The sequence below is a fragment of the Microbacterium sp. LWH11-1.2 genome (genome assembly GCF_038397745.1).
Classification (GTDB): domain Bacteria; phylum Actinomycetota; class Actinomycetes; order Actinomycetales; family Microbacteriaceae; genus Microbacterium.
The window spans coordinates 2068489-2290213 of the sequence record NZ_CP151636.1; the positions used below are offsets into that span (position 1 = coordinate 2068489).

The following is a 221725-nucleotide window of genomic DNA, read 5'->3' on the forward strand; positions in this document are numbered from 1 at the left end:
CTCGAAGGGTGTCGAAGAGGCCAAGCGCAACTTCTTCCGCGTTCCGCGCGTCGGCAGCACGATCCCGCACCCGGTGCAGGGTGAGGCGGCCGCCGGTGTGGTCCTGCTTCGTCCGGCCGCTGCCGGTACCGGTGTCATCGCCGGTGGTCCGGTCCGCGCCGTGCTCGAGTGCGCCGGTATCCACGACGTGCTGTCGAAGTCGCTCGGCTCGTCGAACACGATCAACATCGTGCACGCGACCGTCGCTGCCCTGAAGCAGCTCGAGGAGCCTCGTGCGGTCGCCGCACGCCGTGGCCTCGAGTTCGACCAGGTTGCTCCGGCGCGTCTCGTCCGTGCGGAGGCTGACGCCATCGCCGCACAGAAGGTAGGTGCCTGATGGCTTCGCGCCTCAAGGTCACGCAGGTCAAGTCCAAGGTGAGCGAGAAGCAGAACCAGCGTGACACGCTGCGCAGCCTCGGTCTGAAGCGCATCGGTGACAGCACCGTGCGCCCCGACGACGCGCAGACGCGCGGCTACGTCAAGACCGTCGCCCACCTCGTCAAGGTTGAGGAGATCGACTAATGGCTGAGAAGAACGACGCCGTCGAGGCCGAGAAGGCCCCGAAGAAGGCTGCCGCTCCCAAGGCTGCCGCCGAGAAGAAGCCGGCTGCGAAGACGGCAGAGAAGAAGCCCGCTGCGAAGAAGGCGCCGGCCACGTCCGCCGCCGCCGACGCCAAGGCCGACGCTCCCGCCAAGAAGCCCGCCGCCAAGAAGGCTGCGCCCAAGAAGGATGCTCCGGCATCCCGCCCGGGCGTGCTGAAGGTGCACCACCTGCGTCCGGTCCCCGGATCCAACACCGCGAAGACCCGTGTGGGTCGCGGTGAGGGCTCCAAGGGCAAGACCGCCGGTCGCGGCACCAAGGGCACCAAGGCTCGCAACACCGTTCGCGTCGGCTTCGAGGGTGGGCAGATGCCTCTGCACATGCGCACCCCGAAGCTGCGCGGGTTCAAGAACCCGTTCCGCGTCGAGTACCAGGTCGTGAACCTGGAGAAGCTCGCGGAGCTGTACCCGAAGGGCGGCGACGTCACCGTCACCGACCTGGTCGCCAAGGGCGCCGTTCGCAAGAACGAGAAGGTCAAGGTTCTCGGAAACGGCGACATCGCCGTGAAGCTCACCGTCGCGGTCGACAAGGTCTCGGGTTCCGCCGAGCAGAAGATCGTGGCTGCGGGCGGTTCCGTCAAGTAACCACCGCACAAGAGGGGCCGGAGATTCTCCGGCCCCTCTTGTGGTTACACCACGCGGGTCAGGTTCGGCCCACGCAGTCCGGGGTTCCCGGATGGGTTACCCTGGTCTTTCAGCCGTCCTTCGGGAATCGGCAACTTTTCAGGAGGAACGTTCTTGTTCAGCGCCATCGCGCGGATCTTCCGCACGCCCGACCTGCGTCGGAAGATCGGTTTCACTCTCGCCATCGTCGCGATCTACCGACTCGGCTCCAACGTCCCCGCACCGTTCGTGAACTTCCCGAACGTGGAGGAGTGTCTCGCGGCCAACTCCGGCACCGACGGACTGCTCGGACTCGTCAACCTCTTCTCGGGCGGCGCGCTCCTCCAGCTGTCGATCTTCGCGCTGGGCGTGATGCCGTACATCACCGCGACGATCATCACGCAGCTCCTCCGCGTGGTCATCCCGCACTTCGAGGCGCTGCACAAGGAGGGTCAGGCCGGCCAGGCCAAGCTGACCCAGTACACGCGCTACCTCACCATTGCGCTCGCGCTGCTCCAGTCGACCACGCTCGTCACCGTCGCCCGCAGCGGCCAGCTCTTCGGCACGACCGACCTCGCCGCCTGCCAGCAGCTCCTGACCAACGACGTGTGGTGGGCGCAGCTGCTCATCATCATGGCGATGACCGCCGGCACCGGACTCATCATGTGGTTCGCCGAGCTCGTCACCGAGCGCGGCATCGGCAACGGCATGTCCCTGCTGATCTTCACCTCGATCGCCGCGACGTTCCCCGGCGCCATGGGCCTCATCTGGCAGACCAAGGGCTTCGAGGTGTTCCTGCTCGTGCTCCTGGTCGGAATCGTCGTGATGGGTCTCGTCGTCTTCGTCGAGCAGTCGCAGCGACGGATCCCCGTGCAGTACGCCAAGCGCATGGTGGGCCGCCGCACCTACGGCGGCACGAACACCTACATCCCGATCAAGGTGAACATGGCGGGTGTGATCCCCGTGATCTTCGCCTCGTCGCTGCTGTACATCCCGGCGCTCATCGCGCAGTTCAACACCCCGCAGGACGGCTCCGTGCCGGCGGCCTGGGTCACCTGGATCAGCGCGAACTTCACCACGGGCAACCACCCGGTCTACATGGCGGCGTACTTCCTGCTGATCATCGGGTTCACCTACTTCTACGTCGCGATCACGTTCAACCCTGTCGAGGTCGCCGACAACATGAAGAAGTACGGCGGGTTCATCCCCGGCATCCGTGCCGGTCGTCCGACGGCCGAGTACCTCGACTACGTCCTCACCCGCATCACGCTCCCCGGCTCGCTGTACCTCGGCCTGATCGCGCTCATCCCGCTGATCGCCCTGGCCACTGTCGGCGCCAACCAGAACTTCCCGTTCGGTGGCGCCTCGATCCTCATCATCGTCGGCGTCGGCCTCGAGACGGTGAAGCAGATCGATGCACAGCTGCAGCAGCGTCACTACGAAGGGCTTCTCCGATGACAGCATCCGCACGTCTTCTCATCGTCGGCCCGCAGGGCTCCGGAAAGGGCACGCAGGGCGTGCGCATCGCCGAGTCCTACGGCATCCCGGTCGTGTCGACCGGTGACATCTTCCGGGCGAACATCAAGGAGGGGACGCCCCTCGGCCAGCAGGTCACGGCGATCCTCGACAAGGGCGACCTCGTTCCGGACGAGCTGACGAGCGAGATCGTGCGCGACCGTCTGTCGCAGGAGGATGCCGCGAACGGCTTCCTCCTCGACGGATACCCCCGCAACGTGGCCCAGGTCGCGCACCTCGAGGAGTTCCTCGCAGGACGCGGCGAAGCGCTCGATGCCGTCATCCTGCTCCAGGTGCCGCGCGAGGAGAGCATCGCTCGCCTGGGTCTGCGCGCCGCCGAGCAGGGGCGTTCGGACGACACGGACGCGGCCATCGCGCACCGTCTGGACATCTACGAGCACGAGACGGCTCCGATCATCGAGGTCTACGGTGCCAAGGGCATCGTCGACCGGATCGACGGGGTCGGGTCGCTCGACGAGATCACCGAGCGCATCTCCGCCGCATTGGCCGCTCGCGGCCTGCGCCTCGCGGCCTGAGGCCTCGCGATGTTCCGCCGGTCGATCTACAAGACCCCGGCTCAGCTTCGAGCCATGGTCGAGCCTGGACTCATCACGGCGGCGGCTCTCGATGCCGTGCGTCCGCTGATCAGGGCCGGTGTCACCACCCTGGAGCTGGATGCCGCGGCGAACCGCACGATCCTCGATCGTGGAGCCGAGTCGAACTTCCAGCTCGTGCGCGGGTACCACCACACCGTGTGCGTGTCCGTGAACGAGCAGGTCGTGCACGGCATCCCTGGCGACCGCGTGCTGCGCCCCGGAGACATCGTCTCGGTGGACTGCGGCGCACAGTTCCACGGCTGGAACGGCGACAGCGCGATCACGGTCGTCGTCCCGGATCCCGAGCGCCCGGAGCTGGTGGCGCAGCGCGAGGAGCTCTCGCGCGTCACGGAGGGCTCGATGTGGGCGGGGATCGCCGCGATGGCAGCGGTGGACTCGATCGACGAGATCGGTGCGGCCATCCAGGAGTACATCGAGGCCCAGGGGCCGTCGGCGGTGTCGGGGGAGCCCTACGGCATCCTCCGCGAGTACGTCGGCCATGGCATCGGGCGCAAGATGCACGAGGCGCCGAGCGTCTTCAACTACCGCACGCCCGAGCGCGGCGCGGACGTCAGGCCGGGACTCGTCCTCGCGATCGAGCCGATGGTGACCGCAGGAGGTGAGGCGACCTACATCGAAGACGATGACTGGACCGTCACGACCGTTGACGGCACAGACGGCTCACATTGGGAACATAGCGTGGCCCTGCATGATGGGGGTATCTGGGTGCTGACCGCGCCCGATGGCGGAAAGGCCGGACTCGCCCCGTTCGGGGTCGAGCCTCGAGAGATCGGAAAGTAATGGCAGCGGCGAAGAGCAACACGAACTGGTTCGCGATCGGCGTCTCCATCGCCGTGGTCGTGGTGCTGGTCGTGCTCGGTGGTCTCGTGGTGTTCCTCAACAACCAGGCCACGGCTCCCGGCGTCGCTCCGAAGAGCGACATCATCAACGAGGAGACCGGTGCCATCTCGTTCGGCGACGGCGAGGACGAGGTCGACACATTCGTCGACTTCATGTGCCCGATCTGCGGCACCTTCGAGGACCAGTACGGCGAGAAGCTGCAGGCCGCCGCGGCCGACGGCAAGATCACGCTGAACATCCACCCGGTCTCGATCCTCGACCGCTTCTCGCAGAACACGCAGTTCTCCACCCGGGCCGCCGGCGCGATGTACTGCGTCGCCGAGAAGGCCCCGGAGGCCGCGCTCGACTACTTCAACCTCCTCTTCGCCAACCAGCCGGAGGAGAACACGGCCGGCCTCAGCGATGAGGAGCTCGCCGCCTTCGCCGAGCAGGCGGGCGCCGGCGCGGCGGCGGACTGCATCGCCGACGGCACCTACATGGACTTCGTCCTGGACCAGACCAAGGCTCAGGAGATCGCGGGCACGCCGACCATCGAGGTCAACGGCAAGCGTCTCGACCTTCAGGCCGGCGAGATCACCGAGATGGAGAAGCTCCTCGGTTGATCCTCCACCCGCGCATCCGGTCGAGTTGCCGGATGCTCCGGGGTCGGATAACATAGATCTTTGGTGCCTTGTGCCTTGATTCGGCGTGTCCGATCGGTGCGGCACCGCACACCACCCACCCACCGCAGATCGACCGGTCTGCAGAAGCGTCAGCGAGGCTATGGCTAAGAAAGACGGTGTCATCGAGATCGAGGGCGTGATCTCCGAGGCTCTGCCCAACGCGATGTTCCGCGTTGAGCTCAGCAACGGACACAAGGTCCTGGCAACGATCTCCGGAAAGATGCGGCAGAACTACATCCGCATCATCCCCGAGGACCGCGTGGTCGTGGAGCTCAGCCCCTACGACCTGACCCGCGGACGTATCGTCTACCGCTACCGCTGATCGGTCGAGAAGTAACGGCCTGCCTCGGTCACGGGGCGGTACGAAGACAGCGATAAGGAAACATCATGAAGGTCAACCCCAGCGTCAAGCCGATCTGCGATCACTGCAAGGTGATCCGTCGTCACGGCCGCGTCATGGTGATCTGCAAGAGCAACCCGCGTCACAAGCAGCGCCAGGGCTGACCTGCGCTGCGCGGCTCGCTCGCGCACATCTCACAACTCAATACGAAACGGCAGGATCAGACGCTTCGACAGGCTCAGCGACCGGGTGACCGGCGGAACTGTCGAGGCTGACACCTCGGGGCGGAGGCCCGGGCACCGATCCTGTTCCATACCTCCACTACATCCAGGAGAACCGCATGGCACGTCTTGCCGGCGTTGACATCCCGCGCGACAAGCGCGTGGTGATCGCCCTTACCTACATCTACGGCGTCGGCCGTACCCGCTCGGTCGAGATCCTCAAGGCGACGGACATCGATGAGAGCATCCGCGTGAAGGACCTCAGCGACGACCAGCTGATCGCCCTCCGCGACCACATCGAAGGCAACTACAAGGTGGAGGGTGACCTGCGCCGCGAGGTCGCCGCAGACATCCGCCGCAAGGTCGAGATCGGCTCCTACGAGGGCATCCGCCACCGTCGTGGTCTCCCGGTCCGTGGTCAGCGCACCAAGACCAACGCCCGTACCCGCAAGGGCCCGAAGCGCACCGTCGCAGGCAAGAAGAAGGCCCGCTAAGCGGGGCCCCAGGGACTAGGAGAACACTTTCATGGCTGCACCCAAGGCCGCCGCGCGCAAGCCGCGCCGCAAGGAAAAGAAGAACATCGCGCTGGGCCAGGCCCACATCAAGTCGACGTTCAACAACACGATCGTCTCGATCACCGACCCGTCCGGCGCTGTCATCAGCTGGGCTTCGTCGGGTGGCGTGGGCTTCAAGGGCTCCCGCAAGTCGACCCCGTACGCGGCAGGTCTCGCCGCCGAGTCCGCTGCGCGTCAGGCGCAGGAGCACGGCGTCAAGAAGGTCGACGTCTTCGTGAAGGGTCCGGGCTCCGGCCGCGAGACCGCGATCCGCTCGCTCCAGGCCGCCGGCCTCGAGGTCGGCTCGATCTCGGACGTCACCCCGCAGGCGCACAACGGTTGCCGCCCGCCGAAGCGTCGCCGCGTCTGACAACGCTTGTCGAGTCGCCCGCCCTGCGACAGGCTCACGGAGCCATGTCGGGTCGGGCGACTCGACGCCCGCGTGCGGGCATCGACTTCCACAATTGAAGACCTCACCACACCACATGTCATATAGCGGGCATGTGATCGAAAGGAACACAGAGTGCTCATTGCACAGCGTCCCACACTGACCGAGGAAAAGATCGTCGAGAACCGTAGCCGGTTCATCATCGAGCCTCTGGAGCCCGGCTTCGGATACACGATCGGCAACGCGCTGCGTCGCAGCCTGCTGTCGTCGATCCCCGGCGCCGCTGTCACCAGCGTTCGTCTCGACGGCGTGCTGCACGAGTTCAGCACCATCCCCGGCGTGAAGGAGGATGTCACCGAGATCATCCTCAACATCAAGCAGCTCGTCGTCTCCTCGGAGCGCGACGAGCCCATCACCGCCTACCTGCGCAAGACCGGTGCGGGCGAAGTGACCGCCGCTGACATCTCGGCTCCGGCCGGTGTCGAGGTCCAGAACCCCGAGCTCGTCATCGCGACTCTCAACGAGACCGCGAAGTTCGAGCTCGAGCTCACGATCGAGCGCGGCCGCGGCTACGTCTCGGCGACGCAGAACCGCAACGAGTACGCCGAGGCCGGTCAGATCCCGATCGACTCGATCTACTCGCCGGTCCTCAAGGTCAGCTACCGCGTCGAGGCGACTCGTGCCGGTGAGCGCACCGACTTCGACAAGCTCGTCCTGGACGTCGAGACCAAGTCGTCGATCAGCCCCCGCGACGCCGTCGCTTCGGCTGCGAAGACGCTCACCGAGCTGTTCGGTCTCGCTCGCGAGCTGAACGTCGAGGCCGAGGGCATCGAGATCGGCCCGGCGCCGGTGGAGGCTGTGAACTCCAGCGAGCTGTCGATGCCGATCGAGGACCTCGACCTGTCGGTCCGCTCGTACAACTGCCTGAAGCGTGAGGGCATCAACACTGTTTCGGAGCTCGTCGCCCTCTCGGAGACGCAGCTCATGAACATCCGCAATTTCGGCCAGAAGTCGGTCGACGAGGTGCGCGACAAGCTCATCTCGCTCGGTCTGTCGCTCAAGGATTCGGTGCCCGGTTTCGACGGTGCCCACTTCTACGGCGGCAGCGAAGACGAGTCCTTCTGATACCCGACCTTTCTGACCAGGAGTTAGACGATTATGCCCAAGCCCACTAAGGGTCCCCGCCTCGGAGGCGGCCCCGCACACGAGCGCCTGCTGCTTGCCAACCTCGCGGCGGCTCTGTTCACCCACAAGTCGATCAAGACGACCGAGACCAAGGCCAAGCGCCTTCGTCCGCTCGCCGAGCGTCTGATCACGTTCGCGAAGCGCGGCGACCTGCACGCGCGTCGTCGCGTGCTGTCGGTCATCGGCGACAAGAGCGTCGTGCACACGCTCTTCGCCGAGATCGCGCCGCTGGTCGCCGACCGTGAGGGTGGCTACACCCGCATCACGAAGGTCGGCAACCGCAAGGGCGACAACGCTCCGATGGCTGTGATCGAGCTCGTCCTCGAGCCCGTCAACCCGAAGCCGAAGTCGGCCAAGAAGACGGCCGCTGCCGCTCCGAAGGCGGAGAAGCCCGCCGAGGTCGCCGAGGAGGCTCCCGCCGAGGAGACCCCCGCCGAGGAGACGCCGGCCGCTGACGCCGGTGCCGAGTCGCAGGCCGAGGGCGAAGCAGCCGAGGCTGCCGCCGAGGACGCTGTCGAGAAGTAAGCACCTCTCACGACGAAGCCCGCCGCCCCTTCCGGGGTGGCGGGCTTCGTCGTTGCTGCGGGCGGGGGTGGAGCGTCAGCGCGCGCGCAGATCCTTGCGGAGGATCTTGCCGGATGCGGACTTCGGGATGGCGTCGATGAACTCCACCTGACGCACCTTCTCGTGCGGGGCGACGTGCGCGGCGACATGCGCCATGACGGCATCCGCGTCGAGGTCGGCATCCGCCTGCCGCACGACGAAAGCCTTCGGCACCTCCTGGCCGTCATCGTCCTGGGCGCCGATGACGGCGGCGTCCGCGATCGCCGGATGCTCGAGCAGCACGGCCTCCAGCACAGCGGGGGCGACCTGATAGCCCTTGTATTTGATCAGCTCCTTGAGGCGGTCAACGATCCGGAAGATGCCGTCGTGGGTGACTGTCGCGACGTCTCCCGTGTGCAGCCAGCCGTCGGCGTCGAGCATCTCCGCCGTGGCATCCGGCCGGTTGAGATAGCCCTTCATCACCTGCGGACCGCGGATCAGCAGTTCGCCGGGTTCGCTCACGCCGTCCGAGGGCACGGCGACATCGGCTCCCGATTCGGGATCGAGCAGCCGGGCCTCGGTGCCGCTGAGCAGCAGCCCGACCGAGGAGCGGTCGATGTCGTGGCTCCCGGCGGGGATCGCGTGGGTCACGGGGCTGGTCTCCGTCATGCCGTACCCCTGGCACACCGTGCACCCGAGCCGCGTCGCCACCGCCGAGGCGAGCGCCCCGTCGAGGGGAGCGGCGCCGGAGAAGATCACCTTGATGGACGACAGGTCGTACTCGTCGACCAGCGGATGCTTGGCCAGTGCCACCGCGATCGGCGGGGCGATGAACACCCAGCTGGTGCGGTGCTCGGCGACCACGCGCAGGAAGTCGGTGAGGTCGAAACGCGGCATCGTCACGAGGGCGGCTCTCTGGCGCAGCGCGAAGTTGAGCAGCACCGTCATGCCGTAGATGTGAAAAAAGGGGAGGACCGCGAGGACGCGGTCGTCGTCGGCCAGCGAGATCGTCGAGCGGCATTGGCTGACGTTCGCGACGAGGTTCCGGTGCGTGAGCATGACGCCTTTGGGACGACCCGTCGTCCCTGATGAGTAGGGGAGCACGGCGAGGTGCTCCGCCGGGTCGAAGGCGACGTCCGGTGCCGTGTGCCCCTCACCCAGGAGGGCTGCGAGGGACGGATGCCCGTCGGCGCCGTCGAGCACGATGAGGTGGTCGGCGTCGATGCCGACCTTCGCGGCCGCGGCTTCCGCGCCGGCGAGCAGCGGCGACACGGTGATGAGCCACTCCGCCTCGGCGTCGGTGAGCTGGTTCGCGATCTCGTCCGGGGTGTACAGCGAGTTGATCGTCGTCGCGGTCGCCCCCGCGCGGAGGATGCCGTGGAAGACGGTCGCGAATGCGGGCACGTTCGGGCAGAGCATACCGACGCGGGTGCCGACGCCGACGTTCCGTGCCGCGAGGGCGCCGGCGAAGAGATCGATCTGGGTGATCAGCTGCCGATAGGTGGTCTCGGCGCCGCTCGTCCCGTCGATCAGCGCGGTCGCGTCGAGCCGGCTCTCGTCGAGATCGCCGAACAGATAGTCGTACACGGAGACCGCCGGGATCTCCACATCGGGGTAGGTGCTGCGAACCATGAGATCTCCTTCGATCCGGGCGGGGCGGCGGCGGCGCGCGCTGAGAGTCAGTGTCGCATACCACGGCACTGCGTACCAGCGTGCGGCGCTGCGAAGGCGGAAACTCAGACGGTGTCGTTGGCCCGGTAGCGCGTGCTCGGGCGGCCCTTCGTCGAATAGTCGAGGGTACGGATCGCCCGGCCCGAACTCGCCAGGTGCTCGAGGTATCGCCGGGCGCTCACCCGCGAGATCTGCACGTCGGCGCCGATCTCGGTCGCCGACGCGTCGGGGCGGGTGACGAGCGCGGTGGCGACGCGATCGAGGGTCTCCGCACTGAGCCCCTTCGGCAGCCCGAACCGCTGGCGGAACGCGATGATGGCATCCGCGGCCTCCACCCGCCGGACCACGTCATGCAGCTCGGTGTGATCGCGCAGCAGGAGAGTGGCCTCGACGTCGACGCCGTCGTGCCTGCTCCCTGTGCTGCGAGCGACGAGCACGTGCGGTCCGACGATCACCGGCCGCCCGGCGTCCTCACCTTCGCGGAGGGCCGTGTGGAGGTCTTCACCGAGCACGGATGCGGCATCCGCGCCGTCGAGTTCCGCGGCATCCTTGTCGAGGAAGCGGGCGGCGGCATCGTTCACGAGCGTGATCCGACCGGCTGCGTTCACCGTGATCACACCCTCGCTCAGACCGTGCAGCGTGGTCTCCTGATTCTTCACGAGGGCCGCGATCTGATCCGGTTCGAGCAGGTAGATGCGACGACGGATCACCGAGGTCACCCACGCCGAGCCGAACACACCGAGGACGGCGGCGGCGAGCATCGCCGAGATCAGCCAGGCGAGGTTCCGCATGAACTCGTCGTTCAGCTCCGACTCGAGAATCCCGACCGATGCCGTGCCGATGACCGCCCCGTCATCCGCGAAGACCGGCACCTTCACGCGCCAGGACGTTCCGAGCGTGCCGGTCTGGGTGCCGACGTAGATCTCCCCCGCGAGCGGGATGGACGGATCCGTCGAGACCTTCTCGCCGATCCGATAGGGATTCGGGTGGGAATAGCGGATGCCGTCGGCGTTCGCCACCACCACGTATGCGAGGTCCGACGCCTCACGGATCACCTCGGCGATCGGCTGGATGGTCGACGACGGGTCTGCATCGTCGAAGGCCTCGCGGACGGTGGGGAGCGACGCGATCGACTGGGCGACGGCCTGCATGCGGTCCTTGTACGACTCGCGCAGTGCCTGCTCCTGCAGAGCGCCGGCGACGATGCCGGTCGCAAGCGTCACGAGGAACACGATCAGCGCCTGCAGGACGAGGAGCTGCACTCGGAGCGTCATCTTCGAGGCCACCCGATCATTCTCGTCGCTCGCGTGACGGACGGCGAGGGGTCTCCAACAGCGTTCGCGAACAATAGTTTCAGAACTCCGACCAATGGTTTCCGAAGCTTGAACACCCGCACCCGTCCCTCCAGAGTGAACCGACAGCAACACCGACGCTCAAGGAGGAGCGCACATGAAGCACACACGTCTGGTGGCGGCCACAGCCGCCTTCGCGGCCGCCGCATTGGCATTGACGGCATGCGCCGGGGGAAGCACGGGGTCGGGCAGCGGAGGCGGGGGAGGCGACGACGCCGCGGCCATCGAGGATGTCAAGATCATCGTCCCGGCCGACCCCGGTGGCGGCTGGGATCAGACCGGCCGCGCGATGTCGCAGGTTCTGGCCGCCGACGAGATCGTCGGATCCGCCCCTGTCTCGAACGTCGGAGGGGCGGGCGGTACCGTCGGGCTCGCCCAGCTCGCGAACGAGAAGGACCCCGCGACCCTCATGGTCATGGGCCTCGTGATGGTCGGCGCGATCGAGACGAACGCCTCGACGGTGCGACTCGAGGACACCACCCCGATCGCCCGGCTCACCGATGAGTCGCTCGTCATCGTGGTGCCGGAGAGCTCGAAATACGACACCCTCGAGGATCTCGTCGACGACATCGTCGAGAACGGCCAGGAGGTGACGGTGACCGGCGGTTCAGCGGGTGGTGCCGATCACATCCTCGCCGGCCTCCTCCTCGAAGCCGCCGGACTCGACGCGGACGAGATCCCCGAGAAGCTCAACTACACACCGAACTCCGGGGGTGGCGAGGCCGTCTCGCTCCTCGTGGGCGACAAGGTCGCCGCAGGCATCTCCGGTGTCGGTGAGTTCCTCCAGTACATCGAGGACGGCTCGATGCGGGCGCTGGCGGTCTCGGGCGCCGAGCCGGTCGCGTCTCTTCCGGACGTGCCGACCATCACCGACGAGGGGTTCGACGTCGAGCTCACCAACTGGCGCGGTGTGATCGCTCCCGGAGGCATCTCCGACGCGGAGCGCGCCGAGCTGGAGCGGATCGTCACCGAGATGCACGACTCCGGCGCCTGGAAGGACGAGCTCGAGACCAAGGGCTGGGCGGATGCCTTCCTGACCGGCGACGAGTTCGACAGCTTCCTCAAGAAGAACATCACCGATGTGACCGGCACGCTCGAGAACATCGGATTGATCTGACATGGAGACCCCGATCCTCGGGGTGAGCGGGCGGGCCGAGGCGACTCGGCCCGCCCCGCGGGTTCCCCTCGGAGAACTCGTCTTCGCTCTCCTCATGCTGGCCCTCGGCGTCTTCGCGCTGGTGGGTGTCTTCACGATCCACGTCCCGGTCGGGGTGGAAGCCGGGCCGACGATCTTCCCGATCTTCGTCTCGATCATCCTGCTGGGCTCGGCCGTGGCCGTCCTCGTCACCGTGCTGCGCGGAAAGCGCGCGGAGGTCGAGGAGGGCGAGGACATCGACCCCGACGCCAAGACCGATTGGCTCACGATCGCGAAGATCGTCGGAGCCGTGGTCGCCCATCTGCTGCTGATCGACGTCATCGGCTGGGCGCCGGCGGCCACCGTGCTCTTCGGCGTGGTCGCGTGGTCGCTCGGTGCCACGCGCTGGTGGGCGGCCTTCGTCATCGGGCTCGGCGTCAGTCTGGTGATCCAGGTCGTCTTCGGGGGCCTGATGGGGCTGTCGCTGCCCTGGGGACCGGCTCTCGGATGGCTCGGGGAGGTGTTCTGATGGACAGCTGGGCCCTGCTTCTCGACGGCTTCGCGACGGCGCTGCAGCCGCAGTACCTCGTGTTCGCCTTCTTCGGAGTGCTGGTGGGAACGGCGGTCGGCGTGCTCCCCGGCATCGGGCCGGCGATGACCGTCGCGCTCCTGCTGCCGCTCACCTACACGCTCGACCCCACCGCGGCACTGATCACCTTCGCCGGCATCTACTACGGCGGCATGTACGGCGGCTCCACCACCAGCATCCTGCTGAACACGCCGGGTGAATCGGCATCGATAGTCACGGCCATCGAAGGCAACAGGATGGCGAAGCTGGGGCGCGGGGCCGCCGCCCTCGCCACCGCCGCGATCGGCTCGTTCGTCGCCGGCACCATCGCCACCGTCGGTCTCACTCTGCTCGCACCCGTGCTGGCGCAGTTCGCCGTCAACCTCGGCCCGGCCGACTACGTCGCGCTCATCGTGATCGCGTTCATCACGGTCGGGGCCCTGATCGGCAGCTCCGTCCCGCGCGGGATGATGTCGCTCGGGGTGGGCCTGTTCCTCGGCCTGGTCGGCACCGACACCCTCACGGCCCAGCAGCGCTACACACTGGGACTGCTGCCGCTGTCGGACGGGATCGACATCGTGCTCGTCGCGGTCGGGCTCTTCGCCGTGGGCGAGACGCTGTACATCGCCGCTCGCCTGCGCCACGGCGGCATCGATGTGATCCCGGTCACCCGCGGGTGGCGCAACTGGATGACCAAGAGCGACTGGAAGCGTTCGTGGAAGCCCTGGCTGCGCGGCACGGCCATCGGCTTCCCGATCGGCACGATCCCCGCGGGCGGGGCGGACGTCGCGACGTTCCTGTCGTACGCCACCGAGCGCAAGCTCTCGCGGCACAAGAGCGAGTTCGGTCGCGGAGCCATCGAGGGGGTCGCCGGACCCGAGTCCGCGAACAACGCGGCGGCGGCCGGGGTGCTCGTCCCCCTGCTCACGCTGGGGCTGCCCACGACCGCGACCGCGGCGATCATCCTCGTCGCCTTCCAGGCGTACGGACTGCAGCCGGGGCCGCAGCTGTTCCAGAACCAGCCGGCACTCGTCTGGGCGCTGGTGGCGAGCCTGTACGTCGGCAACGTCATCCTCATCATCCTCAACCTGCCGCTCGTCGGCATGTGGGTGAAGCTTCTGCAGATCCCCAGGCCGTATCTGTATGCGGGCATCCTGCTGTTCGCCGCCTTCGGCGCGTACGCGCTGAACTTCGCGGTCGTCGACATCCTGATCCTGGCGATCATCGGAGTCCTCGGCTACTTCATGCGACGGTACGGCTATCCGGTGGCTCCGCTCGTGGTCGGCATGATCCTGGGGCCGATGGGGGAGGAGTATCTCCGCAAGGCGCTGCAGTTGAGCCAGGGCGACCTGTCCACGCTCTTCGTTCAGCCGTTCGCCGCGACGGCCTACATCGTGCTGGCGCTCCTCGTCGCCGGCGGGCTGTGGCTGCGGCGGCGCCAGCGCCGGTACGAGCAGGCGCTGACCGAGTCGATCTCGGTGCCGATCAAGGCCGATGCGGAGGTGTGACGGCAGGAGCAGGGCGACGGCGCGAGTAGGCTGATCCGGTGAGCGATGCAGAGACCCGGAACCGAGGGCCTCGCGCCTACGCCGCGTTCATCGGCATCGGCCTGCTCGCCGGGCTCCTCTCCGGACTCTTCGGCGTCGGCGGCGGCACCGTCATCGTCCCGCTGCTCGTCCTGTTCCTGCACTTCAACCAGCGGCTCGGGGCCGGCACATCGCTCGCGGCGATCGTGCCGACCGCCGCCGTCGGAGTGGTGTCGTACGCGATCCACGGCTCGGTCGCCTGGATACCGGCCCTCATCCTCGCGGCAGGCTCAGTCGTGGGTGCACAGATCGGCACCCGCCTGCTGCCGAAGATCTCGCAGACGACGCTGCGATGGTTCTTCGTCGGCTTCCTCGTGGTCGTGATCGTGAGCCTGTTCCTGGTGATCCCGTCCCGCGAGGCCACGTTCGATCTGCAACTGCTCAACGGTCTCGCACTCGTCGCCGTCGGAGTCGTCACCGGCATCCTGGCGGGTCTGATCGGCGTCGGTGGCGGCGTGATCGTCGTTCCGGTCCTGATGCTCGCCTTCGGCACGAGCGATCTCGTGGCCAAGGGCACCTCGCTGCTCATGATGATCCCGACCGCCATCTCCGGCACGATCGGCAACATCCGCAATCGCAACGTCGATCTCGTGGCGGCTGCCGTCGTCGGATTCTCGGCCTGCACGACGACGGCGCTGGGCGCCTGGCTCGCGACGCTGATCGATCCGTTCGCCGGCAACATCCTGTTCGCGGCATACCTCGTCGTGATCGCGGTGCAGATGGCGATGAAGGCGATCCGCGGGCGCAAGAAGGACTGACTGCCGCGGCTCGGTAGGATCGAGGGGTGGCAGTGAACCAAGATCTTGTCGGCCGGGAGTTCCCGCCGACCGCCCCGTACCTCGTCGGACGCGAGAAGGTGCGCGAGTTCGCCCGCGCGGTCTTCGCCGACGCCCCGCAGCACACCGACGTCGAGGCCGCTCGTGCGCTGGGCTTCGCCGACGTCGTGGCACCGCCCACCTTCGCGATGGTGATCCAGGACCACACGCTCCAGCAGCTCCTCGCCCTGGAGGACTCCGGGATCGTCCTCGCCCGCACGATCCATGCGGAGCAGCGGTTCGGCTACACCCGTCCGATCGTGGCGGGCGACGAGCTCACCGGACAGCTCCGTGTCACGGGCATCCGCATGATGGGCGGCAACGCGATGATCACCAGCGAGGCGGAGATCACGGATGCGACGGGCGCACATGTCGTGACCGCCACCAGCGTGCTGCTGGTCGGCGCGGATGAAGACGGTGCAGACGAGGGAGAGGTCGCCTGATGGGCTACACCGTCGGAGACGTGATCGCCGAGCGCACCGTGCACCTGACCCGCGAGTCGCTCGTGCGCTACGCCGGAGCATCCGGAGACTTCAACCCCATCCACTACCGCGATGACGTCGCGGCAGCCGTCGGCCTCCCCGGAGTGCTCGCGCACGGCATGCTCACGATGGGCATCGCCTCGTCGGTGGTGGTCGCCGCGCTCGAGCCCGGGGCGAAGGTCCTCGACTACGGCGTGCGCTTCACCAAGCCCGTCGTGGTCGACCCGCAGACCGGTGCCGACCTGCACGTCGTCGCGACCGTCGGCGCCGTCGACGAGACCTCCGCGCGCATCGACCTGAAGGTCACCTTCGACGAGGTCACCGTGCTGGTCAAAGCGCAGCTGCGCGTCGCCGTCTGATGGGGGCGCCCGAGGTGCACGACATCGAGTCGATCCCGCTCGCGCAGCTGACGACGCTGCGCACCGGCGCTGCCCCCGAGCGGATGCGCGAGGCCTCGACGACCGCCGAGCTGGTCGACGTGCTGCGCGACACCTGGTCAGGCCGCGATCCGTGGTTCGTGCTCGGCGGCGGCTCCAACCTCTTCGTCGGAGACGAGCCCTTCGAGGGCACCGTGATCCGGGTGCGCACCGAGGGCATCGAGGAACTGCCCTCCCCGCACGCCGGTCGCATCCGCCTTCGGGCGCAGGCCGGCCACGGGTGGGACGCCTTCGTCGCCTACGCGGTCGAGCGCGGCTACGCGGGGCTCGAGGCCATGAGCGGCATCCCCGGAACAGTCGGAGCCGCGCCGGTGCAGAACATCGGCGCCTACGGTCAGGAGATCCAGGAGACGCTCGTCGAGGTCGAACTCATCGACGAGGCCACCGGCGAGATCTCGACCGTACCGGCATCCGAGCTCGGTCTCGGGTTCCGCACCTCTGTCCTGAAGCACCACTACGGCGGTGAGCCCCTGCGCCGCGCCGTCATCCTCTCGGTGACCGTCGACCTTCTCGTCGCCGGAGAGCGCATCGTGCGCGGCGAGCAGCTGCGCCGCGCGCTCGCACTCCAGGACGACGCCCCCGTGCCGCTGGGCTGGGTGCGCGAGCGCATCCTCGCCACGCGCGCGTCCAAGGGGATGCTGCTCGACGACGCGGACCCCGACACCCATGGCGTCGGCTCGTTCTTCCAGAACGCCATCGTGCCGGAGTCCGTGGCGCGGGGCCTTCCGCCCGAGTGCCCGCGCTGGCCCGTGGCCCCCGACCTCGACACGGTGACCGTGATCCCGCTCGCCTCGTACGACGGCCTCGTGCCGCAGGCGAAGACCGAGGCGCCCGACGTCAAGGTCAGCGCCGCCTGGCTCATCGAGCAGGCCGGCATCCGCAAGGGCTTCAAGCTGCCCCGTTCGCGGGCGTCTGTCTCCACCAAGCACGCGCTGGCTCTGACGAATCGCGGTGGCGCGACGGCGGGCGAAGTCGCGGAGCTGGCGCGGTTCATCCAGAGCAGGGTGCACGCCGAGTTCGGACTCGTGCTGCAGCCGGAGCCGGTGCTCGTCGGCGTCGAGCTGTAGCCCGCGCGCTACACTCGGCCGCATGAGCGGACTGACCCCGTACCTGTTGTTCCCCGGCAACGCCGCGGAGGCGATGCGGTTCTACCAGTCGGTGTTCGGCGGCGAGCTGCGGTTGTTCGACTACGCGCAGTTCGATCGGCACGACGGCCCGTCGGACGCGATCGCGCACGCGATGCTCGAGGGCGTCGTGGATCTCTCGGGCGCGGATGCCGGCATCGATGCCGACGCCGTGCAGATGGGAGGGATGTTCTTCTCCCTGCTCGGCACCGCGGACGCATCGACGCTGACCGGCTGGTTCGCCGACCTCTCGGTGGGCGGCAGGGTCATCGACCCGCTCCAGCGTCGCCCGTGGGGCGACTGGGACGGCACGCTGGTCGACCGCTACGGCATCCGCTGGCTCATCGGGTACCAGCCCGAATCCTGACCGGCGGTCGGCAGGCCGGGCCGGTCAGGAGAACAGAGGCCGGTCAGGCGAACAGGCGCTGCAGGCGCTGTACACCCGCGAGCAGCTGGTCGTCGCCGAGGGCGTACGAAAGGCGCAGGTATCCGCTCGGGCCGAAGGCCTCACCCGGGACCACGGCGACCTCGGCCTGTTCGAGGATCAGGTCGGCCAGCTCCAGCGAGGTGGTCGGCGTGACCCCGCCCCAGGTGCGGCCGAGCAGGCCCTGCACGTCGGGGTAGACGTAGAACGCGCCGAGCGGGTTCGGCACCACGAGCCCCTCGATCTTGGAGAGCTCGGAGACGATGAGCTTCCGACGCCGGTCGAACGCCTCGCGCATCTGCTCTGCCTCGGTCTGCGGGCCGTTGAGTGCGGCGATCGCGGCCTTCTGGGCCACGTTGTTCACGTTGCTCGAGAGGTGCGACTGCAGGTTGCCGGCGATCTTGATGGCGTCGGCGGGGCCCACCATCCAGCCGACGCGCCAGCCGGTCATGGCGTACGTCTTCGCGACGCCGTTCACGAGGATGGTCTGGCCCGCGACCTCGGGCACGGCCGCGACGATCGACGTCGCCGTCACGCCCTCGTAGGTGAGGTTCTGGTAGATCTCGTCGGTGATGACCCAGATGCCGTGCTCGAGAGCCCACTCGCCGATGGCGCGGGTCTCCTCGGCGGTGTACACCGAGCCCGTCGGGTTCGACGGCGAGACGAACACGAGCACCGTGGTGCGCTCGGTGCGGGCGGCCTCGAGCTGCTCGACGGTGACCTTGTAGTCCTGGTCGGCTCCGGCGAAGACCTCGACGGGGGTGCCGTCGGCGAGACGGATCGCCTCGGGGTACGTGGTCCAGTACGGCGCGGGGAGCAGCACCTCGTCGCCGGGGTTCACGACGGTCTGGAACGCCTGGTAGACCGACTGCTTGCCGCCGTTGGTCACGATGACCTGGCTGGGGGAGACCTCGAGACCGGAGTCGCGGAGGGTCTTCGCGGCGATCGCCTCACGCAGCGCGGGAAGTCCGGCCGCCGGGGTGTACCGGTAGTTCGCCGGGTCGGCCAGGGCTTCGGCTGCGGCATCCACGATGAACTGCGGCGTCGCGAAATCGGGCTCGCCGGCGGCGTAGGAGATGACGTCCTTGCCTTCGGCCTTGAGGGCCTTCGCCTTCGCGTCGACCTTCAGGGTCGCCGACTCGGCGATGGCGGACAGCTTGCGGGAGAGAGGAGCGCGTTCGGTCACGTTAAGAGCGTACTCGGGTGGGCACGCCGGATGCCGGGCGCGTCGTCATCAAGAACCGGGGTTCTTTCCGCGTCAGGCGGTCGCGACGCCGTGCGCCCGGGCGACGGCGTCGAGGGTGATGCGCCCGCCCTGGACGTTCAAGCCCTTGGCGAGGGAGGGATCGTCGGATGCCGCGCGCTCCCAGCCCTTGCCGGCGATCGCCGAGACGTAGGGGAGCGTCGCGTTGGTGAGGGCACGCGTGGCCGTCTCGGGGACGGCGCCCGGCATGTTCGCGACGCAGTAGTAGATGGCGTCGTGGACCGCGAACGTCGGGTCGTCGTGCGTGGTCGGGCGTGACCCCTCGAAGCACCCGCCCTGGTCGATGGCGATGTCGACGAGCACGGCGCCCGGCTTCATGCCCGCGACCATGTCGTCGGTGACGAGCTTCGGGGCCGCCGCGCCGGGGATCAGCACCGAGCCGATCACGAGATCGGCGGTGGCCAGCTCCTCGGCGATGTCGTAGCGGCTCGAGGCGCGGGTCTGGAGTGCGCCGCCGTAGCGGTGCTCGAGGTCGCGGAGGCGGGGCAGGGAGATGTCGATCACGGTCACCTGGGAGCCGAGGCCGAGCGCGTTCGCCGCCGCGTGCTCGCCGGCGACACCACCGCCGATGACGACGGTCTTCGCGCGCGGGGTGCCGGCGATGCCGCCGAGCAGCATGCCGCGGCCGCCGTTCGAGCGCAGCAGCGAGTAGGAGCCCATCGTGACCGAGAGCCGTCCGGCGATCTCGCTCATCGGTACGAGCAGAGGAAGGCTGCGGTCGGGCAGCTGCACCGTCTCGTAGGCGACGGCGGTGGTGCCCGCGTCGACGAGCGCGGTCGTGAGCGCGCGGTCCGCGGCCAGGTGCAGGTAGGTGAAGAGCGTGAGGTCGGGACGGAGGAATCCGTACTCCTGCGCGATCGGCTCCTTGACCTTGATCAGCAGGTCGGCGTCGCCCCACACGTCGGCGGCGGTCGCGACGATCTCGGCGCCGACGGCCCGGTAGGCGTCGTCGTCGATGCGCGAGCCCACGCCCGCACCGGACTGCACCAGCACGCGGTGGCCCTCGTGGACGAGGCGGTCGGCGCCCGCGGGGGTGAGCGCGACACGGTTCTCATTGTTCTTGACCTCGGTGGGCACGCCGATCTTCATCGATCCTCCAGGGCTCGGTTTCGTGGATACAGATTCGCAGAAACTTCGGTCCAGCAACAGATTCTGTGAAGATCATTCGCCAGAGCGGACGATCCTGAATAATGGTTCGCATGGAGACGACATCGAAGGGCCCCCAGCCGAATACTCTTCGGGCGCCCGCGCTGGATGCCACCGACGCGCGCATCGTCCAGCTGCTCGCAGCCGACGGGCGGATGACGAACGCCGAGCTCGCAGGGCACCTCGGGGTCGCCCCCTCGACGGCCCACGCGCGGCTGCGCGCCCTCGTCGAGCGCGGGGTCATCACGGGGTTCCACGCGAGTGTGGACGAGCGGATGCTGGGCGCCGGACTCCAGGCGATCATCGGGGTGACGCTGCGTCCGAGCGGACGTCGCGAGAGCATCGTCGAGTTCGCCGAACGCGTGCGCGTGCTGCCCCAGGTGATCCAGGTGTTCTTCCTCGGCGGCGACGACGACTTCCTGCTGCACATCGCGGTCGCCGATTCGTCGGAGATGCGCGAGTTCGTGCTGGAGCACCTCTCCGCGCAGAGCAGCGTCGCGTCGACGCGGACGAGCATCGTGTTCGACTATCACCGCAACTCGGTGGCCGCGTCGTTCGCGTGAGGGGATCAGCGATGCGTGACGGCGACGAGGTCGGTGAGACCGAAGAAGGCGTCCTTGTCCCGTGAGACGAGGGTCATATCGTGGGCCAACGCTGTCGCGGCGAGCATGCGGTCGAAGACATGCGCGCGCGGCGAGATCCCCTGCGTGCTCAGGTGGCTCAGCACTCGGTCGTAGGCCGCCGCGCAACGATCGTCGAACGGGAGGCCTTCGCCGAACGTATCGCGGAGCGCTGCCAGCCGTGCGCTTCGGTGCTTGAACACGGCGAGATCGGTGGTGGTGTGCAATCCCTTGGCCAGTTCGGCCCAACTGAGAGAACTCACTCGCAGATCCGAGAAATCCGACAGGGAGGCCGGCGTCTCGGCGTCAGCATCCGCGGCGATCAGGATGTTGGTGTCGAGCAGTGCGATCATCTGTCCCACGCGTCACGATCGTCGTCGAAGTCGGACCGCTCGACGACGATGTCCTCAGCCCAGGCTGCATCGATGGGCGTTCGGCGGATCGCGTCGAGGAAGTCGGACGCGCGAGTGGGTGTGCGTCGGACGGGGGGGATCAGACGCGCGATCTCCCGACGATGCCGGGTCACGGAATAGGTCTCGCCGTGCTCGACGTCATCGAGGGCTGCGGTCGGATTCTGACGAAGGTCGCCGACGGAGATCGTCTTCATCGGTCCAGTGTAGCGAATATAGATATCTGTCTAGATTCGAACAGCGAAGCATCCTGACACCCCGCGGTGCCTCTGGGTGCAGGAGGGTTCAGCGTCCGCTCACGCGCCGAAGGATGCCGGAAGAGCGCAGTAGTCCGCGAAGCGACGCTTCGCGTTCGCGGGGTCGGTGACGTCGACGATCGCGGCGGCGATCGTGTGCGGTGCCTCATCGTCGGCCAGCTGCCAGACGACGTGGTGCCACATCCCACGGGCCGTCTCGCTCAGCAGCGCGGAGGGGCCGGAGACGACGAGCACGCTCTCGCTCTCGGCGGTGGCGCGGAACGGGGCGATCACCTCGGTGCGAAGAGCCTGCTCGTCGCCGTCGGCGGTATGCACCCGCTCGACCTGCAGTCCTGTCGCGCTGAGCGCTGCGGACAGTTCGTCGGCGCTGCGGCGCGAACGCTCGGCATCCGCTCCCGCCACGGCGAGCAGCCGTCGCCCTCGGGGGTAGAGATGCAGGAACTCGGAGGAGATGTCGGTCCACACGTCGGCCATGAATCCAGGCTACGCCGGGTGATCGGGCCACGGGCCGACAGGGGGTGGAGGGAGTCGACCGTGCGCGCGGAGAGGCCCCCGGATGCCGAACCGCGCACCCGGGGGCCTCATCCCTCGACTCAGTCCTCGTCGACGAGGAAGCGGCTGTAGGCGCCGAGCGTGAGGAACGTGGGGAACTCCTCCTGCAGAGCCACCTCGCGGAAGATCTCCGCGGCATCGTCGAATCGGTCGCCGGCGCTGCGGGTGGCCGAGGCGATGACCTGGGTGATCAGCCCCTCCACGTACTCCGCCGTGATCGGCGTCCCTTCCTGCGTGACGCGGTCCTGGTGGATCCACTGCCACACCTGCGACCGGCTGATCTCGGCCGTCGCGGCATCCTCCATGAGGTTGTCGATCGCGACGGCGCCGAGGCCGCGCAGCCACGCCTCGAGGTAGCGGATGGCCACCGACACGTTGTCGCGCACGCCCCGGTCGGTGACCGCGCTCCCGATGCGGAGGTCGAGCAGGTCTCGCGCTTCGACATGCACGTCGTCGCGCGGACGGTCGACCTGGTTCGGGCGATCGCCGAGCACGGCGTCGAACTCCGCCTGGGCCGTCGGGATCAGGTCGGGGTGGGCGACCCAGGTGCCGTCGAAGCCGTCGCCGGCCTCGCGCTTCTTGTCGGCCGAGACCTTCTCGACCGCGCGCGCGGTCACCTCCGGGTCGCGACGGTTCGGGATGAACGCGCTCATGCCGCCGATCGCGAAGGCGCCCCGCTTGTGGCAGGTCTGCACGAGCAGCTCGGTGTACGCCCGCATGAACGGCACCGTCATCGTGACCTCGCTGCGGTCGGGGAGCACGAAGCGCGCACCGCGGCCGCGGTAGTTCTTGATGATCGAGAAGATGTAGTCCCAGCGTCCGGCGTTGAGGCCCGCGCAGTGGTCGCGCAGTTCGTAGAGGATCTCGTCCATCTCGAACGCGGCGGGCAGCGTCTCGATCAGCACGGTCGCGCGGATGGTCCCGTGCGGGATGCCGATGTACTCCTCGCTGAACGAGAAGACGTCGTCCCACAGCTTCGCCTCTTCGCTGGACTCGAGCTTGGCGATGTAGAAGTACGGTCCGCGGCCACCGTCGATCAGCGCCTGCGCGTTGTGCAGGAAGTAGAGACCGAAATCGACGAGCGAACCGGATGCCGCGGTGCGGCGCCCCGCCCGATCGGTGAACTGCACGTGCTTCTCCGGCAGGTGCCAGCCCCGCGGTCGCATCACGATCGTCGGCGTGTGCTCGGCGGTGACCTGGTACTCCCTGCCGTCCGGGGAGGTGAAGGACAGCTCGCCCCGGATCGCGTCCCGCAGGGAGAGCTGACCCTCGATGACGTTCTTCCAGGTGGGGCTCGTGGCATCCTCCTGGTCGGCGAGCCAGACCCGCGCACCGGAGTTCAGCGCGTTGATCGTCATCTTCGGATCGGTCGGTCCGGTGATCTCGACTCGGCGGTCCTCGAGGCCGGGTCCGGCTCCGGCGACGCGCCACTCGGCATCCTCGCGGATGTGGGCGGTGTCGTCGCGGAAGCGGGGATCGTGCCCGTTGCCGATCTCGAAGCGGCGGCGCATGCGGTCGGCGAGCCGATCGTGGCGACGCGAGGCGAACCGGTGGTGCAGCTCGGTGAGGAAGGCGATGGCCTCGGGGGTGAGGATCTCGTCGTATCGGTCGCGCAGCGGGCCGGTGACCGCGATCGTCGGACCCTGCTGGGTCGTCTGGATCGGAGCCGTGGTCGGGGGAGCGGTGGGAGTGGTCATGATGAAGTCCTTCGCGTGAGGTGGGTGCTTCGACAGGCTCAGCAACCCAGGACGGGGATCAGTGGAACTGCGCGGCTTCGGTCGAGCCGGCGAGGGCGAGGGTCGCGCTGTCGGGGTTGAGCGCGGTGGAGATGACGTCGAAGTATCCGGTGCCCGCCTCGCGCTGGTGCTTGGTGGCGGTGTAGCCGTCTGCCTCGGCGGCGAACTCGGCTTCCTGCAGCTCGACGTACGCGCTCATGGCGCGTTCTGCGTAGCCGCGGGCGAGGTCGAACATCGAGTGGTTCAGGGCATGGAACCCGGCGAGGGTGATGAACTGGAACTTGTAGCCCAGGTCTGCCAGATCCTGCTGGAAGGTCGCGATGTCGGCGTCGGAGAGGTGGCGCTTCCAGTTGAAGCTCGGTGAGCAGTTGTAGGCCAGGAGCTTACCGGGGAATTCCGCGTGGATCGCGGCGGCGAACTCACGAGCGAGCTCGATGTCGGGCTCGCCCGTCTCGACCCACAGCAGGTCGGCGTAGGGCGCGAAGGCGAGGCCGCGGCTGATCACCGACTCGATGCCGGGGCGGATCCGGTAGAACCCCTCGGTGGTGCGCTCGCCGGTGGTGAACTGCTGGTCGCGCTCGTCGACGTCGCTCGTGAGGAGGTCCGCGGCGAGAGCGTCGGTGCGGGCGATGATCACGGTCGGCACGCCGGCGACGTCCGCCGCGAGACGCGCGGCGTTGAGCGTGCGGATGTGCTGCTGCGTGGGCACCAGCACCTTGCCGCCGAGGTGACCGCACTTCTTCTCGCTGGCCAGCTGGTCCTCCCAGTGGATGCCGGCGGCACCCGACTGGATCAGCGACTGCGCGAGCTCGTAGGCGTTCAGCGGGCCGCCGAAGCCGGCCTCGGCATCCGCGACGATCGGGGCGAGCCAGTCCTGCGTGATCTCGCCCTCTCCCGCCAGGGCCTCGGCGTGCTCGAGCTGGTCCTGGCGGATCAGCGCGTTGTTGATGCGGCGGACGACGGCGGGGACCGAGTTCGCCGGGTACAGCGACTGGTCGGGGTAGGTCTGGCCGGCGAGGTTGCCGTCGGCGGCGACCTGCCACCCGGAGAGGTAGATCGCCTTGAGGCCGGCGCGCACCTGCTGCACGGCCTGACCGCCGGTGTAGGCGCCGAGCGCCCGGACGTAGTCCTCGGTGTGCAGGAGGTTCCAGAGGTTCTCGGCGCCGCGATGGGCGAGCGTCGACTCCTCGCGGACGGACCCGCGGATGCGGATGACGTCCTCCGCGGTGTAGGTGCGCTCGACGCCGTCCCACCGCGGGTCGGTCTCCCAGATCTCCCGGAGCTCCGCGGCCGTCTGTACCTGGTCGCCGGCGCGCAGTCCGGCGGGGCGAGGTGCGGGGGTCGCTGCGGTGTTCGTCATGGTGTCTCCTCGGTGAGAGTGGGTGGCTTGGCATCCACTCTGGGTGAAGTTCTCATCCTCCGACGACCGATCAGGGGGTGAAGAATGCCCGAAATTCTGTTTCTGTGACAGAATCGCGGCCATGACCCCTTCGACAGGCACAGGGACCCCGGTCCCCGACGCGGAAGACACCGACGCCCTCACGATCGGGCGTCGCATCCGTCAGCTCCGCACGGCGCGGGGGATGACCCTCGACGATCTCGCCGCCGCGGTCGAGCGCGCCCCCAGCCAGATGTCGATGATCGAGACCGGCAAACGCGAGCCGAAGCTCACCCAGCTGCAGGCCATCGCGCGTGCCCTCGGCGTCACGCTCGACGCGCTGCTGGAGGGCGAGCCCCTCGACGAACGCAGCGCGATCGAGATCGCACTGGAGCGGGCGATGAAGGGACAGACGTTCCGGGCGCTCGGGATCGATCCGTTCCGCATCGCGAAGTCGGTGCCGACCGACGCCCTCAAGGCGCTCCTCGCTCTGCACGGGGAGATCGACCGCCTGCGCGACGAGCGCGCCGCGACTCCCGAGGAGGCGCGGCGGGCGAACGTCGAGCTGCGGCACCTCATGCGACGGCAGGACAACCACTTCGCCGACCTCGAGGCGAAGGCGTCGGAGATCCTGGCGGCGGTCGGCCATCCCGGCGGTCCGCTGACCCAGCGCACGGCATCCGAGATCGCCGCCTACCTGGGATTCACGCTGCACTACGCGCCCGATCTGCCGCAGACGACGCGCAGCGTCGCCGACCTCGCGCACGGGCGCCTGTACCTGTCGAGCAGCGTGCCGGCCAAGGGGGATGCCCGCACGGCCGTGCTGCAGGCGCTGTCGAGCCGGATCCTCGGGCACTCCGAACCGCACAGCTATGCCGAGTTCCTGCGTCAGCGCGTGGAGACGAACTACCTGACCGGCGCACTCCTCATCCCCGAGGCGCATGTCGTGCCCTCGCTGAAGGACGCCAAGGCGCGGCGATCCATCTCGATCGAGGATCTGCGCGACGCGTACTCCGTCTCGTACGAGACCGCGGCGCATCGCTTCACGAACCTCGCGACGCGTCACCTCGACATCCCCGTGCACTTCCTCAAGGTGCACGAGTCGGGCACGATCACGAAGGCCTACGAGAACGACGACGTCAACTTCCCGACCGACCGCCTCGGTGCGATCGAGGGCCAGATGTGCTGCCGGCGGTGGACGAGCCGGGTCGTCTTCGACGAGGACGACCGCTTCAATCCCTACTACCAGTACACCGACACCGGCAACGGCACCTACTGGTGCACGGCCCGCGTCGAGGCGTCGAGCGAAGGGCTGCACTCGGTGAGCGTGGGCGTGCGCTTCGACGACACGAAGTGGTTCGTCGGACGAGACACCGCGCATCGCGGGGTATCGAAGCACTCGGTCGAGGTGTGCTGCCGGCAGGCGCCCGCAGACCTCGAGGAGCGCTGGCGCGAGAACTCCTGGCCGAATGTGAAGACGCCCCGCACGCTGCTCGCGACACTGCCGACCGGGTCGTTCCCCGGCGTCGACACGACGGATGTGTACGAGTTCCTCGAGGCGCACGCACCGCGCTGAGCGGGATCCCGTCGCCATCGTCGATCGGCAGAGGGGGTTGAGCCAACATTGAACACATGTTAGCTTTTCGCGTGTCAGTCGCGCTGCGATCCGCAGCGCCGTTCTCGATGAGGAGACGCGATGAAGCGATGGATGAGTGCAGTGGCGACGATCGGAGTGGTCGTCGCCGGCCTGGCCCTCGCCGGCCCCGCCGCGGCGGGTGGCGGACGACCAGGCACCCAGGACCTGAATCGATGGGCGGAGGACACCTGGCAGTCCCTCGTGGCGATGACCGACGAGGAGACCGGGCTTCCTGCCGACAACGTCACCGGCGATCTCGAGACCTCGAGTGCCTACACCTCGCCGACGAACATCGGCGGGTACCTCTGGTCGACCGTCACCGCGCGCGACCTCGGCATCATCACCGCCGACGAGGCGCGCTCGCGCATGTCCGCGACCCTCGAGACGCTGGCCGGACTCGAGCGCAACGACGCGAGCGGCATGTTCTACAACTGGTACTCGCCCGCGACCGGGGAGAAGCTGACGACCTGGCCCGACTCCGGCGATGCCGTGCATCCGTTCCTCAGCACGGTCGACAACGGCTGGCTGGCCGCCGCGCTGCGCATCGTGCGCGAGGCGGAGCCCGCGCTCGCGGCGCAGGCCGACGCGCTCTACGACTCCATGGACTTCGCCGCGTTCTTCGATCCCGCCGGCGCCGCAGGGCTCCCGGCCGGAACGAATCGAGGAGGATTCTGGGATGCCGCACCGCCGGACTGCAGCGTCGCGGCGCCGATGTACAACGGGTCGGGAGCGACGGCCTACTACACGTGCCATCACTACGACACGACGGTGAGCGAGAGCCGCATCGCGACCTACCTGGGCATCGCCAACGGGCAGATCCCGGCGACGGGGCTGTACGGCACGCACCGCACCATGCCCCCGGGCTGCGATTGGGCCTGGCAGGAGCAGCTCCCGCAAGGCGAGTACCGCACCTACGACGGCGTCGAGGTCTGGGAGGGCGCGTACACGTACGAGGGGATGTCGTTCGTCCCGAGCTGGGGCGGCAGCATGTTCGAGTCGCTCATGCCGGACCTGCTCGTCCCCGAGACGAAGTGGGGCCCGAAGTCCTGGAAGCTCAACCACCCGATCACGGTCGCCGTGCAGAAGCAGCACGGGCTCGACGAGGCCGGCTACGGATACTGGGGCTTCTCGCCCGCGAGCAATCCCTTCGGCGGATATGCGGAGTACGGGGTCGACATCGCCGGCATGCGATCCGACGGCTACACGTCCGACGCCGAGAAGACCGACGTCGACGTCGACCGGCCCGGCTGCACGGTCGGTACGAATCCCGCCCCCGCTTTCGGCGACGGCGTCGTGACGCCGCACGCCGCTTTCCTCGCGCTGCCCTACGACCGGGAGGGTGCGCTGAGCAATCTCCACGGCATCGAGCAGGATCTCGGCGCCTACGGCCCCGGCGGGTTCTACGATGCCGTCGCCGTGCGCAGCGGCACCGTCGCCGAACGCTACCTGTCGCTCGATCAGTCGATGATCATGGCGGCGATCGGCAACGAGCTCACGGGGGATAAGCTCAAGGACTACTTCGTGGATCGCGAGATGGAGCAGCGCCTGCGGCCGGCGATGAAGCAGCAGGTGTTCGGCTCGTCGTGGGGAGCGGGCGGCCACCACGGCTGAGACCCCGCCGCCGCGGACCGTGGGAAGAGGGCTGGCTGTGGATGCGGATGAACGACCGGTGACCCCCCGCGGAACCCGCGGCCCTTATGCGACGGGGCAGGCGCGGCGTCAGGCCATCGTCGACGAGGCGCTCGGGGTGTTCTCCCGCACGGGCTTCCATGGAGGCTCGTTGCGGGAGATCGCCAAGCGCGTCGGGGTGACGCCCGCCGGGCTCCTTCATCACTTCGCCGGAAAGGACGAGCTCTTCGCCGAGGTCATCCACCAGCGCGACGAGAAGGTGCGCGCCGCGGCGGGCGACCCTGCCGAGCACACGCTGCTCGAGCAGGCGAGGCGCGTCGTCGCGCACAACCAGACCTCTCGCGGGCTCACCTCGCTGTACGCGATCGTCTCGGCGGAGGCGACCGACCCCGAGCATCCCTCGCATGACGACTTCTCCGAGCGCTACCGGACGCGCGCCGTCGAGGCCGAGGAGATCCTCCGCCGAGGTCAGGAAGCCGGTGAGGTGCGCGACGACATCGACCCTGCGCTGGCCGCGCGTCTGATCAGCGCCGTCATGGACGGGATCCAGCTCCAGTGGCTGCTCGACGAGTCGGTCGACATGGTCGTGCTCTTCGACGAGTTCGTGGGCCGCTACCTGCACCCCGCTGACCCGGCCGCCCCTCCGGTCGCGAGAACGCAGGGGTGATCGACCCCGATCGGTGAGACGGTGCGACCGGAGCGATGTGCGCTCAGTCCCTCGCGGTCTGCAGCAGCGTCCAGAGTTCGGCTCGAGCCGGGAACGACGACAGGTCGATCCCGAGCATCCCTCCCGCCTGGGCGATACGGGAGCGGAGCGTGTGCCGATGCACACCGAGCGCGGCGGCGGCGGACTCGGCGCGCGCGTCGTGCTCCAGCCAGGTGCGCAGCGAGCGCTCGAGATCGGCGCCCGTCCGCGCGTCGTGCTCGCGCAGCGGTGCGAGGCGGGACTCCGCCACGAGTCGCGCCTCATCGGTCGCGAGAGCGGTGAGGATGCTCGAGCCGACGGTGTCGGCGTACCTCACCGCACCGCGCTCGCCCTGCTGGCGGAGTGCCGTCAGGGCCTGCGCGTGCGCGCGCGAGAACGCGTCGTAGCCCTCCGGGTCGGAGACGCCGATGCGGATGCCGAAGCGCACGGCGACCTCGTCGAGGAGGTTCTCGTCGGCCTCGGACAGGCAGAGCGTCACGCCCTCCTCGGACTCGGCCAGGAAGAACGGCGTGCCGTGCTCGGAGCGGTGCCGCTCCCACCAGTCGGTGAGCGTCCCCGCCGGAGCATCGGCCGCGACGGCGACGAGCATGGGGGCGGGCGGGAGGCCGCCGAGGACGCGCCGGGCCAGTCCCGGGTCATCGGTCAGCAGCGAGCCGAGGAGCTGGGCGTGCAGCCGCCGTCGGCTCCGGGCCAGCTGCTCGCTCTGCTCCATGGCCAGCCCCGCCATCGCGATGACCGAGGTCACGACCGAACGCGCCTCCGCATCGAGCACGTCGATCGCGAGCGCGATGACGCCGCGCAGGTGCCCGCCCCGGCCGACGGTGAAGAGAGTGAAGGTGCGGTCGTCGAGCGTGAGCGACTGGCCGGCCTCGAGTCCGCGGGCCAGGATCTCGATCACGCGCTCGCCGAGGTCGTCGAGCACGCCGGTCTCGACCGCATCGCGCGGATGCGAGCTCAGCAGCGCTCCGGCCGCGTCGAACATCCCGGCCCAGACGTCGAGGCGCCGGCCCAGCTCGGCGATCGTCGCGTCGAGGCCATGCGGACGGAGGGCGGCGAGGGCGAGAGCGCGCTGCGTGTCGAGCGCCCACGACCGGCGGGCGTAGGCCTGCGCGGCGATGGCCTCGGAGTGCGCGCGGGCGACGGCGATGAACGGCGTGCGGTAGGGGACCTCGAACAGCGGCATCCCCTTCGCGGCACAGGCGTGGACGAGTTCCTCCGGGATGCCGGAGCGGTGCACCTCGGTGCCGAAGCCGAGCCCGAGCACCCCGCGGTCGGCGAGACGCGCGACGTAGGCGCCGATGTCGCCCGGCTCGTCGAACTGCCGGCCGGTGGTCAGCAGCGCCAGGTCTTCGGAGAGGAACGGCGTGGGGTCCTCGAGATCGGAGCTGTGCACCCACCGCAGCGACCGGTCGAGCGCACCCTCGGGGAGATCATCCTCGTGCGAGACGAGGGTCAGGCCGAGGTCGCGACGGTGCAGCAGTGCCCGCAGCGTGGGCTCTTCCGCAGCGGCCATGGGGGACTCCCGTTGTACAGGTCGGCGATCCGACTCTCCAGATTGTACAGTCGGGCGAGTGCGGCGGTGTCCGATGCCGCCGTACGCTCGCGAGCATGGCACTCCTCGACACCGCAGCTGTTGCAGTTCCCCTCGGCGGACCCGAGCTCCCCCAGGAGCGACGCCTCGTCACCGCGCTTCCCGGGCCCCGCTCGGCCGAGATCCTCGCGCGCAAGGCGGATGCCGTCGCCGCCGGTGTCGGCCACACCGTCCCCGTCGCGACCGTCGCCGCCGGCGGAGGCGTCGTGGTGGACGCCGACGGCAACTCGCTCATCGACCTCGGCTCCGGCATCGCCGTGACGACGGTCGGCAACGCTCACCCGAAGGTCGCCGCCGCCGTCGCCGCCCAGGCCGCGCAGTTCACCCACACCTGCTTCATGATCTCGCCCTACGAGTCGTACATCGAGGTGGCCGAGGCGCTGAACCGGGTCACGCCCGGTGACTTCGCCAAGAAGAGCGCCCTGTTCAACTCCGGCGCCGAGGCTGTCGAGAACGCGATCAAGATCGCCCGCAAGCACACCGGTCGCCAGGCCGTCGTCGCCTTCGACCACGGCTACCACGGCCGCACGAACCTGACCATGGCCCTCACCGCCAAGTCGATGCCGTACAAGAGCGGCTTCGGCCCGTTCGCGCCCGAGGTCTACCGTGCGCCCATGTCGTACCCGTTCCGCGACGGCCTCGCCGGCCCCGAGGCCGCGGCCCGCGTCATCCTCCAGCTCGAGAAGCAGATCGGCGCCGACAACCTCGCCGCGGTCATCATCGAGCCGATCCAGGGCGAGGGCGGCTTCATCGTTCCCGCCGAGGGCTTCCTGCCGGCCATCGTCGACTGGTGCCGTGCCAACGGCGTCGTCTTCATCGCCGACGAGGTGCAGACCGGCTTCGCCCGCACCGGCCACATGTTCGCGAGCGAGATCTTCGGCATCGAGCCCGACCTGATCACCACGGCCAAGGGCATCGCCGGCGGCCTCCCGCTCGCCGCCGTCACCGGCCGCGCCGAGATCATGGACGCCTCGCACTCCGGCGGCCTCGGCGGCACCTACGGCGGCAACCCGATCGCCTGCGCCGCGGCGCTCGCCGCGATCGACGTGTTCGAGAACGACGGCGTGATCGAGCGCGCGCGTGAGATCGGCACGATCCTCACCGACCGCCTCACCGCCATCCAGCAGGGCGACGCCCGCGTGGGCGATGTCCGCGGCCACGGCGCGATGATCGCCGCCGAGTTCGTGGACCCCGAGACCAACGCCCCGGATGCCGCGCTCACGGCCGCCGTCGCGAAGGCCTGCATCGCCCAGGGCGTGATCGTGCTCACCTGCGGCACGTACGGCAACGTCATCCGGTTCCTCCCTCCGCTCGCGATCGGCGACGATCTGCTGAACGAAGGACTCGACATCGTCGCCGCGGCTCTCGCCGCCGCCTGACACCACACGTCCGGTCGCGACCCTGATCGGGGGATTGCGGGTCGCGACCGGCACTTCATCCCCCCGACGAAGGAGTTGCACATGGCTGAGATCACACGCGACGTACTGATCATCGGCGCCGGAGCTGCAGGGCTCACGGCGGCGAACGACCTGCGCAAGGCCGGCCTCTCGGTCGCCGTGCTCGAGGCGCGCGACCGTGTCGGCGGACGACTGTGGACCGACGTGATCGAGGGCGCGATGCTCGAGATCGGCGGGCAGTGGGTCTCTCCGGATCAGGACGCGCTGAAGGACGCCATCGAGGAGCTGGGGCTCGAGACGTACAGCCGCTACCGCGAGGGCGACAGCGTGTACGTCGGCCCGGACGGCACGTCGCACCGCTTCACGGGTGAGATGTTCCCGGTGTCGCCTGCGACCGAGGCCGTGATCGCCGAGATCACCGAGCGTCTCGATGCGATGGTCGCGGAGATCGACCCGGATCGCCCCTGGGCGCACCCTCAGGCCGAGGAATGGGACACCGTCACCTGGGACGCCTGGCTGCGCGCCCAGACCGACGACGACGAGGCCGTGCGCAACCTGGCCTTCGCCACCGGCACCGCGATGCTCACCAAGCCCACGCACTCCTTCTCTCTGCTGCAGTCGCTGCTCATGGCGGCATCCGCCGGCTCGTACTCGAACCTCGTCGACGCCGACTTCATCCTGGACAAGCGCGTGGTCGGCGGTCTGCAGCAGGTGCCGCTCCGCCTCGCCGAGCGTCTGGGCGACGACGTGCTGCTGAACCAGCCCGTGCGGAGCCTGGAGTGGGGGCCGTCGACCGGCTCGGGGACCCCGTTCGTCCGCGCGACGACCGACGATCTCACGGTCACCGCCCGCTACGCGATCCTCGCCCACGCGCCGGTGCTGTACCACCGCATCTCGTTCGTCCCGCCCCTGCCGCGCCGCCAGCACCAGATGCACCAGCACCTGTCGATGGGGTTCGTGATCAAGGTGCACGCGGTCTACGAGACGCCCTTCTGGCGGAACGACGGCTTGAGCGCCACGGCGTTCAGCCCGTACGAGCTCGTGCACGAGGCGTATGACAACACCAATCACGGCGACGAGCGCGGGACGCTGGTCGGCTTCGTGTCCGACGCGAACGCCGACGGCGTCTTCGAGCTGTCGGCGGAGGAGCGCAAGGAGCGCATCCTCGAGTCGCTCTCGCACTACTACGGCGCCGAGGCCAAGAACCCCGTCGTCTACTACGAGAGCGACTGGGGCAGCGAGGAGTGGACCCGCGGTGCCTACGCCGCGAGCTTCGACATGGGAGGCCTGCACCGCTACGGCGCCGACCTGCGCACCCCCGTCGGACCGATCCACTTCGCGTGCAGCGACCTGGCCGGCGCCGGCTACCAGCACGTCGACGGGGCGATCCGCATGGGGCAGCTCGCCGCCGCGAACATCGTCGACGCGATCCGCGACGCCGGCTCGGCCGAGGGCGGCGTCTGATGACCGGCTCGGTCGTCGTCGGCTACACCGCGACGGACACCGGAGCGGATGCCGCAGCACTCGGTGCCCGCCTCGCCCGCAGCCTCGGGGCGACGCTGCACCTCGTCATCGTGCTCCCGAACGAGGGCACGCGCAGCGCGGCGGTCCCTCCGGAGCGCGCCTACGAGGAGCACATCCGCGGCCAGGCGAAGAAGTGGCTCGCCGACGCGATCGTCCGGCTGCCGCAGGAGCTGACCCGCAGCGGGCACGTGCGCTTCGCGGAGTCCTTCGCCGAGGGGCTCATCGCCGCCGGTGAGGAGTTCGGCGCACGCGTCATCGTGGTCGGTGCCGCCGGAGGCGGCATCCTCGGTCGGCATCGTCTCGGCAGCGTCGCCTCGGAGCTGCTGCACTCGTCGACGATCCCGGTCGCGCTCGCGCCGGTGGGTTCGGCGCAGCAGGACGATCACGTCATCCCGCGCGTCACGGTCGCCGTCGGCACCCGCCCGGGCGCCGACGCGCTGCTCGACGAGGCGGTGGCCCTCGCGGGCGACGCCGACGTCGATCTCCGGCTCGTGTCGCTCGTGCCCTTCGACGTCCCGCCGGGACTCGACACCGGAGCGATCCGCGTGGTCGGCGACGAGCACTCGCAGGAGGTTCTCGCGGTCGCTTCGGAGCTGCTGCCCGACGGTCGGACCGCCGCCGTCGAGCGGGCGCCCGGCGACACCGTGGAGGACGCGGTCGCGCATCTCTCCTGGCTCCCCGGCGAGGTCGTCCTCGTCGGCTCCAGCCGGCTGGCTCAGCCCCGCCGACTGTTCCTGGGCTCCACGGCGGCGAAGATGCTGCACGAGCTGCCCGTCCCGATGATCGTCGTCCCGCGCACCCGCGCCGAAGCAGGAGTCCGCTGATGAGCAGCACGAATCGGGCGACGGAGCCCGAATCCGGTGTCACGACCGGCATCTCCACGAAGGGCCTGAGCGCCGGGACGATCGGCCTCATCGGCGCGGTCGTGATCGGCATCTCCTGCATCGCGCCCGCCTACACGTTCACGGCGGCGGTCGGGCCCACGGCATCCGTCGTCGGCGCGCAGATCCCCGCCATCATCCTCGTCGGCTTCATCCCGATGCTCCTCGTCGCCTTCGGGTATCGCGAGCTCAACAACCGGATGCCGGACTCGGGAACCTCCTTCACCTGGGCGACCAGGGCGTTCGGCCCGTGGATCGGCTGGATGGCCGGCTGGGGCCTCATCGTCGCGACGATCCTGGTGCTGTCGAATCTCGCCGGCGTCGCGGTCGACTTCCTGTTCCTGCTGCTCTCGCAGATCACGAACAACCCCGACATCGCCGCCCTCGCGAGCAACACCTGGATCAACATCGGCGTGTGTCTGCTGTTCATGCTCGGCGCGACGTGGGTCTCCTACCGCGACATGCAGACCACGCAGAAGCTGCAGTACTGGCTCGTGAGCTTCCAGATCCTGGTGCTCGTGTTCTTCGCGGGCGCCGCGATCGTGCAGGCCGTCAACGGCAACGGGTTCGACTATCAGCCGTTCGACCTCAACTGGTTCAACCCGTTCGCGATCTCGTCGTTCAGCGCCGTCGCGGCCGGGCTCTCGCTCTCGATCTTCATCTTCTGGGGCTGGGACGTCACCCTCACCATGAACGAGGAGACCAAGGACCCGGAGAAGACCCCGGGACGCGCCGCCACACTGACCGTGCTCACGATCGTGTCGCTGTACCTGCTCCTCGCGGTCGCGATGATCATGTTCGCGGGCGTCGGCACGGGAGACCTCGGGCTCGGCAACGAGGACATCCAGGAGAACGTGTTCTTCCACCTCTCCGGTCCGATCCTCGGCCCGCTCGCCTTCCTCGTGTCGCTCGCGGTCCTGACCAGCTCGGCGTCGTCGCTGCAGTCGACCTTCGTCGGCCCGGCGCGCACCCTCCTGGCGATGGGCCACTACGGCGCGCTGCCGAAGTCGTTCGCCAAGGTCAGCCCGCGCTTCTTCACCCCGGGATACGCGACCATCGTCTCGGCCATCGTCGCCTCCGCGTTCTACGCGGTCATGCGCGTGGTCAGCGAGGACACGCTGTGGGACACCATCCTGACGCTCGGCATGATGATCTGCTTCTACTACGGCATCACCGCCTTCGCCTGCGTCTGGTACTTCCGCAAGCAGTGGTTCGACTCGACGAGGAACTTCTTCTTCACGTTCCTGTTCCCCCTCGTCGGCGGCATCATCCTCGCGGTGCTGTTCTTCACGACCCTCATCGACTCCATGGATCCGGCATACGGATCCGGATCGCAGATCGGCGGCGTCGGCATCGTCTTCATCCTCGGGATGCTCATCATCGTGGTGGGCATCGCGGTGATGATCTGGCAGCGGGTCAAGCGGCCCGCGTTCTTCCGCGGCGAGACCCTCGGCATCGACGCTCCGCCGAGCCTCCGCCGTCGCTGACCCCGCACTCCTCCCCACAGAAAGAGAATCCATGAGCATTCAGACCGAGCAGGCGCTGCTCGACAGCATCCCCACCGGCCTCTTCATCGGCGGCGAGTGGACGGATGCCGAGACCGGCGGCACCTTCGACGTGCAGGACCCCGCGACGGGAGCCGTCATCCGGACGATCGCCGACGCGACGCCCGCCGACGGCAAGCGCGCGCTCGACGCCGCGGTCGCCGCTCAGGACTCGTGGGCGGCCACCGCTCCGCGCGTTCGCAGCGAGATCCTCCGCCGGGCGTTCGACCTGGTGCAGGTGCACAAGGAGGACCTCGCGCTGCTGATGACGCTCGAGATGGGCAAGCCGCTCGCGGAGGCGCGCGGCGAGGTCGGCTACGGCGGCGAGTTCCTGCGCTGGTTCAGCGAGGAGGCCGTGCGCATCAGCGGCCGCTACGGCATCAACCCCGAGGGGACCGGCCACATGGTCGTGTCGCAGCGGCCGGTCGGACCGTCGTTCTTCGTGACGCCGTGGAACTTCCCGTTCGCGATGGCGACCCGCAAGATCGCGCCCGCGCTTGCCGCCGGCTGCACCGTCGTGATCAAGCCCCCGGCCCTCACGCCGCTCACGACGATGTTCTTCACGAAGCTGCTGGAGGAGGCGGGTCTCCCCGCCGGTGTCGTCAACGTCGTGCAGACGTCGAAGTCCAGCGCGCTGTCGGCCCCCATCATCGCCGACCCGCGTCTGCGCAAGCTGTCCTTCACCGGCTCGACCGAGGTCGGCCGCAAGCTCATCGCCCAGGCGGCCGAGGGCGTGCTGCGCGTGTCGATGGAGCTCGGCGGCAACGCGCCGTTCGTGGTCTTCGACGACGCCGACCTCGACAAGGCCGTGGAGGGGGCGCTCGCCGCGAAGTTCCGCAACATCGGGCAGGCGTGCACGGCGGCGAACCGCTTCATCGTGCACAAGGACGTCGCGGGCGAGTTCGCCGCACGCGTCACGGAGCGCGTCAAGGCGATGAAGATCGGCCGCGGCACCGAAGAGGGCGTCGCGATCGGACCGCTCATCGACGAGGATGCCGTCGCCAAGGCGGGCGAGCTCGTCGACGAGGCCGTCGGCCGCGGCGCCACCCTGCTCGCGGGCGGCAAGGCCGTCGAGGGCACCGGCACGTTCTACGAGCCGACCGTCCTCACCGACGTCGTGGCGGGATCGGCGATCCTCCGTGAGGAGATCTTCGGACCGGTGCTCGCGATCGCGACCTTCGACTCCGAGGACGAGGCCGTGCGCCTCGCGAACGACACCGAGTACGGACTCGTCTCGTACGTCTTCACCGAGAACCTGCAGCGCGGCCAGCGCATGATCGACAAGCTCGAGACCGGCATGATGGGTCTCAACGTCGGCGTGGTGTCGAACGCGGCAGCACCCTTCGGCGGCGTCAAGCAGTCCGGCGTCGGACGCGAGGGCGGCTTCGAGGGCATCCACGAGTACCTGTCCACGAAGTACACGCTGATCCCCGTCTCCTGACCGGCATCCGAACGAGAGGACGAATCATGACCGACTACGCCGTCATCAACCCCGCCACCGGAGAGACGCTGGCGTCCTTCGACACCTTCACGGACGCGCAGATCGACGAGGCCGTCGCGGCCGCCGACCAGGCACACCGTGACTGGTCGCGTTCGTCAACCGTCGCGGAGCGTGCGGCGCTTCTGCGTCGCGCGGCCGAACTGCACCGGGAGCGCCGCGAGGCGCTCGCCGACGTGTTCGTGCGCGAGATGGGGAAGCCCCGTGAGGCGGCCCTCGGCGAGGTGGACTTCGCCGCCGACATCGCGGAGTACTACGCTGACCAGGCCGAGGCGATCATGGCCGACCAGCCGATCGCGATCCTCGGCGAGGGCTCGGCGATCATCCGCCGTTCGTCGCTGGGCCCGCTCATCGGGATCATGCCGTGGAACTTCCCGGCCTACCAGATCGTGCGCTTCGCGGCCCCGAACCTCATCGTGGGCAACACGATCCTGCTGAAGCCCGCGCCGCAGTGCCCGGAGTCGTCGACCGCTCTCGAGGCGATCTACCACGACGCCGGGTTCCCGAAGGGCGCGTACCAGAGCGTGCTCGCCACGAACGAGCAGATCGCGACGATGATCGCCGACGCCCGCGTGCAGGGAGTGTCGCTCACCGGCTCCGAGCGTGCGGGAGCCGCCGTCGCCGAGGTCGCCGGACGCAACCTCAAGAAGGTCGCGCTGGAGCTCGGCGGGTCCGACCCGTTCATCGTGCTCTCGACCGACGACCTGGATGCGACGGTCCAGGCGGGTGTCGACGCGCGCCTCGACAACAACGGCCAGGCCTGCAACGGCGCCAAGCGGTTCATCATCGTCGACGGTCTCTACGACGCCTTCGTCGAGAAGTTCACGGCAGCGATGGGCGCCGTGAAGGCGACCGATCCGATGCTCGACGACACGGTCCTCGGGCCGGTGTCGTCGGAGACGGCGGCGGAGAACCTGCAGAAGCAGGTCGACCAGGCCGTCGAGCAGGGAGCCACGCTGCTCACCGGCGGCACCCGCGATGGCGCGTTCTTCGCACCGACCGTGCTCGCCGACGTGACGCCCGACATGAACGTCTACCGCGAGGAGCTGTTCGGACCGGCAGCGGTCGTCTACCGCGTCGCGGACGAGGATGCGGCCGTCGCCCTGGCGAACGACACCACCTTCGGTCTCGGCTCGTACATCTTCACCACGGATGCCGACCAGGCCGAGCGCGTGGCCGACAGGATCGAGGCCGGCATGGTCTACGTGAACCTGGTGCTCGCCGACAGCCCCGAGCTGCCCTTCGGCGGCATCAAGCGCAGCGGCACGGCCCGCGAGCTGGGACACTTGGCGGCCGACGAGTTCGTCAACAAGAAGCTCATCCGCATCGGCTGAGCGTAGGGCGTGCGCCCTTCGTCTCGCTGCGCTCGCTCAGGAACCGGCAGCCTCGGTTCCTGAGCGAGGAGCGCAGCGACGAGACGAAGGGCGCTCCCGATCCGGGGCCGCACCACGGGCGTAGGGTCGAAGCATGGCCAACGTCGCTGAGAACATCGTCAAGACTCTGCACGCCAACGGGATCGAGCGGGTGTACGGCATCCCGGGAGACTCGCTCAACGGCTTCACGGATGCGCTCCGCAAGGACGGCACGATCCGCTGGGTGCACGTGCGCCACGAGGAGGCCGCGGCCTTCGCGGCCGCCGCGGATGCCGCCACCACGGGCGAGCTCGCCGTCGTCGCGGGATCGTGCGGCCCGGGCAACCTGCACCTCATCAACGGGCTGTACGACGCGAACCGCTCGCGTGTGCCGGTGCTCGCGATCGCGGCGCAGATCCCCACGACCGAGATCGGCACCGGCTACTTCCAGGAGACGCATCCGCAGGAGCTGTTCCGGGAGTGCAGCGTCTATGTCGAGTACGTCGCGGATCCCGCGCAGATGCCGCGGCTGCTCGAGATCGCCATGCGCGCCGCCATCGAGCAGCGCGGCGTCGCGGTGCTCGTCATCCCCGGCGACGTCGCCCTCGCCGAGATCGCCGACAACCGCGCCGTCGTGATCGAGCGCGCCCGCCCGGTGATCGTCCCCAGCGGGCCCGAGCTCGAGAAGGCCGCCACGCTGCTGAACGCCGCCAAGAAGGTCACGATCCTCGCCGGTGCGGGTGTCGAGGGCGCGCACGACGAGGTCATCGCGCTCGCCGACCGACTGGGCGCGCCGATCGTGCACGCGCTCCGCGGCAAGGAGTTCATCGAGTACGACAATCCGTTCGACGTGGGGATGACCGGGCTGCTCGGCTTCGCCTCGGGCTATCGCGCGATGGAGGCCGCAGACGCCCTCCTGGTGCTGGGGAGCGACTTCCCCTACGAGCAGTTCTATCCGGAGCATGCCACCACCATCCAGGTGGACATCCGCGGTGCGCAGCTCGGCAGGCGGCATCCGCTCGATCTCGGTCTCGTCGGCGACGTGCGCGCCACGGCCGAGGCGCTGCTGCCTCGGCTGGCGACGCGCGACGACCGCAGCCACCTCGACGACGCCACCGCCCACTACCGCAAGACGCGGAAGAAGCTCGACGAACTGGCGGTTCCGGCGAAGGGTAAGCGCCCCATCCACCCGCAGTACCTCGCCAGACTCGTGAACGAGTACGCGGCCGACGACGCGATCTTCACGGCCGACGTCGGGTCGCCGACCGTGTGGGCCGCCCGCTACCTCTCGATGACCGAGGGCCGCCGCCTCATCGGCTCGTTCACCCACGGCTCCATGGCGAACGCTCTGCTGCACGGCATCGGGGCGCAGGTCGCGCATCCGGAGCGACAGGTCGTCGCGCTCGCCGGAGACGGCGGCCTCTCGATGATGCTCGGCGAGCTCCTCACGCTCACGCAGAACAAGCTTCCCGTGAAGACGATCGTCGTGAACAACTCCTCGCTGAACTTCGTCGAGCTGGAGATGAAGGCGGCCGGCTTCGTCACCTACGGGACGGGGCTGGAGAACCCGAGCTTCGCCGCGATCGCCGAGGCGATGGGGATCTTCGCGCGCCGTGTCGAGCGCAGCGAGGATCTGCCGGATGCCGTGCGCGAAGTGCTCGACCATGACGGGCCCGCCCTGCTCGACGTCGTCACCGAGCGGCAGGAGCTGTCCATGCCGCCGGCGATCGAGGCCGCGCAGGTCAAGGGCTTCGCGCTCTACGCGATCCGCACGGTCATGTCCGGCCGCGGCGACGAGCTCCTCGATCTCGCGAAGGCCAACTGGCGCCAGCTCTTCTGAGTCGCGGTGGTCGCTCAGCTCTCGACGAGCGCGCGGACCTCGGCGGCCTCGCCGTGCCGTCCGAGCGCCTCGAGGACATCGCCGAGCTCGAGCGCGGCCACCTGACGGAGCGGAGGGATCTCGGCGCCGTGCTCGAGGGCACTGCGGTAGACCGGCACCGCGTCGGCGGGTCGCTCGTTCCCGGCGAGAACGCGGGCCGCGAACAGCTCAGAGCCGCTGGCCGCCCCGCTGTCGCCGAGCCCTGCGAAGCCGTCGGCCGCCGTGAGTGCCGCCGCGACGGCCTCGTCGACCCTGCCGAGCTCGGCGAGAGCCCGTCCGCGGGAGTCGGTGACATCGGCCAGCAGCCAGCCCGCGTCGTGCTCCTCTGCCAGGGCCGCGACCTCGTCGAAGAGCCCGAAGGCGCGCTGGTCGCCGCGCCCGCCGTAGGCCTGGCCGAGGCTGTGCAGCACCTCGGCGCGGGCCCCGGCGGCATCCTCCGCCTGCCGCACGATCTCGGCCGCCGACTCGAGGAGGGCGATCGCGTCGTCGTTCTCGTCGAAGCGGGCGAGGATCTTGGCCTGCTCCGTCATCGCCATGGCCTGGTCGGCGTGCTCCTCGGCCTCGGCGAACAGCTCGGACGCGTAGCCGTGCGCGCCCACCGCCTGGCCGAACTCGCCTGCCGCGCTCAGCGAACGCGCCAGCATCGACGCGGTCATGGCGCGCGAACCCGGGGGCACCTCGGCCTGCTCCTCCTGCTGGAGCACCTCGCCGAACAGCTCGGCGGCCTCCACGGCGTCGCCGGCGCGCAGCATGGCGCGCGCCATCCGGAAGTTCACGCCGGTCGAATCCCCTCCCGATTCCCCGCCCATGCGCGCCGCGAGCCGATAGCGCGACACGGCCTTCTCCGGCTCGTCGGCGTCTTCCCAGAGCGCGCCGGCGAGCAGGTGCGCCTCGGCCAGCGCGCGGGTCGCGCCGAGCTCGGCGAGCAGCCGGCAGGATTCATCCGCGTCGGTGGCGCCATCGACATAGGCGCTGCTGCCCCCGCGCACGCGCGCCCTGGTCTGGTGTGCCTGCGCCCGATGGCCGACGCTCACGTCGTCCTGCGCCAGGAAGCGATCGAGCAGCGCGGATGCCGCTTCGAGGTCGCCCTTGCTGAGCAGGGCCGAGATCGCCACCAGGGTGGTCGTGTTGGACAGGCGCGTGTCCTCCGCCTCGGCGAACGCCCGCGCCGCCACCTCGGCGTGGTCGAGCGCGGCATCCGCTTCATCGGCCTGCAGATGCAGGGACGCGCGGCTGATCGCGAGATCGCCTCGCGACCATGCGGGGAGCGCGGCGGACGCGGCGATCTCCTCTTCGAGTCCGGCGGCCGCCTCGGGGGTGTTCAGCCCGAAGGTGGCGAGGCCCAGGCGCTCCTCCAGGTCGGCCTGCTCGTCCCGGCCGGCGGCGCGCAGGGCCGCGATCCGCTGCGGCAGCAGCTCGGCGGCCTCATCGGCGCGGTCGAGCGCGATCAGGATGCCGAGCCGCATGGACTGGAGCTGCGCGAGCTTCGCGGGGTCGTCGACCTCCAGTGCGCGGGGCAGGGCTTCGAGCATCTCGTGCTCCGCGCCGAACTGCGCGAGCTGCATCGCGCGCTCGTACCAGCCGTCCGCGTCGACCGGCGTGACCGACGGCGCAGGAGCAGTGAACGCGTCCGAGCGGATCGGCACGTCGTGCTTCTCGGTCTCGAGCGCGCGCATCCGCGCCAGGGCGCGCGCATGACCGTCGGTCCCGTCGCGGTGGTCGAACTCGGCGCCGATCCGCTCGGCGGCGGCCCAGGCGGCAGCGGCGAGCTCCGCGGCGGTCCACGCCCCGTCGTGCGCACCGAAGAACGGGACGAGCCCGGCGGAGTCGGCGCCGCGGACGGGAGTCTCGCCGTGCCCGACGGCGGTCACCCGGTCCAGCGCGACCGCGAAGGCGGCGAGGGCGGCGAAGTGCGCGTCGACGTTCAGTCCGTCGTGCGCCAGCCACCCGATGTGCCGCTCGACCATCGCCAGAGCCCTTGCCTCGTTGCCGGTGACCGCGGCGAAGACGATGTTGCCTGCGACGATGCGCAGATTGTCGGGGTTGTCCTTCGCCAGCCGGTAGCTGCGCAGGTGCGCCGTCTTCGCGTCGTCGGGGCGTCCCGCGCGCAGATAGGGCAGCAGCACACGCGACAGGGCGTGCTCCGGCTCCTCTCCGCAGGAGAAGCCGCCCTCGATCATCTCCTCGACGAGGCGGATGGCATCGGCATCGCGGTCGGTCTCGGCGAAGAATCCGGCGAACTGGCTGCGCCCGCACGCGTCGCAGTGGCTGTGCTCGTCGCGAGGGGTCGCCTCGAGCTGCACCCGCAGCGCCTCCGCATCGTCGAAGCGTCCGGCATCCCAGGCGTCCTCGAAGCGCGCCGTGAGCACACCGCTCAGCCCGAGGCCCGCGGTGCGGTAGTGCGACTCCATGTCGTCGAGGACGGCGGCGATCTGCTCCTGCGAGAAGGCCGGAGAGGAGCGCAGGGCCGAGGCCATCCACTTGAACTGCCACATCAGGTCGGCGCCGCCGTTGTCGATGTCGGAGGGGAAGCGCTGCGGGTCGGCGTCGTGGTGCGCCAGGCACCACGCGAACGAGTTCAGCATGACGTCGGTGGCGCCGCCCATGTTGGCAGATGCCGTCTGCCGCATCCGTGCGTCGTACTCGAGCCGCTCGTCGCCGAGCTCGACGGCCAGGGCGACGGCTTCGGCGACGAGCGCCTGCTCCGCCGGACCCCACGGGGTGCGGTCGATCTCCTCGATGAGCTGCTGGAAGCGCTTCTTCGGACGTGCCATGGACGTGCCCTTTCGGTGGAGATGTCAGTGGGCGTCGCCGAAGGGGATCGAGTCCCCTTCCAGACCGGCCGAGAGCGAGACGAGGTCGGAGAGCGCGCTGGTCATCAACGCGCGGTCGGCGTCGCCGAGCGGATGATGACCCGCCAGCAGCGCCTGGATGTAGAGGAGCTGGACGGTCCGGCCGAACACCGCCTCGTCCTGCACGCGGACGAGGGCGCGGACGACGCGGTTCGACCAGTTCAGGCAGAGCCGCGCACGGAGGTCGTCCTCGCGCGCCGTCGAGAGCGTCCGGTCGATGCGGTCGAGCACGCCGCCCCAGAGCGCCCCGGTCACGCCCTTGGTGCGTCCGCGGTCGATCGCCCTCAGCACCTCGGGGTCGGCGACGTAGAGCGCCGCGAGCTCGGGTCGGTCGATCGAGCGGACGACGACCGAGCAGTCGGATGCCGCGAGCACGGCGCCCGCTCGGGCTTCGAGGGCTACGGCGGCATCGCGGTCGTCGAGAGGCGGGGGGTCCAATCGGTCGAGCTCGCCCGTGACGTCGACCTGCTCGACCGAGACGTGCGGGTGCAGCTCGGGCAGCATCCGGATCAGGTCGGCGTCGTACAGGTAGCCGCCGTTGACGAGCACCTCGTCGGCGGGGGAGATCCCGGCCACCTGGCGGAACTCGTCGACGCTCTGCGCATAGCGGATGTGCGGGTACCGCTCGACGAGATCGCCGATGCGCATCGTGCCGTGCGTGGTCTCCACCGTCAGCCAGCGCGTGATGAAACGCGCGAGCTCCTCGTCGTGGCGGACGAGCGATTTGAGGCCGACCTCGTGCACGGCGACGAACTGCGCGAGACGGTGCGGCTCGCGCAGGCCGAGCTCCAGCACCCAGCGGCGGATGCCGGCGCCGAGCTGCTCGCGGACCCGCTCCAGTGCCGCATCCTCGACCAGCGACTCCCGGCTCGCGGTGGGGGCGAGCCCGGTGGAGTCGACGACCGCGCGTACGAAGAACGCCCAGTCCGGGAGCACGTCGTCCACGCGCTCGGAGAGCAGCATCCGGCCGAGATACATCCGGGTCGCCTGGCGCGCGCCGGGCGGGGGAGCGTAGGGGAGCACGTAGGCGAGGCCGCGGGTTCCGGTCGCGGGCTCGGCGAGCTCGATCACGTCCAGCGGGGCGGCGCCGAGGAGGTCGCGCCCGTAGACGGCGGCGGCCTCGAGGTCGTCCGCCGGGTCGAGGAACGGCGCATCCCGGGTGATGTCGACGTCCCCGCCGGCCGCGTCGACGGTCACCCGCACAGGGAGGAACTCGCCGAAGGTCGTGGCCAGCTCGTGCACGGCCGCGGGGCGCAGAAGCTCGTCGGCGTCGAAGCGCGGCACGAGATGCACGCTGGTGCCGATGGGGAGCTCCTCGTCGATCTCGGCGACCTGGAAGGTGCCGTCGGCGCTGCCGGTCCACTCGACCGAGGCGCCGCCTCTGGCGCTCCGGGAGCGGATCACGATCGTGTCGGCGACCATGAAGCAGCTGAGCAGTCCGATCCCGAACTGGCCGAGGTAGTCGCTGCGGGGCAGGTCGAAGATGTCGCGCTTGGAGCTCCGACCGACGGTGGCGAGGAGATCGGCGACCTCGGACGCCGTCAGCCCGACGCCGTCGTCGCGCAGGACGAACTCGCCGGTCTCGGCTGTGAGGGGCGTGATCCGGATACGGCCGCCCCCGCCGTCCACCTCGCGACGCGCCGTGATGGCGTCGCGGGCGTTCTGCAGGAGTTCGCGCAGATACACGCGAGGACTGGAGTAGATGTGCCTGCTGAGCAGGTCGACGACTCCGCGCAGGTCCACCTGGAACTGCTGCACATCAGCGCTCACCGGCGCTCCCTCCCACTGCATCCGCTCGCCGAGCCTAACAACAACACCGGGCTCTCCTCGGTTCGGCTTCCCTCGGAGGATGCCGTATGCTGGGTGAGCAGTTGTTGTCTGCATTCTTTCGCCGTGCCTGGGATCTCCCGATCACAGTTCGGTGGCAGAGTGGGGAGAACACCCCGAGGCCTCCAGGCCTCTAGGGCGGTAGCTCAATTGGCAGAGCAGCGGTCTCCAAAACCGCAGGTTGCAGGTTCGATTCCTGTCCGCCCTGCGCGTCAGCGCAACGCTGACACACGAAAGGTACATTCAGGATGGATCAGGACGAACCGCGCGGCGAGCTGGTCGCGGCCGGCGCCACCCGTGAGAAGAAGGGCAACCCCTTCTCCCGGTTCTTCGGGGGAATCGCCCTGTTCATCCGTCAGGTCATCTCCGAACTGCGCAAGGTCGTCACACCGACTCGCAAGGAGCTGTTCAAGTTCACCGGTGTGGTGCTCGTCTTCGTTCTGATCGTCATGGGCATCGTCTACGGCTTGGACACTCTGTTCGCGTACGTGACGCACTGGGTTTTCGGAATCCCCGACTGATGACGCCCGCGGCTCGCGCCGCAGCTATGGAGAAGAAGCAACGTGTCTGAACGATATTCCGACGACGCCGACTGGGCGACCGCCGCAGAGCAGTCCAGCGAGGAGGACGAGGCCCAGGAGGGCAACGTCCTCGCCGCGGAGGAGCTCTCGGTCACCTCGGCCGAGCACGTCGCCGTCCACGTCGAGGACGAAGACGAGGACAGCACGGAAGACATCGACATCGACATCGACGACCCGGAGGCGGACGCGATCGTGAACGACGCTCTGAACTTGGACGAGACGGCGGAGACCGAGGCTGCTGCCGAGGTGCTCAACGATTCCGTCGCAGAGGAGACCGCAGAGCAGGAAGCGGCGGCGGCCGACGAGGTCACCCCCTACGACGGCCCCGACGTGAACGGCGAAGACGACCGTCCGTCCGAGGACGACGAGGACGACGACGCCGAGGAGGACCCCTACGAGGCCTTCCGTCTGGACCTGCGCATGCTCCCCGGCAAGTGGTACGTCATCCACTCCTACGCCGGCTTCGAGCGCAAGGTGAAGGCGAACATCGAGCAGCGCAAGTCGACGCTCGAGGTCGAGGACGAGATCTACCAGATCGAGGTCCCGATGGAGGACGTCGTCGAGATCAAGAACGGCCAGCGCAAGATGGTCACCCGCGTGCGCATCCCCGGCTACGTGCTGGTGCGCATGGAGCTCACCGAAGACACCTGGTCGGTCGTCCGTCACACGCCGGGCGTCACCGGCTTCGTGGGCAACGCCCACAACCCGACGCCGCTGCGCTTCGAAGAGGCCTTCAACATGCTGAAGTCCCTCGTCGAGGTCAAGGACGTCCCCACGGCCAAGAACATCGCGTCGAAGGGCGGCGTCGCCGTCGCTCGTCCGCTGCCGGCCGAGGTCGACTTCGAGGTCGGCGAGACCATCACGATCAAGGAGGGCTCGTTCGCGGGTCTTCCCGGTTCGATCAGCGAGATCAAGCCCGAGAGCGGCAAGCTCACGGTCCTCGTCTCGCTCTTCGAGCGCGAGACCCCGGTCGAGCTGTCGTTCGACCAGGTCACCAAGATGGTCTGACCCTCTGGGTCGCTGAACCAGTCGAAGCGTACGAGAACGGCCGTCCCCTGTCGGGGGCGGCCGTTCTCGCGTCTGCCGGCGGTCAGGCGTGCTGGGCCGCCCAGTGCGGGCTCTGGATCAGGCCGAGCAGGTTGCCGAAGGGATCGCTGACGGATGCCGACCACCAGCCCTCTCCGCGCTGGGTCACCGGATCGAAGACCGTCGCGCCGAGCTCGATGAGCCGGTCGACGCTCGACCGGACGTCGTCGACGTGGATGCTCATCAGCGCGCCGCCCGGCTGTGCGAGCGCCGGACGGAATCGCGCGTCCATGAGAGCGAATTCGTCTTCGTCGTCGCCGAAGCGCCACTCCGCGTACTGCACGGGGCCCTGCTCGGGGCGGACGAAGTACGGGGGAGTGCCGAAGACCTCGGCGTACCAGGCGACGGCTGCCGTCATGTCCTCGGCGACGAGGTTGAGATTGGCGAGTCCACGGAACATGTTGTCCTCCTTCATCGGTGGGGCTGTTTCTTCTATGCTTCCGGGTGAAGTGATCACCGAATGATCACTTCAGAAAAGAGTTCGGAGATGCGCGCCGACCGTCTCATCCAGGCCCTCCTGTTCCTCCAGGGGCGGCCGCAGGTGACGGCATCCGAGCTCGCCGCCGAACTCGAGGTGTCGGTGCCGACAGCGCGGCGGGACCTGGAGGCGCTCGCGATGTCGGGCGTCCCGATCTACCCGACGCGGGGGAGAGGCGGAGGCTGGCGACTGATCGGGGGCGCACGCACCGACCTCACCGGGCTCACTCAGGGCGAGGTGAACTCGCTGCTGGTGGCGCTCACGCAGAGCGGCGCGGCGACGCCGGAGCGGATCGCGGCGATGCGGAAGCTCGTCCGCGCGGTTCCCGAGCCGTTCCGGGAGGGCGCGCAGCGCGTCGCGGTCTCGACGGTGCGCGATGCACCCTGGGGCGTCACCGAAGACGACTCGCCTCCCCCGGTCGTGGCGGAGCTGCAGCGGGCGATCGCCGGCTCCGTGCAGGTCGCGCTGCAGTACGACGGCTCGTCCGGTCCGAGCGAGGCGGAGGTCGTGCCGCTGATGGTCGGCAGCAGGGGCCCGCGCTGGTACCTCATCGCCGCGCCGGTCGTCGAGGGGACGGATGCCGCGGACGCCGGGCGGCTGCGGACGTATCGGGCGGATCGGATCCTCGGGCTGCGCCTGCTGGGGGTGCGCGGGACTGCCCCTGTCGAGTTCGACGGGGCGCTCGCCTGGGCCGAGATGGTCGAGCGGGTCGAAACGTTCCGCGGGGCTGTCCGCGCGGTCGTGCATGTCGCGCCGTGGGCGGTGAAGGCTCTCAGCGACCGGTTCGGGGTGCAGGCGCGGATGCTCGACGAACCGGTCGACGACGCAGGTCGCGTGCGGATGGAGGTCAGCGCCCACCGTGTCGACGCGCTGGCCGAGCAGCTCGCGGGCTGGACCGGGGTCGCCGAGGTGGTGGAGCCGCAGTCCGTGCGCAGCGCCCTCCGTGACCTCGGCGAGCGGATGGCGGCCCTCTACGGAGCCCCATCGGCGCAGGATGGATCAGAAACGACTCTCTAGCCGCTCGCTCCGATGCGTTTCTGATCCGGCATCCGCGGCCGCCGGATGCCGAACACGGCGGCTCCGCTGATCGGGTAGACTTGTGTGGTTTGTGCGATACCCGGTTGGGTCCCTGAGCTTGTCGAAGGGCGTGCAGACGACCACGACCCGGAGATGCCGGGTCCGTGGGAGAAACGGATGCCGATGGCATCCGGTTCGATGAAAGGAAAGAGAATGGCACCGAAGAAGAAGGTGACCGGCCTGATCAAGCTTCAGATCAACGCCGGTGCAGCCAACCCGGCGCCGCCGATCGGCCCCGCGCTCGGTCAGCATGGCGTCAACATCATGGAGTTCTGCAAGGCGTACAACGCCGCGACCGAGTCGCAGCGCGGCAACGTCATCCCCGTCGAGATCACCGTCTACGAGGACCGCAGCTTCACGTTCATCCTGAAGACCCCGCCGGCTGCGGAGCTCATCAAGAAGGCCGCCGGCGTGCAGAAGGGGTCGTCGACCCCGCACACGGTCAAGGTCGCGAAGATCACCAAGGACCAGGTCCGTCAGATCGCAGAGACCAAGCAGGCCGACCTGAACGCCAACGACATCGAGGCCGCCGCCAAGATCATCGCCGGCACCGCCCGTTCCATGGGCATCACGGTCGAGGGCTGAGGAGAATAATCATGGCTAAGTCCAAGGCTTACAACGCTGCTGCCGAGAAGATCGAGGCAGACCGCTTCTACACCCCCTCCGAGGCAGTCGCCCTCGCGAAGGAGACCGGCTCCGCGAAGTTCGACTCGACCGTCGAGGTCGCGCTGAAGCTCGCCGTCGACCCCCGCAAGGCCGACCAGATGGTGCGCGGCACCGTCATCCTGCCCCACGGCACCGGCAAGACCGCCCGCGTCATCGTGTTCGCGACGGGTCCGGCCGCTGAGGCCGCGATCGCCGCAGGCGCCGACGAGGTCGGTGGCGCCGAGCTCATCCAGAAGGTCGCCGACGGCTGGACCAACTTCGACGCCGCGGTCTCGACCCCGGAGCTCATGGGTCAGGTCGGTCGTCTCGGTAAGGTCCTGGGTCCGCGTGGCCTGATGCCGAACCCGAAGACCGGCACCGTCACCCCGAACACGGCCAAGGCCGTCGAGGAGATCAAGGGCGGAAAGATCGAGTTCCGCGTCGACAAGCACGCCAACGTGCACTTCGTCGTCGGCAAGGCCTCCTTCACCGCCGAGCAGCTGAACGAGAACATCGACGCAGCGCTCGAGGAGATCGTGCGCCTCAAGCCGTCGAGCTCGAAGGGCCGCTACATCCAGAAGGGTGCGGTGTCGACCACGTTCGGCCCCGGCATCCCGCTGGACGTCAACGCCATCTGACGCTTCGACCCGTCACAGAGGAATGCCCCCGCCTTCGGCGGGGGCATTCCTGCGTTCGCCGACCGAAACCCGACGTCATCGGATGCGGCACCGGCTCGCACGGGCGCGTACTGTGGATGGGTTCCGTCCCCGCGCCACAGCACGCGCGCACACCGCACCCCAGGAGGGTCCCATGTCTCGTCGCCTCATCGCCGTCACGGCACTCGTTCTCACCGCCGCCGCGCTCACCGCGTGCAGCGGCTCGAGCGCACCGGAGGAGTCGAGCGCGAGCGGTGACAGCGGCTCGGCATCCGACTTCGGTCTCGTGAAGGACGGCACACTGACCGTCGCGACCGAGGGCACGTACCGCCCGTTCAGCTTCCACGACGACAACGGCGCCGGTGCGCTGACCGGATACGACGTCGAGATCATCCAGGCCGTGGCCGACAAGCTCGACCTCGAGGTCGCGTTCGAGGAGACGCAGTGGGACGCGATCTTCGCGGGCCTCGACGCCGGTCGCTTCGACGTCATCGCGAACCAGGTCACGAACAACGACGAGCGCACCGCGAAGTACCTCTTCAGCGAGGCGTACACCGTCTCGCCCGGCGTGATCGTCGTGAACGAGGATGACGACTCGATCTCGTCGTTCGCCGACCTCGACGGGAAGACCACCGCGCAGTCGCTCACCAGCAACTGGAACGACCTCGCCACCGAGTCCGGCGCGAAGGTCGAGGGCGTCGAGGGCTGGGCCCAGGCCGTCGAGCTGCTGCGTCAGGGACGCGTGGATGCGACGATCAACGACAAGCTCACCTTCCTCGACTACGAGACGACCAACAGCCCCTCGGGTCTGAAGATCGCCGCCGAGACCGACGAGGCCGGCGAGCAGGCCTTCGTCTTCACGAAGGACAAGAAGAGCCTGGTCGAGGCCGTGGACGCCGCGCTCGACGAGCTGCGCGCCGACGGCACGCTCGCGGAGATCAGCGAGAAGTACTTCGGCGAAGACGTCACGCAGTAACCCATGGAACCGACCTCGCCCTGGCAGCTGTTCCTCGACTCGCTCGGCCCCATCGCTCTGGCGGGGCTGACGGCGACGGTCCCGCTCGCCCTGGCGTCGTTCGCCCTGGGCCTCGTGATCGCGGTCGGCATCGCGCTGATGCGCATCTCGGTCAACCCGGTCCTGTCGGGGATCGCCCGGTTCTACATCTCGGTCATCCGCGGAACGCCGCTGCTCGTGCAGCTGTTCGTGATCTTCTACGGCATGCCCTCGATCGGCATCACGATCGACCCGTGGCCGAGCGCGATCATCGCGCTCTCGCTCAACGTGGGCGGCTACGGGGCGGAGGTGGTGCGCGCGGCCATCCTCTCGGTGCCCCAGGGGCAGTGGGAGGCGGCGTACACCGTCGGCATGAACCGCACCCGCACGCTCACGCGCGTCATCCTGCCGCAGGCGGCACGGGTGTCGGTTCCGCCGCTGTCCAACACGTTCATCTCACTCGTGAAGGACACGTCGCTGACGTCGCTGATCCTGGTGACGGAGCTGTTCAAGGTGGCGCAGCAGATCGCGTCCACCACCTACGAGTTCATGATCCTGTATCTGACGGCGGCACTGGTCTACTGGGTGTTCTGCCTGGTGCTCTCCGCCGGCCAGAGCGCACTGGAGAGGAGGCTCGACAGCCGTGTCGCTCACTGACCCCGCTCTCCCGCCCGCGGCAGCGCCGCTGCTCACCGCCCGAGGCCTCCGCAAGAGCTTCGGCGACAACGAGGTGCTCCGCGGCATCGACCTGACGCTGCACCGCGGTGAGGTGCTGGTGCTGATCGGGCCGAGCGGCTCCGGCAAGACCACCGTGCTGCGGGCGCTGAACGGCCTCGAGACGCCGGATGCCGGCACCATCGAGGTCGACGGAGGGCCGGACATCGACTTCGCGGCGTCGGGAGTACCCGCGCGCATCGCGAAGCAGCAGCGCCTCGCTCTGCGCGACCGCTCGGCGATGGTGTTCCAGCACCACAACCTGTTCCCGCACTTCACCGTGCTGCAGAACGTCATCGAAGGACCCTGGCGTGTGCAGGGCCGGCCGAAGGACGAGGTGGTCGCCGAAGCGCGGGTGCTGCTCGACCGGGTCGGTCTGAGCGACAAGGCGGACGCGCGACCGCATCAGCTCTCCGGCGGGCAGCAGCAGCGGGTCGGCATCGTCCGCGCGCTCGCGCTGAAGCCGGATCTGCTGCTGTTCGACGAGCCGACCAGTGCTCTCGACCCCGAGCTCGTCGGCGACGTGCTCGTCGTGATCAAGGAGCTCGCCGACGAGGGCTGGACCATGGCCGTGGTCACCCACGAGCTGAGCTTCGCCCGTGAGGCGGCGGACCACGTGCTGTTCATGGACGGCGGGGTCGTCGTCGAGCAGGGGGCGCCGGATCGGTTGTTCAGCGCTCCGCAGCACGAGCGCACGCAGAGGTTCCTGACGCGCATCATGCGCCCGCTCGACGGCGCCTGAGAGCGAAGTCTCAGCCCCCGAGGACCGGCAGCACGAGGCTGACGGCGATGACGATCATCACCACGGCGATCGCCGCGTCGAGGATGCGCCACGAGAGCGGCGTGCGCAGCCAGCGGCCGACGTAGCGGGCGCCGAATCCCAGCGCGGTGAACCACAGGATGCTGGCCGCGACGGCACCCGCGGCGAACAGCCATCGGTCCTCGCCGTGCGTGGCGGCGATCGAGCCGAGCATGAGGACGGTGTCGAGATACACGTGCGGATTGAGCCACGTCAGAGCGAGCACGGTGAGGATCACGGGCGCGAGACGGGTGCGCGTGAGCGTCGCGGTCGCGCCACCGCCCGCAGCGGATGCCGTGGGCGGCGCGGCATCCGTCCCGCCCGACTCGAGGCCCGCCTCGCCGCCCTTCCACGCGCGCCGGGCGGCCAGCACGCCGTACGTGAGCAGGAAGAGCGCACCGGCCCACCGTGCGACCACCACGAGCCACGGGGCCGCCGAGACGACGAAGCCGAGGCCCGCGACGCCGGCGATGATGAGCACGGCATCGGACACCGCGCAGATCACGACCACGGCCAGCACGTGCTCGCGGCGGATGCCCTGCCGCAGGACGAAGACGTTCTGCGCGCCGATGGCGACGATGAGGGAGAGGCCGAGACCGAGGCCGGCGAGCACGGGGAGCATGTGTCTCAGACTAGGTTTCGTCACTCAACAGCACCAGCGATGATTCCTTCCGAACCATTAGCCTGGCTAATGTGAAGATCGATCCCGAACTCGCCGCCACCGTCGCCGCCGTGGCCGACGAGGGCACGCTCGACGCGGCCTCGCGGCGCCTGCGCATCACCCCGTCGGCTGTCAGTCAGCGCCTGAAGGCTCTGGAACAGCAGCTCGGCCGCATCCTCGTCGTCCGGACGAAGCCCGCGACGCTGACCGAGGCGGGGGAGGCGGTCGTGCGGCTGGCGAGACAGGTCGCCCTGCTCGAGCACGATGCGCTCGCCGGCGTGGGCATCGACGACGGAGCCGGTGCCCGGCGCACCAGCATCCCGCTCGCGGTGAACGCCGACTCGATGGCGACCTGGTTCCTGGCTCCGCTCGCCCGGCTGTCCGCACGACACGACATCGACTTCGACCTGCACCGGGACGATCAGAACTTCACGGCGCGGCTGCTCGAGTCCGGCACCGTCATGGCGGCGGTCACGAGCGAGGAGAACCCCGTCGCGGGATGCTCGGTCGCACCGCTGGGCATGATCGAGTACCGAGCCGTGGCCGCGCCCGCATTCGCGGAGCGCTGGTTCGCCGACGGCGTTGACCGCGCAGCCCTGGCGGACGCCCCGTTCGTCGACTTCGACCGGCGCGACACGCTGCAGCACGAGTGGCTGCGCGCACAGGGCGTGTCGCATCAGGGGGTGCCCCGGCAGTACGTCCCGGCGTCGCACGACTACGCGCTGGCCGTGCGGCTCGGCCTGGGGTGGGGCATGCTCCCTCGGCTGCAGGAGGCGCCGGGGCTGGTGAGCCTCGGCGGCCCGTCGCTGCGGGTGAAGCTCTACTGGCAGCAGTGGAACCTGCGCTCCGACCTCCTCGACACCATCGCGGCCGAGGTCGCCGATGAGGCGAGACGCGTGCTGCAGGCGTGATCCGATCGGCGCTCGGCGCCGAGAGCGGTGAGCCGCGGAAGACCCTTCTGCGCGCGATGTGCGTTCTTCCTGCACGGAAACGGCTTGTCACCTGGGATTTGGCTGAAAGACTGAAACCGGCGGAACCGTAGGTCTCGGAGGAGGGGCCGGTGGTTCACGCCATCGACCGAATCCTGAGGGGGACGAACATGGTCAAGAAGCAGAATCAGCGGAAAGTGCTCGCGGTGCTCGCGGGCGGACTCGTGCTCGGTGTCGGCGTCGCGGTGACGCTCGCCGCCTGGAACGATTCCGAGTTCGCGACCGGCACCTTCACCGCCGGATCCTTCAACCTCGAGGGATCCACAGCCGGTGACGTCGATGCGAACTACAGCGACCACAACGTCGACGACGGAGACACCGCCGCCACGCTCGCCTTCGACCTCCCGGCGGACATCGTCGACAACATGTCCCCCGGCGACGCGGTGTATGCCGGGTTCTGGGTGCGCCTCGCCGCAGGAACGACCACCGGAGCCGACCTCGTCGCCGCCGGGACCACGGCCGATCCGGCGGCGACGTCGAACACCGACCACCTCGGCTACGCGATCTACGCCCTCGCCCCCGGGGCCACCTGCAACGCGGCATCCGCGGTGGGCACCCCGATCGCGACCGGCGCGACGCTCGATGCCCAGGCCGGCGTCACGACCGTGCCGCTTCTCGAAGGAGCGACGGCCGCTGTGGCGGGAACCGCCGTGCAGCTGTGCTTCGCCGTGACCGCGGACGCGAGCCTCGAACAGGGTCTCGAGACCACGGCGACGTGGGAGTTCACGGCGACCTCGACGGACTGAGCACCTGATGGACACCCGCAGAGACGTGCGGGAGGCGAAGCGACTCCGCTCCCGCCGTATCCGTGCTGTCCTGGCGGGAGGGCTGGTGCTGGGCGTCGGCGCGACGATGACACTCGCGGCGTGGAACGACTCGGAGTACGCCACCGCGACTTTCACCGCCGGCAAGTTCGACATCGTCGGTGCCGCCGAGGGCACCACGTTCGCCAGTCATGCCACCACCGGCACGGCGGCCGCGCTGACCTTCGTCGCGGCGCCGACGGCCATGGCTCCGGGGACGACCACCTATGCGCTGTACAGCGTGAAGACCGCGAATCCGTCGATCGCGGGGACCCTGCAGTGGTCGGCGGGCACCCCGGGCGGCACCGGGCTCGCGACCTATCTGACGTACGGCGTCCGGACGATCAACGGCACCGCCTGCAATTCGACGACCTACCCGCTGGGCACCGCGCTGGTCGCCGACGGCTCCGCCTTGACCGCGAACGGAACGACGACGCAGACGGTGTCGGCGAACGGCGGCAACCAGATCAACTACTGCGTCGCCGTCACGCTGCCGCTCACGGCGCCGAACGCGGCGCAGTCGCTGACGATGTCGCAGACGTGGCAGGTGCTCGGCACCTCGTCGGCCCCGTAGCGGGTCTACGGCCGCAGACGGATGGAGGACGAGATGACGACGTCGGAGACGCGACGGAGTCTGCGCGAGCAGCCCGCCGCGTCCGGCGCGCCCGCGCCCGCCCTCTCCCCGGTGGGACGGCCGTCTCGTCGCGGGCCGGGCCGGGCCATCGGCGATCTGCTGCTGTGGATCGCGGCCGCCGGCGGCGTGATCTGCATCGTGCTCGTCGTTCTCGCGTTCACTGCGCAGATCACCCTGATCATGTTCCGCACCGGCTCGATGTCGCCGACCATCCCGGCCGGCTCCGTCTCGATCGTGCAGCGCATCCCGGCCGGCGAGATCGAGATCGGCGACGTCGTGACCGTCGACCGCCCCGGTGAGCTCCCCGTGACGCACCGCGTGACCTCGATCGAGCCGGGGGCGAGCGCGCAGGAGCGCGTCATCACGATGCGCGGCGATGCGAACGCCTCCGAGGACCCGTTCCCGTACACCGTGACCTCGGTGCGGATCGTCCTGTTCTCGGTCCCCGGTATCGCGCTGCTGGTCGCGGGTATGGGCAGCCCTATCGTGTTGGGCGGACTCACCCTCGCCGCCACCGCCCTCGTCGTCTGGGCGTTCTGGCCGCGTTCGGGCGGAGGATCGCGACGCCGCCGAGCGGGGGGCGTCATATGAGGAAGAGGCTCCTCGCCGTTCTCGGCGCGATCGCCGCGGCGGTGCTCCTGGCGCCGACGGCGGCATGGGCGGCTCCGACCACCCAGGTGATCCAGGGCGACGTTCTCCGTCTCGTGTCGGTCGCGGACTGGGACGCCGCCTCGAGTCTGCTGCCTGGTGTCCCGGTGCAGTGGGACGTCGAGGTGAGCGCGGATGCGCCCGACCCCGGCATCGTCCGGATCGGCGTGAGCGCGACCGGATCGGCGACGCTGCTGCTCGACGTCTCCCTCTGCGCGACCGCCTGGCGTGCCGGAGGCTGCCCGGGAGGCGCGACCGTTCTGAGGACCGACTGGAGCATTCCCCGCGACGGTGCGCAGGTCGGGCTCACCGAGATCACCGACACGGAGATCGCGTATCTCCGGCTCGCGATCACGCTCGATCCGGCGGATGTCGAGGGCAGCACCGACATCCGCGTGCACGCGCAAGGGGCGGGAGAGTCCGCGGTCGTCGGACCCGACGGTGGCCTTGCGACGACGGGACCCGCACCGCTCGCGCCCTGGGCCTGGGCGGGAGGCACGCTGCTGATCCTGGGGGGCGCTGTCCTCGTGATCATCCGCCGACGCGCCCGGCGCGACGCGAGGGACGGCGCATGATGTCGCGCGGAAGGCGACGGATGCTGGCCGGAGTCGCAGGCCTCTCCGTCCTGGCCGGGCTCGCGATCCTGCCCTCGGCGGAGATGACGGCCGCGCAGTTCACCGACAGCGAGTACGCGTCGTCGACGGTCACCGCTCTCAAACTGCTCCCGCCCGTCGTGGAGCCGCTGCCAGGGGGACTGACCTGTCCGAATCCGCTGAGCACCCTCCTGGGCGGCACGGCCCTGACGATCAAATGGAGGTGGCCGACGACCGTCGGAGACTATCCGGCGACGTCCGCCCTCAACGTGTTTCTCACGGGAGCCGCTGACGGGACGGGAGGGAGCACAGTCGCTCCCGGAACGGCCGCCGGTGGCGTGTACACGACATCCGTGAGCAAGGGTGTGCTGGACGGGCTCCTGGGCGGTCTCGGCTTCCTGCTCGGGGGAGGCTCGTACGTCGTCTACTTCGGCACATCCTGGGTGACACCCGGGGGGATCACCTGGCGCTCGCCGCAGAAGGTGAAGATCACGGTCACGTACGCGTCGATCCTCGCCGGCGGCGCGACCACCTGCACGTTCACGACCGTCTAGGGGTGTCAGTCCGCCAGTGCCAGGGCGCGGAACGCGTCGCGCTCGCGCAGCTGCTCGCGGCGGCTGGCCGCGGCATCCGCGATGCGGGTCGGCGGCTGCTGTCCGGTGGTGCGTCGGTAGAGCTCGTCGATCAGGTCGGTCGCGAGTCCGATGAGCTTCGCGATCTCGCGGTCGTCCCGATCGATCCAGACGCAGCGGGGCTCATCGTGGATGGGCGAGAAGTCCTCGTGCTGCTCCCAGACGAACAGCGTGCGCTCCGCGCCCAGCACGTGCTGCTGCCACCACACCTGGCGCAGGTAGGTTCGAGGGATGCCGCTCCACGGCTTGTTGGTCGTCTTGATCTCGGCGAGCTTCACCCGCCCGGCGGCGTCGACGGCGATGCCGTCCGGCGTGGCCAGGTGCCGGTGCTCGACCTCGGCGCGGAACAGCGCCGAGGAGGGGAGGATGCCGTGGGTCGCTGCTACCCAGGCGGCGATCTCGGGCTCGCGACGGCGCCCGTGGTCGGTGTAGGCGTTGCCGCCGAAGCGGGGACCGCCCCCGAGCTTGGCGTCGGCGGCGCGCGAGATCGACTTCTCGCTGGTGAGCCCGGCGACGTCGGTCGCGGTGATGCCGCGGGACCGTGCTCGCATCCACGCCACCCTGTCGCGCGAGTCCGCGACGATGCGTGCGGCGAGTTCGGGGTTCACTCCTCGACCCTAACCCCGTCCGCCGACGCTGCGGTCCGTACACGCCGCACCGCGGTCGCTCGGCGGGATTGCGTCAGTGCGAGGGCCAGGAGGCGGGACCGGAGGAGCCGGCGCCGTACTCCTCGAGCGGCACGTCGCCATCGCGCCACGCCTGCAGGATCGGAGCGACGATGCGCCAGCACTGCTCGGCCGCGTCTCCGCGGACGGCCAGCAGGGGATCGCCGTCGAGGACGCCGGACAGCACCTCGGCGTAGGCCTTGAGGGCGCCCTCGCCGAGCTCCGCCGAGAGCGTCGCCCGCTCCAGCTCGAAGGGATCCTCCGCCGCGTTGAGATTCAGCTCGAGAGACATGCGGTCGGGACCGAGGGAGAAGCGCAGGATCGCGCCGTCGGCCGTTCCGGTGAGACCGGCGGGCACGTGCCGCACCGGCCGGAACCGCACCACGATCTCGGTCGCGGGCTCGCCGAGCGCCTTGCCCGAGCGGAGCCGGAACGGCACGCCGGCCCAGCGGGAGTTGCGCACCTCGAAGGTCGCCTCGGCGAGCGTCTCGGTCTCCCTGGCCGGGTCCACTCCGGGCTCGTCGACGTACGAGGGCTTGTCCACGCCGTCGACGCTTCCTGCCGTGTAGCGGGCGCGGCGCGTCGTGGCCACGGGATCGTCGTCCCAGACGAAGGTCGCCCGCAGCACCGCCCCGGTCGCCTCGCGGAAGTCGACCTCGTCGAGCGTGGCGGGCTCCTCCATGGCGAGCACGGCGAGGACCTGCAGCAGGTGGCTCTGGATCATGTCGACCAGGGCGCCGGCGGAGTCGTAGTACCCGGCGCGGCCTTCCAGTGCGAGCCGCTCGTCGTAGACGATGCTCACCGATTCGATGCTCTCGGCGGACCAGAGCGGTTCGAGGATGCGGTTGGCGAAGCGAGCGCCCAGCAGGTTCAGTGTCGTCGACCGGCCGAGGAAATGGTCGACCCGGAACACCTGACTCTCCGGCACGAGCGCCGTCAGCGTGCGGTTCAGTGCGCGGGCGCCGGCCTCATCGGTGCCGAAGGGCTTCTCCATCACCAGCATCGCTCCGGCCGGCAGCATGTCGGGCGTCATCGCCGCCACGGATGCCGCGGCGATCGACGGCGGCACGGCGAAGTAGAGGGCGACCTGGCCCGAGCACTCCTTCAGCAGTGCGCGCAGGTCGTCGGGCTGCGTGATGTCGGTCTTGCGATACGTCACGTCGACGCGGGATGCCGCATCCTCGGCGTCCATCGTCGCGAACGACTTCCGGACGACGTCCTCGAGGTCGGCATCCGTCCAGTCCTCCCGGTCGGCGCCGATGAGATGGACCACGCGGGAGGGCTCGCGGACGAGCAGCTGCCCGAGGGCGGGCAGCAGGAGGCGGGAGGCGAGATCGCCACCGGCCCCGAAGATCACCAGCGTCGTCGCATCGGTCATGGTCCCACCGTAACCGCTCCACAGCCGGCCATGTCAGACTCGGGCGATGCCTGCTCCGATCGAGGATTACGCCCTTCTCAGCGACTGCCGCACCGGCGCGCTGGTCTCCCGCGACGGGAGCATCGACTGGCTCTGCCTTCCCCGCTTCGATGCGCCGTCGCTGTTCGGAGCGCTCCTCGGGGAGCCGGGCAACGGACGCTGGAGCCTCCGTCCCACCGACGACACGGCCGTGCCGCATCGGCACTACATCTCCGACACGTTCCTCCTCGTCACCCGCTGGGAGACGGCGAGCGGCGTCGCGGAGGTGCAGGAGTTCCTACCGCTCCACCCGACGCGCACGGATGTCGTGCGACGGATCGTCGGCATCTCCGGGCAGGTCGAGTTCGCCACCGAGTTGCGGCTGCACTTCGACTACTCCCGGCGGCTGCCCTGGGTGCGCCAGGTCGGAACGCGCGAGGAGCCGGCACTCCGCGCGACCGCGGGGCCGGATGCCGTGATCGTGCGGGGTCTGCAGCTCGTCGCCGAGGATCACGTGCACCGAGGGACGGTGACGCTCGGCGCGGGGGAGCACCGGGACCTGGTGCTCAGCTGGTTCCCCTCGCACGAGCATCCGCCCCGACCGCTCGACGTCGAGGACGCGATCGCCGGCACCCGCGCCTGGTGGCAGGGATGGGCGAGCGGCATCGAGCACGACGGTCCGTATCGCGCGGAGGTCGTCCGATCGCTGCTGGTCCTCCGCGCGCTGACGAACAGGGACACCGGCGGCATCGTCGCCGCGGCCACGACCTCGCTTCCCGAGCAGTTCGGCGGCTCGCGCAACTGGGACTACCGCTTCGTCTGGCTGAGGGATGCCGCGCTGACGCTGGAGGCGCTCATCGCCCACGGATTCCTCGACGAGGCGCACGACTGGCGGCGCTGGCTGCTCCGCGCGGTCGCCGGCGAGCCGGCCGAGGTGCAGATCATGTACGGGATCGCGGGGGAGCGCGACCTGATGGAACGCGAGATGCCGAGTCTTCCCGGCTACGACGGCGCGGCCCCTGTGCGCATCGGGAACGGCGCCGTCGATCAGTACCAGGGTGACGTCGTCGGCGAGGTGCTGGTCGCCCTGGAAGCGGCGAGGATCGCCGGACTCGGCGAGGGAGACTTCTCCTGGCCGCTGCAGCGGGCGCTCATCGAGCACGTGATCGCGTCGCTCGATCGTCCGGACAACGGAATCTGGGAGATCCGCGGCGAACCACGGTGGTTCACCCACTCGCGCGTCATGATGTGGGCGGCCGTGGACAGGGGCGTCCGCGCCGTGCGGGAGCACGGCCTCTCCGGCGACGCGGACCGGTGGGAGCGGACCCGCGACGATCTGCGACGCGAGATCGACCGTCGCGGGGTGCATGCCGACGGCCACTTCGTGCAGCACTACGACTCGGCCGAGGTCGACGCCTCGCTCCTGGTGCTCCCGCAGGTCGGATACTGCGCGCCCGACGACCCGCGGATGCTGCGGACCGTGGAGCAGATCGAGCGCACCCTGCTCGAGGACGGGCTGCTGCTGCGCTACCGCACGGAGTCCGGAGTCGACGGCCTCGCCGGCGGGGAGCATCCGTTCCTCGCCTGCAGCTTCTGGCTCGTCGAGCAGTACGCCGCGACCGGGCGCATCGACGAGGCGGGTGCGCTGATGGAGCGTCTGCTCACGATGACGAACGACCTCGGACTCCTCTCGGAGGAGTACGACGTGACGAACGCGCGCCAGGCCGGGAACACGCCGCAGGCGCTCTCGCACCTCAGCCTCATCCGCGCCGCCGACGCCCTGGCCGGACATCGCGGACGTGCGGCCGATCGCCGCTGATTTGGGGGACGGCGGCCGGTGAGGTAGCCTTGTCGTAACCGAAGACCGCTGGTCATCGTCGTGCGTGCGAACGCGAGGCGATCGAAGCTCTGCTCAGCAGGGGCCCGCGCAGGACACGAACTTCTCGAAGCTCCGTGCGCTTGCGCCGGAGCTTCTTTCTTTTGCAGGGGGTCCGAGGCCGGCGCCCCACCACCGTGCGGCGCCACGTACACACCAAGGAGTGACCATGGCGCAGAAGGATGCATCGGTCGCCGAGCTCACGAAGTCATTCGAGAACTCGAACGCCGTCCTGCTGACCGAGTACCGCGGTCTGACGGTTGCCCAGCTCAAGGAGCTGCGCAACAGCATCCGTCAGGACGCCGAGTACGCCGTGGTGAAGAACACGCTGACCAAGATCGCTGCCAACAAGGCCGGGATCACTGCGCTGGACGACGACCTCAAGGGTCCGTCGGCTGTCGCTTTCGTGCACGGTGACTTCGTCGCCACCGCCAAGGCTCTGCGTGACTTCGCCAAGGCCAACCCGCTTCTCGTGATCAAGTCCGGCGTCTTCGAGGGCAACGCCCTCTCCGCCGACGAGGTCAACAAGTACGCCGCGCTGGAGAGCCGTGAGGTTCTGCTGGCGAAGGCTGCGGGCATGATGAAGGCGACGATGGGCAAGGCTGCCGCCACCATCGACGCGCTTCGCGAAAAGCTGGAGACCGCTGAGGCCGCGTAAGCGTCCGGCGATCTTTTTCACAAACCCCATCTATTAGGAGATACATCATGGCGAAGCTTTCCACTGAGGAGCTGCTCGAGCAGTTCGCTGGCCTGACCCTCGTCGAGCTCAACGACTTCGTGAAGGCGTTCGAGGAGAAGTTCGAGGTCACCGCTGCTGCACCCGTCGCCGTTGCCGGCGCTGCGGGCGCGGGTGGCGCTGCCGAGGCCGAGGAGGAGAAGGACTCGTTCGACGTCATCCTCGAGGCTGCCGGCGACAAGAAGATCCAGGTCATCAAGACGGTCCGCGAGCTCACCTCGCTGGGTCTCGGCGAGGCCAAGGCCGTCGTCGACGGTGCTCCCAAGGCCGTGCTCGAGGGCGCGAACAAGGAAGCCGCCGAGAAGGCCAAGGCTGCTCTCGAAGAGGCAGGCGCCACGGTTACCCTCAAGTAATCACCGCGTCTCCACGCTTCATCGAAGGCCCCGGGTCCGCCCGGGGCCTTCGTGCGTCCCTGCCGCGGTTCAGCGCGGCGGGGCCGTGGAGCTGCGCACCACGAGAGCGGATGCCGCGGCGACGTGCTCGAGCGGATCGTCGGGTCGGCTCATCCTCCGGGTGAGCAGTCGCACGGCCTCATGCCCCTGTTCCCTGGGCGACTGGCCGATCGTCGTGAGGGCGAACATCTCGGCGTGCTCGTGATCGTCGATTCCGACGACGCTCAGCTCGGTCGGCACGGCGATGCCGAGGCGTCGCGCCGCGATCACGGCGCCGATCGCGGCTTCGTCGCAGACGCCGACGATGGCGGTCGGACGATGCCGGCGGTCGCCGAGCAGGCCGGCTGCCGCGGTGTATCCGCCGGGCATGGTCGGGGTCGCGCCGACGACGCGCGCGCGGTCCGCGAGGCCGGCGGTCCGGAGGGCGTCGCGGTAGCCGTCGAGGCGTCGCGCGTCGCCATAGCTCAGCTCTGCCGCATCCGTCGACCCGCCCACGAACGCGATGTCCTGGTGGCCCAGCTCGATCAGGTGCTCGGTGGCGATGCGCGCGGCATCCGTGTCGTCGATCGACACGGCGCTCGACCCCTCGCTGTACGGTCCGACGCTGACGAGGGCGCGCTCCGCGCGCTGCAGTCGTTCCAGCTCCCTCGCGCTGGGCTGGATCCCCACCGCGATGATGCCGTCGAACCTCCGGCGGGGGAGCACGTGCTCGAACAGCCGCTCCCTGGTGCGCGAGCCCTCCGGCACGCCGTAGAGCGAGAGGTCGTAGTCGAGCGCGAACAGGGATTCCTGGATGCCGGCGAGCAGCTCGGCGAAGAACCAGCGATCGACGGGCGGCATGACGACGCCGACCGTCTGCGTGCGTCCGGTCGCCAGGCTCGTCGCGGAGGAGTGGGCGACGTAGGAGAGCTCGTGCGCGGCATCCGCCACCCGCTGACGCGTCTCGTCCGAGACGTATCCGCGTCCGGTGAGCGCGCGGCTCGCCGTCGCCTTCGACACGCCGGCACGAGCGGCGACGTCCGCGATCGTGCTCATCGGTCCTCCTCGACCTGTCACGCGGCGATGCGTGCGGCGACGCGACCGGCGCGTGCCGGGTGACAGCGTAGTCGTTCGGCAGCGGAAAGGGAACCGGTTCCACAACGGAATCGAGGGAGCGCTCCCATCACACGCCAGGCAGAGCTGTGAAAGGTTGCGAGCTTGTGACCGTTGCTTATTGTGCCGGGGAGCGGAAGGCCAGTAGGTTGGCCTGGAATCGGTTCCCGAACGACGCCGGGGGTGGCGTCGGGCGAAGCGGGACCCTGTACTCGAAGAGGAGAATTCACATGGCTCTGTCACAGCGTTCACGGCGGCTCGTACCGCTCGCCCTGCTGGGGGTCGCGGGCATCGCGCTCGCCGGTTGCGGGGCTCCGGGCGGTGCGCCCGGAGGAGGCGGCGGCGATGACGGCGGAGACGCCACCGTCACGATCTACGGAACGATCGTCGACGCGGAGGCGGAACTCCTCCAGGAGTCCTGGAAGGACTGGGCCGACGAGAACGGCATCACGATCAAGTACGAGGGCAGCCAGGACTTCGAGACGCAGCTCGGCACGCGCGCGCAGGGCGGCAACCCGCCCGACATCGCGATCTTCCCGCAGCCCGGACTCTTCGCGGACTTCGCCAAGCGCGACTACCTGAAGCCGGCGCCCGAAGAGGTCGAGAAGAACGCCAACGAGTACTGGACCGAGGACTGGGTGAACTACGGCACGGTCGACGACACCTTCTACGGTGCGCCGCTGATGGCGAACGTCAAGGGATGGATCTGGTACTCGCCGGCGAAGTTCGCCGAGTGGGGCGTCGAGGTTCCGACGACTCTCGACGAGCTGACCGCGCTGACCGAGTCGATCCAGGCCGCCACGGGCACCCCGGCATGGTGCGCCGGATTCGAATCCGGAACGGCGACCGGCTGGCCGGGCACCGACTGGGTCGAGGACTACGTGCTGCGCCAGGCCGGTCCCGAGGTCTACGACCAGTGGGTCACGAACGAGATCCCCTTCACCGACCCGCAGATCAAGACCGCGTTCGACTCGGTCGGCGAGATCCTGCTGAACCCGGCGAACGTCAACGCCGGCTTCGGCGATGTGCGCTCGATCAACTCGACCGCGTTCGGCGACGTCGCCCCGGCACTCGCCAGCGGCAGCTGCGCGCTGACCCACCAGGCGTCGTTCCTCTCGGGCTTCTACCCCGAGGGCACGAACATCGCCGAGGACGGCGACGTCTGGGCGTTCATGCTCCCGGGTGAGTCCGCCGACGAGAACGCGGTGACCGGTGCCGGCGAGATCGTCGGAGCGTTCAGCGAGTCCGAGGCCACGCAGAAGGTGCTCGCGTACCTGTCCAGCCCCGAGTGGGCCAACAGCCGCGTCAGCCTCGGCGGCGTCACCTCCGCGAACAACGGGCTCGACCCGGCGAACGCGAAGGACCCGATCCTCCAGGAGACCATCAAGATCCTGCAGGACCCGGACACGACGTTCCGCTTCGACGCGTCTGACCTGATGCCCGGTGCCGTCGGCGCCGGAACGTTCTGGAAGGGAATGGTCGACTGGGTCAACGGCGCCTCCACCGATGAGGTGCTCACGCAGATCGAGACCGGCTGGCCTTCGAGCTGATCGGTGTGGGAGGGCCGTCCTCGCGGACGGTCCTCCCATTCTCACGGCGCGCACACCGACGTGCGCGCCGCTGATCCGCAACGCGTGACGAAGGGGATTCCGTGAACGCGACAGTATTCTTCCAGTGGATCGGGACGCTCCCGCCGATCCTGCAGGCCGTCATCGTGGTCATCGCGTTCGCGGTGGTCGTGGCCGTCATCCTGCTCCTCGTGGACGTCGCTCCGCGCCGAGGAGCGATCTACACCTGGGTGCGGCTGGCGATGTGCCTGCTCATCCCGCTCGCCGTGATGTTCTTCTTCAGCTCCTACTACTGGGCGATGGGCGTCGCCGTCGTCGTGGGTGCGCTGTTCTTCCTTCTGGACTACCGGTCCCGCGACGGCGCGGGCTACCTGATCCAGCTGGTGGCCTTCATGGCGCCGGCCCTGCTGCTCCTGCTCGTCGGGCTCATCCTGCCGTCGATCCAGACGATGTACTCCTCGTTCCTGAACTCCTCCGGCAAGGACTTCGTCGGGTTCGCGAACTACCTCTGGATCTTCACGCAGTCCGACGGCATCACCTCTGTCATCAATTCGATCGTGTGGGTGCTGCTCGTGCCGACCGTGTCGACGATCGTCGGACTCGCCTACGCCGTCTTCATCGACCGCACGCGCGGCGAGAAGATCTACAAGGTGCTCGTGTTCATGCCGATGGCGATCTCGTTCGTCGGCGCCAGCATCATCTGGCGGTTCATGTACGAGTACCGCGGCGGCGAGTTCAAGCAGATCGGTCTGCTCAACCAGATCCTGGTCTGGTTCGGCGGCGAGCCGCAGCAGTGGCTCCTGAACGAGCCGTGGAACAACCTGTTCCTGATCGTGGTGCTGATCTGGGTGCAGACCGGATTCGCGATGGTCGTGCTGTCGGCATCGATCAAGGGCGTCCCGGCCGAGCTGCTGGAGGCCGCGGAGCTCGACGGCGCGAACGCCTGGCAGCGTTTCCGCTCCGTGACCGTCCCGTCGATCCGACCGGCGCTCATCGTCGTCCTCACCACCATCTCGATCGCCTCGCTCAAGGTCTTCGACATCGTCCGCACGATGACCGCAGGAAACTACGGCACATCGGTGCTCGCGAACGAGATGTACACGCAGTTCTCGAAGTTCGAGGCCGGCCGCAGCGCTGCGCTGTCGGTCATCCTGTTCATCCTGGTGCTGCCGATCGTCATCTACAACGCGAGACAGATCAAGAAGCAGCGGGAGGTGCGCTGATGACCATTTCCACGAGCTCCGGATCCGCGGAGCAGAAGACCCCCACCGGCGCGACCAGCACGCGGGCGATCACGACGGGCGGCGGCCTCGACGGCGCCGCGGGACGGGCGCGCAAGAAGCTCTCCCGGCCGTGGGCCTCGGTCGGATCGATCATCATCGCGGTCCTGTGGACGATCCCGACGCTGGGGCTGTTCATCTCCTCGTTCCGTCCTCGCGACCAGATCCAGTCGAGCGGATGGTGGGAGTTCTTCGCTAACCCGCAGATCACGCTGGAGAACTACGTCGACGTGCTGCAGTCCGGCACGACGCAGCTGACGATCCTCGAGTCCTTCGTCAACTCGATCGCGATCACCATCCCGGCGACCGTGATCCCGCTGATGATCGCGGCGATGGCGGCGTACGCGTTCGCCTGGATCGACTTCAAGGGCCGGAACGCGCTGTTCATCTTCGTGTTCGCCCTGCAGATCGTGCCCATCCAGATGGCCCTCGTGCCGCTGCTGAGCTCGTTCTCCCGGGGCATCAACCTCTTCGGACTGCAGGTCACGCTCCCGCTCGATGCCTCGCAGGGGTACGCCCAGGTCTGGATCGCGCACACGATGTTCGCCCTGCCGCTGGCGATCTACCTGCTGCACAACTTCATGTCGGAGATCCCCGGCGAGATCATCGAGGCCGCGCGCGTCGACGGCGCATCGCGCGGGCAGATCTTCTTCCGGATCGTGCTGCCGCTGACGATGCCCGCGATCGCCTCGGTCGCGATCTTCCAGTTCCTGTGGGTCTGGAACGACCTGCTGGTCGCTCTCGTCTTCGCCGACGGGGCTGCGGCGCCGATCACGAAGCTGCTCGCCGAGATCACCGGCACGCGTGGAAACGACTGGTACCTGCTCACGGCCGGCGCCTTCGTGTCGATCATCATCCCGCTGATCGTCTTCTTCGCCCTGCAGCGGTACTTCGTCCGCGGTCTCCTGGCGGGGTCGACCAAGGGCTGACCCTTCGACAGGCTCAGGGACCCACTCGGGTCAGGGACCCACTCGGGTCACGGACCCGCTCTGGTCGCTGAGCCTGTCGAAGCGCCGCGGGGATGCGTGCAACACAGCCCCACCCGCGGCATCCGTCCCCGTACCCTGAAGTCATGAAGTACGCAGACTCCATCGTCGACCTCGTCGGCGACACGCCCCTCGTGAAGCTCCAGCACGTCACCGAGGGCGTCGCGTGCACGGTGCTCGTCAAGCTCGAGTACATGAACCCCGGTGGCTCCTCGAAGGACCGCATCGCCTCGCGGATCATCGATGCGGCCGAGGCCGCCGGCGACCTGAAGCCCGGCGGCACGATCGTGGAGCCCACCAGCGGCAACACCGGCGTCGGACTCGCGCTGGTCGCGCAGCAGCGCGGGTACAAGTGCGTCTTCGTGCTCCCCGACAAGGTGGGCGAGGACAAGATCGACGTGCTGCGCGCCTACGGAGCAGAGGTCGTGGTGACGCCGACGTCGGTCGCGCCCGACAGCCCGGAGTCCTACTACAGCGTGAGCGACCGGCTCACGCGCGAGATCCCCGGCGCGTTCAAGCCGAACCAGTACGAGAACCCGAACGGTCCGCGCAGCCACTACGAGACGACCGGGCCCGAGATCTGGCGCGACACCGACGGAGCCGTGACGCACTTCGTCGCCGGCGTCGGCACCGGAGGAACGATCACCGGGACGGGCCGATTCCTCCGCGAGGTCTCCGACGGTCGTGTGCGCATCGTCGGCGTCGATCCCGAGGGCAGCGTCTACAGCGGCGGAACCGGACGCCCGTATCTCGTCGAGGGCGTGGGCGAGGACATCTGGCCGGGAGCGTACGACCCCTCCGTGCCGCACGAGATCGTGGCGGTCGGCGACGCCGACGCGTTCGCGATGACCAGGCGCCTGGCCAGGGAGGAGGGCATCCTGGTCGGCGGGTCCAGCGGGATGGCCGTCGTCGGCGCCCTGCGGGTGGCCCGTGAGCTGCCGGCGGATGCCGTGATGGTGGTGCTCCTCCCGGACGGCGGGCGCGGCTACCTGGGCAAGATCTTCAACGACGGGTGGATGCGCTCCTACGGCTTCAGCGACGTGGAGGAGGGGGAGACCGTGGCCGATGTGCTCGCGGCCCGCACAGCCCGTCAGACGACGGCATCCGGCTCCGGCATCCCGGATCTGGTGCACGCGCACCCGACCGACACCGTGCTCGAGGCGATTGGGATGATGACGGAGTACGGCATCTCCCAGCTCGTCGTGCTCAGTGCGGAGCCGCCGGTCATGATGGGCGAGGTCGTCGGCACCGTCGACGAGAAGGGCCTGCTCGACCTGCTGTTCCGCGGCGAGGCGAATCCGACGGATGCCGTGGGCGCGCACGTGGGCGAGCGGCTTCCGCTCGTCGGCATCCACGCCTCCGTGGCGCAGGCGCGCGCCGCGCTCGCCGAGGCCGATGCGCTGCTGGTCACCGAGGACGGCAAGCCGCACACCGTGCTCACCCGGCAGGACCTGCTGTCGTACCTCTCACGCTGACGCGTGGCGTAACGGGAGGGCTGCCGCGCAGACCGCGGACGTAGGCTGGGGAGCATGTCCGAGCACTCCTTCGCCACCCGAGCCATCCACGCGGGCCAAGAGCCCGACCCCCGCACGGGCGCGATCATCCCACCGATCTACCAGGCCTCCACACATGTGCAGGACGGCATCGGAGGGTTCCGGGAGGGCTTCGAGTACAACCGCGCGGGCAACCCGACGAGATCCTCTCTGGAGACGCAGCTCGCCGCGCTGGAAGGCGGCGTGAACGCGCTCTCGTTCGCCTCGGGCCTTGCGGCGGAGGACGCGCTGCTGCGCGGCATCCTGAAGCCCGGCGATCATGTGCTGCTCGGCAACGACGTCTACGGCGGCACGTACCGTCTGCTGACCAAGGTGCTCGCGCCCTGGGGCATCGAGACCACGACGGTCGAGCTCGCCGACGTCGAGGCGATCCGCGAGGCGATCCGGCCGGAGACGAAGATCGTGTGGCTGGAGACGCCGAGCAATCCGCTGCTGAAGATCGTCGACATCGCGCAGATCGCCGAGATCGGGCATGCGGCCGGGGCGATCGTCGTCGTGGACAACACCTTCGCCTCGCCGGCGCTGCAGCAGCCGCTGGCGCTCGGAGCGGATCTCGTCGTGCACTCGACCACCAAGTACCTCGGCGGGCACTCCGACGTGCTCGGCGGCGCGGTCGTCTTCGGCGACGACCGCTTCTTCGAGCAGGTCAAGTTCCAGCAGTTCGCCGTCGGCGCGGTCTCCGCCCCGCTCGATGCCTGGCTGACCACCCGCGGCATCAAGACGCTCGCCGTGCGGATGCGGCAGCACTCCGAGAACGCGCAGGCGATCGCCGAGTGGGCGGCGAGCCGTTCCGAGTTCGCGCAGGTGTTCTTCCCCGGCCTCGCCTCGCACCCGGGGCACGAGATCGCGGCGAAGCAGATGAGCGGGTTCGGCGGCATGCTGTCGTTCGGCCTCGCCGGCGGAGCGGACGCGGCGCGCACCTTCGCCGAGAGCACCGAGCTCTTCCAGCTCGCCGAATCGCTCGGCGGCGTCGAGTCGCTCATCGGGTACCCGTCGGACATGACGCACGCATCGGTGCGCGGCACCGCGCTCGCCGTGCCGGAGAACGTCGTGCGCCTCTCGGTCGGCATCGAGGACGTCGACGACCTGATCACGGACCTCGAGCAGGCGCTCGCGCGCCTGGGCCGCTGAGGGATCGGCGGCGTCGCGGGATCTCGGCGGCTGGGTCGCTGAGCCCGTCGAAGCGATAGCATGGGTGCTTTCCCCGGTCGAATCGTTTCGATCTCGCGCGCCCCCGCCTGACCTCCGGAAGGACCGTCGTGTCCGACGCTCCACGCACTGACTCCATCCCGACGACCCCGCAGCCCGCGCGCACCCCGACGGGCAGCATCCGCACGTCCAGCGCCACCGGCGCGATCCGCACCCTGGGCAGCAATCCGGCGACTGCGCCGATCATGCTGCACCCGGGAGACGCGATCTCGCTCGGCCGGCGAACCCTGTACATCGTGCTGCTCGGCGCCCTCACGGCGCTCGGACCGTTCACGATCGACCTCTACCTGCCTGCCTTCCCCGTGCTGGAAGAGGACTTCCAGACGACGGCCGCCGCCATCCAGCTGACGCTCACCGGCACCATGATCGGCTTCGCCCTCGGTCAGCTCGTCGTCGGGCCGCTCAGCGACAAGGTCGGGCGACGGTTCCCGCTGATCGCCGTCACCGCCCTGCACGTGCTCGCGAGCGTCGCCGCGGCGTTCGCACCCGACCTCGGCCTGCTGAGCGCCGCCCGCGTGCTCATGGGCATCGGCGCCGCCGCCGGCGGTGTCGTGGCCATGGCCATCGTCCGCGACCTCTTCGGCGGTCGTCGGCTGGTCGTGATGCTGTCGCGGCTCGCGCTCGTGTCCGGGGTCGCCCCTGTGGTCGCGCCCCTGATCGGATCGTGGCTGCTGACGCTCATGCCCTGGCGCGGGATCTTCGTCGTGCTCGCCGCCTACGGCGTGATCATGCTGCTCTCGGCGATCCTGTTCATCCCCGAGACGCTGCCCGTCGCGCGGCGTCAGGGACGCGGCGGCGCGACCATGCTGCAGCGGTACAAGTCCGTGCTCTCGGATCGCGTGTTCATCGGCGTGCTGATCATCGGCGGCATGAGCTTCTCCGGACTGTTCTCCTACCTGTCGGCCTCGCCGTTCCTCTTCCAGGAGACGCACGGCCTCGACGCGCAGCAGTACGGTCTGCTGTTCGCGGTGAACTCTCTCGGCGTGGTCACCGGCGTGCAGGTCGCCTCGCGCCTCGCCGCACGCTTCGGTCCCCAGTGGGTCCTGGCGTACTCGACCGCGATCCTGCTGCTGGCGGGCACGGCGATCATCGTGACCGACCAGCTCGGCCTCGGACTCTGGGGCACGGTCGTTCCGCTGTTCGTGTTCATGACCGCCTGCGGGTTCACGTTCCCGAACGTGCAGGTCCTGGCGCTCGACCGGCACGGCAAGGCGGCCGGCACAGCCGCGTCGATCCTCGGCGCGGTCAACTTCGGCGTCGCCGGGCTGATCTCGCCGATCGTCGGGTGGATCTCGAAGGACGCCGGGATCACGGCGACGACGATGGCGTCGGTCATGGTCGGCTGCGCCGTGATCGGCATCCTGTCGCTGTGGCTCATCGTGCGTCCGCGCACCGTGGCGATGCTCACTCCCTGAGTGCACAGGGTTCATCGGCCATGATGGGACGATGAGCAGACGGATGCTGTTGTGGTGGGGCGTGGGGTGTCTCGTCCTCGCGACGGCTCTGGGTGCGTTCGTGGTCTTCGGATACTCCGAGACGCCGGGGTTCGACCGGTGGTGGAACGAGCTCATCGCGAGCGTCCGCGGTGACTGGATGTACTCGTTCGCGCTGGCGCTGAACTGGGTCGGCGGCGGATGGGTCGCGATCCTCGGGGTGCCGCTCCTCGCGATCGTCGCGCTGCTGCTCGCACGCCGCTGGCGCAGCGCCCTCTTCGCGGCGATCTGCTTCGCTGCGAGCGCGGGAGCCGTGCAGCTGCTCAAGCAGCTGTTCGGGCGAGCCCGGCCGGAGGACATGCTCGTGGTGAGCGACTACGGGTCGTTCCCCTCGGGTCACACCGCGAACGCCGCGACGATCGCCCTGGTCGTCTGGGTGCTGTTCCCGAAGGCTTGGACCGCGCTCCTCGGCGCGCTCTGGGTGCTCGCGATGGCGCTCTCGCGCACGTTCCTCTCGGTGCACTGGGCGAGCGACACTCTCGGCGGAGCACTCGTCGGAGCGGGAGTGGTGCTCGTGTTCGCCGCCTGGCTGCTGCCGTGGGTGCGACACCGTCGCGAAGAGCCCGTCGAGGCGCCGGTAGGCTGACGGGACCCCGATCGTTCAGAGGAGTCCTCGTGCCGAGCAGCATCCGTCCCTACCGTCCATCGGATCGTGCCGCGATCTACGAGATCTGCACGAAGACGGCCGATGCGGGAGCGGACGCGACGGGCATCCTCTCGGATGACGACCTGTGGGGCGAGCTGTTCGCGGTCCCGTATGTGGAGCGGCATCCGGATCTCGCCTGGGTCGTGGAGACGGACGACGGGCGCACGATCGGATACATCGTCGGGACCGATGACACCGATGCGTTCTACACGTGGTTCCGCGACGAGTGGTGGCCGGCCTTCCGGGAGCGCTTCCCGCGACCGCAGCAGGTCGTCACCCGCGAGGACCGCATGATCGAGTACGGATACGAGCGAGCACCGGGCGTCGACGCCGAGGTCTCCGACTACCCGGCTCACCTGCACATCGACCTCCTCCCCGAGACTCAGGGGCAGGGCCTCGGGCGCCGCCTCATGGAGACGCTGTTCGCCGAGCTGACCCGGCGTGGCGTGCGCGGGCTGCACCTGGGCATCGATCCCCAGAACTCGGCCGCGGCCGCGTTCTACGAGCGACTCGGCATGACGCGTCTGCCCGGCGAGGCGCACAGGTACGGAGTGACGTTCGGCACGGCCGCTCGATAAAACGCATGAAGGGCCCCGCTGGCGCGGAGACCCTTCATGCGTTTTGGCGGTGACGGCGGGATTCGAACCCGCGGTTGCTTGCACAACACACGCTTTCCAAGCGTGCTCCTTCGGCCGCTCGGACACGTCACCAGGAACAACCTGTTCATCTTATCCGATCGGCCGGGTGCCGAGTGACCGCGTCTATGCGGCGGGGATCTCCTCGATGCGGTGATAGACGGGCAGGCCGCGCTCGAGGGCGATGGCGACGTCGTTGTCGGCGCCGGCGGATTCCCCCGGAAGCCGCAGCACCGCATCGCAGTGATCGAGCAGTCGTGCGGCCGTCTCGTACATCACGTCGTGCTGCGCTGTCTCCGCCTCGTCGAGGCCGCGCAGGGTCGGGAGGGCGACCCATTCGCCGATCATCGGCACGTGGCCGAGGCGGTGGATGGGAGCGGCGGCGGTCTCCAGGCGTTCGAGGTTGCGAGCGATCGCGGCGGGGTCGCCGTCGGTGCCGGATCGGTAGGGACCGGCGATCAGGATCAGGAGTGGCTTCTTCATGGGGGACACTGTAGCGTTAACTGTGCAAGATCATGCAACAACAGGAAGAAGTGCGGATGCTGGGTGCGCAGCGCAAGGAACATCTCCTCGGACTCCTCGCCGCTGAGGGGCGTGTCGTCGCGAAGACGGCGGCGGCCGAGCTGGGAGTGTCCGAGGATTCGATCCGGCGAGATCTCCGCGAGCTCGCCGACGCGGGGCAGTGCATCCGCGTCTACGGCGGAGCGCTGCCCGTGCCGGCGGCCGACGCGCCCGTGGCCCAGCGTCTGGGTGTGGCGAGCGAGAGCAAGGAGCGGGTCGCCAGGGCGGCTGTCGCGTTGATCCGCCCGACGTCGACGATCATCCTGGATGCCGGGACGACGACCTTGGCGATGGCGCGCATGCTTCCGCACGGTGCGAGCCTGACCGTGATCACTCCGAGTCCCGCCGTGGCGCTGGCGGCGCTGGAGCATTCGAGCGCTCGCGTGCTGATGGTCGGTGGGGACCTCAGCCGGCACTCGGCGGTGGCCGGCGGCGCTCTCGCCCAGGAGGCGATCGCCCGGCTCGCCGCCGACATCTTCTTCCTCGGCGTCACGGGGATCCACGAGACGCACGGCTTGACGACCGGCGAACTCGACGATGCGGTGACGAAGCGGGCTCTCGCCGTTCGCAGCGCAGAGGTCTTCGTGCTCGGCAGCGCAGAGAAGATCGGCGCGGTGTCGCGCTTCCCGGTGCTCGGGATCGACGAGATCTCCGGGGTGATCGTCGACCCGCAGGGCCCGGGATTCCGCGCCGTCTGAGGCTGATTCAACGCTCACTTTTCCTCCACAGCGGGGGCACGGCTGAAATATTGCACTCGGTGGAGTAATCCGTTTACCCTCAGGTGAGGACATAAGGTCCTCGCATGGGGATGCAAAAGAGTCGACCGGATGATGTCTTCACTGCCTCCTCGGTGCATCTTCTGGGGGACGAATGGACATGGGATCAGCGTGGTCGACGGGGCGTCGTCAACGTACCGCGACAGCTGTCGCGCCGGACCTGAACGGCCGACGGCCGGTGGTCGACTTCGTCACAGCGCCGGTACCACCGCAGGATCCTCCGGTCGACTCCTTCCCGACGGCGCACTCCGACAGGTCGGCCGGAGCACACCGCGAGGAGGCGTCTGATGCGAAGTGACGAAAGGGTGACTGACCTGGAAGTCGTCGGGGCACGGGCGCTTCGCGAATGGATCACCGGACGCTGTGAGGAGTACTCGCAGGTAATCCTCGTGGAGCGCGGAGCCGCCGCAGCGGACATCGACGACGTGGCCGGCCGCGATGATGTGGTCCTTCTGCCGATGGCCGGCGAACCGTACAACGGACGGGCCCGCGCCGTTCGCTACAGCGGAGCGTTGGACGAGATCGGCGACGAGCTGTTCTTCGGAGAGCGTTCGGTCGAGCTTCAGGACTACGTCTCCGCGGCGTTCGTCCAGATTCTCGGACCGACGGCGGTGTGCCTCGTCGACCTGCCCGGCTGGTACGCCTTCCTGGCTGATGCGGAAATCGCTCGGGAGACCGGGGTCTTTCCGTCTGCGTTGATCGATCCTCGCGTGATCCTCGGGGATCGCACTGCCCTGGCGAAGCCCGATGAGCGGGCGGCTCCGAGCGCCCTCAGAGTGCGCTCGGACGGCAGAGTCAGCGTCGGTCTCCGGGGTGAGGTCATCGGCAGCGTCGACGATCTTCGTGCCCTGCTCTCCGTCCCTCTGCCTCGCATCGCGGCGCTGGGAGGCATCGCGCCGCGCGATGAGCTCACGGCCGACCTGACCAGCCGCGGCTGGATCGGACGCTACCTCGACGCGACGGATCTCATCAAAATGCTCCAGCTCGGAAACGGGGGCGCCAAGATGGCGGGCTTCGGCTGGGAGCTCGTCGAGGACGGACGCGCCGACGCCGAACCGCTGATGTCGGATCCGTTCCTGCTGGAGACCAGCGACGGCTTCCTTCTCGCCGACACCGGAACCCTGCGCCGTCAGCTGCTCTCGCCGGTCACGGCCACGGTGGTCGCCATCCTCCAGACCTCGAGCGCGCCCGAGGTCGCGGCAGAGCGCATCACGCGACTGCTGGGTACGACAGCCTCTGACGCGAGCAGGCTGTGCATCGATGCCGTCGGCGCGCTCGACGTCCACTTCGGCAGGCGAGCCGACTCGTCGATTCCGACATCGGGAACGCGCGGGTGAGCGCCCTGCATGCGCTCTGGGCCTCGATGCTCCCAGCCGACACGACCTTCACGCAAGATCGAGTCGCTGTCGGCGCCGCTGGGCATCGGATCGACTTCGCCGACGGCTCCTCGCGCCTCTGCGCGACGAGCGGACTATGGAACGTTCCGCTCGGTTTCGGCAATCCGGCGGTCGCCGATGCCGTGAGCAGGGCCGCCCACGACGCGTCCTACCTGACTCTGTTCCGCGCGTCGCATCAGTACGCGGAGGCCGCCGCTGAGGCACTCGTGGAGCTCGCGAACCCGACGAGGTACAGCCGCGTCATCTTCTCCACGTCGGGCGGAGCGGCGAATGACGCCGCGATGAAGCTGGCGCGTCAGTACTGGGCGCAGAAAGCGGCTCGATCCCGCTCGCTCGTCGTGGGTCTGAAGGGCAGCTATCACGGCACGATGTACGGCAGCCATGCGCTGAGCGGCGACGATCTCCTTCAATCCGCCTACGCCGTCGACCGTAGATCGGTGAGACATGTCGCTCACTCCGATGACGGAGAGGAACTCGAAACGCTGCTGAAGCGTGAGGGGGCCAGGGTCGCGTCTGTCGTCGTCGAGCCGGTCCTGGGCAGCGGAGCGCACGCGCTGTCCGATGCGTTCGTGGATCGTCTGCTGGCTCTACGAGAGGAGTACGGGTTCCTGATCGTCGCGGATGAGGTCGCCACGGGTTTCGGTCGCACAGGCACGATGCTCGCCACCGATGTGTGGGCCGCCGCTCCCGACGTTCTCCTGCTCTCGAAGGCGTTGACGAACGGCGCCATGGGCGCCGCGGCGCTCCTGGTGGGTTCTCGTGTCGCATCCGAGTTCGCGCGCGGCGGGTGGACCTTCGTCCACGGTGAGACGCAGGCGGGAACGCCGGCGTGCGCCGCGGCCATCATCGCGGTGATCGAGGAACTGCGCCGCATCGACGTGCAGTCGACCGCGCGGGCGCTCGCGACGGGCCTGTGGGAGATGGCGACGTCGTTGAAGGCCGAGGGTCTGGTCGCTGAGGTGACGGGCCGCGGTTGCTTCGTGGGACTCGGGCTTCGCAACCCCGATGACAGCCTCCTCTCGGCGAATGAGGTCCTTCGAGTCGTCTCCGCCATCGCAGAGAGCGGCGTTCTGGTTCAGCCCGGGCCCAGTTCCGTCGAGCTGATCCCGGCGTACGGATTCACAGCCGCGGAGCTCCTCCAGACGGATACGGCTGTGCGCGCGGGGCTGGCGCGCGCAGCGGAGTCGGCAGCATGACCCCCGAGTTCACGGGTCGGGTTCCGACGCTCTGGCACGGGCGAGGGGTCGCGCGTCAGGTGACGAGACGCCTGACCGCCGGGCGTGAGACCCTCGTGATCGCAGATTCCGCGATCACGGTCCCCGTCCTGATCGCCGGCTCGGCGAGGATGGTGAGGCTGGACGCGCGCTCGATCGACGTCACCACTGTCGTCACGATCGCGCAGGAGATCGTACGTCGGCCACCGAGCATCATCGTGGCGATCGGTGGAGGCAGCATCCTCGACGCCACCAAGATCGCCGCTCTGGCGCTCGCCGGGGGGCGCGTCTTCGATTATGCGGTCGGGCACGCGTCGAGGTTCGCGCTGACACTGCTGCCCGATGCGCCACCTCCCATCGAGATCGTCGCCGTGCCGACGACCATCGGCACGTCGTCGGAGACGAACAGCGTCGGCATCCTCAGGAACGACAGCGGCTACCGGCTCATCGTCGGGCGCCTCCTGCGACCGCGCCACGCCATCATCGATCCGGACAATCTGAGCTCTCTCACGCGTGCCGCAGTGAGAGAGGGGGCGATCGAGGCATTCCTCCGTCTGGCCGGAGTGTCGACGAGCGAGCGGCGCAGCACCAGGGCGAAAGGCGACGCTGTCCTTCTCGCCCGGGCGCTTCTCGAGACGGCCTCGTACGACGAGGGCTCCGCTGCGGGACGGCTGCGTCTCGCCCGATTGAGCGCGGCCACGCAGCGCAGCGCCGCACTCCGTGGCGACGACCCGTTCGGCGCCCGTCACTGGTACCTGGCGAACGAGGTCGCCTTCGCGCTCGGGGCTCGCAAGATGGTCGCCACGGCGGCGGTCATCGCCGCGGTATGGCGTCGAATCTGCGCAGGCGACTCCCGATGGGGAGACCGGGAGAGTCTTGAGGACTTCTGGGAGAGGGGCACGAGCGGGTCGGGACTGCCGCGCGAACCGGTGGCCGGAATCGCATCCCTCGTCGACCAGTGGGAGATCCCGCTTCCGCCGACTCCGACCGCGGACGTCCTCAGCCGCATCTCCTCCGCCACAGAGAAGTCATGGGGGTCTCGCCAGCCGATGCTTCGCGATCTCGCGTCAGACGACTTCCGCGATGTGCTCCGCGATTCCCGCTGGAGTGCTCAGCCGGTCGGCAACGCATGCCGACCTTCGGAACCACTTCGGAGGAGGTGAATTGAATGAACAGCAACGTTGAAATGCAGATCCATTTCCAGGAACTGGACGAGATGGAGGCCCCGAGCTGGGAGAGCTTCTACAAGGGCACGATCAGTGCGCTGGTTCTCATCGGCGCCGCCGCGGCCATCGCGACATGATCTCGGCGATCGAAGGATTCGAACGAGGAAAGGAATGAGCATGCGAACTGCAGCACCGAAGCTCGAGTTCACGGAGCTCGAGGCCATGGAGGCGCTGAATGACACCGATGACTTCATGCGCGGCTTCGCCGTGGGCGTCATCATCGGGATTCTCGCTCTGACGTAGGAAGAGCATTCACAAGGTTGACCCAGGAGGTAGGAATTGCAGACAGAGACGCTGGACTTCATCGAACTCGAACAGCTTGACGCACCTCTCGAATGGTGGGAGCACGCGAGCTACATCATCGCCATCATCGGCGGTGCCGCAGCGATCGCGACCTGAACATCGGGTGCGGGCGCAACACCGCGCCCGCACCCGATCCTTCCCATTGAAAGGTGAGGTGTGCATGTCACGACTGATTACCGATGCCATGGCGGCGCGACTCGACATGGCCGGTGCGGTCCCCAAGGAGCAGGACCTGTACGCGGGTACCGGCACCGACTTCTATGAACGGCTGGTCGGGCCCGACCGAGCAGAGATTCGAGAAGTGTTGGCGCTTGCGAGAAACTCCGCGGATCCGATTCTCGATATCGCGGCGGGTACCGGGAGATTGACCGTCCCGCTCGTGAGATCCGGACGACGGGTGACCGCGATCGATCTTTCCGACGACATGCTCCGCCACCTTCGACGCGCATTGCCCGACCACCCGATGCTGGATTGTGCTGTCGCGGACATGCGCGACTTCGCGTTGGCGGGTCGATTCGGGCTCATCATCATCGGTGCGACGTCGATCACCCTGCTCGATCGCATAGGGAGATCGCGTCTCTACGCGAACGTGCGGCGCCACCTCGCGGCCGACGGCGTCTTCGCCTTCACCATCGCGGGAGGTATCTCTGCGGAGGGCCTCTCGGAGTCCAGAGACCAGGAGATCAGGGTGCCCGGGCCTGACGGAGACGAGATCTACCTCTTCTCCCAGCAGATCGAAGACGGCGGCGCGGTGCGCGTCGTCAACTGGGTGCGGGCCTCCGACGTGACGGAGGGCGGCGAAGTCACCGTCCTCACCAGCCGACTGCGGGTGCTCGACCACGATATCCTCTCGCAGGAGCTCATCGAAGCCGGCTTCGACCCACCTGCCGTCTCTCCGGTGCGAACGCACCACGGAGCGGACATCCTCCTTCTCACGACGTCGTGGGCGGGACCGCCGGAAGTGGTGGATGACGATGCCGCTCACTAGGTTCACTCACCGACGGAACTCACCGGAAGCGGCCCCGCTCGCTGCCGACGCTCGGCCGCGGCTCGCTTCCGGTGTCGTCTTCGAGGGAGCGCCCGATGAAGCGGTGCGGATCACGGTGTTGCATGGAGTGCCGACGTCGAGGGTCTCCCGGACGGTCGCCGAACTGTTGACAGCGATGGACGGCGAAACGGCGCTCCATGATCTGCACCAGCGCTTCGCCGCATCCGAGTCGCTGGAGAGCTTCCTCGACCTGGTCCGACGCTTCCGCGCCAACGGGCTCCTCGAAGGAGACACGAAGCTCCCGCCGGGCCGAATCACCTACCGGCCCCCGCTCACCCTGCAACTCGCGACGCTTCGTGCGCCGGGCATCTTCGACCGCCTCGACCGATCGATGGTGCCGGTCTCCCGCCGGATGGCTCTGATAGCAGGTGCCGTGCTGTTCTGCCTGGGACTGGTCGCCGCGATCCTGCAGGCGAGCGAGCTGCTGGACGTTCTGTCCGCGCCGGTACCGTTGCTCGGTCTCGTGAGTCTTATCGCGGCACTCTCGATCCTGACATTGCTCCACGAGAGCGCCCACGGACTCACGCTCACGAGGTTCGGCGGCAGCCCGCGCCGCGCGGGTTTCATGCTGTTCTACCTCACACCCGCGTTCTTCGTGGATGTCACTGACGGGTGGCGCCTCCCTGATCGTCGGCAACGTGTCGCGGTCGCGCTCGCGGGGCCTGCCGTGCATGCTGTCGTCGCCGCGATCGCGCTCGTCGTCGCGCTCATTCTCCCGCAGCCGTGGGTCAGGCAGACGCTCCTGCTCCTCGCGGTCGCGTGTGGGGGCATCGTCCTGGTCAACCTGATTCCGTTCGTGCGATTCGACGGGTACATCGCGCTCATGAGCGCGATGGACGAGCCGAACCTCAGAGATCGATCGATTCGGGACGGCGCGGACTTCCTGACTCGTCTCCTGTTCGGCGGACAGCGGACGAGCAGATGCCTGGAGAGGTGGTGGAGCGTGCCGTTCGGCCTGGCGAGCCTCATGGCTCCGGTCTTCCTGGTGCTGTTCGCGGTCTCACGCGCAGTTCGGGCGCTCGCCGGAGGAGGACCCGTCCTCGGCCTGCTCGTGGTGGCGCTGGAAGCGGTCGTGGTCCTCGTCGGCATCGGGATCGTCTTCCGGGCACTGCACCGCGTCCTGAGGTCGGGGGTCTCACGGCTCCGCTTCGTCTCGGTCAATGCCGCTCTCATCGCGAGCGTCGCGATCGCCGGAGCCCTCATCCCCGTGCCGATGACGGCCACGTACGGCTTCACCGCACACGGTGACCGCGTGCTCCTCGTGCACGCGGGCGACAGGGCTGGGGTGGAGGTGCCCGCCGGATCCCGTGTGGAGCTCATGAGCAGCGGTCTCCTCGTGAACGAGCAGATCGGCGCGGGAACGACCCGCCCCCGGCGACCCCAACCGACCGAGGTTCCGCTCGACGCTCTGGTTCCCGTGAGGGCGCACGTTGTGTCGGTCCCCGCGGTGATCGTCGCCGGGGTGGACGTGTCCGAGGGGAGTGGGAGCTTGCCTTCGACGGGACAGGCGCGCGTCGACCTCGGCGTGGGAAACCTGTGGCAGACGCTCTGGGTGACGGGCGTGATATGGCCGCTGTCGGCCCTTCAGATCGAGAACTAGGAGAGAGCGAAGATGAACGACAACGCAATCGAAGTCCGAGGACTCACAAAGAGGTACGGCCAGCGGGTCGCAGTGGAGGAGCTGTCGTTCGTCGTGCCGCGCGGGTCGATCGTCGGCCTGCTGGGGCCAAACGGCGCCGGAAAGTCGACCACGCTGCGGACGATCGTCGGCCTGCTCAAGCCGACGATCGGCGACAGTCTGATCGACGGCGCGCCCTTCGCCGCACTCGAGAACCCCGCAGCGCACGTCGGTGTCCACATGGACGGGTTCGGTTTCGAAGCAGGCATCACGGCGCGCCGGCATCTGGAGATCACCCGGCTCGCGGCGGGCGTTCCTCGGGGCCGAGTCGATACGGTGCTGGAGGAGGTGGGACTGGCCGCGGATGCCCGTCGTCGCGTGAAGACGTTCTCGACGGGGATGGCGCAGCGCCTCGGTCTGGCCGCCGCTCTCATCGGTTCGCCTCGCACACTCGTTCTGGACGAGCCGGCGAACGGGCTGGACCCCGACGGAATCCGCTGGCTGCGTAGATTCCTGCGCGGCTATGCCGCGCGCGGCGGCACCGTGCTGATCGCCAGCCATCAGCTCGCCGAGCTGGAACAGGTCGTGGATGAGGTCGTCGTCATCAAGCGACGTGCGCTCTTCGCCGGGCGACTGGAAGACCTCGTCACGAACGAATCCGACTCGCTGGAGAGCAAGTACTTCGATCTCGTCGAAGGAGTGTCGGCATGAGAGGTGTGATCCAGAGCGAGGTCCTGCGCTCCCTGAGCGGGCTCTCCATCCTGGCCGTCTATCTTGTCGCGCTCCTCGTCCCGGCGTTCGTTCTCTTCTCCGACGGTTCGCGCTTGGCTCTCGCCGGGCTCGACTCCGGCGCGGCCACCGTTCGACTTCTGGAGCCGCTCGCCTGGTCCGGGATCTCCGCGGCGTTCGTGGGTGCGTACGGGGTCACACGTGAGTACTACTACGGCTCGATCGAAAGGACGCTCACCGGAGTCGGCTTCGGTCGCGCTTTCTCGGGAAAGCTGGTGGCGGGTGCCGCCATCGCCATCGTGTTGTCCGCGGGCATCTTCGTGATCTGGACAGCAGGTGTATCGCTCATCCTGGCCCAGAACGGGCTGGGGCTCACTCTCACACAGGATGCGTGGCGCGTGTACGCGGGTGCTCTGGTCGGTGCGATTCTCGGTGCACTCATCGGAGGAGCTGTCGGCTGGATCACCCGGAACTACTACGTCACCGCCGCCATCGTCCTGGTCTTCCCGATGGCGGTGGAATTCGCATTGCTGCGCACCGCACCCGAGGTGGCGAGGTTCTCGCCGGGGATGGCCATCGCCGCCTTGAGTGTGCCGGGACATCAGGCCCGCCTGCTCGAGTTCCTCCCGGCCCTCGGCGTCGGTGTCGCGTGGACCGCCGGGCTGGTCGCGATCGCGTGGGTCCGGGGCCGCAGGAGGGTGGGGTGATCGGCCAGGCTCTTCGAGCCCACGTTCGCACGTTCGCGGGCGACATCGTCCTGCTGTGGGTCGTCGTGGCGGCGTTCGCGGTCTCGCTCTCCTTGGCGACCAGCATCCCGCCGGAACTCGCCGAGGCGCCGGCCGACGTCCGGACAGCACTCACCGCGGCGTTCACCGCCGTGCTCGCGACGTACGGCGCAGTCCTCGCGTCCGTCTACGGTTCCTTCCGCTACACCCTTGATCGGCGCGACGGTGTGGTGGCCCAGCGTCTGATGCTGCAGCCCCGGTGGGTGACTCTCCTCGTCAGGGCGCCCGCTTCTGCCCTCGGCGGGGCGGTCGTGGCTCTTGCGGGACTCGCCGGCGGTCACGCGGCGTTGGCCTTCGCGATCGGCGGCATCGCGCTGGACGGGACAGCGGTCGGATCCACGCTCGCGCTCGGCGCCATCGCCGGGCTCTGGGGGATGGGGCTCGGAATCGTCGTACAGGCTCATCTCGTGGCTCTGTTCGCCGCGTCCCTGTCGATGGGTGCTGGGCTTCTGGTCGCGATCTTATGGAAGGCCGGGGCCGTCTATCTGCCCCTTCTCGCGATGCTGAAGGCCCTTCGATTCGACGTCGCTGCCGTGGGGATCATGCCGGGAGAGAGTCTCGACGGCTCCACGGCCGTCCTCGTGACGGCCGGATGGGTGACGGCGGCTCTCCTGGCAGGGTGGCTCTCGTTCATGAACCGTGACGTGAGATGAGGCAGCCGCGCAGCGTCCCAGCGTTCGGACCGGCCGGGGGACACGACGTAGGATCCCTAGGTGGCAACCCCGAAGATCGTCCTGTTCTATGCCTTCACTCCCCTCGCCGACCCCGAGGCGATCCGCCTCTGGCAGCGCGACCTCGGCGAGGCACTCGGCCTGCGCGGGCGCCTCATCATCTCGAAGGACGGCGTGAACGGCACGCTCGGAGGCGATGTCCGTGCGCTGAAGAAGTGGTCGCGCTCCTTCCGCTCCTACGTCCCTTTCGCCGATGCCGACATCAAGTGGAGCGAGGGGACCGGGCTGGATGCCGAGGGACGCAGCCTCGACTTCCCCAAGCTCAGCGTCAAGGTGCGCGACGAGATCGTGTCTTTCGGCGCCCCAGGTGAACTGAAGGTCGACGAGCGCGGTGTGATCGGCGGAGGAACGAGGCTCACGCCCGAAGCGCTGCACGAGCTCGTGGACGAGCGTGGTGACGACGTCGTCTTCTTCGATGGGCGTAACGCCCTCGAGGCGCAGATCGGTCGCTTTCGAGGAGCGGTCGTTCCCGACACCGAGACCACGAGGGACTTCGTCGAGCTCCTCGACTCCGGCGCCTACGACGATCTCAAGGGCAAGCCCGTCGTCACGTACTGCACCGGTGGCATCCGCTGCGAAGTGCTGTCCAGCCTGATGACGGCGCGCGGGTTCGGCGAGGTGTATCAGTTGGAAGGCGGGATCGTCCGCTACGGCGAGAAGTACGGCGACGACGGCCTGTGGGAGGGCTCGCTCTACGTCTTCGACAGGCGTGGCTCGATCGACTTCTCCGAGCACGCGCAGATCGTCGGCGAATGCGTCGGCTGCGGTGCGGCGACCAAGCGCACGGCCAACTGCCCCGATCTCTCCTGCCGAGCCCAGTTCGTCGTCTGCGCCGACTGCGAGTCCGTGCCCTGCGCCGCGCACGCGGCCTGACGCAGATTCAGGCCGCAACCGCCCCCGCCGTGCTCCTCGTCGCGAACAGCGAGCGGGGGAGGAGCAGGGCGCGCACCTGCGTCGGACGATCGACGCTGCGACGCAGGCGTCCGAGGACGACACCCAACGGGGCGGCGAGGTCGATCGGCGCCGCACCGGTGCGCGCGTAGTTCGCCCGTTCGACGGCATCGGTCAGCCGGCTCATCGCCTCCGGATCGACGGCGCTGTCCCGGATGAGGTCAGCCGCACGCATCCGCGGGGTGTCGGCATCCGAGACCGGCAGCTGCAGATCGATCAGGGTGTCGCGCAGCTCGGCCCACACCGCCGCCGCGTCGCCCCGTGCCGCGCGGCGCAGACGCAGCACCCGCTCGATGCGGCGGATCAGAGCGGGGAGGAGCAGCAGCACGATCGCTCCCACCGCCGTGAGCACCACGGGCAACGGGTCGAGTCGGCGCAGCTCTCCGCCGGTTCCGGCATCGTCCGCCGCGTCGCCGCGTTCGATCTCGGGTCCTGCGGACTCCTCGGCCTGCGGAGCCGTCGTCGGTGCGGGAGCGGAAGGTCCGCCCGTCCCGCCGCCCTCGACCGCGCCGGCACGGAAGGCCGTCGGAACACCGAGCGAGGCGGTGGGCTCGAACGGCACCCACCCCACGCCGGGGAACAGCACCTCCGGCCAGGAGTGCAGCTGATCGCTGGACACCGAGAACACGGACTCCTCGCCGCGCTTCTCGTCGGTCAGCGCTCCGGGCAGGTAGCCGACGACGATGCGCGTCTGCATCCCGAGGCTCTCCGCCATGAGCGCGAACGCCCCCGCGAAGTGCACGCAGTAACCCGATCGCTCATCGAGGAACTGGGCGACCGCTTCCGCGCCGGTGCCGTCGAAGCCCTCTTCGACCGGGGTCTCCAGCGAGTAGATGAACTCGGAGCGGAACCAGGTCTGCAGGGCGACGAGCCGGTCGTAGTCGGTGCCGGCCTCCGCTGTGACCTCGTCTGCGAGAGCCGCGATGATCTCGGGCAGCTCGACCGGTTCCGCGTCGGGATCGATGACGGGCTGCGCGGCATCGAGGGCACGGATCTGCTCGAGGGTCGGGGTCACTCGCGTCGAACCGACGGTGTAGTCGTTGCCCGCGGCATCCGCGCTGCGCGAGACGAGGGTGCGGTTGTCGACCGACACCCGCCAGGAGCCGGTGAGACCCTGCACGCTGGTGGCCGGATAGGGCACGGGCAGCCAGGAACTCGACATGCGGAGGATGCGGATCGAGGTCGTCTGCTCCTCGGTCGCGACGTCCGGGCTCCACTCCGGGTCGCCGAAGCCTTCGTCCTGCGACTGCAGATCGCCGCGATCCGGCTGCCAGACGCGGCCGTCGAAGCGCGACAGGGTGGTGAGGCGCAGGTACGGGGCGATCTCGCCCTTCGCCGCGACGGTGAGCACCTCGACCGGGTTCGGCTGGCGCAGATCGTCGCCCAGCCGCAGGGAGGCGTCGACCGTGACGCCGACCCCGGTTCCCGCGAGGTTCGCGGCCACCGGGAGCGCGGGGGCGATCACGACGGTCGCCGCCAGGGCCGCCGCGCCGACGGTGACGGCGATCGACGTGGACGAGCGGCTCGGGGAGAGCGGATGCCGCCGCGCGGTGAACCGGAACAGGATGAGGACCAGCACGCCGAGCATCACGAACCAGACGACGTGGGGTTCGCCCAGCGTGACGATCATCGGGATCGCGCCGACCACTCCGGTCAGCAGCGCCGCGATCACGGCGGAGCGGTGCGCGACGAGGTGATCCAGGAGGATCGCGATGACAGCGAACCCCGAGCCCATGGCCGCCGCGAGCCCGGGTGAGGGGTCGAGCGGTGCTGTTCCGAAGACGACCTGCTCCCAGGCGGCGGCGCCGAGGGCGCCGAAGAGGGTCAGCGTCGTCGAGGTCGGGAAGATGCCGAGGAACGCGGTGTCGCCGGCGACCAGCTGCGTGACCACGGCGACCGCCACCACCAGCTGGACGGCGAATGTCAGCACGTCGCCGAGCCACGGCGGCCGCCGCCGCAGGAGGTGGCGCATCAGCATCCCGGTACCCGCCACCACGACGACGACGATGACGACGGTGAACGACCACGCGCCCGGATCGATGACGGAGGTGAACGGCCACAGGGCGACGAAGGAGGCCGCTGCGGCGAGTGCCCCCGTGGCGACCACACGGGCCGGGTCCTCGTGCTCGCGGTGCCAGCGCGGCGGCGTCGTCGGCTGCGCGCTCGCCGTCGCCGCTCGCTCAGCGCGGAACATCACCGACACCGATCCGCGCGGAGACCGCGTCTTCCCAGGCCTCGGCGACGTCGGCTCCCAGGGGCGACACGGTCCAGCCGTGCTGAGTGGCGGCGGCCGCGGCGCCGTCGAGGAGCTCGGTGCTGAACAGCATCGGCGCTGTCGCTCCGGACGGACGGAGCAGGGCGGCGTCCTCCTCGTCCAGGCGACCCGTGATGTACACCAGCGGCCCCGGCGGCGTTCCCCCGATGAGCGTGGCGAGGTCCCGGCTCTCTCCGCGCGGCGCGACCATGGCCAGCGCCACCAGCAGCCCGTCGCGATCGTCCTCGTGGCCGCGCAGCGTGCCGAGCAGCGCGCCGGCGCTGTCGATCACGTCGACGCTGTATCCCTCGCCGGCCAGGTGCACGGCCGTCGAGGCGCACATCGACACCGCGGTCTCGAAGGCCGGGTCGGCGTGCGCACCCGGGGTGTCCCACCGTCGACCGCTGCGGTCGAGCACGACCACGGCATCCGGGCTGGACTCCTCTTCCTCCTGCCGCACCATCAGCTGCCCGCGGTGCGCGGTCGCCCGCCAGTGGATGCGGCGCATGGAGTCGCCGGGGATGTAGCCGCGCGGCGAGAGGTTGTCGCTGCCCTGACCGAGACGGCTCGACGACGTGTGCGCGGTGCCGCCGGCGGCTCCCACGCGCACGGCGAGCGGTGCGAGCGTGAAGATCTCCGGCACGACGGTGATGCTCCGGGTGTCGCCGAACGACTGCTCGCGCTGCGCCAAGCCGAAGGGGTCGACGGTGCGCAGCATCAGCGGTCCGAGAGGCCAGACGCCGCGGCGCACTCCGGTGATCAGATAGCTGAGCTGTCCCGTCTCCGGCGGATACTCGCCGCCGGAATCGCCGGTCACCGCATCGGGCAGCACATCATGCCAGAGTCCGCGCGGCACCCGCAGAGCGCGGAGGGTGAAGCGCACGGTCACCCGAGACGCCTCCGACACGGTGAGCAGGTCGGTGGAGATGCGCCGCGTCACGGTGCCGGAGCGACGGGGCACGCGGACGGCGATGACCGAGAACAGCGTCAGCAGCGCGAGCAGCAGGCCGAGATAGAGGAGGATGCGCGCGCCGACGAGGTTGGCGGCGATCATGCACCCCAGCGCCGCGACGAGCGCACCCGTGCCCCGTGCGGTGAGTGTTCGGCGGCGGCGCATCGGGGGTCCCGGTCAGGAGCGCGTCGCGACGGGGACGCGCACCCGTTCCACGATCTGGGTGAGAGCGGCCTCGACGGGCTGCGCGCCGGCGCGATGCGCACCGCGCGCGGGAAGAAGACGATGGGCGAGCACCGGGATCAGCAGCGCGGTGATGTCGTCCGGGATCACGAAGTCGCGCCCGTCGAGTGCTGCCCAGACCTTGGCCGATCGGACGAGCTGCAGCGTGGCGCGGGGGCTCGCCCCGAGGTGGAGGTTCGGGTCGGAGCGCGTGGCCTGGGCGAGCGCGACCGCGTACTCCTCGAGGGCCGGGGCGACATGGACCGACCGGGCCCAGGCGATCAGCTGCGAGATCGACAGCGCGTTCGCCACCGGCGAGACCGCGGCCAGCGGATTCACCACATCGCGCTGGCGGAGCATGAGGGCTTCGGCGGCGGCATCCGGATACCCCATCGAGATGCGCATCATGAACCTGTCGCGCTGGGCCTCCGGCAGCGCGTAGGTGCCCTCCATCTCCAGGGGATTCTGCGTCGCGACCACGAGGAACGGCTTCGGGAGCGGATGCGTGGCGCCGTCGACCGTGACCTGGCCCTCCTCCATCGCCTCGAGCAGGGCGGACTGCGTCTTGGGGGAGGAGCGGTTGATCTCGTCGGCGATCACGATGTGCGCGAAGATCGCTCCGCGCTTGAACTCGAACTCGCGGTCGACCGGGTTGTAGACCGAGACGCCGGTCACGTCGCCGGGGAGCAGGTCGGGGGTGAACTGGATGCGGCGCACCGTCGCGTCGACGCTCGCAGCGAGGGCTCGAGCCAGCATGGTCTTGCCGACCCCGGGAACGTCCTCGATGAGAAGGTGGCCCTCCGCCAGCAGACAGACGAGAGCGCTGCGCACGGCATCCGGCTTCCCGTCGATCACCTGGCCGATCGACGACAGGATCGCCGAGGTCTGCGCGGCGAACGCGTCGGCGTCGATCATCGCCGGGATCCGGGGGGAGTTCTCTGGCATGCGTTCCCTCTCGCGTTGGCGCCTCGGTGCGCGTTACTCGATCGTAACCCTGCGGAGGGGTCGGCGCTCTGGCAGCTTTCCCTGAGGATGCGGACGCGGGCGCCCCACGATTCGGGGGTTCGTGCGCGTCGGGTTAGGATGGATCTCGGCTCTCCGCGTGGCGGCATCCAGGCCAATTCCCCCAGGGCGGAAACGCAGCAAGGGTAACCGGGCTCTGCTGGGTGCGCGGAGGGTCATTTTCTTTGCCCTCGAGCGGGTCGATGCCATGTGCGTCCCTGCGTCCGCGGCATCTTCCCCCGATTCCGAAATCGTGGAGGTGCCGGATGCCGTGGGTCTTTGAATGCGTCGACGAGCCATGTCTGTGCTGTCGCGGCTTCGGCGGTGGTCGTCTGCTCGGGCGGAGACGAAGCGAAGGCTCTGGAACTGCATTCTGATATATCGGAAAAGCATTCTGATCGGGGTCTTTTATGGGTCTGAATGTCGGTGGCCCCAGGTTGACTGGGGGTTATGAACAGCCGCACGGACATCTTGGATCGGGTCGTCGCCGAGCTCGATTCTGTGCTGTCCGGTGACGGGTTGGCGGGTCTGCCTGACGCGGAGCGGATGGATGTGCTGCGTATCGCGGGGGCGGCGTTCCGGCGTATCCAGGCGGTGGTGGTCGAGACGACCGCGTCCGCGGATCCGGATTTCTCGCACTCGTTCGGCTGTCGGGGGCAGAACGAGTTGTTGCAGCGGGTGTTGCGGGTGGATGTGGCCGGGGCGACGCGGGTCGGGAAGGTCGCGGATGCGGTGCGCCGGGACGTGAGCCCGTCGTCAGGGGAGCGGTTGCCTGCCCGGTATCCGGCGTTGCGGGAAGCGCTGCTCGACGGTGTGGTCGGGGTTGCGGGTTTCCTTGCGGCGATCACGCCGATCGACAGGGCCGCGCACCGGTTCGGGCGCGAAATTCTCTGGGAAGCGGATGCCGCGCTCGCGGATTACGCCCGCGGGTGCCGTGCAGCGGAGCGGGATGTCGAGACCGACGCGGATGACAGCGACATCGACGCTGCACCCGAGGCGGATGACGCGCCCGCGGCGACGCCGGAGGATCTGCGGCAGTTCGCGCAGGTGTTGGCGATGGTGTTGGACCCGGACGGTCCGGAGCCGTCGGAGCAGGGCGCGCGGCATCAGCGGTCCCTCACGATCGGCCGGTTGAAGGACGGGTTGCATGCGATCCGCGGGCATCTGCTCCCGGATGTCGCGGCGCAGTTGCAGGCGATCATCGACGCGCAATGCAACCCGAAGACCGACGGACCCCCGATGCCCGGCGTGCAGTTCCAGGACTCCGATCAGCCCCCAGGGGACGAAGCGCGCACGGATGAGCCGCACCGGAATGACTCGGCCGCCGATGAGCCGGAGGCGTTTGATCGGCGCAGTGCGGGACAGAAGCGGCACGACGCGCTCGCTGCGGCGCTGGGGATCGCGGCGCGGCATGAGGAGATGCCCACTCTGGGTGGAGCGTCGCCGACGCTGGTCGTGCACGTGGAGGCGAAGGATGTCGCGGCCGGTACCGGGTGGGCGCGGATCGCCGGGTCCCTCGCCCCGGTCGGGCTGCATGTCGCTGCGCACACGGCCTGTGCCGGGTCGATCCAACGTGTCCTTTTCGACGAGGGACGGATCGTCGGCATCAGTGTCACCGATCGGATGTTCCCGGTGCATCAACGGCGGGCGATCCTCGCTCGCGACAAGGAGTGCCTGATCCCCGGGTGTCATGTCCCGGCGTCGTGGTGTGAGATCCATCACGTGGTCGAGCATGCGCGGGGTGGGCAAACCCATACCGATAACGGGGTCGCGTTGTGCTGGTGGCATCACCGGTCGCTGGACACGTCGGGGTGGGAGATCCGGATGAACGCCGGCGTCCCCGAGATCCGCGGACCGGCCTGGTGGGACCCCCACGGGAGATGGCGCGCCCCGAGACCGAGCATCCCCACCCGCCTCACCCACATCCGCGCCGGCAGCTGAACCCGAACCTGGCATCCGCGCCCGACGTCGCTGCCGCGCGCTCGACCGCGATGTGACCGATCGGCTTGCCGTGCTCAGTCGTCTCCGGGGTACGCCTGCGACAATCAGCAGGTGACCGTCATGCCGCCCCGCAACAGCCCGAACACGCAGAGCACCTCGAACGCTCTCGGCCGTTTCGTGTCGCCGGTCGCGCTGCTCGCGTTGATGTGGCTCGTCCAGTTCGTCGACGCGATCCTGCCCGGCTCCTTCACCGGATTCGGCCTGCGGTCCTGGGACGTCACCGGTCTCGGCGGCATCGTGCTCGGCCCGCTGTTGCACGCGAACTGGGCTCACCTCATCGCCAACTCCGTGCCTTTCCTCGTGCTCGGCTGCCTGGTCGCCGTCGAAGGCGCACGGCGGTTCTGGGCGGTCACGTCGATCGTCGCGATCGTCGGCGGACTCGGCACGTGGCTCGTCAACGCGCCCGGCACCCTGACCGTCGGCGCCTCCGTCCTGGTGTTCGGCTACTTCGGCTATGTCGTGATGCGCGTCTTCGCTCCCGGCCGCGTCGCGCACCGCATCCTCTATGCCGTCATCGCCCTCATCGTCATCTCCCTCTACGGAGGGTCGATGCTCGCCGGTGTCTTCGGGGCGGCGGAAGGCGTGTCCTGGCAGGGTCATCTGTTCGGCGCCATCGGCGGCGGCGTCGCCGCGCTCGCCGGGCGGCGACGACGACCGGATCGCGAAGTGCTGACCCCATGAGCCGCGGTCGGGCCAACCCGCAGCGAAGGGCGCGACCTCGGAAGACCTCGAAGCCCCGCGCCGCCGCGGCGCGAACCGCCGCGCGGGGAACGACGAGGAAGAGGGCGACCAAGCGCCGGAAGCCCGGAGCCCGCCGTCAGGCGGTGATCCGCCTGCGTCGTCGGCGGATGCTGCGTCGCATCCTGATCTCGACCGGAGCGGTCGCGGCGGCCGTCGCGCTCCTGGTGCTGATCCCGCTCGGGCTCGCCCGCGATCCCGCGGCGATCTGCCTCGACGACCCGAAGACCTTCCCGGAGGCGGGCATCGAAGGCTGGAGCGGCGAGCAGCTCGAGAACGCCGCGACCATCGTGCGCACGGCATCCGCCCTCGGGTTCGGACGCGACGGGCAGATCCTCGGCGTCATGACGGCGATGGGGGAGAGCAGCCTGGAGAACATCGACTACGGCGACTGGGAGACCAGGGGCTTCACCAACCCCGACGGCACGCCCACCACCAGCATCGGCCTGTTCCAGCAGCAGGAGTGGTGGGGCACGGTCGAGGCGCGGATGGATCCGGCCACCGCGGCGACGATGTTCTACGAGCGACTCGGACGAGTGCCCGACTGGCAGCAGCTGCCGCCTTCGCACGCGATCCATCGCGTGCAGGTGAACACCGACCGCGACTACTACGCCCGCTTCCAGGAGGACGCCGCCGCGATCGTCGATGCCCTGTCCGGCACGTGCACGGCAGACCCCGCCTAAGCTGAACCCGTGGCGCGGAGCATCTACATCACCTCGGCCGAAGGCCATACCGGAAAGTCGACGATCGCCCTGGGGGCGCTCGACGCCTTGATGCGCGTGTCGCCGCGGGTGGGCGTGTTCCGCCCGATCGCCCGGTCGGTCACCGAGCGCGACGAGATCCTCGACCTGATGCTCGCCCACGACGGCGTGCACCTCGACTACGACGACTGCATCGGCGTCACCTACGACGATGTCCGCCACGACCCCGACGCGGCGTTGTCGACCATCGTCGCGCGATTCAAGGCGGTCGAGGCGCAGTGCGACGCGGTCGTGATCATCGGCAGCGACTACACCGACGTCGCGAGCCCGGCCGAACTCGGCTACAACGCCCGGATCGCCGCGAACCTCGGATCTCCCGTGCTGCTCGTGCTCAGCGGCCGCGATCAGCAGCGTCAGGCCGAGCAGCTCGGCACGACGACCGCGCGCACCGCGTCGGCCGTCAGCCAGATCGCCGCCCTCGCGCTGTCGGAGCTCGCCGAGGAGCGCGCCGAGCTGTTCGCGGTGGTCGTCAACCGCGCCGATCCCGCCGCTCTCGACGACATCGTCGCCGAGGTCTCCGGAGCGCTTCCGGAGGCAGGGACGCCCGTCTGGGCGATCCCGGAGGACCGTGCGCTGGTCGCGCCCTCGATCCGCAGCATCCTCGCCGCCGTCGACGGGAAGCTCCTCAAGGGTGACGACGACAGGCTCGGACGCGAGGCGCTCACGATCGTCGTCGCCGGGATGTCGATGGTGAACGTGCTCCCGCGCCTGACCGAGGAGGCGGTCGTGGTGATCCCGGCGGATCGCACCGAGGTGCTCCTCGCGGCGCTGCTCGCCGATTCGTCCGGCACGTTCCCGCGCATCGCCGGCATCATCCTCAACGGACCGTTCCCTCTTCCGGAGCCGATCGTGCAGCTCCTCGACGGCTTCTCGTCGTCGGTGCCGATCATCACGACCGACCTCGGCACCTACGACACGGCGGTGCGGGTGATGGGCACCCGCGGCGTGATCTCGCCGGACTCGCGAGCCCGCTACGATCGCGCCCTCGGCCTCTTCCAGACGCACGTCGACATCACCGAGCTGACCACGCAGCTCGGGCTCGCCGAATCGCGGGTGGTGACGCCGCTCATGTTCGAGTACGGCCTCATCGAGCGGGCGCGCGCCGACCGGCGCCACATCGTCCTCCCCGAGGGCGACGACGACCGCATCCTCCGTGCCGCCGCCACGCTGCTCGCCCGGGAGGTCGCGGATCTCACGATCCTCGGCGACGAGGCGTCGGTGCGGGCGCGGGCCGTCGAGCTCGGCGTCGACATCACCGCGGCCCGGGTCGTCAGCACCACCGATCCCGAACTGGTCGAGCGCTTCGCCGCCGAGTACGCCCGCCTGCGGGCGCACAAGGGCATCACCCTGGCGCAGGCTGCCGACACCGTGACCGACGTCTCGTACTTCGGCACGATGATGGTGCACCTCGGCCTGGCCGACGGCATGGTCTCGGGCGCCGCGCACACGACGGCGCACACGATCCGGCCGTCGTTCGAGATCATCAAGACGAAGCCGGGCGTGACCGTCGTCTCCAGCGTCTTCCTCATGGCGCTCGCCGACCGCGTGCTCGTCTACGGAGACTGCGCCGTGATCCCCGACCCGACGAGCGAGCAGCTCGCCGACATCGCCGTGTCCTCGGCGGCGACGGCCCGCCAGTTCGGCATCGAGCCGCGCATCGCGATGCTCTCGTATTCGACGGGGGAGTCGGGATCCGGAGCCGACGTCGACAAGGTCCGTGCGGCCACCGCCCTGGTGCGCGAACGGGCTCCCGAGCTGCTCGTCGAAGGCCCGATCCAGTACGACGCGGCGGCGGACGCCGCCGTCGCCAAAGCCAAGCTCCCCGACTCCGCGGTGGCGGGCCGGGCGACCGTCTTCGTCTTCCCCGACCTCAACACCGGCAACAACACGTACAAGGCGGTGCAGCGCTCCGCCGGCGCCGTCGCCATCGGGCCGGTGCTGCAGGGCCTCAACAAGCCGATCAACGACCTCTCCCGCGGGGCTCTCGTCGACGACATCGTCAACACGGTGGCGATCACGGCCATCCAGGCCCAGAGCGCGAGAGACCGGAGCGCGGAAGACCAGAGCGCGGACGAGGGCGCGGCATGAGCGCCATCCTGGTGATCAACAGCGGATCCTCCTCGTTGAAGTACAGCCTGATCGACGTCGAGACCGAGGAAGAGCTCGCGAACGGCCTGATCGAGCGGATCGGCCAGGACGCCAGCCCGGTCTCGCACACGGTCCGGCCGGAGACGACCGCGGATGCCGTGCCGACCGTGCTCGATGCGACCTACCGGTCCGAGCTGCCGGTGGCCGACCACCACGCCGCCTTCGCCGTGATGCTGGAGCAGTTCGCGGCGCACGGCCCGTCGCTGGAGGAGCGCCCGCCGGTGGCCGTCGGCCATCGCGTGGTGCACGGCGGCGCCCGGTTCTACGCCCCGACGCTGATCGACGCCGACGTCGAACGCCAGATCGACGAGCTCGCGGTGCTCGCGCCGCTGCACAATCCGGCGAACCTGGCCGGCATCCGTGCGGCGAAGGCCGTGTTCACGGCCGTGCCGCACGTCGCCGTGTTCGACACCGCCTTCCACCAGACGCTGCCGCCGGCCGCCTTCACCTACGCGATCGACGCCGCGCTCGCCGCCGAGCACCGGGTGCGCCGCTACGGCTTCCACGGCACCAGCCACCAGTACGTGAGCGAGAAGGCGGCAGCGTTCCTCGGCAGAGATCTCGCCGACCTCCGGCAGATCGTCTTCCACCTCGGCAACGGCGCCTCGGTCACCGCGATCGACGGCGGTCGCTCGGTCGAGACGTCGATGGGCCTCACCCCGCTCGAGGGCCTCGTGATGGGCACCCGATCCGGCGACCTCGATCCCGCCGCCCTCGTGCACCTGTCGCGGCGCGCCGGGCTGTCGATCGACGACCTCGACCGCCTGCTCAACAGCCGCAGCGGGCTCCTCGGCCTCGCCGGTCGCAGCGACATGCGCGACATCCTCGCCGGTGTGGACGAGGGAGACGATGCTGCGACGCTCGCCTTCGACGTCTACATCCATCGACTCCGCGCGTACGCCGGCGCCTACATCGCCCAGTTGAGCGGGGTGGACGTCATCTCCTTCACGGCGGGCGTGGGAGAGAACGCGGCGCGCGTGAGAGCCGAAGCCCTGGCGACCCTCGGATTCGCCGGGGTCGAGATCGACCCCTCGCGCAACGAGGCTCGCGAGCGCGGCATCCGTCGCATCTCCGCCGATGCGTCTCCCGTCACGGTCCTCGTGGTCCCGACGAACGAGGAGCTGCAGATCGCCCGCCAGACCGCAGGGCTCCTCTGAGCGGATGCCGTGTCAGGGGTTACCCCGCCGGGCCGCACCGCATTACGCTTGCACAGTGGCACGGAGAGGTGCCGAACCCTCATCGCCCTTCTCCTGGAGGCTCCTGTGCCAGAAGCCCTGCCCGATCTGCTCCACGCCGACGGTGTGCTCTTCGACCTCGACGGCGTCCTGACGCCGACGGCGGAGGTGCACATGCGGGCATGGAAGGTCGTGTTCGACGACGTCTTCGCACGCTGGGGCATCACCCCTGCGTACAGCGACGCCGACTACTTCGATTTCGTCGACGGCAAGAAACGCTACGACGGCGTCGCCAGCCTGATGCAGAGTCGCAACGTCGAGGTCCCCTGGGGCGACGTCGACGACGATCCCGCCGCCGAGACGATCTGCGGCATCGGCAACCGCAAGAACGCCGCCTTCGCGGTCTCACTGCGCAGCGAGGGCATCGCGCCGTACCCCGGATCCCTCGCCCTCGTCGAGAAGCTGCACGCCGCCGGTGTGCCCCTCGGCGTGGTGTCGAGCTCGAAGAACGCCGAGGAGGTGCTCGGGGCCGCAGGGCTCCGTGACTTCTTCCGGATCGTCGTCGACGGCGTCGTCGCCGAGCGCGACGGCCTCGCCTCCAAGCCCGCCGCCGACATGTTCGCCGCGGGCGCCGCCGCCCTCGGCGTCGACCCGGCCCGGTCCGTGGCCGTCGAGGACGCCACGTCGGGCGCCGCATCCGCCGCCGCAGCCGGCTTCGCCACGGTCGTCGGCGTCGATCGCGGCACGGGCGCCGACGCGCTGCGCGACGCCGGGGCCACCGTCGTCGTCGACGACCTCGATGTCTTCCTTTCCGAGACCCGCACCGAGAACCCGGAGACCGCATGATCGACCGCGACCGCTTCCCCGTCGACCCGTGGCGTCTCATCGAGACGAGCTACTCCGAGGAGGGCGTGGGCGAGACGCTGTTCTCGGTCGGCAACGGCTACCTCGGCCTCCGCGGCAACCACATCGAGGGCCGCGGCGCCCACGAGCACGGAACCTTCATCAACGGGCTCCACGAGACCTGGCCGATCCGCCACGCCGAGCAGGCCTACGGCTTCGCCGAGGTGGGGCAGACCATCGTCAACGCGCCCGACGCGAAGATCATGCGCGTCTACGTCGACGACGAGCCGATGTCGTTCGACGAGGCCGACGTGCGCGAGTACCAGCGCACCCTCGACATGCGCACCGGCGTCCTGGAGCGACTCGTCGTCTGGGAGACCCCGTCGGGCAAGCGCGTGCGCATCCGCGACGAGCGCATCGTCAGCTTCGAGGAGCGGCACCTGGCGATCCTCCGCCTCGAGGTCACGGTCGAGAACTCCGACGCCCCGGTGACGATCAGCTGCCAGCTGCTCAACCGGCAGGACGGCGGCAACGTCTATGCCGGAACGCCGGTGGCGGCGCAGAAGAAGAAGGCCGGCTTCGACCCTCGCAAGGCCGAGAAGATCGCGGATCGGGTGCTCGAGCCCGCCGAGTACTGGCAAGACGGCCTGCGCGCGACGCTGTCGTACCAGGTGGCCGACTCGGGCATGACGGTCGCGGTGGTCGCCGACCACATCATCGAGACCGACAACGAGTACAGCGCCCGTCAGCTCGTCGAACCCGACATCGCCAAGAACGTGTTCCGCGTGCAGGCGAAGGCCGGCGTCCCGATCCGGATCACCAAGCTCGTCAGCTACCACACCTCGCGGGGTGTGCCGCCGCGCGAGCTCGTCGACCGCTGCCGCCGCTCCCTCGACCGGGTCGCGGTGGAGGGCGTCGAGACGCAGTTCCGTCGGCAGGCCGACTGGCTCGCCGCGTTCTGGGAGCGCAGCGACGTGCAGATCGGCGGGCGCGACGACATCCAGCAGGCGACCAGGTGGTGCCTGCTGCAGCTCGCGCAGGCGTCGGCCCGCGCCGACGGCACCGGCGTGCCGGCGAAGGGCGTCTCGGGCTCGGGTTACAGCGGCCACTACTTCTGGGACACCGAGATCTACGTGCTCCCGTTCCTCACCTACACGTCGCCGCAGTGGGCGCGCAACGCGCTCCGCGCCCGCGTCCAGATGCTCCCCGCCGCCCGCCGCAGGGCCGCGCAGCTGAACGAGGCCGGCGCGCTGTTCCCCTGGCGGACCATCAACGGCGAGGAGGCATCGGCCTACTACGCCGCCGGCACCGCGCAGTACCACATCAACGCCGACGTGAGCTTCGCGCTCGGCAAGTACGTGCGCGCCACGGGCGACGAGGACTTCCTGCGGCGCGAAGGCGCCGACATCGCGATCGAGACGGCGCGGCTCTGGGCGACCCTCGGCTTCTGGCGAGGGTCCCGGCTGATGGAGGAGCCCGGCGCGGGCGAGACGATCGAGACCTTCCACATCCACGGCGTGACCGGCCCCGACGAGTACACGACGGTCGTGAACGACAATCTGTACACGAACGTGATGGCGCGGTACAACCTCCGCTATGCGGCGCGGATCGTGCGGGAGATCCAGGAGACGTATCCCGAGGACTACACCCGGCTCGTCGAGCGCACGGGTCTCGGTTCGGGCGAGGCGGAGGCGTGGGAGCGCGCCGCAGAGGCCATGTTCATCCCGTACAGCGAGAGCCTCGGCATCCACCCGCAGGATTCGCTCTTCCTCGAGCGCGAGGTCTGGGACCTCGCCCAGACGCCGGCCGATCAGCGTCCGCTGCTGCTGCACTTCCACCCGCTGGTGATCTACCGGTTCCAGGTGCTGAAGCAGGCGGATGTCGTGCTCGCGCTGTTCCTGCAGGGCAACCACTTCACCCCGGAGGAGAAGCGGGCCGACTTCGACTACTACGACCCGCTGACGACCGGTGATTCCACGCTGTCGGCGGTCGTGCAGTCCATCCTCGCCGCCGAGGTGGGATATCAGGACCTCGCCCAGCGGTACTTCGAGCAGTCGCTGTTCGTCGACCTGCACGATCTGCACCACAACGCCGCCGACGGTGTGCACGTCGCCTCCGCCGGCGGGGTGTGGACGGCGCTCGTCTGCGGCTTCGGCGGCATGCGCGATTACGCGGGCGAGCTCAGCTTCGATCCGCGCCTGCCGGCGGACTGGCCCTCGCTGTCGTTCCCGCTGCAGTGGCAGGGATCGGATCTGCAGGTCACGGTGACGAAGGATCAGCTCCGGCTGCGGGTGCGCAGCGGGGCGCCCGTCGCGTTCACCGTGCGGGACGTCGCGTACATCGCGACGACCGACGAGGCCATCGTGGTCCCGCTCGCCGACCAGGGGCCGCTGATCCCCGGACGCCCGACGCTGCGGCAGTTCGCCGACGCGCTGCGCGAGGACGGCACGAGGCTCTCGGCATCCGTTCCGGTCATCACGACGACGATCCCGATCATCGAGCCGATCGACTGATCAGGTGACCCGCCGAAGTGTCGGTGGCACGCCGTAGGCTGTTGAGGTGACCACAGCCCTCTACCGCCGCTACCGACCCGAGACGTTCGGCGAGATGATCGGGCAGTCCCAGGTGACCGATCCGCTGATGACCGCGCTGCGCGGTGACCGTGTCGGGCACGCCTACCTGTTCTCCGGGCCGCGCGGGTGCGGCAAGACGACCTCGGCGCGCATCCTCGCCCGCTGCCTGAACTGCGCGGCAGGGCCGACCGACACGCCCTGCGGCACCTGCGACAGCTGCGTCGAGCTCTCCCGCGCCGGCGGGGGATCGCTCGACGTCGTCGAGATCGACGCCGCGAGTCACAACGGCGTCGACGACGCGCGCGACCTCCGCGAGCGGGCGACGTTCGCCCCGAGCCGTGACCGCTACAAGATCTTCATCCTCGACGAGGCGCACATGGTGACGCCGCAGGGGTTCAACGCGCTGCTGAAGCTCGTCGAGGAGCCGCCGGAGCACGTGAAGTTCATCTTCGCGACGACCGAGCCCGAGAAGGTGCTCGGCACGATCCGCTCGCGCACGCACCACTACCCGTTCCGTCTCGTCCCGCCCGCCGCGATGCTCGAGTACGTCGCGAAGCTCTGCGGCGAAGAGGGCGTGATCGTCGAGCAGGGCGTGCTCCCGCTCGTGGTCCGTGCCGGCGGAGGGTCTCCGCGAGACACCCTGTCGCTGCTCGACCAGCTGATCGCCGGCTCCGACGCCCCGGCCGGCTCCGAGACCGTCACCGTCGGGTACGCCCGTGCCGTCGCCCTCCTCGGGTACACGCACGCGGCCCTGCTCGACGAGATCGTCGACGCGCTCGCCGCGGGCGACGCCGCAGCCGCCTTCCCCGCGATCGACCGCGTCGTGCAGACCGGTCAGGACCCCCGTCGCTTCGTCGACGATCTGCTCGAGCGGCTGCGCGACCTCATCGTGATCGCCGCCGTCGGCGCCGGTGCGTCGGCTGTCCTGCGCGGCATCGCCGAAGACGACCTCGAGCGCATGCGCGGGCAGGCGGCGGCCTTCGGCGCCTCCCGCCTCTCGCGCACGGCCGACGTCGTCAGCGCGGCTCTCGACGACATGAGCGGTGCGACCTCCCCGCGCCTGCACCTCGAGCTCATGGTGGCGCGCGTGCTCGCCGGAGCGACGGATGCCGTGGCGACCGCTCCAGCGGCCGCTGCCGAGCGCCCGGCGGCTCCCGCCTCCCGTGCCCAGGCGCCGGCCGCCGAGGCATCGAGGCCCGCCGCGGCACCGGCACCGGCGGCATCCGCACCGGCAACGGCCGCTGCGGCACCTGAGCCGGCGGTCGCTGCTGTCGCGACCCCTGCCGTCGATGCTCCGACCGTCGAGACCTCGGCCGAGACGACGGCGGCTCCGGATGCCGCGCCGCCCGCGCCGGAAGCCGCTCCCGCAACGGCTGTCCCCGCGGGGCCGGTGACCCTGGAGAGCGTCACCGCCGCCTGGCCCGCCGTGCTCACGCGTCTCGAGGGCATCAGCCGCACGTCCTGGCTGCTCGCGACAGCGGTGCAGCCGCTGGCGTACGTCACGGAGAGCGACGTGCTGACGCTCGGCTTCACGAGCCAGCACGACGTGGCCAAGTTCAAGGGGACGACGCCCGGCTCCGGACCGTCCGACCACCTGCGCACGGCCATCGAGCAGGAGCTCGGCGTGCGTGTGAAGTACATCCCCGCTCCGATGCCTTCCGGCGGTGCGCCGCGCCAGCCCGCGGCATCCGCCGCCTCGGCACCGTCCGACGCCGCGCCCGCATCGGAGCCTGCGTCAGCGGGGTCCTCCCGTCCGCAGGTCCGTGGCGCGTCCGCTCCCTCCGTGACGGAGTGGGCGGTCGCCCCCATCCCCACGGCGGAGCCCGCGGGCGAGGCGCCGGCGCCGGCATCCCCGCTTCCCGTCGATGACGAGCCCGAAGAGGTCGAGGCGGCGGCATCCGCGCCCGTTCCCCCCGCCGACGGCGCCGTGGATCGTGACGAGCCTCCCCTTCCGGGCGACGACGATGCTCCCGCCTTCGACGACGAGCCGCCGTACGACCCGGCCTACGAGCCGGCCGGAGCGTCACAGGGACCGCCGCCGCGTCAGGAACAGCGGGGGCCGTCCGCTCCCGCTGCTCCCGTAACTCCCCGGGCGCAGCGTGCACCCGCCGCTCCGCCCGTCGTCACCGATCGCGCGCCCTCCGTCGGGGGAGTGCAGCGCTACGGTGAGGCCGTGATCCGCCAGGTGCTCGGCGCGACCTTCCTGCGCGAAGAGCCCTACGAGCCCCCGACGAGGTTCTCCTGATGTACGACGGCATCGTTCAGGAGCTGATCGACGAGTTCGGTCGGCTCCCCGGCATCGGGCCGAAGTCGGCCCAGCGCATCGCGTTCCACATCCTGCAGACGCCGACGTTCGACGTCGCCCGCCTCGCGGAGCTGCTCACCGAGATCCGCATCCGCGTGCGGTTCTGCGAGGTGTGCGGCAACGTCGCCGAGCAGGAGCGGTGTGCGATCTGCCGCGACCCTCGACGCAGTCAGGCCCTGATCTGCGTCGTCGAAGACGCGAAGGACGTCGCGGCCATCGAGCGCACCAGAGAGTTCCGCGGGCTGTACCACGTGCTCGGCGGCGTGATCAGCCCCATCGCCGGCATCGGCCCCGACGATCTGCGCATCGCCCAGCTCATGACGCGGCTGGCCGACGGCACCGTGCAGGAGGTCATCCTGGCCACCAACCCCAACCTCGAGGGCGAGGCCACGGCGAGCTACCTCAGCAGACTGCTGACGACCATGCAGATCACCGTCTCGCGGCTGGCCTCCGGCCTCCCGGTCGGCGGCGACCTCGAATACGCCGACGAGGTCACCCTCGGTCGCGCCTTCGAGGGCCGGCGCGTCCTGTGAACGCCCAGGGAGGGTTCTCCCGCCGCGGTTGGCTCCTCTTCGGCGCGATGGCGCTGCTGTGGGGCGTGCCCTATCTCTTCATCAGCATCGCGGTCGAGTCGCTCTCCCCGCCCGCGATCGTGGCCGGCCGCACTCTCATCGCCGCAGTGCTGCTGCTGCCGTTCGCCCTCCGCGGCGGGGCGCTGCGCGCCGCCCTCAAGCACTGGCCGTGGGTGCTGGCCTTCGGGCTGGTCGAGATGGCCGGTCCCTTCGTGCTGCTGGGGCATGCCGAGATGACGCTGCCCTCGGGCATGACCGGTCTTCTGGTCGCCACGGTGCCCCTTTTCGCGGCCCTGATCGCCCTCGGCGGAGGGGATCGCGGCGTGCTCCGCCCTGCGCGGGGCATCGGCCTCCTCGTCGGCTTCGTGGGCGTCGGGATCGTGGTGGCGGGACCGGGGCTGTTCGGCGGCGAGGTCAGCCTGCTCGCCGCGGGCGAGGTGCTGCTCGTCGCGGTCCTCTACGCGATCGCCCCGTTCATCGTGGCGCGCAAGCTCGCCGATGTGCCCTCGCTCGGCACGATCACGCTGTCGCTGCTGATGATCGGCATCCTCTACCTCCCGATCGGTCTGCTCACCCAGCACGAGGTCCCGACGCTGCCGTCCATCGGCGCGCTCCTCGCTCTCGCGGTGATCTGCACGGCCGTCGCGTTCCTCGCGTTCTTCGCCCTCATCCGCGAGGTCGGACCGGTGCGCGCGCCGCTGTTCACCTACGTGAACCCCGTCGTGGCGATCGTGCTCGGCGCGATCGTGCTCTCCGAACCGCTGACGCCCGGGCTGCTCATCGGATTCCCGCTCATCATCGCCGGATGCTGGTTCGCGGCGACCGGCGGGCGCCTGCGGCGCGCCACCGGCGACCCGCTCGGCTCCGATCCGCTCGCATCCGATCCGCCTCCCGCCGCAGCGCTGCCGCCGGCTCCCTGACGCCTCGACGCGCTGCCCGTCTGCTCGTCCCTCCGCGACACATGCGCGGCGGGGTATACGGGCCGATCGTAGAATGAGCGGTGGGCGGATCCGCCCACCATCCCCGGGAGTGAACGTGGCCCTCATCGTGCAGAAGTACGGCGGCTCCTCTGTCGCCGACGCAGAGAGCATCAAGCGCGTCGCCAAGCGCATCGTCGACACGCGTCGCGCCGGGCACGACGTGGTCGTCGCCGTCAGCGCCATGGGCGACACGACCGACGAGCTGCTCGACCTCGCGAACGAGGTCGCTCCCATCCCCGCGCCGCGCGAACTGGACATGCTCCTCTCGAGCGGTGAGCGCATCTCGATGGCGCTGCTGGCGATGGCCATCCATTCGATGGGTTTCGAGGCGCGTTCCTTCACCGGCAGCCAGGCCGGCATGATCACCGACTCGCAGCACGGCGCGGCCCGCATCGTCGATGTGACGCCCGTGCGCCTGCGCGAAGCGCTCGACGAGGGCGCGATCGTCATCGTCGCCGGCTTCCAGGGCTTCAACCGCGACACCCGAGACATCACGACCCTCGGCCGCGGCGGCTCCGACACCACGGCGGTCGCCCTGGCCGCAGCGCTCGGGGCCGACGTCTGCGAGATCTACAGCGACGTCGACGGCATCTACACGGCGGACCCCCGGGTGATCCCGAAGGCGCAGAAGCTCGATCACGTCTCGACGGAGGAGATGCTCGAGCTCGCCGCCAACGGCGCCAAGGTGCTGTACATCCGCGCCGTCGAATACGCACGCCGTCACGGCGTGCTCATCCACTCCCGGTCGACGTTCTCGTCGGCCGAGGGCACGTACGTTCTGGGCGAGGGTATGAAGAACCCGCGCGAAGCCGAGGGAGCAGTCATGGAAGAACCGATCGTCGCCGGTGTGGCCACCGATTTCAGCCATGCCAAGATCACCGTCGCCGGTGTCCCCGACGTACCGGGCAAGGCGGCCGAGATCTTCAAGATCGTGGCGAGGTCCGGCGCGAACGTCGACATGATCGTGCAGAACGTCTCCGCGACGGGCCGCACCGACATCTCGTTCACCGTCCCCAAGGCGGATGCCGCGGCAGCGCTCAAGGCCCTGGCCGCCGAGCAGAACGAGGTCGGATTCCAGAACCTCGTGCACGACGACCAGATCGGCAAGCTCTCGGTCGTCGGCGCCGGCATGCGCACGCACTCCGGCGTCTCAGCGACGCTGTTCGAGGCCCTCTCGGCCGGCGGCATCAACATCGAGATGATCTCGACCTCCGAGATCCGCATCTCGGTCGTGCTGCGTGGTGACGACCTCGCCGAGGCGGCACGCACCGTGCACACGGCCTACGGCCTCGACGGCGACTCCGAGGCCACCGTCCACGCCGGCACAGGTCGTTGACCCCACCCGCCCTCGCCCCCGTGACGGCGCGGTAGACTCACCGCAACCCTGACACCGGCGCCAGGCGCGGCATCCGCATCCCGACGCTGCGCCCGACGCTTCGTACGCAGCATCCGCACGACGCCAAGGAACATCATGACCCGCATCTCCGATTCAGGACTCTCCGTCGCCATCGTCGGCGCCACCGGCCAGGTGGGCACCGTCATGCGCGAGATTCTCGCCGAGCGGGCGTTCCCGATCCGCGAGCTGCGGCTCTTCTCGTCGTCGCGCTCCGCGGGCACGGCGATTGAGTTCGGCGGAGCGACCGTGATCGTCGAAGACGTCGAGACAGCGGTTGCCGCCGGCATCGACATCGCCCTGTTCTCCGCCGGCGCGACCGCCAGCCGCGCCTACGCGCCGCGCTTCGCCGCGGCGGGCGCCGTGGTCGTCGACAACTCGAGCGCCTGGCGCAACGACCCCGAGGTCCCGCTCGTCGTCAGCGAGGTCAACCCGCACGCGATCGACGATCGCCCCAAGGGCATCATCGCGAACCCGAACTGCACCACGATGGCGGCCATGCCCGTCCTGAAGGCGCTGCACGCGGATGCCGGCCTCGAGCGCCTGATCGTCTCGACGTATCAGGCGGTCTCCGGCTCCGGCCTCGCCGGTGCGCAGGAGCTGCTCGGACAGATCGAGGGGGTCCTCGCCCAGGGCGACACGCTCCGCCTCGTGCACGACGGCTCGGCCGTCGACTTCCCGCAGCCCGAGAAGTACGTCGCCCCCATCGCCTTCGACGTCATCCCGTTCGCGGGCAACCTCGTCGACGACGGACAGAACGAGACCGACGAGGAGAAGAAGCTCCGCAACGAGAGCCGCAAGATCCTCGAGCTGCCCGACCTGCGCGTCGCCGGCACCTGCGTGCGTGTCCCGGTCTTCACCGGGCACTCGCTGTCGATCCACGCCGAGTTCTCGAAGGACATCACACCGGAGCGCGCCACCGAGCTGCTCGCGGCGGCCCCCGGCGTCGCCCTCGAAGAAGTTCCGACCCCGCTCCAGGCAGCCGGCAAGGACCCGAGCTTCGTCGGTCGCATCCGCGCCGACCAGTCCGCACCCGAGGGCAAGGGTCTCGTGCTGTTCATCAGCAACGACAACCTGCGCAAGGGAGCGGCGCTCAACGCGGTGCAGATCGCCGAGGTGCTCGCCGAGCGTCTCGCCGTCATAGCCTGACCGCATCGCCGCCATGCGCATCCGGTCTCATCGGGCCGTCCGCGCGGACCTGGGCTGGCTCTGAGACCCGTGCGGCCGAACTAGACTGATCTGGTGACTGAAAACGTCGATGTCGTCCTGATCGGCGGTGGCATCATGAGCGCCACCCTGGGTACTCTGCTGCACGAGCTGCAGCCGGAGTGGAAGATCGTCGCCTTCGAGCGACTCTCCGATGTCGCCCAGGAGAGCTCGAACCCCTGGAACAACGCAGGAACCGGTCACGCCGCCCTGTGCGAGCTGAATTACATGCCGCAGCAGGGCGACGCGCCTCTCGACCCGGCGAAGGCCGTCTCGATCAACGAGCAGTTCCAGCAGAGCCGTCAGTTCTGGTCGTCGCTGGTCGACAAGGGCGTGCTCGACGCGCCGTCGACCTTCATCAACGCGACTCCGCACATGACCTTCGTGCGTGGCGAGAAGGACGTCGCCTACCTCAAGGCCCGCTACGAGGTGCTCAAGGAGCAGCCGCTGTTCGCGGGCATCGAGTACAGCGAGGACTCGCGCGTCATCAACAAGTGGGCGCCGCTCCTCATGCAGCAGCGTCGCAAGGGCGAGCCCTTCGCGGCCACACGCGTTCCGGCGGGGACCGACGTCGACTTCGGCGCCCTCACGCACCAGCTGTTCGACCACCTCACCGCCTCCGGCGTCGAGCTGCGCACGAACCACGAGGTGCGCAGCCTGAAGAAGCAGAAGGGCGGCGGCTGGCTGGTCAAGTACCGCACGACGATCGGCCGCACCCCGAACGAGGTCAAGGCGCGCTTCGTGTTCGTCGGTGCGGGCGGCTGGGCGCTCAAGCTGCTGCAGAACTCCGGCATCCCCGAGATCAAGGGCTACGGCGTCTTCCCCATCGGAGGACAGTTCCTCAAGACGACGAACCCGACGGTCGTCGCGCAGCACAAGGCGAAGGTGTACTCGCAGGCCTCGGTCGGCGCCCCGCCCATGTCGGTCCCGCACCTCGACACCCGCGTCGTGGGCGGGGAGGCCTCGCTCATGTTCGGCCCCTTCGCGACGTTCAGCCCCAAGTTCCTCAAGAACGGCTCGATGCTCGACATCGTCTCGCAGGTGCGCGCGCACAACCTGATGCCGATGCTGCAGGTCGCGGTCAAGAACCCCGATCTCATCACGTATCTCGTGGGCGAGCTGCTGAAGAACCACGCGAAGAAGGTCGACAGCCTGCGCACCTTCATGCCGACCGCGAAGGACGAGGACTGGACCCTCATCGACGCCGGTCAGCGTGCCCAGGTGATGAAGAAGGATCCGCAGAAGGGCGGCATCCTCCAGTTCGGCACCGAGGTGGTCTCGTCGGCCGACGGATCGATAGCCGGCCTCCTCGGCGCATCGCCCGGCGCATCGACGGCCGTCCCGATCATGCTCCAGCTGCTCAAGACCTGCTTCCCGGCTGAGTACGCGGGCTGGGAGCCCGAGCTGCGCGCGCTCATCCCGACGTTCGGCGAGCAGCTGAACAAGGATGCCGAGCTCGCGGAGGAATCCACGGCGGCGACCGCCGCGACCCTCGGCATCAACGCCTGAGCCGGCACCGTGGCGAAGCTCTACTTCCGCTACGGCGCGATGAACTCCGGCAAGTCGACCTCGCTGCTGCAGGCCGCGTACAACTACGAGGAGCGCGGGCAGCATGTGCTGCTCGCCAAGCCCGCGATCGACACCAAGGGGGCGTCCGAGATCGCCAGCCGGCTCGGCGTCACGCGCGAGGTGGACTTCCTGATCGGCCCGGGGGATGACGCCCGGCGCCTGTTCGGCGAGCACCGCGAGCGCATCCGGCGTTCGGCGGAAGAGGAGCTGATCCCGAGCGGGCCGGTCGATGTGGCCTGCCTCCTCATCGACGAGGCGCAGTTCCTCACGCCACCGCAGGTCGACGACCTGTTCCGGATCGCGATCGAGGATCGCATCCCGGTCATGGCCTACGGCATCCGCAACGACTTCCTGACCCATGCGTTCCCCGGCTCCGCCCGCCTGCTGGCGATCGCGCACTCGCTGGAGGAGCTCAAGACGATCTGCCGCTGCGGACGGAAGGCCGTGTTCAACGGCCGCGTCATCGGAGGGCGGTTCGTCTTCGACGGCGATCAGGTCGCGATCGACGAGGGGGCCGACGGCTCCGCCGCGCCCGAGCTGACGACGTACGAGTCGCTGTGCGGCACCTGCTACCTCGAGGAGTCCGGCGGACGCCTGGGCTGAGCGCTCGACCTCTTCTCGCCGACTCTCTTCTCGCCGACTCTCTTCTCGCCGAACGGCCCCTTTGAGGGCGAACGGCACCTCTGGGTGCGTCCTCAAAGGGACGGCTCGCGCACAGAGGGGCGGTTCGGCCGGTTCGCGCCGCCGACGTTGCGTGGTCTGACCACACGCGCTACTGTGGTCAGACCACATGCCGCGGCACCCGCGCCCGCGTGCCGCGACGAGGAGGACGGATGCCGGAGCAGCAGCCCGCGCGCGCCTGGCGTCTCGTGCTCGAGCACATCGAGCGCGATCTCCTCGACGGACGCCTCGGCCCGGGCGACGGGCTGGCCTCGGAGCGGGACCTGGCGAGCGAACTGGGTGTCGGTCGATCGAGCGTGCGCGAGGCCTTCCGCGTCCTCGAGGTCATGGGGCTGATCCGCACAGCCACGGGCTCCGGGCCCCAGTCCGGTGCCATCGTGATCGCGACCCCGACCGGCGGGATGTCGGCGCTGCTGCGGCTCCAGGTCGCGGCCCAGGGGTTTCCGCTCGCCGACGTGGTGCAGACGCGTCTGGTGCTCGAAGACGCCGTCGTCGGGGCTATGGCGGCATCCGATGAGCGGGACACGGCCCGCGCGCACGAGCTCCTCGAGGCGATGGACGCGGCAGACCTCACCCCGGAGGAGTTCCTCGCCCTCGACGCGCAGCTGCACCTCTCTCTGGCCGAGGGCAGCGGCAACACCGTCATCGCGGCGATGATGGCGGGGCTGCGCTCGTCGATCGAGTCGTACGTGCAGGGCGGGGTCGCCGCGATCCCCGACTGGGAGGCCATGGCCGCCCGGCTGCGCATCGAGCACCACGAGCTGGTCTCCGCGATCGACGCCGGCGACGCCGATGCCGCGCGATCCCTCGTGCGCGCCCACATCACCGGCTACTACACGCAGATACTGACCCCCTGATCCTGACCCCCTGATCCGCACCGAGAGGCACACCATGGTCCAGCGCCAGCTTCCCAACCCCGCAGAGCTGCTCGAGCTCATGAAGTTCAAGAAGCCCGAGCTCGACGGCCGCAAGCGCCGCCTCGACGCCGCTCTCACGATCGACGATCTGCGCTCGATCGCCAAGCGCCGCACCCCGAAGGCGGCCTTCGACTACACCGACGGCGCCGCTGAGGGCGAGCTCTCGCTCACCCGCGCGCGTCAGGCGTTCCAGGACGTGGAGTTCCACCCGGGCATCCTCCGCCCAGCGCCGACCGTCGACACGAGCGTCGAGATCCTCGGCGGGCCGTCCGCTCTGCCGTTCGGCATCGCCCCCACCGGCTTCACGCGGCTCATGCAGACCGAGGGTGAGGTCGCCGGCGCAGGCGCCGCGGCCGCCGCCGGCATCCCGTTCACCCTCTCGACGCTCGGCACGACGTCGATCGAGGGCGTCAAGGCCGCCACCCTTCGAGAGCCTCAGGGACCGGTCCCCGGACGGAACTGGTTCCAGCTGTACGTGATGCGCGACCGTGAGATCTCCTACGAGCTCACCCGCCGCGCGGCCGCCGCCGGCTTCGACACCCTGCAGTTCACGGTCGACACCCCGGTCGCCGGCGCCCGTCTGCGCGACAAGCGCAACGGCTTCAGCATCCCTCCGCAGCTGACGCTCGGCACGATCATCAACGCGATCCCGCGGCCCTGGTGGTGGTTCGACTTCCTGACCACCCCGAAGCTCGAGTTCGCGTCGCTGAGCACCACGGGCGGTACCGTCGGCGAGCTGCTGGACGCCGCGATGGACCCGACGATCAGCTACGACGACCTGGCGGTGATCCGCGACCTATGGCCCGGCAAGATCGTCATCAAGGGCGTGCAGAACGTCGAGGACTCGATCCGCCTGCGCGATGAGGGCGTCGACGGCATCGTGCTCTCGAACCACGGCGGGCGCCAGCTCGACCGCGCCCCGATCCCGTTCCACCTGCTTCCCGAGGTCCGCAAGGCGGTCGGGGACGACTTCACGGTGATGATCGACACCGGCATCATGAACGGCGCCGACATCGTGGCGGCGGTGGCGCTGGGGGCGGACTTCACGCTCATCGGGCGCGCCTACCTGTACGGACTGATGGCGGGTGGTCGCCAGGGCGTCGATCGCACGATCGCGATCCTGCGCAGCGAGATCGAGCGCACCATGCGGCTGCTCGGCGTCTCGTCGCTCGCGGAGCTCGAGCCCGGACACGTCACGCAGCTCACCCGCCTGGTGCCGGTGTCGCGCGCGGTGACCGAGGCGGTCGTCCGCTGACCGGGGAAGCGGTCAGGCCGAGGTGACGGCGGCGCGGGCACGTGGCGGCCAGGGCACGAGCATCGAGGTGGTGCGCCGGTACTCCGCATAGGCGGGATACTTGCCCGCTGTGATGGACTCGGTGAAGATCGTCGATCCGATGAACAGCACGGTGAGCAGGGCAGGACCGATGATGGTCGGGTTCAGCGCTCCGCCCAGGATGCCGGCGCCCCCGGCCACCGCGGCCGTCGCGCCGATGGCGTAGAACGCCCACCACTGCGCCTGCTCGAAGAAGAAGTTCGGGTGACGGCTGTAGCGGAACAGGCCGTCGGTCGCGAAGCCGGGAGCGAGCGTGCCGCCGGCATTCTTCTTGCGCTGGTGGAAGCGCCACTGCTGCTGGTCGGCGACGGTCTCACCCACGAGGAACCCCAGGAACGCGGCCACGAAGAGCGCGTCCCACCCGGTGAGGCCGGAGGGGTTCTGCGCGGCGACGGCGGCGGGGAGCGTGATCAGCACCAGCAGCGTCATCTGGTAGCCGATGATGAACAGCACGTTGAAGACCTGGAACTGCCACGGCTTCATCCGCTTCCGCAGGATGGCCCACCGGTAGTCCTCCATGCCCGTGTACCCGCCCTTGCGGGCGAAGTTGAAGGTCAGACGTACGCCCCACAGGGTGGCGAGCACCCCCATCAGCACCACGCGCGCCGAGCCGTCGCCCGCGGCGAAGGCCCCGCCGACGAAGATCCACACGTACACGACCGGAACGATCGACCAGGCGCGATCCACCCAGGACGTGTCACGGGTGATCAGCGAGAGCGCCCAGCAGGCGAGACCGGCGATCGCGGCGACGATGATGACGATCAGCAGGGCATCCATGACGCCATGCTAGATCCCCGTCGCGGATCGGCGGCGATTCAGAGCGTCGGGAGGAGCGCGTCGAGCCGGTCGGCGGTGTCTTCCCAGCCCTCGACCGACACGGACGGCACGCCGATCGCGAGCACCGGGTAGTCGTTGCCGCCCTCGTCGAGGCGGTCGCCGTAGAAGAGCATGGCGGACAGGGGGATGCCGGTGTGCTCGGCGAGCCGCCGCATGCCGAACGCCTTGTCGATGCCCGCCTGCGTGATGTCGATCGAGGTCGACCCGCCGGAGCGCACCTCGAGCCCGGGCAGCCGTGCGCTGACGGCGTCACGCAGCAGGGCGCGCTTGGAGCCCGTCGGGTCCCACGCGTGCTTCGCCGCGCGCGGGGCGCGCTGGCCGAGGGCCGAGAAGGTGATCTGCGAACCTCGGTCCTCGAGGATCTCGCCCCAGGGCTCTGTCTCCCACAGCCCGAGGCGTTCGGCCTCCTCGCGGAGCGCGGTCAATGCGGCGGTCTTCTCGGCGTCGCTGAGGTCGTGCGCGTACACGGGAGTGAAGTCGGTGCCGTCGTGCCGAAGGTACCGCGTGCCGCAGGTCGGCAGCAGGTGCAGGCGCGCGAGGTCGGCGGCATCCGCGTCGCCGAGCCGGGCGATCACCTGCGTGCGGAACTGCGCCTCGTTGCCGCCCGAGATGATCGCGACATCGACGGAGCGCAGCAGCGCCCGGAGGAGGTCGGCGATGCGCTGGTCGATCAGGCCCTTGGACGGAGCGAGCGTGTCGTCGAGGTCGAAGGCGACGAGTGCGGGAGCGGGAGCGGTCATGATGCCTCCAGCGTAGGAGATGGCTGCGGAGCGAAGCGCGGCGCGAACGCGAGTGTGCACAGCACAGCGAACGCGACGCCGGCGGTCGCTCCGGAGGAGTTGGCGATCACGTCGGTCAGGGTCGCCGCGCGGTGCGGCAGCGCGACACGCTGAGCCGCCTCGATCGAGAGCGACAGCAGCGGTCCGACCAGCAGCGACAGCAGCCACACCCGGCGGGGGAGCAGCACGAAGGCGAGCACCCCGACCGGGAGGAAGACGAGGATGTTGGCGATGACTTCGAGGCGCGTGAAGTCGAGGGCGGTCCACCCCAGCTGCTGGATCGTCGAGAGCACGAGATCCAGCAGATTCGGCATCGTCTGCTCGACCCGCGACGGCGTCAGCGTCAGCAGGGCGAGGCCGGCGAGGAAGGGGATGCCGAGGGCCAGAGCCCATGCGCGGGTGTGACGGCGCGGCGGGGGAAGCAGAGAGCCCATGAGTCCCTTCCGTGCGCTGTCTCCGTACAGAGAAGGCCGCCCCTGAGGGCGGCCTTCCGGTGTCACTGGTCGGGGTGACAGGATTTGAACCTGCGACCTCTTCGTCCCGAACGAAGCGCGCTACCAAGCTGCGCCACACCCCGTTTGCAACCCTCCGAGTCTACAGGGAAATGTCCCGTGCGCCGAATCGTGAGCGCGATCACGTCCGAGCGGTCAGGGTGAGCAGCGTGGCCTCCGGGCGGCAGGCGAAACGGACCGGTGCATAGATCGAGTGGCCGCAGCCGGCGCTGACGTTCAGGGGGACCGTGCGGTCGCCGTGGGACCAGGTGCTGAGTCCCTTGGCCTGCTTCAGCGGGATGTCGCAGTTCGCCACCAGCGCGCCGTAGCCGGGCAGGCACACCTGGCCGCCGTGCGTGTGGCCCCCGAAGATCGCGTCCGCGCCGAGGCCGGTGAAGCCGTTGAGGATCCGCTGGTAGGGAGCATGGGTGACGCCGAGCCGCGTGATGCCGGCATCCGCTGCGCCGAGGTCGCCGATCGCGGCGGGCAGCAGATCGAGCCGATCCCAGTCGCGGTGCGCGTCGTTCACGCCGAAGAAGTCGACCGTGTTGCCGGCGACGGTCAGCCGCGCGGCCGCGTTGTCGAGATCGGTCCAGCCGAGCTCGTCGGTGAAGTACCGGTCCAGTGCCTCGGTGTCGAGGGTCTCGGGTTCGTGCTGCTTCTTCGACGGGCCGAGGAAGTACCGCAGCGGATTGCGCGGAGACGGGCCGACGACATCGTTCGAGCCGTGCACGAACACCCCGGGGATGCCGGCGAACGGATCGAACGCGCGGCGGATGCCCACGAGTCCGTCGCGGTGCCCGAGGTTGTCGCCGGTGTTGACGACGAGGTCGGGCTTCAGCTGCGCGAGCGACGCCAGCCAGTCCTGCTTGCGGTGCTGCCAGGGCGCCATGTGCGCATCCGAGATGTGCAGGACGCGGATGGGCGTCGAGCCGGGGGAGAGCGCGGGTGCCGTCTCCTCACGAAGCGTGAAGAGATAGCGCTCGATGCCGATGCCCCACACCGCCGCCGCGACACCCGCGGCCCCCACCGCGCCGAGCGCGATGAGGGCCGGGTGTGCGGATCGGCCGGAGGCTACTGGCACGTCACGCCGACGGTGGTGGCCTTGCTGGCCGCGGCTCCCGGGGCGGGATCCGACCCGGTCACGGCGGCCGTCGGAGGATTGCAGGAGGCGTCGAAGCTGATCTTCGTGAAGCCCGCCGCGATCAGTGCGGCCTGAGCCTGCGCCTTCGACATCCCCACCAGGTTCGCGGGCACGGTCGTTCCGGAGCCGTTGCTGGTCGCGACCGTGATCGTCGCACCGGCCGGAGCCTGGCCGTTCGGATCCTGGGCCGCGACGAGACCGGCGGCGAGGTTGCTGTCGATCTCTCCACCCTGCGAGAACTGGAAGCCGGCGCCCTCGAGGGTCGCCTTCGCGGCATCCACGGTCATGCCCACCACGCTGGGCACGTCCGTCAGAACGACCTTGGTGAGGTTGCGGTCGGGCTGCGGGAAGTCGTCGCCGCCGTAGGCCGCGTTCGCGGCGGCCTGCGCCACCTCGGCCAGCGGGTAGCGCAGGTCGTTGAGCTGCCAGTCGCCGTACCATTCGCGGTAGATGTTGTCCTGGCCCTGGGTGCGGCCGACCCACGCGGCGGTCGCGACCTTGGTGCTGGCCTCGATCATCATCGTGCCGTATTCGTTGTGCGTGCCCGTCTTTCCGATCAGCGGCGTGCCGTCGCCCGGGTTGGCCCGGCTTCCGGTGCCGCCCGAGTTCATGACGCCCTGGAGGGCGTAGGCGGCGGTCGCCGCGACCTCGGGGCTGATGACGCCGGCGGTGCACGATGATGCCGGGAGCTCGCGGTCCTTGCCGTCGGCGCCGATGACGCGATCGATCGCTCGGGGGGTGCACAGCGTGCCGCCGCTCGCGACCGTCGCGTAGGCGTTGGCCATGGCCAGCGGCGAGATGTTCTTCGAGCCGAGCACGTCGAAGGGGACGTTGCTGTCGGTGGTCTTCTCGCCCGTGGCGACCGTGACGCCCATGCGGTCGGCGACCTTGTTGATGTCGCAGAGGTCGAGCTTGGACGCCATCGCGAAGAAACCGCTGTTCAGCGACTGCGCCGTGAAGTTCATCACGGTCCCGGTGTAGCCGGCCGCGCTGTTGAAGTTCCCGATCTCGCGGGTGTTGGCGGTCATGGTGCCGCCGCCGCAGGCCGCCGCGGTGAACTTCATGTTCGTCTGCAGGCTGCCGTCGACCCGCTCGTTGACGGAGTGCCCCTTCTCGAGCCAGTCGATCAGGGTGAAGAGCTTGTATGTCGACCCGACGGGGAACCCGACCGAGTCGCCGTTCTTCTTGTCGCCGGCGAACACCAGCGAGGTGTAGTCCGGACTGTCGGTGATCGTCTCGCTGAACAGCGTGTTCTGCGTCATCGAAAGGATGCGGCCGGTGCCGACCTCGATCGAGGTGCCCGTCGCACCGAAGTACGCGCCGTAGCTCGTCGGGACGATGTCGGCCATCGTCTGGGCGGCCGGCTCCTGGATGCGGAAGTCCAGCGACGTGAAGATCTTGAGGCCACCGCGGCGGAGCAGATCACGACGATCCTGCAGGGTCTCGCCGAACGACGGGTCCGTCTCGATGATCGACTTCACGTACTGGCAGAAGTACGCGTTGCGTCCGGCCGACGCGCAGCCCTGCGTCGGCGGGTTGAGCAGCGGCTCGATGGCGGAGGCATCCGCCTCGTCGTACTGCGCCTGCGTGATCTTGCCGTCGGTGAGCATGCGGCCGAGCACGTAGTGACGCCGGTCCTTGGTCAGCGAGTACCCGTCTTCGGCTCCGTTGACCGCGGTGCCGTCGTCGTTCGTCGACGTGCCCTCCGGCTGGTCGATGCGGAAGGTGTTCGGGTTCTGCACGATGCCGGCGAGCGTCGCCGCCTGCGCGACGGTGAGGTTCGCGGCGGTCGTGGAGAAGTAGTAGTTGGCTGCGGATTCGATGCCGTAGACCGTGCCGCCGAAGTTGGCGATGTTGAGGTAGCCGAGAAGGATGTCGTTCTTCGAGAAGTCCTTCTCGATCTGGATCGCGTAGCGCATCTCCTGGAGCTTGCGCTCGATGCCCTTGCTGCCGACCGCGTTCGTCGCGTCGAGCCAGCACTGCTGCAGCTCTTCCGAGTACGTCTCGGAGGTCGTGTCGACCTCCTGCTCGCACTGCTGGATCAGCACGTTCTTGACGAACTGCTGGCTGATCGTCGAGGCGCCGCGACTCGACGTGCCGCGCACGTTGTCGACCAGGGCCTTGACGGTGGCGCCGACGTTCACGCCGCCGTGGCTGTAGAAGTTCTTGTCCTCGCTCGAGAGGATCGCGTCGTACAGTGCCGGGGCGACCTGCTCATAGGTGACCGGGACGCGGTTCTGCTCGTAGAACGAGGCGAGCTCGACCGGGGTGCCGTCGGGAGCCGTCGCGTAGATGGTCGACTGCTCCATCGGAGTACCCGGGTTGAGGTTCTCGGGGAGCTGGTCGAACAGGGTCAGAGCCTGGGTGCCGGCGACTCCGGTCATGGCGAGGACCGGGGTGACGCTCGCCGTGACCAGCAGACCGGCGACGGCGCTCAGACCGACGAGCCCGACGAGACCGCCGAGCACGCCTCTCACCGTTCGATTCTTCTTTTGGGGCATACGCTTGATCGTAGGGGAGTTCCCTGAATACCGCCTTTGACGAGCCTGCACCCTCGAACCGCCGGGTTTCGAGCCTGCCACCACGGGGTGCGGCGCCCGAATCGACAGGAGTGCCATGACCACGTGGGAATACCTGACCACGCCGCTGCTGATCCACAACACGGCTGCGATCCTCAACAACTGGGGCAAGCAGGGCTGGGAGCTGGTCCAGGTCGTACAGGGTCCGGAGGGCGGCCTGGTCGCCTACCTGAAGCGTCCCGTGACGTCCGACGCCTCGGCGAACGCCGGCCTCGCGGCCGCGGCTGAAGCCGCTCGCCAGTTCGAGGGAGGCGCGGCATGACCGTCTCCGCACGCCTCGCCGAGCTCGGCATCGAGCTGCCGGCCGTCGCCGCTCCCGTCGCCGCATACGTGCCCGCCGTCGTCCACGACGGCCTCGTCTACACCTCCGGTCAGCTGCCGTTCACCGCGGGCGCCCTCCCCGCGACGGGCAAGCTCGGCGCAGAGATCACGGCCGAGGACGCCAAGGGCTACGCCCGCACCTGCGCGCTGAACGCGCTGGCCGCGGCAGCGGATGCCGCGGGCGGCGTCGACCGCATCGCCGGCGTGCTGCGGGTCGGCGGCTTCGTGGCATCCGTCCCGGAGTTCTCCGGGCAGCCGGGCGTCATCAACGGCGCCAGCGAGGTCCTCGGCGAGATCTTCGGCGACGCCGGCCGGCACGCGCGCGCCGCCGTCGGTGTGCCGGTGCTCCCGCTCGACAGCCCGGTCGAGGTCGAGGTCACGTTCATCCTCGCCTGACACGTCGACAGGCTCAGCGACCCGTGGGTCCCTGAGCCTGTCGAGGGGCGCCGGCTACTTGACCTGCGCCGAGATGATGCTCATGACCGCCGTGTCGGCCAGTGTCGTGGTGTCGCCGACCTCGCGTCCCTCCGCGACATCGCGCAGCAGACGGCGCATGATCTTCCCCGAGCGCGTCTTCGGCAGCTCGCCGACGATGTACACGTCGCGAGGACGCGCGATCGCGCCGATCTGCTCGCCGACCCAGAGCCGCAGCAGCTGGGCGAGTCCCGCGGGGTCGTGCGCGGCGAGGTAGCTCTCCTTGATGATCACGAAGGCGACGACCGCCTGGCCCGTGGTCTCATCCGAGGCGCCGACGACCGCCGCCTCGGCCGTGGCCTCGTGCGCCACCAGCGAGGACTCGATCTCGGCGGTCGACAGGCGGTGACCCGACACGTTCATGACGTCGTCCACGCGTCCGAGCAGCCAGAGGTCGCCGTCCTCGTCGAGGCGCGCGCCGTCGCCGGCGAAGTAGTACCCCTGCTCCTCGAACTTCTCCCAGTACGTCTCGCGGAAGCGCTCCGGGTCGCCCCAGATGCCGCGCAGCATGCTGGGCCACGGTTCGGTGACGACGAGGAGTCCGCCGCTGCCGTTGCCGACCTCGACGCCCTTCTCGTCGACCACGTCGATCGTGATGCCGGGCAGCGGCACCTGCGCGGAGCCGGGCTTGGTCGCAGTGACCCCGGGGAGGGCCGAGACCATGATCGCGCCGGTCTCGGTCTGCCACCAGGTGTCGACGATCGGCGCCTTGTTCGCGCCGATGACCTCGCGGTACCACATCCACGCCTCGGGGTTGATCGGCTCGCCCACCGAGCCCAGCAGGCGGAGCGACGAGAGGTCGAACTTCGCCGGGATGCTGCGGCCGATCTTCATGAACGAGCGGATCGCGGTCGGTGCGGTGTAGAAGATCGAGACCTTGTACTTCTCGATGATCTCCCACCAGCGGCCGGGGTGCGGAGCATCCGGCGTGCCCTCGTACAGCACCTGCGTGGCGCCGTTGGCGAGCGGACCGTAGGCGACGTACGAGTGCCCGGTCACCCAGCCGATGTCGGCCGTGCACCAGTACACGTCCGTCTCCGGGTGGAGGTCGAACACGTACTTGTGCGAGTACGCCGCCTGGGTGAGGTAGCCGCCGGACGTGTGCAGGATCCCCTTCGGCTTCCCCGTGGTGCCGGACGTGTAGAGGATGAAGAGCGGATTCTCGGCGGGGAAGGCCTCGGCCGTGTGATCGGCGGATGCCGTGGGCACGGCGTCGTGCCACCAGACATCGCGACCCTCCACCCAGTCGACGTCGTTTCCGCCGCGCTGGACGACGAGCACGTGCTCGACCGTCTGCTGCTCGCCCTCTCCGCGGTCGCCGAGCGCCTGGTCGACGGCCGGCTTCAGCGCGGACACCTTGCCCTTGCGGTAGCCGCCGTCGGCCGTGATGACGACCTTCGCGCCCGCGTCGTCGATGCGTGCGCGGAGGCTGTCGGCGCTGAATCCGCCGAAGACCACGGAGTGGATGGCACCCAGTCGGGCCACGGCGAGCATGGAGGCGATGGCCTCGGGGATCATCGGCAGGTAGATCGCCACGCGGTCGCCCTGGCCGACGCCGAAGCCCGCCAGCACGTTGGCCGTGCGCTTGACCTCATCGGTGAGCTCGGCGTACGTGATGCTGCGGCTGTCGCCGGGCTCGCCCTCCCAGTGCAGCGCGATCCGGTCGCCGTTGCCCTCCTCGACGTGGCGGTCTAGGCAGTTGTACGCGACGTTGAGCTCGCCGTCGTCGAACCACTTCGCGAACGGCGGGTTGGTCCAGTCGAGAACCTGCGTGAAAGGCGTGTGCCAGTGCAGGAGGTCGCGGGACTGCTCGCCCCAGAAGGCCTCGCGATCCGCGGACGCGCGCTCGTAGATCTCGGGCGACGACACGGACTGGGCGACGAATTCCTCCGACGGCGGGAACTTCCGGGTCTCGTCGAGAAGGTGGTCGATCTGGCTGCTCATCAGCAGGCGCTCCTTTGCGGCATCACGGGTCATGCGGGCACGGCGTGACTCTGCCACCGCCGTGTCAGGGCGAATCTATCCCCGGCGCCCGAGCGCGCATACTGCCGAAAGTCGGTAGTGGAGCGGGTTTTGTCAGGACGGTCGCCTTGCGTACACTCGACGTCAGCCGAATTCTCATTCGTGCCTTGGTGCGCCCGATTCCCCCGATCGTGGCCCACCGTGGGCGGCATCTCATTCCCCCCGTGAGATGCCGCCCATTTCCGTTGGGAGCGCTCTCGCTCTCAACTGGTGCTGCGCCATCTCCCGGTTCTGCACGGGAACACCGATGCCGGGGCTTCTGCACAGCACACGGCGTCGGCCGCTGTGCGGCGGTCGCCGTGACCGAGGCTCGGCATAGCTTCGCGTCATGGCCGATTCCTTCGTCATCCAGCCGCGAGGCGGAACGCGCTCAGCGCTCGCTGAAGCGAACGTCTCCGAGCGACTGCGTGTGGACCCGGCCTTCGGACCGCTCGCCGAGCACTGCGTCGATGACACCGTCACCGACGTCTTCGTCAACGGAGCGGACGGATTGTTCATCGACCGGGGGAGCGGCGCCGAGCCCGTGTCCACCTGGAGGGCGTCGGAGCGCGAGGTCCGCGACCTGGCGGTAGCGCTCGTCGGGCTCGGAGGTCGGCACCTCGACGATCAGGCGCCGTGCGTCGATGTGCGCCTCGACTCCGGCATCCGCGTCCACGCCGTGCTGGCGCCGGTGTCGACGACGGGGACCGCGCTGTCCATCCGGATTCCTCGTGTGCGCGCCGCCGACCTCGATGCACTCGCGGCGCTCGGATCCTTCGACGCCCGCCAGCAGAGCTGGCTCACGACGCTGGTCGCCGAGCGGGCGAACATCCTCATCACGGGCGGCACCGGCACGGGCAAGACGACCCTGCTCTCGGCGCTGCTGTCCGAGGTCTCCGCCGCCGAGCGCATCGTCACGATCGAAGACGTCGCGGAGCTCCGCCCTCGCCACCCTCATCACGTCGCGCTCGAGGCGCGTCAGGCCAACCTCGAGGGCGCGGGCGGGATCAGTCTCGCCCGGCTGGTGCGGGAGTCGCTGCGCATGCGGCCCGATCGCCTCGTGGTCGGGGAGTGTCGCGGTGAGGAGGTGCGGGAGCTGCTCACCGCCCTGAACACCGGGCACGACGGCGGCGCGGGCACCCTGCACGCGAGCGGTCTGCGCGACGTGCCGGCGCGCCTCGAGGCGCTCGGGGCCCTCGCCGGGATGGATGCCACGGCGCTCGCCCGGCAGGCCGTCAGCGCCTTCACGATGGTGCTGCACCTCGAGCGCGCGCCCGACGGCACCCGGCGCATCGCCCAGGCGGGACGGCTCGTCCTGGACCGAGAGCGACTCGGCATCGAGGAGGTCTGGCCGTGGTGATCCGGTTCGGCCGACCGGCCGTGATCGAACCCGATGCGGCGGATGCGGCGACCTCGGTGCAGTCCCTCGCCGTGCTGCTCCAGGCGGGCGCCGTGCCGCTCGTCGCCTGGCGACACCTCGCCGAGACAGGCGATCGGCATGCCGCGTCCGTCGTGGACCGCGTGGCGTCGGGGGTGCCCCTGCTCGACGCGATCGAGGCCGAGGGTGGCGCGTGGGCCGATCTGGCCGCCGCGTGGGAGATCGCGACGACCGTCGGCGCGCCGCTGGCCGAGGTGCTCCGCATGATCGCCGAGACGCTGCGTGACGCGGCCTCCGCGGCCGACGACGTGCGCATCGCGCTGGCGGAGCCCGCGGGAACCGCGCGCCTGCTGCTGTGGATGCCGTTCGGCGGACTGCTGCTGGGCTTCGCCCTCGGCTTCGACACGCTGGGCGTGATCATCGCCAACCCGCTCGGCGCCGCGTGTGTGGTGGCGGGGCTGCTGTTGGTGGTGGCCGCGCGGCAGTGGACGCGGAGCCTGCTGAAGAAGGCGCGTCCTGCTCCGGGCACCCCGGGTATGAGGGCCGAGCTGGTCGCCGTCGCGCTCGCCGGCGGTGCCTCCATCGACCGGGCGCTGCGGCTCGTCGCGGAGAGTGCGGTCTCCGGAGCCGGAGAAGAGGAGCGCGTGAGGACCGTGCTGGATCTCTCCCGCGCGGCAGGCGTTCCGGCGGGCGAACTGCTCCGAGCAGCCGCGGCCCAGGACCGGCATTCCGCTCGAGTGCAGGGCCGCCTGCGCGCGGCGAAGCTCTCGACGCGCCTGCTCATCCCGCTCGGCGTCTGCACGCTGCCGGCATTCCTGCTGCTGGGCGTGGCACCGCTGCTGCTCAGCGTGCTCGCCTCGACCCCGCTTCCGCTGTGAACGACAGCGGAAGACATCACAGAGAAAGAAGGAACACCATGAACGCCCTTCCCACGCTGGATCGCCGCCGCGCGGCACGTCTCTTCGGCGACGACACCGGAGCAGCCACAGCCGAGTACGCGATCACGACCATGGCCGCCGTGGCCTTCGCCGGACTGCTCGTCGTCATCATGAGGTCGGACGAGGTGCGCGGCATCCTCACCGACCTCGTGCGCCGAGCGCTCACGGTGGCGTGAGCGTGCTCTCCGCGGCAGCGCGCCTCGGCGGGGAGCGCGGCTCGGTGGCCGCCGAGCTCGCGCTCGCGCTCCCGGCTGTGCTCCTCGCTCTCCTCCTGGGCGCCGGCGCCCTCGGGGCGGCATCCCGTCAGGTCGCTCTGCAGGATGCCGCCGCCGATGCTGCTCGTCTCCTCGGGCGCGGCGAGGGGGCCGGTGCGGCGGAGGGGATCGTGGGCCGCGCCGTCCCGGGAGCGGGGGTCTCGTCATCCCGCTCCGGCGACCTCGTGTGCGTCACCGCATCGATCGACGTGTCGCTCGGCGCCGTCATCCGTCTCCCGTTGCAGGCATCGAGCTGCGCGCTCGACGGCGGCCGCTGATGGCCGGCACGGCGCTCGCGGCGGGCCTCCTGACCGTCGCGGCGGCGCTCTCCCTGGGGCTCGCCGCCGTCGGCGGGGCGGCCGTGACGGCTCAGCGCGCCGCCGGGGCAGCCGACGCCGCCGCGCTCGCCGCCGCCGATGCCGCCAGCGGTGCGGTGCCGTCGGCCGACGGCCCCTGCGCACTCGCGGCGCGGGTGGCGGGAGCCTCCGGAGCGACCCTCACCGGGTGCACCGTGCAGGGCTTCGTGGCGACTGTGCAGGTGCAGGCGGCGTACGCTGGTCTGGCTGCCGTCTCCCGCGCCCGTGCCGGGCCACCCGAGGGTCACTGACGGCCGCGCGACCTCACTCACTGTGAACGACCCCACACAGTGGTGTGTATGGTGTGCTTCGAAGAAAGGACGCCCCCTTGGCTGAAGGCAAGAAGCTCGTCATCGTCGAGTCCCCGACGAAGATGCGGTCTATTCAGGGATACCTCGGCGACGGCTATGAGGTGCTCAGCTCCGTCGGCCACATCCGCGACCTCGCTGACAAGAAGGACATCCCGGCCGCCGACAAGGAGGCGTACGGGAAGTACTCGATCGACATCGAGAACGGCTTCGACCCGTACTACGTGGTCTCCGATCGGAAGACCAAGACGGTCGCCGAGCTCAAGCGCGCGCTCAAGACCGCCGACGAGCTCCTGCTCGCCACTGATGAGGACCGCGAGGGCGAGGCGATCGCCTGGCACCTGCTCGAGACTCTGAAGCCCAAGGTTCCCGTCAAGCGCATGGTCTTCCACGAGATCACCAAGGACGCGATCCAGGCGGCTGTGGGAAACACCCGCGAGCTCGACCACGACCTCGTCGACGCGCAGGAGACCCGCCGCATCCTCGACCGCCTCTACGGCTGGGACGTCTCGCCGGTGCTCTGGTACAAGGTCAAGACCGGCATCTCCGCCGGGCGCGTGCAGTCCGCCGCCACCCGCCTGATCGTCGACCGCGAACGCGAGCGCATGGCGTTCGTCTCGGCGGAGTACTGGGACGTCGATGCCGCCGCCGCAGCGACGGGGACGTCCTTCAAGATCCGCCTCGTCCGGGTCGACGGCGGGCAGCTCGCCCGCGGCACCGACTTCGACGACACCGGCAAGCTCAAGAAGGCCGTCGTCATCCTCGACGAGGCCACGGCCGCGTCGCTCGCCCAAGCCGTCGACGCCGTCGGTGCCGGCACCGTGACCAAGGTCGAGGCGAAGCCCGGAACCCGCAGCCCCTACGCGCCGTTCACGACCTCGACCATGCAGCAGGAAGCCGGCCGCAAGCTCTCGATGGGCGCGAAGCAGGCGATGGGCGTCGCCCAGCGTCTGTACGAGAAGGGCTACATCACCTATATGCGCACCGACTCCACGGCGCTGAGCACCCAGGCGGTGCAGGCGGCGCGGAGCCAGGCGGTCGCGCTCTACGGCGACGCCGCGGTGCCGCTGAAGCCGCGCGTCTACAAGTCGAAGAGCAAGAACGCGCAGGAGGCTCACGAGGCGATCCGTCCCTCGGGCGAGAACTTCCGCACGCCGGCATCCCTCTCCAGCGAGCTCGACCGCGACGAGCAGCGTCTCTACGACCTCATCTGGAAGCGCACCGTCGCCAGCCAGATGGCCGACGCGAAGTACGAGACGACGACCGTCACGATCGCCGTCGACACCTCCGCAGAGCTCAAGGGGCAGGGCGCCGCCCAGCTCGCCGAGTTCACGGCATCCGGCACCGTCTACACCTTCAAGGGCTTCCTCGAGGCCTACGAAGAGGGGCGCGACGAGAAGCGCGGGGATGCGGACGCGGCGGAGAACCAGTCCCTGCCCGCCGTCGCCGTCGGCGACGCGCTCGCCGTCTCGGATGCCGAGGCCAAGGGCCACCGCACCACGCCCAAGCCCCGCTACACCGAGGCCTCGCTCGTCAAGGTGCTCGAGGAGAAGGGCATCGGCCGCCCGTCGACCTTCGCCTCGATCCCCGAGACGATCCTCGACCGCGGCTACGCCGTCAAGCGCGGCCAGGCGCTCGTTCCCACCTGGCTCGCGTTCAGCGTGGTGCGTCTGCTCGAGGAGCACTTCGCCGCGCTCGTCGACTACGACTTCACTGCGGCGCTCGAAGACGATCTCGACACGATCGCGCGCGGCGAGCAGAACCGGGTGGAGTGGCTCAAGTCGTTCTACTTCGGATCCGAGAGCCGCACCGGCCTCCGCCAGGTCGTCGACAACCTCGGCGAGATCGACGCCCGTGCGCTGAACTCCACCCGCATCACCGACACGGCCACGCTCCGATTCGGCAAGTACGGTCCCTACCTCGAGGTCGCCGATCCGGAGAACCCCGATGCCAAGCCGCGCATCGTCAACGTGCCGGAGGACCTCGCGCCCGACGAGCTCACGCAGGCGAAGGCGCAGGAGCTCATCGATGCTCCCGTCGCCGGCGACCGCGTGCTGGGGGAGAACCCCGAGAACGGCAAGATCATCGTCGTCAAGGACGGTCGATTCGGCCCCTACGTGCAGGAGAACGACCCGGTGTCGGAGGATGCCGCGGTCGACGAGTCGACCGGCGAGGTCGTCGAGGCTCCCAAGCCCAAGCGGGGAGCCAAGAAGGAGACGGCCCCCAAGCCCCGCACCGGGTCGCTGTTCCGCTCGATGTCGGTCGACTCGATCGATCTCGAGACGGCCCTGCAGCTGCTGAACCTCCCGCGCGTCGTCGGCACCGATCCGGAGTCGGGTGAGGAGATCACGGCCCAGAACGGTCGGTTCGGTCCGTACCTGAAGAAGGGCACGGACTCGCGGTCGCTCGAGAGCGAATCGCAGATCTTCGATGTCACGCTCGAGCAGGCGCTCGAGATCTACGCGCAGCCGAAGTACGGCGCTCGACGCGCGTCCAGCGCGCTCGCCGAGTTCGACGCCGACCCGGTCAGCGGCAAGCCGATCCGCATCCGCGACGGTCGTTTCGGGGCGTACGTGACCGACAGCGAGACCAACGTCACGATCCCGCGCGGACAGAAGGTCGAGGACATCACGTTCGAGATCGCCGTGCAGATGCTCGCCGACAAGCGCGCGAAGGGGCCGGCTCCCAAGCGCGGTGCCAAGAAGCCCGTAGCGAAGAAGGCTCCCGCGAAGAAGCCGGCGGCGAAGAAGCCGGCGGCGAAGACCGCTGCGGGGAAGACCACGACGGCGAAGACCGCGGCCAAGAAGCCGGCCGCCAAGAAGCCGGCCGCCAAGAAGACGGATGCCGCGACCTCGGCCGCGCGCTCGGCCGCGGCGAAGAAGGCCGCCGCGACACGGGCCGCGAACGCCGCTGCGAAGGCGGGCTCGTGACCCCAGGCGGTGGTGTGTGGATCACGCTCGAAGGCGGCGACGGCTCGGGCAAGACCACGCAGTCGAATCTGCTCGCCTCCTGGTTGACGGATGCCGGGCGCACGGTCGTGCGTACCCGTGAACCCGGCGGGTCAGAGGTCGGTCAGCTGATCCGCGACATCGTGCTGCATCACCGCGGCGATATCGCGCCGCGTGCGGAGGCGCTGCTGTATGCGGCCGACCGGGCGCACCATGTCGCGACCGTGGTCCGGCCCGCCCTCGACCGCGGCGAGGTCGTGCTGCAGGACCGCTATCTCGACTCCTCGGTCGCGTATCAGGGTGCGGGACGCGTGCTCGACGCGACCGAGATCCGCGACCTGTCGCTCTGGGCCGCCGAGGGCGCGCTGCCCGATCTCACGATCCTGCTCGACCTTGACCCCGGCGCGGCGCGCGTGCGCCTCGATTCCGCGGACAAGCCCTTCGATCGGCTCGAGGCGGAGCAGGTCGACTTCCACGCGCGGGTCAGGGACGCCTACCTGGCGCTGGCCGCTGCCGAGCCCGAACGGTTCCTGGTGGTCGACGCCGCCGCATCCGCCGACGACATCGCCGGGCTGATCCGCGCCCGCGTCGACAGCCTGCTCGCCTCACGGTGAGCCGGCACCCGCGGTCGCGGGGGCCGCGCCGATGCCGTGCCGCGGGCGTCGGTGCTCCCGATTAGGCTGAGGTCATGCCCCAGACCGTCGCCGCCCCGTTCCCGTGGGCCGATGTGTGGGGGCAGGACGCAGCGGTCGAGACGCTCCGCGCCGCAGCATCCGATCCTGCAGCGCTCTCGCACGCCTGGCTGATCACCGGTCCACCCGGGTCCGGCCGTTCGACGCTCGCGCACGCCTTCGCCGCCGCGCTGGTCGCCGATCGTCCCGACGACGAGGCGGCGATGCGCCAGGTGCTCGCCGGCACGCATCCCGACGTCACGGCGCTGCGCACCGACAAGGTCATCATCACCATCGCCGAGGCGCGCGCGCTCGTCGAGCGCTCGTACTTCGCGCCCTCCGCCGGACGATACCGGGTGATCGTCGTCGAAGACGCCGATCGCATGGTCGAGCGCACCTCGAACGTGCTGCTGAAAGCGCTGGAGGAGCCCCCGGAGCAGACCGTCTGGATCCTGTGCGCCCCGAGCGAGGCCGACCTGCTGCCGACCATCCGCTCCCGGGTGCGGTCGCTGCGGCTCCGCGAGCCCGACGTGGCCGACGTCGCGCGTCTGATCAGCCTGCGGACCGGCGTCGACGGGGAGATCGCCGAGCAGGCCGCCCGGCATGCGCAACGCCACATCGGCATGGCGCAGCGGCTCGCGACCGATGAATCGGCTCGCCGTCGGCGCGACGAGACCCTGCGCTCCGTCCTCGGCGTGCGCGGTGTCGGCGACGCCGTCGAGGTGGCCGGTCGCATCATCCAGGCCGCCACCGAGGACGCGAAAGCGCTCACGGCCGAGCGCGATGCGACGGAGAGGGCCTCGATGCTCCGGACCGTGGGCATCGCCGAGGGGCAGCCCGTCCCGCCGGCTCTGCGCACGCAGCTCTCCGCTCTCGAGGACGACCAGAAGAAGCGCGCCACGCGCAGTCTGCGTGACGGCATCGACCGGGTGCTCACCGACCTCCAATCCCTGTTCCGCGACGTCGTCATGCTGCAGTTCGGCAGAGATGACGATCTGATCAACACCGAGCTGCGCGCCGAGCTGGCAGGCCTCGCATCCGCCTGGCCCGAGACACGTACTCTTGTCGTACTTGACCACCTTGCCGAGACGCGGCAGTCGCTGGAGCGCAACGTCGCCCCGCTGCTCGCCCTGGAGAGCTTGCTCGTGACGATCACGAGCGGGAGGAAACCGTGAACAACCGATCGACTTCCCGCTTCCGCCGCGCCGCCGCGATCGTCGCCGGCCTGGCAGCGGCATCCGTCGCCCTCTCCGGGTGCCTGTACGCCATGATCCCCGAGCAGGCGGCTCCGCGGCCGTCGACGACGAACGCGCCCGACACCGAGGGCGTCTCCGCCGACCTGCTCCCGTTCTACTCGCAGACGCTCACGTGGACGACGTGCGGCACCGGCTTCGACTGCACCGACGTGACGGCGCCGCTCGACTGGGAGAACCCGAGCGCGGGGGAGATCACGCTCTCCGTGGTGCGCCACCAGGCCGAGGGCACCGCGATCGGCTCCCTGCTGACCAACCCGGGCGGGCCCGGTGCCAGCGGCGTCGAGCTCATCCAGGGCAGCCTCGACTTCGCGGTCGGAGCAGACCTCATCGAGAACTATGACGTGATCGGCTTCGATCCTCGCGGTGTCGGCGCTTCGACGGCCGTCACCTGCTATGACGCAGCGCAGATGGACGACTACCTCTACACGATCCCCGACGCCCCGCGCGGGACGCCCGAGTGGGAGGCCGAGCTGCTCGAGTCGCACAAGGCCTTCGCCGAGGCGTGCGACGCGAACAGCGGCGGCATCCTGCCCCACATCACCACGATCAACTCCGCTCGCGACATGGATCTGATCCGTGCGGTGCTCGGCGACAAGCAGTTGAACTACCTCGGCTACTCCTACGGCACCTTCCTCGGCGCCACCTACGCGAAGCTGTACCCCGAGAAGGCCGGTCGGCTCGTGCTCGACGGCGCGATCGACCCCGCGGTCCCGGGCCTCGAGGTCGGCGCGACCCAGGCCCTCGGCTTCGAATCGGCGCTGCGCGCCTACATGCAGAACTGCCTCGATTCCGGAAGCTGCCCGTTCAACGGCACGGTCGACGAGGCGATGGCCGACCTCGGAGCCCTGCTCGCGAGCGCCGACCGCACGCCGCTGAAGAACGGCGACGGACGCCTGATGGGCGCCGACTCGATGATGACCGCCATCATCGCGGCGCTCTACTCGGAAGACAGCTGGGGCTACCTCACCCAGGCGCTCGACGAGGCGCTGCAGGGCGACCCGACGACCGCCTTCCTGCTCGCCGACTTCTACAACGAGCGGGAGAACGGCGCCTACCTCAGCAACTCCTCCGAGGCGTTCCGTGCGTACAACTGCATGGACTACCCGGTCGAGGACGACCCCGATGCCGAGGCCGCGATCACGAAGAAGATCGCCGAGGGCGCTCCGACCATCGCCCCCTACTGGAACGGCCCCGACTCGTGCTCGGTCTGGCCGTACCCGCCCACGGGAACCCGCGGTGAGATCAAGGCCGAGGGCGCGGGGCCGATCCTCGTGATCGGCACCACGAACGATCCGGCGACGCCGTACGAGTGGTCCGAGTCGCTCGCGAACCAGCTGGAGGAGGGTGTCCTCATCACCCGTGTCGGCGAAGGCCACACCGGCTACAACAAGGGCAACGCCTGTGTCGACGACGCCGTGGAGGCGTTCCTGCTCGACGACGTGGTGCCGGAGGACGGTCTGCGCTGCGAGTGATGCGGGCTCGATTCGCGACGAGCCGCGAGACAGGGTAATATCGGTGATCGCGCCGCTCACGCGTCGCACGCCGCTTTAGCTCAGTCGGCAGAGCATTTCACTCGTAATGAAAAGGTCGTCAGTTCGATTCTGACAAGCGGCTCCGAAGGCCCCGTGATGCGAAGAACATCACGGGGCCTTTCCCTTTCCCCACGGCGTACCCTCGAACCATGAGCAGAGCGCTTCTCATCGTCGATGTCCAGAACGACTTCACCGAAGGCGGCGCCCTCGCCGTCGCCGGGGGCGACGCGGTGGCCTCCGCCGTCTCCACGTTCCTGGCCGTGCACGCAGCCGACTATGCGGTGATCGTCGCGTCGCGCGACTGGCACGATGCCGAGGGCGACAACGGCGGGCACTTCGCGGCGGAGCCGGACTACGTCGACACCTGGCCGGCCCACTGCGTCGCCGGGACCGAGGGGGCGGAGTACGACCCCCTGTTGACGACGGATGCCGTGACGCATCATGTGCAGAAGGGACAGGGCGTTGCCGCCTACTCGATGTTCGAGGGCGTGACAGACGAGGGATCGACCGTCGGCGCCGTGCTCACCGGAGCCGGGGTGCTCACAGCGGATGTCGTGGGCATCGCGACCGACCACTGCGTACGGGCGACCGCCCTCGACGCGATCGCCCACGGCGTGCGGGTGCGCGTGCTCACCGATCTCGTCGCGGGCGTCGGTGCGGAATCCAGCGAGGCTGCCCTCGCCGAGCTCGCGCACGCGGGCGCCGAGCTCGTCGAGAGCGCAGAGGCGTGACCCGCAGCGTCCTGCTGCTGCGGGCCGTGAACGTGAGCGGGCGCAACAGCGTGCCGATGGCGCGGCTGCGCGACGTCCTGGCCGCGGAGACCGACCTCGAGGACGTCTCCACGTACATCGCCAGCGGGAACATCATCTGCGAGACGCCGACCACGCCGGATGCGGCCTGCACCGCCGTGCGGAAGGCGATTGCCGCGGAGTTCGGCGTCGACACCCCCGTGATCCATCGCCGCCATGCGCAGCTCGTGGCCTCCGAGAAGACTCAGCCGTTCCCCGACGGTGAGGAGAAGTTCGTGCACGCCATGTTCCTCGAGAGGGCCGGCAAGGCGGGCGCGCTCGAGGCGCTGGAGGAGCGGCTCCAGCCCGGAGAGCGCCTCGCGCTCGTGGACGACGATCTCTGGATCGACTATGGCAGCGGCGGCGTGCACTCGACGAAGCTGACGAAGGCGGTGCTGGACCGCGCTCTCGGCGTCGCGGGCACCGCGCGCAACCTCCGCACGGTCCGGAAGCTCATCGAGCTGACCGCGTGAGCGCTGCGGATGCCGTCGAGCTGGCGCTGCCCTTCACCGGGCGGTGGCTGGTGCAGAACAGCCCGGCTGCGCGAGTTCCCAGCCACGGCACCACGCTCTTCGGCACCTCGCACGCGATCGACTTCGTGCCCGTCGGCGAAGACGGACGGAGTGCACCTCGCACGCTGAGGAGCGTCTTCGGCACGGAGCGCCCCGAGTCGTTCATCGGCTTCGGTCGGCCGATCCTCGCTCCGGCATCCGGAGAGGTCGTCTCGGTGCTCGACGGCGAGAGCGATCACGTGGCACGCCGCTCCGTGATCGCGCTGCTCGGGTACGCGCTCAGCCAGCCGTCCCGCGTCCGCCGCGGCGCCTCCGCGATCGCCGGCAATCACGTCGTGATCAGGGTGGGTGGAGCGCTGGTGCTGCTCGCACACCTGCGCCGAGGGAGCATTCGCGTGCGCCCGGGGCAGCGCGTGACGGCGGGGGACGTGCTCGGCGAATGCGGGAACTCCGGCAACAGCACCGAGCCGCACGTGCACGTGCAGGCGTCGGAGTCGTTCGGGCGGAACGCCCGCGGCATCCCCCTCGTCTTCACGAGCGCGGCCGGTGCGCGGCGAGTGCCCGAGAACGGCGAGATCGTCGTCGCCTGAGCCTCCGAGTCAGTTCGTGCGCGCGGAGACCTCGGTGCTGAGCGCCGAGGGAGGGGTGTGCGGGTGCGGCTGCAGGTCGACGCGCCGCACTGCGCATCCGGCGCAGCGAACGTAGAGCACGATGCCGTCGCTCGTCGGATGCCGCGATTCGACGAGCCATGCGTGCTCGTGCTGCGTCGTGGATCGGGGGATGCGGGGGATCGGGCGGGTGTGTAATGCGGTCATGCATCCAGCGTGATGTAATGCTCTTATGCATCTCAACCCTTACGGCGAGTACGCGGTCCTGCTGGCGGCGTCGCTCGCCAACGACTGGCCGGCGGACCGCGCGGGAATCGAGGAGCGCACGCTCGAACTCGGGATGACGCAGACCTTCCCACCCGCTCCGGGCGATCATGCCGAGGTCAGGGCGGTCATCGACGACTGGCTGAAGATCGTCGACGAGCCGGATCCCGCCGCCCGAGCCGACCTGCTGAACGCCGAGCTCGCCGCGACGGCCGCCTACCCGCGGCTGACGAACCACGACGGCGAGGGCTGGCACCTGCACTACCGCGACGACGTGAAGTCGCTGCCCTACGTGCTCCGGGCCGTCATCAACCTCGGGACCTCGCTGCATCTCGTCACCCGCGGCATGAGCAGGCTGGGTCGCTGTCAGGCTTCGCCGTGCACGAACGTCGTCGCGGACGTCACGCGCAACGGTCGCCAGCGCTTCTGCTCGGTGCGCTGCGCGAACCGGGCGGCGGTCCGCCGGCATCGGGCGCGAGCCGCCTGACCGCGCGGGTCAGGCGGTCTGGCCGGCGTGCGGCCCTTCGCCGATCTCCTCGACGAGCTTCGCGTTGAAGGCCGGCAGATCATCGGGGGTGCGGCTGGAGACCAGGCCCTGGTCGACCACGACCTCCTCGTCGACCCAGGATGCCCCGGCGTTGCGGAGGTCGGTCTGCAGGCTCGGGTAGCTGGTGAGGGTGCGGTCGTCCACGACGCCGGCCTCGATGAGGATCCACGCGCCGTGACAGATCACTCCCACCGGCTTGTGCTGCTCGAAGAAGGCGCGGGCGAGAGCGATCGAGGGTGCGTCCATGCGCAGGTGGTCGGCGTTCACGACGCCTCCGGGGAGCACGAGGGCGTCGAACTGGTCGGCGGTCGCCTCGGCGGCGGTGAGGTCCACCGACTGCTCATGACCGTTCTTGCCGGTGATCCGACCGCCGTCGGGGGCGATCAGTGTCGCGGATGCGCCCTCTGCGGTCACGGCATCCCACGGGCTCGTCAGCTCGCTGTCCTCGAATCCGTCTGTCGCCAGGAATGCCACTCGGCTGCCGGTGAGAGTCATCGTTCGTCCTTTCGGGGGAGAGTCGTCCCCGCAGGTCTCGGGGACGTTTCGACTCTCTCGCGGGCCCCGGGAGGAGTGAAGGGGGTGGCCGAAGTCGGGCGGCGGTGATACGGCGGGTGCGTCAGCCGAGGTATCGGCCGAGCGCCCCCAGCAGTCCTCGCGTGCCGTCCTCGCGCCCCTGCCCGTCGGCCCAGAACCTATCGAAGAAGACGCCGTGCTCGATGTGCGTGAACCGTGTCCCGCCGTCGATCGGCTCGAACTCCAGCGACGCCACGGATGTCGACATGTGCGCCCCGTCGATCCACATGTCGTAGGTGGTGACGATGCGGATGTGCTCGACGATGTCGGTGTAGGTCGCCTCGTAGCGCGAGACCGGACGATCGTGGAACCGGCTCTCGGCGACGTCGCGACCGCCGACGCGGAAGTCGAACGCCCACTCGCGCGTCTTCATCGACTCGCCGGCGCCCCACCAGCGGAGCTTCTGCTCCTCCACGGCGAAGGCGTCCCAGACGCGCTCGACGCCGGCGGGGTAGTCGCGGGTCAGGGTGAATCCGGAACGGGCGAGTCGGCGTTCTGTCGTCATCGGTCGCCCTCCCGTGTCAGGGTGACGTGGATCTCGCCGCTCTCGGCGACCTCCGTCGTCACGGTGTGGGTGAGGTCGAAGCCGCGCAGATCATCCCAGAGACGGTGGCCGCGGCCGAGGAAGATCGGCGCCACCATGAGGTGCAGGTCGTCGACCAGGCCCGCGCGGAGGAAATCCCGCGCTGTGCGGTATCCGCCGCCGATCCGCACATCCAGACCGCCCGCGGCTTCTGTCGCCTCGGCGAGCACGTCTTCGATCGCCGCGTCTCGGAAGTGGAAGGTCGTACCGCCGTCCATCGCGATCGACGGGCGAGGGGCGGAGTGGGTGAGGACGTATACCGGGGTGCCGAACGGCGGGGTGTCGCCCCACCAGCCCTTCCAATCCGGGTCGTCGGGGAAGGCGTGCAGGCCGAACATCCCCGCGCCCATGATCTCGGCACCGATGCCGTCGAAGAACGCCGCGGCGTATCGATCGTCGATGCCGGTCGTTCCGGCGCCGCTCGTGTCACCGAAGATCTTCGCGCGGAAGGTGCGGGTCGCCGCGTACGCGGCCGTGAGACGGCCCCAGTCCTCACCCATGGGGTTCTCGGGCGTCGGTGTCGGGTCGTTGGGCGTGTAGCCGTCCAGCGACGTGAAGAGGGCCATGCGAACGCGGGTCATGTCAGTTCTCCTGGGGGGTGGTGAGGGCGAGATGGATGCCGAGGCGGTCGGCCTGGTGCTCGGCGGGCGTGCGCTGGTCGCCCAGCCACAGGTGCAGCACGTCGAGTGCGCCGGGGCGCAGAGTCACGGTGCGGACGCGGCCGTGCTTCTCCGAGCTGATGACCCCCGCGTCCTCGAGGATGCGGAGGTGCTGCATGAGCGACGGCAGCGCCATCGCGAACGGCTCGGCGAGCTCGGAGACCACCGCGGGGGACTTGGCCAGGCGCTCGACGACAGCGCGGCGCGTCGGGTCCGCGAGAGCGCGGAGCACGGCGTCGACGTCATCCTGATACTTAGGCATTTGCCTAACTGTATGACTCGGGGACGGAGGTGCGCAAGGGGTCGTTCATCGCGAGTGAGCGCCAGTTCTCTCCCATCCGCTCGTAGGTCGCGATCGCGTGGCAGTTCCGACAGCGCACGTCGCACTTCTCGACCTCGGCAGCCACGACGGCGATGCTGAAGCCGTTCCGCACCAGCTGCATGACGCCGTCCCGCTTCTCGCTCCCGGGGCGATGGTCGAAATCGAGGACTCGGAGATCTGCTTCACCGCAATCGGCGCACGGGTGATCCCGCAGATACTCGCAGACGAACGCGATGCTCGCTCGCTTCTGGGCGTTCGTGCGTTCTCGGATCACGGCGACGTGATGCTCCCGATTCCGGCGATAGTACTCGCGCGACGACGTCCGATTGCACTCTCGGCAGACTTCCTGCCGTCCGTCCGCGCGAGAGGACTTCCGATTGAACGCGGTCAGCGGCTTGATCGCCCGGCACGAGCCGCAGCGCTTCTCCGATTCATCCGGTGCGGATGACGGCAGCGCGTCGTGCATGTCGGCCCCCCGCTCTCTCGCTGAGGGGCACGATATCCCGACCGTGCGACATGACTGCTCGTCGCGCTCGGGATCAGACGGGGTGGGCCCTGTGGGGATCGAACCCACAACCCGCGGATTAACTTGCCACTTCGGCTTTCGCCGCCGCCGTCTCCGGCGTTCGTGGTCTGGACTGTCCCTTCACCGTGGCTCTCGCCGTAGGTGCCACCCGTCCAGTCTCTACACCTTCCGGACCGCTGGTCCGGCTTGGCTCGGGATTGCCAACTGGTTTCCCAGGAAGGGTTCCCCGACTTTGAGTGGTGTCATCCCCGGAGTTTCCTCCGAGGCGCTCCTATTTTGTTGAAGTCCGCTGCTCTGCCAATTGAGCTAAAGGCCCGTCCGACAAGTCTAGTGCGCACAGAAGGGGCCGCCGGTGAACACCATCACCGGCGGCCCCTTCTCCTTCTCACGTTCCTCCCCCGAGACGAGAGAAGGTCGCTTGCCGGGAGATCCCCACCCGGCAGGTCGTGTCCCTGATTACATCGGGGGCATCAGGACCGTGTCGATCAGGTACACGGTCGCGTTGGCGGTCTGGACGCCACCGCAGATGACGGTCGAAGTTCCGTTGACCATCAGGTCGTCACCGCTGCCGGTGACCTCGAGGTCGGCGCCCTGCACGGTGGTGTGCATGCCGGCGATCTCGTCCGGCGCGATCTGGCCGGGGACCACGTGGTACGTCAGGATCGAGCTCAGCAGTGCGCTGTCGGTCTTGAGCGTCTCGATGGTGGCGGGGTCGATCTTCGCGAAGGCGTCATCCACCGGTGCGAAGACGGTGAACTCGTCGCCGTTGAGCGTGTCGACGAGGTTCACGTCGGGGTTGAGCTGACCGCTCACCGCTGCGACGAGCGTCTTGAGCAGCGGGTTGTTGGAGGCGGCCACGGCGACCGGGTCCTTCGACATGCCCTCGACCGATCCGGCACCGTCCGGGACGGCCTCGGCGTAGGCGGAGCAACCGGCTCCGACGAGGTTGGCGGCCGGGTCCATCGCCTCGGTCGTGGGCTCAGCCGACTCCGACGTCGTCGGCTCCGACGACTCCTCGGCGGGCGCTGTGCCGGTCGAACACGCGGAGAGCAGGAATGCTCCGGCGAGCGTCAGGGTGAGTGCTGCGGTGACCTTCTTCTTGGTGCTGAACATCTCGAGCTCCTTCAGAAACTTCAGCCACGGCCTCTCCGTGGCGTCGACATCTGTTCGGAGCCCCGTCGGTATCGGATGGGAGAAATCTCAGAATCGATCGGGTCCCGTGCCTCGATCCGCAGAATCACGGGAGAAATTCCCTCACGATCGGGTGACGGCTGCACGGGAACACGGGGGAGATGCGGCATGCTTGGAGGGATGGTCATTGACGGAATGGACGTGCCCGAGGACGGGACGGCGAGAGATGCGGTCGCCGCACTCCTCGTCCGCGTCGCCGACGGGGATCAACGGGCATTCGCCGAGCTCTACGACTCCCTCTCCGCGCGCGTGTTCGGGCTCATCCTGCGCGTGCTCGTGAACCGCGCGCAGAGCGAGGAAGTGCTGCAGGAGGTTTTTCTCGAGATCTGGCAATCCGCTTCGCGCTTCGCTCCGAACAGAGGTCAAGGACGAGCATGGGTGATGACGATCGCACATCGTCGGGCCGTGGACAGGGTGCGTGCATCCCAGTCCAGTGCGGACCGTGATGTGCGAGCGGGGCTGAGGGACATCGGCGTTGCGCACGACAGTGTGGCAGAGCAGGTGGAACTCGGGATCGACGGCGAGAAGGTCGTCGAAGCACTCACGGAGCTGCCGGAGGTGCAGCGAGAAGCGCTCGTGCTCGCGTATTACGGCGGTTACAGTCAGAACGAGATTTCGGTGCTTGTGGGAGCACCATTGGGGACGATCAAGACAAGGATGCGAGACGGGCTCACCCGTCTCCGGTCAGCCATGGGGGTGACAGCATGAACGAGCAGGAGTTCGCAGAGCTCGCGGCGGGGGCCGCCCTGAACGCGTTGTCGCCCGACGACGCGCGTCGCTTCGACGACGCTCTCGTCGCGCATCCCGAGTGGCGGGCGATCGCCGAGGCGGATGCCGAGACGGCCGATCTTCTGTCCGCCTCCGCCACGCCTGTCTCCCCGCCTCCCGGCATCCGTGCCGCGCTCCTCGCCCAGATCGCGGTGACGCCCCAGAACAGCGAGCCGACGACGCCTGTCGAGCCGGTCGCGACCGACGTTCTCGCAGACGAGCGACCGCGCGTCGACGAGTCGTCGGCGAACGATGCGGAGAAGGATCGCGCCCCCTCCCCGAAGCGCCGCTGGAGCCGCGTCGTGTTCGCGCTCGCCGCATGCCTCGCCGTGCTGGTGGGCGTCGGGATCGGCGCCGTCGCGCTCAACGGGCAGCTCAACCGTCCGGCATCCGTCGTCGCTCTGGAGCAGATCCAGTCGTCGTCCGATGCGGAACAGGCGTCCGTGGAGCTCCCCTCCGGGGGAACGGCGACCGCGCACTGGTCGGCATCCGCGGGAGCAGCCGTGCTCGTGACCGACGGCGTGCCCGCCCCGGCCGACGGCAAGACCTACGAACTCTGGTACGTGCGCGGGGACGACGCGATCCCCGCCGGCGTCTTCGACGTCGAGGACGGTCGGGCGACGGCGGCGCTCGAAGGCGACATGCACGCGGGCGATGTGATCGCGGTCACCGTCGAGCAGGCCGGAGGATCCCCTTCCGGCACGCCGACGTCCGACCCTGTCATCGTGATCCCCACGGCCTGATCGGCCGCGATCGCGGGTACCCTGGTTCGATGCCCGAGCAGCATCACCGTCCCATCCGTCGACCGACCAGCGCTTTCGATAACATCGTCGGCGCGCACGATCCCGCCGAGGAGACGCGCGTGGCGCACGCGACGGCATCCGCTCTGCTGACGCGGGTGCGGGCCGACGAGAGCGGGGCGAGCGCCGAGCGTCTGGTCGCGTTCACCGCCGAGCACGGCATCGACGAGATCGCCGAGCTGTGGTCCAAGGCGCCTTCGCGCACACTGCCCGGAGCGCTCTGGAGGCTGTACCTGCTGCAGCTGGCGATCCACGGCGACCCGCAGACGGCGGCACTGCTCTATGAGCGCGGACGCGTCGAGCTGCCGTCGGCGGATGCGGTCATCGCGGGTGCTCCTGCCCCTGCGGAGCCGGCTGAGCTCGTGGCGCTCATCGACACGATCCTGCGCGGGGCCTTCCGTGGGGACTTCGCGGTCGCGCTCGACCGCGCCGCCGCCTTCTGTCGCGTGCAGGCCTCAGGCGCGACCCACACGGCCGACGACTATGAGCCGACCGAGCCCGCGCGGGCCAGCGAGCTGACGACGCGAGCCCTGCGTCTCAGCAGCTACGCGCAGGATCTCTCCGCGTCAGCGGTGCTCTGGCGCACGGGTTCTCTGGCCTGAACGCAACCCGGACAGAGAAAGACCGGGCCGCAAGAACGCCTCTCGGCGGAAGGCCGCTCAAAGCGGCAAAAATTGGAGCCCGGGGTTATGCGGCCCGGCCGTTCAATTATAACGCGAGACCTCCATGGGTATTCCCTGACCGTAGGCTCGAGGCATGAACCGGCGCTTCGCACTGATGATCGATCCCGTCGCGGCCGACGAGGACCGCCCCGACTTCGCAGACACCTTCACGGCGGTGGATGCCGCGGCCCCCGCTCTGAGCGTGGGCGAGCTGAGCACGCAGCGGGGTGACGGCGTCTTCGAGTCCATCGGCGTGGTCGACGGCCACGCGCAGGAGGTCGTTCCGCACCTGGAACGGCTCGCGCACTCGGCGCGGCTGTGCGACCTCCCGGCGCCGAATCTGCCGCAGTGGCGTCAGGCCATCGACCACGCGGCGTCGCGGTGCGGAGAGGGCGAAGCGGTGATCAAGCTGATCCTCAGTCGCGGAGTCGAGCACGGTCCGACCCCGACCGCCTGGGTCACCGCATCTCCGGCATCCGACTTCTCGCGCGTGCGTGCCGAGGGCGTGCGCGTCGTCACCCTCGACCGGGGCTACGACCTCGGCGCCGCAGAGCGCGCGCCATGGCTGCTGCTCGGCGCGAAGACCCTCTCGTACGCGGTGAACATGGCGGCCCTCCGAGAGGCCCACCGCCGCGACGCCGACGATGCGATCTTCCTGTCGAGCGACGGGTTCGTGCTCGAAGCGCCGACCGCCTCTCTCATCCTCCGCTTCGGCGACCGCTTCGTGACGCCGGCGCCGAACGGCGGCATCCTGCACGGCACCACGCAGCTCAGCGTGTACGAGCATCTCGCCGGGCGCGGCTTCGAGGTCGGATACGACCGCATACCGGCATCCGATCTTCCTCGTGCCGACGCGGCGTGGCTGGTGTCGAGCGTTCGTCTCGCCGCGGCGATCACGGCCGTCGACGGGGTCGCCCTGCCCGTGGACCAGACCCTGACCGACGAGCTGAACGCCTACCTCCTGTCCCCGCGGGACTGACTCGGAGCCTCGCGCGGCTCACGCCCCTGGAAATCGCAGATCTTCGAGTGACCGCGCGGCGCGGCGACGGGCGACACACCCTGATTCAGGAGTTCGGTCCAGCGGCGATCGCATCGCGGCGGAGGTCCTTTGCGCGTTCCCTCTCGCGCTCGTGGTTCTCCCGCCCGTCGGCTTCGACGATGAGGCGTTCGCCGACGACGAAGTCGACCTCGCCCACATCGCGAATGCTCACCTGCGTGCGCACGCTGATGCCGATCCTGTGCAGCCTGAGGCGGATCAGCGACTCGAGACCGCTGTCGGCATCCGATCGTGCGAACGCGACCAGCCACCGCAGCTCGAGAGGAAGATGCCGCCAGAGCCATGCGGTTTCACCGGCGGAGAGTCGTGAATGTCGGAACGCGGATTCGAGAGCTGCGAAGAACGGCTCCTCGCCCTCGCACAGCGCGACCTGCAGCAGGACATTGGCGACGGGTGGGAGGATGCCGACTTCGACGCGGCCCGCGTCCCAGTGGAGACGGCATTCCGTACAGCGGGATCGTCGTGTACCCGCGGTGCCCATCCAGATGTGATGCTCTGCCGGGACCGCCAAGATCCACAGCCCGTGCAGTGCCGCGGCACCGCAGCATCCGATGACGCCGCCATGTTCTGCGGCGTGGACGATCGCTGCGGGTTCCTCGGGCAGCGCGTACACGCCGTTGCGCGGTCGCAGCACTCTGCCTTCACGCACAGCGCTGGTCAGCTCGGCTTCGGTCACACCGCGTCGAGTGAGCTCCGAGGTCCGCGCCATGCGCCCCAGTGAGCGAAGGGCCACGTCTGCGCGAAGGAAGGACATTCGACGAGCTTGCCTGTGCCGGCACCTCGTGCCAGGCCGTTCTCACGGCAACTGTGCAGAGGCAAGGTCGACCGCCGGTTGTGCAGGACTGCCCACCCACGAGAAAACCCAGACCATCACGCGGCGAGCCGGTGTGTCGAAGTGGGACACGCCGAACCCCGCACAGTTGATCTGGGTTTTCCGGAGCGGAAAGGGAGGGCAGAAGCCTCAGCTCATCCGAAGCGGCCCGAGACGTAGTCCTCGGTCGCCTGCACGGACGGGGTGGTGAAGATCGACGTGGTGTCGTCGTATTCGATCAGCTTCCCGGGCTTTCCCGTGCCGGCGATGTTGAAGAACGCGGTCTTGTCGGAGACGCGGCTCGCCTGCTGCATGTTGTGGGTGACGATGACGATCGTGAACTCGTTCTTCAGCTCGCCGATCAGCTCCTCGATCGCGTAGGTCGAGATCGGGTCGAGGGCCGAGCACGGCTCGTCCATCAGCAGCACCTCGGGCGACACGGCGATGGCGCGGGCGATGCACAGACGCTGCTGCTGGCCACCCGACAGGCCGGATCCCGGGCGGTCGAGACGGTCCTTGACCTCGTTCCAGAGGTTCGCGCCGGTGAGCGACTTCTCGACGAGTGCGTCCTGGTCGCTCTTCGACATGCGGCTGTTGTTGAGCTTCACGCCCGCGAGCACGTTCTCCTTGATGGACATCGTGGGGAACGGGTTCGGCCGCTGGAAGACCATGCCGACCTGGCGACGCACGAGCACCGGGTCGACGCCGGGGCCGTAGAGGTCCTTGCCGTCGAGGAGCACCTCGCCCTCGACGCGGGCGCCGGGGATGACCTCGTGCATGCGGTTGAGCGTGCGGAGGAAGGTGGACTTGCCGCAGCCCGAGGGGCCGATGAACGCGGTCACGCTGCGCGGCTGGATGTCGAGCGACACCCCTTCGACCGCGAGGAAGCTGCTGTAGTAGACGTTGAGGTCGTTGACTTCGATGCTCTTGGACACGTGGTTTCCTGTTCTGAGTGGTCGGGTGCTCAGCGGCCGGTCATCTTCGGTGCGAACAGCTTCGCGATGAGACGCGCCAGCAGGTTCAGCACCATGACGATGAGGATGAGGGTGAGCGCGGCGGCCCAGGCGCGGGCGACGGCCGCATCCGGGTTCGTGCCCTGGTTCATGTACTGGTTGTAGGCGAACACCGGAAGGGTCATCATCTGACCGCTGAAGATGTTCGTGTTCAGGCTCTGGGTGAATCCGGCGGTGAGCAGCAGCGGGGCCGTCTCGCCGATCACGCGGGAGATGGCCAGCATGATCGAGGTCGTGATGCCGGCGATCGAGGTGGGGAGCACCACCTTCAGGATGGTCAGCCACTTCGGCACGCCCAGCGCGTACGACGCCTCGCGCAGCTCGTTCGGGACGATCTTCAGGAGCTCCTCGCTGCCGCGCACGACGACCGGGGTCATCAGCACGGCGAGGGCGAGGGCGCCCATGAAGCCCATCGAGATGCCGGGGCCGACCAGCAGGGCGAACACGGCGTAGATGAAGAGACCGGCGACGATCGACGGGATGCCGGTCATCACGTCGACGAAGAAGGTGATGCCCTTCGCGAGCCGGCCGCGCCCGTACTCGACCAGGTAGATCGAGGTCATGAGTCCGATCGGCACCGAGATGATCGTCGCGGTGAGCGTGATCATCACGGTGCCCCAGATCGCGTGCACGATGCCGCCGCCGTCGCCGACGACGTTGCGCATGGAGTAGCTGAAGAACTCGGCGTCGAACCGCTCGATGCCGTTCGCCACCACGGTCCACAGCAGCGAGACTAGGGGCAGCAGCGCGATCAGGAACGCGGTGGCGACCAGGGCGGTCATCAGGCGATCGACGGCCTTGCGGCGGCTCTCGACGATCGAGGAGATCACGGTGATGATCACCATGTAGAGCAGGATGCCGACGATCACCGTTCCGGCGATGTTGAAGTCGGCCAGGCTCGACCCCGCGGCGGCGACGCCGAAGACGGCGGCGGAGATGACGAAGGAGCCGGCGAGGAGGGCCCAGGGCGCCCACTTGGGCAGTCGGCCGGAGGTGAGGACCGCCGTGTGCGGCGTGACGGGAGCAGCGGTGAGGGTGGTCATGTCAGTTCGCTCCCGAGAACTCGGCGCGGCGGGCGACGATCCAGCGCGCCAGCGCATTGACCGCGAAGGTCACGACGAAGAGGATGAGGCCGGTGGCGATGAGGGTGTTGACGCCCGTGTCGTGCGCCTCGGGGAAGGCGAGCGCGATGTTCGCGGGGATGGGCGTCGGGTTCGTCGAGGTGAGCACGAGGAAGCTGACGACCGCGGAGGGGGAGAGGACCATGGTCACGGCCATGGTCTCGCCGAGTGCGCGTCCGAGGGCGAGCATGGCTGCGGAGACCATGCCGCCGCGGGCGAACGGCAGGACCGCCATGCGCACCATCTCCCAGCGCGTGGATCCGAGCGCGAGCGCGGCCTCCTCGTGCAGCTTCGGAGTCTGCAGGAAGACCTCGCGGCAGATCGCTGTCATGATCGGGATGCACATCACGGCGAGCACGAGCGATGCGGTGAGGATGGTCTTGCCGGTCGACGAGACCTGGCCCTGGAAGAACGGCACCCACGAGGCGTTCGTGTTCAGCCAGGCGTAGATCGGCTGCAGGAGGGGCGCGAGCACCAGACCGCCCCAGAGGCCGAAGACCACCGAGGGGACGGCGGCCAGCAGGTCGATGATGTAGCCGAGGAACGCGGCCAGACGCCGGTGGGCGTAGTGCGAGATGAACAGCGCGATGCCGATCGCGATCGGAGCGGCGATGAGCAGCGCGATGAACGACGCCCACAGCGTTCCGAAGACGAGCGGCCCCACATAGGTCCAGAAGGACTCGCCGCGGAGGATGTGGTTGTCGCTCGTGTCGAGCTGGAACGCCGGGATGCTCTGGATGACGAGGAAGGCGGCGACGAGCACCAGGACGATGAGGATGACCACCCCCGCCCCGAGCGCGGTGCCGGAGAAGACCCGGTCGCCGAGTCGCTGCTTGGCCTTGATCGGTGCGGGCGGCGCCTTGGTCGGTGCCGGAGTCGGCGCCTGCGCGGTCGTGCTCATGATCTCCCTGTTTCGGGCCGGGTCGAGGTGGAGCGGGTGCTGACCCGGCGGAGCCCCCGCGTCCGATCGGGACGCGGGGGCACCGCCGTCAGTGGGTGGGCGGGATCAGCCGACCTGGATCAGATCGATCGCGGCGAGCACCTGCTCGCGCAGACCCTCCGAGATCGGTGCGCTGCCGGCGTTGTCGGCAGCGGCCTTCTGACCGTCCTCGCTCGCGATGTAGGAGAAGTACTCCTTCACGAGCTCGGCGACGTTGGTGTCCTCGTACTGCTCGCAGCCGATGAGGTAGCTGACCAGCGCGATCGGGTAGGCGCCGTCCGCGGCGGATGCCGGGTCGACATCGAAGACGAGGTCGCCCTCGCCGCGGCCCTCGACCAGCGGCGAGCCCTCGACGAGCTTCGCGGCAGCCTCGGCCGAGTAGGCCACGAAGTCCTCGCCGACGCCGACGTGCACCTGGCCGAGGTCGCCGACCTGCGACGCGTCGGCGAAGCCGATCGCACCGTTGCCGGCGCCGATCGCCTGGACGACACCCGAGGTGCCCTGAGCGGCTTCGCCGCCCTGGATCGGCCAGACGTCGGCCGGCTCGTAGGTCCAGACGTCACCGGCGGTGGCGCTGAGGTACTTCGTGAACGTCTCCTGCGTGCCCGAGGGGTCGGAGCGGTGGACCGGCGAGATGGCCAGGTCGGGCAGCTTGACGCCGTCGTTCAGGTCGGCGATGGCCGGGTCGTTCCAGTTGGTGATGGTGCCCGCGAAGATGCCCGCGATGGTGGCGGCATCCAGGTTCAGGGTGTCGACGCCCTCGAGGTTGAATGCGACCGCGACGGGGGAGATGTAGAGCGGGACCTCGACGATGTCGTCGGTCGTGCAGGCGCCGAAGCCCCCGGCTGCGACCTCTTCGTCGTTGAACGCGCGGTCGGAGCCGATGAAGTTGCTGCCGCCTTCGAGGAAGTTCTCACGACCCGTGCCCGAACCGGTGGGCTCGTAGTTGACGGTGACGTCGGGGTTCGCGGTCTGGAACGCGGCGACCCAGGCCTCCTGGGCGGCGGTCTGCGAGGACGCGCCGGTCGCGTCGATGGTGCCGGAGAGCGTGGACTCCGAGGGCTGGTCGGCGGAGCCGCCGGTGCCGCCTTCGTTCGCGGCACAGCCGGCGAGTGCGAGAGCGGCGACGGCGCCGATGGCGCCGATTCGTGCGATTCGGGAGATCTTCACTGTGGATCCTTCGATCTTGGAGGGTGGGGCCCGGTGCAGGGCACACAGTGACGCTAAGTGCGGCGGTTAACGAGACTCTCCCGCGCAGGTGAACGGCAGGTGAACGACGAGCGACTCTCTGGGGCGGACCCGGAGGATTGCGGGGGACGCGCGAGGTCGTCAGACCTTGGGGATGTGGGTCTCGATCGAGATGATGCCGGAGCCGGGGTTCGTGGCGGAGAGGTGCACGACCGAGAAGGCCCCGGGCTCGAGGTCGGCCGCGCTGCTGAGATAGGACCCCTGGATGGTGCCGGTCGCGAGAGCGATCTCCGACAGCAGACCGGGGAGCACGGGGCCGTGACTGCAGAGCACGGCCGGCTTCCCGGCACGGACACGGCGGCCGACGACGGCACGGAGATCGGAGGTGCCGTCCTCCCACGCGTCCTGGCTGATCTTCTCGGTCTTCACGAGTTTGCGATCGAGTGCCTTGGCGAGCGGTCTGACCGTCTCGATGCATCGCACGGCATCGCTGGTGACGATCTTGCGGGCGCCGAAGGCGCGCAGCGGACCCACGATCGAGGCCGCCTGCTTCCGTCCGCGCTCGGTCAGCGGACGCGCGGCATCCGTGCCGTCCCACTCCGACCGCGACAGCGCCTTCGCATGCCGCAGGGCGATCACCGGGAACGTGCGCAGGACGCCGTCTTCGACGAGGTTCGTGAAGAAGTCGAGGATCTCGAGGTCCACGGGGTAGCTGAGCCGCTCCCGCGCCTTCTTGGCGCTCACCCACTCCACCGCGGCGATCTCGCGATTCGGGATGAAGGTCGATTCGCGGATCGCGTCGTCGGTCGCCTCGGCGGCCCAGTAGTGCACGACCTTCTGCTTCTGCGAGGCGAGGTGATAGCGGCTCACGCCCACCGGCACGCCCAGGGACACCCGGATGCCGGTCTCCTCGTGCACCTCGCGCACGGCCGTCTCGGCGAGCATCTCGCCCGGGTCGACCTTGCCCTTGGGGAGCGTGACGTCGCGGTACTTCGTGCGGTGGATCAGCAGGATGCGGAGCTTGCCGTCGACGATGCGCCAGACCACGGCGCCCGCGGCGTACACGGCCTTGTCGGTCCACTTCGACGCCGGGGGCGGCGTCCGCTCGGCCCGGGCCCTCTGCTCCTGCCGGACCGTCATCGCACCGCCCGTGCGCGGCGCCGCCGCTGGATCAACCCCATGGTCTTATCCTGCAGGTCGACGAGCGGCTTGCCGTCGGCATCCTCGGCGTGCCGCGTCCACACGCCCTCCGCGCCGAGGTGCCACGATGTGGTGCCGGCGTCCATGGCGAGGTCGAAGAACGACAGCAGCTCCTTGAGGTGGGCGGGGTCCGAGACGCGCACGAGCGCCTCGACCCGACGGTCGAGGTTGCGGTGCATCATGTCGGCGCTGCCGATGTAGACCTGCGGGTCGCCGTCGTTCTCGAAGGCGAAGATGCGCGAGTGCTCCAGATACCGGCCCAGGATGCTGCGCACCGTGATGTTGTCGCTGATCCCCTCGAGGTCGGTCCGGAGGCTGCAGATGCCGCGCACCCACACCTCGACCTTCACCCCGGCGGCGCTGGCGCGGTACAGGGCGTCGATGATCTCCTCGTCGACCATCGAGTTGACCTTGATGCGGATGTGCGCGGGCTTGCCGGCCTCGGCGTTCTTGCGCTCGGCGTCGATCTGGCGCACCAGGCCCTTGCGCAGGTGGAGCGGCGCGACGAGCAGGCGCTTGAACTTCTTCTCGATCGCGTAGCCGCTGAGCTCGTTGAAGAGGCGGGTGAGGTCCTTGCCGACCTGCGCGTCGGCCGTGAACAGACCGAAGTCCTCGTAGATGCGGCTGGTCTTCGGGTTGTAGTTGCCCGTGCCGACGTGGGAGTAGTGCTGGAGCTTGCCGTCCTCCTCGCGGATGACGAGGGCGAGCTTGCAGTGGGTCTTCAGGCCGACCAGACCGTAGACGACGTGCACGCCGGCCTTTTCCAGCTTGCGGGCCCAGACGATGTTGTTCGCCTCGTCGAAACGGGCCTTCACCTCGACCAGGGCGAGCACCTGCTTGCCGGCCTCGGCGGCGTCGATGAGCGCCTGCACGATCGGGCTGTCGCCCGACGTGCGGTACAGCGTCTGCTTGATCGCCAGCACGTGAGGATCGCGGGCCGCCTGCTCGAGGAACGCCTGCACGCTGGTCGTGAACGACTCGTACGGGTGGTGCACGAGCACGTCGGACTTGCGGATCGCCTTGAAGATGTCGGCGCGCGAGTTGGATCCGGTGGGCTGGAAGGCCACGGCCGTGGTGGGCAGGTGCGGCGGGTAGCGCAGGTCCGGCCGGTCGATGCGGGACAGGTCGAAGAGACCGCGCAGGTCGAGAAGGCCCGGCAGGCGATAGACCTCGAGGTCCGTGATGTCGAGCTCGCGGACCAGCAGGTCCATCGTGACCTCGTCCATGTCGTCGGTGATCTCGAGACGGATCGGCGGGCCGAAGCGTCGGCGGAGGAGCTCCGCCTCGAGAGCCTGGATGAGGTTCTCGCTCTCGTCCTCCTCGATCTCCACGTCTTCGTTGCGGGTGAGCCGGAACGCGTGGTGGTCGAGCACCTCCATGCCGGGGAAGAGGTCGCCCAGGTGGTTGGCGATCAGCTCCTCGAGGCGCAGGAACCTCTTGATCTCGCCGTGACCGGGGACCTCGACGAAGCGCGGGAGCATCGGCGGCACCTTGAGGCGGGCGAATTCCTGGCGGCCGGTACGGGCGTTGCGGATGCGGATGGCGAGGTTCAGCGAGAGACCGGAGATGTACGGGAAGGGGTGGGCGGGGTCGACCGCCAGGGGCATCAGCACGGGGAAGACCTGCGCGCCGAAGTAGTCCGACAGCGCGGAGCGCTCCTCCTCGGCGAGCTCGGACCAGTCGGTGATCTCGATCCCGGCATCCGCGAGGGCGGGACGGACGAGGTCGGTCCATGCCGCGGCATGGCGCAGCTGCAGGGCGTGCGCCTCACGGGAGATGTCGGCGAGGGCGTCGACGGGGGAGCGGCCGATGTTCGTGGGCACCGCGAGGCCGGTCATGATGCGTCGCTTGAGACCCGCGACGCGGACCATGAAGAACTCGTCGAGGTTGCTGGCGAAGATCGCCAGGAAGTTCGCCCGCTCGAGCTCGGGCAGTGACGGATCCTCGGCGAGCTCCAGCACGCGCTGGTTGAACGCCAGCCAGCTCAGCTCCCGGTCGAGGTACCGGTGGTCAGGGAGCAGGGCGTCGGGCGACTCGACGGCGTCGAAGTCGTCGTCTTCGGCGTCACCGAGGCCGGCGTCGGTGAGTGCGGGATCGATCATGGGGTACATCTAATCACCGCGAGGTGACGCGCGTGTGAACGGACCCGATCCGTTACCGGGCTGCCGCCACGGTCTCGTCTTCGTACACGTTGAACCGGTAGCCGACGTTGCGCACCGTTCCGATGATCTGCTCCTGGTCGCCCAGCTTCGCGCGGAGGCGGCGCACGTGCACGTCGACCGTGCGGGTGCCGCCGAAGTAGTCGTAGCCCCACACCTCGCTGAGCAGCTGCTCACGCGTGAAGACGCGCGACGGGTGGGTCGCGAGGAAGTGCAGCAGCTGGAACTCCTTGTAGGTGAGATCCAGCGGCTTGCCGCGCAGCTTCGCGGAGTAGGACTGCTCGTCGATCGTGACGCCGGAGGCCTGCACCCTGGAGGGTTCGGCGACCTCGTCGCGGCGGGCGAGCGCGAGCCGGATGCGCGCGTCGATCTCGGCGGGGCCGGCGGTCACGAGCAGGACGTCGTCGATTCCCCAGTCGCCGGAGAGGGCGCTCATGCCGCCCTCCGTGACGACGAGGAGCAGCGGGGCATCCTGTCCGGTGGCGCGGAGGAGGCGGCACAGCGACTTCGCGCCGACCAGGTCGTGGCGGCCGTCGACGACCACGACGTCATAATCCGGGGCGCTGACGAGCTGCGCGGGTTCGGCGGGGATCTGGCGGACCCGGTGGCTGAGCAGTTCGAGGGCGGGCAGAACCTGCTCCGACAGCGGAGCGTTGGTCAGAACCAGCACCAGGGCCACGCGCACTCCTCACCGGCGCGGGGGTCGACGCCGTGCCGCCATGATACCGGCACCGGATGCGCAACAATGGTGTCATGTCCGAACCAGCGCTCGCACCGCGTAATGCCCTCGTCGGCGTGGTCGCCGTGTGGGTCACCGCCTTCGTCGCGACCGTGGCCGTCGGGATCTTCGTGCCGGAGGAATGGCGCGTCCCGTGGATGCTCGTCGCCTTCGGCGGCATCGTGCTGCTCTCGTTCGCCGTGCAGCTCTGGTACGGCCGCACCCAGGGGTTCATCTTCCGGGTGGCCGGCAGCGTCACGGGCGCGCTCGTGCTGATGGGATTGATCTCGGTCGGCTTCGGCATCGCCGCGCTGCTGCCGACCTGACCTCCGCGTCCCGCCGCGCGGTAAGGTGGAGGCATGGACCTCATGGCGCTCGAAATCTTCTTCATCGGCCTGCTGGGCCTTGCGAGCCTCGCTATCGTCTTCGTCTCGGCCGTGGTTCTGCGCAACCTCTTCCGCGGCCAGCGCTGACGCATCGTGCTCGATCTGCCCACCGACCTCCCCGCCGACCTCGCCCCGCTCGCGTGGCTGATCGGCGTGTGGGAGGGCACCGGTGTCATCGACTACCCCGTCGGCGACGAGCGCCTGCAGGGCGAGTTCGTCCATCGGGTCAGCTTCAGTCATGACGGCGGCCCGTACCTCAACTACTCGGGGACCGCGACGTTCACCGGCGAGGACCAGGCGGTGTCGATCCCGCTGATCGCCGAGACCGGATTCTGGCGCCTCTCGCGCCCGGCGTCCGCGGCGGACCCCGGTCCGGCGCTGCTTCCCCCGCAGGCCGATGTCGTCACCCGCACGGTCGACGACGTCGAGAGCCTGCGCGCGGCGAACGGCGCCTTCCCGATCGAGGTCTCGCTCGCGCATTCCGACGGCATGCTGGAGCTCTACCTGGGCGAGATCAACGGCCCGCGGGTCGACATCGCCTCGGATGCCGTCGTGCGCGCGGCCGGCACGAAGGACTACGGCGCGGCATCGCGCATGTACGGACTCGTCGACGGGCACATGCTGTGGGCGTGGGACATCGCGGCCCTCGGAACGCCGCTGCGCGCGCACGCCTCGGCGCGACTGGCCAAGGTCTGAGACGGGCGGGATCCGACGTGAGCGTGTTCGAGAGCTTCCCCGGAGCCGTCGCCGGCGATGCGGGCATCGCGCATTTCGGCGATCCGTTCCGCGAGCAGCGCCGCCTCGCGGCCGGTGACGCCGTCGTCGCGCTCGACGACCGCACCGCGATCGAGGTCTCGGGTCCGGAGCGGCTCGGCTGGCTCGACTCGATCACCTCGCAGGCCGTCGGTCGCCTGAGCGCGGGAGACAGCACCGAACTGCTGGTGCTCGACCCGCAAGGTCGTGTCGAGCACGCGGCCGGTGTCGTCGACGACGGAACGTCCACCTGGTTGATCGCCGACGCGGCGGATGCCGAGGCGCTCGCGACCTGGCTGACGCGGATGAAGTTCCGCACGCAGGCGAGCGTCGACGTGCGCGCGGACCTGGTGCTGCTGGGCTTCGTCGACGGCGGGTCCGCCGCTCGAGCCGTGCATGCCGCTGCCGCGTCGCACGACCGCCTCCCGCTCGTCTGGGAGGACCCGTGGCAGCAGGTCGCCCTGGGCGGCCACCAGTACGCCGAGGTCGCGGATCACCCCGGCGCCTCGCTCGCGTGGCGCATCGCGGTGCTCTCGCCGGATGCCGCGGACGAACTGGCTGCGACCCTCGACCATGATGCCGCCGCAGGTCTCCTGGCCGCCGAGGCTCTGCGCATCGCCGCCTGGCGCCCGCGCTGGGCGGCAGAGGTCGACGACAGGTCGCTCCCGCACGAGTCGGACTGGATCCGCACCGCCGTGCACCTGAACAAGGGGTGCTATCGGGGGCAGGAGACCATCGCCAAGGTCCACAACCTCGGACACCCGCCGCGTCGTCTCGCCGCTCTCCAGCTCGACGGCAGCGATGCCGTGCTGCCCGAGCCCGGGTCTCCCGTGTTCGCGGGCGATGACGAGATCGGCCACGTCACCTCGGTCGCCCGTCATCATGAAGACGGTCCGATCGCGCTCGCGATCCTGGCGCGACGCGCGCCGATCGGCGACCTCGTCGTGCGCGCCGACGGCATCGACATCGCCGCCTCGCAGCAGGTGATCGTGCCCGCGGATGCCGGGGCGACCGCCGACATCCCGCGCCTCACGCGGCTGTCACGTCGCCCGTCGGCGCCGGATCCCCGCGCCGCGAGCTAGGCGCGAGGCGAGTCGACCGGCGCCACGGCCGCCCACGGAAGCGTGATCTCGCCGAGACGCCAGCGGCTCCGCCCGCCCGCGATCGGCCAGCCTTGATCCCGCAGGGCGGCGACCGTCGCCAGGAACCGCTGGGTGGCGCCGAACGTCGCGAGCGCGGCCGCCCGATCCCACTCGCGGTCGAGGTCGACGAGGAGGGCGTGGATCCGTTCCCCCGGGACGTTGCGGTGGATCAGGGCCTTGGGCAGCCGCTCGGCGACGATGCTCGGATGCTCGAGCCCGGTCAGGCGCAGGGAGATCGTGAAGCGCACCGGGATCCCGTCGGGCTGCACGTCGGCCCAGCTCGCCACACGACCGATCTCGTCGCACGTGCCCTCGACGAGGAGCCCGTCCGGCGCGAGTCGTGAAGCCGTCTTCCGCCAGGCGGCCGGCACGTCGGCCTCGTCGTACTGGCGCAGCACATTCATCGCGCGGATCACCGCAGGCCGCCGGCCGTCGGGGAGGGGGACCTCGAAGCCGCCGCGCGCGAACGAGACGCGGAGGTCGTGGGGGAAGCCCGTGCGGCCGGCGCGGACCTCGGCGAGCTGGGCATCGGCCGTCGCCACCCGCGCCGGGTCGATCTCGAGACCGCGCACCTCGGCATCGGGTCGGACTCCGCGCAGCCGTGCGGCCAGTTCGAACGCGGTGACACCGCTCGCTCCGTAACCGAGATCGACCACCAGCGGATCCGCGGCACGGCGGAACGCGGGGCTCGCGGCGATCCAGCGGTCGTTGCGGCGCAGCCGGTTCGTCCCGGTCGTGCCGCGCGTCGGCCGGCCGACGGGAGATGACGCCATGAGTCAATCCTCTCCCTCGATGAGCCCTCGGGCCAATCCGGAGCGGCCGTCGCGGATAAACTGGCCGCATGACTGCGACGCGCACCCTGATCCTGCTCCGCCATGGCCGGAGCGAGTGGAACGAACGGAACCTGTTCACCGGCTGGGTGGACGTCCGCCTGAACGAGCAGGGGGAGAAGGAGGCCCGCCGCGGCGGTGAGCTGCTCGCCGAGTCCGGCATCCTGCCCGACGTGCTGCACACGTCGCTCCTGAGCCGGGCGATCCAGACGGCGAACATCGCGCTCGACGCCGCCGACCGGCTGTGGATCCCCGTGACCCGCTCGTGGCGGCTCAACGAGCGCCACTACGGCGCCCTGCAGGGCAAGGACAAGGCGCAGACGCTCGAGGAGTTCGGTCCCGAGCAGTTCCAGCTGTGGCGCCGCTCCTTCGACGTGCCGCCGCCCGTGCTCGACGACGCGAGCGAGTTCAGCCAGGTGAACGACCCGCGCTACGCCGGGATCGACGGAGAGGTGCCGCGCACCGAATCGCTCAAGCTCGTGATCGACCGTCTGCTGCCCTACTGGGAGAGCGCGATCGTCCCCGACCTCGAGGCCGGCAAGACCGTGCTCGTCACGGCGCACGGCAACTCGCTCCGCGGTCTCGTCAAGCACCTCGAGGGCATCAGCGACGCCGACATCGCCGAGCTGAACATCCCCACCGGCATCCCGCTCGTCTACGAGCTCGACGAGAACAACGTCCCCACCGGTCCCGGCCGCTACCTCGACCCGGAGGCCGCTGCCGCCGGTGCCGCAGCGGTCGCCGCGCAGGGCAAGAAGTAGCACCACGCAGAAGAGGAGGGGCGGATGCTGTCACAGCATCCGCCCCTCCTCTTCTGCGTGCGCGTCAGGCGTGCCCGAGCTCCTGCTGCTGCTCGACGGCCAGAGCGATCTCGGCCTCGGAGACCTGCCAGTCGCCCGTGGCGAGGTAGACCATCTTCTTGGCGACCGCGACCGCGTGGTCGGCGAAGCGCTCGTGGTACCGGCTGGCGAGCGTGGCATCGACCGTCGCCGTCGCCTCTCCCTTCCAGTTGTCGCTGAGCACCTTCTCGAAGACGCTGGCGTGCAGCTCGTCGACGTCGTCGTCCGCGTTGCGGATCGTGTCGGCGAAGCGCAGGTCGCCGGTGCGGAGGAGCTCGGAGAGCGTGCGGGAGATCTCGACGTCGAGCTCGCCCATCTTCACGAAGGTGCCCTTGAGACCCTTCGGGATGGCGCGCTCGGGGAACCGCAGGCGAGCGAGCTGGGCGATGTGCTCGGACATGTCGCCCATCCGCTCCAGCGAGGCGCTCACCCGCAGCGCCGTGACGACGATGCGGAGGTCGCGGGCGACGGGCTGCTGGCGAGCGAGGATCTCGATGGCCTGCTCGTCGAGCGTGACCGCGAGCGCGTCGATCTTGGCGTCGTCGGCGATGACCTCTTCGGCCAGGGCGACGTCGCTGGTCGCGAACGCGCGAGTCGCCTTGTCGATCGAGACCGTGACGAGGTCCGCGATCTCGACGAGGCGGGACTGCAGGTCCTCGAGGGACTGGTGGAAGACTTCGCGCATGGTGGGGCGCAACCTTTCATTGGGATCTCGGCTGTGTGCACGGCGCGAGACGGCGGTTCGTCCGCACGGGGGCGGGTCCACGCTCTCGCGCAGGCCCGAAGAGATTGTGTGCTCCGAAGGTTAACGAACGGTGCCCAGCACGTGAATAGTACTTCTCGCGTTGCCGTCAGGGCGCAGGAACCCGCTGTTCGGACGGTGAACGCACTCTACGCTGGAGTCATGACCCTGCCGCAGCTCGCGCTGTCTTCACTCGCCATCGGGCTGGTGATCGGCATCGGCCTCTCTCTCCTCGTGGTGTGGGCGTACCGTGCCCGCGCGCGGGCCGAGGAGGAGACATCGCTCGCGATCCCCGCCGGGATCACCGATGTCCTCGGCAGCATGGACGACGCCGCCTGCGTGGTCGACTCCTCCGGTCTGGTCCTCGCCGTCTCGCAGGCGGCGACCCGCTTCGGCATCGAGGTCGGCTCCACGCTCGACAACCCCGAGCTCCGCCAGCTCGTGCGCGCCGCGAAGGCGACGGGTGGCTCGACCACCGAGTCGTTCCGCATCACCCGCGGCGGGCTGAGCCTCGATCCGCGGCTCGTCTCGGCCCGAGCGAGCGTGATCGGTGCGCGTCTGGTGCTGCTGATCATCCGCGACGTCACGGAGCAGGAGCGACTCGACCAGATGCGGCGCGACTTCGTGGCGAACACCAGTCACGAGCTGAAGACGCCCGTGGGTGCGGTCAGCCTCCTCGCGGAAGCCATCGAGTCCGCGGCCGACGATCCGGCGCAGGTGCGCATCTTCGCCGCGCGGATCTCCGCGGAGGCCGGACGTCTCGGCCAGCTCACGGGACGGATCATGAGCCTGTCGCGGCTGCAGGCGGAGGGCGGGCTCACCGAGGTCGCATCCGTCTCGATCGACGAGGTGATCGCGTCGTCGATCGAGGCCCACGTCGTCCAGGCCGACTCCGCCGGTGTGGAGCTCGCCCGCGGCGGCGATCGCGGCCTCTGGGTGCGCGGCGACGCGCAGATCCTGGTCGAGGCCGTCGGCAACCTGATCGCGAACGCCATCGTCTACTCGCCCCGCGGATCGCGGGTCGGCGTCGGGGTCAAGGCCGACGCCGAGGTCGTCGAGATCGCGGTGTCCGATCAGGGCATCGGCATCGCCGAGGCAGACCGCGAACGCATCTTCGAGCGCTTCTACCGCGCGGACGAGGCCCGCTCGCGGCGCACCGGCGGCACCGGTCTGGGATTGTCGATCGTCAAGCACGCGACGCAGCGGCACGGCGGCGAGGTGCGCCTGTGGTCACGTCCGGGTCGCGGCTCCACGTTCACGATCCGGCTTCCCCGGATCGACACCCCCGGGCACATCGACTCGGACAAGAAGAGCAAGAAGAAGCGCGCGCGCAAAGCGGCCAAGACCGCCTCCGCCCGCGTTCGAAACGGAGAGAGAGCATGACCCGCATCCTTCTGGTCGAGGACGAGCCCGACCTCGCCGACCCCCTCGCCTATCTGCTGCGCCGGGAGGGCTACGAGGTGGAGATCGCCGAGGACGGCCCCGGGGCGCTCACGGCGTTCCGGGAGCGCGGTGCCGACATCGTGCTGCTCGATCTGATGCTGCCGGGGATGCCGGGCACCGAGGTGTGCCGCCAGATCCGGTCGACGTCGGCCGTGCCGATCATCATGCTGACCGCCAAGGACTCCGAGGTCGACATCGTGGTGGGCCTCGAGCTCGGTGCCGACGACTACATCACCAAGCCGTACTCCTCGCGGGAGCTGCTCGCGCGCATGCGCGCGGTGCTCCGTCGGGTGGTCCAGGCCGACAGCGAGCTCGACGAGCGGGTGCTCGACGGCGGACGCGTCTCGCTCGACATCGACCGGCACACCGTCGCGGTCGCCGGCGCTCAGATCAACATGCCGCTCAAGGAATTCGAGCTTCTCGAGGTGCTGATGCGCAACTCGGGCCGCGTGCTCACGCGTGGACAGCTCATCGACCGCGTGTGGGGCAGCGACTACTTCGGCGACACCAAGACGCTCGACGTGCACATCAAGCGCATCCGCTCGCGCATCGAGGAGAACCCGAGCGAGCCGGTGATGCTCGTGACCGTGCGCGGTCTGGGGTACCGCTTCGAGGGCTGAGCCCCCGCGAGACGAAGAAGAGGCCGGCACCCCAGGGGTGCCGGCCTCTTCTGTCTCCGTCAGCGACGGATCACTCCGCGGGAGCGGGAGCGGCGGTGTCGGTGGGGACGGGCGTCGTCGTCGGCTGCGGCGCGCGCTCGCTGACGTCCGGGACCAGGTCCGCGTAGTAGGGGAGTGCGCCGTCGAGGACGGGCACCTCGGTCTTGACGCCGGTGGCGTCGCCCGACTGGAAGTGGATCTCGACCGTCGCGCCCGGCTTGGTGTCGAGATCGACGATGCGGAGGGGCTCCTCGTCGGCGCCGAGGCTCACCGTCTCGCCGGCGGGAACCGTGACCGTGAACGGGTCGATGCCCTCGAGGGTGATCGTGAGCGTGGCCTTCTCGTCGGTCGGGTTCACGATCGCGGCGATCAGGTTGCCGACCGAGCCGTCTTCCGTCGCGACGATGAAGACGTTGCGGACGTCGATCGGAGCGTCGGGGTCGGAGACGTTCACGCCGTCCGAGGCGGCGTACTCGATCTTCGTCGCCTGGGGCGAGATGAACGTGCATCCCGTCGCGCCGAGAAGAACGACGGCGCTGAGGGCGGCAGACGCAACAAGGCGCGATTTCACGGGTCCTCCTGAGGTCCGGCGGGGTATCCGCAACCATTCTACGGGTATGCGGGCAGGCGCTCAGGGACGCCGAGGCGCGAACCTTAGCGCATATTCCCTGTGGTATCCTTGAGGTTGCCGAAAGGACACGTTTTTATGCTTTTTGAGGTTGGCGAGACCGTCGTCTATCCGCACCATGGCGCTGCGACCATCATCGAGGTCAAGGAACGCATCATCAAGGGTGAGGCGAAGAAATATCTGAAGCTCAACGTCACGCAGGGCGATCTCATCATCGAGGTTCCGGCGGAGAATGTCGACCTGGTCGGCGTCCGCGACGTGATCGGCAAGGAGGGCCTCGACCATGTGTTCGAGGTGCTGCGCGCCCCGTTCACGGAGGAGCCGACCAACTGGTCGCGTCGTTACAAGGCGAACCTCGAGAAGCTCGCCTCCGGCGATGTCATCAAGGTCAGCGAGGTCGTCCGCGACCTGTGGCGTCGTGACCAGGACCGCGGACTCTCCGCAGGAGAGAAGCGGATGCTGGCCAAGGCGCGCCAGATCCTCATCTCCGAGCTCGCGCTCGCCGAGAAGACCGACGAGGACAAGGCGGGCGCACTGCTCGACGAGGTCCTCGCCTCCTGAGGCGTCGCACGCCTGAGTAACACGTCCACGAAGGGGCGGATGCACCGTGCATCCGCCCCTTCGTCGTGCTCGGCCACGCGGTAGCGTGAGACGGTGACTCTGCTCCCTGTTCCCGATACCGCGATCATCGTCGTCGCCGCCGGTTCCGGCACGCGACTGGATGCCGGGGCGCCGAAGGCCCTGGTCGGCATCGATGCGCACTCGATCCTGCGCCACGCGCTCGACGGCGTCTTCGCCGCTGCTCCCGCGCAGGTGATCGTCGTCGCGCCGCCCGGGTACGAAGGCGACGCGGAGGCCGAGCTGGACGCCGCCGCGGGGAAGCGCCGCGACCTCGGTCGGGTCGTGGTCGGCGGCGCGACCCGACAGCTCTCCGTCGCAGCGGGACTCGACGCGCTCTGGGGCGACGTGACGACCGTGCTCGTGCACGATGCGGCCCGCGCTCTCACGCCTCCGGCTCAGATCGACGCGGTCGCCGCCGCCGTGACGCCGGACACGGGCATCATCCCCGCGCTTCCCGTCGTCGACACCCTCAAGCGGGTCGATGCCGACGTGGTCGTCGGACCTGTCGATCGCGCGGAACTCGCCGCCGCGCAGACCCCGCAGGGATTCCCCCGGGCGCTTCTCGAGGAGGCGTACGCCCGCGCGCTCTCGTCGGGCATCGACTACACCGACGACGCGGCCCTCTTCGCGGCATCCGGTCATGCGGTGCGACACGTCGAGGGCTCCGCCCGCGCCTTCAAGATCACGACCCCCGCCGACCTCGAGCGGGCGCGGCACCTGCTCGCTGCGGCGGCTCCGGTCCCCGCCCCCTCAGCCGGTCCGGCATCCGGATTCGGCGTGCCACGCGTCGGCATCGGGACCGATGTGCACGCGTTCGGGGGAGAGGGCGACCTCTGGCTGGCCGGGTTGCCGTGGCCGGGGGAGCAGGCCCTGTCCGGGCACTCCGACGGCGACGCCGTGGCGCACGCGATCGTCGATGCGCTGCTGGGCGCTGCGGGGCTCGGCGACATCGGCGAGCACTTCGGAACCGCGCATCCGGAGTACGCCGGGGCGCACGCCGCGGTGTTCCTCTCCCGCACGCGGGAGCTGCTGACGGATGCCGGCTTCGTGATCGGCAACGTCTCGGCGCAGTTCCAGGGCAACCGGCCGCGATTCAGCGCGCGTCGGGCCGAAGCCGAAGCGGTCCTCTCCGAGGCCCTCGGCGGGGCTCCTGTCTCGGTCACGGCCACCACGACGGACGGGCTCGGATTCCCGGGTCGCGGGGAGGGCATCTCCGTCACCGCGATCGCCCTCGTCGTCCCGGACGTCTCCCGGAGAGTGTGACGTTTCGCGGAACTTTCTCCCCGATCCCTCCGCGATTCGTCACATGTTCCGCGATTCGTCGCACGGCGGCGGGCGTTCAGCCATGCCCGAGTAGGCTTGAGCGGTGACACTCCGCCTCTATGACACCCGCGCTGCGGAACTGCGCGACTTCGTGCCTCTCGATCCCGAGAACATCACGATGTACGTCTGCGGACCCACCGTGCAGTCCGGCCCGCACATCGGCCACGTCAGAGCCGCGCTGAGCTTCGATCTGCTGCGTCGCTGGCTCACGCACCGGTTCGGCCGTGTCACGTTCGTGCGCAACGTCACCGACATCGACGACAAGGTGCTCGCGAACGCGACGGATGCCGAGCCCTGGTGGGCTCTGGCCTACCGGATGGAGCAGGAGTTCACGGCGGCATATGCCGGAGTCGGCATCCTCGCCCCGACGTATGAGCCGCGGGCGACGGCATCCGTTCCCCAGATGCAGGAGCTCATCTCCCGGCTGATCGACCGTGGCCACGCGTATCCGGCTCCGGACGGCTCGGGCGATGTGTACTTCGATGTGCGCTCGTGGTCCGAGTACGGTGCGCTCACGCATCAGTCCGTCGACGCGATGGAGGCCGCGGAGGACGCGGATCCTCGCGGCAAGCGCAACCCTCAGGACTTCGCCCTCTGGAAGGGCGCCAAGCCCGAGGAACCCGCCGACGCGACCTGGTCGTCCCCGTGGGGGCCCGGACGGCCGGGGTGGCACATCGAGTGCTCCGCGATGTCGAAGCGGTACCTCGGCGCCGAGTTCGACATCCACGGCGGCGGGCTCGATCTGCGCTTCCCGCACCATGAGAACGAGCTCGCTCAGTCGACCGCGGCCGGCGACGCCTTCGCGCGCTACTGGGTGCACAACGGGCTCGTGACCGTCAACGGTCAGAAGATGTCGAAGTCGCTGGGAAACTTCACGCTCGCTGCCGACGTGCTCGAGGAGTTCGACCCGCTCGTGGTGCGCTACGCCCTCGCCGCAGCGCACTATCGGTCGAACCTCGACCTGACCGAGTCGTCGTTCGTCGAGGCGGATGCCGCGCTTGGTCGCATCCGATCGTTCCTCGAGCGCGCGGGGCGACTCGAGAGTCCCTTCACGTGGTCGGCCGAGAGGCCGGCGCAGGAGGCCGAGCGCCCCCATGACGGCGAAGCGGAGCACGGGTTCGTCCTTCCCGCGGCCTTCGGTGATGCGCTCGACGACGACCTCGCGGTCCCGCAGGCGCTTGCTGTCATCCACGACACCGTGCGTCGGGGCAACGGCGCGCTGGATGCCGGTGACGACGCTGCGGCATGGATCGCCGCGTGGAAGGTGCGCGAGATGACCGGCATCCTGGGCATCGACCCCGGCTCGACGCAGTGGCGCGACGGCGCGGACGGCGGCGGCGCCTCGGCATCCGCTCTGGACGCCCTCGTGCAGGCGATGATCACGCAGCGCGCTCAGGCGCGCGCGGACAAGGACTGGGCGGCGGCCGATCGCATCCGTGATGCGATCGCCGCCGCAGGAATCACGCTGGAGGACACTCCGGCCGGAACTCATTGGAGTATCGATGGCTAAGCCAGGGCGCCCCGGCGCGAGCAAGGGAAACAAGAAGGGTCCGACCAAGGGCACGGGCGGACTCGGACGCAAGGCCCTCGAGGGCCGCGGACCGACCCCGAAGGCGGAGGACCGCGCCTGGCACCCGGCCGGCAAGCGCAAGGCCGCGGCCGAGCGGTACGCGGCATCCGGCGGCAAGGGCAAGCCGAACCAGCGCCAGGCGTCGGGCGGAAACCCGAATCGCTCGGCCCGCGCCAAGGACAACACCTCCGAGGCGGAGACGGTCACCGGCCGCAACTCCGTGCTCGAGGCGCTCCGGGCGAAGATCCCGGCGACCGCGTTCCACATCGCGCAGCGCGTGGAGATGGACGACCGCGTCAAGGAGATGCTGTCGATCGCGACCCACCGCGGCATCCCGGTGCTCGAGGTCACCCGCCAGGAGCTCGACCGGATGGCGGGCTTCGACGGCGTGCACCAGGGCGTCGCGATCAAGGTGCCGCCGTATGAGTACGCGCACCCGCAGGATCTGCTCGAGCAGACGATCGATCGCGGCCAGGTGCCGCTGTTCGTCGCGCTCGACGGCATCACCGATCCGCGCAACCTCGGGGCCGTCATCCGCTCGGCCGCCGCGTTCGGGGCACACGGCGTCATCCTCCCGCAGCGGCGCTCGGCCGGCGTCAACTCCGCGGTGTGGAAGACCAGCGCCGGTGCGGTCGCCCGCACCCCGGTGGCGCTCGCGACCAACCTCACGACGCTGCTCAAGGAGTTCAAGAAGCAGGGCGTCTTCATCCTCGGTCTCGCGGGTGACGGCGACGTCTCGCTCCCGGAACTCCAGCTCGCCGACCGTCCTGTCGTCATCGTCGCCGGGTCCGAAGGCAAGGGGCTGTCGCGCCTCGTGCGCGAGACCTGCGACCAGATCGTCTCGATCCCGATCTCCGCGTCCACCGAGTCGCTGAACGCCGGGATCGCCACGTCCGTCGCGCTGTACCAGGTGTCGACGGTCCGCGGCGCGAAGAAGAAGTCCTAGGAGCGCAGCGCATGACTCGCATCGTCGTCCTCGGCGGAACCGGATACGCCGGCCGCCATATCGTCGCGGAGGCCGTGGCCCGCGGGCATGCGGTGATCGCGGTCTCGCGGTCCGAGCCGGGCGATCCGGTGGCGGGCGCCGCGTACGTGCAGCGGTCGGCGCTCGACGTCGACGCGATCGCGGAGACCTTCGAGGGAGCCGACGCCGTCGTGTGGGCGCTGTCTCCGCGGGGCGACATGGAGGACAAGGTGCTCGGCGCACTGCGGCTGGTGGCTGCGAGGCTCGCCGGCACCGAGACGCGTCTCGGCGTGATCGGCGGAGCAGGCGGAAGCCTCGTCGCGCCCGGCGGCCCCCGGCTCTTCGATCAGGACTTCCCCGAGGAGTACAAGGCCGAGGCGCAGGTCGGCATCGACTCGCTCGCCTTCCTGCAGAGCGCGGATGCCGATCTCGACTGGTTCTTCGTGCACCCGGCGGAGGAGTTCGGTCCCTGGGCCGAGGGCGAGCGCACCGGGCACTACCGCGACGGCGGCGACGTGATCGTGCGGGATGCCGACGGGAAGTCGTGGATCTCCGGTGCGGACTTCGCGGTCGCCATGGTCGACGAGATCGAACAGGGCAATCACCACCGCGAACGGTTCACCGTCGGGTACTGAGGTCGGCGGCGGTCAGACCAGGTCGCGCCAGTCGACCTCGTCCTCGTCGTCGGCGAGCGACAGGTTGCCCGTGATCACCGGCAGGCTCATCGTCTCGGTCGGCGGCCCCATGATGGTCGCCTCGTCGCGCCGGTGGCGCAGCACCTCGTTGATGTAGCTCGTCAGCACCTCGGCGAGCGGCACGGACCGCCCCTGCGCCTGCGACAGGTACCAGCGGTGCTCGAGAACCTGATGGAACACCTCGGCCGGCTCGAGCTTGGTGCGCAGCTCGTACGGGATCGCCCGGACGACGGGCTCGAACACGCGCGTGAGCCACTCGTGTGCGTACATCTCCTCGTCGGCCCACTGCTTGGTCGAGCGGGCGCGGAACTCGTCGAGGTCGTTCAGCAGCCGGCGCGCCTGGTTCTCCTCGACGTCGAGACCGGTGAGGCGGATCAGGCGCCGCTGGTGGTGCCCCGCGTCGACGACCTTGGGCTGGATCTCGACGACCGTGCCGTCGGAGGTGGTCGACATCGACATCTCGTCGATGTCGAAGCCCAGCGCGTTGAGGCGCTCGACGCGTTCGGTGATGCGCCAGGTCTCCGCGGCCGAGAAGGACTCCTGCGCGGTCAGCTCGGCCCACAGCGACCGGTACGACGACACGATCCCGTCGGCGATCGCCACCGCGTCGACCCCGTGCTCCAGCCGCCCGCCCGCCGCGAGGTCCATGATCTCGCCGGCGATGTTCGTGCGGGCGAGGTCGAGGTCGTATGCGCGCTGGCCCGCCGTCAGACCCTCCTCGTGCAGCTCGCCGGTCTCGGCATCCACCAGGTAGGCGGCGAAGGCGCCGGCGTCACGACGGAAGAGCGTGTTCGAGAGCGAGACGTCGCCCCAGTAGAAGCCCACGTTGTGCAGGCGCACGAGCAGCAGCGCCAGGGCGTCGACGAGACGCGTGGCCGTATCGGGGCGCAGCACGCGGGTGAAGAGGGCGCGGTACGGCATCGAGAAGCGCAGATGCGAGGTGACGAGCGCCGCGGGGAGCGGCTCGCCCGCGGCATCCGTCCGTCCGGCGATCACGGCGACGCGATCGACGCAGGGGACGTCGAGGCGCGCCAGGTTGCCGAGCATGTCGTACTCCCGCTGCGCCATCTCGGCGGTCGTCTCCTTGACGGCGACCACGCGTCCCGAGAGGTCGGCGAACCGCACGAGGTGGCGGGAGAGCCCCTTCGGGAGCGAGACGATCTGCTCGGATGGCCACTTCGCCAGCGTCGTCGACCAGGGGAGGGACAGCAGTCCCGGGTCGACGGTGCTCGCGGTGATCCGCAGCGAATCCTGCATGGCGCTCCAGAGGGCAGTCGGGGGAAAAGCAGACGCGGCGCGGGCGACCCGAAGGTCGACCCGCGCCGCGTCTGAGGGAATTACGAGGCCGAGACGACCGGCTTGTCGTTCAGGCGCTCGCCCGACTCGATGTCGAAGGCGTGCACGTGACCGGCGGTCGCGGCGAGCGTGACGGTCTCACCCGCGTTCGGGTGGTTGCGGCCGTCGACGCGCGCGACGAGGTCGGTGCGCTTGCCGTTGATCTCGGTGTGGCCGTACAGGTAGCCGTCAGCGCCGAGCTCCTCGACGAGGTCGACCGTGACCGAGAGGCCCTTGCCGTCGGCGGGGCCGACGACGATGTCCTCGGGGCGGACGCCGACCGTGACCTGCGAGCCGTTCGCACGGCCCACGGTGTCGCGGTCGAGCGGGACGACCTCGGTGCCGAAGCGGATGCCGCCCTCGGCGAGGTCCGCCGAGAACAGGTTCATCGCAGGCGAGCCGATGAAGCCGGCGACGAACACGTTGTTCGGCTTCTCGTACAGGTCGCGCGGCGATCCGACCTGCTGGAGCAGGCCGTCCTTGAGGACCGCGATGCGGTCACCCATGGTGAGGGCCTCGGTCTGGTCGTGCGTGACGTAGACCGTGGTGACGCCGAGACGACGCTGGAGCGACGCGATCTGCGTACGGGTCTGCACACGGAGCTTCGCGTCGAGGTTCGACAGCGGCTCGTCCATGAGGAACACCTGCGGCTGACGGACGATCGCGCGACCCATCGCGACACGCTGACGCTGACCACCCGAGAGGGCCTTCGGCTTGCGGGTCAGGTAGTCCTCGAGGTCGAGGAGCTTCGCGGCCTCGAGAACGCGGGTGGCGCGCTCTTCCTTGTTGACGCCGGCGATCTTGAGCGCGAAGCCCATGTTCTCGGCGACGGTCATGTGCGGGTACAGCGCGTAGTTCTGGAACACCATCGCGATGTCGCGGTCCTTCGGCGGGACGTCGGTCACGTCGCGGTCGCCGATGAGGATGCGGCCGGCGTTGACCTCTTCGAGGCCGGCGAGCATGCGGAGCGAGGTGGACTTACCGCAACCCGAGGGGCCGACCAGGACGAGGAACTCGCCGTCTCCGACCTCGAGGTTCAGCTTGTCGACTGCGGGACGCGTTCCGCCGGGGTACAGGCGGGTGGCGTCATCGAAAGTCACAGATGCCATTGTCATTTCTCCTTCACCGGCAGGTACGTGCCGGACGATCCGTTGTGATGGAAGTGGCGGAACAGGCCGCCATGACCCGTCTTTGGGTCGGGATCAGTATGACACGAACCGTGGCACCTGGGTATTTCTCAGCCTGGCTGGTTAACATCGAACCTGGCCGCGCAACGCGGCGATCGTCGCTCCGAGCGATGGTCGGGGCCAACCCGGACCCCCTCAGACTTTCAAGAGGAACGATGTCGAGCGACGAAACGCCGAACGTCCCCACGCCTCGCAATTCCCGCGAGGCCGTGCGGGAGAAGGCCCAGCAGGTGCACGCCCAGCAGTCCAGGGCGCGTCTCATGCGACGGATCATCATCGGCGCGGTCGCCGTCATCGCCGTCGGCGCGATCGGCACCGCCGTCACCCTCGCGGTGTCCGCTCAGGTGTCCAAGCCGCAGCTCACCCCGACGGGGATGGAGTCGGACGGCGTTGTCGTGAACGACATCTCCGCCGTCGCGGCATCCGATGAGACGCTCACGACGCCGAGCCCCGAGCCGACCGAGGCCGGTGCCACGGAGACTCCCGCGCCCGAGCCGACCGCGCCGGAGCGCGTCGAGATCCACGTGTACGTCGACTACCTGTCGCCGGACGCCGGGGAGTTCGAACGCGCCAACTCGCGCCAGCTCGCCAGCTGGATCTCCGAGGGCGCCGTGTCGGTGAGCTATCACCCCGTCGCCCTGCTGACCGCCAGCTCGAACGGCACCAAGTACTCGCTGCGTGCGGCGGCCGCCGCGGCCTGCGTCGCGACGCACTCCCCGGACAAGTTCTACGCGTTCAACCATGATCTGCTCGACAAGCAGCCCAAGGTCGGCAGTGACGGGCTCTCCGACGAGCAGCTCGCCGACGCCGCAGCGGCCGTGGGCGTCGACAACACCAAAGCGGTGCGATCCTGCATCGTGGACGGCGACTTCGTGACCTGGGCCAAGGATGCGACGACCCGCGCGCTCGACGGTCCGCTCGCCGGGTCCGATGACCTGGTGCTGTCCTCCGCACCGATGATCGTCGCGAACGGCGACGCGTACATCGGTGCGCTCGACGATCCCGCCGAGTTCGCGCAGTTCGTGCTCACCGTCGACAACGACGCGTCGCAGAAGTCGACCGAGACCCCGTCGCCGACGCCCAGCCCGACCGCGACGCCCACGCCGTAGTTCGGAGCGGGGACGATGCCATCGCTAAGCTGGTGGCGTCCGCCGACTTGGCGCAATTGGTAGCGCACCGTACTTGTAATACGGGGGTTACGGGTTCGAGTCCCGTAGTCGGCTCCGTGCGAGAAGGCCCGCCTCCCCGGTGAATCCGGAGAGGCGGGCCTTCTCTGTGTCCAGCGGGAGATCACTCCCGCCCGTCAGCGCGCCCGTGTCTCAGCGCAGAGTGACGTCGATCGTCTCCGTGAACGGGTCGATGTCGATGTTGGTCGTGATCGAGTATCCGGATCCGGAGGGGCCGGTGGGACGGAACTGGATGCGGACATTGGTGATGTCGCTCGCGGTGATCACGCCGGTGATCGAGCCGTCGGGGTTCTGCGTGACGACGATGCCGATGGCGTTGACGACCTGCAGGGTGACGCCCGGATCCGGGACGATCATGACGCTGGTGCCGGCGGGGAGCAGCGCGAGGTTGCCGTCCGCATCGCTGCCCTCGACGGTGAAGTTGGTCACGTTGCCGCTCACGACGCTGACGGTCGCGCCGGTGGCCCAGAAGGTCGCAGGGGGAGGCGTCTGCGATGCGGCGGCGAGCGGCGTCGCGACGGCGACGGCGACGACGGGTACCGACCAGGCTGCGCTCTTGACGAGGGTCCGGCGCGAGAGGTCGCGGGTGCTGAGGTTGTCCTGCATTTCTTTCCTTTTCCGGCTCTGAGGAGCCATCTCTTCCACGTGTGCGCGCGTCGTGACGCGGAGAGCGCATGATCGCTGAGTGCGCCACGGAGAAGGAGTCCCATCGGCCCCCGAAGTGACGCCGAACGGAGGAATCCACCGGAGATTTCACGATCTGCTGGATCTCGCGTCACTCCTGCGACGTTTCCGACTCCTTCCCAATGTGTCGACAGACTGTCGGCCGCTTGAGGGGAGTCAAATCAGATGAAGGAACAAGAGGCAGTCCAGAAGCGTGGCCTGACGCGGAGAACGGTCGTGATCGGCGGGGCATGGTCCGTGCCCGTGATCGCGGCGGCCGTGGCCACACCGCTCACCGCCGCGTCCGTGGCATGCACCGCAGCGCTCAGCACGAGCACCGCCGTCTACTCGCGGTTGAGCGGCACCTCGTCGCTGTTCACCTGGGTGGACGTCTTCGGTGACGGCAAGGACCTCACACTCACGCTCAGCGCGGTCCCCAACGGTGCGAGCAACATGACGATCAACCAGACGAACAACCTTCGTCTCGACTCCGCCACCGTCGGCGGGGAAGCGCAGCCCAGCGTGCATCTCGCGCTCGACACCGCCGATCTCCGCAATCTCGGCGGAGGGCAGCGCGTCACGTTCAGCTTCGCTCTGGACGGAGTGGCGACCACGGTCTCGGACCTCGGCTACACGATCAAGGACATCGACGGCGTCCAGGCTCTGGACGGCCTCGGTGGTGCGGAGCGCGTGTACGTCTCCGAAGGCACCGGAACGTACAACTCCGACTGGATCCGCGGCCAAGGGACGGGCACCAACGCATGGCGGCCGTTCACCAGCTCGCCGAACCCCGAGGTCGCGCCCACCAGCGCGGCTGGAAACGTGCGGGTGACCGCGTCGGGTGTCAGCGCGTTCGACCTCACCTTCGTCGCCAACAACTCCGGGCGTGCGCTCGGAGAGCGGCCGCCCCAGAACATCTGGATCGGGCCGCTCACGTTCACCGCCCTCAACCCGGTGTGCACGGTATGAACCGCCGGAGCGGCACGGGGGTGTCGAGAGGGTCGAGCCGCGCGGGGCGCTGGCTCGCCGGTGCGCTGCTCGCGCTCGGAGCCGCCATCGCACCCGGTGGCGTCAGCGCAGCCATGGCGGCCGAGGTCGAACCGGGCGATGCGGTCTACATCGGCGGCAAGGAGGGATACGGCGGCACCGGCGTCTTCCCGATCTGGTCCTCAGGGGTGCAGGAAGGGGATCCGGATTACTGGGCGTACTGCATCGAGCACGACGTGTCGGCGGAGACCGGACTGCTGGGCGTCGCCGGAGGCCTCGACAGCTACCTCGGCGCCAACTACTTCACCGACCCGGCGGTCACCGGCAAAGTGCTGTGGGTGCTGGCGAACAGCTTCCCGGCCGTGAGTCTCGAAGACCTCGGTGCGGCGGCGGGGGTGCCGGGCATCTCGCGCAACGACGCCATCGAGGCGACCCAGTACGCGATCTGGCGATACACCGACCTGACCTTCGACGCCCCCTGGGCCTGGGAGACCCCCGACTCGGAGGCTGCCTACTGGTACCTCGTGAACGGGGCGAACGCCAGTCCGGGGCTCACCCCCGAAGACCTGCAGGTGACGGCCTCGGTGACGGCGCCCGGCACACCCCAGACTGCGGGGAGCCTCGTCGGACCCTTCACGGTGAACACCGATCAGGCCTCGGTCGTCGTCTCGGTGGATCCCGCCGTCACGATCACGGATGCCGCAGGGACCGCGGTCGACCCGAACGCGGTCGTCGACGGGCAGGAGCTCTACCTGGATCTGCGGGGCTCGACCGTCGCGGGGAGCGCCACCGTGCGCGCGACCGCCGTCGGCTCGGGAAGCACGGGCACCGTGATCTCGGTGCCGACCACGCCGGGCGGCACCCCGACAGCGGAGGACCACGCGCAGTCGATCATCCTGGTCGCGCCGGAGACGGCGCAGACGACGGGAGAAGCCACGGTGGACTGGGCTGCGCAGCCGGGTGCCGTCGAGCCGGTGATCGGGACGTCGCTGGTCGACGCCGCAGACGGAGACCGGGTGCTGGGATGGAACGGCGGCACCGTGATCGACACGGTCGCCTACCAGAACCTGGTGCCGGGCACCGAGTACACGATCTCGGGTGAGCTCATGCGCAAGTCCGACGGTCAGCCCACCGGGATCACCGGTGCGACGACCTTCACCCCCACCGTGGCGAACGGCTCGATCGACGTCAGCTTCGTCGTACCCGAGGGATATGCGGGTGAGACGCTCGTCGCCTTCGAGGAGCTCTTCGAAGGCGCGGGCGGCGCGGGCGAGCCGGTCGCGGAGCACAAGGACATCGACGACGCCGCACAGACCGTGACGGTGGAGACGGCCCCGGAGGTGCCGGTTCCGGCGATCGGGACGTCGCTGGTGGATGCCGCCGACCAGGACCACGTCCTGACCTCCGGCGGGGGGACACTCGTCGACACGGTCGCGTACCTCAACCTCACCCCCGGGGTGGAGTACACGGTCGTCGGCGAGCTGATGGACAAGGCCGACAGCCAGCCGACCGGGATCATGGGGTCGGCCACGTTCACGCCGACGAGCGCGAACGGGTCGATCGACGTGACGTTCACCGTTCCTGCGGGGTTCTCCGGCGACGTGCTGGTCGCCTTCGAGTGGCTCTTCGTGGGTGACGACGAGGGGGACGAACCCGTCGCCGCGCACACGGACATCGATGACGCGGCGCAGACGGTCGCTGTCGAGGCGGGAACCTCCGTCGTCCCCACGACGCCGAAGCCCGGCAGCGGGAGTCTCGCCGTCACCGGTGCCGCGGCACCGACGGTGATCGTCGCGGCCGCGTCGGCCGCTCTCCTCGCGGGAGCGATCCTGATGCGGTCGAGAAGGCGCGACGTCGACGCCTGACCTGCGGGTCCGCGCGGGCAGAGCGGCGAGAGGATCCTCCGCTGCTCTGCCCGCGCTTCCGCGTGGGGGAGGACCGATCCGGGATGGCCTCCACGCCCCCGGCGGGGATATCATTGAACGTCGATTCAAGATCGGATCGATCGCGCGGGTCGACTCGCGTCCGGCTGCTCGGCGGAGACGAGCGGGCGTTTTCTGGAGAGGGAGACGTGGGAGATTCTCGCAGCGATCGTGAGCTCCTCCGTGCGCTCCGAGACGGTGACCAGTCGGCGTACGCCGTGCTGTGGGAGCGCCACATCGGCGCGGCGCTCCGATACGCGCACCGCCTGTTCCCCTCGCACGCGGAGGATCTCGCCTCCGAGGCGCTCCTCGCCGTCTACCAGCAGGTGACGACGACGAGCGCCGGGCCCGAGTTCGCCTTCCGCTCGTATCTCAAGGCCGTGATCCGCAACACCGCGATCCGGTGGCGCAAGGACGCCGACCGCATCGACGACACCGTCGAGGCCGACCGCCCCCACTTCCGCGACGCCCTCAGCCTCGTCGAACGGGAGTCGAACGCCCAGCAGTTCCTCGGAGCGTTCCAAGAGCTCCCGGAGCGGTGGCAGCGCGTGCTGTGGCTCACGGAGGTCGCCGACGTGCCCCGCCCCGAGATCGCGCGAGAGCTCGGAATCAAGCCGAACGCCGTCTCCGCCCTGCAGCGCCGCGCACGCACCGGTCTCAAGCTGAACTGGCTCACGTCGCAGATCCCGCTCGCGCTGCGCGATGACGAGGCGCATGCCGCCCGCCTCTTCCCCCGACACCTGACCGATCCGCTCGACGACACCGTGGCGCGCGAGGTGAATGACCACGTGTCGTCCTGCAGCGAATGCGGAGAACTGCTCCTCGACATGCGCAGCGACGCCCGCCGTCTGCAGGGTGTCACCCTGTCCGCTGTCGGATTCGGCGCCCTCGGGGTCGTCCTTCCGGCCACGGGGGCCCTCGCCCCCGGCACCACCGCTGCTGCGGTGGGCCTGATCGCGGCCGGTACCGGTGCCGGGATCACGAGCCTTCTCGCCGGCGGCATCGGCGTGCTCACGATCAGCGGCCTTCTGCTCGGACCGCTGTTCTTCCCCGGGGACGCTCCGATCGCCTCCTCGGCCCCGATCGCCGCGACCGAGCGCACGTCCACCGCGCCGCCCCCTGTCACCGGCGTCGGAACGCCCGGAGGCATCGAGGTGGTGCCGATCCCGTCCAGTCCACGGCCGACGGTCCGTACGGGGCGCTGGATCGACGACCCCGCGATCGACTCGGTCGATCTGGTCAACGACCCCGACGCCCCGGCACCGATCACCCCGACGGCGCCGGGGACGGCACCGGGAACCACCCCCGGGCCGGGATCGGGCGCCGGACTGACCCCGGGACTGGTCACCCCCTCGACGTCGTCCGGATACCTCGCGCCGGTGCTGGCGGGCACCGCGACGCCAGGGTCCACGGTCGGCGTCGACGTCGCGGGTGCGCGCTACACCCCCGCTGTGGCAGACGACGGCTCGTGGTCTTTCGATCCCCGCGCCCTCGAGCTGCCCGCCGGCACCTACGACTATCAGGCCTGGGCCTTCGACGAAGACATCCAGTCGCCCGCGATGGCCGGAAGCTTCACGATCCTTCCCATCGTCATCGAGGGCTTCGAGAACATCACCGGCATCGAGGACATGGACGTGACGGAGGCCAGCACCACGGGCCTGGTCATCGCCGCCACGGGACCGGCGAACGGGTCGATCTACATCACGAGCATCGAGGGGCATTCGGCGCTGATCCCCCTCGACAGCACCGGGCACGCGATCAAGCGACTCCGCATGCACTCCCAGGGCTGGTACTGGTTCACCTTCCGGGCGCTGGATGCCGACGGCTACTGGGGCCCGCCGGACGAGCACCCCCTCGATGTGTGGGATCCGGACGTCATCTTCGATCCCTGGGGCCCCGACCCCGCGGAGATGACCTTCGACATCAGCGACCCCTAGACGCGCGTCGCAACACGCCGTCATGAGGGAATGCCTCATCGGGGCGGGCCGTTGTCCCGAGGATGACTCGTATCGGAACCAGTGACCTCTCCGTCTTCCCGCTCTCTCTCGGGGGCAACGTGTTCGGCTGGACGGCCGACCGCGACGCCTCCTTCGCCGTTCTCGACGCCTTCGTCGCGGGTGGCGGCGACTTCATCGACACGGCCGATTCCTACAGCTCCTGGGTGCCGGGCAACGCGGGAGGGGAGAGCGAGACGATCGTCGGCGCGTGGCTCGCCTCGCGGAAGCCTGCGGACGTCGTCGTCGCGACCAAGGTGAGTCAGCACCCCGACTTCCGCGGCCTCTCGGGAGCGAACGTGCGCAAGGCCGCCGAGGCATCGCTCGCACGGCTGGGCCTCGACACGATCGACCTGTACTACGCGCACTTCGACGACGAGTCGGTGCCCCTGGAGGAGACCGTCGCCGCGTTCGGACAGCTCGTGACCGACGGCCTCGTGCGCCACGTCGCGGTGTCGAACTACACCGCGGAGCGCATCCGCGAGTGGATCGGCATCGCGGATCGCCTCGGCGTGTCCCGCCCGGTCGCCGTGCAGCCGCACTACAACCTCGTGCATCGCAATGTCGTCGAGGAGACGATCATCCCGGTCGCGCAGGAGTTCGGCATCGGCCTGGTCCCGTACTACTCCCTCGCCAGCGGATTCCTCACCGGCAAGTACCGCTCGACGGATGCTGCGGGTCAGGCGTCACCGCGTGCCCAGGGCGCCGCGAAGTATGCGACGGACGCGGGACTGCGCATCATCGACGCGCTCGAGGAGATCGGGCACGCTCACGGTGCATCTGTCGCGGCGACGTCGCTCGCCTGGCTGCGGGCGCAGCCGACCGTCGTCGCGCCGATCGCGAGTGCCCGCACCGTCGAGCAGGTGCCGGATCTGCTCGCGGGCGGACGACTGGAGCTCGCGTCCGACGAGGTGGAGCAGCTGAACCGCGTCTCGGAGTGGACGCCCGCTCAGGCCTGAGGCCGACGAGTCGGATGCGAGCTCGCGTCAGTCCTCTCCGACGAGCCCGAGGCGATGCGCGAGGATCACGGCGTGGATGCGATCGCGAGCGCCGAGCTTGGCCAGGACCCGCCCGACGTGGGTCTTGACGGTGGATTCGCCCACGTAGAGCGTCTGCGCGATCTCGGAGTTCGTGAGACCGCGGCCGATGGCGAGGAACACATCGCGCTCGCGCTCGGTGAGGTCGGCGAGCCGGGCGGAGTCGGCGGGATCGGGTTCCGCCCGCGCGGTGCCGAGCTGCGGGGAGACGTGCTGCAGCAGCATTCGCGTGATCCGGGGTGCGAGCGCCGCATCACCGCGATGCACCGCGTGGACGGCCGAGATCATCTCGTGGCGCTGCGCGTCCTTCAGCAGGAATCCGCTGGCACCCGCGCGGATCGCACCGAAAGCGTACTCGTCCAGGTCGAAGGTGGTGAGGACGAGGACCCTGGTCTGCGGATGCTCTCGCACGATGGTCTCCGTCGCCGCGATGCCGTCGAGCCCCGGCATCCGGATGTCCATCAGCACCAGGTCGGGCGCGAGCGCGGCGACCTGAGCGATCGCGGCATTCCCGTCGGCGGCCTCTCCGACGACGGTGATGCCGGGTTCCGCTTCGAGGACCATGCGGAACCCCACGCGGATCAGCTCCTGGTCGTCGACGAGGAGGACTCTGATCGTCTCTGTCATGCGTTCTCCTCGTTCGGTGATGACGGGGCGGCGGACGCGGTGCCCGCCGCGGGGAGCTCGGCGTGCAGCACCCAGCGCCCGGAGCCGTCGGGGGCGGAGCGCAGGTCGCCGTTCACATGGGCGGCGCGCTCGGCGAGTCCGCGGAGCCCGAAGCCGTCGTTTCCGGTGGCCCCGCGCACGCCGTCGTTGACGATGTCGACCGTCACGGTCTCGGCGGTGTAGGCCACTCGCACGGCGATCGCCGTGGCGGTCGGCGCATGACGCATCGCGTTCGTCACGCCTTCCTGGACGATCCGGCCGATGGCGTGCGCGACGCCGGGAGCGACGACCGCGCTTCCGCTCACCGCGAGCGTGACGGGGAAGCCGGCGCGTTGCGCGGCCGTCACCGTGTCGCGCGGCGGCGTCGGCTCCATCGGAGTGAGCGGCAGCGGCGAATCGTCGGCGCGGAGCACGCCCAGCATCGATCGCATCTCCGTGAGAGCACCCCGCGCGGTCTCCGCCGTGGCGGTCGCGGCCTTGCGCGCCTGCTCGGCATCCGGAGTCGCGGCCGCCCCTTCGGAGAGCGCCACGATGACCGTGAGGGAGTGCGAAACGATGTCATGCATCTCGCGTGCGATGCGCGCACGCTCCGCGGAGGCCGCCAGCTGCGCCTGCTGATCGCGCTCGACGAGGAGCTGCCGCGAACGATCGATGATGGCGGCGAGGTAGCGCTTGCGCTCGCCGACGTTGACCCCGACGAGGGTGCCGATCAGCCCGAGGACCACGACGCCGAGCACGGTGTCGACGCCGGTCTGCAGCGTGGCGACGCCGGTCAGCATCAGACACAGGGCGAAGAGCGTCAGAGCCGCCGATCCGATGCCGAAGCCGATCCATACCGCGCGGACGGACCCGTACACGGCGAGTGCGTAGCACGCGAAGAGCGGGAACGGCGTGCTGCCCGGATGCGGGAGGAGCATCAGCAGCATCTCCAACGCGAACGCCGTGACGAACGGGATGAGGGGATGCTGCCGTCGCCAGAACAGCGTCGCGGCGGCGGCGATGATGCAGATCGGGATGAGGAACGGCGGCGCCGTGTCGTCCGGCACCGGGGCGTCCATGTCGACGATCCCCACGGTCGCAGTGGACAGCAGGAGGGTGATGCCGACGATCAGCACGTCGGCGACGACCGGATGCCGCGCCCAGAACCGTCGGAGGAGACCCGGGGCACGCGGAAGCCGCAGCTCCTCGTCCTCGCGGATCGAGTCGCTGCGGCTGCGCGTTCTGCTCACGGGCTGACTCTACGCGTCGCGCGTGCGGAGCACGGCCCACGCGGACAGCATCCCGGCGGCGACCCAGCAGGCGAGCGTCAGATAGGCGGCGGGGACATCGCTGCCCTCACCCGGGACGATGACGGTCTGCGCCGCGGCCACCGGCAGGTGCGAGGCGGCCTCCATGACCCAGCGCCCGGCTTCGCCGGCCAGGGCGAACATGCTCGCGACGATGGGCAGGACGAACAGCAGTCCGACGGTCGCGGCGATCGCACCCGCCCCGGATCGCAGGATGAAGCCGAACGCGACGCCGATGGTCGTGAACACGGCCATCGCCAGCGAGGCGACGATGATCGGGAGCGACGATGCGGACGGATCCGACCAGTCGATGCTCTGATCCCGGCCCGCGACGACAGCGGACACGACGACCGCGGCGATCCCGAAGATGATCAGCGACGACACGAACATCACGCCGGCGAGCACCACGGCCTTCGCGGCGAGGACCGAGCCACGGCCCGGGTTCGCGGTGAGCGTCGAGCGGATCATGCCGGTCGAGTACTCGCCGGTGACCGAGATCGCACCGAGGATGCCGGCGAGGAGCATCGTGAACTGGAACGGCGACACGACCGCCTGCACGGGATCGAAGCCCGGGTCGGTCACGTTCTGGGCGATCAGGACGGCGATGGCGACGGTGAGCAGGCCGGTGATGCCGATCGACCACCAGGTGGATCGCAGGGTGGCGAGCTTGATCCACTCGCCATGGAGCGCGCGGACGAAGGTCAGTCGATGGCGGGTGTCGACACGGTGCGGGGCGACAGCCGATTCCTGGACGGTCATGAGATCTCCTTGGTCCGGTACTCGACGGCGTCGCCGGTGAGAGCGAGATACGCGTCCTCCAGCGATCCGGTGGTCGGGGTGAGCTCGTGCAGCGGGATGCCGCGGGCGGCTGCCAGATCGCCGATCCGCGCGGCGGGGAGTCCGACGACATCGAGCAGATCGGGAGCCGAGCTCACGATCTCGACGTCCGGCCCGCCGACGGCGGCGACGAGGTCGGCCGCCCGAGGGGTGCGCACGCGTACGGTGTTGGTCGTCCAGGCGCGGACGAGCTCGGGGAGCGGAGCGTCGGCGAGCACCTTGCCGCGGCCCATCACGATGACGTGGTCGGCGGTCTGCGCCATCTCGCTCATCAGGTGGCTCGAGAGCAGCACCGTGCGTCCTTCGGATGCCGCGTGCCGGACGAACTGGCGCACCCAGCGGACGCCCTCGGGGTCGAGGCCGTTGACCGGTTCGTCGAGGATCAGCGTGTGCGGGTCCCCGAGCAGCGCGGAGGCGATGCCGAGGCGCTGGCCCATGCCGAGCGAGAACTTGCCGGCGCGCTTGCGGGCGACGGAGCTGATACCTGCGAGATCGATCACCTCGTCGACGCGGGACGCCGGGATGCCGTGCGTCGCGGCCATCGCGCGGAGGTGGTTGCGGGCGGTCCGGCCGGTGTGCACGGCCTTGGCGTCGAGCAGCACGCCGACCTCGGTGAGCGGTGCGCGGAGCTTGCGGTACTCGCGGCCGGAGACCATCGCGCGGCCGGAGGTCGGACGGTCGAGTCCGACGATCATCCGCATGGTGGTCGACTTGCCGGCGCCGTTGGGGCCGAGGAAGCCCGTGACGCTGCCCGGCTGGATCGTGAACGACACGTCGTCGACGGCCGTCTTGTCTCCGAACCTCTTCGTGAGGCCTTCTGCTGTGATCATGTCGTCCACGTTACGGAGCGAGCACGATGTTCCGCGTCCTCCCTCGGTACCGTTCCCTCGGAGCGCGGGTCATCCCGGCGACGGATGCCGGTGGCTCGGCGCCGAGATCAGTCGGCCGGTCGCCCGAAGGTCTGGGGGTCGACCGGGCGCTGCGCCCTCGGGAGCTTCTCGACGACGAGGAGGTACGACTCGGTCACGAGTTCCGTGACCAGGCCCTCTTCGAGCGACGAGCCGGGGGTGAGTGTGATCCAGTGCTTCTTGTTCATGTGGTACCCCGGGACGATGTCGGCGAACGTCTCTCGGAGAGCCTTCGCGTCGTCGGGCTGCGACTTGAGCGTGACACGCCCCGTGCCGTCCAGCGGCAGGAGGAGGAAGACGCGGCCCCGCACCTTGTACACGTCCCATTCGGGGCCGAACGGATTCTCGAGCGCCGAGCCGGGCAGCTCATCCGCGCGCGCGGCGGCGGCCGACGTCAGTTCCTGCGCATCCACGCGTCAGAACAGCCGTTCGGCGCGCTTGTCGTCGTTGCGCGGCTTCGCCTGCACGCGATCGTCGAGGTCGGCGGCCGCGAGCAGCGCCTCGTCGACCACCTCGCGGCCGGTGTCGGCCGTCAGCCATTCCCCGGCGAACGACGCCGGGACGAGCACCGGCATGCGATCGTGCACGCCGGCGAGGTGCTCCGGCGCCGGTCGCATCACGATCGAGTAGCAGGTGAACCACGCGCCGTCGGCGGTGCGCCCCCGCTGGGTCACGGCCGCCATGCCGAACAGCGCGCCGTCGTCGACGAGGAACTCATGCCACTGCCGGGACGGCTTCTGCATCTCGAACCAGCTCGTCGCCGGCACGATCGCGCGGGACTTCGCACTGCCGGGCCGGTCCTGCAGGCGCTCCGAGCGCGTGTTGATCGACGGGAACCTGGCGGGTTCGCCGTTCACGAGGTACCCCCACCACGCCGGCTCCAGCGTCGGCGCGGTCTCCGGCTGCACGATGATCGGATTGAGGTTCCGCAGGTTCTTCCCGGTCGGACGCAGGGTCTCGCCGGCGTTCTCCTCGGCCCAGACGCGCAGGCCTTCCAGGACCGCGTCGTCGGCCGCGGCCAGAAGCTCTGCGTCGGTGAACCGGGGATCGAGACCATAGCTCGCGCACATGTCGTCAGCGTAGCCGTGGCCGCCGACATCCGCCCGGTCTGCGGCCTTCCGCCGCTCGGGTAGTGTCGACAGGTGCCCGATACCCGCCGGCTTCCCGTGCCCCTGGCGCTCGGCGGCGCAGCAGCCATCGGCGTCATGACGGCGATCCAGGCCCGCATCAACGGCGTGCTCGGCGTGAAGGTCGACGACGGCGTCGTCGCCGGGCTGATCTCATTCGCGGTCGGCCTCCTCGCCCTCGTCGTCGTGATCTCCTGCATCCCCTCGGCGCGTCGTGGCGTCGTGCGCCTCGTCGGCGGGATCCGACACGGGCGGATCCCGTTCTGGATGCTGCTCGGCGGCGCCTGCGGCGCCCTCACCGTCTCCACCCAGGGCCTGACCGCGGGAGTGCTGGGCGTCTCGCTGTTCACCGTCGGGGTCGTGGCCGGACAGACGCTGAACGGACTGGTGCTCGACCGGATCGGCTTCGGCCCGGCCGGAGTCGTCGCGGTCACCCCCGGTCGCCTGGCCGGGGGAGCGCTCGCGCTCGCCGCGGTCGCGATCTCGCTCTCCGGCGACGTGCTCGCATCGGCGCCGCTGTGGATGCTGCTGCTGCCGTTCGCGACCGGCGTCGGCATCGCGTGGCAGGCGGCGACCAACGGACGGCTCGCGCAGAGGGTCGAGTCGCCCATCGCCGCCACGCTGATGAGCTTCATCGCCGGCACGATCGTGCTGGCCGCTGCCGCCGGGGTGAGCATCGCGGTCCGCGGGATGCCCGACGCTCCGCCGGCCGAGCCGTGGCTGTACCTGGGTGGTTTCCTCGGAGCCGCCTACATCCTCCTCGGAGCGTTCATCGTCGCGCACACGGGCGTGCTCCTGATGGGGCTGGGGTCCGTGCTCGGGCAGCTCGTGACCTCGGTCGTGATCGACCTCTTCTGGCCGACGGCGGCGGGTCCCGCGCTCTGGCAGATCATCGCGATGGTGATCGTCGCCGTGGCATCCGTCGTCGTCGCGCGGATCCGGCCCCGGCGCTGACGACTACTTCTTCTTTTTCGCCTTCTTCGCCGTCTTCGCCGTCTTCTCGATCGGCTCGGTCCTCGCCGGCATGCGGGTCAGGAGCTTGCGGGCATCGACGGCCTTGCGCCGGCCCGGCTTGCGCCCGGCGGGCTTGCCGCCGACGTACAGCCAGCCGAGGAGCTCCTCGTTCTTCGCGAGTCCGTGCGCCTGGGCGACCGCCTTCGACCGCGTGTAGTGCCCGGTGCGCCAGAGGACGCCCCAGCCGGCCTCGTCGAGCAGCAGGCTCAGCGTGTGGGCGACGCCGGATGCGGTGGCCTCCTGCTCCCAGCGCGGCACCTTGTCGCTCTTGCGGTAACTGGCCACCACCGCGATGAGCAGCGGCGCGCGAAGGGGCTTCGAGGACGGCGACTTGTCGCCTTCGGCCTTCGCGATCGCGGCGCCCAGCGCCTCGCGATCGGTGCCTCGCAGCTCGATCAGACGCCAGGGACGCAGCGAGGAGTGGTCGGCGACACGGCCGGCCGCGGCGACGAGGGTCACCAGCTCCTCGCGCGTCGGCGCGGTGTCATCGACCTTCGACCAGGACTGCCTGGCGCGAACGGCGTCGAGCGCGCTCACGACTCGTCGGGCGTGAAGTTCATCGCGATCGAGTTCATGCAGTAGCGGTCACCGGTCGGCGTGCCGAACCCGTCGGGGAACACGTGTCCGAGGTGGGAGCCGCAGTTCGCGCAGCGCACCTCGGTGCGCACCATGCCGAGGCTGGAGTCCTCGATGAGCTCGACCGCCTCGGGGCGGATCGACTCGTAGAAGCTCGGCCATCCGCAGCCGGAGTCGAACTTGGTGCCGCTCTTGAAGAGCTCGGCGTCGCACGCTCCGCAGGTGTACAGGCCCGAGCGCTTCTCGTCGAGCAGCTCGCCCGTCCATGCGCGTTCGGTCGCGGCCTGGCGCAGCACGGCGTACTGCTCATCGCCGAGCTCGCGGCGCCACTCGTCTTCGGTCTTGTCCACGCTGTACGACATGTATCCTCCTGAGTCCCCTCCATTCTCCCTCCTGTGCCGGGGCGTCGGGTGCGCCGAGTCAGAATGGACGGATGACGGATGCTGTCCAGCAGCGCTACGCGCGGTTCGCCCGGGATGAGGCCCCGGGCCGCAGCGCGCTCTACGAGGAGTGGGCGGCCGGCGTCGCCGCCGATCCCGAGGTGCAGGGGATCCTCCTGCGGATCCCCGAGTCGAGGCGGCAGCCGCCCCTCGTGTTCGCGGTGACGCGGCTGCTCGGCGCCGACCTCGGCGGCTACCCGGCGTGGCGGCGCTTCGTCGTGCGGAATGCCGACGAGATCGTCGCCGCGTGCACGGCGCGGCAGCTCCAGACCAACGAGCCTCTGCGGCTCGCCGCGCTGCTCCCCGTGCTGTCGGAGATCGAGGGGCCTGTCGCGATGCTCGAGATCGGCGCGTCCGCGGGGCTGTGCCTCTATCCGGACCGCTACTCCTATCGCTTCGTCGGAGAGGACGGAGCGCTCCGGGCCGCGCTCGACCCTGACGACGGCCGATCGACCGTGACTCTGGAGAGCCGGGTCTCGGGCGTCCTGCCACCGTTGCGGATGCCGGAGGTCGTCTGGCGGGCCGGCATCGACCTGGCGCCGCTGCACGCGGGGGACGACCGGGATCGGAGCTGGCTGCGAGCCCTGGTCTGGCCGGGGGAGAGCGGGCGGGAAGAGCGGATCGATGCCGCGCTCGACATCGCGGCATCCGATCCTCCTCGTCTCGTCGCGGGCGACGCGCTGGCGGAGATCGATGCGCTCGCGGCCGAGGCCCCCGCCGGTGCGACGCTCGTCATCACCACGCCGGGCGTGCTCGTGCACATCCCCCGGGCGGCGCGGACCGCTCTGATCGACCGCATCTCCGGGCTGCCCGCGCGGTGGATCACGATCGATCCACCCGGTCTGCTCGACGTCTGGGAGCCTCCCGTCGACGCGGGAGCCTGGCCGGGCTTCGTCGTCGCCCTCGACGGCCGCGTCCGTGCTGCGGCGGATCCGCTCGGGCGCTGGTGGGAGTGGCGCGCGGCCGTCGCGGCTGATGCGTCCTAACCTGGAGCCATGCTCGGAGATCTCACGGAGCGCGATCGCGCGATCCTCGCCCTCGAGGCGTCGTGGCCGCGCCACGGCGGGGCGAAGGAAGAGGTGATCCGGGCCCAGCTCGGCATGAGCGCGGCGCGGTACTACCAGGTTCTGGGGCGTCTGATCGAGTCCGACGTCGCGCTCGAATACGACCCGATGCTGGTGCGCCGTCTGCGGCGGATCCGCGACAGCCGGGCCGCCCAGCGCACCGCCCGCACTCCGCGATTCGTCGGCTGATCCTGCCCGATGGCGGTTCCGCGCCCGCGCCGCGGAACGGATTGACAGGAACGTGCCGCTAGCATCGAGGGGTGTCCAAGCCCAGCCGCGATCGCTTCGATGACGTCCCCCGCTCCTCCGGACGCGTCGGGGCCCACCGTGCCGAGACCCCCGGGATGAACGGCTGGGTCGTTCTGCTGTGGTCCTTCGTCGCGGCCCTGGTGCTCATCATCGCCGGCATCTTCGGCTCGCTGGTCGTCATGGGTCGCATCTCGCTGTTCCCCGAGACCGCGCCGAGCTCCGTGCCCACCCCCGAGGAGACCGGAGTCGTCGACACGACCATCTCGGTGATGATCCTGAACGCGACGCCTGAAGAGGGGCTCGACACGCAGATGCGCGACCTGCTGATCAACAGCGGCTGGCTCGCGGACAGCGTCTATGCGAGTGACAGCGCGAGCGTGGACTTCGAGACCACCACCGTCTACTACGTCGCGGAAGAGGACGAGCTCGCAGCGATCGGCCTGGCGCGCGTCATCGGCGGCGCCGAGGTCCAGCAGAGCGACTTCTACGCGGCGCTGAACGACACCGGCGCGAAGCAGATCACCGTCGTCATCGGCCTCGATCGATCCACCACGGTGCCCGAGACTCCTGCCGAGACTCCCGCCTCCTGACATCGGGATGCGCCCCGTCCCCGGCGGCTTGCACTCGGTGGTGTCGAGTGCCAGAATGGCGTTAGCACTCTCTTACTCCGAGTGCTAAACCCAACGTCTACGTCCAGGAGGGACGAAAAAACTCATGGCAAAGATCATTGCTTTCGATGAGGAGGCCCGCCGCGGCCTCGAGCGCGGCCTCAACATCCTCGCCGACGCGGTCAAGGTGACCCTCGGCCCGCGTGGCCGCAACGTCGTCCTCGAGAAGAAGTGGGGCGCCCCCACGATCACGAACGACGGTGTCTCCATCGCCAAGGAGATCGAGCTCGACGACCCGTACGAGAAGATCGGTGCGGAGCTCGTCAAGGAGGTCGCCAAGAAGACCGACGACGTCGCCGGTGACGGCACCACGACCGCCACGGTCCTGGCTCAGGCGCTCGTCCGCGAAGGTCTGCGCAACGTCGCAGCCGGCGCCGACCCGATCTCGCTGAAGCGCGGCATCGAGAAGGCCGTCGCGGCCATCACCGAGGAGCTGCTCGCCAGCGCCAAGGAGATCGACTCCAAGGAGCAGATCGCTGCGACCGCTTCCATCTCGGCTGCCGACCCCGCGATCGGCGAGCTGATCGCCGAGGCGATCGACAAGGTCGGCAAGGAGGGTGTGGTCACCGTCGAGGAGTCGCAGACCTTCGGCACCGAGCTCGAGCTCACCGAGGGCATGCGCTTCGACAAGGGCTACCTGAACCCGTACTTCGTCACGGACCCCGACCGTCAGGAAGCCGTCTTCGAGGACGCCTACATCCTCATCGCGAACCAGAAGATCTCGAACATCAAGGACCTTCTGCCCATCGTCGACAAGGTGATCCAGGACGGCAAGGAGCTCGTCATCATCGCCGAGGACGTCGAGGGCGAGGCTCTCGCGACGCTCGTGCTCAACAAGCTCAAGGGCATCTTCAAGTCGGTCGCCGTCAAGGCTCCCGGCTTCGGCGACCGTCGCAAGGCGCAGCTGCAGGACATCGCGATCCTCACCGGTGGTCAGGTCATCACCGAAGAGGTCGGCCTGAAGCTCGAGAACGCCACGCTCGACCTGCTGGGTCGTGCACGCAAGGTCATCGTCACGAAGGACGAGACCACGATCGTCGAGGGCGCCGGTGAGGCCGACCAGATCGAGGGTCGCGTCACGCAGATCCGTCGTGAGATCGAGAACACCGACAGCGACTACGACCGCGAGAAGCTCCAGGAGCGCCTCGCCAAGCTCGCCGGCGGCGTCGCCGTCATCAAGGCGGGTGCGGCGACCGAGGTCGAGCTCAAGGAGCGCAAGCACCGCATCGAGGACGCCGTCCGCAACGCGAAGGCTGCTGTGGAAGAGGGCATCGTCCCCGGTGGTGGCGTCGCGCTCATCCAGTCGGGCACGAAGGCTCTCGACGCTCTGTCGCTCACGGGTGACGAGGCGACCGGTGCCAACATCGTCCGCGTCGCCATCGAGGCTCCGCTGAAGCAGATCGCGCTGAACGCCGGCCTCGAGCCGGGCGTCGTCGCGAACAAGGTCTCCGAGCTTCCCTCGGGCCAGGGCCTGAACGCGGCAACGGGCGAGTACGTCGACATGTTCGCTGCGGGGATCATCGACCCGGCGAAGGTGACCCGTTCGGCTCTGCAGAACGCAGCGTCGATCGCGGCTCTCTTCCTCACGACCGAGGTCGTCGTCGCCGACAAGCCCGAGAAGGCTGCGGCACCGATGGGCGACCCGTCGGGTGGCATGGACTTCTGACGCTCGCATGAGGTCAGCGACTCCGTCGCATAGAACGCCCCCGGCTCCGGCCGGGGGCGTTCTGCGTTTCCGCCCTCTGGTGAGGACCGGGATCAGCGGAACAGGCTCGCCGAGTATCGATCGGCATCCGCATACTGCGCAGCGGCCGATCCGAGCGAGGTGCCGATCGAGTCGAGCACCTGCTCCACATGCAGCTGCGCCCCCTGCCACTGCTCGGCGCAGATCTGGAACGCGTTCGACGCATCGCCCATCCACGACGACTGCAGCTGCTGCAGCTGCGCCATGAGCGTGCGGGACTCGCTGCGAAGCCTCTCGATCGTGCCGCGGGTCGCCGCGTTCGCGGACTCGACGGCGTCGGTGTCGACGGTGAAGACAGACATGGGAACTCCTTCTCGTTGGAGCTCCGACGCTAGAGGCCTGAGGGGAGCGGCATCCGTTCCGATCGGCGGTGCCGCCGCCGACTGTGCACAACCGGCCATGAGTGGTGGCGGTGGAGGGCGCTCACAGCTCCAGACGGTCGAGGGGCTGGGTGTCCTCGAGCAGGTGCGCGGGTGTCGCCCGGGAAGGCGCGAGGGGGAGCGTGACCGTGAACGTCGCGCCGCCGCCGGGGGTCTCCGACACCGCCACCGAGCCGTGCAGCGCCTTCACGATCGAGGCGACGATCGCGAGCCCCAGTCCGGAGCCGCCGGTCTCTCTGGCGCGTGAGGTGTCGGCGCGCCAGAAGCGCTCGAAGATCTGCTCGCGGATCTGCGGGGGGATGCCCTCGCCGTGATCGACGACCGCGATGCTCCCGGTGCCCCGTACCCGGTCGGAGTCGACGACGATCTCGATGGGGCCGTCCTCAGGCGAGAACCGCCGCGCGTTGCCGAGGAGGTTGGTGACGACCTGGCGCACCTTGTTCTCCTCGCCGAGGACGATGGGCGGGGTGCGCACGGGGGTGTCGGGAACTTCGGTGAAGTCGATCGCCGGCGGCTGCTCCGGCTGTCGCGGTCGGCGACGCAGCCGCGCCAGAGTGCCGCGGGAGAGGCCGCGCGGCGTGAGCGGAGCGGCAGCCGGGGCAGGCACGGGGGCGATCCGCACGGTCGCGGTGTCCGTCACCTCGACCGTGCGGTCGATGACCGTGACCGTGCGCCCGGGGGCCGCGGCCCGCACGTCGAGAGCGGCATCGCGGGCGATGGGGCGCAGGTCGAGCGGTTCGATCTCGGGCTCGCGTTCCTCGTCGAGGCGGGCGAGAGCGAGGAGGTCCTCGACGAGGACGCCCATCCGGATCGCCTCCTTCTCGATACGCTCCATGGCGCGCGCCGTGTCCTCCTCGCCCTGGATGGCACCCATCCGGTAGAGCTCCGCGTAGCCGCGGACGCTGACGAGCGGGGTGCGCAGCTCATGACTGGCATCGCCGATGAACCGGCGCATGTGCTGGACCGTGCGATCGCGCTGAGCGAGGGAGCGGTCCACGCGATCGAGCATGGTGTTGATGGCGCTGTTCAGGCGGCCCACCTCGGTGGTGGGCTCGAGGTCGGTGAGCCGCTGGCGGAAGTCGCCGGCGGCGATCGACATGGCGGTGGCCTCGACCTGACCCAGTCGGCGGAACGTGAGCGTGACGAGACCGCGGGTGAGGAGGGCCGCGATGAGGATCGTGATCAGCGCGATCGTGATGTAGATGCCGAAATACTGGCTGAGGATGCGATCGACCTCGGCGAGCGGCATGGCGACGACCTGGATGCGCAGTTCGCCGCCGTCGCCCGGAACCGTGGCGACGGCGGCGCGGTACACGGATGCATCCGCACCCGGAAGATCGAAGGTCGTGTCGGCCTCCGACTGCGCCTTCGCGAGGGGGTAGCTCTCCGGGAAGAGCGGTCCTGCCTCCGACGCGTCCGCGGTCGAGGCCTGCAGCACGCCGTCGGCGTCGTAGATCGCGAACGCGAAGTCACGGGGCTGCTGGTCGCGCGGCGTGTAGATCGTGTCGCCTTCGACGGTCGTCATCTCGAAGTAGCGGTCTGCGAGGTCGCTGGAGACGAGCGCCGGAAGCTGGGCGTCGATGTTCCCGACGAGTGCCGTGCGCAGGATCGGGACCGTGCCGATCCCGGCGACGAGCAGACCGAGGGCGAGCACCGCGACGGTGACGCCCGTGACCTTCGCCCGCAGGCTGGTCCGCCGCCACCAGCTGGTGACCGCATCGGGCTTGTGCGCCATGCGGTCCTCCCGGGTGCGGCGTCTGCGCCGCGGAACGGCGTCGGGGGTCGTGCGGTCGTCAGACCGTCTTGCCGACCTTGAGCATGTATCCGAAGCCGCGCTTCGTCTGGATCAGCGACTCCTCGGTGTGCGGATCGATCTTGCGACGGAGGTAGGAGATGTAACTCTCCACGATGCCGGCGTCGCCGTTGAAGTCGTACTCCCAGACGTGGTCGAGGATCTGCGCCTTCGACAGCACGCGGTTCGGGTTCAGCATCAGGTAGCGCAGCAGCTTGAACTCGGTGGGGCTGAGCTCGATCGCCTCCTTGCCGACGTGGACGTCGTGAGTGTCCTGGTCCATCGACAGCTCACCCGCGCGGATGATCGACTCCTCGTCGGCCTGCATGGTGCGGCGGAGGATCGCCTGCGCCCTGGCGACGATCTCGTCGAGACTGAACGGCTTGGTGACGTAGTCGTCGCCGCCGGCGTTGAGTCCCTCGATCTTGTCCTCGGTGCCGTCCTTCGCCGTGAGGAACAGGATCGGAGCCGTGAATCCGGCACCGCGGAGCCGCTTCGTCACGCTGAAGCCGTTCATGTCCGGGAGCATGACGTCGAGGATGATGAGGTCCGGCTCCTCCTCGAGGACGGCCGAGATCGTGGCGGCGCCGTTGGCCACCGTCTTCACCTGGAATCCGGCGAAGCTGAGACCCGTGGAGAGCAGGTCGCGGATGTTGGGCTCGTCATCGACGACCAGGATGCGCGCATCAGTCATGTCCCCATTATGGTGACTTCGGCAATGCGGATGCTGACTATTGTCCGGAACGGCGGGGTGTCGCCTCCGACGAGCCGCGAAATCCTCCCGTGGTCGGATGCGATCCACAGCCGCACCCGAGAGGATCGATGCATGAGCTCGACCGAGGACGACATCGCCGCCCCCGTACCCGTCACCGCCGCGCAGACGCCCGCGCCGGCCGAACAGATCGCCTTCCACCGTCTCGCGCGTGTGCGCCCGCGGTATCGCTGGTGGCGGGTGCTGCTCACGGGGCTCGTCGCCCTCGCGTTCTACGTGGTGCTGCTGCTGCTCCTCATGGTCCCGGTGGGCGTCGCGTCGGTGCTGGTACCGGAATGGGGCGCCGAGCTGCAGATGCTCCTGGTGACCATGGAGTACTTCGACCTCGACCGTCCCTGGCTTCTCGTGGTCCTCGTGCTGCCGCTGATCCTGATGATCCCGCCCCTCCTGCTGGCCTCGCGCATCGTCGAGGGACGCGGGGTGGGGCTGCTGTCGTCCGTGGCGGGGCGGCTGCGGCTCGGCTGGCTCGGCAGGAGCCTGCTGCTCGCCCTGGCCGTCTTCGCGGTGTACTTCGCCGTGTCCCTCGGCCTCTCGGCGGTCACGGGCACCGAGGTCGTCGCCGACTTCTCGCACCCGAACCTCTGGATCATGGTGCTGCTCGTGCTCCTGCTGATCCCCTTCCAGGCGGCCGCCGAGGAGTACGTCTTCCGGGGCTACCTGATGCAGCTCGTCGGCGGCTGGCTGCGGCATCCGGCGTTCGCGATCCTGCTGCCGGTCCCGCTGTTCGTGCTCGGCCACGGATACGACGTCTGGGGCGCGGCGAGCGTGGGGGTCTTCGCGATCGTCGCCGCCTGGCTGTGCTGGCGGACGGGCGGTCTCGAGGCGGCGATCTCGCTGCACATCGTGAACAACGTGCTCATCTTCCTGTTCGGGTCCGTCGGGATGGTCGACGCGAACGCGACCTCCGGCACTCCGGTCGATCTGCTCGCATCGACAGCGGCGATGGTCGTCTACGCGCTGCTTGCCGATCGGTGGGCGCGCCGGCTCGGCATCGCGCGAACGCTCGCTGTGGCGCCGATCCCGGCGTCGCGCGGCGCCGAGGGAACCCATCGTCTGGACACCGTGATCCACGGCTGACCGCGGGTAGCGGTCCGGAGGGGATCAGGCTGCGATCGCGTCGGCGTCCATGATCGTGTAGCTGTAGCCCTGCTCGGCGAGGAAGCGCTGGCGGTTCTGCGCGTAGTCCTGGTCGATCGTGTCGCGGGCCACGAGCGTGTAGAAGCTCGCCGTGTGGCCCGACTGCTTCGGCCGCAGCAGGCGACCGAGGCGCTGGGCCTCCTCCTGGCGGGATCCGAAGGAACCGGAGACCTGGATGGCGACGGATGCCTCGGGCAGGTCGATCGAGAAGTTCGCCACCTTCGAGACCACGAGCAGCGAGATGTCGCCCTCGCGGAACGCGCGATAGAGCTCCTCGCGTTCGTCCACGGGGGTCGCACCGGTGATCTGGGGAGCGTCCAGCGCTTCGGAGAGCGACTCGAGCTGGTCGAGGTACTGCCCGATCACCAGGATGCGCTCTCCCGGGTGCTTCGCGATCAGCTCGCGCACGGCCTGGACCTTGGCGGGAGCGGATGCCGCGAGGCGATAGCGCTCGTCGTCGGTCGCCGCCGCGTACTCGAGCCGGTCGCTCGGCGGAAGGTCGACGCGCACCTCGTAGCAGGCGGCGGGGGAGATGAACCCCTGCGCCTCGATCTGCTTCCACGGAGCGTCGAACCGCTTGGGGCCGATCAGGCTGAAGACGTCGCCCTCGCGGCCGTCCTCGCGGACGAGCGTCGCGGTGAGTCCGATCCGTCGCCGGGCCTGGAGATCGGCGGTGAGCTTGAACACCGGAGCGGGGAGGAGGTGCACCTCGTCGTACACGATGAGACCCCAGTCGAGGGCGTCGAGCAGCGCCAGATGCGCGTACTCGCCCTTCCGCTTGGCCGTGAGGATCTGGTACGTCGCGATCGTGACGGGTTTGACCTCCTTGGCCTGACCGGAGTACTCGCCGATCTCCTCGGGCGTCAGGCTCGTGCGCTTGAGCAGCTCGTCGCGCCACTGCCGGGCCGAGACCGTGTTCGTCACGAGGATCAGCGTCGTGGTCTTGGTCGCGGCCATGGCGCCGGCGCCCACGATCGTCTTGCCCGCGCCGCAGGGGAGCACCACGACGCCCGAGCCGTCCTTGGAGAAGGCGTCGACGGCATCCTGCTGGTACGGACGGATCTGCCAGCCGTCCTCGGCGAGGTCGATCTCGTGCGGGGTGCCGGGCGTGTAGCCGGCGAGGTCCTCGGCCGGCCAGCCGATCTTGAGCAGCTCCTGCTTGATCTGACCACGTGCCCACGCGTCGACGACGAATGTCGCAGGCGTCGGGTGCCCGATCAGCAGCGGCTGGATGCGCTTGTTGTTCGCGACCTGGGTCAGCACGGCGGGGTCGGACGAGCGCAGGATGAGCGTTCCCTCGTCGTCGCGCTCGATCACGAGCCGACCGTAGCGGTTGACGGTCTCCCGCAGATCGACCGCGACCGACGGCGGCACGGGGAAGCGCGACCAGCGGTCCAGCGTCTCGAGCATGTCCTCGGCGGTGTGGCCGGCGGCCCGCGCGTTCCACAGCCCGAGCCGCGTGATCCGGTAGGTGTGGATGTGCTCGGGGGCGCGCTCCAGCTCCGCGAAGATCGCGAGTTCGTGCCGGGCGCTCTCGGCGTCGGCGTGGGCGACTTCGAGCAGCACGGTGCGATCGCTCTGGACGATCAGGGGGCCATCAGACATAGCTGTCCAGTTTACCGGGCGCGAGAGGTGCGGGGCCTACGGCGCGATGATCGATGCGGCCAGGATGCTCGAGACGGGGAGGGTGCGCTCGACGTCGGCTGCCCGATCGCGTCCGCGCAGGCGGCCTCCGCCGATCCCGGTGGCCTCGAGCAGGAGTTCGCGCGTCGACCCGTCCGGCATCCCCACCGTGACCTGCAGCACGGCCTTGGCGCGGACCGCCGCTTCGAGCTCGCGGTCGAGCCATGCCGCATCGGCATCCGGGCCCTGATGGTCGCGCAGGCGCGCGATCAGTCCGTTCAGATCGCGATCGTCGGCGGGCGCGGCCGTGACGGGAAGTGCAGGATGCCGTTCCCGCACCGGGATGGCGCCGTCTGCCCCGACCAGGGTCGCCGGGTAGCGCGCGTCCGTGAGAGCCCAGTAGACGGTCTCCCGGCCGACGCGAGTGGTGAGCGACTCGGCGTGCTTCGCGAGCGCGAGCGGGCGCAGGGACTGGTCGACCGCCATGGCCTGGATGAGGTGGAGGTCGGTGCTCTCGATGCGCGTGCGGCCGGTCTCATCGTCGGTGGAGACGCGGACGAGGCCGTGCCGCTGCGCGGTCTGGGCGACCAGGTAGCTGAGCGGCTGCGGGATCCCCGTGAGGGAGATCCCCTTCAGGAACTCGAGGATCGACTCCTCGGACTCGCCGGCGACGAAGGCGTGGGCCATCGACTCCGCGGTGAAGCGGTACGACGACGCCTGCGCAGCTGACTCGCGGGCGGCGATGGCGCGGAGGCGCACGTCGAGCGCGGGCTCGAGCGGTCCCGGCGCGATCGCGGTGAGATCGTTCTGCAGGAAGATGCGATCGACCTCGGCGGGGAGCAGGCGGACGAGCGCGGCAGGGTCGACATCCTCGCCGCGACGCACGGACGCCGCCCATTCGGGTTCGGTGCCGTCCTCCGCGACCAGGCCGAGAAGGCGCGCCGCCTCGCGCAGGAGGCGGGAGCGCTCCGGCCACGACGGATCCCACGGATGCGCGAGCGGCCAGGCCTCAGGGGGAATCCACCCGCCGCTCGGGGCGCGGACGCCGCGCGGAAGCGCGGCGCGGAAGCTCGTCACGAGGACGGTCCAGCGATCCGCGACGGAGGATCGCAACCAGGTCTCCGCCGAGGCCGTGGTGCGCAGCCGACGGTCCGCGGTGACCGCGAGTCCGGCGTCGAGGGCGATGGAGAGGAGCGTGTCGACGATGTCGGCCGAGATCCCCGAATCCGCGAGCTGGCGCTTCTCGCCGGCGCTGATGCTGCCGCCGGCGAGCAGCGCGAACGGTGTCTCGCGGGCGACGAGCAGCACATCGGCGAGCACGGCGACCGTGGTGAACGCTCGCTCCGCCGCGTGCGCGGCCGCGGTCTCCGCTGCCTGCCCCGGGGCTGCGACCTCGTCGACCTCGGCGACGGAGCGCCCGGCGAGCACCGACGCGAGCGGGGCATAGGGGGTGCCGTCCGGTCGGAGGAGTGCGAGTGCCGTGAGCGCATCGCGTTCGCGGCCGGCATCCTCGCCGTCGGTCGCTCGGAGCAGGGCCGCCGCCTCGGCGGCGGTGAGGGAGGGGAGGAGCTTCGTCAGGGCGGACGCATCGAGCAGCGCCTCTGCGGCGTCGAAGAAATCCTGCCACGCGACATCCGGCCGCACCCCGCGGGACGACAGGAGGTGCCGCAGTGCGTCATCGCTCGACGCGGCCAGCCAATCCGCCAGCGGTCGTGCGTGTGTGCTCATGGGCGCTGCCTCAGGAACGCGATGCCGCGCGACCCTTTCGGATGAAGCTCATCACGAGCAGCGCGATGATCATGACGAAGGCGACCGGCAGTCCCCAGAACGGGATCGCGGCGATCACCGGCCACAGTCCCTCGCCGAAGGCGGACTGGTCCATGCCGACGGCGGTGCCGATGATGATGGCGAAGAAGCAGATCACGGATGCCGCCGCGATTCCGAGCGCGGAGAACGCGAGGATGCGATCCACCCGGCGGACGGGAATCTCCGGTTCGGAATTCTGCGTGCTCATCCGTCTCACCCTACTCGCACCGTGGCCTCGATTCCGCCGGTCCGGCGACCGGTAGGCTGGGAGAGCGCGCGCAACTGCCTGCGCACTCTTCTGCATACCGATTTCAGCGAGGTTCTCCCATGCCCACCGGCAAGGTCAGGTTCTACGACGAAGACAAGGGTTTCGGCTTCATCGCCAGCGATGACGGCCAGGACGTCTTCCTGCACGCCTCAGCGATGCCCACCGGCACCGCGGTGAAGGCGGGAGCGCGCGTGGAGTTCGGAGTGGCGGACGGCAAGCGCGGTCTGCAGGCGCTCTCGGTGCGCGTGCTCGAGGCACCGCCGAGCCTGTCCAAGGCCAAGCGGATCCCGGCCGATGACATGGCGATCATCGTCGAGGACCTCGTGAAGCTCCTCGACACCATCGGCGGAGACCTGCGTCGCGGACGCTATCCGTCGTCCGGACACGGCCGCAAGATCGCGGCCGTCCTGCGCAAGGTCGCCGATGACCTCGAAGCCTGACGCCGACGCGCGTCTCCTCGACGCCCACGATCTCGCGCTGGACGCCCTCCGCGAGATCACTCCCGCGACCTCGATCGGCCCCGCCGCGGGTTACCTCCTGGAGGACGACGGGTCGGTCTCGCTGCGGTTCGAGAACCGGCTTCCCGGCTATCCCGGGTGGTACTGGACCGTGACGGTCGCCCGCGTCGACGACGCGGAGCCGACCGTGCTCGAGGTCGAGCTGCTCCCCGGTGACGGCGCCCTGCTCGCACCCGAGTGGGTCCCGTGGGCCGAGCGCCTCGCGGACTACCGTGCGCACCAGGTCGAGCTCGCCGAGCAGGCGGCCGCCGAGGCCGCCGAGTCCGGCGAGGCCCTGGACGACGATGCCGATGACATCGACGAGGACGCGGAAGAACTCGACGACGACGATCTCGAGGACGACGACGAAGAGGACGGCCACGCCACGGTCCTCCACGCCGGCGACGTCGACGGGGTCGACATCGACGAGCTCGACCCGAGCGTGTCCGACGAGGACTCGACGGATGACGGCTTCGACGAGGATGAAGACGACGCCGAGGAAGACGACGCGGACGAAGACCTCGACGACGATGCCGACGAGGACGACTCCGACGACGAGGAGTGACGCCGGCGCTCAGGCGCCGATGTTCTCCAGTACGTAGTCGAGCGAACGGGTCAGCTGACGGATGTCGTCCGGCTCGATCGAGACGAAGGTCGCCACGCGGAGCTGGTTGCGACCGAGCTTGCGGTACGGCTCGGTGTCGACGATCCCGTTGGCGCGCAGCGTCTTCGCGATCGCCGCCGCGTCGATGCTCTCGTCGAAGTCGATCGTGACGACCACCGGCGAGCGGTGTGCGACGTCGGCGACGAACGGCGTCGCGACGGCAGATGCCTCGGCCCAGTCGTACAGCGCCGAGGAGGACTCCGAGGTGCGGCCGGCGGCCCACGCGAGTCCGCCGTGGTCGAGGATCCAGCGGAGCTGGCTGTCGAGCAGGTGGAGCGTGGTGAGGGCCGGGGTGTTGAGCGTCTGGTTCAGGCGCGAGTTGTCGACCGCGTTCTTCAGGCTGAGGAACTCGGGGATGTAGCGGTCGGACGCGGCGATCCGCTCGATCCGCTCGATCGCGGCGGGGGAGACGGCGGCGAACCAGAGTCCTCCGTCGGATCCGAGGTTCTTCTGCGGGGCGAAGTAGTACACGTCGGCCTGAGTCACGTCGAAGTCGATGCCTCCGGCGGCGCTGGTCGCGTCGATGACGGTGAGGGCGCCTTCCGCGCGGACGCGCTCCACCGGAGCGGCGACGCCCGTGGACGTCTCGTTGTGCGGCCAGGCGTACACGTCGACGCCTTCCACGACCTCGGCGTTCGCACGGGAGCCCGGCTCGGACTTGCGCACGTCGGGGGCCTCGAGCCACGGGGCGCCCGCGGCGGCCGCGAACTTGCCGCCGAACTCCCCGAACACGAGGTTCTGGCTGCGGCGCTCGATGAGGCCGAAGGCGGCCGCGTCCCAGAAGGCCGTGGAGCCGCCGTTGCCGACGAGGATCTCGTACCCCTCCGGAACGCGGAACAGGGCGGCGAGCTGCTCGCGCACGCTGCCGACGAGGTTCTTCACGGGCGCTTGACGGTGGGATGTCCCGAGGATCGCCGCCCCCGACGAGAGAAGCGCCTCGAGCTGCGCGGGGCGCACCTTCGAGGGGCCGCAGCCGAAACGACCGTCAGCGGGCAGGAGGTCACCGGGAATCTCGATCGCCATGCGTCGATTCTAGGGGGCGCGCGGCATCCTTCCCCGCCGACGGCGGATCCGATGTCCGTCCGGGAATGTAGGCTTGCCTAAGAATCTCGGAGGGCCTGCACATGACCGATCTGATCGACACCACGGAGATGTATCTCCGCACCATCCTCGAGCTCGAGGAGGAGAACATCGTGCCCCTGCGCGCGCGCATCTCCGAGCGCCTCGGGCACTCCGGACCCACGGTCTCGCAGACCGTCGGTCGCATGGAGCGCGATGGGCTGGTCGTCGTCTCCGAGGACCGCACCCTCGAGCTCACCGACGCCGGGCGGCGCAAGGCCGTCGACGTCATGCGCAAGCACCGTCTCGCCGAGCGTCTCCTGTCCGATGTCATCGGGCTGGACTGGGCGTTCGTGCACGAGGAGGCCTGTCGCTGGGAGCACGTGATGAGCGAGCAGGTCGAGCGTCGCCTCGTCGAGCTCCTCGGCCACCCCACGGAGTCCCCCTACGGCAACCCGATCCCGGGCCTCGACCAGCTCGGCGACCTGCCGGCGCGCACCTTCGACGAGGGCGTCATCGGCCTGGTCCAGAAGCTGAACGCGGCGGGCGCGCCCATCGACGGCACGGTCCGCCGTCTCGCCGAACCCGCTCAGGTCGATCCGGAGCTGCTGGAGCAGCTGCGCGATGCCGGCGTCATGCCCGGCGCGCACGGCGACTTCCGCTTCAGCGAGGGCTACGTCCTGATCCAGATGGACGGCAAGGAAGACGGGCTGGAACTGCCCGTCGAGCTCGCCTCGCACATCTTCCTGGTCGGCGAACCGGCCTGATCCACGCGGAAAGTCAGGGCTCTGCGTCGATTGCCAGGTTCCCAGGGTGACATGATCGTTATCTTCCGGTAACCTCGGTCAAGTCGTCAGCGAAGAAGCCCGCTGGCGATGACCCGCGAAGATCGCCTTCCAGGCTCGTCGTCTTCACGGCAGGAACGCACAAAGTACCCGAGCTACATTCGTGCCACGAGAACGAGAGTGCCGACGAGCCAGCGCTACCCGAAAGCGCGAGGGCCCAGGAGGACAAAGTTTTGGCCGCAGACATCGAACCGACCGCGAAGACATCTGAAGACCGAGTTCCCGCCCGCCGCACCGGTGCGCGGGTGACGGCTCGCAAGGCCGTCAAGCCCCTCCGATCCGTCGCCATCTTCGCGGCCGTCGGTGCTCTGGTCGCCGCCGTCGCCCTTCCCGCCTACGCGGCGAGCAAGCCGGCAGAGGCTTCGACCACCGTCCAGCAGCTCGCGGCCGTCGACGCGCAGTCGCTCGTCGTCGCCTCGCAGGCCACCGCAGCGCCGCTCAACCGCGGAACCTTCACGGCGACGACGCCGGAGGAGATCGAGAAGAAGAAGGCAGAGGCCGCAGCCGCCGCACGTGCAGCGGCAGCCTCGCCCACGACCGCGAACTTCAACACCGCAGGCTACGCGCTGGTCTCACCCGGATCCGGGGAGGTGCGCTATCCGCTGCCTCCCGGCTCCTACACGGAAGGCCGCACGATCGGCGGCGGCCACAACGGCGTCGACATGCTCGCGCCTGCCCTCACCCCGATCTACGCCACGGCGGCGGGCGTCGTCCGTGCGTCGGCCGAGAGCATCGGCGGCTACGGCGTCTGCGTCATGATCGACAGCGTCGTGGGCGGGCAGCAGGTCCAGAGCACCTACGGTCACATGACCTACGGCTCGCGTCAGGTCGAAGAGGGCCAGACCGTCTCCGCCGGACAGCTGATCGGCTACGTCGGCAGCACCGGAAGCTCGACCGCCAACCACCTCCACTTCGAGGTGTGGATCAACGGCGGAATCGTCGAGCCCTACTCCTGGCTCGCGGCGAACGCCGGCTAATCCGCGGACACGCCTCCGTCCGTTCATCTCTCGTTTCGCCTCCCATCCAGCTGGATGGGTTAGCCTGAACCCGTTGTCGTACTGGCGGGAGAGGCAGATGGAGCGAATATCGAGCATCCGAACCATGGATGCCCTCGGTCGTCACGTCCTTCTGCATAGCCCGCAGGGATGCCACGGCGTTGCCGTGCGCGAAAGGCGCTGTCTGTAGACAGCGCCTTTTTTCGTCCCTGCGAACGCTCTGCCGCCTGCGCGACCTCGTGTGAGTCGAGAGTGCCGGGAAGCCGTCCCGGCGGATCGAGAGGATGACGAATGCGCACACTGGTCCTGAATGCCGGATACGAGCCGTTGGCGATCGTGTCGTTCAAGCGAGCGCTCGTGCTCGTGATGAACGACAAGGCCACGGTGATCGAACGCGTGGAAGACGATCCCGTCTGGGGGAGTCACGGCGTCTACGAACGCCCCGCGGTGATCATCCTCTCCCGCTACGTGCGGGTGCCGAAGAGCAGACGGGTGCCGGTGACCAGACGGGGCGTCCTCCGCCGTGACAACCACCGCTGCGGGTACTGCGGCAAGGCCGCATCCACCATCGACCACGTGCTCCCTCGCTCGCGCGGCGGCGCGGACTCCTGGGAGAACCTCGTCGCCTGCTGCCTGCGCTGCAACAACGTCAAGAGCGATCGGACGCCGCAGGAGATGCGCTGGCAGCTGCGGTTCACTCCCCGCCCGCCGCACGGCACCGCCTGGACCGTTCGCGGGACCGAGCGCAGCGACCCTCGGTGGGAGCCGTATCTCGCCCTCGCGGCGTGAAGAGTCGGGCGGACGCACCCGGAGACGGAGGAAGGGCCGCCCGTGAGGGCGGCCCTTCGCGTTCCGTGCCCGCGACAGGATTCGAACCTGCGACCTGCCCTTTAGGAGAGGGCTGCTCTATCCCCTGAGCTACGAGGGCGCGGTTCAAGTCTAGGCGACCGATCGGGCGCCCCCGCCGCTAATCCTGCCCGCGCCGCCACAGCTTCGAGGGCCACCAGATGGCCTTGCCGATGTCGTATGCGAGCGCAGGCACCAGGAGCGAGCGCACCACGAACGTGTCCAGCAGCACGCCGAACGCGACGATGAACGCGAGCTGCACCAGGAACAGGATCGGGATGACCGAGAGCGCCGCGAACGTCGCGGCGAGCACGAGCCCGGCCGAGGTGATCACTCCGCCGGTGATCGAGAGTCCGCGCAGGACGCCCTCGCGGGTGCCGTGCGCCTTCGACTCCTCCCGCACACGGGTCATCAGGAAGATGTTGTAGTCGATGCCCAGGGCGACGAGGAACACGAAGCCGAAGAGCGGGACGGCGGGATCGGCTCCGGGGAACTGGAAGACCCCGTTGAACACGAGCGCCGAGACGCCCATCGCCGTGCCGAAGGAGAGCACCGTGGTCAGGATCAGCAGCACCGGTGCGAGGACCGACCGCAGCAGCAGCATCAGGATGAACATGATCACCACGAGGATGACCGGGATGATGAGGTTCCGGTCGTGGATCGACGCGTCGTTCGTGTCGATCGAGGTCGCGGTCACTCCGCCGACGAGCGCATCCAGCTCGCTCAGCTCGGAGCGCAGCTCGCGGACCGTCGCGGCCGCGGCCTCGGAGTCCGCGGCATCCGTGAGCGTCGCCTGGAGCAGGACGTCGCCGTCGACGACCGTCGGCTCCGGGGCCGGTGTCCCCGGAGGACCGACGGCGGTCAGCCCGTCCTCTGTCACGGTCGCCGTGCCGCTGGGCGAGTCCGCCGCGGTGACGGACACCCCGTCGATGCCGTCGCTCGCGAGCAGCACGTCGGCGGCATCCTGGAGCCGGTCCTCGGCCACCACGACGTAGGCCGGGCTGCCGGACCCGCCGGGGAAGTGCTCGCCCAGGGCGGCCTGACCGTCGCGCGCCTCGGACGCCCCGAGCACGAGGTCGGACTGCGGGATGCCGACGGCATCGAGCTGGGTGACGCCGGCCGCGCCCACGAGGAGCACGACGGTCGTGGCGATCCAGATCGCGCGAGGGCGGCGTTTGATGAGGCCAGCCAGCCGCGCCCACAGCCCCGTCGTCCGCATGCCGTGCTCCGCCTCGACGACCTCGGGTTCGAACTTCGGGCGGCGCGGCCAGAAGACCGCGCGACCGCACAGCAGCAGCAGCGCGGGCAGCAGGGTGAGCGCCGCGAGCATCGCGAACACGATGCCGATGGCGGCCACGGGGCCGAGCGTGCTGTTCGACTTCAGGTCGCTGAGCAGCAGGCACAGCAGGCCGGCGATCACAGTGCCGCCCGACGCCACGATCGGCTCGAAGGAGCCCCTCCACGCGGCGGAGACGGCGGCGCCCTTGTCCTGGACGACGCGGAGCTCCTCGCGGAATCGTGCGACGAAGAGCAGGGCGTAGTCGGTCGCCGCGCCGATCACGAGGATGAACAGGATGCCCTGGGTCTGACCGCTGAGCAGCAGGATCTCGAACTTCGCCAGCCACCACACCACCAGCAGTGCGACGCAGAGCGCGAACAGGCTGGTCGACAGCACCACGAGCGGCAGCAGGAACGAGCGGTACACGAGCACGAGGATCACCAGCACGGCGAGGAGCGCGACGCCCAGCAGGAGCCCGTCGATGCCGGAGAAGCCGGCCACGAGGTCGGCGCTGAAGCCGGCAGGACCGGTGATGTAGACCGTGATGCCCTCGGGCACGGCACCGCGAAGCTCCTCGCCGAGGGCGGCGGTGGCGTCCGCGAGCTCGGCATCGCTCTGGATCGGGATGAACGCCTGCACGGCGCGCCCGTCTTCGGAGGGGAGCGCGGGGGAGACCTCGTCGCCGATCCCCTCCACGGAGGGCGCGTCGGCGACGGCATCCGAGATCGCGTCGAGCTCGCTCGCGGTGAGCTCCTCCTCGGACGTGAACACGGCGATGGCGGGGATGGAGTCGCTGTCGTTGAACTCGCCGAGCAGCTTCTGCACCTGGGTGGCGTCGGCGGACTCGGGGAGGTAGGTCGTCTGATCGTTGGACGACACCTCGTCGACCTTGCCGAACAGCGGTCCGCCGAGCGACGCGCCGACGAGCCAGACGAGGATCAGCGCCACCGGGATGAACACGCGCACCCAGGAGTGTCGTCGTGAGCGCTCTCGGGTCGGCGGAGCAGGGTCGTGATCAGGGCGGGACATCGGGGGCCTTTCGGAGGGCTGCGGTTCGGGAATCAGGAGACCCACGCGAGGATGAGGATCATCGTCGCGAGGAAGCCGGAGAAGTAGTTCAGGGCGATGAAGCGCCGCCACGCGCGGTTCGTGGTCGCGGAGGTGTCATCCGTGACGTTCCACCAGGGCGCGGCGTTCACGACATAGGGCAGCGCGAGGAGCGCGGCCAGCGGCCCCGGCCAGGACGTCAGGAGCATGGCGGCGCCCGCGACGACCCAGAGGCCCAGCGACAGCCGCACCGTCGCGCGCGCGCCGATGACCGTGGCGATCGAGGAGATCCCGGCCTCGCGATCCGGGCCGATGTCCTGCACCGCGCCGAACGCGTGCGCGGCCATCCCCCAGAGGAAGAACGCGGTGAGCGTCAGCACGGCGGCCGCGGTGACGTCGGCACCGGCGAGGGCGAGGCCGACGACGGCGGGACTGACGAAATGCGTGCTCGAGGTCAGCGAGTCGAGGAAGGGCCGCTCCTTGAAACGCAGGACAGGGGCGGAGTACGCGATCACGGCGAAGACGCTCACCGCCAGCCAGATCCAGGATGCCGGGTTCCCGACGATCACGAGATAGGCGAGGAAGGGGATGTTGGTCAGGGCGGCGGCCCAGAGCGTCGCGCGATGGATGCGGGGCGCGAGCAGGGCGCCCTCGATGCCGCCCTTGCGCGGGTTGGCGAGGTCGGAGGCGTAGTCGAAGACGTCGTTGATCCCGTAAATCGCGAGGTTGTAGGGGATCAGGAAGTACAGCGTGCCGATCACCAGCGTGAGGTCGATCTCGCGGGTGCTGAGCAGATAGGCCGCGGCGAACGGGAACGCGGTGTTGATCCAGCTGATCGGCCGCGACGAGAGGACGATCTGCGCGATGTCGCGCCCGATGCTGCGGGCGGCCGATGCCTCGGCGCTCATGCCTGCTGCTCCCCGTGGTCCGCGCTGCGGGCGTCCCGCTCGCGTCGCCGGGCGCGTAGCGCGGTCCACAGCGGCGGGAGGAGCAGGGCGCCGGCGAGGGGGTAGGCGAAGTCCTCGATCGGCGCCAGGCCGATGTGTAGACCCAGCAGATGTGCGGGCGAGTAGTGGAACAGACCGGTCGCGATCATCACGGTGTCGAACACGGCCGTCAGCGCGAAGAGGGCGAGGATCGTCAGCGCGACGGCGGCCGGGCGGGGGCCGCGACGACGGGATGCCACGGTCAGGACGATTCCGCAGACGGCGGCGACGGCGAGGAAGCACGCGGCGAGCTGGAGATAGGTCACGGTCGCCGCTCCTGCGCCTCGCGTCGCGCACCGAGATGCGCCAGGATCCGGACGGCTCCGGTGTAGAGGATCATCGTGCACAGGACGAGGAAGAGGAGGAATACGGGTTCCTCGATCGGCAGCTCCGGAGCCAGCACGATGCCCGTCGCGATCGTCGCCTCTCCGCGGAAGAAGATCCCGCCGGCGATGCCGGCCACGTCCCAGACCAGGAAGAACACGAATCCGACGATGGTGACGATCGTGGCCGACAGCGCATCGCGCCAGAAGAAGAGGCGGAATCGCCGGTCGAGCAGCAGCATGCAGCCGGAGAACAGGATCAGCGCGCCCAGGTAGAGCACGCCCATCAGCCGGACTCCCCGCGCACGGGCTCCCGCACGGGCTCGCGGAGCGGGCCGGCGGAGTGATCGCCGCGCACGCGCTTCAGCACGATCTCGGCGCTGATGAGGCACATCGGGACGCCCACGCCCGGTGCGGTCGTGCCGCCCGCGTAGTAGAGGCCGCGCACGCGGCGCGAGGCGTTCTGCGCGCGGAACATCGCACTCTGACTGAGGATGTGCGCGGGCCCCAGCATCCCCCCGCGCCAGGAGTTGTAGTCGTCGCGGAAGTCGGCGGGTCCGATCGTCTCGCGGACGACGATGCGCTCGCGGAGATCGGGCACGTCCGCCCATGTCGCGATGAGGTCGATGGCGGCGTCCGCCGCGCGTTCGACCTGCGGCGATCCGGCGCCGTCGGAGCCGCCGTGCCCGAGGTCGACGTCCGCGGGCACGGGGACCAGCACGAAGAGGTTCTCGTGGCCGGGCGGGGCGACATCGGCGTCGGTCGCGCTCGGGCGGCAGACGTACGTCGACGCGGGGGAGGGGACGGAGGGGCTGTCGCCGAAGATCGCGTCGAAGTTCGCGTTCCAGTCGTCGGTGAAGAAGAGGGAGTGGTGCGGGAGCTCGGGGAGGGGACCACGGACGCCGAGCATCACGAGCACGCCGCCGGGTCCGCTGGTCCGGCGCTCCCACCAGGATTCCGGGTACGACCGCAGAGCCGGAGGGAGCAGAGCCGTCTCGGTGTGGTGCAGGTCTGCCGCCGAGACCACGATGTCGGCGCTCTCGAGGTGCTCGGCGCCGGTCGCGTCGGACCAGGTCACACCGGAAGCCACGGGTCCGTCCGGTCCGTCCTGTGTGCGGATGCCGGTGACCTGCGCTCCCGTGATGACGCGGACCCCGGCGTCGCGGGCCAGCTCGCCGATGCGCTCGACCACCCGCCAGAAGCCTCCCTGCGGGTAGCTCACGCCCTGGTCGAGATCGAGTGCGCTCATCAGGTGGTACATGGCCGGTGCGCTGCGCGGATCCGTGCCGAGGAAGACCGCGGGGTATCCGAGGATCTGACGGATGACCGGGTGGCGGAAGCGGTGGGCGGCGAACGACTGCAGCCGGGTGCCGAGCAGCGAGAACAGCCGGGGGAGTGCACGCAGCACCTCGGGCGCGGTCAGGGTCCGGAGCCGCGTGAACGGGTTGTACAGGAAGTACTTCTCGGCCATGGTGCTCGCCTCGTGCGCGGAGTCGAGGTAGGCGTCGAGAGCGGCCGCGGACCCGGGTTCGAGGGACTCGAAGAGCCGGGAGACGGCCGCGCGCCCCGCCGGGACGGTGACGGGGCCCGCCGAGACGTCGGGAGACCGGAAGACGCGGTAACCCGGATCCAGGAGCGCGAGATCGAGCTGCGCCTCGGTGGTCGTGCCCATCATCGCGAAGAAATGGTCGAACACCTCCGGCATGAGATACCAGGACGGGCCGGAGTCGAACCGGAAGCCGTCGCGTTCGACGGTCCCGGCGCGTCCGCCGATCCTCTCGTTCTTCTCGAGCACGACGACATCGTGCCCGTCGCGCGCCAGCAGCCCGGCAGCGGCGAGGCCGGCCACTCCCGCGCCGATCACCACCACGCGGCTCATCGGTCGCGCTCCAGTGCGGTGACGATGAGGGCGCGTGCTGCAAGACCTGCCTTGATCGGGTCGGGAACCCGGACCCGCCGGCGGTACAGCACCTCGACGGGCGTGCGGGCGACGCGCTGCGTGAGGGCGGCGAACAGGGCCAGCGCGCTGCGCACGGCCGCGCGGGCGTCTTTGGGGAGGAGGGGGATCGCGGCGCGGGCGTCGTCGAGCTGTCGACGCACTGTGCCGACCCACGCATCGCGATCGGCGTCGGTGAGCCGGTTCGTGCCGCCCAGGTAGCCGCGATGGAGCCGATCGGTGTCATCGGCCAGGTCCCGGAGGAAGTTCACGTTCTGGAAGGCGGCTCCCAGCTGGCGCGCGCCGCGGACGAGGATCTCGTGCTCCTGGGGCGTCCGATCCTCCCCGCGCAGGAAGACCTGCAGGCACATGAGCCCGACGACCTCCGCCGAGCCGTACACGTAGTTAGCATGCGCATCGGCGTCGTAGGAGGCGAAGCCGGCGTCCGCGGCGATGTCCGCTGTCATCGAGTCGAAGAAGGGCTGCGTCAGATCCTCGCCGATCGAGCATTCCCGCGCGGTGCGGGCGAAGGCGTGGAGGATGAGATCGCTGCTGTAGCCGCTGCGCATCGAGCGATGGGTCTCGGCGATGTACGAGGCGAGCGCCGCGGACTGGGCCGAGACGTCGAGGCCGGCCTCCGCCGCGACGCCGTCGACGATCTCGTCGGCGATCCGCACCATGGCGTAGATGTTGCGCACGTGCTGGCGGTGGCGCTTCCCGAGGAGGCGGGTCGCGAGCCCGAACGAGGTCGAGTACGCGCGGATCACGTCGGTCGTCGCGATCTCGGCCGTGCGGTTGAAGCGTCGGAGAGCGCCGTCTGCGCGTTCGTCGGTCATACCGTGCGGCCTTCGATGCGAGACGTGAGGCCGAGGATCGTCCGCCCGGCCGCCGGGGAGATGGTGCCCGCCGACTCGGCCTCGCCGAGCACAGTCGACACCGCGCCGAGCTGCTCCTGCACGAGGCTCCTGACGAATCGCTCCGCACCGCACTCGCGGAGGCGATCGCGGATATCGGCGGCGTCCGCATCGCTCAGGTCCATCGAGCCGAAGCGCAGCTCGATGCTCGGCCAGTGGCCGGTCATGCGCGCGTAGGCGATGATCGCGGTCTCCTTGCCCTCACGCAGATCCGAGAAGGCGTCTTTGCCGTGCGCCTCCGGGTCGCCGAACACCGAGAGCAGGTCGTCCTGCAGCTGGTAGGCGAGCCCGAGGTGCCGGCCGATCGCGGTGAGCTGCTCCTCGGCAGCCGGCGACGAGCCGGCGAGAACGGCGGCGGCGCGCAGAGGGAGGACGAAGGAGTACGTCGCCGTCTTGTACGCGCTGGTCGAGAGGATGGTGCGCAGGTCCGGAGCGATGATGCCGTCGCTCAGGCCGATGTCGGTGTGTTCGCCGGCGACCGTCTCGAAGATCGTCTGCTCCAGCAGGGCGAGCAGGCGCACCCGCGCGTCACTCGAGACGTCGGTGCGTGCGAATCCCAGGACGGCGGAGGCGAGGAGCAGATCGCCCATGAGGATCGCGCTCGAGCGCGCCCAGTGCAGTGCCGGCTCCGCGGGCTCGGTCGATCGGCGCTCGACGAGCGAGCCGATCAGATTCGGGCGCCGGCGGCGGATCAGGTCGCCGTCGATCACGTCGTCGTGGAGCAGGAAGGCGAAGTGCAGCAGCTCGACATGCACCGCGACGTCGATGGCGCGCTCGACCTCGGCGGGCGAGAGGCCCGACGGCGTCAGGCTGCGCAGCAGATCGATCAGCAGCCGGGGTCGGATCAGCTTTCCGCCGAGGGCGTGCTCGGCGGCCGCCTGCCACAGCGCGACGAACTCTGTGCCGTAGTGCTCGGCGGCGGCGCTGCGCTCGGAGAAGCGACGCCTCAGCGCCTCTTCGATCCGGGTGCCGAGATCCTCCTCCGTCGCCGTGGTGGTCATGGCTCAGATCTCTCCGATGGCGCGGAGGAGGGGAAGCTGTTCGCCCATCCACGGGCTGAACGCGAACGGCGCATTGCCCGCCGCCTCGATGAGCGCGTCGGCGTCGACCCATGTCCACTCCGCGACCTCGTCCGGGTCGGCGAGGGGATCGCCGTCGACGGCGGCGACATGCACGGGGCAGACCTCGTTCTCCACGATGCCGCTCGCGTCGACCGCCCGGTAGCGGTAGTCGGGGAGGACGACGCGAAGATCGTCGACCTGCAGACCGAGTTCGCCGAGGCCGTGTCGCCGGACCGCGGCGGTCATCTCCTCGCCGGGACGCGGGTGACCGCAGAAGCTGTTCGTCCAGACCCCCGGCCAGGTCCGCTTGCTCAGAGCGCGTCGCGTGGCGAGCACGCGTCCGCGGGCGTCGAAGACGTAGCAGGAGAACGCGAGGTGCAACGGTGTGTCCACGGTGTGGACTTCGCTCTTCGGCCGGGTGCCGATCGCCGTCCCGTCCTCCGCGAGGAGTGTCACGTGATCCACGACACCTCTTTCCTCCGATTTAGCTAACTAAGCGAGTAATCAACTTAGCATGAAACTCTTCGTGTGTAACATGATCGCATGGACTCGGAGGCCGGCACCACCCCGCACGCCGCCTCGGCGACCTCCGCAGGCACGCCCGACGGCCTGAGCCACGCCGCGATCTACGACGTCGAGGCCAGCGACCCGCGGAGCAGCCTGATCGACCGGAGCGGCGTCCCACCCGAGGACCTGCGGCAGATCGCCGCGGTGATGGAGGCCCTGGCCGGGCTGCGCGACGCCGAGCAGCGCCTGTCGCAGGCGTCTCGGCGATACATGCGACTCAACGAGACCGACATGCGCGCGCTGCACTACCTCATCGTCTGCGCCAACCGGAACCTCGTGTCGACGCCCAGCGGGATCGCACATCACCTCGGGATCTCGACCGCGGCGACCACGAAGCTGCTCGACAGACTCGAGAACGGCGGGCACATCCATCGGGCGCCGCACCCGACGGATCGTCGGGCACTCGCGATCACGATCACGCCGGAGACGCGCCATGCGGCGATGGAGACGGTCGGGCGTCAGCAAGCCAAGCGGTTCTACGCCGCCGCCCGGCTGAGCAGGGAGGAGCGAGACCTCGTGATCCGCTTCCTCGCCGACATGACCGATGAGATCACGCTCCGCGACGAGCCCTGGTTGACCAGGACGGCGGACTAGACCCTTCCGCCAGAGCATGCTCCGGCAGAAGGGCGGGCGTCAGTGCGCCGCGTTGTAGGCGTCGACGATCGGGGCCGGGATGCGGCCGCGCTCGGAGAGGGTGTAGCCGTTCTTGTTCGCCCAGGCGCGGATCGCCGCGACCTCGGGGTTGCGCGCCGGGCGCTTGCGCGGGGCCGAAGCCCGAGCGGCGCCGGAGGTGCCGGCGCGGCGTCCTGCCGAGATGTACGGCTCGAATGCCTGGCGCAATTCCTCGACATGTGCGGAATTGAGGTCGATCTCGTACGAGGTGCCGTTGAGCGAGAAATGCACGGTCTCGCCTTCGCCGACCTCCAGCACGCTGCCGTCGATATCGTCTACCAGCTGGTGCACAATTCTTCTCGCCATGGAATTGACACTACCTCCGGGATAAAGCGGAGGACAAGAGGATCGCGGAATACGGCGATTATCAGTGACTCGTGTCGATCAGCTTCAGGCCGACAATGCACCCGACCAGCCCCATCAGCAGCAGAATGCGCAGCCAGGAGATCTCGGTGTCGCCGGTGATCATCGCCCAGATGACGGTGAGGGAAGCTCCGATCCCGACCCATACGGCATAAGCGGTACCCGTCGCGATGTCCTTCATCGCGAAGGCGAGTCCGACCATCGACAGGGCGAGTCCGACGAAGAAGATGATGCTCGGCCAGAGCTTCGTGAGCCCCTCGGACTTTCCGAGTGCTGTGGCCCAGACGGCCTCGAGGACTCCGGAGACGATGAGTACGATCCACGACATGATCGGTCCTTTCGGACCAGTCTTTTCGCTCACCGGGTACTGGTCTGCCTCGTCCGGGGCCGGAGTTCTCCGACCACGACCGATGCTAGCGGAGGCGGCTGGGCAGGGCCTGGGCAGTGCGGGCAGGCGTCACGGGAGCAGACCGGCGCGTCGCGCCCGGGTGACGGCGGAGTGGCGCGTGGACGCATCGAGCTTCGACATCGCCGTTCCGAGGTAGGCCTTGACGGTCCCCTCGCGAAGTCCCAGCTGCGCGGCGATCTCCGCGTTGGTCGAGCCGAGCGCGGCGCAGGCGAGCACATCGGTCTCCCGGGGGGAGAGATGCACGGTCGGCACGGGGCCGGTGACGACCGGTACGGCGTCGCCCGCCAGAGTGACGAGGCGCCGCTCGACCTGGGCGATCCGGGCGCGGAGCTCCGGATCGTCGACGTCGGCGGCGATGCTGCGGAGCTCGGCGAAGCTCTCCCTCAGCTCCTCGCGCTGCGGGGCGGGAACCGCCTCTGCTCCCGGAGCGGATGCCCGGAGCCGGCGCTGGACCTCGTCGCGGATGCGCAGCTCATCGGCGACCGACTGCGCGACCTGCATCGCCGGGGCGGTCGTGACGCCGCCCACCTGCTCCTCATCCCACGCGCCGGCATAGAGCACTCCGCGCGGTCGACCGTGCACCACGATCGGGAGGGCGAGAAGCGTGCGCAGCCCCTCTCCCAGCACGAACACGTCGTAGTCGTGGGTGATCTGCTGCGAGGACCCGTAGTCGCTCGTCATCCGAGGGCGGAGCTCCATCATGGCTCGGCCGCCGAGGCCGCGCTCCGGGCGGACCCGCAGACCGTCGAGAGAGCGGGTGCGGTTTCCGACGATGCTCGTGACGCTGACCACGCCCTCCTCGATGAGCCCGCCGAAGGCCACGGGAAAGCGCGTACGCCGGGCGAGCTCGCGCACCGCGTTGGCGACGAGTTCGCCTTCGGATTCGATGGCGACGGGTGAGCTCACGACTACCTACTTTCGGGGGTGACGGCACCGTTCCCCGTTTCGTAGCGTCGACCCTATCACCCGCAGGACCCCGTCGTGCGGGCACCGGACATGTGGCAAGGAGGCCCCATGAGCGACCAGATCCCCGCGGATTCGAACAGCGCGATCGATTACATCGCGATCGAGGAATCACCGAGATTCCGAACTCTGAAACGCACGCAGCGATCCTTCATCTTCCCTCTCGCCGCGTTCTTCCTTCTCTGGTATTTCGCCTACGTGCTGCTCGCCGCATTCGCGACCGAATTCATGGCGCAACGCGTCTGGGGGGATATCACCGTCGGATTGCTCCTCGGACTGGGGCAGTTCGTCACGACCTTCGCGATCACCATGGCCTATGTGTCCTTCGCGAATCGGAAGATCGATCCGCTGGCGACGGAGATCCGTGAAGAGCTCGAGAAGGCGCAGGGCCACGCATGAACATCGTCCCCTCGGCGACCGAGACGGTCGTCATCGAGAGCAACCCCGTCCTCAACATCTCGATCTTCCTCGCCTTCGTCGCGGTGACGCTCTTCATCGTCATCCGGGCCAGCCGCAACAACAAGACCGCGGCCGACTACTACGCGGCAGGGCGCTCGTTCACCGGTCCGCAGAACGGCTTCGCGATCGCGGGTGACTACCTGTCGGCGGCATCCTTCCTCGGCATCTGCGGCGCGATCGCGATCAACGGATACGACGGCTTCCTCTACTCCATCGGCTTCCTGGTGGCATGGCTCGTCGCGCTGCTGCTCGTGGCGGAACTGATGCGCAACACGGGGAAGTTCACGATGGCGGACGTGCTCTCCTTCCGCCTCAAGCAGCGCCCCGTGCGGATGGCGGCGGCGATCACCACGCTCGCGGTGTGCTTCTTCTACCTGCTCGCGCAGATGGCGGGCGCGGGCGGGCTGGTCTCCCTGCTGCTCGGCATCGACGGCCGGCTCGGTCAGTCGATCGTGATCGCCGTGGTCGGCGTCCTGATGATCGTCTACGTGCTGATCGGCGGCATGAAGGGAACGACGTGGGTCCAGATCGTCAAGGCCTTCCTGCTGATCGGCGGGGCGCTCGCGATGACGATCTGGGTGCTGGCCATCCACGGCTTCAGCCTCAACACGCTTCTCGAAGCGGCCGTGGCGAACTCCGACAAGGGCGACGCGATCCTGGCGCCGGGGCTGCAGTACGGCGCGAACCCCTGGGACTTCCTGTCCCTCGGCATGGCGCTCGTGCTCGGCACGGCCGGTCTGCCGCATGTGCTGATGCGGTTCTACACGGTGCCGACGGCGAAGGAGGCCCGGCGTTCGGTCGTCTGGGCGATCTGGCTGATCGGCGGGTTCTACCTGCTGACCCTCGTGCTCGGCTACGGCGCAGGCGCGCTGGTCGGTGCCGACGTGATCGCGGCGGCCCCCGGCGGAGTCAACTCCGCGGCGCCGCTGCTCGCCCTGCAGCTCGGAGGGCCCGTGCTCCTCGGCTTCATCTCGGCGGTGGCGTTCGCGACCATCCTCGCGGTGGTCGCCGGCCTCACGATCACGGCGGCGGCGTCGTTCGCTCATGACATCTACGCGAACGTGATCCAGAAGGGGAAGAAGGATGCCGCGGGCGAGCCCGTGGAGGCCGACCCGAACGCCGAGGTGCGCGTCGCACGTCGGACGGTGATCGTCATCGGCATCCTGGCGATCATCGGCGGAATCGGGGCACAGGGGCAGAACATCGCGTTCCTCGTCGCACTGGCCTTCGCCGTCGCGGCATCCGCCAATCTCCCGACGATCCTCTACTCGCTCTTCTGGCGGCGCTTCTCGACCCGTGGCGCGGTGTGGAGCATGTACGGCGGGCTCGGGTCGGCGATCCTCCTGATCGTCCTGTCGCCGGTGTTCTCCGGGACGCCGACGTCGATGATCCCCGGGATCGACATCGCGATCTGGCCGCTGAACAACCCCGGCATCGTGTCCATCCCGCTCGGCTTCCTGCTGGGCTGGCTCGGCACCGTCACGAGCAGTCGGAAGGAGTCGCCGCAGCTCGCCGCCGAGATGGAGGTGCGTTCGCTCACCGGCTTCGGGGCCGAGAAGGCGACGGAGCACTGACCTCGGGAGCCTCGAGCACGTGGACCCGGCGGCCTACTCGCCGGGTCCACGTCGTCTCGGGGGAGGCGTCGGTCAGCGGGACTCGAGGTCCAGCAGGAACGTCTTGCGCTCCGGGTGCGCGCCGTAGTGACCTGGCGTCCCGTCGGAGCGCACGACGCGGTGCACGGGGACGATGATCGAGAACGGCGTCAGGCGGCAGGCGGTGCCGACCGCCCGCGCCGCTCCGGGGTGACCGGCGAGCACGGCGACCTCGCCGTAGCTGAGCGTCTCGCCCCACGCGATGCCGCAGATCGTCTGCAGGGCGAGCAGGGGGAATCCCTCGACCAGCCGCCAGTCGAGACGGAGGTGATCCTCGAAGCGGACCGGTTCCCCGTCGAAGTACGCCGCGAGCAGGTGGGCCAGCTCGTCGGCCGCGCCGGGGTCGGGCTCCGGCATCGCGTGCAGCTGCCGCGCCACGCCCTCGAGGAGCCAGGGCACCGAGGGGTCTTCGGATTCGGAGAGGTCGAAGCGCACGATGCCCTCGTCGGAGAACACCGCGAGAGCATCCCCGAACGGCGTGGGTGCGAAGTCGTAGCGGAAGGTCATGCATCCATACTGAACCGACGCGGCGACCTCGCGGACGCGGCAGTCCGCTCCGCGTGGACAACCGGGTTCGCGGTCTGTGTGTTGCAGGAGGAGTCGCGAGCGCCCGTCAGAGGCCAGAATTCCGGTGAAACCCGCCCGGGTTACCCCGGCTCGCGCTCTCGCGCGCCTAGGGTGTCAGTGTGTGGCGACGTGAGGGCAGGTCTGCGGATGACGCGGTGGCGGAGGCCGCTGTGACCCTCGGCGATCTGCACGAGTCGAGCACCGGTGTCGAGATCGCGCACGCCGCCGAGGCCGAGCGCACCCGTCTGCGGGCCGAGGCCGCCGATCTCGGCGGGCCCTCGCCTCTGGTCAGCTTCCGCGACGGACCCGAGTCGGGCATCGACATCTCGAAGGCGCACCCGGGCAGCCTTCCCCAGTTCATCACCGGCAAGTCGACGCTCCTGTCGAACCTGTTCCGCGACGAGGTCGGGCTCCGCACCGCGCGGCTCGCCGCCGAGCGGATCACGGCCAAGAACACCGAGCTGCGCACCGTGCGGGGGATCGAGGCCGTGCACCTCGCGGTCGGCGTCGCCCGCTGGCGCATCGGCGGTGCGGGCTTCGCCGCTCCCGTCCTGCTGCGGCCTCTGGCGATCCGGCGGCACCACTCCGACTTCGAGCTCAAGCTCCAGGGTGCGTTCGAGGTGAATCCCGAGCTCGTCCGCATCGCGCGCGAGCACTTCGGCATCTCGATCGACCCCGCATCCCTCGCGGCGCTCGCCTACGACGGCGGCATCTTCAAGCCGCAGCCCGTGATCGACAGCCTCCGCGCGACGACGCGATCGATCGACACGTTCTCGGTGGAGCCGCGGCTCGTCGTCTCGACGTTCGCCGATGTCTCCGCGGCGATGTCCCGCGACGGCGGGAGTCTCGATCACCTGGTGCTGAACGCACTCAACGGCCACGTCGGCGACCGGGAGCAGATCTCCGCACCGCGGGCGGCACCGCACCACACCTCTCCGGACGACCGCGCACCGGCATCCGACAACCTCCTCCTCGATGCGGATGCCGAGCAGGAGGCCGTGCTCGCACGCATCGCCGCAGGGCACTCGCTCACGGTGGCGACGCTTCCGGGCACCGGCGGCACGCAGACGGTCATCAACGCGCTGGGCGAGCTCGTGCGCGCGGGCAAGCGCGTACTGGTGGTCTCGGCACGGCGTTCGACGCTCGACGGCGTGCGTCATCGTCTCGCCGGCATCGGGCTCGACAGCCTCGCGATCTCTCCGGCGAGCGTGCGCCGCGACCTCGTCCGTGCCATCGGGCGCAACGAGAAGGCCGCAGCGCCCAAGGTGAGCGAGGTGGACGACGCGCTCGTGCGTCTGCGCACCGTGCTGCGCGACTACCGGCAGGCGCTCACGTCGCCGATCCCCGGGACCGATGCGTCGGTCCTCGACGCGACCCGTCACCTCACGCGCCTCGCATCGCTTCCCGTTCCGCCGTCGACAACGGCTCGTCTCGGACCCGACGCCCTGCGCCGTCTGGCCGCCGACCGGACCGAGGCATCCGAGTCGCTGGCCCAGGCCGCACGCCTGGGCGAATTCCGCTTCGGTCCCGACGACTCGCCCTGGTACGGCGTGACTTTCGCCAGCACCGAGGCCGCACGCGCCGCGCACGAGCTCGCCGGACGCCTGCACGCGAGCAGCGTGCCCGCGCTCCTCGAGCGCGGCTACGAGCTGATCGCCCAGACGCACATGCGCCCGTTCTCGACCGTCGACGAGCTCGGCGAGTATCTGCGCCTGCTGCAGGGCATCCGCGACTCGCTCGACCGGTTCAGCCCCACGGTGTTCGAGCGTCCGCTGGGCGAGCTCATCCAGGCCCATGGCTCGCGCCGTGACGCGCCCGGTCTGTCCGCCGCCAATCGCCGACGGCTGCGGCGCCTCGCGAAGGAGTACGTGCGCCCCGGCGTCCACGTCACCGAGATGCACGAGGCTCTGCTGCGCATCCAGACGCAGCGCACGCAGTGGCAGCGGTTCGTCGAGGCCGGCGTCGCACCTGAGGTGCCGCTGGGTCTGGGCGACGTCGCCGCCTCCTGGCAGCGGGTGGAGGCGGAACTCGCGGAGCTCGATGCCGCGCTCGGCCGCCGCGAGCCCCTGGCGACCCTCCCGGTCGCGCGGCTGGTCCGCACGCTGGCCGGTCTCGCCGAGAAGTCCGACGTGTTCGACAACCTCGTGGAGCGTGCGCAGCTGCGCGACCGTCTCGCGCTGCTCGGCCTGGAGCCGCTGCTCGCGGAGCTCTCCGTGCGCCATGTCGCCGAGTCCCGGGTGGGCGACGAGCTCGAGTTCGCCTGGTGGCAGTCGCTCCTGGAGCGGGCGCTGCAGGACAACCGGGCGCTCCTCGGTGCGAACACCGCGGTCGTGGACCGGCTCGAACGCGACTTCCGCCTCGTCGACGAGGCCCATGCCGCGATGGCCGGCCCTCTGCTCGCCTGGCAGCTCGCGAACCAGTGGCGGATCGCGATCGTCGACGAGCCGCAGCAGTCGCAGCATCTCCGACGGGCGCTGACGCAGCCGGCCACGACGACGGCCGAGGTCGTCAGCTCCGCGCCCGCGCTCATCGACGTGCTGGCCCCGGTCTGGATCTCCTCTCCGTACCTCGTCCCCGAGATCCCCGACTCCGTCGAGTTCGACACCGTGCTGCTGGTCGACGCCGCCGCGATCAACCTCGCGGAGGCCGCGCCGGCGATCCGTCGCGCGCGGCAGATCGTCGCGTTCGGCGACCCGGTCACACAGCGTCCGACTCCCTTCCACATCGCGGTGGACCCGGTGGAGTCCTGGGAGGCGGAGGTCCCGTTCGACGACGTCTCCGTCTTCGAGCGGCTGTCCGAGCTCCTCCCGGTGATGACGCTCACGCGCAGCTACCGTGCCGGAGGCGAGGACCTCGCCGAGCTCATCAACGACGCCTTCTACGGCGGAGAGATCGTGTCGCTGCCGTGGGCCGGCTCCTACCTCGGACGCGGCAGCCTGACGGTCGACTACGTCGAGGGCGGGACCGGTGCACCGGACCCGGTGTCGGGCGCGGTCGAGAGCCCGGACGCGGAGGTGGCCAGGGTCGTGACCCTCGTCGTCGAGCATGCGATCCATCGGCCGTCCGAGTCGCTGATGGTCGTCACGGCCAGCACGCGTCACGCCGAGCGCGTCCGCGCGGCCGTCACCTCGGCGTTCGCCGGCCGATCCGATGTCGCGGACTTCGTCGGCCGAGACACCGCGGAGCCCTTCGCGGTGCTGACGCTGGAGGAATCCGTCGCCGAGAGCCGTGACCGGGTGATCTTCTCTCTCGGCTTCGGTCTCACGAAGCACGGTCGGGTGCTGAGCGACTTCGGCGATCTCTCGACCCCCGACGGCGAGCGGCTGCTCACGGTCGGCATGACACGTGCCCGCCGCTCGATGGTGATCGTCTCGTCCATCCGCCCCTCGGCCTTCGACGACGGACGGCTGGAGCACGGCGCCGCCACGCTGATGTCGATCCTCGGCGGACTCGCCGCACGGAGCAGGGACGCCCGGCTGGAGGATCTCGCCGATCCGCTCACGCTCGCCCTGGCACGCGAGCTGCGACGCCTCGGAGCATCCGTCGACGTCGACTACCGCGGGCTCCTTCCGCTGGTCGCGCAGCACGACGGCAAGGCCGTCGTGATCGAATCGGATCCGGAGTCCCGCGGGGACTCGCTGCGGGAGACGCTGCGGCTGCGGCCGCATGTGCTGCGGAGACTGGGGTGGCACTACGTGCGCGTGCACGCGTTCGATCTCTACAGCGATCCGGTCACCGCCGCGACGCGCATCGCGGGTGTGCTCGGCATCTCCGAGTCGGCGCCGCGCGTCGAGAACGACACGCAGCCGATCGACATCATCGACCCTGAGAATGGCTGAGCAGCCCGAGCCCGATCCGGACGGTCAGCGCGTCGTGCGCGTCGCCGGAGCGCGCAGGGCGCGACTCACGCCGGTGCCCGGCAGCGACCCCGCACCGGAGTCCGGTCCCGAGACCGACGATGACGACGTGGCCGCGGCACCTCGCGGTCCGAAGGGTCCCAATGACGACCGCCTGATGCAGGACGTGCCGCCGCACTACTGAGTGCGCGCTCCACGCGAAACCGCCGCCGCCCCGGAGGGGACGGCGGCGGTTCTCACGGAGTGGCGGATTAGGCGCGCTGGCTCTTGAGCAGGTCGCGGATCTCGACGAGCAGCTCCGCCTCGGTGGCGGCGGCGGGCTCGTCCTCCGGCTCCTCGGCTCTCGTGCCCTTGCGGGCTTCGACATGCGCCTTGAAGGTGTTCATCGGCAGGACGAACACGAAGTACACGACCACGGCGACGGCGAGGAAGCTGATGATGGCCGAGATCAGATCCCCGAGCGGGAAGGTGACCATGTCGCCGTAGATGCTCGGGATCTGGGGCCCGAACTGGCCGGCGGCATCCGCCTTGAAGAAGAGCGAGACGAGCGGAGTGATGATGCTGGCCACGACGGAGTTGACGATCGCGGTGAACGCGGAGCCGATGACCACGGCCACGGCGAGATCGATCACGTTTCCGCGGAGGATGAAGTCCTTGAAGCCTTTGAGCATGGGATCTCCCAACGGGTCGGGGCCTCAGGAAGAGGCCGGAGTCGACGCAGCAGCCGGCGCGGCGCTCGTCTTCGACTCCGACTTCGATGATGCCGAACCCTCGCCCGATCCGCCTGATTTGGCGCGCGAGTCCGTGCGGTAGAACCCCGAGCCGTTGAACGTGACGCCGATCGAACCGTACTGCTTGCGCAGCGTGCCCCCGCACTCGGGGCATTCGGTGAGTGCGTTGTCGGAGAAGCTCTGGACGGCGTCGAACTGGTGTCCGCACGACGTGCAGGCATAGGCGTAGGTGGGCATGGGGGTCCTTGCAGGTCAGCGCCGCGTGGGCGACAGGTTCAGGGTCTGCGTCGGGGTCACGACGCCGTTCACCGGCTGGTCGTGCACCTCCCGCGGCAGGGAGTCGAGTATCTCGGAATCATAGATGACGGCGTAGACGGGCGGGCACTTCTCCATGGAGCCGATCGTCTTGTCGAAGTAGCCGCGACCCCAGCCCATCCGCATCCCCGAGCGGTCGACGGCCGCGGCAGGGACGATCATGAGGTCGACGTCGTTCACGGCGATCGGTCCCAGCACCTCGCCGGTCGGCTCGGGCAGACCGAACAGTCCTTCGGCGACGCGGTCGTCGTCGGTGGCGACGGCCCAGTCGAGCAGGCCGTCGGCCCGGGTGATCGGCAGCAGCACGCGGATGCCGCGGCGTACAGCCCTGGTCACGAACTCGCGGGTGCCCGGCTCGGTCGTGGTCGAGAGGAAGCACGAGATCGATCGTGCGCCGAGCTCGTCGACCAGCGCATCGAGGCGCGCGCCGATATCGGACGCCGCGGCATCGCGCTGCGACTCGGAGAGGAGCTGGCGGCGCTCACGCAGTTCGGCGCGCAGAGCGCGTTTCGCGTGTTCGACGTCGTTCGACATGGCTCTGAGTCTACGGCGGTGCCGACCGCTAGGCTGTGAGGATGGGTGAGCACAAGATCAAGGCCGTCATTCCCGCGGCAGGACTGGGGACGCGCTTCCTGCCTGCGACGAAGGCGATGCCGAAGGAGATGCTCCCTGTCGTCGACAAGCCGGCCATCCAGTACGTGGTGGAAGAGGCGGCGGACGCAGGGATCGATGACATCCTCGTCATCATCGGTCGCAACAAGAACGCGATCTCGAACCACTTCGACTCGGTCCCCGAGCTCGAGGTCAAGCTGCTGGAGAAGGGTGATGACGGTCGCCTCGCGAGCGTCATGAAGTCGAGCGACCTCGCCGACATCCACTTCGTGCGCCAGGGCGAGCCCAAGGGTCTCGGGCATGCCGTGCTGCGTGCCCGCACCCATGTCGGCGACAGCTCGTTCGCCGTGCTTCTCGGTGACGACCTCATCGACGAGCGCGACCCGCTGCTGACCGACATGATCGCCGAGCACGAGCGCAGCGGCGCCGCGGTCATCGCGCTGATGGAGGTCGACCCCGCCAGCATCCACATGTACGGTGCCGCCGCCGTCGAGTCGATCGAGGACTCGGAGAACGTCCGCGTGACCGGCCTCGTCGAGAAGCCCGCGCAGGAGGACGCCCCCTCGAACCTCGCCGTCATCGGCCGCTATGTGCTGCCGGCATCCGTCTTCGAGATCCTCGAGCGCACCGAGCCGGGCAAGGGCGGCGAGATCCAGCTGACCGACGCTCTGCAGGAGATGGCAGCAGACACCGATGGGCCCGGCGTCGTCGGAGTCATCTTCCGCGGCCGTCGTTACGACACCGGCGACCGCGTGGACTACATCAAGGCGATCGTGCAGCTCGCCTCCGACCGCGACGACCTCGGCCCGGAGTTGCGGCCCTGGCTCAAGGAGTTCGCGGAACGCCTCTAGGCGACTCTGCGGGCGTCGGGACGACTCATGGATCTGGCGACGGGAATGCGGCACGGACCGATCGAGCTTCGGCTCGTGCGAACGAAGGACGCCCGTCCGCTGCAGCACGAGCTGCTCGCGAACCGGTCGTGGTTGCAGCCGTGGGAGGCGACCGTCCCCTACGGCTCGGTGTCGTTCGACATGCGCCTCAGCATCCGTCGGCTGCTGCAGCAGTACAAGGACGGCTCGGGCTATCCCTTCGTCATGGAGTACGAGGGCGAGGTCGCCGGACAGCTGAACGTCTGGGGAGTGGCCCGCGGCTCGCTGTGCTCCGCGACAATCGGCTATTGGGTGAGCGAGCGGTTCGCCGGCCGGGGGATCACCCCGACGGCGGTGGCTCTCGCCACCGATGCCTGCTTCACCGAGTACGGCCTGCACCGGATGGAGATCTGCATCCGCCCGGAGAACGCGGCGAGCCTGCGCGTCGTTCAGAAGCTCGGGTTCCGCTACGAGGGGCTGCGGCGCCGCTACATCCACATCGACGGGGACTGGCGCGACCACTATGCGTTCTCGCTCACGCGCGAGGATGTGCCCCAGGGCGTGCTGGCCCGGTGGCTGAGCGGCCAGGTGCCGCCGGATGCCGCGACGGTGCCGCCGTCGGACCGTATCGCCCTCTGAGACCTCGGTTCGCACCCGTTCCGGATCGGACTCGCCGCGACACGCGCCGCCTGCGCGGCGCAGCGGCCCTCAGCGCTTACCGTTGACCCTATGGACGGGCCGGTGCTGAGTGGGGGAGTGATCGTCCTCGTCTCCGTGCTCCTGTGGATGCTCTATCTGCTGCCGTCGTGGCGCGGCCGCTACCAGTACAACGCCTCGGAGCGGAACGCCGTTCGTCTGAATCAGGCGCTGCGTGTCCTCGCCGAGACGAGCGAGACCCCCGGCGAGGTCCGCTTCGAGCTCAACGCGCGGACCGCGCTCGCGCAGCAGAAGCTCGCGAAGCGCGTGCAGTCCGAGCGGGAGTCCGCCGAACTCGAGGCCCTGCGGCAGGAACTCGCGGCGACGCGCGCCGACCCCGTGATCCGCCGCGCGCGGGCCCGTCGTCGTGTGCGGGTGGTGGCCACGAGTGCGCTTCTGCTCGGACTGGCCGTCGCCGGTCTCGGCGTCTGGCAGATCCTGGCATCCGGTGCGCAGACGCTCGCATGGATCGGCGGAGCGCTGGTCGTGATCGCCGGCGTGATGCTGCAGCGGATGGCATCCGTGGCGCAGCGCGCGGTCCGTCGTCCGCAGGTCGTCTCGGAACCCGTCCGGGAGCGCACCGCTCCCGAGCTGCACGATCAGGGGCGCGCGACCTGGACTCCGCGTCCGCTTCCCGAGCCGCTGGTCACCGTCGCCGGGTCGCGCGCGCAGGCCGCGCGTGCGGAGATCGAGGCGCAGGAGGAGCGTCGCAAGGCGGCCAGGGTCGCCGCGCTCCGCGAGCGGGCGGAGCAGATGTCCCCGGTCGCTCCTGTGCAGCTGCCGGCCGCGTCGTCGCCCTACGCGAAGATGGGCTTCGTCGACGATGCCGAGATCGAGGCGCACGTTCGTGAGCTTCTCTCGCGACGCGCTGCCGGCTGAGCATCGCGCGACGCGATCCGCCCCCGCGGCGTGATAGCGTAGAAGCCGTTCACGGGCCTATGGCGCAGTTGGTAGCGCGCCTCGTTCGCATCGAGGAGGTCAGGGGTTCGAATCCCCTTAGGTCCACCGAACAGAAAGCCCCCGGCACGCGCCGGGGGCTTTCTTCTTTCTCCCGGGCTCAGCCCCAGAAGAGGTCCTCTGCGTCCTGGTCCTCGCTGATCAGCCAGATCTCCGCGATCCGATCGCCCTCGACACGGAACACGTCGACGCCGTGCTGGTCGAGATCGGCAGCGCCTGCGCGCCGGGCGGTGAAGCGCACGGTCGTGGCGACGAGCAGACCGCTCTCCGTCGCAGACTCGGTCTCGAGCGCGAAGGTGCCGCCGCTCAACTCCATGAATGCACCCAGATGGGCCACGATCGCGTCGGGTCCCACATGATCGCCGGACAGCCGGTTCGCGCCTGGCTGGTGCCACACGGCATCCTCGGTCAGCACAGCCGCCAACCCCGCCATGTCTCCAGCCGCCACCGCGGCTCCGTAACGTCCCACCACATCGATCGCCGACATGTTCTTCCTCCGCTTCTGCTCGGTACCCTGAGGTTCCACCGTGTCGAGGCGGACATGGTTACTTCAACGTCACCAGGGAGCGGGATCACATGACAACCGAGTGGACGGTGTTCTCCGCCCGATGCCCGTCGCGTCGTTCGCTGGCCCGCATCGCGAACAAGTGGACGGCGATGATCGTCGTCCTGCTCCATGAACGTCCCCGACGCTTCGGGGAGCTTCATCGGGATGTGCAGGGGATCACCAAGAAGGTCCTGGCCGACACTCTCCGCGCGCTGGAGCGCGACGGGATGGTCGAGCGCATCGCGCATGCCGACGGCTACGCGCTCTATCGGCTCACGGTTCTCGGCCTCACTCTGCATGAGCCGCTCAGAGCCCTCCAGGTCTGGGCGGAGTCTCACGTCGAGGACGTGATCGATGCGCAGGAGCGGTACGACGAGGCTCTCGACGACCAGACTCTGGCGCCGTGACGCAGACGCGCCGGGGAGCACCCCGGCACCGTGAATCAGCGCGACACGCCCGGCGGTCGGGCTGGATTTGCCCGATCCCCGGGATCCGCGTAACTTATTACTTGTTCGCCCCAAACGGTTGAGCGGAGGTCCTCGGACCGGCTCCCGTCAAGCATCGAACACCTCCCGAATCCCGAAACTCTCACGAGTCCTCAGGATGAAGGAACTGCCTCGTGCCCACGAGCATCTCGCCGGAAGGCGATTTGACACCGGGAACGAGATCAGTAAGATAGAGAAGTTGCCCTTCGGGCCTGGCTGTGATGGCTGGGTCGTGGGAGCATCCGATCCTTGAGAACTCAACAGCGTGCACTTGTCAAATGCCAAATTATCCTCGTTCAGTCGTTTTTCGGCTGGGTGAGAATTCCTTTGGATCAAAGACCAGCCCCTTGGGGGTTGGCATTCGGATGAAGTCAGCAATGAATTTGTCTCTTTGGTCAGCATCAAACTCGCTGCGTCATCGTTTTCCCGATGGGGTATGCATTTCTTTTTTACGGAGAGTTTGATCCTGGCTCAGGATGAACGCTGGCGGCGTGCTTAACACATGCAAGTCGAACGGTGAACACGGAGCTTGCTCTGTGGGATCAGTGGCGAACGGGTGAGTAACACGTGAGCAACCTGCCCCTGACTCTGGGATAAGCGCTGGAAACGGCGTCTAATACTGGATATGTGACGTGACCGCATGGTCTGCGTCTGGAAAGAATTTCGGTTGGGGATGGGCTCGCGGCCTATCAGCTTGTTGGTGAGGTAATGGCTCACCAAGGCGTCGACGGGTAGCCGGCCTGAGAGGGTGACCGGCCACACTGGGACTGAGACACGGCCCAGACTCCTACGGGAGGCAGCAGTGGGGAATATTGCACAATGGGCGCAAGCCTGATGCAGCAACGCCGCGTGAGGGATGACGGCCTTCGGGTTGTAAACCTCTTTTAGCAGGGAAGAAGCGAAAGTGACGGTACCTGCAGAAAAAGCGCCGGCTAACTACGTGCCAGCAGCCGCGGTAATACGTAGGGCGCAAGCGTTATCCGGAATTATTGGGCGTAAAGAGCTCGTAGGCGGTTTGTCGCGTCTGCTGTGAAATCCCGAGGCTCAACCTCGGGCCTGCAGTGGGTACGGGCAGACTAGAGTGCGGTAGGGGAGATTGGAATTCCTGGTGTAGCGGTGGAATGCGCAGATATCAGGAGGAACACCGATGGCGAAGGCAGATCTCTGGGCCGTAACTGACGCTGAGGAGCGAAAGGGTGGGGAGCAAACAGGCTTAGATACCCTGGTAGTCCACCCCGTAAACGTTGGGAACTAGTTGTGGGGTCCATTCCACGGATTCCGTGACGCAGCTAACGCATTAAGTTCCCCGCCTGGGGAGTACGGCCGCAAGGCTAAAACTCAAAGGAATTGACGGGGACCCGCACAAGCGGCGGAGCATGCGGATTAATTCGATGCAACGCGAAGAACCTTACCAAGGCTTGACATATACGAGAACGGGCCAGAAATGGTCAACTCTTTGGACACTCGTAAACAGGTGGTGCATGGTTGTCGTCAGCTCGTGTCGTGAGATGTTGGGTTAAGTCCCGCAACGAGCGCAACCCTCGTTCTATGTTGCCAGCACGTAATGGTGGGAACTCATGGGATACTGCCGGGGTCAACTCGGAGGAAGGTGGGGATGACGTCAAATCATCATGCCCCTTATGTCTTGGGCTTCACGCATGCTACAATGGCCGGTACAAAGGGCTGCAATACCGCGAGGTGGAGCGAATCCCAAAAAGCCGGTCCCAGTTCGGATTGAGGTCTGCAACTCGACCTCATGAAGTCGGAGTCGCTAGTAATCGCAGATCAGCAACGCTGCGGTGAATACGTTCCCGGGTCTTGTACACACCGCCCGTCAAGTCATGAAAGTCGGTAACACCTGAAGCCGGTGGCCTAACCCTTGTGGAGGGAGCCGTCGAAGGTGGGATCGGTAATTAGGACTAAGTCGTAACAAGGTAGCCGTACCGGAAGGTGCGGCTGGATCACCTCCTTTCTAAGGAGCATCTGACACCTTCGGGTGTCCAGAACCCAGATCGAAGGCGTACGTTCTTCGCTGGGAGCTCATGGGTGGAACATTTGACATGACATCGAGATCTGATCTCGGAGCTAGTACGCCGCTTGCGGTTGGAAGGTTCTGGGTGAGGGGGTCGGTGTCTGCACGCTGTTGGGTCCTGAGGGACCGGATGCGCACTGGCCTTTGGGTCGAGTGCACAGTCGGTTACTCTGGGCCTTTTGTCGTTTCCCCGGTTGGGGTTGCGTCAAGGGGCACCGCCCGTACTTTGAGAACTACACAGTGGACGCGAGCATCTTGCAACGGCCTTCGGGTTGTTGCACAAGATGATCTTAAAGATCATTAGTCAATTTCAGATTCCATCTTCGGATGGGGTCGAGTTTTTGATTCAAACTCATGTGATTTCAAGTCTTTAAGAGCAAACGGTGGATGCCTTGGCATCTGGAGCCGAAGAAGGACGTAGCAATCTGCGATAAGCCTCGGGGAACTGATAAGCAAGTTTTGATCCGAGGGTGTCCGAATGGGGAAACCCCGCTGGGCGGCGTGCCGACCTAGTGACTCCCGCCTGAATATATAGGGCGGGTAGAGGGAACGTGGGGAAGTGAAACATCTCAGTACCCACAGGAAGAGAAAGCAACCGCGATTCCGTTAGTAGTGGCGAGCGAAACCGGAACAGGCTAAACCTAGCGTGTGTGATAGCCGGCAGGCGTTGCACGTTGGGGGTTGTGGGACTTTTCAGTCATCTCTGCCGAGGTGGCGGCGTTACAAGAAGGTATAGACGAACGGTCTTGAAAGGCCGGTCATAGAGGGTGCCAACCCCGTAGTCGAAATGCCTTGCTTGGCGCGAAGAGTATCCCAAGTAGCACGGGGCCCGTGAAATCCCGTGTGAATCTGTCAGGACCACCTGATAAGCCTAAATACTCCCAGATGACCGATAGCGGACAAGTACCGTGAGGGAAAGGTGAAAAGTACCCCGGGAGGGGAGTGAAATAGTACCTGAAACCGTTTGCTTACAAACCGTTGGAGCCTCCTTAGTAGGGGTGACAGCGTGCCTTTTGAAGAATGAGCCTGCGAGTTAGCGATATGTGGCGAGGTTAACCCGTGTGGGGTAGCCGTAGCGAAAGCGAGTCTGAATAGGGCGATTCAGTCGCATGTCCTAGACCCGAAGCGAAGTGATCTATCCATGGCCAGGTTGAAGCGACGGTAAGACGTCGTGGAGGACCGAACCCACTTAGGTTGAAAACTGAGGGGATGAGCTGTGGATAGGGGTGAAAGGCCAATCAAACTTCGTGATAGCTGGTTCTCTCCGAAATGCATTTAGGTGCAGCGTTGCGTGTTTCTTGCCGGAGGTAGAGCTACTGGATGGCCGATGGGCCCTACAAGGTTACTGACGTCAGCCAAACTCCGAATGCCGGTAAGTGAGAGCGCAGCAGTGAGACTGTGGGGGATAAGCTTCATAGTCGAGAGGGAAACAACCCAGACCACCAACTAAGGTCCCAAAGCGCGTGCTAAGTGGGAAAGGATGTGGAGTTGCCTTGACAACCAGGAGGTTGGCTTAGAAGCAGCCACCCTTGAAAGAGTGCGTAATAGCTCACTGGTCAAGTGATTCCGCGCCGACAATGTAACGGGGCTCAAGCACGCCACCGAAGTTGTGGCATTGACATTATTGGTAGGCCTTCGTGGTCCAGCCGTGTTGATGGGTAGGAGAGCGTCGTGTGGCCAGCGAAGCGGCGGTGTAAACCAGCCGTGGAGGCTACACGAGTGAGAATGCAGGCATGAGTAGCGAATGACGTGTGAGAAACACGTCCTCCGAAAGACCAAGGGTTCCAGGGTCAAGCTAATCTTCCCTGGGTAAGTCGGGACCTAAGGCGAGGCCGACAGGCGTAGTCGATGGACAACGGGTTGATATTCCCGTACCGGCGAAGAACCGCCCAAGCTAATCCAGTAGTGCTAAGTGTCTGAATCCCAGTGACTGATCCCTTCGGGGTGACGCTCTGGGCCTAGCGCACGACCCCATTCTGGTGCGGTTAGCGTATTAACAGGTGTGACGCAGGAAGGTAGTCCAAGCCAGGCGATGGTTGTCCTGGTGCAAGTGCGTAGGCCGAACGGTAGGCAAATCCGCCGTTCACATAGGCTGAGACACGATGCGGATAAAAAGTGGATGATCCTATGCTGCCAAGAAAAGCATCGACGCGAGGTTCTAGCCGCCCGTACCCCAAACCGACTCAGGTGGTCAGGTAGAGAATACCAAGGAGATCGAGAGAATCGTGGTTAAGGAACTCGGCAAAATGCCCCCGTAACTTCGGGAGAAGGGGGGCCATCCACTTATACGGACTTGCTCCGAAAAGGGTGTGGTGGCCGCAGAGACTAGTGGGTAGCGACTGTTTACTAAAAACACAGGTCCGTGCCAAGTCGCAAGACGATGTATACGGACTGACGCCTGCCCGGTGCTGGAAGGTTAAGAGGACCGGTTAGCCGCAAGGCGAAGCTGAGAATTTAAGCCCCAGTAAACGGCGGTGGTAACTATAACCATCCTAAGGTAGCGAAATTCCTTGTCGGGTAAGTTCCGACCTGCACGAATGGCGTAACGACTTCCCAACTGTCTCAACCGCGAACTCGGCGAAATTGCATTACGAGTAAAGATGCTCGTTACGCGCAGCAGGACGGAAAGACCCCGTGACCTTTACTACAGCTTGGTATTGGTGTTCGGTGTGGCTTGTGTAGGATAGGTGGGAGACTTTGAAGCATGGACGCCAGTTCGTGTGGAGTCATTGTTGAAATACCACTCTGGTCACTCTGGATATCTAACTTCGAACCGTAATCCGGTTCAGGGACAGTGCCTGGTGGGTAGTTTAACTGGGGCGGTTGCCTCCCAAAAAGTAACGGAGGCGCCCAAAGGTTCCCTCAACCTGGTTGGCAATCAGGTGTCGAGTGTAAGTGCACAAGGGAGCTTGACTGTGAGACTGACAGGTCGAGCAGGGACGAAAGTCGGGACTAGTGATCCGGCAGTGGCTTGTGGAAGCGCTGTCGCTCAACGGATAAAAGGTACCTCGGGGATAACAGGCTGATCTTGCCCAAGAGTCCATATCGACGGCATGGTTTGGCACCTCGATGTCGGCTCGTCGCATCCTGGGGCTGGAGTAGGTCCCAAGGGTTGGGCTGTTCGCCCATTAAAGCGGTACGCGAGCTGGGTTTAGAACGTCGTGAGACAGTTCGGTCCCTATCCGCTGCGCGCGTAGGAAATTTGAGAGGATCTGACCCTAGTACGAGAGGACCGGGTTGGACGAACCTCTGGTGTGTCAGTTGTTCCGCCAGGAGCACCGCTGATTAGCTACGTTCGGGATGGATAACCGCTGAAAGCATCTAAGCGGGAAGCCGGCCTCAAGATGAGATTTCCATACCTTCGGGTGAGAGGCTCCCAGCCAGACTACTGGGTTGATAGGCCAGATGTGGAAGTGCAGCAATGCATGCAGCTGACTGGTACTAATAAGCCGATGACTTGATAACACACCGTTTGTTGGTGCTACGCGTCCACTGAGTGGTTCTCGATGTACGGTCGAGAACCGCATGACAATGACTTTGTTATGTGTTTGATTGAAACATCAATAGTGTTTCGGCGGCCATAGCGTGAGGGAAACGCCCGGTTACATTCCGAACCCGGAAGCTAAGCCTCACAGCGCCGATGGTACTGCAGGGGGGACCCTGTGGGAGAGTAGGACACCGCCGGACTTCTTTTAGACAAGAAAGCCACCCAATGCTGGGTGGCTTTCTTGCGTTAACGCGATCATTCGAACTGCTCCCATTCCGGGCAGCCATCCGTGTGGAACGTGACGTACTCCGGGACGTCGGTCAGGAATGCGTACGCGCCCTGGTTCTCGACGACGATCCCGCCGCTCTCGTCCTGGATGCTCCACGTGCAGCCGTCCGGGACCGGTGCAGGTTCCCCGTGCATCTGGAATCCGCCGTACGGGATGTCGCCTCCGATCGTGTACACGCCCGTCCCCGCGACGGTGATGCCGGCACTGTCCTCGGCTGCGGCGTCGTCTTCGGCGGCCGGTGCCTGCTCCGCGGACGATGGCTCGTCCGCATCGTCGGGCGCTGTCGGTTCCGGCGTCCCGACTCCGCACGCCGACAGCGCGAGCGCGGTCAAGACGACGATGC

At 69.0% G+C, this 221725-nt stretch carries 221 protein-coding genes, 7 tRNA genes, 3 rRNA genes, 1 other RNA gene and 1 riboswitch (2 of these 233 running past the window's edge); of the genes, 149 read left to right on the forward strand and 83 right to left on the reverse strand.

Annotated features, from left to right (window positions below; all coding sequences use genetic code 11):
• The 13 genes from rpsE to rplQ form a co-directional block, all read left to right on the forward strand.
• Window positions 1–376: the 3' portion of a 30S ribosomal protein S5 gene (rpsE, locus tag MRBLWH11_RS09950; RefSeq protein ID WP_279303210.1), read on the forward strand. The gene continues 302 nt to the left of window position 1, outside the view; only the last 376 of its 678 coding nucleotides appear in the window; the start codon falls outside the window, past its left edge; it ends in the stop codon at window positions 374–376.
• Window positions 376–561 carry a 50S ribosomal protein L30 gene (gene rpmD / locus MRBLWH11_RS09955; protein ID WP_046013417.1) on the forward strand — a complete coding sequence of 62 codons (186 nt, stop codon included), beginning with the start codon at window positions 376–378 and terminating at the stop codon, window positions 559–561. Before rpsE ends, rpmD begins: the two co-directional genes overlap by 1 nt.
• A complete protein-coding gene (gene rplO, locus MRBLWH11_RS09960) occupies window positions 561–1223 on the forward strand; it encodes a 50S ribosomal protein L15 (RefSeq protein WP_116635691.1) in 663 nt (220 codons plus the stop codon). Before rpmD ends, rplO begins: the two co-directional genes overlap by 1 nt.
• 153 nt (window positions 1224–1376) lie before the next feature.
• Window positions 1377–2699, forward strand: a complete 1323-nt coding sequence (secY, locus tag MRBLWH11_RS09965) for a preprotein translocase subunit SecY (protein WP_341947759.1) — start codon at window positions 1377–1379, stop codon at window positions 2697–2699.
• Complete coding sequence (locus MRBLWH11_RS09970; RefSeq protein WP_341947760.1) at window positions 2696–3292, forward strand: adenylate kinase; 597 nt, start codon at window positions 2696–2698, stop codon at window positions 3290–3292. Before secY ends, MRBLWH11_RS09970 begins: the two co-directional genes overlap by 4 nt.
• A 9-nt stretch (window positions 3293–3301) precedes the next feature.
• Window positions 3302–4153, forward strand: coding sequence for a type I methionyl aminopeptidase (map, locus tag MRBLWH11_RS09975; RefSeq protein WP_341947761.1), 852 nt, complete (start codon window positions 3302–3304; stop codon window positions 4151–4153).
• Window positions 4153–4815 carry a thioredoxin domain-containing protein gene (locus tag MRBLWH11_RS09980; protein ID WP_341947762.1) on the forward strand — a complete coding sequence of 221 codons (663 nt, stop codon included), beginning with the start codon at window positions 4153–4155 and terminating at the stop codon, window positions 4813–4815. Before map ends, MRBLWH11_RS09980 begins: the two co-directional genes overlap by 1 nt.
• 160 nt (window positions 4816–4975) lie before the next feature.
• Window positions 4976–5197 carry a translation initiation factor IF-1 gene (gene infA / locus MRBLWH11_RS09985; RefSeq protein ID WP_017201569.1) on the forward strand — a complete coding sequence of 74 codons (222 nt, stop codon included), beginning with the start codon at window positions 4976–4978 and terminating at the stop codon, window positions 5195–5197.
• A gap of 65 nt (window positions 5198–5262) precedes the next feature.
• Window positions 5263–5379: a 50S ribosomal protein L36 gene (rpmJ, locus tag MRBLWH11_RS09990; RefSeq protein ID WP_005050492.1), complete on the forward strand. Its 117-nt coding sequence runs from the start codon at window positions 5263–5265 to the stop codon at window positions 5377–5379.
• Between the two features lie 176 nt (window positions 5380–5555).
• The gene (rpsM, locus tag MRBLWH11_RS09995) at window positions 5556–5930 is read left to right on the forward strand and encodes a 30S ribosomal protein S13 (protein ID WP_017201568.1); all 375 of its coding nucleotides are present in this window, start codon (window positions 5556–5558) and stop codon (window positions 5928–5930) included.
• Between the two features lie 31 nt (window positions 5931–5961).
• Complete coding sequence (gene rpsK, locus MRBLWH11_RS10000; protein WP_046013422.1) at window positions 5962–6360, forward strand: 30S ribosomal protein S11; 399 nt, start codon at window positions 5962–5964, stop codon at window positions 6358–6360.
• A gap of 153 nt (window positions 6361–6513) precedes the next feature.
• On the forward strand, window positions 6514–7503 hold the full coding sequence (locus tag MRBLWH11_RS10005) for a DNA-directed RNA polymerase subunit alpha (protein WP_116635696.1): 990 nt from the start codon (window positions 6514–6516) through the stop codon (window positions 7501–7503).
• A 33-nt stretch (window positions 7504–7536) separates the two neighbouring features.
• Complete coding sequence (rplQ, locus tag MRBLWH11_RS10010; RefSeq protein WP_116635697.1) at window positions 7537–8088, forward strand: 50S ribosomal protein L17; 552 nt, start codon at window positions 7537–7539, stop codon at window positions 8086–8088.
• A 75-nt stretch (window positions 8089–8163) separates the two neighbouring features.
• Here the strand turns inward: rplQ and MRBLWH11_RS10015 are convergent, their stop codons facing one another.
• The gene (locus MRBLWH11_RS10015) at window positions 8164–9738 is read right to left on the reverse strand and encodes an AMP-binding protein (protein WP_341947763.1); all 1575 of its coding nucleotides are present in this window, start codon (window positions 9736–9738) and stop codon (window positions 8164–8166) included.
• 104 nt (window positions 9739–9842) lie between these two features.
• Window positions 9843–11063: a hypothetical protein gene (locus tag MRBLWH11_RS10020; protein WP_341947764.1), complete on the reverse strand. Its 1221-nt coding sequence runs from the start codon at window positions 11061–11063 to the stop codon at window positions 9843–9845.
• 163 nt (window positions 11064–11226) lie between these two features.
• On the opposite strand from MRBLWH11_RS10020, the gene MRBLWH11_RS10025 reads away from it, so the two are divergent.
• The 8 genes from MRBLWH11_RS10025 to MRBLWH11_RS10060 are packed head-to-tail and all read left to right on the forward strand — an operon-like array spanning window position 11227 to window position 17643.
• Entirely contained in the window at window positions 11227–12246 is a 1020-nt protein-coding gene (locus MRBLWH11_RS10025) for a tripartite tricarboxylate transporter substrate binding protein (protein WP_341947765.1), read from the forward strand.
• Between the two features lies 1 nt (window position 12247).
• On the forward strand, window positions 12248–12793 hold the full coding sequence (locus MRBLWH11_RS10030; RefSeq protein WP_341947766.1) for a tripartite tricarboxylate transporter TctB family protein: 546 nt from the start codon (window positions 12248–12250) through the stop codon (window positions 12791–12793).
• Window positions 12793–14340: a tripartite tricarboxylate transporter permease gene (locus MRBLWH11_RS10035; RefSeq protein ID WP_341947767.1), complete on the forward strand. Its 1548-nt coding sequence runs from the start codon at window positions 12793–12795 to the stop codon at window positions 14338–14340. The genes MRBLWH11_RS10030 and MRBLWH11_RS10035 overlap by 1 nt, the downstream gene beginning before the upstream one ends.
• A gap of 38 nt (window positions 14341–14378) precedes the next feature.
• Window positions 14379–15176 carry a sulfite exporter TauE/SafE family protein gene (locus MRBLWH11_RS10040; protein WP_341947768.1) on the forward strand — a complete coding sequence of 266 codons (798 nt, stop codon included), beginning with the start codon at window positions 14379–14381 and terminating at the stop codon, window positions 15174–15176.
• 26 nt (window positions 15177–15202) lie between these two features.
• Window positions 15203–15676, forward strand: coding sequence for a MaoC family dehydratase N-terminal domain-containing protein (locus tag MRBLWH11_RS10045; RefSeq protein ID WP_341947769.1), 474 nt, complete (start codon window positions 15203–15205; stop codon window positions 15674–15676).
• Window positions 15676–16074 carry a MaoC/PaaZ C-terminal domain-containing protein gene (locus MRBLWH11_RS10050; RefSeq protein WP_341947770.1) on the forward strand — a complete coding sequence of 133 codons (399 nt, stop codon included), beginning with the start codon at window positions 15676–15678 and terminating at the stop codon, window positions 16072–16074. Before MRBLWH11_RS10045 ends, MRBLWH11_RS10050 begins: the two co-directional genes overlap by 1 nt.
• Window positions 16075–16088: 14 nt before the next feature.
• Complete coding sequence (locus MRBLWH11_RS10055) at window positions 16089–17219, forward strand: UDP-N-acetylmuramate dehydrogenase (RefSeq protein ID WP_116635947.1); 1131 nt, start codon at window positions 16089–16091, stop codon at window positions 17217–17219.
• A gap of 22 nt (window positions 17220–17241) precedes the next feature.
• Window positions 17242–17643, forward strand: coding sequence for a VOC family protein (locus MRBLWH11_RS10060; RefSeq protein ID WP_341947772.1), 402 nt, complete (start codon window positions 17242–17244; stop codon window positions 17641–17643).
• A gap of 43 nt (window positions 17644–17686) precedes the next feature.
• On the opposite strand, the gene MRBLWH11_RS10065 is transcribed toward MRBLWH11_RS10060, so the two are convergent.
• A complete protein-coding gene (locus tag MRBLWH11_RS10065; RefSeq protein WP_116635707.1) occupies window positions 17687–18886 on the reverse strand; it encodes a pyridoxal phosphate-dependent aminotransferase in 1200 nt (399 codons plus the stop codon).
• Window positions 18887–18958: 72 nt separating this feature from the next.
• Window positions 18959–20053: an alanine dehydrogenase gene (gene ald / locus MRBLWH11_RS10070; protein WP_341947773.1), complete on the reverse strand. Its 1095-nt coding sequence runs from the start codon at window positions 20051–20053 to the stop codon at window positions 18959–18961.
• 101 nt (window positions 20054–20154) lie between these two features.
• On the opposite strand from ald, the gene MRBLWH11_RS10075 reads away from it, so the two are divergent.
• The gene (locus MRBLWH11_RS10075; protein ID WP_341947774.1) at window positions 20155–20673 is read left to right on the forward strand and encodes an Lrp/AsnC family transcriptional regulator; all 519 of its coding nucleotides are present in this window, start codon (window positions 20155–20157) and stop codon (window positions 20671–20673) included.
• A 5-nt stretch (window positions 20674–20678) separates the two neighbouring features.
• Here the strand turns inward: MRBLWH11_RS10075 and MRBLWH11_RS10080 are convergent, their stop codons facing one another.
• The 5 genes from MRBLWH11_RS10080 to aceA form a co-directional block, all read right to left on the reverse strand.
• A complete protein-coding gene (locus MRBLWH11_RS10080; protein WP_341947820.1) occupies window positions 20679–21083 on the reverse strand; it encodes a PIN domain-containing protein in 405 nt (134 codons plus the stop codon).
• On the reverse strand, window positions 21080–21337 hold the full coding sequence (locus tag MRBLWH11_RS10085) for a hypothetical protein (RefSeq protein ID WP_341947775.1): 258 nt from the start codon (window positions 21335–21337) through the stop codon (window positions 21080–21082). Before MRBLWH11_RS10085 ends, MRBLWH11_RS10080 begins: the two co-directional genes overlap by 4 nt.
• 99 nt (window positions 21338–21436) lie before the next feature.
• Entirely contained in the window at window positions 21437–21871 is a 435-nt protein-coding gene (locus tag MRBLWH11_RS10090; RefSeq protein WP_341947776.1) for a hypothetical protein, read from the reverse strand.
• A 119-nt stretch (window positions 21872–21990) separates the two neighbouring features.
• The gene (gene aceB, locus MRBLWH11_RS10095; RefSeq protein ID WP_341947777.1) at window positions 21991–23646 is read right to left on the reverse strand and encodes a malate synthase A; all 1656 of its coding nucleotides are present in this window, start codon (window positions 23644–23646) and stop codon (window positions 21991–21993) included.
• Between the two features lie 58 nt (window positions 23647–23704).
• Window positions 23705–25045 (reverse strand): isocitrate lyase, encoded by a 1341-nt coding sequence (gene aceA, locus MRBLWH11_RS10100; protein WP_341947778.1) that lies wholly within the window; start codon window positions 25043–25045, stop codon window positions 23705–23707.
• A 121-nt stretch (window positions 25046–25166) separates the two neighbouring features.
• On the opposite strand from aceA, the gene MRBLWH11_RS10105 reads away from it, so the two are divergent.
• The 3 genes from MRBLWH11_RS10105 to MRBLWH11_RS10115 all read left to right on the forward strand — a co-directional run bounded on the left by MRBLWH11_RS10105 (window position 25167) and on the right by MRBLWH11_RS10115 (window position 28995).
• Window positions 25167–26639, forward strand: coding sequence for a helix-turn-helix domain-containing protein (locus MRBLWH11_RS10105; protein WP_341947779.1), 1473 nt, complete (start codon window positions 25167–25169; stop codon window positions 26637–26639).
• A gap of 120 nt (window positions 26640–26759) precedes the next feature.
• Window positions 26760–28310 (forward strand): glucoamylase family protein, encoded by a 1551-nt coding sequence (locus MRBLWH11_RS10110; RefSeq protein ID WP_341947781.1) that lies wholly within the window; start codon window positions 26760–26762, stop codon window positions 28308–28310.
• Between the two features lie 58 nt (window positions 28311–28368).
• Complete coding sequence (locus MRBLWH11_RS10115) at window positions 28369–28995, forward strand: TetR/AcrR family transcriptional regulator (protein WP_341947782.1); 627 nt, start codon at window positions 28369–28371, stop codon at window positions 28993–28995.
• 43 nt (window positions 28996–29038) lie between these two features.
• Here the strand turns inward: MRBLWH11_RS10115 and MRBLWH11_RS10120 are convergent, their stop codons facing one another.
• A complete protein-coding gene (locus MRBLWH11_RS10120; protein ID WP_341947784.1) occupies window positions 29039–30547 on the reverse strand; it encodes a PucR family transcriptional regulator ligand-binding domain-containing protein in 1509 nt (502 codons plus the stop codon).
• Between the two features lie 95 nt (window positions 30548–30642).
• Between MRBLWH11_RS10120 and gabT the strand changes: the two genes are divergently transcribed.
• From gabT to poxB, 7 genes are all read left to right on the forward strand, one after another.
• A complete protein-coding gene (gabT, locus tag MRBLWH11_RS10125) occupies window positions 30643–32004 on the forward strand; it encodes a 4-aminobutyrate--2-oxoglutarate transaminase (protein ID WP_341947786.1) in 1362 nt (453 codons plus the stop codon).
• Window positions 32005–32085: 81 nt separating this feature from the next.
• Window positions 32086–33486, forward strand: coding sequence for an NAD(P)/FAD-dependent oxidoreductase (locus MRBLWH11_RS10130; protein ID WP_116635716.1), 1401 nt, complete (start codon window positions 32086–32088; stop codon window positions 33484–33486).
• Window positions 33486–34370 carry a universal stress protein gene (locus MRBLWH11_RS10135; RefSeq protein ID WP_116635717.1) on the forward strand — a complete coding sequence of 295 codons (885 nt, stop codon included), beginning with the start codon at window positions 33486–33488 and terminating at the stop codon, window positions 34368–34370. Before MRBLWH11_RS10130 ends, MRBLWH11_RS10135 begins: the two co-directional genes overlap by 1 nt.
• Complete coding sequence (locus tag MRBLWH11_RS10140; protein WP_341947788.1) at window positions 34370–35914, forward strand: APC family permease; 1545 nt, start codon at window positions 34370–34372, stop codon at window positions 35912–35914. Before MRBLWH11_RS10135 ends, MRBLWH11_RS10140 begins: the two co-directional genes overlap by 1 nt.
• Before the next feature lie 31 nt (window positions 35915–35945).
• A complete protein-coding gene (locus tag MRBLWH11_RS10145; protein WP_116635719.1) occupies window positions 35946–37412 on the forward strand; it encodes an NAD-dependent succinate-semialdehyde dehydrogenase in 1467 nt (488 codons plus the stop codon).
• A gap of 26 nt (window positions 37413–37438) precedes the next feature.
• Window positions 37439–38803, forward strand: coding sequence for an NAD-dependent succinate-semialdehyde dehydrogenase (locus MRBLWH11_RS10150; protein WP_341947789.1), 1365 nt, complete (start codon window positions 37439–37441; stop codon window positions 38801–38803).
• Between the two features lie 133 nt (window positions 38804–38936).
• On the forward strand, window positions 38937–40661 hold the full coding sequence (gene poxB, locus MRBLWH11_RS10155) for a ubiquinone-dependent pyruvate dehydrogenase (RefSeq protein WP_116635721.1): 1725 nt from the start codon (window positions 38937–38939) through the stop codon (window positions 40659–40661).
• Window positions 40662–40675: 14 nt separating this feature from the next.
• Here poxB and MRBLWH11_RS10160 read toward each other — a convergent pair whose 3' ends face one another.
• Both MRBLWH11_RS10160 and MRBLWH11_RS10165 read right to left on the reverse strand, forming a co-directional pair.
• Complete coding sequence (locus MRBLWH11_RS10160) at window positions 40676–43474, reverse strand: hypothetical protein (RefSeq protein WP_341947790.1); 2799 nt, start codon at window positions 43472–43474, stop codon at window positions 40676–40678.
• Window positions 43475–43498: 24 nt separating this feature from the next.
• Complete coding sequence (locus MRBLWH11_RS10165) at window positions 43499–45343, reverse strand: HSP90 family protein (protein WP_116635723.1); 1845 nt, start codon at window positions 45341–45343, stop codon at window positions 43499–43501.
• Between the two features lie 171 nt (window positions 45344–45514).
• Between MRBLWH11_RS10165 and MRBLWH11_RS10170 the strand changes: the two genes are divergently transcribed.
• The 3 genes from MRBLWH11_RS10170 to nusG all read left to right on the forward strand — a co-directional run bounded on the left by MRBLWH11_RS10170 (window position 45515) and on the right by nusG (window position 46968).
• Window positions 45515–45587, forward strand: a tRNA-Trp gene (locus tag MRBLWH11_RS10170).
• Between the two features lie 40 nt (window positions 45588–45627).
• Window positions 45628–45900, forward strand: coding sequence for a preprotein translocase subunit SecE (gene secE / locus MRBLWH11_RS10175; RefSeq protein WP_116635724.1), 273 nt, complete (start codon window positions 45628–45630; stop codon window positions 45898–45900).
• A 42-nt stretch (window positions 45901–45942) separates the two neighbouring features.
• A complete protein-coding gene (nusG, locus tag MRBLWH11_RS10180) occupies window positions 45943–46968 on the forward strand; it encodes a transcription termination/antitermination protein NusG (protein ID WP_341944790.1) in 1026 nt (341 codons plus the stop codon).
• Window positions 46969–47050: 82 nt separating this feature from the next.
• On the opposite strand, the gene MRBLWH11_RS10185 is transcribed toward nusG, so the two are convergent.
• Complete coding sequence (locus tag MRBLWH11_RS10185; RefSeq protein WP_341944792.1) at window positions 47051–47446, reverse strand: VOC family protein; 396 nt, start codon at window positions 47444–47446, stop codon at window positions 47051–47053.
• An 87-nt stretch (window positions 47447–47533) separates the two neighbouring features.
• Here MRBLWH11_RS10185 and MRBLWH11_RS10190 point away from each other — a divergent pair, with 87 nt between their 5' ends.
• The 6 genes from MRBLWH11_RS10190 (at window position 47534) to MRBLWH11_RS10215 (ending at window position 52352) form a co-directional block, all read left to right on the forward strand.
• Entirely contained in the window at window positions 47534–48541 is a 1008-nt protein-coding gene (locus MRBLWH11_RS10190; RefSeq protein WP_341944793.1) for a WYL domain-containing protein, read from the forward strand.
• A gap of 213 nt (window positions 48542–48754) precedes the next feature.
• Entirely contained in the window at window positions 48755–49186 is a 432-nt protein-coding gene (gene rplK, locus MRBLWH11_RS10195) for a 50S ribosomal protein L11 (RefSeq protein ID WP_116635727.1), read from the forward strand.
• Between the two features lie 11 nt (window positions 49187–49197).
• Window positions 49198–49884, forward strand: a complete 687-nt coding sequence (rplA, locus tag MRBLWH11_RS10200; protein WP_116635728.1) for a 50S ribosomal protein L1 — start codon at window positions 49198–49200, stop codon at window positions 49882–49884.
• Window positions 49885–50056: 172 nt separating this feature from the next.
• The gene (locus tag MRBLWH11_RS10205; protein WP_341944794.1) at window positions 50057–50878 is read left to right on the forward strand and encodes an amino acid ABC transporter substrate-binding protein; all 822 of its coding nucleotides are present in this window, start codon (window positions 50057–50059) and stop codon (window positions 50876–50878) included.
• A 3-nt stretch (window positions 50879–50881) separates the two neighbouring features.
• Window positions 50882–51553 (forward strand): amino acid ABC transporter permease, encoded by a 672-nt coding sequence (locus tag MRBLWH11_RS10210; protein WP_116635730.1) that lies wholly within the window; start codon window positions 50882–50884, stop codon window positions 51551–51553.
• Window positions 51540–52352 (forward strand): amino acid ABC transporter ATP-binding protein, encoded by an 813-nt coding sequence (locus MRBLWH11_RS10215; protein WP_341944795.1) that lies wholly within the window; start codon window positions 51540–51542, stop codon window positions 52350–52352. The genes MRBLWH11_RS10210 and MRBLWH11_RS10215 overlap by 14 nt, the downstream gene beginning before the upstream one ends.
• A gap of 10 nt (window positions 52353–52362) precedes the next feature.
• Here the strand turns inward: MRBLWH11_RS10215 and MRBLWH11_RS10220 are convergent, their stop codons facing one another.
• Complete coding sequence (locus tag MRBLWH11_RS10220) at window positions 52363–53031, reverse strand: LysE/ArgO family amino acid transporter (RefSeq protein ID WP_341944796.1); 669 nt, start codon at window positions 53029–53031, stop codon at window positions 52363–52365.
• A gap of 71 nt (window positions 53032–53102) precedes the next feature.
• Between MRBLWH11_RS10220 and MRBLWH11_RS10225 the strand changes: the two genes are divergently transcribed.
• The 6 genes from MRBLWH11_RS10225 to MRBLWH11_RS10250 all read left to right on the forward strand — a co-directional run bounded on the left by MRBLWH11_RS10225 (window position 53103) and on the right by MRBLWH11_RS10250 (window position 57291).
• Window positions 53103–53981: a LysR family transcriptional regulator ArgP gene (locus MRBLWH11_RS10225; protein WP_341944797.1), complete on the forward strand. Its 879-nt coding sequence runs from the start codon at window positions 53103–53105 to the stop codon at window positions 53979–53981.
• A 188-nt stretch (window positions 53982–54169) separates the two neighbouring features.
• Window positions 54170–54805, forward strand: a complete 636-nt coding sequence (locus MRBLWH11_RS10230) for a SipW-dependent-type signal peptide-containing protein (RefSeq protein ID WP_341944798.1) — start codon at window positions 54170–54172, stop codon at window positions 54803–54805.
• Between the two features lie 7 nt (window positions 54806–54812).
• The gene (locus tag MRBLWH11_RS10235; protein WP_341944800.1) at window positions 54813–55436 is read left to right on the forward strand and encodes a SipW-dependent-type signal peptide-containing protein; all 624 of its coding nucleotides are present in this window, start codon (window positions 54813–54815) and stop codon (window positions 55434–55436) included.
• A 33-nt stretch (window positions 55437–55469) separates the two neighbouring features.
• Window positions 55470–56087 carry a signal peptidase I gene (locus MRBLWH11_RS10240; RefSeq protein ID WP_341944801.1) on the forward strand — a complete coding sequence of 206 codons (618 nt, stop codon included), beginning with the start codon at window positions 55470–55472 and terminating at the stop codon, window positions 56085–56087.
• Complete coding sequence (locus tag MRBLWH11_RS10245; protein ID WP_341944802.1) at window positions 56084–56719, forward strand: hypothetical protein; 636 nt, start codon at window positions 56084–56086, stop codon at window positions 56717–56719. The genes MRBLWH11_RS10240 and MRBLWH11_RS10245 overlap by 4 nt, the downstream gene beginning before the upstream one ends.
• Window positions 56716–57291: a hypothetical protein gene (locus MRBLWH11_RS10250; RefSeq protein ID WP_341944803.1), complete on the forward strand. Its 576-nt coding sequence runs from the start codon at window positions 56716–56718 to the stop codon at window positions 57289–57291. The genes MRBLWH11_RS10245 and MRBLWH11_RS10250 overlap by 4 nt, the downstream gene beginning before the upstream one ends.
• A 5-nt stretch (window positions 57292–57296) precedes the next feature.
• On the opposite strand, the gene MRBLWH11_RS10255 is transcribed toward MRBLWH11_RS10250, so the two are convergent.
• Together MRBLWH11_RS10255 and MRBLWH11_RS10260 are read right to left on the reverse strand one after the other, a co-directional pair.
• Complete coding sequence (locus MRBLWH11_RS10255) at window positions 57297–57977, reverse strand: YqaJ viral recombinase family protein (protein WP_116635737.1); 681 nt, start codon at window positions 57975–57977, stop codon at window positions 57297–57299.
• 73 nt (window positions 57978–58050) lie between these two features.
• Window positions 58051–59412, reverse strand: a complete 1362-nt coding sequence (locus tag MRBLWH11_RS10260; protein ID WP_341944804.1) for a glucose-6-phosphate dehydrogenase — start codon at window positions 59410–59412, stop codon at window positions 58051–58053.
• Between the two features lie 46 nt (window positions 59413–59458).
• Here MRBLWH11_RS10260 and MRBLWH11_RS10265 point away from each other — a divergent pair, with 46 nt between their 5' ends.
• The 3 genes from MRBLWH11_RS10265 (at window position 59459) to rplL (ending at window position 62395) form a co-directional block, all read left to right on the forward strand.
• Window positions 59459–61249, forward strand: coding sequence for a glycoside hydrolase family 15 protein (locus MRBLWH11_RS10265; protein WP_341944805.1), 1791 nt, complete (start codon window positions 59459–59461; stop codon window positions 61247–61249).
• A gap of 226 nt (window positions 61250–61475) precedes the next feature.
• On the forward strand, window positions 61476–61964 hold the full coding sequence (rplJ, locus tag MRBLWH11_RS10270) for a 50S ribosomal protein L10 (protein WP_116635740.1): 489 nt from the start codon (window positions 61476–61478) through the stop codon (window positions 61962–61964).
• Between the two features lie 47 nt (window positions 61965–62011).
• Window positions 62012–62395: a 50S ribosomal protein L7/L12 gene (gene rplL, locus MRBLWH11_RS10275; RefSeq protein ID WP_116635741.1), complete on the forward strand. Its 384-nt coding sequence runs from the start codon at window positions 62012–62014 to the stop codon at window positions 62393–62395.
• Between the two features lie 69 nt (window positions 62396–62464).
• On the opposite strand, the gene MRBLWH11_RS10280 is transcribed toward rplL, so the two are convergent.
• Window positions 62465–63469: a LacI family DNA-binding transcriptional regulator gene (locus tag MRBLWH11_RS10280; protein WP_116635742.1), complete on the reverse strand. Its 1005-nt coding sequence runs from the start codon at window positions 63467–63469 to the stop codon at window positions 62465–62467.
• Between the two features lie 287 nt (window positions 63470–63756).
• Between MRBLWH11_RS10280 and MRBLWH11_RS10285 the strand changes: the two genes are divergently transcribed.
• The 8 genes from MRBLWH11_RS10285 (at window position 63757) to MRBLWH11_RS10320 (ending at window position 72839) form a co-directional block, all read left to right on the forward strand.
• Complete coding sequence (locus MRBLWH11_RS10285; protein WP_116635743.1) at window positions 63757–65076, forward strand: extracellular solute-binding protein; 1320 nt, start codon at window positions 63757–63759, stop codon at window positions 65074–65076.
• Between the two features lie 101 nt (window positions 65077–65177).
• Entirely contained in the window at window positions 65178–66317 is a 1140-nt protein-coding gene (locus MRBLWH11_RS10290; RefSeq protein ID WP_341944806.1) for a sugar ABC transporter permease, read from the forward strand.
• Entirely contained in the window at window positions 66317–67303 is a 987-nt protein-coding gene (locus MRBLWH11_RS10295) for a carbohydrate ABC transporter permease (RefSeq protein ID WP_116635745.1), read from the forward strand. The genes MRBLWH11_RS10290 and MRBLWH11_RS10295 overlap by 1 nt, the downstream gene beginning before the upstream one ends.
• 143 nt (window positions 67304–67446) lie before the next feature.
• The gene (locus tag MRBLWH11_RS10300) at window positions 67447–68835 is read left to right on the forward strand and encodes a cystathionine beta-synthase (protein ID WP_116635746.1); all 1389 of its coding nucleotides are present in this window, start codon (window positions 67447–67449) and stop codon (window positions 68833–68835) included.
• Between the two features lie 54 nt (window positions 68836–68889).
• Window positions 68890–70044 (forward strand): cystathionine gamma-synthase, encoded by a 1155-nt coding sequence (locus MRBLWH11_RS10305; protein ID WP_341944807.1) that lies wholly within the window; start codon window positions 68890–68892, stop codon window positions 70042–70044.
• A gap of 128 nt (window positions 70045–70172) precedes the next feature.
• Window positions 70173–71537 (forward strand): multidrug effflux MFS transporter, encoded by a 1365-nt coding sequence (locus MRBLWH11_RS10310; RefSeq protein ID WP_341944808.1) that lies wholly within the window; start codon window positions 70173–70175, stop codon window positions 71535–71537.
• 31 nt (window positions 71538–71568) lie between these two features.
• Window positions 71569–72201, forward strand: a complete 633-nt coding sequence (locus MRBLWH11_RS10315) for a phosphatase PAP2 family protein (RefSeq protein WP_341944809.1) — start codon at window positions 71569–71571, stop codon at window positions 72199–72201.
• Between the two features lie 29 nt (window positions 72202–72230).
• Entirely contained in the window at window positions 72231–72839 is a 609-nt protein-coding gene (locus MRBLWH11_RS10320; RefSeq protein WP_116635749.1) for a GNAT family N-acetyltransferase, read from the forward strand.
• Between the two features lie 44 nt (window positions 72840–72883).
• Here the strand turns inward: MRBLWH11_RS10320 and MRBLWH11_RS10325 are convergent.
• Together MRBLWH11_RS10325 and MRBLWH11_RS10330 are read right to left on the reverse strand one after the other, a co-directional pair.
• Window positions 72884–72971, reverse strand: a tRNA-Ser gene (locus tag MRBLWH11_RS10325).
• 51 nt (window positions 72972–73022) lie between these two features.
• Window positions 73023–73379, reverse strand: coding sequence for a DUF4406 domain-containing protein (locus tag MRBLWH11_RS10330; protein ID WP_165808068.1), 357 nt, complete (start codon window positions 73377–73379; stop codon window positions 73023–73025).
• Between the two features lie 56 nt (window positions 73380–73435).
• Between MRBLWH11_RS10330 and MRBLWH11_RS10335 the strand changes: the two genes are divergently transcribed.
• The 13 genes from MRBLWH11_RS10335 (at window position 73436) to MRBLWH11_RS10395 (ending at window position 84157) form a co-directional block, all read left to right on the forward strand.
• Window positions 73436–74155: a DeoR/GlpR family DNA-binding transcription regulator gene (locus MRBLWH11_RS10335; protein ID WP_341944810.1), complete on the forward strand. Its 720-nt coding sequence runs from the start codon at window positions 73436–73438 to the stop codon at window positions 74153–74155.
• A 365-nt stretch (window positions 74156–74520) separates the two neighbouring features.
• Window positions 74521–75570 (forward strand): daptide biosynthesis RiPP recognition protein, encoded by a 1050-nt coding sequence (gene mpaB, locus MRBLWH11_RS10340; protein ID WP_116635751.1) that lies wholly within the window; start codon window positions 74521–74523, stop codon window positions 75568–75570.
• Complete coding sequence (gene mpaD, locus MRBLWH11_RS10345) at window positions 75567–76826, forward strand: daptide-type RiPP biosynthesis aminotransferase (RefSeq protein WP_341944811.1); 1260 nt, start codon at window positions 75567–75569, stop codon at window positions 76824–76826. The genes mpaB and mpaD overlap by 4 nt, the downstream gene beginning before the upstream one ends.
• On the forward strand, window positions 76823–78007 hold the full coding sequence (gene mpaC / locus MRBLWH11_RS10350; protein ID WP_116635753.1) for a daptide-type RiPP biosynthesis dehydogenase: 1185 nt from the start codon (window positions 76823–76825) through the stop codon (window positions 78005–78007). The genes mpaD and mpaC overlap by 4 nt, the downstream gene beginning before the upstream one ends.
• A gap of 5 nt (window positions 78008–78012) precedes the next feature.
• Window positions 78013–78147, forward strand: a complete 135-nt coding sequence (gene mpaA1 / locus MRBLWH11_RS10355; RefSeq protein ID WP_279303211.1) for an MpaA1 family daptide-type RiPP — start codon at window positions 78013–78015, stop codon at window positions 78145–78147.
• A gap of 40 nt (window positions 78148–78187) precedes the next feature.
• A complete protein-coding gene (gene mpaA2, locus MRBLWH11_RS10360) occupies window positions 78188–78313 on the forward strand; it encodes an MpaA2 family daptide-type RiPP (RefSeq protein ID WP_279303212.1) in 126 nt (41 codons plus the stop codon).
• Window positions 78314–78349: 36 nt separating this feature from the next.
• The gene (mpaA3, locus tag MRBLWH11_RS10365) at window positions 78350–78469 is read left to right on the forward strand and encodes an MpaA3 family daptide-type RiPP (RefSeq protein WP_341944813.1); all 120 of its coding nucleotides are present in this window, start codon (window positions 78350–78352) and stop codon (window positions 78467–78469) included.
• A gap of 64 nt (window positions 78470–78533) precedes the next feature.
• Window positions 78534–79361, forward strand: coding sequence for a daptide-type RiPP biosynthesis methyltransferase (mpaM, locus tag MRBLWH11_RS10370; RefSeq protein WP_116635955.1), 828 nt, complete (start codon window positions 78534–78536; stop codon window positions 79359–79361).
• Entirely contained in the window at window positions 79342–81021 is a 1680-nt protein-coding gene (gene mpaP, locus MRBLWH11_RS10375; protein ID WP_341944814.1) for a daptide biosynthesis intramembrane metalloprotease, read from the forward strand. The genes mpaM and mpaP overlap by 20 nt, the downstream gene beginning before the upstream one ends.
• A 12-nt stretch (window positions 81022–81033) precedes the next feature.
• The gene (locus tag MRBLWH11_RS10380) at window positions 81034–81750 is read left to right on the forward strand and encodes an ATP-binding cassette domain-containing protein (protein ID WP_341944815.1); all 717 of its coding nucleotides are present in this window, start codon (window positions 81034–81036) and stop codon (window positions 81748–81750) included.
• Window positions 81747–82475: an ABC transporter permease gene (locus MRBLWH11_RS10385; RefSeq protein WP_341944817.1), complete on the forward strand. Its 729-nt coding sequence runs from the start codon at window positions 81747–81749 to the stop codon at window positions 82473–82475. Before MRBLWH11_RS10380 ends, MRBLWH11_RS10385 begins: the two co-directional genes overlap by 4 nt.
• The gene (locus tag MRBLWH11_RS10390; protein WP_341944818.1) at window positions 82472–83206 is read left to right on the forward strand and encodes a hypothetical protein; all 735 of its coding nucleotides are present in this window, start codon (window positions 82472–82474) and stop codon (window positions 83204–83206) included. Before MRBLWH11_RS10385 ends, MRBLWH11_RS10390 begins: the two co-directional genes overlap by 4 nt.
• Window positions 83207–83266: 60 nt before the next feature.
• Window positions 83267–84157: a rhodanese-related sulfurtransferase gene (locus MRBLWH11_RS10395; RefSeq protein WP_341944819.1), complete on the forward strand. Its 891-nt coding sequence runs from the start codon at window positions 83267–83269 to the stop codon at window positions 84155–84157.
• A 7-nt stretch (window positions 84158–84164) separates the two neighbouring features.
• On the opposite strand, the gene MRBLWH11_RS10400 is transcribed toward MRBLWH11_RS10395, so the two are convergent.
• Genes MRBLWH11_RS10400 through MRBLWH11_RS10410 form a run of 3 tightly spaced genes read right to left on the reverse strand, consistent with a single transcriptional unit; the run spans window position 84165 to window position 88608 of the window.
• Window positions 84165–86429 (reverse strand): DUF3488 and transglutaminase-like domain-containing protein, encoded by a 2265-nt coding sequence (locus tag MRBLWH11_RS10400; RefSeq protein ID WP_341947821.1) that lies wholly within the window; start codon window positions 86427–86429, stop codon window positions 84165–84167.
• Window positions 86416–87606 carry a DUF58 domain-containing protein gene (locus MRBLWH11_RS10405; protein WP_341944820.1) on the reverse strand — a complete coding sequence of 397 codons (1191 nt, stop codon included), beginning with the start codon at window positions 87604–87606 and terminating at the stop codon, window positions 86416–86418. The genes MRBLWH11_RS10400 and MRBLWH11_RS10405 overlap by 14 nt, the downstream gene beginning before the upstream one ends.
• A 12-nt stretch (window positions 87607–87618) precedes the next feature.
• Window positions 87619–88608: a MoxR family ATPase gene (locus tag MRBLWH11_RS10410; RefSeq protein ID WP_116635762.1), complete on the reverse strand. Its 990-nt coding sequence runs from the start codon at window positions 88606–88608 to the stop codon at window positions 87619–87621.
• A gap of 144 nt (window positions 88609–88752) precedes the next feature.
• Between MRBLWH11_RS10410 and ffs the strand changes: the two genes are divergently transcribed.
• The 17 genes from ffs to MRBLWH11_RS10495 all read left to right on the forward strand — a co-directional run bounded on the left by ffs (window position 88753) and on the right by MRBLWH11_RS10495 (window position 109782).
• An RNA gene (ffs, locus tag MRBLWH11_RS10415) (signal recognition particle sRNA small type) lies at window positions 88753–88849 on the forward strand.
• Between the two features lie 362 nt (window positions 88850–89211).
• Window positions 89212–90606, forward strand: coding sequence for a DUF222 domain-containing protein (locus MRBLWH11_RS10420; RefSeq protein ID WP_341944821.1), 1395 nt, complete (start codon window positions 89212–89214; stop codon window positions 90604–90606).
• A gap of 120 nt (window positions 90607–90726) precedes the next feature.
• A complete protein-coding gene (locus tag MRBLWH11_RS10425) occupies window positions 90727–91347 on the forward strand; it encodes a rhomboid family intramembrane serine protease (protein ID WP_341947822.1) in 621 nt (206 codons plus the stop codon).
• Complete coding sequence (locus MRBLWH11_RS10430; protein WP_341944822.1) at window positions 91344–92087, forward strand: hypothetical protein; 744 nt, start codon at window positions 91344–91346, stop codon at window positions 92085–92087. Before MRBLWH11_RS10425 ends, MRBLWH11_RS10430 begins: the two co-directional genes overlap by 4 nt.
• 9 nt (window positions 92088–92096) lie before the next feature.
• Window positions 92097–94253 (forward strand): phosphate acetyltransferase, encoded by a 2157-nt coding sequence (gene pta / locus MRBLWH11_RS10435; RefSeq protein ID WP_341944824.1) that lies wholly within the window; start codon window positions 92097–92099, stop codon window positions 94251–94253.
• Complete coding sequence (locus MRBLWH11_RS10440; protein ID WP_341944825.1) at window positions 94250–95470, forward strand: acetate kinase; 1221 nt, start codon at window positions 94250–94252, stop codon at window positions 95468–95470. Before pta ends, MRBLWH11_RS10440 begins: the two co-directional genes overlap by 4 nt.
• Before the next feature lie 105 nt (window positions 95471–95575).
• Window positions 95576–96334 carry an HAD-IA family hydrolase gene (locus tag MRBLWH11_RS10445; protein ID WP_341944826.1) on the forward strand — a complete coding sequence of 253 codons (759 nt, stop codon included), beginning with the start codon at window positions 95576–95578 and terminating at the stop codon, window positions 96332–96334.
• Window positions 96331–98844 carry a glycosyl hydrolase family 65 protein gene (locus MRBLWH11_RS10450; protein WP_341944827.1) on the forward strand — a complete coding sequence of 838 codons (2514 nt, stop codon included), beginning with the start codon at window positions 96331–96333 and terminating at the stop codon, window positions 98842–98844. The genes MRBLWH11_RS10445 and MRBLWH11_RS10450 overlap by 4 nt, the downstream gene beginning before the upstream one ends.
• A gap of 46 nt (window positions 98845–98890) precedes the next feature.
• Window positions 98891–101149, forward strand: coding sequence for a DNA polymerase III subunit gamma and tau (locus MRBLWH11_RS10455; protein WP_341944828.1), 2259 nt, complete (start codon window positions 98891–98893; stop codon window positions 101147–101149).
• On the forward strand, window positions 101149–101742 hold the full coding sequence (gene recR / locus MRBLWH11_RS10460; protein WP_116635769.1) for a recombination mediator RecR: 594 nt from the start codon (window positions 101149–101151) through the stop codon (window positions 101740–101742). The genes MRBLWH11_RS10455 and recR overlap by 1 nt, the downstream gene beginning before the upstream one ends.
• Complete coding sequence (locus tag MRBLWH11_RS10465; RefSeq protein ID WP_341944829.1) at window positions 101739–102701, forward strand: DMT family transporter; 963 nt, start codon at window positions 101739–101741, stop codon at window positions 102699–102701. The genes recR and MRBLWH11_RS10465 overlap by 4 nt, the downstream gene beginning before the upstream one ends.
• A 115-nt stretch (window positions 102702–102816) precedes the next feature.
• Entirely contained in the window at window positions 102817–104097 is a 1281-nt protein-coding gene (locus tag MRBLWH11_RS10470) for an aspartate kinase (protein ID WP_116635958.1), read from the forward strand.
• Between the two features lie 135 nt (window positions 104098–104232).
• Window positions 104233–105303 carry an aspartate-semialdehyde dehydrogenase gene (locus MRBLWH11_RS10475; RefSeq protein ID WP_341944830.1) on the forward strand — a complete coding sequence of 357 codons (1071 nt, stop codon included), beginning with the start codon at window positions 104233–104235 and terminating at the stop codon, window positions 105301–105303.
• 93 nt (window positions 105304–105396) lie between these two features.
• Entirely contained in the window at window positions 105397–106869 is a 1473-nt protein-coding gene (locus MRBLWH11_RS10480; RefSeq protein ID WP_341944831.1) for a malate:quinone oxidoreductase, read from the forward strand.
• 9 nt (window positions 106870–106878) lie between these two features.
• On the forward strand, window positions 106879–107532 hold the full coding sequence (locus MRBLWH11_RS10485; protein ID WP_341944832.1) for a thymidine kinase: 654 nt from the start codon (window positions 106879–106881) through the stop codon (window positions 107530–107532).
• A 230-nt stretch (window positions 107533–107762) separates the two neighbouring features.
• The gene (locus MRBLWH11_RS10490; protein WP_341944833.1) at window positions 107763–108467 is read left to right on the forward strand and encodes an FCD domain-containing protein; all 705 of its coding nucleotides are present in this window, start codon (window positions 107763–107765) and stop codon (window positions 108465–108467) included.
• 34 nt (window positions 108468–108501) lie between these two features.
• Window positions 108502–109782 carry an alpha-hydroxy acid oxidase gene (locus tag MRBLWH11_RS10495; RefSeq protein WP_341944834.1) on the forward strand — a complete coding sequence of 427 codons (1281 nt, stop codon included), beginning with the start codon at window positions 108502–108504 and terminating at the stop codon, window positions 109780–109782.
• A gap of 12 nt (window positions 109783–109794) precedes the next feature.
• Here the strand turns inward: MRBLWH11_RS10495 and MRBLWH11_RS10500 are convergent, their stop codons facing one another.
• The 6 genes from MRBLWH11_RS10500 to MRBLWH11_RS10525 all read right to left on the reverse strand — a co-directional run bounded on the left by MRBLWH11_RS10500 (window position 109795) and on the right by MRBLWH11_RS10525 (window position 115588).
• On the reverse strand, window positions 109795–110637 hold the full coding sequence (locus MRBLWH11_RS10500) for a DUF1295 domain-containing protein (protein WP_341944835.1): 843 nt from the start codon (window positions 110635–110637) through the stop codon (window positions 109795–109797).
• A 38-nt stretch (window positions 110638–110675) separates the two neighbouring features.
• Window positions 110676–111437, reverse strand: coding sequence for an HAD-IIB family hydrolase (locus MRBLWH11_RS10505; protein WP_341944836.1), 762 nt, complete (start codon window positions 111435–111437; stop codon window positions 110676–110678).
• A complete protein-coding gene (locus tag MRBLWH11_RS10510) occupies window positions 111434–111910 on the reverse strand; it encodes a VanZ family protein (RefSeq protein ID WP_341944837.1) in 477 nt (158 codons plus the stop codon). The genes MRBLWH11_RS10505 and MRBLWH11_RS10510 overlap by 4 nt, the downstream gene beginning before the upstream one ends.
• Before the next feature lie 66 nt (window positions 111911–111976).
• Window positions 111977–112053, reverse strand: a tRNA-Pro gene (locus tag MRBLWH11_RS10515).
• 56 nt (window positions 112054–112109) lie between these two features.
• Complete coding sequence (locus MRBLWH11_RS10520) at window positions 112110–113051, reverse strand: metallophosphoesterase (protein WP_341944838.1); 942 nt, start codon at window positions 113049–113051, stop codon at window positions 112110–112112.
• The gene (locus MRBLWH11_RS10525) at window positions 113042–115588 is read right to left on the reverse strand and encodes a transglycosylase domain-containing protein (protein WP_243408931.1); all 2547 of its coding nucleotides are present in this window, start codon (window positions 115586–115588) and stop codon (window positions 113042–113044) included. Before MRBLWH11_RS10525 ends, MRBLWH11_RS10520 begins: the two co-directional genes overlap by 10 nt.
• Window positions 115589–115727: 139 nt before the next feature.
• Here MRBLWH11_RS10525 and MRBLWH11_RS10530 point away from each other — a divergent pair, with 139 nt between their 5' ends.
• Complete coding sequence (locus tag MRBLWH11_RS10530; protein ID WP_116635780.1) at window positions 115728–115952, forward strand: hypothetical protein; 225 nt, start codon at window positions 115728–115730, stop codon at window positions 115950–115952.
• The gene (locus tag MRBLWH11_RS10535; RefSeq protein ID WP_341944839.1) at window positions 115949–116407 is read left to right on the forward strand and encodes a RidA family protein; all 459 of its coding nucleotides are present in this window, start codon (window positions 115949–115951) and stop codon (window positions 116405–116407) included. The genes MRBLWH11_RS10530 and MRBLWH11_RS10535 overlap by 4 nt, the downstream gene beginning before the upstream one ends.
• A 54-nt stretch (window positions 116408–116461) precedes the next feature.
• Here MRBLWH11_RS10535 and acs read toward each other — a convergent pair whose 3' ends face one another.
• On the reverse strand, window positions 116462–118429 hold the full coding sequence (acs, locus tag MRBLWH11_RS10540) for an acetate--CoA ligase (protein WP_341944840.1): 1968 nt from the start codon (window positions 118427–118429) through the stop codon (window positions 116462–116464).
• A gap of 406 nt (window positions 118430–118835) precedes the next feature.
• Here acs and MRBLWH11_RS10545 point away from each other — a divergent pair, with 406 nt between their 5' ends.
• From MRBLWH11_RS10545 to MRBLWH11_RS10605, 13 genes are all read left to right on the forward strand, one after another.
• Window positions 118836–119846, forward strand: coding sequence for a TadA family conjugal transfer-associated ATPase (locus tag MRBLWH11_RS10545; protein WP_341944841.1), 1011 nt, complete (start codon window positions 118836–118838; stop codon window positions 119844–119846).
• Entirely contained in the window at window positions 119840–120742 is a 903-nt protein-coding gene (locus MRBLWH11_RS10550; protein WP_341944842.1) for a type II secretion system F family protein, read from the forward strand. The genes MRBLWH11_RS10545 and MRBLWH11_RS10550 overlap by 7 nt, the downstream gene beginning before the upstream one ends.
• A 38-nt stretch (window positions 120743–120780) precedes the next feature.
• The gene (locus MRBLWH11_RS10555) at window positions 120781–120978 is read left to right on the forward strand and encodes a DUF4244 domain-containing protein (RefSeq protein WP_341944843.1); all 198 of its coding nucleotides are present in this window, start codon (window positions 120781–120783) and stop codon (window positions 120976–120978) included.
• A complete protein-coding gene (locus MRBLWH11_RS10560) occupies window positions 120975–121334 on the forward strand; it encodes a TadE family type IV pilus minor pilin (protein ID WP_243408932.1) in 360 nt (119 codons plus the stop codon). Before MRBLWH11_RS10555 ends, MRBLWH11_RS10560 begins: the two co-directional genes overlap by 4 nt.
• Window positions 121334–121663 (forward strand): helicase, encoded by a 330-nt coding sequence (locus tag MRBLWH11_RS10565; RefSeq protein ID WP_116635786.1) that lies wholly within the window; start codon window positions 121334–121336, stop codon window positions 121661–121663. The genes MRBLWH11_RS10560 and MRBLWH11_RS10565 overlap by 1 nt, the downstream gene beginning before the upstream one ends.
• Before the next feature lie 77 nt (window positions 121664–121740).
• Window positions 121741–124650, forward strand: a complete 2910-nt coding sequence (gene topA, locus MRBLWH11_RS10570; protein WP_341944844.1) for a type I DNA topoisomerase — start codon at window positions 121741–121743, stop codon at window positions 124648–124650.
• Window positions 124647–125282 carry a dTMP kinase gene (gene tmk / locus MRBLWH11_RS10575; RefSeq protein ID WP_341944845.1) on the forward strand — a complete coding sequence of 212 codons (636 nt, stop codon included), beginning with the start codon at window positions 124647–124649 and terminating at the stop codon, window positions 125280–125282. The genes topA and tmk overlap by 4 nt, the downstream gene beginning before the upstream one ends.
• A 74-nt stretch (window positions 125283–125356) precedes the next feature.
• A complete protein-coding gene (locus MRBLWH11_RS10580; RefSeq protein WP_116635789.1) occupies window positions 125357–126514 on the forward strand; it encodes a DNA polymerase III subunit delta' in 1158 nt (385 codons plus the stop codon).
• The gene (locus tag MRBLWH11_RS10585) at window positions 126511–128067 is read left to right on the forward strand and encodes an alpha/beta hydrolase (RefSeq protein ID WP_341944846.1); all 1557 of its coding nucleotides are present in this window, start codon (window positions 126511–126513) and stop codon (window positions 128065–128067) included. Before MRBLWH11_RS10580 ends, MRBLWH11_RS10585 begins: the two co-directional genes overlap by 4 nt.
• Window positions 128068–128136: 69 nt before the next feature.
• Window positions 128137–128209, forward strand: a tRNA-Thr gene (locus tag MRBLWH11_RS10590).
• Window positions 128210–128276: 67 nt separating this feature from the next.
• Entirely contained in the window at window positions 128277–128858 is a 582-nt protein-coding gene (locus MRBLWH11_RS10595) for an isochorismatase family protein (RefSeq protein WP_341944847.1), read from the forward strand.
• Window positions 128855–129388: a DUF1697 domain-containing protein gene (locus MRBLWH11_RS10600; RefSeq protein WP_341944848.1), complete on the forward strand. Its 534-nt coding sequence runs from the start codon at window positions 128855–128857 to the stop codon at window positions 129386–129388. Before MRBLWH11_RS10595 ends, MRBLWH11_RS10600 begins: the two co-directional genes overlap by 4 nt.
• Window positions 129385–130017 (forward strand): M23 family metallopeptidase, encoded by a 633-nt coding sequence (locus MRBLWH11_RS10605; RefSeq protein WP_341944849.1) that lies wholly within the window; start codon window positions 129385–129387, stop codon window positions 130015–130017. The genes MRBLWH11_RS10600 and MRBLWH11_RS10605 overlap by 4 nt, the downstream gene beginning before the upstream one ends.
• 9 nt (window positions 130018–130026) lie before the next feature.
• Here MRBLWH11_RS10605 and MRBLWH11_RS10610 read toward each other — a convergent pair whose 3' ends face one another.
• Entirely contained in the window at window positions 130027–130242 is a 216-nt protein-coding gene (locus tag MRBLWH11_RS10610; RefSeq protein ID WP_341944850.1) for a hypothetical protein, read from the reverse strand.
• A 25-nt stretch (window positions 130243–130267) separates the two neighbouring features.
• Between MRBLWH11_RS10610 and MRBLWH11_RS10615 the strand changes: the two genes are divergently transcribed.
• Window positions 130268–130786 carry a CGNR zinc finger domain-containing protein gene (locus MRBLWH11_RS10615; RefSeq protein ID WP_116635795.1) on the forward strand — a complete coding sequence of 173 codons (519 nt, stop codon included), beginning with the start codon at window positions 130268–130270 and terminating at the stop codon, window positions 130784–130786.
• 9 nt (window positions 130787–130795) lie between these two features.
• Here MRBLWH11_RS10615 and MRBLWH11_RS10620 read toward each other — a convergent pair whose 3' ends face one another.
• The 6 genes from MRBLWH11_RS10620 to MRBLWH11_RS10645 all read right to left on the reverse strand — a co-directional run bounded on the left by MRBLWH11_RS10620 (window position 130796) and on the right by MRBLWH11_RS10645 (window position 134622).
• A complete protein-coding gene (locus MRBLWH11_RS10620; protein ID WP_341944851.1) occupies window positions 130796–131341 on the reverse strand; it encodes a type 1 glutamine amidotransferase domain-containing protein in 546 nt (181 codons plus the stop codon).
• A 121-nt stretch (window positions 131342–131462) separates the two neighbouring features.
• The gene (locus MRBLWH11_RS10625; protein WP_341944852.1) at window positions 131463–131924 is read right to left on the reverse strand and encodes an SRPBCC domain-containing protein; all 462 of its coding nucleotides are present in this window, start codon (window positions 131922–131924) and stop codon (window positions 131463–131465) included.
• A complete protein-coding gene (locus MRBLWH11_RS10630; RefSeq protein ID WP_341944853.1) occupies window positions 131921–132583 on the reverse strand; it encodes a dihydrofolate reductase family protein in 663 nt (220 codons plus the stop codon). The genes MRBLWH11_RS10625 and MRBLWH11_RS10630 overlap by 4 nt, the downstream gene beginning before the upstream one ends.
• A 1-nt stretch (window position 132584) precedes the next feature.
• Window positions 132585–132923 carry a metalloregulator ArsR/SmtB family transcription factor gene (locus MRBLWH11_RS10635; RefSeq protein WP_341944854.1) on the reverse strand — a complete coding sequence of 113 codons (339 nt, stop codon included), beginning with the start codon at window positions 132921–132923 and terminating at the stop codon, window positions 132585–132587.
• 4 nt (window positions 132924–132927) lie between these two features.
• On the reverse strand, window positions 132928–133257 hold the full coding sequence (locus MRBLWH11_RS10640) for a hypothetical protein (RefSeq protein ID WP_341944855.1): 330 nt from the start codon (window positions 133255–133257) through the stop codon (window positions 132928–132930).
• Between the two features lie 708 nt (window positions 133258–133965).
• A complete protein-coding gene (locus MRBLWH11_RS10645; RefSeq protein ID WP_116635798.1) occupies window positions 133966–134622 on the reverse strand; it encodes a fasciclin domain-containing protein in 657 nt (218 codons plus the stop codon).
• Window positions 134623–134808: 186 nt separating this feature from the next.
• On the opposite strand from MRBLWH11_RS10645, the gene sigK reads away from it, so the two are divergent.
• The 4 genes from sigK (at window position 134809) to MRBLWH11_RS10665 (ending at window position 137909) form a co-directional block, all read left to right on the forward strand.
• On the forward strand, window positions 134809–135408 hold the full coding sequence (gene sigK / locus MRBLWH11_RS10650; protein WP_207769972.1) for an ECF RNA polymerase sigma factor SigK: 600 nt from the start codon (window positions 134809–134811) through the stop codon (window positions 135406–135408).
• Window positions 135405–136211, forward strand: a complete 807-nt coding sequence (locus MRBLWH11_RS10655; protein WP_341944856.1) for an anti-sigma factor — start codon at window positions 135405–135407, stop codon at window positions 136209–136211. The genes sigK and MRBLWH11_RS10655 overlap by 4 nt, the downstream gene beginning before the upstream one ends.
• Window positions 136212–136240: 29 nt before the next feature.
• Complete coding sequence (locus tag MRBLWH11_RS10660; RefSeq protein ID WP_341944857.1) at window positions 136241–136870, forward strand: DNA-directed RNA polymerase subunit beta; 630 nt, start codon at window positions 136241–136243, stop codon at window positions 136868–136870.
• Window positions 136871–137024: 154 nt separating this feature from the next.
• A complete protein-coding gene (locus tag MRBLWH11_RS10665; protein WP_116635802.1) occupies window positions 137025–137909 on the forward strand; it encodes an aminodeoxychorismate lyase in 885 nt (294 codons plus the stop codon).
• Between the two features lie 85 nt (window positions 137910–137994).
• Here MRBLWH11_RS10665 and MRBLWH11_RS10670 read toward each other — a convergent pair whose 3' ends face one another.
• The 8 genes from MRBLWH11_RS10670 to MRBLWH11_RS10705 all read right to left on the reverse strand — a co-directional run bounded on the left by MRBLWH11_RS10670 (window position 137995) and on the right by MRBLWH11_RS10705 (window position 147098).
• Complete coding sequence (locus MRBLWH11_RS10670; RefSeq protein WP_341944858.1) at window positions 137995–138696, reverse strand: type IV toxin-antitoxin system AbiEi family antitoxin domain-containing protein; 702 nt, start codon at window positions 138694–138696, stop codon at window positions 137995–137997.
• Between the two features lie 257 nt (window positions 138697–138953).
• Entirely contained in the window at window positions 138954–139733 is a 780-nt protein-coding gene (gene pstB / locus MRBLWH11_RS10675) for a phosphate ABC transporter ATP-binding protein PstB (RefSeq protein WP_116635803.1), read from the reverse strand.
• Window positions 139734–139762: 29 nt separating this feature from the next.
• A complete protein-coding gene (pstA, locus tag MRBLWH11_RS10680; protein WP_341944859.1) occupies window positions 139763–140854 on the reverse strand; it encodes a phosphate ABC transporter permease PstA in 1092 nt (363 codons plus the stop codon).
• 1 nt (window position 140855) lies between these two features.
• Window positions 140856–141833 (reverse strand): phosphate ABC transporter permease subunit PstC, encoded by a 978-nt coding sequence (gene pstC / locus MRBLWH11_RS10685; protein ID WP_116635805.1) that lies wholly within the window; start codon window positions 141831–141833, stop codon window positions 140856–140858.
• A gap of 105 nt (window positions 141834–141938) precedes the next feature.
• Entirely contained in the window at window positions 141939–143042 is a 1104-nt protein-coding gene (locus tag MRBLWH11_RS10690; RefSeq protein ID WP_116635806.1) for a phosphate ABC transporter substrate-binding protein PstS, read from the reverse strand.
• 159 nt (window positions 143043–143201) lie between these two features.
• Entirely contained in the window at window positions 143202–144200 is a 999-nt protein-coding gene (locus MRBLWH11_RS10695) for an NUDIX hydrolase (RefSeq protein ID WP_341944860.1), read from the reverse strand.
• The gene (locus MRBLWH11_RS10700) at window positions 144197–146362 is read right to left on the reverse strand and encodes an RNA degradosome polyphosphate kinase (RefSeq protein WP_341944861.1); all 2166 of its coding nucleotides are present in this window, start codon (window positions 146360–146362) and stop codon (window positions 144197–144199) included. Before MRBLWH11_RS10700 ends, MRBLWH11_RS10695 begins: the two co-directional genes overlap by 4 nt.
• 52 nt (window positions 146363–146414) lie before the next feature.
• Window positions 146415–147098: a response regulator transcription factor gene (locus MRBLWH11_RS10705; protein ID WP_116635807.1), complete on the reverse strand. Its 684-nt coding sequence runs from the start codon at window positions 147096–147098 to the stop codon at window positions 146415–146417.
• 74 nt (window positions 147099–147172) lie between these two features.
• On the opposite strand from MRBLWH11_RS10705, the gene MRBLWH11_RS10710 reads away from it, so the two are divergent.
• The 3 genes from MRBLWH11_RS10710 to MRBLWH11_RS10720 all read left to right on the forward strand — a co-directional run bounded on the left by MRBLWH11_RS10710 (window position 147173) and on the right by MRBLWH11_RS10720 (window position 149358).
• On the forward strand, window positions 147173–147463 hold the full coding sequence (locus tag MRBLWH11_RS10710; RefSeq protein ID WP_116635964.1) for a hypothetical protein: 291 nt from the start codon (window positions 147173–147175) through the stop codon (window positions 147461–147463).
• Between the two features lie 153 nt (window positions 147464–147616).
• Window positions 147617–148219 (forward strand): FABP family protein, encoded by a 603-nt coding sequence (locus tag MRBLWH11_RS10715; protein WP_341944862.1) that lies wholly within the window; start codon window positions 147617–147619, stop codon window positions 148217–148219.
• A 17-nt stretch (window positions 148220–148236) separates the two neighbouring features.
• Window positions 148237–149358, forward strand: coding sequence for a glycine cleavage T C-terminal barrel domain-containing protein (locus MRBLWH11_RS10720; protein WP_341944863.1), 1122 nt, complete (start codon window positions 148237–148239; stop codon window positions 149356–149358).
• Here the strand turns inward: MRBLWH11_RS10720 and MRBLWH11_RS10725 are convergent.
• Complete coding sequence (locus MRBLWH11_RS10725) at window positions 149355–150191, reverse strand: class I SAM-dependent methyltransferase (RefSeq protein ID WP_341944864.1); 837 nt, start codon at window positions 150189–150191, stop codon at window positions 149355–149357. The two genes, MRBLWH11_RS10720 and MRBLWH11_RS10725, sit on opposite strands and share 4 nt — an antisense overlap.
• 68 nt (window positions 150192–150259) lie before the next feature.
• On the opposite strand from MRBLWH11_RS10725, the gene MRBLWH11_RS10730 reads away from it, so the two are divergent.
• Window positions 150260–151009 (forward strand): phosphoglyceromutase, encoded by a 750-nt coding sequence (locus tag MRBLWH11_RS10730; RefSeq protein WP_116635810.1) that lies wholly within the window; start codon window positions 150260–150262, stop codon window positions 151007–151009.
• Between the two features lie 64 nt (window positions 151010–151073).
• Here the strand turns inward: MRBLWH11_RS10730 and phoU are convergent, their stop codons facing one another.
• Window positions 151074–151772, reverse strand: a complete 699-nt coding sequence (gene phoU, locus MRBLWH11_RS10735) for a phosphate signaling complex protein PhoU (protein ID WP_116635811.1) — start codon at window positions 151770–151772, stop codon at window positions 151074–151076.
• Between the two features lie 219 nt (window positions 151773–151991).
• Here phoU and MRBLWH11_RS10740 point away from each other — a divergent pair, with 219 nt between their 5' ends.
• Together MRBLWH11_RS10740 and MRBLWH11_RS10745 are read left to right on the forward strand one after the other, a co-directional pair.
• The gene (locus MRBLWH11_RS10740; RefSeq protein ID WP_341944865.1) at window positions 151992–153212 is read left to right on the forward strand and encodes an ATP-binding protein; all 1221 of its coding nucleotides are present in this window, start codon (window positions 151992–151994) and stop codon (window positions 153210–153212) included.
• Window positions 153209–153892 (forward strand): response regulator transcription factor, encoded by a 684-nt coding sequence (locus tag MRBLWH11_RS10745; protein ID WP_116635813.1) that lies wholly within the window; start codon window positions 153209–153211, stop codon window positions 153890–153892. Before MRBLWH11_RS10740 ends, MRBLWH11_RS10745 begins: the two co-directional genes overlap by 4 nt.
• Window positions 153893–153962: 70 nt before the next feature.
• On the opposite strand, the gene MRBLWH11_RS10750 is transcribed toward MRBLWH11_RS10745, so the two are convergent.
• Entirely contained in the window at window positions 153963–154502 is a 540-nt protein-coding gene (locus tag MRBLWH11_RS10750; protein ID WP_341944866.1) for a DNA modification methylase, read from the reverse strand.
• Window positions 154503–154637: 135 nt separating this feature from the next.
• Here MRBLWH11_RS10750 and MRBLWH11_RS10755 point away from each other — a divergent pair, with 135 nt between their 5' ends.
• The 5 genes from MRBLWH11_RS10755 to MRBLWH11_RS10775 all read left to right on the forward strand — a co-directional run bounded on the left by MRBLWH11_RS10755 (window position 154638) and on the right by MRBLWH11_RS10775 (window position 159672).
• Window positions 154638–155120, forward strand: coding sequence for a CarD family transcriptional regulator (locus tag MRBLWH11_RS10755; RefSeq protein ID WP_017201416.1), 483 nt, complete (start codon window positions 154638–154640; stop codon window positions 155118–155120).
• A gap of 93 nt (window positions 155121–155213) precedes the next feature.
• A complete protein-coding gene (ispD, locus tag MRBLWH11_RS10760; RefSeq protein WP_341944867.1) occupies window positions 155214–156443 on the forward strand; it encodes a 2-C-methyl-D-erythritol 4-phosphate cytidylyltransferase in 1230 nt (409 codons plus the stop codon).
• 103 nt (window positions 156444–156546) lie between these two features.
• Window positions 156547–158013, forward strand: a complete 1467-nt coding sequence (gene cysS, locus MRBLWH11_RS10765) for a cysteine--tRNA ligase (RefSeq protein ID WP_341944868.1) — start codon at window positions 156547–156549, stop codon at window positions 158011–158013.
• Window positions 158006–159019 carry a 23S rRNA (guanosine(2251)-2'-O)-methyltransferase RlmB gene (gene rlmB, locus MRBLWH11_RS10770; protein WP_341944869.1) on the forward strand — a complete coding sequence of 338 codons (1014 nt, stop codon included), beginning with the start codon at window positions 158006–158008 and terminating at the stop codon, window positions 159017–159019. Before cysS ends, rlmB begins: the two co-directional genes overlap by 8 nt.
• Before the next feature lie 11 nt (window positions 159020–159030).
• A complete protein-coding gene (locus tag MRBLWH11_RS10775) occupies window positions 159031–159672 on the forward strand; it encodes an NAD(P)H-binding protein (RefSeq protein WP_341944870.1) in 642 nt (213 codons plus the stop codon).
• Window positions 159673–159684: 12 nt separating this feature from the next.
• Here MRBLWH11_RS10775 and MRBLWH11_RS10780 read toward each other — a convergent pair whose 3' ends face one another.
• Together MRBLWH11_RS10780 and ugpC are read right to left on the reverse strand one after the other, a co-directional pair.
• Window positions 159685–160989 (reverse strand): DUF4032 domain-containing protein, encoded by a 1305-nt coding sequence (locus tag MRBLWH11_RS10780; protein ID WP_116635819.1) that lies wholly within the window; start codon window positions 160987–160989, stop codon window positions 159685–159687.
• Between the two features lie 80 nt (window positions 160990–161069).
• On the reverse strand, window positions 161070–162176 hold the full coding sequence (gene ugpC / locus MRBLWH11_RS10785; RefSeq protein ID WP_116635820.1) for a sn-glycerol-3-phosphate ABC transporter ATP-binding protein UgpC: 1107 nt from the start codon (window positions 162174–162176) through the stop codon (window positions 161070–161072).
• Window positions 162177–162409: 233 nt separating this feature from the next.
• On the opposite strand from ugpC, the gene MRBLWH11_RS10790 reads away from it, so the two are divergent.
• On the forward strand, window positions 162410–163363 hold the full coding sequence (locus MRBLWH11_RS10790) for a thioredoxin domain-containing protein (RefSeq protein ID WP_341944871.1): 954 nt from the start codon (window positions 162410–162412) through the stop codon (window positions 163361–163363).
• A 41-nt stretch (window positions 163364–163404) separates the two neighbouring features.
• Window positions 163405–163477, forward strand: a tRNA-Thr gene (locus MRBLWH11_RS10795).
• Window positions 163478–163573: 96 nt separating this feature from the next.
• Here the strand turns inward: MRBLWH11_RS10795 and MRBLWH11_RS10800 are convergent.
• Window positions 163574–164047, reverse strand: a complete 474-nt coding sequence (locus tag MRBLWH11_RS10800) for a hypothetical protein (RefSeq protein WP_341944872.1) — start codon at window positions 164045–164047, stop codon at window positions 163574–163576.
• A gap of 243 nt (window positions 164048–164290) precedes the next feature.
• On the opposite strand from MRBLWH11_RS10800, the gene MRBLWH11_RS10805 reads away from it, so the two are divergent.
• The 4 genes from MRBLWH11_RS10805 to MRBLWH11_RS10820 all read left to right on the forward strand — a co-directional run bounded on the left by MRBLWH11_RS10805 (window position 164291) and on the right by MRBLWH11_RS10820 (window position 169966).
• A complete protein-coding gene (locus tag MRBLWH11_RS10805) occupies window positions 164291–165073 on the forward strand; it encodes a hypothetical protein (protein ID WP_341944873.1) in 783 nt (260 codons plus the stop codon).
• Complete coding sequence (locus tag MRBLWH11_RS10810; protein ID WP_341944874.1) at window positions 165070–166956, forward strand: VaFE repeat-containing surface-anchored protein; 1887 nt, start codon at window positions 165070–165072, stop codon at window positions 166954–166956. The genes MRBLWH11_RS10805 and MRBLWH11_RS10810 overlap by 4 nt, the downstream gene beginning before the upstream one ends.
• A 206-nt stretch (window positions 166957–167162) precedes the next feature.
• Window positions 167163–168950: a sigma-70 family RNA polymerase sigma factor gene (locus MRBLWH11_RS10815; protein WP_341944875.1), complete on the forward strand. Its 1788-nt coding sequence runs from the start codon at window positions 167163–167165 to the stop codon at window positions 168948–168950.
• Between the two features lie 62 nt (window positions 168951–169012).
• On the forward strand, window positions 169013–169966 hold the full coding sequence (locus MRBLWH11_RS10820) for an aldo/keto reductase (protein WP_341944876.1): 954 nt from the start codon (window positions 169013–169015) through the stop codon (window positions 169964–169966).
• A gap of 27 nt (window positions 169967–169993) precedes the next feature.
• Here MRBLWH11_RS10820 and MRBLWH11_RS10825 read toward each other — a convergent pair whose 3' ends face one another.
• The 6 genes from MRBLWH11_RS10825 to MRBLWH11_RS10850 all read right to left on the reverse strand — a co-directional run bounded on the left by MRBLWH11_RS10825 (window position 169994) and on the right by MRBLWH11_RS10850 (window position 174811).
• Window positions 169994–170671, reverse strand: a complete 678-nt coding sequence (locus tag MRBLWH11_RS10825) for a response regulator transcription factor (RefSeq protein ID WP_116635874.1) — start codon at window positions 170669–170671, stop codon at window positions 169994–169996.
• Window positions 170668–171939, reverse strand: a complete 1272-nt coding sequence (locus tag MRBLWH11_RS10830) for a histidine kinase (RefSeq protein ID WP_116635875.1) — start codon at window positions 171937–171939, stop codon at window positions 170668–170670. Before MRBLWH11_RS10830 ends, MRBLWH11_RS10825 begins: the two co-directional genes overlap by 4 nt.
• 9 nt (window positions 171940–171948) lie before the next feature.
• The gene (locus MRBLWH11_RS10835; protein WP_341944877.1) at window positions 171949–172755 is read right to left on the reverse strand and encodes an ABC transporter permease subunit; all 807 of its coding nucleotides are present in this window, start codon (window positions 172753–172755) and stop codon (window positions 171949–171951) included.
• On the reverse strand, window positions 172752–173663 hold the full coding sequence (locus MRBLWH11_RS10840; RefSeq protein ID WP_116635968.1) for an ATP-binding cassette domain-containing protein: 912 nt from the start codon (window positions 173661–173663) through the stop codon (window positions 172752–172754). The genes MRBLWH11_RS10835 and MRBLWH11_RS10840 overlap by 4 nt, the downstream gene beginning before the upstream one ends.
• Window positions 173664–173770: 107 nt before the next feature.
• Window positions 173771–174154: an MmcQ/YjbR family DNA-binding protein gene (locus MRBLWH11_RS10845; protein WP_341944878.1), complete on the reverse strand. Its 384-nt coding sequence runs from the start codon at window positions 174152–174154 to the stop codon at window positions 173771–173773.
• Window positions 174155–174157: 3 nt separating this feature from the next.
• Window positions 174158–174811, reverse strand: a complete 654-nt coding sequence (locus MRBLWH11_RS10850; protein WP_341944879.1) for an SOS response-associated peptidase family protein — start codon at window positions 174809–174811, stop codon at window positions 174158–174160.
• 102 nt (window positions 174812–174913) lie between these two features.
• Between MRBLWH11_RS10850 and MRBLWH11_RS10855 the strand changes: the two genes are divergently transcribed.
• Window positions 174914–175822, forward strand: coding sequence for a DMT family transporter (locus MRBLWH11_RS10855; RefSeq protein ID WP_116635969.1), 909 nt, complete (start codon window positions 174914–174916; stop codon window positions 175820–175822).
• Between the two features lie 3 nt (window positions 175823–175825).
• Here the strand turns inward: MRBLWH11_RS10855 and MRBLWH11_RS10860 are convergent, their stop codons facing one another.
• Window positions 175826–176419, reverse strand: coding sequence for a nitroreductase family protein (locus MRBLWH11_RS10860; protein ID WP_341944880.1), 594 nt, complete (start codon window positions 176417–176419; stop codon window positions 175826–175828).
• On the reverse strand, window positions 176416–176820 hold the full coding sequence (gene msrB, locus MRBLWH11_RS10865; protein WP_116635880.1) for a peptide-methionine (R)-S-oxide reductase MsrB: 405 nt from the start codon (window positions 176818–176820) through the stop codon (window positions 176416–176418). The genes MRBLWH11_RS10860 and msrB overlap by 4 nt, the downstream gene beginning before the upstream one ends.
• Window positions 176821–176891: 71 nt before the next feature.
• Here msrB and MRBLWH11_RS10870 point away from each other — a divergent pair, with 71 nt between their 5' ends.
• From MRBLWH11_RS10870 to groL, 4 genes are all read left to right on the forward strand, one after another.
• Window positions 176892–177884: a DUF2332 domain-containing protein gene (locus tag MRBLWH11_RS10870; protein WP_341944881.1), complete on the forward strand. Its 993-nt coding sequence runs from the start codon at window positions 176892–176894 to the stop codon at window positions 177882–177884.
• 9 nt (window positions 177885–177893) lie between these two features.
• Window positions 177894–178151: a DUF3263 domain-containing protein gene (locus MRBLWH11_RS10875; RefSeq protein WP_116635882.1), complete on the forward strand. Its 258-nt coding sequence runs from the start codon at window positions 177894–177896 to the stop codon at window positions 178149–178151.
• Window positions 178152–178222: 71 nt separating this feature from the next.
• Window positions 178223–178801, forward strand: a complete 579-nt coding sequence (locus MRBLWH11_RS10880) for a LytR C-terminal domain-containing protein (RefSeq protein ID WP_243408937.1) — start codon at window positions 178223–178225, stop codon at window positions 178799–178801.
• 124 nt (window positions 178802–178925) lie between these two features.
• Window positions 178926–180545 (forward strand): chaperonin GroEL, encoded by a 1620-nt coding sequence (gene groL / locus MRBLWH11_RS10885; protein ID WP_116635883.1) that lies wholly within the window; start codon window positions 178926–178928, stop codon window positions 180543–180545.
• Between the two features lie 92 nt (window positions 180546–180637).
• Here the strand turns inward: groL and MRBLWH11_RS10890 are convergent, their stop codons facing one another.
• The 3 genes from MRBLWH11_RS10890 to MRBLWH11_RS10900 form a co-directional block, all read right to left on the reverse strand.
• Window positions 180638–180925 carry a WXG100 family type VII secretion target gene (locus MRBLWH11_RS10890; protein WP_116635884.1) on the reverse strand — a complete coding sequence of 96 codons (288 nt, stop codon included), beginning with the start codon at window positions 180923–180925 and terminating at the stop codon, window positions 180638–180640.
• 121 nt (window positions 180926–181046) lie between these two features.
• The gene (locus MRBLWH11_RS10895) at window positions 181047–182738 is read right to left on the reverse strand and encodes a HAMP domain-containing sensor histidine kinase (RefSeq protein ID WP_341944883.1); all 1692 of its coding nucleotides are present in this window, start codon (window positions 182736–182738) and stop codon (window positions 181047–181049) included.
• Window positions 182739–182796: 58 nt separating this feature from the next.
• Entirely contained in the window at window positions 182797–183489 is a 693-nt protein-coding gene (locus tag MRBLWH11_RS10900; protein ID WP_116635886.1) for a response regulator transcription factor, read from the reverse strand.
• A gap of 132 nt (window positions 183490–183621) precedes the next feature.
• Between MRBLWH11_RS10900 and MRBLWH11_RS10905 the strand changes: the two genes are divergently transcribed.
• The gene (locus tag MRBLWH11_RS10905) at window positions 183622–184644 is read left to right on the forward strand and encodes a CPBP family intramembrane glutamic endopeptidase (RefSeq protein ID WP_341944884.1); all 1023 of its coding nucleotides are present in this window, start codon (window positions 183622–183624) and stop codon (window positions 184642–184644) included.
• A gap of 24 nt (window positions 184645–184668) precedes the next feature.
• Here the strand turns inward: MRBLWH11_RS10905 and MRBLWH11_RS10910 are convergent, their stop codons facing one another.
• From MRBLWH11_RS10910 to MRBLWH11_RS10920, 3 genes are read right to left on the reverse strand one after another with little or no spacing between them, the layout of a single operon-like run.
• Complete coding sequence (locus MRBLWH11_RS10910; RefSeq protein ID WP_341944885.1) at window positions 184669–186309, reverse strand: DNA repair helicase XPB; 1641 nt, start codon at window positions 186307–186309, stop codon at window positions 184669–184671.
• A gap of 36 nt (window positions 186310–186345) precedes the next feature.
• Window positions 186346–188055 (reverse strand): helicase-associated domain-containing protein, encoded by a 1710-nt coding sequence (locus tag MRBLWH11_RS10915; RefSeq protein WP_341944886.1) that lies wholly within the window; start codon window positions 188053–188055, stop codon window positions 186346–186348.
• 10 nt (window positions 188056–188065) lie between these two features.
• Window positions 188066–188341 (reverse strand): multidrug ABC transporter ATPase, encoded by a 276-nt coding sequence (locus MRBLWH11_RS10920; protein ID WP_116635890.1) that lies wholly within the window; start codon window positions 188339–188341, stop codon window positions 188066–188068.
• A gap of 119 nt (window positions 188342–188460) precedes the next feature.
• On the opposite strand from MRBLWH11_RS10920, the gene MRBLWH11_RS10925 reads away from it, so the two are divergent.
• Both MRBLWH11_RS10925 and MRBLWH11_RS10930 read left to right on the forward strand, forming a co-directional pair.
• Window positions 188461–188841 carry a cold shock domain-containing protein gene (locus tag MRBLWH11_RS10925; RefSeq protein WP_116635891.1) on the forward strand — a complete coding sequence of 127 codons (381 nt, stop codon included), beginning with the start codon at window positions 188461–188463 and terminating at the stop codon, window positions 188839–188841.
• Complete coding sequence (locus tag MRBLWH11_RS10930; protein ID WP_341944887.1) at window positions 188825–189463, forward strand: DUF3027 domain-containing protein; 639 nt, start codon at window positions 188825–188827, stop codon at window positions 189461–189463. Before MRBLWH11_RS10925 ends, MRBLWH11_RS10930 begins: the two co-directional genes overlap by 17 nt.
• A 9-nt stretch (window positions 189464–189472) precedes the next feature.
• Here the strand turns inward: MRBLWH11_RS10930 and serC are convergent, their stop codons facing one another.
• Window positions 189473–190585, reverse strand: a complete 1113-nt coding sequence (gene serC, locus MRBLWH11_RS10935; RefSeq protein WP_116635893.1) for a phosphoserine transaminase — start codon at window positions 190583–190585, stop codon at window positions 189473–189475.
• A 101-nt stretch (window positions 190586–190686) separates the two neighbouring features.
• Between serC and MRBLWH11_RS10940 the strand changes: the two genes are divergently transcribed.
• The 3 genes from MRBLWH11_RS10940 (at window position 190687) to MRBLWH11_RS10950 (ending at window position 193250) form a co-directional block, all read left to right on the forward strand.
• Complete coding sequence (locus MRBLWH11_RS10940) at window positions 190687–191388, forward strand: metal-dependent transcriptional regulator (RefSeq protein ID WP_116635894.1); 702 nt, start codon at window positions 190687–190689, stop codon at window positions 191386–191388.
• A gap of 323 nt (window positions 191389–191711) precedes the next feature.
• Window positions 191712–192443, forward strand: coding sequence for a M23 family metallopeptidase (locus MRBLWH11_RS10945; protein WP_341944888.1), 732 nt, complete (start codon window positions 191712–191714; stop codon window positions 192441–192443).
• Window positions 192444–192752: 309 nt separating this feature from the next.
• Window positions 192753–193250: an HNH endonuclease gene (locus MRBLWH11_RS10950; RefSeq protein ID WP_116635896.1), complete on the forward strand. Its 498-nt coding sequence runs from the start codon at window positions 192753–192755 to the stop codon at window positions 193248–193250.
• Between the two features lie 66 nt (window positions 193251–193316).
• On the opposite strand, the gene MRBLWH11_RS10955 is transcribed toward MRBLWH11_RS10950, so the two are convergent.
• The 9 genes from MRBLWH11_RS10955 to idi form a co-directional block, all read right to left on the reverse strand.
• A tRNA-Arg gene (locus MRBLWH11_RS10955) sits at window positions 193317–193389 on the reverse strand.
• A gap of 39 nt (window positions 193390–193428) precedes the next feature.
• A complete protein-coding gene (locus tag MRBLWH11_RS10960; RefSeq protein ID WP_341944889.1) occupies window positions 193429–195615 on the reverse strand; it encodes an MMPL family transporter in 2187 nt (728 codons plus the stop codon).
• A gap of 32 nt (window positions 195616–195647) precedes the next feature.
• The gene (locus MRBLWH11_RS10965; protein ID WP_341944890.1) at window positions 195648–196541 is read right to left on the reverse strand and encodes a prenyltransferase; all 894 of its coding nucleotides are present in this window, start codon (window positions 196539–196541) and stop codon (window positions 195648–195650) included.
• Window positions 196538–196885 carry a lycopene cyclase domain-containing protein gene (locus MRBLWH11_RS10970; RefSeq protein WP_341944891.1) on the reverse strand — a complete coding sequence of 116 codons (348 nt, stop codon included), beginning with the start codon at window positions 196883–196885 and terminating at the stop codon, window positions 196538–196540. Before MRBLWH11_RS10970 ends, MRBLWH11_RS10965 begins: the two co-directional genes overlap by 4 nt.
• Complete coding sequence (locus MRBLWH11_RS10975; protein WP_341944892.1) at window positions 196882–197229, reverse strand: lycopene cyclase domain-containing protein; 348 nt, start codon at window positions 197227–197229, stop codon at window positions 196882–196884. Before MRBLWH11_RS10975 ends, MRBLWH11_RS10970 begins: the two co-directional genes overlap by 4 nt.
• Window positions 197229–198821, reverse strand: coding sequence for a phytoene desaturase family protein (crtI, locus tag MRBLWH11_RS10980; RefSeq protein ID WP_341944893.1), 1593 nt, complete (start codon window positions 198819–198821; stop codon window positions 197229–197231). The genes MRBLWH11_RS10975 and crtI overlap by 1 nt, the downstream gene beginning before the upstream one ends.
• Window positions 198818–199714 carry a squalene/phytoene synthase family protein gene (locus MRBLWH11_RS10985; protein WP_116635902.1) on the reverse strand — a complete coding sequence of 299 codons (897 nt, stop codon included), beginning with the start codon at window positions 199712–199714 and terminating at the stop codon, window positions 198818–198820. Before MRBLWH11_RS10985 ends, crtI begins: the two co-directional genes overlap by 4 nt.
• Window positions 199711–200793: a polyprenyl synthetase family protein gene (locus tag MRBLWH11_RS10990; protein ID WP_116635903.1), complete on the reverse strand. Its 1083-nt coding sequence runs from the start codon at window positions 200791–200793 to the stop codon at window positions 199711–199713. The genes MRBLWH11_RS10985 and MRBLWH11_RS10990 overlap by 4 nt, the downstream gene beginning before the upstream one ends.
• 3 nt (window positions 200794–200796) lie before the next feature.
• Window positions 200797–201318 carry an isopentenyl-diphosphate Delta-isomerase gene (idi, locus tag MRBLWH11_RS10995; protein ID WP_341944894.1) on the reverse strand — a complete coding sequence of 174 codons (522 nt, stop codon included), beginning with the start codon at window positions 201316–201318 and terminating at the stop codon, window positions 200797–200799.
• Between the two features lie 78 nt (window positions 201319–201396).
• Here idi and MRBLWH11_RS11000 point away from each other — a divergent pair, with 78 nt between their 5' ends.
• A complete protein-coding gene (locus tag MRBLWH11_RS11000; RefSeq protein WP_341944895.1) occupies window positions 201397–202014 on the forward strand; it encodes a MarR family transcriptional regulator in 618 nt (205 codons plus the stop codon).
• A 39-nt stretch (window positions 202015–202053) separates the two neighbouring features.
• Here the strand turns inward: MRBLWH11_RS11000 and MRBLWH11_RS11005 are convergent, their stop codons facing one another.
• From MRBLWH11_RS11005 to MRBLWH11_RS11015, 3 genes are all read right to left on the reverse strand, one after another.
• Entirely contained in the window at window positions 202054–202398 is a 345-nt protein-coding gene (locus tag MRBLWH11_RS11005; protein ID WP_116635906.1) for an Lsr2 family protein, read from the reverse strand.
• Between the two features lie 61 nt (window positions 202399–202459).
• The gene (locus MRBLWH11_RS11010; protein ID WP_341944896.1) at window positions 202460–202783 is read right to left on the reverse strand and encodes a multidrug efflux SMR transporter; all 324 of its coding nucleotides are present in this window, start codon (window positions 202781–202783) and stop codon (window positions 202460–202462) included.
• A gap of 11 nt (window positions 202784–202794) precedes the next feature.
• Window positions 202795–202860: riboswitch (guanidine-III (ykkC-III) riboswitch) on the reverse strand.
• Between the two features lie 52 nt (window positions 202861–202912).
• Window positions 202913–203770, reverse strand: a complete 858-nt coding sequence (locus tag MRBLWH11_RS11015; RefSeq protein WP_116635908.1) for a LuxR C-terminal-related transcriptional regulator — start codon at window positions 203768–203770, stop codon at window positions 202913–202915.
• Between the two features lie 108 nt (window positions 203771–203878).
• Here MRBLWH11_RS11015 and MRBLWH11_RS11020 point away from each other — a divergent pair, with 108 nt between their 5' ends.
• Entirely contained in the window at window positions 203879–204226 is a 348-nt protein-coding gene (locus tag MRBLWH11_RS11020; RefSeq protein WP_341947823.1) for a DUF485 domain-containing protein, read from the forward strand.
• The gene (locus tag MRBLWH11_RS11025) at window positions 204223–205860 is read left to right on the forward strand and encodes a cation acetate symporter (protein WP_116635910.1); all 1638 of its coding nucleotides are present in this window, start codon (window positions 204223–204225) and stop codon (window positions 205858–205860) included. The genes MRBLWH11_RS11020 and MRBLWH11_RS11025 overlap by 4 nt, the downstream gene beginning before the upstream one ends.
• 72 nt (window positions 205861–205932) lie before the next feature.
• Here MRBLWH11_RS11025 and MRBLWH11_RS11030 read toward each other — a convergent pair whose 3' ends face one another.
• Window positions 205933–206445, reverse strand: coding sequence for a methylated-DNA--[protein]-cysteine S-methyltransferase (locus MRBLWH11_RS11030; RefSeq protein WP_116635911.1), 513 nt, complete (start codon window positions 206443–206445; stop codon window positions 205933–205935).
• Window positions 206446–206660: 215 nt separating this feature from the next.
• Here MRBLWH11_RS11030 and MRBLWH11_RS11035 point away from each other — a divergent pair, with 215 nt between their 5' ends.
• Both MRBLWH11_RS11035 and MRBLWH11_RS11040 read left to right on the forward strand, forming a co-directional pair.
• Entirely contained in the window at window positions 206661–210344 is a 3684-nt protein-coding gene (locus MRBLWH11_RS11035) for an AAA family ATPase (protein WP_341944897.1), read from the forward strand.
• Complete coding sequence (locus MRBLWH11_RS11040; protein ID WP_341944899.1) at window positions 210337–210546, forward strand: hypothetical protein; 210 nt, start codon at window positions 210337–210339, stop codon at window positions 210544–210546. Before MRBLWH11_RS11035 ends, MRBLWH11_RS11040 begins: the two co-directional genes overlap by 8 nt.
• Window positions 210547–210613: 67 nt before the next feature.
• Here the strand turns inward: MRBLWH11_RS11040 and mscL are convergent, their stop codons facing one another.
• The 3 genes from mscL to MRBLWH11_RS11055 are packed head-to-tail and all read right to left on the reverse strand — an operon-like array spanning window position 210614 to window position 211942.
• Window positions 210614–211033 (reverse strand): large conductance mechanosensitive channel protein MscL, encoded by a 420-nt coding sequence (gene mscL, locus MRBLWH11_RS11045; RefSeq protein WP_116635913.1) that lies wholly within the window; start codon window positions 211031–211033, stop codon window positions 210614–210616.
• A 24-nt stretch (window positions 211034–211057) separates the two neighbouring features.
• The gene (locus MRBLWH11_RS11050; protein WP_116635914.1) at window positions 211058–211330 is read right to left on the reverse strand and encodes an FmdB family zinc ribbon protein; all 273 of its coding nucleotides are present in this window, start codon (window positions 211328–211330) and stop codon (window positions 211058–211060) included.
• Between the two features lie 15 nt (window positions 211331–211345).
• A complete protein-coding gene (locus MRBLWH11_RS11055; RefSeq protein WP_116635915.1) occupies window positions 211346–211942 on the reverse strand; it encodes a 5-formyltetrahydrofolate cyclo-ligase in 597 nt (198 codons plus the stop codon).
• Between the two features lie 41 nt (window positions 211943–211983).
• Between MRBLWH11_RS11055 and galU the strand changes: the two genes are divergently transcribed.
• The 4 genes from galU (at window position 211984) to MRBLWH11_RS11075 (ending at window position 214590) form a co-directional block, all read left to right on the forward strand.
• Complete coding sequence (gene galU / locus MRBLWH11_RS11060; RefSeq protein ID WP_116635916.1) at window positions 211984–212871, forward strand: UTP--glucose-1-phosphate uridylyltransferase GalU; 888 nt, start codon at window positions 211984–211986, stop codon at window positions 212869–212871.
• Between the two features lie 45 nt (window positions 212872–212916).
• Window positions 212917–213528: a GNAT family protein gene (locus MRBLWH11_RS11065; RefSeq protein ID WP_341947824.1), complete on the forward strand. Its 612-nt coding sequence runs from the start codon at window positions 212917–212919 to the stop codon at window positions 213526–213528.
• Window positions 213529–213618: 90 nt separating this feature from the next.
• Entirely contained in the window at window positions 213619–214464 is an 846-nt protein-coding gene (locus tag MRBLWH11_RS11070; RefSeq protein WP_116635918.1) for a hypothetical protein, read from the forward strand.
• 53 nt (window positions 214465–214517) lie between these two features.
• Window positions 214518–214590 (forward strand) — tRNA-Ala (locus MRBLWH11_RS11075).
• Between the two features lie 52 nt (window positions 214591–214642).
• Here MRBLWH11_RS11075 and MRBLWH11_RS11080 read toward each other — a convergent pair.
• Entirely contained in the window at window positions 214643–215029 is a 387-nt protein-coding gene (locus MRBLWH11_RS11080) for a nuclear transport factor 2 family protein (RefSeq protein ID WP_116635919.1), read from the reverse strand.
• Window positions 215030–215118: 89 nt separating this feature from the next.
• Here MRBLWH11_RS11080 and MRBLWH11_RS11085 point away from each other — a divergent pair, with 89 nt between their 5' ends.
• The 4 genes from MRBLWH11_RS11085 to rrf all read left to right on the forward strand — a co-directional run bounded on the left by MRBLWH11_RS11085 (window position 215119) and on the right by rrf (window position 221293).
• Window positions 215119–215496: a helix-turn-helix domain-containing protein gene (locus tag MRBLWH11_RS11085; protein ID WP_116635920.1), complete on the forward strand. Its 378-nt coding sequence runs from the start codon at window positions 215119–215121 to the stop codon at window positions 215494–215496.
• Between the two features lie 526 nt (window positions 215497–216022).
• Window positions 216023–217546, forward strand: a 16S ribosomal RNA gene (locus MRBLWH11_RS11090).
• Window positions 217547–217966: 420 nt separating this feature from the next.
• Window positions 217967–221071 (forward strand): 23S ribosomal RNA (locus tag MRBLWH11_RS11095).
• A gap of 105 nt (window positions 221072–221176) precedes the next feature.
• Window positions 221177–221293: ribosomal RNA gene (rrf, locus tag MRBLWH11_RS11100) — 5S ribosomal RNA — on the forward strand.
• The 16S, 23S and 5S rRNA genes sit together here, the layout of an rRNA operon.
• Window positions 221294–221348: 55 nt before the next feature.
• On the opposite strand, the gene MRBLWH11_RS11105 is transcribed toward rrf, so the two are convergent.
• Window positions 221349–221725, reverse strand: partial view of a hypothetical protein gene (locus tag MRBLWH11_RS11105; RefSeq protein ID WP_341944900.1) — the 3' portion only. Its footprint extends 34 nt past the window's final position; only the last 377 of its 411 coding nucleotides appear in the window; its start codon lies beyond the right edge, outside the window; it ends in the stop codon at window positions 221349–221351.

Excerpts from the sequence above, each read along its gene's own strand:
- MRBLWH11_RS11055 (WP_116635915.1), bottom strand. The coding sequence starts at position 211,942 with ATGTCGAACGACGTCGAACACGCGAAACGCGCTCTGCGCGCCGAACTG.
- rplJ (WP_116635740.1), top strand. The coding sequence starts at position 61,476 with ATGGCGCAGAAGGATGCATCGGTCGCCGAGCTCACGAAGTCATTCGAG.
- MRBLWH11_RS10695 (WP_341944860.1), bottom strand. The coding sequence starts at position 144,200 with ATGACGGTCCGGCAGGAGCAGAGGGCCCGGGCCGAGCGGACGCCGCCC.
- MRBLWH11_RS10905 (WP_341944884.1), top strand. The coding sequence starts at position 183,622 with ATGAGCTCGACCGAGGACGACATCGCCGCCCCCGTACCCGTCACCGCC.
- MRBLWH11_RS10210 (WP_116635730.1), top strand. The coding sequence starts at position 50,882 with ATGGAACCGACCTCGCCCTGGCAGCTGTTCCTCGACTCGCTCGGCCCC.
- MRBLWH11_RS10790 (WP_341944871.1), top strand. The coding sequence starts at position 162,410 with ATGTCGAGCGACGAAACGCCGAACGTCCCCACGCCTCGCAATTCCCGC.
- MRBLWH11_RS10930 (WP_341944887.1), top strand. The coding sequence starts at position 188,825 with ATGACCTCGAAGCCTGACGCCGACGCGCGTCTCCTCGACGCCCACGAT.
- MRBLWH11_RS10315 (WP_341944809.1), top strand. The coding sequence starts at position 71,569 with ATGAGCAGACGGATGCTGTTGTGGTGGGGCGTGGGGTGTCTCGTCCTC.
- MRBLWH11_RS10625 (WP_341944852.1), bottom strand. The coding sequence starts at position 131,924 with ATGACGACAGAACGCCGACTCGCCCGTTCCGGATTCACCCTGACCCGC.
- MRBLWH11_RS10035 (WP_341947767.1), top strand. The coding sequence starts at position 12,793 with ATGGACAGCTGGGCCCTGCTTCTCGACGGCTTCGCGACGGCGCTGCAG.
- MRBLWH11_RS10670 (WP_341944858.1), bottom strand. The coding sequence starts at position 138,696 with ATGGCGCGGACCTCGGAGCTCACTCGACGCGGTGTGACCGAAGCCGAG.
- MRBLWH11_RS10205 (WP_341944794.1), top strand. The coding sequence starts at position 50,057 with ATGTCTCGTCGCCTCATCGCCGTCACGGCACTCGTTCTCACCGCCGCC.
- MRBLWH11_RS11040 (WP_341944899.1), top strand. The coding sequence starts at position 210,337 with ATGGCTGAGCAGCCCGAGCCCGATCCGGACGGTCAGCGCGTCGTGCGC.
- MRBLWH11_RS10025 (WP_341947765.1), top strand. The coding sequence starts at position 11,227 with ATGAAGCACACACGTCTGGTGGCGGCCACAGCCGCCTTCGCGGCCGCC.
- MRBLWH11_RS10895 (WP_341944883.1), bottom strand. The coding sequence starts at position 182,738 with ATGGCGCACAAGCCCGATGCGGTCACCAGCTGGTGGCGGCGGACCAGC.
- MRBLWH11_RS10925 (WP_116635891.1), top strand. The coding sequence starts at position 188,461 with ATGCCCACCGGCAAGGTCAGGTTCTACGACGAAGACAAGGGTTTCGGC.
- MRBLWH11_RS10565 (WP_116635786.1), top strand. The coding sequence starts at position 121,334 with ATGGCCGGCACGGCGCTCGCGGCGGGCCTCCTGACCGTCGCGGCGGCG.
- MRBLWH11_RS10105 (WP_341947779.1), top strand. The coding sequence starts at position 25,167 with ATGACCCCTTCGACAGGCACAGGGACCCCGGTCCCCGACGCGGAAGAC.
- MRBLWH11_RS10610 (WP_341944850.1), bottom strand. The coding sequence starts at position 130,242 with ATGACCGCATTACACACCCGCCCGATCCCCCGCATCCCCCGATCCACG.
- crtI (WP_341944893.1), bottom strand. The coding sequence starts at position 198,821 with ATGAGCCGCGTGGTGGTGATCGGCGCGGGAGTGGCCGGCCTCGCCGCT.
- MRBLWH11_RS10235 (WP_341944800.1), top strand. The coding sequence starts at position 54,813 with ATGGACACCCGCAGAGACGTGCGGGAGGCGAAGCGACTCCGCTCCCGC.
- MRBLWH11_RS10410 (WP_116635762.1), bottom strand. The coding sequence starts at position 88,608 with ATGCCAGAGAACTCCCCCCGGATCCCGGCGATGATCGACGCCGACGCG.
- phoU (WP_116635811.1), bottom strand. The coding sequence starts at position 151,772 with ATGCGCGAAGTCTTCCACCAGTCCCTCGAGGACCTGCAGTCCCGCCTC.
- MRBLWH11_RS10135 (WP_116635717.1), top strand. The coding sequence starts at position 33,486 with ATGACCGGCTCGGTCGTCGTCGGCTACACCGCGACGGACACCGGAGCG.
- MRBLWH11_RS10190 (WP_341944793.1), top strand. The coding sequence starts at position 47,534 with ATGCGCGCCGACCGTCTCATCCAGGCCCTCCTGTTCCTCCAGGGGCGG.
- MRBLWH11_RS11070 (WP_116635918.1), top strand. The coding sequence starts at position 213,619 with ATGGACGGGCCGGTGCTGAGTGGGGGAGTGATCGTCCTCGTCTCCGTG.
- rplL (WP_116635741.1), top strand. The coding sequence starts at position 62,012 with ATGGCGAAGCTTTCCACTGAGGAGCTGCTCGAGCAGTTCGCTGGCCTG.
- sigK (WP_207769972.1), top strand. The coding sequence starts at position 134,809 with ATGCTTGGAGGGATGGTCATTGACGGAATGGACGTGCCCGAGGACGGG.
- MRBLWH11_RS10535 (WP_341944839.1), top strand. The coding sequence starts at position 115,949 with ATGACCGTCTCCGCACGCCTCGCCGAGCTCGGCATCGAGCTGCCGGCC.
- secE (WP_116635724.1), top strand. The coding sequence starts at position 45,628 with ATGGATCAGGACGAACCGCGCGGCGAGCTGGTCGCGGCCGGCGCCACC.
- MRBLWH11_RS11020 (WP_341947823.1), top strand. The coding sequence starts at position 203,879 with ATGAGCGACCAGATCCCCGCGGATTCGAACAGCGCGATCGATTACATC.
- MRBLWH11_RS10140 (WP_341947788.1), top strand. The coding sequence starts at position 34,370 with ATGAGCAGCACGAATCGGGCGACGGAGCCCGAATCCGGTGTCACGACC.
- MRBLWH11_RS09970 (WP_341947760.1), top strand. The coding sequence starts at position 2,696 with ATGACAGCATCCGCACGTCTTCTCATCGTCGGCCCGCAGGGCTCCGGA.
- groL (WP_116635883.1), top strand. The coding sequence starts at position 178,926 with ATGGCAAAGATCATTGCTTTCGATGAGGAGGCCCGCCGCGGCCTCGAG.
- gabT (WP_341947786.1), top strand. The coding sequence starts at position 30,643 with ATGGCACTCCTCGACACCGCAGCTGTTGCAGTTCCCCTCGGCGGACCC.
- MRBLWH11_RS10500 (WP_341944835.1), bottom strand. The coding sequence starts at position 110,637 with ATGGATGCCCTGCTGATCGTCATCATCGTCGCCGCGATCGCCGGTCTC.
- MRBLWH11_RS10840 (WP_116635968.1), bottom strand. The coding sequence starts at position 173,663 with ATGATCACAGCAGAAGGCCTCACGAAGAGGTTCGGAGACAAGACGGCC.
- MRBLWH11_RS10145 (WP_116635719.1), top strand. The coding sequence starts at position 35,946 with ATGAGCATTCAGACCGAGCAGGCGCTGCTCGACAGCATCCCCACCGGC.
- rpsK (WP_046013422.1), top strand. The coding sequence starts at position 5,962 with ATGGCTGCACCCAAGGCCGCCGCGCGCAAGCCGCGCCGCAAGGAAAAG.
- MRBLWH11_RS11005 (WP_116635906.1), bottom strand. The coding sequence starts at position 202,398 with ATGGCGAGAAGAATTGTGCACCAGCTGGTAGACGATATCGACGGCAGC.
- MRBLWH11_RS10220 (WP_341944796.1), bottom strand. The coding sequence starts at position 53,031 with ATGCTCCCCGTGCTCGCCGGCCTCGGTCTCGGCCTCTCCCTCATCGTC.
- rplQ (WP_116635697.1), top strand. The coding sequence starts at position 7,537 with ATGCCCAAGCCCACTAAGGGTCCCCGCCTCGGAGGCGGCCCCGCACAC.
- poxB (WP_116635721.1), top strand. The coding sequence starts at position 38,937 with ATGGCCAACGTCGCTGAGAACATCGTCAAGACTCTGCACGCCAACGGG.
- MRBLWH11_RS10555 (WP_341944843.1), top strand. The coding sequence starts at position 120,781 with ATGAACGCCCTTCCCACGCTGGATCGCCGCCGCGCGGCACGTCTCTTC.
- MRBLWH11_RS10300 (WP_116635746.1), top strand. The coding sequence starts at position 67,447 with ATGAAGTACGCAGACTCCATCGTCGACCTCGTCGGCGACACGCCCCTC.
- MRBLWH11_RS10810 (WP_341944874.1), top strand. The coding sequence starts at position 165,070 with ATGAACCGCCGGAGCGGCACGGGGGTGTCGAGAGGGTCGAGCCGCGCG.
- MRBLWH11_RS10230 (WP_341944798.1), top strand. The coding sequence starts at position 54,170 with ATGGTCAAGAAGCAGAATCAGCGGAAAGTGCTCGCGGTGCTCGCGGGC.
- mpaA1 (WP_279303211.1), top strand. The coding sequence starts at position 78,013 with ATGAACAGCAACGTTGAAATGCAGATCCATTTCCAGGAACTGGACGAG.
- MRBLWH11_RS10400 (WP_341947821.1), bottom strand. The coding sequence starts at position 86,429 with ATGTTCCGCGCTGAGCGAGCGGCGACGGCGAGCGCGCAGCCGACGACG.
- recR (WP_116635769.1), top strand. The coding sequence starts at position 101,149 with ATGTACGACGGCATCGTTCAGGAGCTGATCGACGAGTTCGGTCGGCTC.
- MRBLWH11_RS10615 (WP_116635795.1), top strand. The coding sequence starts at position 130,268 with ATGCATCTCAACCCTTACGGCGAGTACGCGGTCCTGCTGGCGGCGTCG.
- infA (WP_017201569.1), top strand. The coding sequence starts at position 4,976 with ATGGCTAAGAAAGACGGTGTCATCGAGATCGAGGGCGTGATCTCCGAG.
- MRBLWH11_RS10295 (WP_116635745.1), top strand. The coding sequence starts at position 66,317 with ATGACCATTTCCACGAGCTCCGGATCCGCGGAGCAGAAGACCCCCACC.
- MRBLWH11_RS11000 (WP_341944895.1), top strand. The coding sequence starts at position 201,397 with ATGGACTCGGAGGCCGGCACCACCCCGCACGCCGCCTCGGCGACCTCC.
- MRBLWH11_RS10530 (WP_116635780.1), top strand. The coding sequence starts at position 115,728 with ATGACCACGTGGGAATACCTGACCACGCCGCTGCTGATCCACAACACG.
- MRBLWH11_RS10075 (WP_341947774.1), top strand. The coding sequence starts at position 20,155 with ATGGTTCGCATGGAGACGACATCGAAGGGCCCCCAGCCGAATACTCTT.
- MRBLWH11_RS10280 (WP_116635742.1), bottom strand. The coding sequence starts at position 63,469 with ATGAGCACGATCGCGGACGTCGCCGCTCGTGCCGGCGTGTCGAAGGCG.
- MRBLWH11_RS10425 (WP_341947822.1), top strand. The coding sequence starts at position 90,727 with ATGCCGCCCCGCAACAGCCCGAACACGCAGAGCACCTCGAACGCTCTC.
- galU (WP_116635916.1), top strand. The coding sequence starts at position 211,984 with ATGGGTGAGCACAAGATCAAGGCCGTCATTCCCGCGGCAGGACTGGGG.
- mpaB (WP_116635751.1), top strand. The coding sequence starts at position 74,521 with ATGCGAAGTGACGAAAGGGTGACTGACCTGGAAGTCGTCGGGGCACGG.
- MRBLWH11_RS10510 (WP_341944837.1), bottom strand. The coding sequence starts at position 111,910 with ATGGGCTCTCTGCTTCCCCCGCCGCGCCGTCACACCCGCGCATGGGCT.
- MRBLWH11_RS10450 (WP_341944827.1), top strand. The coding sequence starts at position 96,331 with ATGATCGACCGCGACCGCTTCCCCGTCGACCCGTGGCGTCTCATCGAG.
- MRBLWH11_RS10385 (WP_341944817.1), top strand. The coding sequence starts at position 81,747 with ATGAGAGGTGTGATCCAGAGCGAGGTCCTGCGCTCCCTGAGCGGGCTC.
- MRBLWH11_RS10940 (WP_116635894.1), top strand. The coding sequence starts at position 190,687 with ATGACCGATCTGATCGACACCACGGAGATGTATCTCCGCACCATCCTC.
- MRBLWH11_RS11010 (WP_341944896.1), bottom strand. The coding sequence starts at position 202,783 with ATGTCGTGGATCGTACTCATCGTCTCCGGAGTCCTCGAGGCCGTCTGG.
- MRBLWH11_RS10335 (WP_341944810.1), top strand. The coding sequence starts at position 73,436 with ATGCTGGGTGCGCAGCGCAAGGAACATCTCCTCGGACTCCTCGCCGCT.
- mpaA2 (WP_279303212.1), top strand. The coding sequence starts at position 78,188 with ATGCGAACTGCAGCACCGAAGCTCGAGTTCACGGAGCTCGAGGCCATG.
- aceB (WP_341947777.1), bottom strand. The coding sequence starts at position 23,646 with ATGACCACTCCCACCGCTCCCCCGACCACGGCTCCGATCCAGACGACC.
- MRBLWH11_RS10380 (WP_341944815.1), top strand. The coding sequence starts at position 81,034 with ATGAACGACAACGCAATCGAAGTCCGAGGACTCACAAAGAGGTACGGC.
- MRBLWH11_RS10580 (WP_116635789.1), top strand. The coding sequence starts at position 125,357 with ATGCCCCAGACCGTCGCCGCCCCGTTCCCGTGGGCCGATGTGTGGGGG.
- MRBLWH11_RS10185 (WP_341944792.1), bottom strand. The coding sequence starts at position 47,446 with ATGTTCCGTGGACTCGCCAATCTCAACCTCGTCGCCGAGGACATGACG.
- MRBLWH11_RS10120 (WP_341947784.1), bottom strand. The coding sequence starts at position 30,547 with ATGGCCGCTGCGGAAGAGCCCACGCTGCGGGCACTGCTGCACCGTCGC.
- MRBLWH11_RS11025 (WP_116635910.1), top strand. The coding sequence starts at position 204,223 with ATGAACATCGTCCCCTCGGCGACCGAGACGGTCGTCATCGAGAGCAAC.
- MRBLWH11_RS10710 (WP_116635964.1), top strand. The coding sequence starts at position 147,173 with ATGTCCGAACCAGCGCTCGCACCGCGTAATGCCCTCGTCGGCGTGGTC.
- rlmB (WP_341944869.1), top strand. The coding sequence starts at position 158,006 with ATGGCTAAGCCAGGGCGCCCCGGCGCGAGCAAGGGAAACAAGAAGGGT.
- MRBLWH11_RS10645 (WP_116635798.1), bottom strand. The coding sequence starts at position 134,622 with ATGTTCAGCACCAAGAAGAAGGTCACCGCAGCACTCACCCTGACGCTC.
- serC (WP_116635893.1), bottom strand. The coding sequence starts at position 190,585 with ATGGCGATCGAGATTCCCGGTGACCTCCTGCCCGCTGACGGTCGTTTC.
- MRBLWH11_RS10920 (WP_116635890.1), bottom strand. The coding sequence starts at position 188,341 with ATGAGCACGCAGAATTCCGAACCGGAGATTCCCGTCCGCCGGGTGGAT.
- MRBLWH11_RS10110 (WP_341947781.1), top strand. The coding sequence starts at position 26,760 with ATGAAGCGATGGATGAGTGCAGTGGCGACGATCGGAGTGGTCGTCGCC.
- MRBLWH11_RS10305 (WP_341944807.1), top strand. The coding sequence starts at position 68,890 with ATGTCCGAGCACTCCTTCGCCACCCGAGCCATCCACGCGGGCCAAGAG.
- MRBLWH11_RS10430 (WP_341944822.1), top strand. The coding sequence starts at position 91,344 with ATGAGCCGCGGTCGGGCCAACCCGCAGCGAAGGGCGCGACCTCGGAAG.
- MRBLWH11_RS10835 (WP_341944877.1), bottom strand. The coding sequence starts at position 172,755 with ATGACCGTCCAGGAATCGGCTGTCGCCCCGCACCGTGTCGACACCCGC.
- MRBLWH11_RS10090 (WP_341947776.1), bottom strand. The coding sequence starts at position 21,871 with ATGGCCGACGTGTGGACCGACATCTCCTCCGAGTTCCTGCATCTCTAC.
- MRBLWH11_RS10495 (WP_341944834.1), top strand. The coding sequence starts at position 108,502 with ATGGTCCAGCGCCAGCTTCCCAACCCCGCAGAGCTGCTCGAGCTCATG.
- mpaM (WP_116635955.1), top strand. The coding sequence starts at position 78,534 with ATGTCACGACTGATTACCGATGCCATGGCGGCGCGACTCGACATGGCC.
- MRBLWH11_RS10595 (WP_341944847.1), top strand. The coding sequence starts at position 128,277 with ATGAGCAGAGCGCTTCTCATCGTCGATGTCCAGAACGACTTCACCGAA.
- MRBLWH11_RS10285 (WP_116635743.1), top strand. The coding sequence starts at position 63,757 with ATGGCTCTGTCACAGCGTTCACGGCGGCTCGTACCGCTCGCCCTGCTG.
- MRBLWH11_RS10440 (WP_341944825.1), top strand. The coding sequence starts at position 94,250 with ATGAGCGCCATCCTGGTGATCAACAGCGGATCCTCCTCGTTGAAGTAC.
- MRBLWH11_RS11030 (WP_116635911.1), bottom strand. The coding sequence starts at position 206,445 with ATGACCTTCCGCTACGACTTCGCACCCACGCCGTTCGGGGATGCTCTC.
- MRBLWH11_RS09980 (WP_341947762.1), top strand. The coding sequence starts at position 4,153 with ATGGCAGCGGCGAAGAGCAACACGAACTGGTTCGCGATCGGCGTCTCC.
- MRBLWH11_RS10250 (WP_341944803.1), top strand. The coding sequence starts at position 56,716 with ATGATGTCGCGCGGAAGGCGACGGATGCTGGCCGGAGTCGCAGGCCTC.
- MRBLWH11_RS10015 (WP_341947763.1), bottom strand. The coding sequence starts at position 9,738 with ATGGTTCGCAGCACCTACCCCGATGTGGAGATCCCGGCGGTCTCCGTG.
- MRBLWH11_RS10825 (WP_116635874.1), bottom strand. The coding sequence starts at position 170,671 with ATGACAGAGACGATCAGAGTCCTCCTCGTCGACGACCAGGAGCTGATC.
- MRBLWH11_RS10405 (WP_341944820.1), bottom strand. The coding sequence starts at position 87,606 with ATGCGCCGCCGCCGAACACTCACCGCACGGGGCACGGGTGCGCTCGTC.
- MRBLWH11_RS10260 (WP_341944804.1), bottom strand. The coding sequence starts at position 59,412 with ATGACCGATGCGACGACGCTGGTGATCTTCGGGGCCGGTGGCGATCTC.
- MRBLWH11_RS10165 (WP_116635723.1), bottom strand. The coding sequence starts at position 45,343 with ATGCAGTGGGAGGGAGCGCCGGTGAGCGCTGATGTGCAGCAGTTCCAG.
- MRBLWH11_RS10850 (WP_341944879.1), bottom strand. The coding sequence starts at position 174,811 with ATGTGCGCGAGCTATGGTCTCGATCCCCGGTTCACCGACGCAGAGCTT.
- rplA (WP_116635728.1), top strand. The coding sequence starts at position 49,198 with ATGGCTAAGTCCAAGGCTTACAACGCTGCTGCCGAGAAGATCGAGGCA.
- MRBLWH11_RS10985 (WP_116635902.1), bottom strand. The coding sequence starts at position 199,714 with ATGACCGACGAACGCGCAGACGGCGCTCTCCGACGCTTCAACCGCACG.
- MRBLWH11_RS10630 (WP_341944853.1), bottom strand. The coding sequence starts at position 132,583 with ATGACCCGCGTTCGCATGGCCCTCTTCACGTCGCTGGACGGCTACACG.
- MRBLWH11_RS10475 (WP_341944830.1), top strand. The coding sequence starts at position 104,233 with ATGACCCGCATCTCCGATTCAGGACTCTCCGTCGCCATCGTCGGCGCC.
- MRBLWH11_RS10740 (WP_341944865.1), top strand. The coding sequence starts at position 151,992 with ATGACCCTGCCGCAGCTCGCGCTGTCTTCACTCGCCATCGGGCTGGTG.
- MRBLWH11_RS10660 (WP_341944857.1), top strand. The coding sequence starts at position 136,241 with ATGCCCGAGCAGCATCACCGTCCCATCCGTCGACCGACCAGCGCTTTC.
- MRBLWH11_RS10130 (WP_116635716.1), top strand. The coding sequence starts at position 32,086 with ATGGCTGAGATCACACGCGACGTACTGATCATCGGCGCCGGAGCTGCA.
- MRBLWH11_RS10730 (WP_116635810.1), top strand. The coding sequence starts at position 150,260 with ATGACTGCGACGCGCACCCTGATCCTGCTCCGCCATGGCCGGAGCGAG.
- MRBLWH11_RS11085 (WP_116635920.1), top strand. The coding sequence starts at position 215,119 with ATGACAACCGAGTGGACGGTGTTCTCCGCCCGATGCCCGTCGCGTCGT.
- MRBLWH11_RS10160 (WP_341947790.1), bottom strand. The coding sequence starts at position 43,474 with ATGGCACGTCCGAAGAAGCGCTTCCAGCAGCTCATCGAGGAGATCGAC.
- MRBLWH11_RS10755 (WP_017201416.1), top strand. The coding sequence starts at position 154,638 with ATGCTTTTTGAGGTTGGCGAGACCGTCGTCTATCCGCACCATGGCGCT.
- MRBLWH11_RS10265 (WP_341944805.1), top strand. The coding sequence starts at position 59,459 with ATGCCTGCTCCGATCGAGGATTACGCCCTTCTCAGCGACTGCCGCACC.
- MRBLWH11_RS10060 (WP_341947772.1), top strand. The coding sequence starts at position 17,242 with ATGAGCGGACTGACCCCGTACCTGTTGTTCCCCGGCAACGCCGCGGAG.
- rplO (WP_116635691.1), top strand. The coding sequence starts at position 561 with ATGGCTGAGAAGAACGACGCCGTCGAGGCCGAGAAGGCCCCGAAGAAG.
- MRBLWH11_RS10030 (WP_341947766.1), top strand. The coding sequence starts at position 12,248 with ATGGAGACCCCGATCCTCGGGGTGAGCGGGCGGGCCGAGGCGACTCGG.
- ugpC (WP_116635820.1), bottom strand. The coding sequence starts at position 162,176 with ATGGCATCTGTGACTTTCGATGACGCCACCCGCCTGTACCCCGGCGGA.
- MRBLWH11_RS10240 (WP_341944801.1), top strand. The coding sequence starts at position 55,470 with ATGACGACGTCGGAGACGCGACGGAGTCTGCGCGAGCAGCCCGCCGCG.
- MRBLWH11_RS10975 (WP_341944892.1), bottom strand. The coding sequence starts at position 197,229 with ATGGGCGTGCTCTACCTGGGCGCGCTGATCCTGTTCTCCGGCTGCATG.
- MRBLWH11_RS10505 (WP_341944836.1), bottom strand. The coding sequence starts at position 111,437 with ATGACCGCTCCCGCTCCCGCACTCGTCGCCTTCGACCTCGACGACACG.
- ald (WP_341947773.1), bottom strand. The coding sequence starts at position 20,053 with ATGAAGATCGGCGTGCCCACCGAGGTCAAGAACAATGAGAACCGTGTC.
- rpmJ (WP_005050492.1), top strand. The coding sequence starts at position 5,263 with ATGAAGGTCAACCCCAGCGTCAAGCCGATCTGCGATCACTGCAAGGTG.
- MRBLWH11_RS10965 (WP_341944890.1), bottom strand. The coding sequence starts at position 196,541 with ATGAGCGCCGAGGCATCGGCCGCCCGCAGCATCGGGCGCGACATCGCG.
- MRBLWH11_RS10805 (WP_341944873.1), top strand. The coding sequence starts at position 164,291 with ATGAAGGAACAAGAGGCAGTCCAGAAGCGTGGCCTGACGCGGAGAACG.
- MRBLWH11_RS10960 (WP_341944889.1), bottom strand. The coding sequence starts at position 195,615 with ATGTCCCGCCCTGATCACGACCCTGCTCCGCCGACCCGAGAGCGCTCA.
- MRBLWH11_RS10780 (WP_116635819.1), bottom strand. The coding sequence starts at position 160,989 with ATGCAGGATTCGCTGCGGATCACCGCGAGCACCGTCGACCCGGGACTG.
- MRBLWH11_RS10330 (WP_165808068.1), bottom strand. The coding sequence starts at position 73,379 with ATGAAGAAGCCACTCCTGATCCTGATCGCCGGTCCCTACCGATCCGGC.
- MRBLWH11_RS10700 (WP_341944861.1), bottom strand. The coding sequence starts at position 146,362 with ATGATCGATCCCGCACTCACCGACGCCGGCCTCGGTGACGCCGAAGAC.
- MRBLWH11_RS10420 (WP_341944821.1), top strand. The coding sequence starts at position 89,212 with ATGGATGTGCTGCGTATCGCGGGGGCGGCGTTCCGGCGTATCCAGGCG.
- MRBLWH11_RS10990 (WP_116635903.1), bottom strand. The coding sequence starts at position 200,793 with ATGACCACCACGGCGACGGAGGAGGATCTCGGCACCCGGATCGAAGAG.
- MRBLWH11_RS10050 (WP_341947770.1), top strand. The coding sequence starts at position 15,676 with ATGGGCTACACCGTCGGAGACGTGATCGCCGAGCGCACCGTGCACCTG.
- MRBLWH11_RS10655 (WP_341944856.1), top strand. The coding sequence starts at position 135,405 with ATGAACGAGCAGGAGTTCGCAGAGCTCGCGGCGGGGGCCGCCCTGAAC.
- rplK (WP_116635727.1), top strand. The coding sequence starts at position 48,755 with ATGGCACCGAAGAAGAAGGTGACCGGCCTGATCAAGCTTCAGATCAAC.
- MRBLWH11_RS10635 (WP_341944854.1), bottom strand. The coding sequence starts at position 132,923 with ATGCCTAAGTATCAGGATGACGTCGACGCCGTGCTCCGCGCTCTCGCG.
- MRBLWH11_RS11065 (WP_341947824.1), top strand. The coding sequence starts at position 212,917 with ATGCGGCACGGACCGATCGAGCTTCGGCTCGTGCGAACGAAGGACGCC.
- map (WP_341947761.1), top strand. The coding sequence starts at position 3,302 with ATGTTCCGCCGGTCGATCTACAAGACCCCGGCTCAGCTTCGAGCCATG.
- MRBLWH11_RS10915 (WP_341944886.1), bottom strand. The coding sequence starts at position 188,055 with ATGAGCACACACGCACGACCGCTGGCGGATTGGCTGGCCGCGTCGAGC.
- MRBLWH11_RS10910 (WP_341944885.1), bottom strand. The coding sequence starts at position 186,309 with ATGTCTGATGGCCCCCTGATCGTCCAGAGCGATCGCACCGTGCTGCTC.
- MRBLWH11_RS10245 (WP_341944802.1), top strand. The coding sequence starts at position 56,084 with ATGAGGAAGAGGCTCCTCGCCGTTCTCGGCGCGATCGCCGCGGCGGTG.
- MRBLWH11_RS10820 (WP_341944876.1), top strand. The coding sequence starts at position 169,013 with ATGACTCGTATCGGAACCAGTGACCTCTCCGTCTTCCCGCTCTCTCTC.
- pstC (WP_116635805.1), bottom strand. The coding sequence starts at position 141,833 with ATGAGCACGACCGCGCAGGCGCCGACTCCGGCACCGACCAAGGCGCCG.
- MRBLWH11_RS10745 (WP_116635813.1), top strand. The coding sequence starts at position 153,209 with ATGACCCGCATCCTTCTGGTCGAGGACGAGCCCGACCTCGCCGACCCC.
- MRBLWH11_RS10870 (WP_341944881.1), top strand. The coding sequence starts at position 176,892 with ATGACGGATGCTGTCCAGCAGCGCTACGCGCGGTTCGCCCGGGATGAG.
- MRBLWH11_RS10725 (WP_341944864.1), bottom strand. The coding sequence starts at position 150,191 with ATGGCGTCATCTCCCGTCGGCCGGCCGACGCGCGGCACGACCGGGACG.
- mpaC (WP_116635753.1), top strand. The coding sequence starts at position 76,823 with ATGACCCCCGAGTTCACGGGTCGGGTTCCGACGCTCTGGCACGGGCGA.
- rpmD (WP_046013417.1), top strand. The coding sequence starts at position 376 with ATGGCTTCGCGCCTCAAGGTCACGCAGGTCAAGTCCAAGGTGAGCGAG.
- MRBLWH11_RS10150 (WP_341947789.1), top strand. The coding sequence starts at position 37,439 with ATGACCGACTACGCCGTCATCAACCCCGCCACCGGAGAGACGCTGGCG.
- MRBLWH11_RS10900 (WP_116635886.1), bottom strand. The coding sequence starts at position 183,489 with ATGACTGATGCGCGCATCCTGGTCGTCGATGACGAGCCCAACATCCGC.
- mpaP (WP_341944814.1), top strand. The coding sequence starts at position 79,342 with ATGACGATGCCGCTCACTAGGTTCACTCACCGACGGAACTCACCGGAA.
- MRBLWH11_RS10080 (WP_341947820.1), bottom strand. The coding sequence starts at position 21,083 with ATGATCGCACTGCTCGACACCAACATCCTGATCGCCGCGGATGCTGAC.
- mscL (WP_116635913.1), bottom strand. The coding sequence starts at position 211,033 with ATGCTCAAAGGCTTCAAGGACTTCATCCTCCGCGGAAACGTGATCGAT.
- MRBLWH11_RS10085 (WP_341947775.1), bottom strand. The coding sequence starts at position 21,337 with ATGAAGACGATCTCCGTCGGCGACCTTCGTCAGAATCCGACCGCAGCC.
- aceA (WP_341947778.1), bottom strand. The coding sequence starts at position 25,045 with ATGACGAACACCGCAGCGACCCCCGCACCTCGCCCCGCCGGACTGCGC.
- MRBLWH11_RS11050 (WP_116635914.1), bottom strand. The coding sequence starts at position 211,330 with ATGCCCACCTACGCCTATGCCTGCACGTCGTGCGGACACCAGTTCGAC.
- acs (WP_341944840.1), bottom strand. The coding sequence starts at position 118,429 with ATGAGCAGCCAGATCGACCACCTTCTCGACGAGACCCGGAAGTTCCCG.
- MRBLWH11_RS10545 (WP_341944841.1), top strand. The coding sequence starts at position 118,836 with ATGGCCGATTCCTTCGTCATCCAGCCGCGAGGCGGAACGCGCTCAGCG.
- msrB (WP_116635880.1), bottom strand. The coding sequence starts at position 176,820 with ATGTCGTACAGCGTGGACAAGACCGAAGACGAGTGGCGCCGCGAGCTC.
- MRBLWH11_RS10875 (WP_116635882.1), top strand. The coding sequence starts at position 177,894 with ATGCTCGGAGATCTCACGGAGCGCGATCGCGCGATCCTCGCCCTCGAG.
- MRBLWH11_RS10800 (WP_341944872.1), bottom strand. The coding sequence starts at position 164,047 with ATGCAGGACAACCTCAGCACCCGCGACCTCTCGCGCCGGACCCTCGTC.
- MRBLWH11_RS10890 (WP_116635884.1), bottom strand. The coding sequence starts at position 180,925 with ATGTCTGTCTTCACCGTCGACACCGACGCCGTCGAGTCCGCGAACGCG.
- rpsM (WP_017201568.1), top strand. The coding sequence starts at position 5,556 with ATGGCACGTCTTGCCGGCGTTGACATCCCGCGCGACAAGCGCGTGGTG.
- MRBLWH11_RS10775 (WP_341944870.1), top strand. The coding sequence starts at position 159,031 with ATGACTCGCATCGTCGTCCTCGGCGGAACCGGATACGCCGGCCGCCAT.
- MRBLWH11_RS10490 (WP_341944833.1), top strand. The coding sequence starts at position 107,763 with ATGCCGGAGCAGCAGCCCGCGCGCGCCTGGCGTCTCGTGCTCGAGCAC.
- MRBLWH11_RS10665 (WP_116635802.1), top strand. The coding sequence starts at position 137,025 with ATGAACCGGCGCTTCGCACTGATGATCGATCCCGTCGCGGCCGACGAG.
- pstA (WP_341944859.1), bottom strand. The coding sequence starts at position 140,854 with ATGACCACCCTCACCGCTGCTCCCGTCACGCCGCACACGGCGGTCCTC.
- MRBLWH11_RS10620 (WP_341944851.1), bottom strand. The coding sequence starts at position 131,341 with ATGACTCTCACCGGCAGCCGAGTGGCATTCCTGGCGACAGACGGATTC.
- MRBLWH11_RS10950 (WP_116635896.1), top strand. The coding sequence starts at position 192,753 with ATGCGCACACTGGTCCTGAATGCCGGATACGAGCCGTTGGCGATCGTG.
- MRBLWH11_RS11080 (WP_116635919.1), bottom strand. The coding sequence starts at position 215,029 with ATGTCGGCGATCGATGTGGTGGGACGTTACGGAGCCGCGGTGGCGGCT.